This window comes from Roseateles asaccharophilus (genome assembly GCF_031458115.1).
Classification (GTDB): Bacteria; Pseudomonadota; Gammaproteobacteria; order Burkholderiales; family Burkholderiaceae_C; genus Pelomonas; species Pelomonas asaccharophilus_A.
Genome location: NZ_JAVDXV010000003.1, coordinates 166,639 through 391,541 on the forward strand (window position 1 = coordinate 166,639; position 224,903 = coordinate 391,541).

The 224,903-nt window shown below is 69.6% G+C and carries 207 protein-coding genes, 1 pseudogene and 1 riboswitch (2 of these 209 only partly in view); of the genes and pseudogenes, 142 read left to right on the plus strand and 66 right to left on the minus strand.

All coding sequences use genetic code 11. The features are described 5' to 3' along the window. From J2X21_RS09185 to J2X21_RS09205, 5 genes are all read right to left on the minus strand, one after another. Positions 1–939, minus strand: the beginning of a protein-coding gene (locus J2X21_RS09185) for an ATP-binding cassette domain-containing protein (protein WP_310327609.1). The gene continues 1,161 nt to the left of window position 1, outside the view; the window shows 939 of its 2,100 coding nt (coding positions 1–939); the start codon lies at positions 937–939; its stop codon lies off the left edge, out of view. 171 nt (positions 940–1,110) lie between these two features. Then, positions 1,111–1,779 (minus strand): ABC-2 transporter permease, encoded by a 669-nt coding sequence (locus J2X21_RS09190; RefSeq protein WP_310327611.1) that lies wholly within the window; start codon positions 1,777–1,779, stop codon positions 1,111–1,113. After that, a complete protein-coding gene (locus J2X21_RS09195) occupies positions 1,776–2,678 on the minus strand; it encodes an ABC transporter ATP-binding protein (protein ID WP_310327613.1) in 903 nt (300 codons plus the stop codon). Before J2X21_RS09195 ends, J2X21_RS09190 begins: the two co-directional genes overlap by 4 nt. Continuing rightward, positions 2,675–3,064 (minus strand): GntR family transcriptional regulator, encoded by a 390-nt coding sequence (locus tag J2X21_RS09200; RefSeq protein WP_310327615.1) that lies wholly within the window; start codon positions 3,062–3,064, stop codon positions 2,675–2,677. The genes J2X21_RS09195 and J2X21_RS09200 overlap by 4 nt, the downstream gene beginning before the upstream one ends. Before the next feature lie 96 nt (positions 3,065–3,160). Further along, the gene (locus tag J2X21_RS09205) at positions 3,161–4,318 is read right to left on the minus strand and encodes an HD-GYP domain-containing protein (RefSeq protein ID WP_310327617.1); all 1,158 of its coding nucleotides are present in this window, start codon (positions 4,316–4,318) and stop codon (positions 3,161–3,163) included. A gap of 133 nt (positions 4,319–4,451) precedes the next feature. After that, a riboswitch (S-adenosyl-L-homocysteine riboswitch) is annotated at positions 4,452–4,517 on the plus strand. 13 nt (positions 4,518–4,530) lie between these two features. On the opposite strand from J2X21_RS09205, the gene metH reads away from it, so the two are divergent. Further along, entirely contained in the window at positions 4,531–7,227 is a 2,697-nt protein-coding gene (metH, locus tag J2X21_RS09210) for a methionine synthase (RefSeq protein WP_310327619.1), read from the plus strand. A 105-nt stretch (positions 7,228–7,332) separates the two neighbouring features. Beyond that, positions 7,333–7,902 carry a glycine zipper 2TM domain-containing protein gene (locus tag J2X21_RS09215; protein ID WP_310327621.1) on the plus strand — a complete coding sequence of 190 codons (570 nt, stop codon included), beginning with the start codon at positions 7,333–7,335 and terminating at the stop codon, positions 7,900–7,902. Here the strand turns inward: J2X21_RS09215 and J2X21_RS09220 are convergent. Continuing rightward, positions 7,899–8,498, minus strand: a pseudogene (locus tag J2X21_RS09220) (ATP-binding protein); the annotation flags it as partial. The gene J2X21_RS09215 and the pseudogene J2X21_RS09220 sit on opposite strands and share 4 nt — an antisense overlap. Before the next feature lie 144 nt (positions 8,499–8,642). Beyond that, complete coding sequence (locus J2X21_RS09225) at positions 8,643–8,933, minus strand: hypothetical protein (protein WP_310328357.1); 291 nt, start codon at positions 8,931–8,933, stop codon at positions 8,643–8,645. Between the two features lie 240 nt (positions 8,934–9,173). Between J2X21_RS09225 and J2X21_RS09230 the strand changes: the two genes are divergently transcribed. The 5 genes from J2X21_RS09230 (at position 9,174) to J2X21_RS09250 (ending at position 14,387) form a co-directional block, all read left to right on the plus strand. Next, positions 9,174–9,752, plus strand: a complete 579-nt coding sequence (locus J2X21_RS09230) for a tyrosine-type recombinase/integrase (protein WP_404666524.1) — start codon at positions 9,174–9,176, stop codon at positions 9,750–9,752. Then, positions 9,749–11,422, plus strand: a complete 1,674-nt coding sequence (locus J2X21_RS09235) for a hypothetical protein (RefSeq protein WP_310327623.1) — start codon at positions 9,749–9,751, stop codon at positions 11,420–11,422. Before J2X21_RS09230 ends, J2X21_RS09235 begins: the two co-directional genes overlap by 4 nt. Before the next feature lie 2 nt (positions 11,423–11,424). Then, positions 11,425–13,242 (plus strand): tyrosine-type recombinase/integrase, encoded by a 1,818-nt coding sequence (locus tag J2X21_RS09240; RefSeq protein ID WP_310327624.1) that lies wholly within the window; start codon positions 11,425–11,427, stop codon positions 13,240–13,242. Next, positions 13,239–13,595, plus strand: coding sequence for a hypothetical protein (locus tag J2X21_RS09245; RefSeq protein WP_310327625.1), 357 nt, complete (start codon positions 13,239–13,241; stop codon positions 13,593–13,595). The genes J2X21_RS09240 and J2X21_RS09245 overlap by 4 nt, the downstream gene beginning before the upstream one ends. A gap of 336 nt (positions 13,596–13,931) precedes the next feature. Next, complete coding sequence (locus J2X21_RS09250; RefSeq protein ID WP_310327627.1) at positions 13,932–14,387, plus strand: hypothetical protein; 456 nt, start codon at positions 13,932–13,934, stop codon at positions 14,385–14,387. A gap of 44 nt (positions 14,388–14,431) precedes the next feature. Here the strand turns inward: J2X21_RS09250 and J2X21_RS09255 are convergent, their stop codons facing one another. From J2X21_RS09255 to J2X21_RS09265, 3 genes are all read right to left on the minus strand, one after another. Continuing rightward, entirely contained in the window at positions 14,432–17,254 is a 2,823-nt protein-coding gene (locus tag J2X21_RS09255; protein ID WP_310327628.1) for a sensor domain-containing diguanylate cyclase, read from the minus strand. Between the two features lie 272 nt (positions 17,255–17,526). Continuing rightward, entirely contained in the window at positions 17,527–19,803 is a 2,277-nt protein-coding gene (locus tag J2X21_RS09260; RefSeq protein WP_310327629.1) for a hybrid sensor histidine kinase/response regulator, read from the minus strand. A gap of 34 nt (positions 19,804–19,837) precedes the next feature. Beyond that, positions 19,838–20,422: a hypothetical protein gene (locus J2X21_RS09265; RefSeq protein ID WP_310327630.1), complete on the minus strand. Its 585-nt coding sequence runs from the start codon at positions 20,420–20,422 to the stop codon at positions 19,838–19,840. An 11-nt stretch (positions 20,423–20,433) separates the two neighbouring features. Between J2X21_RS09265 and J2X21_RS09270 the strand changes: the two genes are divergently transcribed. Then, on the plus strand, positions 20,434–21,003 hold the full coding sequence (locus tag J2X21_RS09270) for a response regulator (RefSeq protein WP_310327631.1): 570 nt from the start codon (positions 20,434–20,436) through the stop codon (positions 21,001–21,003). A gap of 20 nt (positions 21,004–21,023) precedes the next feature. Beyond that, entirely contained in the window at positions 21,024–22,172 is a 1,149-nt protein-coding gene (locus tag J2X21_RS09275; RefSeq protein WP_310327633.1) for a PAS domain-containing sensor histidine kinase, read from the plus strand. Between the two features lie 115 nt (positions 22,173–22,287). Here the strand turns inward: J2X21_RS09275 and J2X21_RS09280 are convergent, their stop codons facing one another. The 3 genes from J2X21_RS09280 to J2X21_RS09290 are packed head-to-tail and all read right to left on the minus strand — an operon-like array spanning position 22,288 to position 26,340. Further along, entirely contained in the window at positions 22,288–24,120 is a 1,833-nt protein-coding gene (locus J2X21_RS09280; protein ID WP_310327636.1) for a DEAD/DEAH box helicase, read from the minus strand. After that, positions 24,117–25,652 carry a ParB N-terminal domain-containing protein gene (locus J2X21_RS09285; protein WP_310327637.1) on the minus strand — a complete coding sequence of 512 codons (1,536 nt, stop codon included), beginning with the start codon at positions 25,650–25,652 and terminating at the stop codon, positions 24,117–24,119. Before J2X21_RS09285 ends, J2X21_RS09280 begins: the two co-directional genes overlap by 4 nt. Continuing rightward, on the minus strand, positions 25,645–26,340 hold the full coding sequence (locus J2X21_RS09290) for an RNA polymerase sigma factor (protein WP_310327639.1): 696 nt from the start codon (positions 26,338–26,340) through the stop codon (positions 25,645–25,647). Before J2X21_RS09290 ends, J2X21_RS09285 begins: the two co-directional genes overlap by 8 nt. Before the next feature lie 558 nt (positions 26,341–26,898). Between J2X21_RS09290 and J2X21_RS09295 the strand changes: the two genes are divergently transcribed. After that, positions 26,899–27,273 carry a hypothetical protein gene (locus J2X21_RS09295; RefSeq protein ID WP_310327641.1) on the plus strand — a complete coding sequence of 125 codons (375 nt, stop codon included), beginning with the start codon at positions 26,899–26,901 and terminating at the stop codon, positions 27,271–27,273. A gap of 147 nt (positions 27,274–27,420) precedes the next feature. Here the strand turns inward: J2X21_RS09295 and J2X21_RS09300 are convergent, their stop codons facing one another. Both J2X21_RS09300 and J2X21_RS09305 read right to left on the minus strand, forming a co-directional pair. Further along, positions 27,421–28,758, minus strand: a complete 1,338-nt coding sequence (locus tag J2X21_RS09300) for a DNA cytosine methyltransferase (protein WP_310327643.1) — start codon at positions 28,756–28,758, stop codon at positions 27,421–27,423. A 23-nt stretch (positions 28,759–28,781) separates the two neighbouring features. Beyond that, positions 28,782–30,047, minus strand: coding sequence for a YifB family Mg chelatase-like AAA ATPase (locus tag J2X21_RS09305; RefSeq protein ID WP_310327644.1), 1,266 nt, complete (start codon positions 30,045–30,047; stop codon positions 28,782–28,784). 273 nt (positions 30,048–30,320) lie between these two features. Here J2X21_RS09305 and J2X21_RS09310 point away from each other — a divergent pair, with 273 nt between their 5' ends. From J2X21_RS09310 to J2X21_RS09365, 12 genes are all read left to right on the plus strand, one after another. After that, the gene (locus tag J2X21_RS09310) at positions 30,321–31,040 is read left to right on the plus strand and encodes a TorF family putative porin (protein WP_310327646.1); all 720 of its coding nucleotides are present in this window, start codon (positions 30,321–30,323) and stop codon (positions 31,038–31,040) included. A gap of 19 nt (positions 31,041–31,059) precedes the next feature. Further along, the gene (gene glnK, locus J2X21_RS09315; RefSeq protein ID WP_056192325.1) at positions 31,060–31,398 is read left to right on the plus strand and encodes a P-II family nitrogen regulator; all 339 of its coding nucleotides are present in this window, start codon (positions 31,060–31,062) and stop codon (positions 31,396–31,398) included. Between the two features lie 33 nt (positions 31,399–31,431). Further along, entirely contained in the window at positions 31,432–32,955 is a 1,524-nt protein-coding gene (gene amt, locus J2X21_RS09320; protein ID WP_310327648.1) for an ammonium transporter, read from the plus strand. Between the two features lie 103 nt (positions 32,956–33,058). Next, complete coding sequence (locus J2X21_RS09325) at positions 33,059–34,195, plus strand: GGDEF domain-containing protein (RefSeq protein ID WP_310327651.1); 1,137 nt, start codon at positions 33,059–33,061, stop codon at positions 34,193–34,195. Between the two features lie 50 nt (positions 34,196–34,245). Continuing rightward, complete coding sequence (gene gshA / locus J2X21_RS09330; RefSeq protein WP_310327652.1) at positions 34,246–35,511, plus strand: glutamate--cysteine ligase; 1,266 nt, start codon at positions 34,246–34,248, stop codon at positions 35,509–35,511. A gap of 166 nt (positions 35,512–35,677) precedes the next feature. Next, on the plus strand, positions 35,678–38,626 hold the full coding sequence (locus J2X21_RS09335) for a TonB-dependent receptor plug domain-containing protein (RefSeq protein WP_310327655.1): 2,949 nt from the start codon (positions 35,678–35,680) through the stop codon (positions 38,624–38,626). Between the two features lie 205 nt (positions 38,627–38,831). Beyond that, positions 38,832–40,679: a potassium transporter Kup gene (locus J2X21_RS09340; RefSeq protein ID WP_310328336.1), complete on the plus strand. Its 1,848-nt coding sequence runs from the start codon at positions 38,832–38,834 to the stop codon at positions 40,677–40,679. Further along, complete coding sequence (locus J2X21_RS09345) at positions 40,676–41,995, plus strand: APC family permease (RefSeq protein ID WP_310327658.1); 1,320 nt, start codon at positions 40,676–40,678, stop codon at positions 41,993–41,995. Before J2X21_RS09340 ends, J2X21_RS09345 begins: the two co-directional genes overlap by 4 nt. Beyond that, the gene (locus J2X21_RS09350) at positions 41,992–43,167 is read left to right on the plus strand and encodes a benzoate/H(+) symporter BenE family transporter (protein ID WP_310327661.1); all 1,176 of its coding nucleotides are present in this window, start codon (positions 41,992–41,994) and stop codon (positions 43,165–43,167) included. Before J2X21_RS09345 ends, J2X21_RS09350 begins: the two co-directional genes overlap by 4 nt. Before the next feature lie 89 nt (positions 43,168–43,256). Next, the gene (gene gshB, locus J2X21_RS09355; protein WP_310327662.1) at positions 43,257–44,204 is read left to right on the plus strand and encodes a glutathione synthase; all 948 of its coding nucleotides are present in this window, start codon (positions 43,257–43,259) and stop codon (positions 44,202–44,204) included. Then, positions 44,201–45,889, plus strand: a complete 1,689-nt coding sequence (locus J2X21_RS09360; RefSeq protein ID WP_310327664.1) for a DUF885 domain-containing protein — start codon at positions 44,201–44,203, stop codon at positions 45,887–45,889. The genes gshB and J2X21_RS09360 overlap by 4 nt, the downstream gene beginning before the upstream one ends. Before the next feature lie 105 nt (positions 45,890–45,994). Next, the gene (locus J2X21_RS09365; RefSeq protein ID WP_310327666.1) at positions 45,995–46,456 is read left to right on the plus strand and encodes a DUF4124 domain-containing protein; all 462 of its coding nucleotides are present in this window, start codon (positions 45,995–45,997) and stop codon (positions 46,454–46,456) included. Positions 46,457–46,462: 6 nt separating this feature from the next. On the opposite strand, the gene J2X21_RS09370 is transcribed toward J2X21_RS09365, so the two are convergent. Together J2X21_RS09370 and J2X21_RS09375 are read right to left on the minus strand one after the other, a co-directional pair. Continuing rightward, positions 46,463–48,385: a hypothetical protein gene (locus J2X21_RS09370; RefSeq protein WP_310327668.1), complete on the minus strand. Its 1,923-nt coding sequence runs from the start codon at positions 48,383–48,385 to the stop codon at positions 46,463–46,465. Between the two features lie 33 nt (positions 48,386–48,418). Beyond that, the gene (locus J2X21_RS09375; RefSeq protein ID WP_310327670.1) at positions 48,419–49,633 is read right to left on the minus strand and encodes a flavin-dependent oxidoreductase; all 1,215 of its coding nucleotides are present in this window, start codon (positions 49,631–49,633) and stop codon (positions 48,419–48,421) included. Between the two features lie 54 nt (positions 49,634–49,687). Here J2X21_RS09375 and J2X21_RS09380 point away from each other — a divergent pair, with 54 nt between their 5' ends. The 11 genes from J2X21_RS09380 (at position 49,688) to J2X21_RS09430 (ending at position 63,416) form a co-directional block, all read left to right on the plus strand. Further along, positions 49,688–50,212 carry a MarR family winged helix-turn-helix transcriptional regulator gene (locus J2X21_RS09380; RefSeq protein WP_310327672.1) on the plus strand — a complete coding sequence of 175 codons (525 nt, stop codon included), beginning with the start codon at positions 49,688–49,690 and terminating at the stop codon, positions 50,210–50,212. Further along, on the plus strand, positions 50,209–51,171 hold the full coding sequence (locus tag J2X21_RS09385) for a Bug family tripartite tricarboxylate transporter substrate binding protein (RefSeq protein WP_310327674.1): 963 nt from the start codon (positions 50,209–50,211) through the stop codon (positions 51,169–51,171). Before J2X21_RS09380 ends, J2X21_RS09385 begins: the two co-directional genes overlap by 4 nt. 62 nt (positions 51,172–51,233) lie before the next feature. Next, entirely contained in the window at positions 51,234–53,645 is a 2,412-nt protein-coding gene (locus J2X21_RS09390) for a tetratricopeptide repeat protein (RefSeq protein WP_310327676.1), read from the plus strand. After that, positions 53,642–55,774, plus strand: a complete 2,133-nt coding sequence (locus tag J2X21_RS09395; RefSeq protein ID WP_310327678.1) for an FUSC family protein — start codon at positions 53,642–53,644, stop codon at positions 55,772–55,774. Before J2X21_RS09390 ends, J2X21_RS09395 begins: the two co-directional genes overlap by 4 nt. A 147-nt stretch (positions 55,775–55,921) precedes the next feature. Beyond that, the gene (locus tag J2X21_RS09400) at positions 55,922–57,022 is read left to right on the plus strand and encodes an S-(hydroxymethyl)glutathione dehydrogenase/class III alcohol dehydrogenase (protein ID WP_310328339.1); all 1,101 of its coding nucleotides are present in this window, start codon (positions 55,922–55,924) and stop codon (positions 57,020–57,022) included. A 433-nt stretch (positions 57,023–57,455) separates the two neighbouring features. Further along, complete coding sequence (locus tag J2X21_RS09405; protein WP_310327680.1) at positions 57,456–58,583, plus strand: lactonase family protein; 1,128 nt, start codon at positions 57,456–57,458, stop codon at positions 58,581–58,583. Between the two features lie 3 nt (positions 58,584–58,586). Then, entirely contained in the window at positions 58,587–59,411 is an 825-nt protein-coding gene (gene fghA / locus J2X21_RS09410) for an S-formylglutathione hydrolase (RefSeq protein WP_310327682.1), read from the plus strand. Positions 59,412–59,444: 33 nt separating this feature from the next. Continuing rightward, positions 59,445–60,062: a TetR/AcrR family transcriptional regulator gene (locus J2X21_RS09415; RefSeq protein ID WP_310327685.1), complete on the plus strand. Its 618-nt coding sequence runs from the start codon at positions 59,445–59,447 to the stop codon at positions 60,060–60,062. Positions 60,063–60,110: 48 nt separating this feature from the next. Further along, the gene (locus J2X21_RS09420) at positions 60,111–60,977 is read left to right on the plus strand and encodes an alpha/beta fold hydrolase (protein WP_310327687.1); all 867 of its coding nucleotides are present in this window, start codon (positions 60,111–60,113) and stop codon (positions 60,975–60,977) included. A gap of 22 nt (positions 60,978–60,999) precedes the next feature. Continuing rightward, positions 61,000–62,871: an ATP-binding cassette domain-containing protein gene (locus tag J2X21_RS09425; protein WP_310327689.1), complete on the plus strand. Its 1,872-nt coding sequence runs from the start codon at positions 61,000–61,002 to the stop codon at positions 62,869–62,871. Positions 62,872–63,038: 167 nt separating this feature from the next. Next, positions 63,039–63,416 carry a hypothetical protein gene (locus tag J2X21_RS09430; protein WP_310327692.1) on the plus strand — a complete coding sequence of 126 codons (378 nt, stop codon included), beginning with the start codon at positions 63,039–63,041 and terminating at the stop codon, positions 63,414–63,416. Here J2X21_RS09430 and J2X21_RS09435 read toward each other — a convergent pair. Then, the gene (locus J2X21_RS09435) at positions 63,413–63,991 is read right to left on the minus strand and encodes a response regulator (RefSeq protein WP_310327695.1); all 579 of its coding nucleotides are present in this window, start codon (positions 63,989–63,991) and stop codon (positions 63,413–63,415) included. The genes J2X21_RS09430 and J2X21_RS09435 overlap by 4 nt on opposite strands. A gap of 156 nt (positions 63,992–64,147) precedes the next feature. Then, positions 64,148–65,581 carry an aminotransferase-like domain-containing protein gene (locus J2X21_RS09440; protein WP_310327698.1) on the minus strand — a complete coding sequence of 478 codons (1,434 nt, stop codon included), beginning with the start codon at positions 65,579–65,581 and terminating at the stop codon, positions 64,148–64,150. 73 nt (positions 65,582–65,654) lie between these two features. On the opposite strand from J2X21_RS09440, the gene J2X21_RS09445 reads away from it, so the two are divergent. From J2X21_RS09445 to J2X21_RS09640, 40 genes are all read left to right on the plus strand, one after another. Continuing rightward, on the plus strand, positions 65,655–66,575 hold the full coding sequence (locus tag J2X21_RS09445; protein WP_310327700.1) for a DMT family transporter: 921 nt from the start codon (positions 65,655–65,657) through the stop codon (positions 66,573–66,575). Positions 66,576–66,586: 11 nt separating this feature from the next. After that, the gene (locus J2X21_RS09450) at positions 66,587–66,865 is read left to right on the plus strand and encodes a DUF2917 domain-containing protein (RefSeq protein WP_310327703.1); all 279 of its coding nucleotides are present in this window, start codon (positions 66,587–66,589) and stop codon (positions 66,863–66,865) included. After that, positions 66,865–67,560 (plus strand): aspartate/glutamate racemase family protein, encoded by a 696-nt coding sequence (locus J2X21_RS09455; protein ID WP_310327707.1) that lies wholly within the window; start codon positions 66,865–66,867, stop codon positions 67,558–67,560. Before J2X21_RS09450 ends, J2X21_RS09455 begins: the two co-directional genes overlap by 1 nt. Positions 67,561–67,590: 30 nt before the next feature. Then, complete coding sequence (locus J2X21_RS09460) at positions 67,591–68,799, plus strand: aminotransferase-like domain-containing protein (protein ID WP_310327709.1); 1,209 nt, start codon at positions 67,591–67,593, stop codon at positions 68,797–68,799. Continuing rightward, positions 68,799–69,230 carry a GNAT family N-acetyltransferase gene (locus tag J2X21_RS09465; RefSeq protein WP_310327711.1) on the plus strand — a complete coding sequence of 144 codons (432 nt, stop codon included), beginning with the start codon at positions 68,799–68,801 and terminating at the stop codon, positions 69,228–69,230. Before J2X21_RS09460 ends, J2X21_RS09465 begins: the two co-directional genes overlap by 1 nt. Beyond that, positions 69,227–70,066 carry a PhzF family phenazine biosynthesis protein gene (locus J2X21_RS09470; protein WP_310327712.1) on the plus strand — a complete coding sequence of 280 codons (840 nt, stop codon included), beginning with the start codon at positions 69,227–69,229 and terminating at the stop codon, positions 70,064–70,066. The genes J2X21_RS09465 and J2X21_RS09470 overlap by 4 nt, the downstream gene beginning before the upstream one ends. A 2-nt stretch (positions 70,067–70,068) precedes the next feature. After that, the gene (locus J2X21_RS09475; protein WP_310327714.1) at positions 70,069–70,647 is read left to right on the plus strand and encodes a VOC family protein; all 579 of its coding nucleotides are present in this window, start codon (positions 70,069–70,071) and stop codon (positions 70,645–70,647) included. Next, a complete protein-coding gene (locus tag J2X21_RS09480) occupies positions 70,644–71,366 on the plus strand; it encodes an alanyl-tRNA editing protein (RefSeq protein ID WP_310327716.1) in 723 nt (240 codons plus the stop codon). Before J2X21_RS09475 ends, J2X21_RS09480 begins: the two co-directional genes overlap by 4 nt. Before the next feature lie 119 nt (positions 71,367–71,485). Next, positions 71,486–72,001, plus strand: a complete 516-nt coding sequence (locus tag J2X21_RS09485; protein WP_310327719.1) for a GNAT family N-acetyltransferase — start codon at positions 71,486–71,488, stop codon at positions 71,999–72,001. Between the two features lie 17 nt (positions 72,002–72,018). Further along, positions 72,019–72,918, plus strand: coding sequence for an SMP-30/gluconolactonase/LRE family protein (locus J2X21_RS09490; protein WP_310327721.1), 900 nt, complete (start codon positions 72,019–72,021; stop codon positions 72,916–72,918). A gap of 149 nt (positions 72,919–73,067) precedes the next feature. After that, positions 73,068–73,571 (plus strand): ATP synthase subunit I, encoded by a 504-nt coding sequence (locus J2X21_RS09495; protein ID WP_310327724.1) that lies wholly within the window; start codon positions 73,068–73,070, stop codon positions 73,569–73,571. 12 nt (positions 73,572–73,583) lie between these two features. After that, entirely contained in the window at positions 73,584–74,453 is an 870-nt protein-coding gene (gene atpB / locus J2X21_RS09500) for a F0F1 ATP synthase subunit A (protein WP_310327727.1), read from the plus strand. A 55-nt stretch (positions 74,454–74,508) separates the two neighbouring features. Continuing rightward, positions 74,509–74,778, plus strand: a complete 270-nt coding sequence (gene atpE, locus J2X21_RS09505) for a F0F1 ATP synthase subunit C (RefSeq protein WP_268167015.1) — start codon at positions 74,509–74,511, stop codon at positions 74,776–74,778. Between the two features lie 36 nt (positions 74,779–74,814). Next, positions 74,815–75,285: a F0F1 ATP synthase subunit B gene (locus J2X21_RS09510; RefSeq protein WP_268167016.1), complete on the plus strand. Its 471-nt coding sequence runs from the start codon at positions 74,815–74,817 to the stop codon at positions 75,283–75,285. 2 nt (positions 75,286–75,287) lie between these two features. Further along, a complete protein-coding gene (locus tag J2X21_RS09515) occupies positions 75,288–75,833 on the plus strand; it encodes a F0F1 ATP synthase subunit delta (protein ID WP_310327732.1) in 546 nt (181 codons plus the stop codon). 44 nt (positions 75,834–75,877) lie between these two features. Then, complete coding sequence (atpA, locus tag J2X21_RS09520) at positions 75,878–77,431, plus strand: F0F1 ATP synthase subunit alpha (RefSeq protein ID WP_310327734.1); 1,554 nt, start codon at positions 75,878–75,880, stop codon at positions 77,429–77,431. 65 nt (positions 77,432–77,496) lie between these two features. Continuing rightward, positions 77,497–78,369, plus strand: a complete 873-nt coding sequence (gene atpG, locus J2X21_RS09525) for a F0F1 ATP synthase subunit gamma (protein ID WP_310327737.1) — start codon at positions 77,497–77,499, stop codon at positions 78,367–78,369. Between the two features lie 43 nt (positions 78,370–78,412). Then, positions 78,413–79,837, plus strand: coding sequence for a F0F1 ATP synthase subunit beta (atpD, locus tag J2X21_RS09530; RefSeq protein WP_310327740.1), 1,425 nt, complete (start codon positions 78,413–78,415; stop codon positions 79,835–79,837). Between the two features lie 71 nt (positions 79,838–79,908). Then, complete coding sequence (locus J2X21_RS09535; protein WP_310327742.1) at positions 79,909–80,325, plus strand: F0F1 ATP synthase subunit epsilon; 417 nt, start codon at positions 79,909–79,911, stop codon at positions 80,323–80,325. 172 nt (positions 80,326–80,497) lie between these two features. Continuing rightward, positions 80,498–81,223, plus strand: coding sequence for a beta-ketoacyl synthase chain length factor (locus J2X21_RS09540; protein WP_310327745.1), 726 nt, complete (start codon positions 80,498–80,500; stop codon positions 81,221–81,223). Further along, positions 81,216–82,073 carry a lysophospholipid acyltransferase family protein gene (locus tag J2X21_RS09545; protein WP_310327747.1) on the plus strand — a complete coding sequence of 286 codons (858 nt, stop codon included), beginning with the start codon at positions 81,216–81,218 and terminating at the stop codon, positions 82,071–82,073. Before J2X21_RS09540 ends, J2X21_RS09545 begins: the two co-directional genes overlap by 8 nt. Continuing rightward, positions 82,018–82,284 carry a phosphopantetheine-binding protein gene (locus tag J2X21_RS09550; RefSeq protein WP_310327748.1) on the plus strand — a complete coding sequence of 89 codons (267 nt, stop codon included), beginning with the start codon at positions 82,018–82,020 and terminating at the stop codon, positions 82,282–82,284. The genes J2X21_RS09545 and J2X21_RS09550 overlap by 56 nt, the downstream gene beginning before the upstream one ends. Before the next feature lie 9 nt (positions 82,285–82,293). After that, positions 82,294–82,578: an acyl carrier protein gene (locus J2X21_RS09555; RefSeq protein ID WP_310327751.1), complete on the plus strand. Its 285-nt coding sequence runs from the start codon at positions 82,294–82,296 to the stop codon at positions 82,576–82,578. Positions 82,579–82,591: 13 nt separating this feature from the next. Beyond that, positions 82,592–83,149 carry a COG4648 family protein gene (locus J2X21_RS09560; RefSeq protein WP_310327755.1) on the plus strand — a complete coding sequence of 186 codons (558 nt, stop codon included), beginning with the start codon at positions 82,592–82,594 and terminating at the stop codon, positions 83,147–83,149. After that, complete coding sequence (locus J2X21_RS09565; protein ID WP_310327757.1) at positions 83,146–84,813, plus strand: ApeI family dehydratase; 1,668 nt, start codon at positions 83,146–83,148, stop codon at positions 84,811–84,813. Before J2X21_RS09560 ends, J2X21_RS09565 begins: the two co-directional genes overlap by 4 nt. Then, complete coding sequence (locus J2X21_RS09570; RefSeq protein WP_310327760.1) at positions 84,810–85,541, plus strand: glycosyltransferase family 2 protein; 732 nt, start codon at positions 84,810–84,812, stop codon at positions 85,539–85,541. Before J2X21_RS09565 ends, J2X21_RS09570 begins: the two co-directional genes overlap by 4 nt. Next, positions 85,538–86,458, plus strand: coding sequence for an LpxL/LpxP family acyltransferase (locus J2X21_RS09575; RefSeq protein ID WP_310327763.1), 921 nt, complete (start codon positions 85,538–85,540; stop codon positions 86,456–86,458). The genes J2X21_RS09570 and J2X21_RS09575 overlap by 4 nt, the downstream gene beginning before the upstream one ends. After that, positions 86,439–87,965, plus strand: coding sequence for an HAL/PAL/TAL family ammonia-lyase (locus J2X21_RS09580; RefSeq protein ID WP_404666525.1), 1,527 nt, complete (start codon positions 86,439–86,441; stop codon positions 87,963–87,965). The genes J2X21_RS09575 and J2X21_RS09580 overlap by 20 nt, the downstream gene beginning before the upstream one ends. Continuing rightward, positions 87,958–88,374: an acyl-CoA thioesterase gene (locus tag J2X21_RS09585; RefSeq protein WP_310327768.1), complete on the plus strand. Its 417-nt coding sequence runs from the start codon at positions 87,958–87,960 to the stop codon at positions 88,372–88,374. The genes J2X21_RS09580 and J2X21_RS09585 overlap by 8 nt, the downstream gene beginning before the upstream one ends. Beyond that, entirely contained in the window at positions 88,371–88,958 is a 588-nt protein-coding gene (locus tag J2X21_RS09590; RefSeq protein WP_310327769.1) for a LolA family protein, read from the plus strand. Before J2X21_RS09585 ends, J2X21_RS09590 begins: the two co-directional genes overlap by 4 nt. Before the next feature lie 47 nt (positions 88,959–89,005). Then, entirely contained in the window at positions 89,006–91,243 is a 2,238-nt protein-coding gene (locus J2X21_RS09595) for an MMPL family transporter (RefSeq protein WP_310327771.1), read from the plus strand. Further along, on the plus strand, positions 91,236–92,312 hold the full coding sequence (locus tag J2X21_RS09600; RefSeq protein WP_310327775.1) for a class I SAM-dependent methyltransferase: 1,077 nt from the start codon (positions 91,236–91,238) through the stop codon (positions 92,310–92,312). Before J2X21_RS09595 ends, J2X21_RS09600 begins: the two co-directional genes overlap by 8 nt. Then, positions 92,309–92,857, plus strand: coding sequence for a DUF3261 domain-containing protein (locus J2X21_RS09605; protein ID WP_310327777.1), 549 nt, complete (start codon positions 92,309–92,311; stop codon positions 92,855–92,857). The genes J2X21_RS09600 and J2X21_RS09605 overlap by 4 nt, the downstream gene beginning before the upstream one ends. Beyond that, on the plus strand, positions 92,854–94,026 hold the full coding sequence (locus J2X21_RS09610; protein WP_310327780.1) for a beta-ketoacyl-ACP synthase: 1,173 nt from the start codon (positions 92,854–92,856) through the stop codon (positions 94,024–94,026). Before J2X21_RS09605 ends, J2X21_RS09610 begins: the two co-directional genes overlap by 4 nt. Then, positions 94,019–94,477 (plus strand): hotdog family protein, encoded by a 459-nt coding sequence (locus tag J2X21_RS09615; RefSeq protein WP_310327783.1) that lies wholly within the window; start codon positions 94,019–94,021, stop codon positions 94,475–94,477. Before J2X21_RS09610 ends, J2X21_RS09615 begins: the two co-directional genes overlap by 8 nt. Next, on the plus strand, positions 94,474–95,199 hold the full coding sequence (locus J2X21_RS09620; protein ID WP_310327785.1) for a 3-ketoacyl-ACP reductase FabG2: 726 nt from the start codon (positions 94,474–94,476) through the stop codon (positions 95,197–95,199). The genes J2X21_RS09615 and J2X21_RS09620 overlap by 4 nt, the downstream gene beginning before the upstream one ends. After that, positions 95,196–96,431 (plus strand): beta-ketoacyl-ACP synthase, encoded by a 1,236-nt coding sequence (locus J2X21_RS09625; RefSeq protein WP_310327787.1) that lies wholly within the window; start codon positions 95,196–95,198, stop codon positions 96,429–96,431. Before J2X21_RS09620 ends, J2X21_RS09625 begins: the two co-directional genes overlap by 4 nt. A 46-nt stretch (positions 96,432–96,477) precedes the next feature. Further along, on the plus strand, positions 96,478–96,921 hold the full coding sequence (locus tag J2X21_RS09630; protein ID WP_310327789.1) for an Sbal_3080 family lipoprotein: 444 nt from the start codon (positions 96,478–96,480) through the stop codon (positions 96,919–96,921). A 73-nt stretch (positions 96,922–96,994) separates the two neighbouring features. Continuing rightward, positions 96,995–97,432, plus strand: coding sequence for an excinuclease ATPase subunit (locus J2X21_RS09635; RefSeq protein ID WP_310327791.1), 438 nt, complete (start codon positions 96,995–96,997; stop codon positions 97,430–97,432). An 18-nt stretch (positions 97,433–97,450) separates the two neighbouring features. Beyond that, complete coding sequence (locus tag J2X21_RS09640; RefSeq protein WP_310327792.1) at positions 97,451–98,113, plus strand: 4'-phosphopantetheinyl transferase family protein; 663 nt, start codon at positions 97,451–97,453, stop codon at positions 98,111–98,113. Here J2X21_RS09640 and J2X21_RS09645 read toward each other — a convergent pair. Continuing rightward, on the minus strand, positions 98,110–98,826 hold the full coding sequence (locus J2X21_RS09645; RefSeq protein WP_310327794.1) for a class I SAM-dependent methyltransferase: 717 nt from the start codon (positions 98,824–98,826) through the stop codon (positions 98,110–98,112). The two genes, J2X21_RS09640 and J2X21_RS09645, sit on opposite strands and share 4 nt — an antisense overlap. A 78-nt stretch (positions 98,827–98,904) precedes the next feature. Here J2X21_RS09645 and J2X21_RS09650 point away from each other — a divergent pair, with 78 nt between their 5' ends. From J2X21_RS09650 to J2X21_RS09665, 4 genes are all read left to right on the plus strand, one after another. Beyond that, positions 98,905–99,741 (plus strand): D-hexose-6-phosphate mutarotase, encoded by an 837-nt coding sequence (locus J2X21_RS09650; RefSeq protein ID WP_310327796.1) that lies wholly within the window; start codon positions 98,905–98,907, stop codon positions 99,739–99,741. Between the two features lie 95 nt (positions 99,742–99,836). Beyond that, positions 99,837–100,826, plus strand: coding sequence for a PEP-CTERM sorting domain-containing protein (locus tag J2X21_RS09655; protein WP_310327799.1), 990 nt, complete (start codon positions 99,837–99,839; stop codon positions 100,824–100,826). Between the two features lie 8 nt (positions 100,827–100,834). Further along, positions 100,835–101,905 carry a uroporphyrinogen decarboxylase gene (hemE, locus tag J2X21_RS09660; protein ID WP_310327802.1) on the plus strand — a complete coding sequence of 357 codons (1,071 nt, stop codon included), beginning with the start codon at positions 100,835–100,837 and terminating at the stop codon, positions 101,903–101,905. A gap of 319 nt (positions 101,906–102,224) precedes the next feature. Continuing rightward, complete coding sequence (locus tag J2X21_RS09665) at positions 102,225–104,291, plus strand: primosomal protein N' (protein WP_310327805.1); 2,067 nt, start codon at positions 102,225–102,227, stop codon at positions 104,289–104,291. Between the two features lie 5 nt (positions 104,292–104,296). On the opposite strand, the gene J2X21_RS09670 is transcribed toward J2X21_RS09665, so the two are convergent. From J2X21_RS09670 to J2X21_RS09690, 5 genes are all read right to left on the minus strand, one after another. Further along, on the minus strand, positions 104,297–104,986 hold the full coding sequence (locus J2X21_RS09670; RefSeq protein WP_310327810.1) for a PEP-CTERM sorting domain-containing protein: 690 nt from the start codon (positions 104,984–104,986) through the stop codon (positions 104,297–104,299). A gap of 111 nt (positions 104,987–105,097) precedes the next feature. After that, entirely contained in the window at positions 105,098–105,472 is a 375-nt protein-coding gene (locus J2X21_RS09675; RefSeq protein WP_310327812.1) for a hypothetical protein, read from the minus strand. 149 nt (positions 105,473–105,621) lie between these two features. Beyond that, positions 105,622–107,682, minus strand: coding sequence for an ATP-dependent helicase (locus tag J2X21_RS09680; protein WP_310327815.1), 2,061 nt, complete (start codon positions 107,680–107,682; stop codon positions 105,622–105,624). A gap of 10 nt (positions 107,683–107,692) precedes the next feature. Further along, a complete protein-coding gene (locus J2X21_RS09685) occupies positions 107,693–110,287 on the minus strand; it encodes a hypothetical protein (protein WP_310327817.1) in 2,595 nt (864 codons plus the stop codon). 168 nt (positions 110,288–110,455) lie between these two features. Further along, a complete protein-coding gene (locus J2X21_RS09690; protein ID WP_310327820.1) occupies positions 110,456–111,415 on the minus strand; it encodes a serine/threonine-protein kinase in 960 nt (319 codons plus the stop codon). A gap of 165 nt (positions 111,416–111,580) precedes the next feature. On the opposite strand from J2X21_RS09690, the gene J2X21_RS09695 reads away from it, so the two are divergent. Beyond that, positions 111,581–112,555 (plus strand): AEC family transporter, encoded by a 975-nt coding sequence (locus J2X21_RS09695; RefSeq protein WP_310327823.1) that lies wholly within the window; start codon positions 111,581–111,583, stop codon positions 112,553–112,555. On the opposite strand, the gene J2X21_RS09700 is transcribed toward J2X21_RS09695, so the two are convergent. Genes J2X21_RS09700 through J2X21_RS09710 form a run of 3 tightly spaced genes read right to left on the minus strand, consistent with a single transcriptional unit; the run spans position 112,512 to position 115,647 of the window. Next, a complete protein-coding gene (locus J2X21_RS09700; RefSeq protein ID WP_310327826.1) occupies positions 112,512–113,861 on the minus strand; it encodes a sensor histidine kinase in 1,350 nt (449 codons plus the stop codon). The two genes, J2X21_RS09695 and J2X21_RS09700, sit on opposite strands and share 44 nt — an antisense overlap. Next, positions 113,858–115,201, minus strand: coding sequence for a sigma-54-dependent transcriptional regulator (locus tag J2X21_RS09705; RefSeq protein ID WP_310327829.1), 1,344 nt, complete (start codon positions 115,199–115,201; stop codon positions 113,858–113,860). The genes J2X21_RS09700 and J2X21_RS09705 overlap by 4 nt, the downstream gene beginning before the upstream one ends. Continuing rightward, positions 115,198–115,647: a hypothetical protein gene (locus tag J2X21_RS09710; protein ID WP_310327831.1), complete on the minus strand. Its 450-nt coding sequence runs from the start codon at positions 115,645–115,647 to the stop codon at positions 115,198–115,200. The genes J2X21_RS09705 and J2X21_RS09710 overlap by 4 nt, the downstream gene beginning before the upstream one ends. 192 nt (positions 115,648–115,839) lie before the next feature. Between J2X21_RS09710 and J2X21_RS09715 the strand changes: the two genes are divergently transcribed. The 5 genes from J2X21_RS09715 (at position 115,840) to J2X21_RS09735 (ending at position 121,381) form a co-directional block, all read left to right on the plus strand. Further along, positions 115,840–117,165: a TIR domain-containing protein gene (locus J2X21_RS09715; RefSeq protein WP_310327834.1), complete on the plus strand. Its 1,326-nt coding sequence runs from the start codon at positions 115,840–115,842 to the stop codon at positions 117,163–117,165. Positions 117,166–117,390: 225 nt separating this feature from the next. Beyond that, positions 117,391–119,694 carry an FdhF/YdeP family oxidoreductase gene (locus J2X21_RS09720; protein ID WP_310327837.1) on the plus strand — a complete coding sequence of 768 codons (2,304 nt, stop codon included), beginning with the start codon at positions 117,391–117,393 and terminating at the stop codon, positions 119,692–119,694. Next, on the plus strand, positions 119,663–119,905 hold the full coding sequence (locus J2X21_RS09725) for a hypothetical protein (RefSeq protein ID WP_310327839.1): 243 nt from the start codon (positions 119,663–119,665) through the stop codon (positions 119,903–119,905). Before J2X21_RS09720 ends, J2X21_RS09725 begins: the two co-directional genes overlap by 32 nt. Further along, a complete protein-coding gene (locus tag J2X21_RS09730; RefSeq protein WP_310327842.1) occupies positions 119,902–120,753 on the plus strand; it encodes a bile acid:sodium symporter family protein in 852 nt (283 codons plus the stop codon). The genes J2X21_RS09725 and J2X21_RS09730 overlap by 4 nt, the downstream gene beginning before the upstream one ends. 10 nt (positions 120,754–120,763) lie before the next feature. Then, complete coding sequence (locus tag J2X21_RS09735) at positions 120,764–121,381, plus strand: glutathione S-transferase family protein (RefSeq protein ID WP_310327844.1); 618 nt, start codon at positions 120,764–120,766, stop codon at positions 121,379–121,381. Between the two features lie 7 nt (positions 121,382–121,388). Here J2X21_RS09735 and J2X21_RS09740 read toward each other — a convergent pair whose 3' ends face one another. From J2X21_RS09740 to J2X21_RS09760, 5 genes are all read right to left on the minus strand, one after another. Next, positions 121,389–122,255: a hypothetical protein gene (locus J2X21_RS09740; protein ID WP_310327846.1), complete on the minus strand. Its 867-nt coding sequence runs from the start codon at positions 122,253–122,255 to the stop codon at positions 121,389–121,391. A 4-nt stretch (positions 122,256–122,259) separates the two neighbouring features. Continuing rightward, the gene (locus J2X21_RS09745) at positions 122,260–123,036 is read right to left on the minus strand and encodes an alpha/beta fold hydrolase (protein ID WP_310327848.1); all 777 of its coding nucleotides are present in this window, start codon (positions 123,034–123,036) and stop codon (positions 122,260–122,262) included. A gap of 110 nt (positions 123,037–123,146) precedes the next feature. After that, entirely contained in the window at positions 123,147–123,500 is a 354-nt protein-coding gene (locus J2X21_RS09750; protein ID WP_310327849.1) for a DUF1428 domain-containing protein, read from the minus strand. Between the two features lie 114 nt (positions 123,501–123,614). Next, positions 123,615–125,135, minus strand: a complete 1,521-nt coding sequence (locus J2X21_RS09755; protein ID WP_310327852.1) for a Do family serine endopeptidase — start codon at positions 125,133–125,135, stop codon at positions 123,615–123,617. A 97-nt stretch (positions 125,136–125,232) separates the two neighbouring features. After that, positions 125,233–125,973, minus strand: a complete 741-nt coding sequence (locus J2X21_RS09760; protein ID WP_310327854.1) for a sulfite exporter TauE/SafE family protein — start codon at positions 125,971–125,973, stop codon at positions 125,233–125,235. 84 nt (positions 125,974–126,057) lie between these two features. Between J2X21_RS09760 and J2X21_RS09765 the strand changes: the two genes are divergently transcribed. Then, positions 126,058–126,969 (plus strand): LysR family transcriptional regulator, encoded by a 912-nt coding sequence (locus J2X21_RS09765; RefSeq protein ID WP_310327856.1) that lies wholly within the window; start codon positions 126,058–126,060, stop codon positions 126,967–126,969. A gap of 9 nt (positions 126,970–126,978) precedes the next feature. Here the strand turns inward: J2X21_RS09765 and J2X21_RS09770 are convergent, their stop codons facing one another. From J2X21_RS09770 to J2X21_RS09780, 3 genes are read right to left on the minus strand one after another with little or no spacing between them, the layout of a single operon-like run. Next, positions 126,979–128,070: a ThuA domain-containing protein gene (locus tag J2X21_RS09770; protein ID WP_310327858.1), complete on the minus strand. Its 1,092-nt coding sequence runs from the start codon at positions 128,068–128,070 to the stop codon at positions 126,979–126,981. A 24-nt stretch (positions 128,071–128,094) separates the two neighbouring features. Continuing rightward, a complete protein-coding gene (locus J2X21_RS09775; protein WP_310327861.1) occupies positions 128,095–129,411 on the minus strand; it encodes a sensor histidine kinase in 1,317 nt (438 codons plus the stop codon). Beyond that, on the minus strand, positions 129,408–130,076 hold the full coding sequence (locus tag J2X21_RS09780) for a response regulator transcription factor (protein ID WP_310327863.1): 669 nt from the start codon (positions 130,074–130,076) through the stop codon (positions 129,408–129,410). The genes J2X21_RS09775 and J2X21_RS09780 overlap by 4 nt, the downstream gene beginning before the upstream one ends. 96 nt (positions 130,077–130,172) lie before the next feature. Here J2X21_RS09780 and J2X21_RS09785 point away from each other — a divergent pair, with 96 nt between their 5' ends. The 3 genes from J2X21_RS09785 to J2X21_RS09795 all read left to right on the plus strand — a co-directional run bounded on the left by J2X21_RS09785 (position 130,173) and on the right by J2X21_RS09795 (position 132,385). Beyond that, positions 130,173–130,652 carry a VOC family protein gene (locus J2X21_RS09785; protein WP_310327866.1) on the plus strand — a complete coding sequence of 160 codons (480 nt, stop codon included), beginning with the start codon at positions 130,173–130,175 and terminating at the stop codon, positions 130,650–130,652. A gap of 57 nt (positions 130,653–130,709) precedes the next feature. Continuing rightward, on the plus strand, positions 130,710–131,411 hold the full coding sequence (locus J2X21_RS09790; protein WP_310327868.1) for an ATP-binding cassette domain-containing protein: 702 nt from the start codon (positions 130,710–130,712) through the stop codon (positions 131,409–131,411). A 68-nt stretch (positions 131,412–131,479) separates the two neighbouring features. After that, a complete protein-coding gene (locus J2X21_RS09795) occupies positions 131,480–132,385 on the plus strand; it encodes a DUF481 domain-containing protein (protein WP_310327871.1) in 906 nt (301 codons plus the stop codon). Here the strand turns inward: J2X21_RS09795 and J2X21_RS09800 are convergent. The 3 genes from J2X21_RS09800 to J2X21_RS09810 are packed head-to-tail and all read right to left on the minus strand — an operon-like array spanning position 132,382 to position 136,336. Then, on the minus strand, positions 132,382–134,901 hold the full coding sequence (locus tag J2X21_RS09800; RefSeq protein WP_310327873.1) for a sensor histidine kinase: 2,520 nt from the start codon (positions 134,899–134,901) through the stop codon (positions 132,382–132,384). The genes J2X21_RS09795 and J2X21_RS09800 overlap by 4 nt on opposite strands. Next, complete coding sequence (locus J2X21_RS09805; protein ID WP_404666528.1) at positions 134,901–135,698, minus strand: ABC transporter substrate-binding protein; 798 nt, start codon at positions 135,696–135,698, stop codon at positions 134,901–134,903. Before J2X21_RS09805 ends, J2X21_RS09800 begins: the two co-directional genes overlap by 1 nt. Continuing rightward, positions 135,695–136,336: an HD-GYP domain-containing protein gene (locus tag J2X21_RS09810; protein WP_310327876.1), complete on the minus strand. Its 642-nt coding sequence runs from the start codon at positions 136,334–136,336 to the stop codon at positions 135,695–135,697. The genes J2X21_RS09805 and J2X21_RS09810 overlap by 4 nt, the downstream gene beginning before the upstream one ends. Positions 136,337–136,422: 86 nt before the next feature. Between J2X21_RS09810 and J2X21_RS09815 the strand changes: the two genes are divergently transcribed. The 5 genes from J2X21_RS09815 (at position 136,423) to J2X21_RS09835 (ending at position 141,481) form a co-directional block, all read left to right on the plus strand. Beyond that, complete coding sequence (locus J2X21_RS09815) at positions 136,423–137,034, plus strand: helix-turn-helix domain-containing protein (protein WP_310327879.1); 612 nt, start codon at positions 136,423–136,425, stop codon at positions 137,032–137,034. Positions 137,035–137,098: 64 nt separating this feature from the next. Then, entirely contained in the window at positions 137,099–137,821 is a 723-nt protein-coding gene (locus J2X21_RS09820) for a DNA-binding transcriptional response regulator (RefSeq protein ID WP_310327883.1), read from the plus strand. Positions 137,822–138,010: 189 nt separating this feature from the next. After that, complete coding sequence (locus J2X21_RS09825) at positions 138,011–138,385, plus strand: response regulator (protein ID WP_310327886.1); 375 nt, start codon at positions 138,011–138,013, stop codon at positions 138,383–138,385. 313 nt (positions 138,386–138,698) lie between these two features. Then, positions 138,699–140,216 carry a DUF1800 domain-containing protein gene (locus J2X21_RS09830; RefSeq protein WP_310327889.1) on the plus strand — a complete coding sequence of 506 codons (1,518 nt, stop codon included), beginning with the start codon at positions 138,699–138,701 and terminating at the stop codon, positions 140,214–140,216. Between the two features lie 5 nt (positions 140,217–140,221). After that, entirely contained in the window at positions 140,222–141,481 is a 1,260-nt protein-coding gene (locus J2X21_RS09835) for a DUF1501 domain-containing protein (RefSeq protein ID WP_310327892.1), read from the plus strand. 85 nt (positions 141,482–141,566) lie between these two features. Here J2X21_RS09835 and J2X21_RS09840 read toward each other — a convergent pair whose 3' ends face one another. After that, positions 141,567–142,070 carry a GNAT family N-acetyltransferase gene (locus J2X21_RS09840; RefSeq protein WP_310327895.1) on the minus strand — a complete coding sequence of 168 codons (504 nt, stop codon included), beginning with the start codon at positions 142,068–142,070 and terminating at the stop codon, positions 141,567–141,569. 142 nt (positions 142,071–142,212) lie between these two features. Here J2X21_RS09840 and J2X21_RS09845 point away from each other — a divergent pair, with 142 nt between their 5' ends. Next, positions 142,213–142,458 (plus strand): hypothetical protein, encoded by a 246-nt coding sequence (locus J2X21_RS09845; protein WP_310327898.1) that lies wholly within the window; start codon positions 142,213–142,215, stop codon positions 142,456–142,458. A gap of 54 nt (positions 142,459–142,512) precedes the next feature. Here the strand turns inward: J2X21_RS09845 and J2X21_RS09850 are convergent, their stop codons facing one another. Beyond that, positions 142,513–142,863 (minus strand): DUF2200 domain-containing protein, encoded by a 351-nt coding sequence (locus tag J2X21_RS09850; protein ID WP_310327900.1) that lies wholly within the window; start codon positions 142,861–142,863, stop codon positions 142,513–142,515. A 116-nt stretch (positions 142,864–142,979) separates the two neighbouring features. Here J2X21_RS09850 and J2X21_RS09855 point away from each other — a divergent pair, with 116 nt between their 5' ends. The 7 genes from J2X21_RS09855 (at position 142,980) to J2X21_RS09885 (ending at position 151,478) form a co-directional block, all read left to right on the plus strand. Further along, positions 142,980–144,257, plus strand: a complete 1,278-nt coding sequence (locus tag J2X21_RS09855) for an efflux RND transporter periplasmic adaptor subunit (RefSeq protein WP_310327903.1) — start codon at positions 142,980–142,982, stop codon at positions 144,255–144,257. Between the two features lie 741 nt (positions 144,258–144,998). After that, entirely contained in the window at positions 144,999–145,694 is a 696-nt protein-coding gene (locus J2X21_RS09860) for an ABC transporter ATP-binding protein (protein ID WP_310327906.1), read from the plus strand. A 7-nt stretch (positions 145,695–145,701) separates the two neighbouring features. Continuing rightward, positions 145,702–146,973, plus strand: a complete 1,272-nt coding sequence (locus tag J2X21_RS09865; protein WP_310327908.1) for a TolC family outer membrane protein — start codon at positions 145,702–145,704, stop codon at positions 146,971–146,973. Continuing rightward, a complete protein-coding gene (locus J2X21_RS09870; RefSeq protein ID WP_310327910.1) occupies positions 146,973–148,280 on the plus strand; it encodes an ABC transporter permease in 1,308 nt (435 codons plus the stop codon). The genes J2X21_RS09865 and J2X21_RS09870 overlap by 1 nt, the downstream gene beginning before the upstream one ends. Then, entirely contained in the window at positions 148,280–149,503 is a 1,224-nt protein-coding gene (locus J2X21_RS09875) for an ABC transporter permease (RefSeq protein WP_310327912.1), read from the plus strand. The genes J2X21_RS09870 and J2X21_RS09875 overlap by 1 nt, the downstream gene beginning before the upstream one ends. A gap of 165 nt (positions 149,504–149,668) precedes the next feature. Then, positions 149,669–150,568 (plus strand): c-type cytochrome, encoded by a 900-nt coding sequence (locus J2X21_RS09880; RefSeq protein WP_310327913.1) that lies wholly within the window; start codon positions 149,669–149,671, stop codon positions 150,566–150,568. A 46-nt stretch (positions 150,569–150,614) separates the two neighbouring features. Then, the gene (locus tag J2X21_RS09885; RefSeq protein WP_310327917.1) at positions 150,615–151,478 is read left to right on the plus strand and encodes an alpha/beta hydrolase; all 864 of its coding nucleotides are present in this window, start codon (positions 150,615–150,617) and stop codon (positions 151,476–151,478) included. 5 nt (positions 151,479–151,483) lie between these two features. Here J2X21_RS09885 and J2X21_RS09890 read toward each other — a convergent pair whose 3' ends face one another. Beyond that, a complete protein-coding gene (locus J2X21_RS09890; protein WP_310327918.1) occupies positions 151,484–152,302 on the minus strand; it encodes a DUF6279 family lipoprotein in 819 nt (272 codons plus the stop codon). 99 nt (positions 152,303–152,401) lie between these two features. Next, on the minus strand, positions 152,402–152,866 hold the full coding sequence (locus J2X21_RS09895) for a DUF6265 family protein (RefSeq protein WP_310327920.1): 465 nt from the start codon (positions 152,864–152,866) through the stop codon (positions 152,402–152,404). A gap of 98 nt (positions 152,867–152,964) precedes the next feature. Here J2X21_RS09895 and J2X21_RS09900 point away from each other — a divergent pair, with 98 nt between their 5' ends. The 8 genes from J2X21_RS09900 (at position 152,965) to J2X21_RS09935 (ending at position 159,573) form a co-directional block, all read left to right on the plus strand. Beyond that, positions 152,965–153,414 carry a retropepsin-like aspartic protease family protein gene (locus J2X21_RS09900; protein ID WP_310327922.1) on the plus strand — a complete coding sequence of 150 codons (450 nt, stop codon included), beginning with the start codon at positions 152,965–152,967 and terminating at the stop codon, positions 153,412–153,414. After that, on the plus strand, positions 153,411–154,322 hold the full coding sequence (locus J2X21_RS09905; RefSeq protein ID WP_310327924.1) for a TraB/GumN family protein: 912 nt from the start codon (positions 153,411–153,413) through the stop codon (positions 154,320–154,322). Before J2X21_RS09900 ends, J2X21_RS09905 begins: the two co-directional genes overlap by 4 nt. 21 nt (positions 154,323–154,343) lie before the next feature. Continuing rightward, positions 154,344–155,048, plus strand: a complete 705-nt coding sequence (locus J2X21_RS09910; RefSeq protein ID WP_310327927.1) for a PhaM family polyhydroxyalkanoate granule multifunctional regulatory protein — start codon at positions 154,344–154,346, stop codon at positions 155,046–155,048. Positions 155,049–155,062: 14 nt separating this feature from the next. Continuing rightward, on the plus strand, positions 155,063–156,541 hold the full coding sequence (locus J2X21_RS09915) for an FAD-linked oxidase C-terminal domain-containing protein (protein ID WP_310327929.1): 1,479 nt from the start codon (positions 155,063–155,065) through the stop codon (positions 156,539–156,541). Beyond that, positions 156,538–157,617, plus strand: a complete 1,080-nt coding sequence (gene glcE / locus J2X21_RS09920; RefSeq protein ID WP_310327932.1) for a glycolate oxidase subunit GlcE — start codon at positions 156,538–156,540, stop codon at positions 157,615–157,617. The genes J2X21_RS09915 and glcE overlap by 4 nt, the downstream gene beginning before the upstream one ends. Further along, positions 157,618–158,874: a glycolate oxidase subunit GlcF gene (glcF, locus tag J2X21_RS09925; protein ID WP_310327934.1), complete on the plus strand. Its 1,257-nt coding sequence runs from the start codon at positions 157,618–157,620 to the stop codon at positions 158,872–158,874. Between the two features lie 71 nt (positions 158,875–158,945). Then, complete coding sequence (locus J2X21_RS09930; RefSeq protein WP_310327935.1) at positions 158,946–159,275, plus strand: diguanylate cyclase domain-containing protein; 330 nt, start codon at positions 158,946–158,948, stop codon at positions 159,273–159,275. A gap of 73 nt (positions 159,276–159,348) precedes the next feature. Then, complete coding sequence (locus J2X21_RS09935) at positions 159,349–159,573, plus strand: hypothetical protein (protein ID WP_310327937.1); 225 nt, start codon at positions 159,349–159,351, stop codon at positions 159,571–159,573. Here the strand turns inward: J2X21_RS09935 and J2X21_RS09940 are convergent. After that, positions 159,563–161,104 carry a methyl-accepting chemotaxis protein gene (locus tag J2X21_RS09940; RefSeq protein ID WP_310327940.1) on the minus strand — a complete coding sequence of 514 codons (1,542 nt, stop codon included), beginning with the start codon at positions 161,102–161,104 and terminating at the stop codon, positions 159,563–159,565. The two genes, J2X21_RS09935 and J2X21_RS09940, sit on opposite strands and share 11 nt — an antisense overlap. Before the next feature lie 253 nt (positions 161,105–161,357). Beyond that, positions 161,358–162,539 carry a methionine adenosyltransferase gene (gene metK / locus J2X21_RS09945; protein WP_310327942.1) on the minus strand — a complete coding sequence of 394 codons (1,182 nt, stop codon included), beginning with the start codon at positions 162,537–162,539 and terminating at the stop codon, positions 161,358–161,360. Positions 162,540–162,666: 127 nt separating this feature from the next. On the opposite strand from metK, the gene J2X21_RS09950 reads away from it, so the two are divergent. Beyond that, positions 162,667–163,545, plus strand: a complete 879-nt coding sequence (locus J2X21_RS09950) for a lysophospholipid acyltransferase family protein (protein ID WP_310327946.1) — start codon at positions 162,667–162,669, stop codon at positions 163,543–163,545. Here J2X21_RS09950 and J2X21_RS09955 read toward each other — a convergent pair. Both J2X21_RS09955 and J2X21_RS09960 read right to left on the minus strand, forming a co-directional pair. After that, entirely contained in the window at positions 163,529–164,791 is a 1,263-nt protein-coding gene (locus J2X21_RS09955) for an ATP-binding protein (RefSeq protein WP_310327948.1), read from the minus strand. The genes J2X21_RS09950 and J2X21_RS09955 overlap by 17 nt on opposite strands. Next, positions 164,788–165,525, minus strand: coding sequence for a response regulator (locus J2X21_RS09960; protein WP_310327949.1), 738 nt, complete (start codon positions 165,523–165,525; stop codon positions 164,788–164,790). Before J2X21_RS09960 ends, J2X21_RS09955 begins: the two co-directional genes overlap by 4 nt. Positions 165,526–165,660: 135 nt before the next feature. On the opposite strand from J2X21_RS09960, the gene J2X21_RS09965 reads away from it, so the two are divergent. The 7 genes from J2X21_RS09965 to J2X21_RS09995 are packed head-to-tail and all read left to right on the plus strand — an operon-like array spanning position 165,661 to position 172,405. Continuing rightward, positions 165,661–166,113 (plus strand): DUF2147 domain-containing protein, encoded by a 453-nt coding sequence (locus J2X21_RS09965; RefSeq protein WP_310327950.1) that lies wholly within the window; start codon positions 165,661–165,663, stop codon positions 166,111–166,113. After that, the gene (locus J2X21_RS09970; protein ID WP_310327952.1) at positions 166,110–167,246 is read left to right on the plus strand and encodes a cytochrome c biogenesis protein/redoxin; all 1,137 of its coding nucleotides are present in this window, start codon (positions 166,110–166,112) and stop codon (positions 167,244–167,246) included. Before J2X21_RS09965 ends, J2X21_RS09970 begins: the two co-directional genes overlap by 4 nt. Before the next feature lie 9 nt (positions 167,247–167,255). After that, on the plus strand, positions 167,256–168,095 hold the full coding sequence (gene dapF / locus J2X21_RS09975) for a diaminopimelate epimerase (protein ID WP_310327953.1): 840 nt from the start codon (positions 167,256–167,258) through the stop codon (positions 168,093–168,095). Continuing rightward, positions 168,092–168,802 (plus strand): DUF484 family protein, encoded by a 711-nt coding sequence (locus J2X21_RS09980; RefSeq protein ID WP_310327954.1) that lies wholly within the window; start codon positions 168,092–168,094, stop codon positions 168,800–168,802. Before dapF ends, J2X21_RS09980 begins: the two co-directional genes overlap by 4 nt. Next, positions 168,802–169,719: a tyrosine recombinase XerC gene (locus J2X21_RS09985; protein ID WP_310327956.1), complete on the plus strand. Its 918-nt coding sequence runs from the start codon at positions 168,802–168,804 to the stop codon at positions 169,717–169,719. The genes J2X21_RS09980 and J2X21_RS09985 overlap by 1 nt, the downstream gene beginning before the upstream one ends. Next, positions 169,716–171,227, plus strand: coding sequence for a hypothetical protein (locus J2X21_RS09990; RefSeq protein WP_310327957.1), 1,512 nt, complete (start codon positions 169,716–169,718; stop codon positions 171,225–171,227). The genes J2X21_RS09985 and J2X21_RS09990 overlap by 4 nt, the downstream gene beginning before the upstream one ends. Continuing rightward, complete coding sequence (locus tag J2X21_RS09995) at positions 171,224–172,405, plus strand: class I SAM-dependent rRNA methyltransferase (RefSeq protein WP_310327959.1); 1,182 nt, start codon at positions 171,224–171,226, stop codon at positions 172,403–172,405. The genes J2X21_RS09990 and J2X21_RS09995 overlap by 4 nt, the downstream gene beginning before the upstream one ends. Here J2X21_RS09995 and J2X21_RS10000 read toward each other — a convergent pair. Together J2X21_RS10000 and J2X21_RS10005 are read right to left on the minus strand one after the other, a co-directional pair. Continuing rightward, on the minus strand, positions 172,395–173,462 hold the full coding sequence (locus J2X21_RS10000) for an NF038122 family metalloprotease (RefSeq protein ID WP_310327960.1): 1,068 nt from the start codon (positions 173,460–173,462) through the stop codon (positions 172,395–172,397). The genes J2X21_RS09995 and J2X21_RS10000 overlap by 11 nt on opposite strands. Before the next feature lie 87 nt (positions 173,463–173,549). Then, on the minus strand, positions 173,550–174,020 hold the full coding sequence (locus J2X21_RS10005) for an Lrp/AsnC family transcriptional regulator (protein ID WP_310327961.1): 471 nt from the start codon (positions 174,018–174,020) through the stop codon (positions 173,550–173,552). A 139-nt stretch (positions 174,021–174,159) separates the two neighbouring features. On the opposite strand from J2X21_RS10005, the gene glmS reads away from it, so the two are divergent. Next, a complete protein-coding gene (glmS, locus tag J2X21_RS10010) occupies positions 174,160–176,019 on the plus strand; it encodes a glutamine--fructose-6-phosphate transaminase (isomerizing) (RefSeq protein ID WP_310327963.1) in 1,860 nt (619 codons plus the stop codon). Then, complete coding sequence (truD, locus tag J2X21_RS10015) at positions 176,016–177,029, plus strand: tRNA pseudouridine(13) synthase TruD (protein WP_310327964.1); 1,014 nt, start codon at positions 176,016–176,018, stop codon at positions 177,027–177,029. The genes glmS and truD overlap by 4 nt, the downstream gene beginning before the upstream one ends. Positions 177,030–177,055: 26 nt before the next feature. Here the strand turns inward: truD and J2X21_RS10020 are convergent, their stop codons facing one another. Next, the gene (locus J2X21_RS10020) at positions 177,056–178,657 is read right to left on the minus strand and encodes an MFS transporter (RefSeq protein ID WP_310327965.1); all 1,602 of its coding nucleotides are present in this window, start codon (positions 178,655–178,657) and stop codon (positions 177,056–177,058) included. Positions 178,658–178,811: 154 nt separating this feature from the next. Between J2X21_RS10020 and J2X21_RS10025 the strand changes: the two genes are divergently transcribed. Beyond that, a complete protein-coding gene (locus J2X21_RS10025) occupies positions 178,812–179,744 on the plus strand; it encodes a LysR family transcriptional regulator (protein WP_310327966.1) in 933 nt (310 codons plus the stop codon). 14 nt (positions 179,745–179,758) lie between these two features. Here J2X21_RS10025 and J2X21_RS10030 read toward each other — a convergent pair whose 3' ends face one another. Continuing rightward, complete coding sequence (locus J2X21_RS10030; protein ID WP_310327967.1) at positions 179,759–180,712, minus strand: Bug family tripartite tricarboxylate transporter substrate binding protein; 954 nt, start codon at positions 180,710–180,712, stop codon at positions 179,759–179,761. Positions 180,713–180,949: 237 nt separating this feature from the next. On the opposite strand from J2X21_RS10030, the gene mdcA reads away from it, so the two are divergent. The 11 genes from mdcA to J2X21_RS10085 all read left to right on the plus strand — a co-directional run bounded on the left by mdcA (position 180,950) and on the right by J2X21_RS10085 (position 194,790). Next, the gene (gene mdcA, locus J2X21_RS10035) at positions 180,950–182,614 is read left to right on the plus strand and encodes a malonate decarboxylase subunit alpha (protein WP_310327968.1); all 1,665 of its coding nucleotides are present in this window, start codon (positions 180,950–180,952) and stop codon (positions 182,612–182,614) included. A gap of 199 nt (positions 182,615–182,813) precedes the next feature. Further along, the gene (mdcC, locus tag J2X21_RS10040) at positions 182,814–183,131 is read left to right on the plus strand and encodes a malonate decarboxylase acyl carrier protein (RefSeq protein WP_310327969.1); all 318 of its coding nucleotides are present in this window, start codon (positions 182,814–182,816) and stop codon (positions 183,129–183,131) included. Continuing rightward, positions 183,131–183,991, plus strand: a complete 861-nt coding sequence (locus tag J2X21_RS10045; protein ID WP_310328343.1) for a biotin-independent malonate decarboxylase subunit beta — start codon at positions 183,131–183,133, stop codon at positions 183,989–183,991. The genes mdcC and J2X21_RS10045 overlap by 1 nt, the downstream gene beginning before the upstream one ends. Further along, positions 183,991–184,692 (plus strand): biotin-independent malonate decarboxylase subunit gamma, encoded by a 702-nt coding sequence (locus J2X21_RS10050; protein ID WP_310327971.1) that lies wholly within the window; start codon positions 183,991–183,993, stop codon positions 184,690–184,692. Before J2X21_RS10045 ends, J2X21_RS10050 begins: the two co-directional genes overlap by 1 nt. Next, positions 184,689–185,342, plus strand: coding sequence for a malonate decarboxylase holo-[acyl-carrier-protein] synthase (gene mdcG / locus J2X21_RS10055; protein ID WP_310327972.1), 654 nt, complete (start codon positions 184,689–184,691; stop codon positions 185,340–185,342). The genes J2X21_RS10050 and mdcG overlap by 4 nt, the downstream gene beginning before the upstream one ends. Continuing rightward, complete coding sequence (locus tag J2X21_RS10060; protein ID WP_310327973.1) at positions 185,339–186,178, plus strand: triphosphoribosyl-dephospho-CoA synthase; 840 nt, start codon at positions 185,339–185,341, stop codon at positions 186,176–186,178. Before mdcG ends, J2X21_RS10060 begins: the two co-directional genes overlap by 4 nt. Next, positions 186,178–187,077, plus strand: a complete 900-nt coding sequence (locus J2X21_RS10065; protein WP_310327974.1) for an acyltransferase domain-containing protein — start codon at positions 186,178–186,180, stop codon at positions 187,075–187,077. Before J2X21_RS10060 ends, J2X21_RS10065 begins: the two co-directional genes overlap by 1 nt. A 193-nt stretch (positions 187,078–187,270) precedes the next feature. Next, positions 187,271–190,000 carry a TonB-dependent receptor gene (locus J2X21_RS10070; protein WP_310327975.1) on the plus strand — a complete coding sequence of 910 codons (2,730 nt, stop codon included), beginning with the start codon at positions 187,271–187,273 and terminating at the stop codon, positions 189,998–190,000. 79 nt (positions 190,001–190,079) lie between these two features. Then, the gene (locus J2X21_RS10075) at positions 190,080–190,985 is read left to right on the plus strand and encodes a PEP-CTERM sorting domain-containing protein (protein WP_310327977.1); all 906 of its coding nucleotides are present in this window, start codon (positions 190,080–190,082) and stop codon (positions 190,983–190,985) included. A gap of 18 nt (positions 190,986–191,003) precedes the next feature. Continuing rightward, on the plus strand, positions 191,004–192,638 hold the full coding sequence (locus tag J2X21_RS10080; RefSeq protein WP_310327978.1) for a glycoside hydrolase family 30 beta sandwich domain-containing protein: 1,635 nt from the start codon (positions 191,004–191,006) through the stop codon (positions 192,636–192,638). A gap of 67 nt (positions 192,639–192,705) precedes the next feature. Beyond that, positions 192,706–194,790 carry an alpha/beta hydrolase domain-containing protein gene (locus J2X21_RS10085; RefSeq protein WP_310327980.1) on the plus strand — a complete coding sequence of 695 codons (2,085 nt, stop codon included), beginning with the start codon at positions 192,706–192,708 and terminating at the stop codon, positions 194,788–194,790. A gap of 10 nt (positions 194,791–194,800) precedes the next feature. On the opposite strand, the gene J2X21_RS10090 is transcribed toward J2X21_RS10085, so the two are convergent. Beyond that, a complete protein-coding gene (locus J2X21_RS10090; protein ID WP_310327982.1) occupies positions 194,801–195,466 on the minus strand; it encodes an N-acyl amino acid synthase FeeM domain-containing protein in 666 nt (221 codons plus the stop codon). A 113-nt stretch (positions 195,467–195,579) separates the two neighbouring features. Between J2X21_RS10090 and J2X21_RS10095 the strand changes: the two genes are divergently transcribed. Next, positions 195,580–196,074, plus strand: a complete 495-nt coding sequence (locus J2X21_RS10095) for an MOSC domain-containing protein (protein WP_310327984.1) — start codon at positions 195,580–195,582, stop codon at positions 196,072–196,074. A 12-nt stretch (positions 196,075–196,086) separates the two neighbouring features. Here J2X21_RS10095 and J2X21_RS10100 read toward each other — a convergent pair whose 3' ends face one another. The 9 genes from J2X21_RS10100 to J2X21_RS10140 all read right to left on the minus strand — a co-directional run bounded on the left by J2X21_RS10100 (position 196,087) and on the right by J2X21_RS10140 (position 205,949). Next, positions 196,087–196,779 carry an anti-sigma factor gene (locus J2X21_RS10100; RefSeq protein WP_310327985.1) on the minus strand — a complete coding sequence of 231 codons (693 nt, stop codon included), beginning with the start codon at positions 196,777–196,779 and terminating at the stop codon, positions 196,087–196,089. Then, positions 196,779–197,435, minus strand: a complete 657-nt coding sequence (locus J2X21_RS10105; RefSeq protein ID WP_310327986.1) for a sigma-70 family RNA polymerase sigma factor — start codon at positions 197,433–197,435, stop codon at positions 196,779–196,781. The genes J2X21_RS10100 and J2X21_RS10105 overlap by 1 nt, the downstream gene beginning before the upstream one ends. A 52-nt stretch (positions 197,436–197,487) precedes the next feature. Continuing rightward, positions 197,488–199,557: a TonB-dependent receptor gene (locus J2X21_RS10110; RefSeq protein ID WP_310327988.1), complete on the minus strand. Its 2,070-nt coding sequence runs from the start codon at positions 199,555–199,557 to the stop codon at positions 197,488–197,490. Then, entirely contained in the window at positions 199,554–200,684 is a 1,131-nt protein-coding gene (locus J2X21_RS10115) for a HupE/UreJ family protein (protein ID WP_310327990.1), read from the minus strand. The genes J2X21_RS10110 and J2X21_RS10115 overlap by 4 nt, the downstream gene beginning before the upstream one ends. Next, positions 200,681–201,847, minus strand: a complete 1,167-nt coding sequence (locus J2X21_RS10120; protein WP_310327992.1) for an ATP-binding protein — start codon at positions 201,845–201,847, stop codon at positions 200,681–200,683. Before J2X21_RS10120 ends, J2X21_RS10115 begins: the two co-directional genes overlap by 4 nt. Beyond that, complete coding sequence (locus tag J2X21_RS10125) at positions 201,844–202,104, minus strand: hypothetical protein (protein ID WP_310327994.1); 261 nt, start codon at positions 202,102–202,104, stop codon at positions 201,844–201,846. Before J2X21_RS10125 ends, J2X21_RS10120 begins: the two co-directional genes overlap by 4 nt. 14 nt (positions 202,105–202,118) lie before the next feature. Beyond that, positions 202,119–203,651, minus strand: coding sequence for a DUF4331 domain-containing protein (locus tag J2X21_RS10130; RefSeq protein ID WP_310327996.1), 1,533 nt, complete (start codon positions 203,649–203,651; stop codon positions 202,119–202,121). A 259-nt stretch (positions 203,652–203,910) separates the two neighbouring features. Continuing rightward, complete coding sequence (locus J2X21_RS10135) at positions 203,911–205,365, minus strand: aminotransferase-like domain-containing protein (protein WP_310327999.1); 1,455 nt, start codon at positions 205,363–205,365, stop codon at positions 203,911–203,913. After that, entirely contained in the window at positions 205,365–205,949 is a 585-nt protein-coding gene (locus J2X21_RS10140; protein ID WP_310328001.1) for a LysE family translocator, read from the minus strand. The genes J2X21_RS10135 and J2X21_RS10140 overlap by 1 nt, the downstream gene beginning before the upstream one ends. Before the next feature lie 509 nt (positions 205,950–206,458). On the opposite strand from J2X21_RS10140, the gene dgoD reads away from it, so the two are divergent. The 11 genes from dgoD to J2X21_RS10195 all read left to right on the plus strand — a co-directional run bounded on the left by dgoD (position 206,459) and on the right by J2X21_RS10195 (position 219,143). Beyond that, a complete protein-coding gene (dgoD, locus tag J2X21_RS10145) occupies positions 206,459–207,607 on the plus strand; it encodes a galactonate dehydratase (RefSeq protein WP_310328003.1) in 1,149 nt (382 codons plus the stop codon). Continuing rightward, positions 207,607–208,512 (plus strand): 2-dehydro-3-deoxygalactonokinase, encoded by a 906-nt coding sequence (locus J2X21_RS10150; protein ID WP_310328005.1) that lies wholly within the window; start codon positions 207,607–207,609, stop codon positions 208,510–208,512. Before dgoD ends, J2X21_RS10150 begins: the two co-directional genes overlap by 1 nt. Before the next feature lies 1 nt (position 208,513). After that, entirely contained in the window at positions 208,514–209,131 is a 618-nt protein-coding gene (locus tag J2X21_RS10155) for a 2-dehydro-3-deoxy-6-phosphogalactonate aldolase (RefSeq protein WP_310328006.1), read from the plus strand. Positions 209,132–209,168: 37 nt separating this feature from the next. Continuing rightward, positions 209,169–211,556 carry a beta-galactosidase gene (locus J2X21_RS10160; RefSeq protein WP_310328007.1) on the plus strand — a complete coding sequence of 796 codons (2,388 nt, stop codon included), beginning with the start codon at positions 209,169–209,171 and terminating at the stop codon, positions 211,554–211,556. Then, positions 211,553–212,440 (plus strand): SMP-30/gluconolactonase/LRE family protein, encoded by an 888-nt coding sequence (locus J2X21_RS10165; protein WP_310328008.1) that lies wholly within the window; start codon positions 211,553–211,555, stop codon positions 212,438–212,440. The genes J2X21_RS10160 and J2X21_RS10165 overlap by 4 nt, the downstream gene beginning before the upstream one ends. A 26-nt stretch (positions 212,441–212,466) precedes the next feature. Continuing rightward, the gene (locus J2X21_RS10170) at positions 212,467–213,444 is read left to right on the plus strand and encodes an arabinose ABC transporter substrate-binding protein (RefSeq protein ID WP_310328346.1); all 978 of its coding nucleotides are present in this window, start codon (positions 212,467–212,469) and stop codon (positions 213,442–213,444) included. A 78-nt stretch (positions 213,445–213,522) separates the two neighbouring features. Beyond that, positions 213,523–215,031, plus strand: coding sequence for an L-arabinose ABC transporter ATP-binding protein AraG (gene araG / locus J2X21_RS10175; RefSeq protein WP_310328010.1), 1,509 nt, complete (start codon positions 213,523–213,525; stop codon positions 215,029–215,031). A gap of 2 nt (positions 215,032–215,033) precedes the next feature. Beyond that, positions 215,034–216,026, plus strand: a complete 993-nt coding sequence (gene araH, locus J2X21_RS10180; RefSeq protein ID WP_310328011.1) for an L-arabinose ABC transporter permease AraH — start codon at positions 215,034–215,036, stop codon at positions 216,024–216,026. Further along, positions 216,019–217,182: a glycoside hydrolase family 53 protein gene (locus J2X21_RS10185; protein WP_310328012.1), complete on the plus strand. Its 1,164-nt coding sequence runs from the start codon at positions 216,019–216,021 to the stop codon at positions 217,180–217,182. Before araH ends, J2X21_RS10185 begins: the two co-directional genes overlap by 8 nt. Before the next feature lie 204 nt (positions 217,183–217,386). After that, positions 217,387–218,175 (plus strand): SDR family oxidoreductase, encoded by a 789-nt coding sequence (locus J2X21_RS10190; protein WP_310328013.1) that lies wholly within the window; start codon positions 217,387–217,389, stop codon positions 218,173–218,175. A 23-nt stretch (positions 218,176–218,198) separates the two neighbouring features. Then, a complete protein-coding gene (locus J2X21_RS10195; protein WP_310328015.1) occupies positions 218,199–219,143 on the plus strand; it encodes a LysR family transcriptional regulator in 945 nt (314 codons plus the stop codon). Between the two features lie 171 nt (positions 219,144–219,314). Here J2X21_RS10195 and J2X21_RS10200 read toward each other — a convergent pair whose 3' ends face one another. The 5 genes from J2X21_RS10200 to J2X21_RS10220 all read right to left on the minus strand — a co-directional run. Continuing rightward, the gene (locus J2X21_RS10200; RefSeq protein WP_310328017.1) at positions 219,315–221,252 is read right to left on the minus strand and encodes a sensor histidine kinase, YfiR-like protein-associated; all 1,938 of its coding nucleotides are present in this window, start codon (positions 221,250–221,252) and stop codon (positions 219,315–219,317) included. A gap of 10 nt (positions 221,253–221,262) precedes the next feature. Next, positions 221,263–221,811: a TOL_0243 family YfiR-like periplasmic protein gene (locus J2X21_RS10205; protein ID WP_310328020.1), complete on the minus strand. Its 549-nt coding sequence runs from the start codon at positions 221,809–221,811 to the stop codon at positions 221,263–221,265. Positions 221,812–221,984: 173 nt separating this feature from the next. Then, positions 221,985–222,626: a MurR/RpiR family transcriptional regulator gene (locus tag J2X21_RS10210; protein ID WP_310328022.1), complete on the minus strand. Its 642-nt coding sequence runs from the start codon at positions 222,624–222,626 to the stop codon at positions 221,985–221,987. Continuing rightward, complete coding sequence (locus J2X21_RS10215; protein ID WP_310328026.1) at positions 222,626–223,825, minus strand: sugar MFS transporter; 1,200 nt, start codon at positions 223,823–223,825, stop codon at positions 222,626–222,628. Before J2X21_RS10215 ends, J2X21_RS10210 begins: the two co-directional genes overlap by 1 nt. A gap of 3 nt (positions 223,826–223,828) precedes the next feature. After that, positions 223,829–224,903, minus strand: partial view of a glycoside hydrolase family 97 protein gene (locus J2X21_RS10220; protein WP_310328027.1) — the 3' portion only. Its footprint extends 965 nt past the window's final position; the window shows 1,075 of its 2,040 coding nt (coding positions 966–2,040); its start codon lies off the right edge, out of view; it ends in the stop codon at positions 223,829–223,831.

A 224,903-nucleotide genomic window follows, 5' to 3' on the forward strand; every position in this document is an offset into this window, starting at 1 on the left:
CAGATAGCGCAGCGCCACGCCGGTGATCGCGAAACTCCACGCCCAGCTGGACGCGACGAAGGCCAGCGTGAACATCAGCTTGGTGTTCTCCGGCATGCCGAACGGTGGCTGCGTCTTCATCACGTACAGGCACACGGCCGACGACGCGATGGCCAGCATGGCGTGCAGCCCCCAGCGCGAACGCAGCGCGGCCAGCGCGTCGGGCGCCCGCTGCACCAGCCAGCCGAACACGACGGCCACGCCATAGCCGACGGTGGCGGGCAGCTGCGGGATCAGCGATTGGTCCGGCGTGGGAATGCCGCTCCAGGGAAACCAGGTGGGCGTGGACAGCAGCACGCTCGCCAGCGGCAGGCCCAGCAACAGCGCGCCGGCCGGCCAGCGGATGGCGCCGGCCACCGCGCGGTCCACCAGCCCGCGCAAGACCTGGCCCGTGTCGAAGCGTACGAGCACGCTGCGCGCCAGCAGCGCGCCGGCATACAGCCACAGCAGCTGGTACAGGAACCACAGATGCGTCAGCGGGAAGGCACCGGGCTGCTTGTGCATCTCGGGCATGGCCGGCGGTGCGCCGTTGAAGACCTTTTGCAGGCCCAGGTGCCAGACGAAGGCGATGGCCGGGAACAGCAGCACCCAGCCCGCCACCAGCGGGATGGCGATGCGCTTGCCGCGGTTGGCCCAGAAGCCTTTCGTGCCGAGGCGCTGGTGCAGCAGCCGCGCGAAAAAGCCGGCGATGAAGAAGAACAGCGTCATGCGGAAGCTGTGCGCCACGAAGCTCGCATCGCCGAGGAAGGCGCTGGGCGAGTTGTCCGTCATCGCCCACAGGCCCGGTGGCAGGCCGGGGATGAAGGACAGCATCGCGTGGAAGGCCACGCCCAGCAAAAGGGCAAAGCTCCGCACTGCGTCGAGGGCGTGCAGCCTCTCGCCGTTGGGTTGGGGTGACATGAGGATTCCTTAGAAGGTGTGGGCGGACTCCGCGCGGCCGAGCGGGCCGTCGCGGCGGCGCCAATCAAGGCGCAAGGCGCAGCCGTGGTGGTTCCCACGGCGAGCATTTGCAACGCCGAGTGGCGGCGTCGCGGCGGCACGAGCGGTTGTGTGGAGTTCGCTCATGCCTTCTCACAGGAAGTCGCGGCGGCGCGCTGCGACGAGCAGGGGCAGGGTCAGGGCGAGCGCCGTTGCGCCCAGTTCGAGAGCCAGGATCAGCCAGAACGCGGTGTTCCAGACCGGCTCAGCGGCTTGCATGTGGGTGCCGATGTCGGGCACGTGGCCCAGTGCCGACAGGAACAGCGACACGGACATGTTGGTCACGATGATCACGCCGCCCATCGCGCCTTCCGACGCGATGTGCAACGCTGCGCACAGCACCAGCGCGAAGTTCAGCAGCAGGTAGACGCACATCAGCACGGTGTACGGCAGCAGGCCGTCCGGCACGTCGGGCGCCACAAGGATCAGGGTTGCCGCGCCGAGGCTCAGCGCCAGCCAGGGGCCGAAGAAGCAGGCGAACAGGCCCAGCACCTTGATGCGCACGTAATCGCGCGGCGACAGCGGCAGGCTCAGCACGAACAGCCGGGCGCGCTCCTTGCGCTCGTTGCCCACGCCGTAGATGGCCAGCATGACGGCCAGCGCGATGACGGCCGTGACCCAGACGATGAAGGCGATGTGGAAGCCCGTCTTGCTGCTGGCGGCCATCGGCAGCGCGGCCAGGCCCGCGGCGGTGGCGCCGGCCATCATCCAGCGGTACTGGTGCAGCTCCTTGGCGATGAGCTTGGCGGTCAGCGTGTTCATTGGGCTTGTGCTTCCTGCACCTGGCGGCTGTGCATGACGGTGGCGACGAAGATCTCTTCCAGGCTCATGCGCTGCACCTGCTGAACGGGCGCATCCAGCCGGGCCAGCCAGTCGTCGCTGAAGCCGTCCACCGTCAGCGTGGCCAGGCCGCCGTCGCGCTCGCAGGCGACGATCTCGGGCAGTGCCCACGCCGGCTGGTCGGCCGGCAGGCGCAGCTGCACGCGGCGCCAGCGTTCGAGGAAGTCCTCCTTGTCGCTGGCGGCCACCACGCGGCCGCGGTCGATGAAGCTGATGCGGTCGGAAATGCGTTCCACGTCCAGCGTGTTGTGCGACGAGAACAGGATGGAGCGGCTGTCGTCGCGCAGCACATCCATGAACTCGGTCAGCAGCTCGTGCCGGGCGACGGGGTCCAGCCCGGAGGTGGGTTCGTCCAGCACCAGCAGCTTGGGGCGCCGCGCCAGCGCCAGCAGCAGCAGCGCCTTGGCCTGCTCGCCGGTGGACAGACCCTTCACCGGCTGCTGGGCGCGCAGGCCGAAGCGCTTCAGCAGCGTGGCCGCGTAGGCGGCGTCCCAGCCGGGGTAGATGGCTGCGACGAAGTCCATGTGCTGCGCCAGCGTGAGGTGCTGGAACAGCCGCATGTCGTCGCTGACAAAGCCCACGTCCAGCTTGGCCGCTGCACTCTGATCGGGCATGGCATGGCCCAGCAGCCGGATCTCGCCGGCATCGGCGGTCAGCAGCCCCATCAGCAGCCGGATGGTGGTGCTCTTGCCGGCGCCGTTGGGGCCCACGAGACCCATGATCTGGCCGGGCTCCAGGTCCAGCGAGATGTCGTTCAGCGAGAAGAAGCGGAAGGTTTTGCTGACGCCCTTCATCTCGAATGCCTTGGTCGCGGTGCTCATGCCTCGGGCTCCTGTGGGTTCATGGCCTGGCGCAGCCGGTCCATCAATTCGTCTTCGCTCATGCCCAGCGTCGTCGCGATGCGGCCGGCCGCAGCCAAATGGGTGTCCAGCTCGGCGCGCTGGGCGGCCTGCATGCGGTCCTGCGCCTCCGCCACGAACGAGCCCTTGCCGTGCCGCGTGACGATGACGCCCTCGGCCTCCAGGTCCAGGTAGGCGCGCTTGATGGTGATGACGCTGACCTTCAGGTCGGCCGCCAGCGCGCGGATGGACGGCAGCTCCTTGCCGGGCGGCCAGTCGCCAGCGGCCACGCGCATGCGGATCTGCTCGGTGATCTGCAGGTACATGGGCCGCGCGTCGGCCTGAGAGATGACGAGACTGCTGTGCATAGTGTGTATGCACAGATTACTTTGATATGCACAGTTGTGCAAGTGCGTATGCACAGTGCCTGTTGTCAGGCGAAGAAAAAGACCGCCGGCGGCGGTCTAGAGCTTGAGCAACGTGTCCAGGTTCACGTGCAGCTTCAGCTCCGCTGGCGCCAGGCTGGCCGCGATCGCCTGGCTGCCCAGGCGCGTGTCGCGCGGCACGGGCGCGGACAGCGGGCTGCCGCTCTTGCCGATCAGCGCGGCCACCAGCGGCTCGTTGGCGCTGAAGCCGCGTTTGAACACCAGGCCCACCTCGCCATTGGCCAGGCGCACGATGCTGCCCGGCGGGTACAGGCCCACCGCCTTGATGAGCGCGGCACCGGCCTCGTCGGGCTGGCCCAGTTCATCCAGGAACACCGCGCGCGCCGCGGCGGCGCCGCTCATCGCGAGGCGGCTGCGACGTGGCGACAGGCGGGCGCCGAAGATGTCGATGCGGCGCAGCAGCCGCGCCAGCTTCTCGCCGTCGCCACGTGCCGCCAGCGGGCCGGGGCCGGCGTCGTGGTGCAGGCGCACGGCGGTCAGCCAGACCGGATCGGCAATGCCCACCTGGGCCAGGCGCTGCGCGGCGCGGTCGCCATGGGCGGCGACGGCCTGACGCTGGGCCGGCGTGGCCGGGCCGGTCTGGTTGGCCATGCGGTCGTGCATGTCGCTGGCGCCGTAGTTCATCGTCAGCGCGGCGCCCTGCAAGGCCTCGCGCAGCGGCGGGGGCAGTTGCAGCTGCTGGGCCACCAGGTCGCACAGCAGCAGCGTCAGCAGCGCATGGCGGGCGCTGTAGTCGCCGTATTCCTGGCTGCTTTCGAACACCAGCAGCAGCAGCGTCGAGTCGGGATGGGCGTGCAGCCGCTTCAGCGCCGCGTCGCGGATCTGCGCCAGCCGGGCCGGGAAGTCCGCCGGCTCCGCCTCGCGCAGCAGGCTGTGCGTGTGCAGCAGCAGGTCGGACCAGGCCTCGCGCGGCCCCAGTTCGACCTTGGCCGGCGCGAGCGGTGCGTCCAGCTTGAAGCTGGTGTCGGCCTTCGCGATGTCGGCCAGTGGCACGTCCTGCATGACCAGCGTGTCCAGCCGGTGGGCGCGGGCGCGCTGGTACTCCATCGTGTCTTCGCTCATGACCCAGGCGCCGCCGTCCACCAGCGAGCGCACCAGCGGCGAATCGCGCAGCACCTGGCCCTTGGCGAACAGCAGCTTGCCCGTGGCGTCGTAGACGTCATAAGGCAGGGTCATGCCAGGCCGCAGCGAGCGGGCGGGGAGATGGATGAGTTCAGAGGCCATGGATCGGCGGATTCTGTAACGGGCTTCGATGCCCGCGAGCCATGCTTGAGGCACGGCGAAGGCCCGGCTGCGTAGAATTCCCGGCTCATCCGAGGAGCGCTGCGAGGAGTTTCCCCAGGCTCGGATCGTTTCTCAACGGCGCTCATCGATCTCCTTCGCCATCGATGAACATCCAGCCGCCCCCCCTCAAGCTCTCCGGCCTCGAGCCCGTCGCCATCGGCGCCGGCACGCTGTTCGTCAACATCGGCGAGCGCACCAACGTGACCGGGTCCAAGGCCTTCGCCCGCATGATCCTGGCCGGCCAGTTCGAGGAGGCGCTGGCCGTCGCGCGCCAGCAGGTCGAGAACGGCGCCCAGGTCATCGACGTGAACATGGACGAGGCCATGCTGGACAGCCAGGCCGCCATGGTGCGTTTCCTGAACCTGATGGCCAGCGAGCCCGAGATCGCGCGCGTGCCGGTCATGATCGACTCGTCCAAGTGGAGCGTCATCGAGGCCGGCCTGAAATGCATCCAGGGCAAGGGCATCGTCAACTCCATCTCGCTGAAGGAGGGTGTGGACGAGTTCAAGCGCCAGGCCAAGCTCGTGAAGCGCTACGGCGCCGCGGCCGTCGTCATGGCCTTCGACGAGACCGGCCAGGCCGACACGTTCAAGCGCAAGACCGAGATCTGCGAACGCGCCTACCGCATGCTGGTGGACGAGGTGGGCTTCCCGCCCGAGGACATCATCTTCGACCCCAACATCTTCGCGATCGCGACGGGCATCGAGGAGCACGACAACTACGCGGTGGACTTCATCGAGGCCACCCGCTGGATCAAGCAGAACCTGCCGGGCGCCAAGGTGTCGGGCGGCGTGAGCAACGTGTCGTTCAGCTTCCGCGGCAACGAGCCGGTGCGCGAGGCCATCCACACGGTGTTCCTGTACCACGCCATCCAGGCGGGCATGGACATGGGCATCGTCAATGCCGGCATGGTGGGTGTCTACGACGACCTCGACGCCGAGCTGCGCGAGCGCGTGGAGGACGTGGTGCTGAACCGCCGCGCTGATGCCGGCGAGCGCCTCATCGAAATCGCCGACCGCGCCAAGAGCGCCGGCAAGGACGACTCGGCGCGCCTGGCCTGGCGCGCCGGAAACGTCAACGAGCGCCTCAGCCACGCGCTGGTGCATGGCATCACCGACTTCATCGTGGCCGACACCGAGGAAGCCTGGCAGGCCATCAAGGCCGGCGGCGGCCGGCCGCTGCACGTCATCGAAGGCCCGCTGATGGCCGGCATGAACGTCGTGGGCGACTTGTTTGGTCAGGGCAAGATGTTCCTGCCGCAGGTGGTCAAGAGCGCCCGCGTCATGAAGAGCGCGGTGGCGCATCTCGTGCCCTACATCGAGGAAGAGAAGCGCCAGCTGGAAGCCGCCGGCGGTGACGTGAAGCCCAAGGGCAAGATCGTCATGGCCACGGTCAAGGGCGACGTGCACGACATCGGCAAGAACATCGTCACGGTGGTCCTGCAGTGCAACAACTACGAGGTCGTCAACATGGGCGTCATGGTGCCGGCGCGGGACATCCTGCAGAAGGCCAAGGAAGAGGGCGCCGACATCATCGGCCTGTCCGGTCTCATCACGCCCAGCCTGGAAGAGATGCAGCACGTGGCGGCCGAGATGCAGCGTGACGAGTACTTCGCGTCGCGCCACATGCCGCTGCTGATCGGCGGTGCGACAACCAGCCGCGTGCACACGGCCGTGAAGATCTCGCCGCACTACGAAGGTCCGGTCGTCTACGTGCCCGATGCGTCGCGCGCCGTGGGCGTGTGCTCGGAACTACTCAGCGACGAGCGCGCCTCGGCCTACATCGCCGAGCTGAAGGCCGACATCGAGAAGACCCGCCAGCTGCACGCCAACAAGAAGAAGACGCCGCTGGTGACGCTGGCCCAAGCCCGCGCCAATGCCGCACCGCTGGACCTGGCCCGCGTGCCGCCGGCGCCGAAGTTCACCGGCCGCCGCGTGCTGAAGAACCTCGACCTGGCCGAGCTGGCCAGGTACATCGACTGGGGCCCCTTCTTCCAGACCTGGGACCTGGCCGGCCCCTATCCGGCCATCCTGAGCGACGAGGTCGTCGGCGTCGAAGCCCAGCGTGTGTTCAACGACGCGCAGGCCATGTTGAAGAAGATCATCGACGGCCGCTGGCTGCAGGCGCATGCGGTGTTCGGCCTGTACCCGGCCGCGCGCGTGAATGACGACGACATCGCCATCCACAGCGAGCCGGCCATGACGTGGCACGGGCTTCGCATGCAGTCCGAGCGCCCGGTGGTGGAGGGCCAGAAGCGCCCCAACCGCTGCCTGTCCGACTTCGTCGCGCCCGAAGGCGACCACATCGGCCTGTTCGCCGTCACGGCCGGCCTGGGCGTGGACAAGCGCGAGGCCGAGTTCCTCGCAACGCATGACGACTATTCGTCCATCATGCTGAAGGCGCTTGCCGACCGTCTCGCCGAAGCGGCGGCCGAGTGGCTGCACGAGCGCGTGCGCCGCGAGTTCTGGGGCTATGCACCGGCCGAGGCACTCTCCAACGAGGCGCTGATCGCCGAGAAGTACAGCGGTATCCGTCCCGCGCCGGGCTATCCGGCCTGCCCGGACCACCTGGCCAAGCGCGACCTGTTCGCCGTGCTCGCCCCGGAAGAGATCGGCATGGGCCTGACCGACAGCATGGCGATGACGCCGGCCGCCAGCGTCAGCGGCTTCTACCTGGCGCATCCCGATGCCGCCTACTTCAACGTGGGCCGCATCGGCGACGACCAGCTGGCCGACTGGGCCGCACGCTGCGGGCTGAGTGAGGCTGACGCGCGCCGCGCGCTAGCGCCATTGCTCGACTGATACGTTCGGTCACGACGCCGGCATGGCGTCGGGCGCTTGTCCTACAAGCGGCGGGTCGTCTCAAACGTGAACATGGGGTGTCCAACAACAATGACGGAGCCCCTCATGTCCACCCCCAGCGTCAAGTCCACCCAGATCGTTGCCGGTGTCGCCATCGTCGCCGCGCTGCTTGGCGGCGCCTATGCCGTGGGGCGTTCGCAGGCGGTCAACACCCTGCCTGACGAGCCCACACCGGTGGCGGCGGCGACGCAGCCAGCCGCGCCCGCACCGGCCCGCGTGGCTCGCAGCGAAGCACCTCGCGAGGCCCGCCCGGCGCCCGTGGTCGAGCGTCAGGCGGCGTTGTGCAGCAACTGCGCCCGCGTGACCGATGTGCACACCGAGTCCCGCCGTGGCAAGTCCAGCGGCGTGGGTGCCGTGGGCGGCGCCGTCGTGGGCGGCCTGCTGGGCAACATGGTCGGCGGCGGCAACGGCAAGAAGCTGGCCACCGTGGCCGGTGCCGTCGGCGGCGGCTATGCCGGCAACGAGATCGAGAAGAACCAGAAGAGCTACACCGTGTGGGTTGTGCAGGTTCAAGAGCGCGACGGCCGCACGCGCCGCTTCGAGCGCAGCGCCGACCCGGGCCTGCGCGTGGGCGACGAGGTGCGCCTGACCGAGAACGGGTTCGTCCGCGCCTAAGCCGACGGGGCGCCGGGCAGGCCCCGGCGCAACTGGATCGCCTCGGCCACATGGGCCGTCGCGATTCGCTCGCTATCCGCCAAGTCAGCCACCGTACGGGCCACGCGCAGCACGCGATGGAAGCTGCGCGCCGACCAGCCCAGCTTTTCCGCGGAACGCTCCAGCAAGGCCTTGGCCGCGGGCTCCAGCGCTGCGTGCGTGGTCAGGTCCTGCGCCTGCAGCTGCGCATTCGCACAGCCTTGTCGTGCCACGGCCCGTGCGCGCGCCGCGGCCACGCGTTCGGCCACGACAACGCTGGGCTCGCCCGGCGCGAGGTCTTGCAGCTCGCGGGGCGGGATGACGGGCACTTCGATGAGCAGGTCCAGCCGGTCCAGGAAGGGGCCGCTGAGCCGGCCCTGGTAGCGCGACACCTGATCGGGCGTGCAGCGGCAGGCGCGCAAAGGATTGCCCAGATGACCGCAAGAGCAGGGGTTCATCGCCGCCACCAACTGGAAGCGCGCGGGGAACTCCGCTTGTCGTGCGGCTCTCGAGATCAGGATGCGGCCGGTCTCCAGCGGTTCGCGCAGAGCCTCCAGCGCGCTGCGAGGAAACTCGGGGATTAGGTTAGCTTCCCTGTCTGTCCACTTCAGAGCGTCACTCGTCGTACTTAGCATGAGGAACCGAATCGCAGAAAGTGTTCCCCGATGCTACGAGAGAGCCTTCCATTCAGGCTGATATTGCTGCGCCCGCGCGAGTTGGGCTCACCGGCTGACATCGCTGCACAGGCAGGAACTTCTCTGCCCCTCGGGTTGATTCCCCGGTTCCACCTTCTCCCCGTAGTAGCTGTCATCTTGTACCGAGGCTTGCCGTTGTGGGAGCCCACCCTGTTCCTGGCGGATCGCGCGCTGCGTTGCCGAAGCCGGACAGGTGACACGGTACGCACCTACGCCGAAGCTTTGCTCGTGTGGCTCAAGTTCCTGGTCGAGCGCAGCATCGAAATGTGCGACGCCGATGAAGAGGCCATCGGCTTGTTCCGGGCGCAGCTTGTCCATGGCGGGCACACCAAGCCTCTTGCTGCGACGACAGCCAACCACCGCGTGACCGTGGCGGGGCTGTTCCATCAATGGGGCCAGCGGTCTGGATCGATGCCATCGCCTCTTGGCAAGTGGCTAGTCGCGACAGGCCGCGAAAACTCAACGGCTGACCCCCGGCGCTATGCCAGGTCGATCAAGCGACTCGGCATTGCGCCAGCTGTCGTGAGGCGCCTCCCACGACTCTTGAGCCGAGAGGAAGTGTCCCGTCTGTTCCTTGTTGCGCCGATGCCGCACCGGCTGATGTTCCGTTGGTCGCTGGCGACTGGCATGCGCAGGTTCGAAGTCTGTGACCTGCGGTTGGATCAGCTGCCCGGGGCGGTCGAGGCGGCAAGGGTGGATCAGGGGTTGTTGCCGATCGACCTGCTCCGCAAGGGCAGCAGGCAGTGCACCGTGTACGCACCAGTCGGCCTTGTCGAAGAAACGAATTGGTATGTGTTGCTGGAGCGCCCTGAGAGCGGTGCGTGCGAGGTTTTTGTCAACCGACACGGCAGCCCAATGTCCCGGCACGCCCTGACGTCTATGTTCCGCCGGTGCGCCGACGAGATCGGCAGCAAGGCGACCTTGCATCACCTGCGGCACACCTTCGCGGCGCACGTCCTGAGGGTACTTGAAGGGTATGACCGGCGCGGTGATGCAATGAACTCGCTCAAGACGCTCCAAGTCATGTTGGGGCACGCCTCCATCGAGACCACTGAGATCTACTTGCGCGCTGTCGAAGTCAGCGGCGAGCCGGTTGTCCGGGCGCTGGAGTTCCTGTACGGGGAGACGCTGGCGTGACGGCCCACTCCCATGAGGTGGACGGAGGCACCGTCTGCCTGTACAGCAACGGCCGCCTTATCAACACGTTCGACTTCACCGCCGCCGGTTTCAAGCCGGAACTTGCAAATGCGCTGGCCCGCGCCATCGTCGGCCAGTTCGGGCATACGTCCCTTGAGGCGCAGCGCCAGTCGTGGCGGTGCTTGCGTAAGCTATCAGCGTTCCTCAACGCGGCTGGGGTCGAGCAAAAACCAAACCTGCCGCACGACGTGCTGTCCAGGTTCAGGGACTGGCTGGCCGTTTCGGGCCTCGCCTCGTCGACCGCGCAAAGCACGCTCAACGTCGTCTCTGCAACGCTCGCCTGGTGCTACAGGAACGTGCCTGCGGTGCTGTCGCCCGCCACGAGCCTGTTGGTGCAAGGGTTCGTCCGCACCGCACCCGTGGTTCGTCCACCCCTGACGCCAGCCGAGTTGAAGGCGATCCTTGCAGCTTGCTATGCAGACATCGAAGAGACAGAGGCCAAGCTTGCGGCAGGCCGCCGGATCATCGAAGGCCGCCCAGCTAACGCTGAAGAGGCGGAGCTGGCGCCGATCGTCTCCAAGCTTCTTGAACTTGGTGGCGGTGACTTGCCGCGGCTCAGGGACATCTTCAGCAGCCGCGTCGGCCTTGGCACGCGCGTGTTCAAGATGGGCGGTACCGACATGCTGCTCGGGCGCCTTTGGCTAACCACGGAAGCGATCTTCCCGTTTTACGTGGCGATCCTGGCGCAGACCAGCGGCAACCCCTACGCGATCCTTGCCATGCAGAGGGGGTGCTTGCGCGACCACCCGCTGCGTGAGGACCTGGAGCGCGTTGTCTGGCTCAAGCTGCGCTCGCATTCGGAGCAGCACGCCGAGTTCCCTAAGGGAAGGACGTGGTCTGCGCCTGAACTCTGCCGCCGCTTGATGGCGCTCAATGAGGGCCTTTTGGAGCAGTGCATCCCCGAGGATCGCGACAAGCTCTTCATCTGCAAAAAGAAGAAGATCCGCGAGGTTGGCGCCATGAAGTTCCAGATGATGCACGTGCTCCTCGACCAATTCATCGGACGGCACCAGCTGCCCGGGTTCGACTTCAAGGATCTGCGCAAGGCCGGTGCAGCTGCGCACCACCAGGCGACTGGCAGCGTGGTCGCTGCGCAGCGGCGCCTGAACCACCGCTCGGTGGTGACGACGGCCAGGTACACCCGGATCGAAGACCGCTCGGATGCACATGACGCCGTGATCCGCAAGTTCCAGGGGCAACTCATGTCCGGTGTCGTCCGGGAAGGCGCAGTGCGAGACTCGACGGTCAAACAGCGTCCTGCTGGACATGAGACCGTGTTCGGCTTTTCTTGTGCGGACCCGTTCGCCGGCGTCGCGCCTGGCAGCATCGTCGGAAAACCGTGCCTGCAGTTCCATCGCTGTGCGACTTGCCCGGGTGCCCTGATAACGCTCGACGACGCGACGGTGGTGGCGCGTTTGCTGGCCACCGGGCGCGCCTTGGATGAGGCGCGCGAGCGCTCGTTGAAGGAGGGGTGGTGGCCTCGCTTCAAAGAGGCGTACGAACCGACTCGCCTCATCCTCCAGGATGAACTGCTGCCAGCCGTCGCGCCGGCGATCCGCGAGAAGGCCCTGTCGTTGCCTACCGCAGCCGCGATGCTGCACCTGGAGTGACCGTGGAAGGCGTGATCAAGCACAAAGGGCGGCGCTATTGGTCGCTGCGCGTGTCAGCACTGTATGCAGGAGAGGATGCCCGTATCGATTGGGCGTCGCTTTTTCCTTCCGCAGCAGGCCCGCGCCACCTGCGCAGCGGCCTCATCACCGCATCTAAATGCGCACTTGAGTCGATGGTCAATGCACCGAGGCGCGACCGGGGCACGTTGGCCCATACGACCGTGCGCAACTGGTTCGGACAATTGCGGCGCCTCGTACATTGGATGGTCTCCAACGGGATCTGGCGCTTCTCCGACCTGTCTCCTGAAGATGCTGTGGCCTACCTGAAAACGATCCAGCCCAGACGGGGCAGCTCGAAGGACGTGACGTTGAACACCGTACAGCGGCACGTTGGCGTGCTGCGGTGGCTTTGGGATCTCCGGTCGAGCCTGCCCGACGCGTTGTCCTTCGACATCAGCCACGTTGAGCAAGACGCCCTTTCAGCCATGCGTTTGCGGCCTTCGATCCCATGGCGCCCCATTGGTGAAGCCGATGCGATGAAATTGCTGCGCGCAGCCAAGCAGTGGACGGACGCATACGCGCAATATGTAGGGTCCCTGCTTGAGCGCCTCTGGGCCGAGCACAACGCTACGGTCGGATGGACGCATTCGGATGCGCGGCGCCGACGCGAAGCGTTCTACAGGGAGATCGGACAGGAGCCCCAGTTCCGCGAACTGGCCAACCAGCTCGCCATGGCGGAAAGCTTGCCGTACATGGTGCTGCGGGCAGCGGTGGTTGCACTGGAGGGCGCGGCGATCACCTCAATCTTGCTGCTCGTCGGGCTTCGCGCCCGCGAGGCCGTCCGGTTGGACATCGACTGCGTCGTGGTTCCGGAGGACGGCGATCCAGGCGGCCTGCTCCTTGCAGGCGTCGCAGCCAAGAAGGGCGGCCGGCAGCGCACTTGGGCGATCACGGGTGCGGTCAAGGATGCCGTGGACGCCATCCGCTCGATGCTCGCGGTGCCTCGTGGCCTGTCAGGCGAGCAGGGGTTGCTGATGCAAGGGTCTGCCTCCCGGTGTGCGGTGTTCCCAAACTCGCGCGTCCCGACGCGGGCGTCCCCGGTGACGGTGACCAACAGGATGCGCACCTTCGCGCGGGCGGCCTTCCCCGATGACGAGAAGCTCGCGCGCCAAGTCCATGCGCACGCGGCGCGCAAGACCTTCGCCCGCTTCGTCGTGCTGAGGGACAAGCGAGTCCTCGAATCGTTGGCGTACCACTTTGGGCACACCCACCGGGCCATCACCGACGGTTACTACGTGGGGTCCGACATGGAGCTGGCGCTGTTGCTGGATGCCGAGAACCGCCAGGACCTTGCCCAGTCGCTGGCCGACCTGCTTTTGTCAAGGAACATCGCTGGCAAGGCCAGCAAGGCGTTCATGTCGTCCGGCAAGCCTGCCGGCGGCCTGCGTGGGAAGGCAGCCCTCAAAACCATGGTCGAGCGCTTGATCGCGCAGGGCGTGCAGCTGGCACCATGCGACTGGGGCTATTGCGTGTACTCGAAGTCGTTGTCCGCTTGCCAGGGCGATGCCAAGGGCCCCAACGAAGCGCAGCGCACGGCCGATGTGTGTAGTGGCTGCTCGAACTTCGTGGTGACCGAGCGGCACCGTGCATGGTGGGAGGAACGCGTGCTCAGGGACGAGCGCTTCCTGGGAAGCCAAGCGGTGGGGCAGCAGGCGGCCATGGTCGTGCAACGACGCCTGTCCCGCAGCAAGGAACTGCTGGCGGAGCTGAACGCCAATCGGGCGCCGGCGCGGGCCGCTGTCGGGGAGGATCCAGCATGAAGCAGCCGGCCGGCACGGTGCGCGAGCGCGTACAAGCCGCGATCTCGCTGCGCCGACATGCCAACCCGGCCGCGCCTGTCTCGGTCGCGGCGGTCTGCCGGGATGCCGCAGTCAGCCGCGCCAACCTATACGCCCACTACCCCGACCTGGTGGCGGCGATCCGCTCCACATGGCAGCCTCGCCACGTGCTGCCAAAGCAGGGCACCGGTGGCCAGGCCACAAGGCGCACGTCGCCGCCGGTGGACAAGGCCTTGCTGTACTTATGCCTGGAGCTGCGGGCGGAAGTGGAGGCGCTGCGTAAGCGTGCCGCCATCACGGCTTCAGCCACCGGGCGCAAGGCGGCGAAGCCGTAGATGCGGTCTGCGCCTGCTTGCGCCTGCCTTCAGCGCCGCGGCCGTGCCAGCACCAATTCAACGTGGGATGCCAGGCGGACCGGTCCCTCACGACCTTAGGGGTGTCGTTGCCGTGAACCGAGGCCGTTAGCCAACTTCTGCCAACAACCCTGAGACAGACCGGCCGCCGAATGCCGCTTTCCGGCATGATCTCTGAGATGTGATCAGCGGTGCTCACAGTAACCTTGAGACAGCGCCAACTTTGGACATGATCTGTGAGACGCGGCCTCGCGCGACCCCTCCCTATCTCGGACAACTGATACGCTGCCAGCCTTTCTTCCGAAGTAGTTGCATCGAGTGGCCATCTCAGCGTTCCTGGCAAAGACTTGGCAACGCTGGACCCAGTGGACGGGCCTGAGTAGGGACGGTAGTCCCGAACTGATTCCCGAGGCGCCACGATTCCGCGTGCTGGTGGTCAGTACTGACCCCGACGTTGCAGAGAACATTGGACTAGGGCTCGCGCTGTCCGATCACGTGCAGGCCGTGACCTCATTGGACGAGGCGCTGTCGAGCACCAGACAACTCGTTCCCAACGTCGCCTTGGTGGACATCGACGACGGTCAGCTCAACGGCATTGCCGTGGCAGCTGCTCTGCGCCCGCTATGCGGAGGCGGCACGATATTCGTTGCACTGAGCCGAAGCCGTGAGCACGGATTGCCCGAAGATTTCGACTTCTGCATCGCACCGCCCGCCGAGCCCGAACGCTGGCCGCGGATGCTGGCGAGCGTCATCCGCAGTGAAGGGAGCCGGTGACGACGAGGCGCCTCAGCGCTTGCAACGCTGCGCTGGAAGGACGGTCAAAGGGTAGCGAACGAGCTGGTCGAGAACTCGGCTTCGTCGGCACCGGTCTCGACCGTCGTGTAGCCATCCCGCCCGCGCTCCTTGGTCTGGTATAGCGCCGCATCGGCGTCTTGCAGGATGGCCTCGGCCGTCTGGTGCACACCCGCCGGCAGGTAAGCGATGCCGATGCTCGTCGTCATCGCCAAGTCGTGGTCCTGATAGCGCAAGGGCTGGCGCGCCGCCTCGTTGACCTTGCGCGCGAGCAGGTGGCACACGTCAGGGTCAGACAGACCCTCAAGGACCACCACGAACTCGTCGCCGGCGAGCCGAGCCACCAAGTCGGTCTTGCGCATGGAGGCCGCGAGCCGCTGCGAGAAGGTCACGAGCACCGCGTCGCCGGCGGCGTGCCCGAAGGTGTCGTTGATGCGCTTGAAATGGTCGATGTCCAGGAACATGACTGCGGTGGCGGTCTTGGCGCGCTGCGCGCGCGCCAGCGCCAGCGGCAGCCACTGCTCGAAATTGCGCCGATTGGCCAAGCCAGTCAGGGTGTCGGTCAACGCAAGCTCGGCCATTCGCCGCTCCGCGTCGCGCATCGCCGTCACGTCGGTTGTCAGCGTGTAGACGCCCACCACGGCTTCGGCGGTGGGGCGGTCGGGAATGTAGGCGGTTTGCAGCACCCGGCGCACGCCCAAGGCCTCTGAGACCACTTCGAACTCCACCCGCTGGCCTTCCAGGGCTTTTGCCAGGGGTTCACGACGCTGCTCGTAGAGCTGCTCGCCGATGACCTCCCGCATGGGCTTGCCCAGGGCGTCTGCGACAGCGACGCCAGTCCATTGCTCGAAGGTCCGATTCAGGAACTGAAGCCGGTGCTCGGCATCGATGTACGAGATCATCACCGGCAGGTTGTCGGTGATCGCGCGCAGTTGGCGTCGCGCGCGCTCCTGCTGCAGCTGCGCCTCCTTGAGTGCGGTCACGTCGAAGGTCATCAGGTAGAAGCCCGTCACTTCGCCGCTGGGACCCTTCTCGGGAACCATGTGGACCTGGAAATGCACGTCCTGCCCGCGCTGGCGCACCGACCCCTCGAAGTGGGCGCGCTGGCCCGTGAGCACCTTGGGCAGGTGGGGTTCGTGCAAGGCGTAGTTTTGCTCGCCGATGGCCTCGCGCAGGTGCAAGCCGATCTCGGCACCCGGCGCCAGGCCACGCAGCTTGCGGCCGAGCTCATTCGAGTAGCGGCAGCGCGCGTCGCGGTCGAAGTAGCCGACGAGCGCAGGGATGGTGCCCAGGACCTGCTGCAGGCGGTGTTGACTGATCCGGACTTCTTCTTGCGCGGCCAGGCGCTCGCGGATGTCGCGTACGAAGGCGAATGCGGCGTAGCCGTCCTCTGCTTTGAGCGCACCGATGGACAGCTCGGCCGAGATCACGGAGCCGTCCCGGTGCAGCGTGGGCAACTCCAGGCGCTTGCCGATGATGGCGCCCTCGCCGGTCTTGCTGAAGGCCGCCATGCCGGCGTGGTGCGCCTGGCGGTGTACGGCCGGAATGAGAATGTCGGCCATCAGGCGACCGCGCACCTCGTCACGCGTCCAGCCGAACAGAGCCTCTGCCGCCGGGTTCCAGTCGCTGATCAAGCCCTTGGCATCGACACAGACGAACGCGTCCGGTGATTGGCGCAGGATCGACGCCAGGCGCTCCTGGCTGCGCCCGACATCGCGCATGGATTGAGACAGGCGGTCGTTGATGTCGGCCAGCTCGCGCGTTCGCTCATCGACACGCTTTTCCAGGCTCATCGCCATGGCCTCGAGTGCGGCGGACTGACGTGCATGCCGCTCGTCGTGCTCGATCAAGGCCTGCTTGAGAGCTCGCGCCTCTTCGTACAGGATGTCGTCATCGCGAGGCATCGCCGCCTGGCCGGACAGCGCCTTCTTGACGTCGACCAGAGGCCGCGAGAGCCGGCGGGCCAGCCACCATGTCATCGGCAGCAGCAGCGCGAAGACGGCGCCTGCTGTGGCCAGCGTCTGGGCATGCAGCGCGTCATAGGGCGCCAGCGCTTGGTTCGCCGGCTGCCGCACCACGACTTGCCAGCCCAGCGTGCGAAAGTCGCCGTGGCCGGCCGACTTCGACGTAGCCCACAGCAACGACCCATCGGTGCTCGGAGGGAGCTTCTTGCCCTGCTGCTCAGTAGGCCCGAGCAGCACGATGTCGTTGCTGCCCAGGACGAGCACTTCGGCGCCCGCTTCCTTGGCCAGTCGCTCCGACAGGTCCTGCCGCAGCTGACCGGCCCAGCCCCAACTCAGGTGGGCGCCGAGCACCCCCTTGATGCGGCCCTGCTCGTCTTTGAGAGGGAAAGCGAAATCGACGAAGCGCCACGGCTCGTTCTGCGCGGGCAGCAGCTTGGCCAGCAGCACGGCTTCGTGCACGTCGCCGACGAAAGGGCCGGCCAGGGCACCCTTGAACCAGGGGCGCGCTGACACGTTGACGCCCTCAAGCAGGCCGTTGGCGCTGGCGATGACTTTGCCGCTCGCGTCGGTAAGGCCCAGCCACGCGAACTGCGGGAAGCTGGTGACAAAGCCATCCAGCGCCACACGCGCGTCGGCCACCGTTGGCGCCTGCGCGACCTGCTGGAGACCGGACAGAAGCCGGACCTCGGCGAAGTGCTGCGCCATACCGCGGTCCAGCGCGTCACGCAGGCCGTCCGCATTGGCCTGCAGCAGGCGAAGCGCGTCGCGACGTGCCTGCTGGTGGACCAGACGGTCGACCAGCAGCGTGACGGCCAGCACGCCGATCACCAGCGTCAGGACCGTCGAGGCGAACAGCCAGGTCACCAGCGGTGGGCGCCGCTTCATAGGTTTCGCCATGGCATCAGCGGCACCGGGTTTGGCTTTAAGGTCAGGCCCGCTCGGGTTGGCGTCAGAAGTTGACGCTTCAGTCAGATTTTCACTTCGCAATGGCAACCCCAAGCGGTATAGGCCCAGACACGATTCTGCGTTCCGAGGAAAGCGCTGTGGTCTTATTCCCTAGGGCTAGTGGCCGCCTGCGTGTGCCACGTCACGGTGACGGTCTTGTATTCCCGCAACGCTTGGCTGTGGGCAGGCCTGCATGCATGTGCGGCGTGCGGTTAAACCCCGACGCGCAGCCACCGGTTGAGCACGGTCTCCAGCTTTTCCACGGTGCACGGCTTCGTCAGGTAGTCGTCCATGCCGGCGGCCTGGCACTGCTCGATGTTGCTCGACAGCGCATTGGCGGTCAGCGCGACGATGGGCAGGCGCGGCCGGCCGGTGGCGCGTTCCTCAGCCCGCCATTGCTGGGTCACGTCGTACCCTGAGAGGCCCGGCAGCATGCAGTCCATCAGCACCAGGTCGTACTCGTTCTTGCGCAGGCAGGCCAGGGCTTCCTCGCCGTCGAAGGCCACGTCGCAGGAGCAGCCCATGGTGGCAAGCTGGGCCTCGGCGATCATGCTGTTGACGGCATCGTCCTCCACCACCAGGACGTGACGGCCGAAATGGCGCGGCTCGGGTGCTGGCGTGAGCGGCGCAGCGCCCGAGTTGGCGAAGCGTTCATGCAGATCCGGCGTCGGAGGGGCCAAGTCCTCGGCGGGTTGTTCTGTGCGCACCAGCGGAAGGTCGAACCAGAAGCAAGTGCCGCGGCCTAACGTGCTGCGGTAGTCGATGGCGCCGCCCATCAGCAGCACGAGGCGCTGTGAGATCGCCAGTCCCAGGCCGGTGCCGCCGAAGCGGCGCCCCACGGAGCTGTCGGCCTGTGTGAACGGTCGAAACAGCCGCTCGCGCGCTGCCGCCGGGATGCCGCCCCCCGTATCGTCGACCTCGATGCGCAGCGTCACCACGTCGCTGTCATTCTGGCCAGCGCTCCTGCCTGGCACGTCGTCGGGCATGAGCACCTTGATGGTGACCGAGCCGGCCTGGGAGAACTTGATCGCGTTGCTCACCAAGTTCACCAAAACCTGGCGAATGCGCCCGGCGTCGCCGACCACCACGGACGGCACATCGTCGTGCACCTCCAAGGCCAGGTGGAGCCCCTTGTTCGACGCGTAGCTGACGAACAGGTCGCGCACGTCGCTGGCGAGCTCGCGGGGCGAGAACGGTGCAGGGGAGAACTGCAGCTCCCCCGCCTCGATCTTCGAGATGTCCAGAATGTCGTTGATGATGCCGAGCAGGATGCGTCCCGACGACAGCAGCGTGCGCGCAAGCTGTTCCTGGTGCGGGTCCAGCGACGTGCGCGCCAGCAGGTCTGCTGTGCCGAGGATGCCATTCATGGGCGTGCGGATCTCGTGGCTCATGGTCGCCAAGAACTCCGATTTGGCCCGGTTCGCGCTTTCTGCCTCTATACGCAGCTGCTGGTTCTCCGCCATTTGCCGCTCGCGCCGCTGCAGCGACCGGGTGATCGATACGAACACGGCGATCAGGCACAGCACGGCCACCAAGGTCGACACGCCGATGGCCATCGCCTGCGCGCGCCAGTCACGCAGGTAGACCGACTCGTGCATGGCTACGGCAGCCAGCACCGGGTAGCCATCGGCGCGGTGCTGGCTGACCAGGCTGTGGTCGGCCGTCTCAGCGGCAGCATCCCAGGGCCTGGCGAGGGCGATGGTTGATGCGCCAGGCAGGTCGGTGACGCCGCGGGCGCCGCCATAGTTGCCTTCCCCGGCAAGCCGGTGGCCGATAACACGCTCATCGAAAGGCGCGCGCGCCAGCACTGCGCCATCGTCGCGCAGCAAGGTGATAGTCACGCCGTCGTCGGGTTGGCCGCGCTGGCGCAGGTTGGGCTGGGCGCGCAGCTCTTCGTAGAACTGCGAGAAGTAGGCCGCCGACAAGCCGACTTGCACCACGCCGATGAACTCGCCGCTCTGACTCTCAAGCCGGCGCACCATGTAGAACGTCCAGGCGCCGTTGGCACGGTTTCGCACCGCGCTGGTGATAAAGGCGCGCTTGTGCCCTGCGCGCGGCACGGTGTAGCTCTCCCGGTCGCTGATGTTGATGTTGGGTGCCGGATGGCGGCGCGAGAACACAATGAGCTGACCTTCAGCGTCGAACAGCGACACCACTTCGATGGCCGGGAAACCTTGCTCGCGGACCTTCAGCAGCTCAAAGGTGCTGCGCCCGCCGAACAGCTCGCGCAGCTGCTGCGTAGAGGTCGGACTGGCCCGGCCCACCTCGGTGATGATGTTGTCGAGCAGGAACTGGGCCGCAGAGAAGACTTGGGTCGCATGGGCCGCCAGCGCAATGGCGCGGTCATCCGAGTGGGCCTTTGCATTCACCACCGCTGCCTCGCGCAGGCGCCACGTCCCCGCAGCAGCCACGATGCACAGCAGCGCCACGAGCGTCACGCCGAGCCAGCGGATGGCTTGGCTGCTTGCGTCCGGGCCACGGAATGCCATGCGGTGACGGTGTTTCCCGGACGACATGGGACTACTACGGAGAAAAAGCAGCGTCGCGGGGGGGCGGGTCGGGAAGGCGCGTCGGCTTGGTGCCAACCCGCATCCGGTCAGGAGATTGAACGGGCCAGATCGATTTTGCAAGGCGCAGGTGCGCGTTGGAGTGCCGGTGGGGTGCCAGCCGATCGAACCGCTCTTGCAGCCTCTCGCAAAGCAGTCGCCGCTGCGTCGCGTCTGTGGCTTCCTTGAGCAAGGGGCCCAGCAACGTCACATCACCCGCCATCTGTTGCTGCACGGCCGTTAAAAAGGCCTCCAGAGCCTCGCGCCACTGCGGGTGCGACGTTGGCCGAATGAGGCACATCGCCAAGGCGTCCTTTAGGCACTGTTGTTGCCCAATGATGGTGGCGACGGCTCCAGCGTGACCCGCGCGACGCACCACCGGCAGCACGATCTCGTCGCGGGCCTGCGCATGCAGCGCGGCGCGGTCACAGAGTTCGCGATGGGCAAGATCGCACGGCACCAGGCGAGTCGGGCCGTCGAGCGTCTCGTGGATCTGCCGCCGTACTAGTGCCAACTGCTCGGTCAGCAGCCCGGTGCAGTCATGAAGTTCGTCGCTGTCCACATGGATCTTCCTTGAGTCGAATCGAACCAAAGGGCAAAAGACATGCCGATGGACGGGTTCAAGTTGGGGTCGGCGGTGTCAGGCGACTTTGCGGAGAATGGTTGATCATGGACGGCGGCGTTCCCGAGCTACGGGTGCTCATCATTGACGACAACGTGGACTTCGCCACGTCGATGAGTTACCTCCTGCAGATGCAAGAAAGTTGCAAGACTGCCGTAGCCTTCGATGGCGCCGCGGGTGTAAGGGTGGCACAGCTGTTCCAGCCGGCCTTGATTCTGCTGGACTTCGACTTGGCCGGCGCCAAAGGGTCTGACGTGCTGCAAGAAATACAACGCCTGCCCGGCGCCGTGTCACACGCGATGTCGGTGTGCGTCACGGGCAACACGGACCCAGAAACCGAGTCGCGCTGCCTCGGGGCCGGCTTCACCCGCTTCCTGCGAAAGCCGATCTCGGCCGACAGCCTCGCCAGGGTCCTCCGGCGTAGTCTCGCGCCAGCGGCGTCTCCACATCAGCTTCCTCTGTCAAGGCGAGACGGCGTTGCCTTACAGGCAAATCAGCCCGCCGCCTATTTCATCGGCTAGCTCGTCGCTACGGTGAAACGGTGGACGACCCTGACCAGGACCTGGGAAATTCTTCCGGGGACCATGCCCTCGCTCGGGCGCTCATCGACCAGTTCGTGTGCTGCAACGCGGAACACGCACTGGTCGCCCTCGACCCCAGAGGCGTGGTGATCGGCTGGTACGGGGCAGCACAGCGAATCTTGGGCTACTCCGCGCAGGAGATCCTCGGCCGACCCGTGGGCGTGCTGTTCACGGATGACGACCTGCAGCGGGGGCTCGACGACTACGAACTGTCCGTTGCGTCCGACGGCGGCACGGCCCATGACGATCGCTGGCACGTCCGCAAGGACGGAGCGCACATTTGGGTCAACGGTACGGTGACCGCGGTGTGCAACCCTGACGGCAGCATTGCCGGCTACGTCAAGCTGCTGCGGGACCGCACCGACTTGAAGACGCAGCTCGACAGCCAGCAGCAGCAGTTCGAGGCCTCGGCGGCCGATCTGAGAAGCCGGGACTTGGTGCTTGGCACCCTGGGCCATGAGCTGCGCAACCCGCTAAGCGTCATCGTTACCGCCACCGCGCTGCTGGCCGGTCGCCAAGACCGCGACGAGGTGACCGATCGTGCGGTCCGCTTGCTGGAGCGCCAAACCCAGTTGCTGCAACGGCTCGCCGACGACTTGATGGACGTGACGCGCACCATGCGGGGGAAGGTTCAACTGGACCTGGAGCGGCTCGACTTGACCGTGGCCGTCGCGCAATCGGTGCGCGAGTTCGAGGCCCGCTTCCAAGCCAAGTCCGTGGCGCTGGTACAGACGGTGCCGCGCACGCCGATCTGGGTTCAAGCAGATGCGGCGCGACTCCAACAGATCATCGCCAACCTGCTCGACAACGCGTTGAAGTACACGCCAAAGGGCGGCACCGTGTGGGTCAAATGCAGCTCTGACGGGCAACACGCGCTGCTAATGGTCGAGGACACCGGCGTGGGCATCATGCCGGACATGCTGCCGCGCATCTTCGAGCTGTTCACGCAGGAGACGCGCTCCACGTCACTGGCCCGCGGCGGCGTGGGCATCGGTTTGGCGCTCGTGAAGGAGTTCGCGCAGCTGCATGGCGGCAATGTCGAGGCGCGCAGCGCCGGTGAGGGCAAGGGCAGCGAGTTCACAGTGCGTTTTCCGCTGAGCATGGCGTAGCTAGCAAGCATGAGCGTCAGCTCAGCGACGCCGAGTCACCGTGGCGGCGCCCGCTCATCCCGATTTCGTTGCTTCTATCCACTCAGTCAATCGACCGAGCTCATCCCAACCTCCGTCAAGTCGCAATAGGCACGCTGTTTCCGCCCTGTCCCGCCTGCAGCAGCGCCAGCGTCTCCGCCAGCATCGCAGCCCGCTCGAGGGGAGGTTCCACGACGTCGCCCAACAGGTTCTGGGCCGCAGCTTCCTTCCGTAGGAGCCGGCTGTACTCCTCCTCCTCGATGGAGCCCTGGCACAGCAGCACGATGTATTCGACAGGCCGGGCCTGGCCGCGGCGGTGGATGCGGTCCAGGCTTTGCAAGTAGTGCGCCGCCTGGTTGGACATCGATTCATACACCGCAAACCGGGCCCGGTGCAGGGTGAGGCCGGCACCAGCCGCTGCCGGGTTGGCGACCATCACCATGGTCTGGTCGTCCGTCTGGAACTTCGACACGGCGTCGCGCCTCTCCTGCACGGATGAGACGGTGCCGTCGTACCTGATCGCGCCGAGGTGGCCGTAGCGTTTCATGATCAGGTCGATCGTGCCCGTGTAGAAAGACCAGATGACGACCTTCTCCCGCTGTTGCACGACGATCTGCTCGATGATGCCGTCGAGCGCAGCCAGCTTCGCGGGCGTGCCGTCGTAGTCCTCAGCGACGCCGGCGGGGTTCGAACAGATCTGAAGCAGCGCGGCCCGCTGCGCCAGGAAGTTGGTGATGCGCCGCTTGAATTGCTCGTCGCTCACCTGCTGCAGCTCCTCCACCAACGCCTTCAGCGCCTGCTGGTAGAGCTCGTGCTGCCTGGGCTCCATTTCGACCGACACGCGGTTGAAGGTCTTGCCAGGCAGGTCCGGCAGCACGTTGAGCTTCAGGTTGCGGATATAGAGCCCGCGCGTGTCCACGAGCTTCTGCACGACCGGCAGGGATTCCTCACGATCCTCGGGTAGCTCGGCGCCCTCAAAGGCATAGCCGAAGTCGGCGAAGTTGAATTGCTGAACCACGTCGGAGGGCGAGTTCGGCGCCGGCGTGCCGCACAGCACGAAACCGCGGTCGGCCCACTCGCGCAACCGCCGCAGCGCCATCGTCCGGCGCGCGTCAGGCGACTTGATGAAGAAGGATTCATCGACGGCGATGACGGCCCGCCCGCCGTACTGTTTGATGCGGGCCTCCAGCTCCGCCTCCATCGACACGATGGTCTCGAAGTTGGCGATCAGCACGTCGGCCGGCGCCGACAGCTGCCGCAGCTTGTCGGCGCGGCTGCCGTCGAGGACGCGAACCTGGTACGTGTCGTCGGTGAAGCGGCCGAAATCCTTCGGCCACTCGCCGAGCATGCTCTTGGGTGCAGCGATGAGCATGAAGTCTGCCTCGTCGCGGCGCACGAGCTCGTCGAAGGCGAAGATCATGCTGACCGTCTTGCCGGCGCCCTGTTCATCGAACAGGCACAGCCCCGGGCTGCCAGGCAGCGTCATCGCCGCCACATTGACCAGCTGGTGGCCATCGAGCGCGGCCAGGTCTTTCCGGTTCCCGAGCTGGGCAATCGCCACCGCCACGCCGCCGCTGCGCAGCGACTCCACACGGTCCCACACAGCCGGCACCGTGGCCCTGGCCCGTGCACGGTTGGCCACGAAGCGCCGCGCGTCCTCCGTCCACCGGAACGGCAACGCGGCTTCGGCCGCCAGCAGGGCCTCGGCGTCCTGGGGCTTGAGGTGGATGCCAAGCGCTGAGCGCCTGATGGCCGCCCCGCCCAGCGCCGTGCGCACTGCCCGCATCGCCGCGTGCGGGTCGACATGGGAAAAGGGGACGACGTAGGTGCCCCCCAGCGTGGGGTCGCGGACCACATCGGCGAGGTCGTCGTTGCGCCGCTGGCGCGGCGCCTGCGAGGCAGCGGCGGGTGAGGCGGAGGTGGCGCTCATTCTTCAGTCGGCTCCGCGAAGAGTTCCGTCTGCTGCTCCACCATCGCGTTCACGATGCGCAGCGCGCGCTGCAGCCGCACCAGGTTGCCCGGCTTGATCGCCGCGATGGCCTTCACGCTCAAGCCTTCCAGGAAGCCCACGAAGGTCTCGATGCGGGTATCAGCACCGACCGCACGTTGGTCGGACCGGCGCACGCGCCCGATGGCCAGCGCGTCGTCCACGTCATCCTGGATCTGGTCCAGGTCATCGGGGCTCGTGACCGGCGTATTGGCCGCCTTGCGCAGCAGCTGCAGGGCTTCATCGTTTTCATAGATGAGGCGCAGGTCGCGGATCTGGCTCCACTTCTTGAACTTGTCGGTGTAGAGCAGCTCGAAGACCAGGTTCTTGAACGGCTCGTTCTGGCCTAGGCACCACGACACGCCGCCGGGGCTCGACCCCTTGGAGAGTTCGTCGAAGTACTGGAACTTGTCGGCCGCCTTGTGCTGCACCTCGAAGCGATCGCGCTCCCGGTCGACGATGTGGTGGTCCTCGAACTCCTTGGCCATCTGGACCATCTTGATGTAGCGGCTCACCGTCCTGGTGTCGCTGCCCAAGGCGAACTTCATCGACACGTCGCGCTTGATCTGACGCTCACGCTCCGGGGTGATGCGGCCGCCTTCGAGCTGGATCGCCGTTTCGTACTCGTCGAAGACCTTGCGGGCCTTCACGTACTCGGGCCAGGCCTGCTTGTGGTCGTCCTCGAAGTTGAGCGAGACGATCACCGAGTCCTCGTCCGCCGGCGTGGAATGCTCGGTGAGCTGCCAGACCAGGATGTAGTCGACGCGCTTCTTCTGCTCAGTCGTGAAGCCGTCGTTGAGGAGAATGTAGTAGCACGCGGCCAGGCGGCGGTTGCCGTCCAGGAGGCGGCCGTCGCTGGCCAGGATCGGCGGCTTGCGCAGGCCGTTCGTGGCGATGCTGCGGGCCAGCGCCGGGATCTGGAACTGGTCGTTCTCGGTCACGCCCTCCAGCTTCAGGCGCGAGAACATGATCTCCAGCAACTCTTCCGGGGTCGGCTTGCGGGCGTGCTTGCGCTGGAACTGCTGCAGGTGGATCTCGATGCGCTCGTTGCTGTCCCACAGGTCGAGGTCACGGGTGCGGACATAGCCTTCGGTGACCGCCACCTCGCGGGTGTGGAAAACCGGGACCGGCTTCACCGGGTGGGGCGAAATGCCGCCGTACTCCTGGAACGGGGCACGGCCGCCACCGCGGCGTGCCGGCTGCACGCCAGCGGTGGCACGCGCCGCGCGCACCTGCGACATCAGCGCCTCGTACTGCTGCTCGCCCAGGGGTGTCTGGCCCAGCTCGCGCTGCCGCATGCGCACCACTTCGACCACGCGGTTCAGCAGTGAAGCAGCATCGGCCGCCGTCAGCTTCGGGACTTCGGCCTGCCCGAAGACGGCCTCGACTTCCTCGCCGAGGTCGGCGGAGATGATCCGTGCCCGCTCGAACAACAGCGCGATCTCGCGCGCCAGCACATCGTCAGATTCACTCATCGCTTTCCCCTTCATCATCCATTTCCACCGTTTCCGTGATACCGATCGCCCGCTCGTACTTCTCCAGGTCGTAGCCCTTCTCGCGGGCATGTCGGCGCAGCCGCTCAAACCCCCGGGACTTCAGGCGCCGCACCGTCTCTTCGTTCATGCCCAGCGCGTCGGCGATCTCGCTGTCTGCAATCTCCTCCATCCCGGCCTCTATGGCATCGAAGATGGTGGCCATCACCTTGCAGATGTTGTCCATGCCGATCAGCGGCAGCAGCTCCCGCGCTTTGACCAGGGCCTGCTTGCGCAGCCGCAAGCGGGCCTGCTCCCGGATCGCCTCGACCGCGGGGTCCCGCACGTTGGAGAACGTGTCCACGTCCGCGCTGCGTTCACCGGCCCGGTCACGCAACATGTCGACCGCGTTGTTCGAAGCCGCCTTCATCAGGTAGGCAGGCAACGTGCTAATGCGCCGGCCGGACACGAGCGCCTTATAAGCATCGCCGACCGCCTCCGCCACGCAGTCCTCGCGATCCTGGGCCGGCAGCTTGGGGTACAGCACGGACATGCGCCACGACAACCAATCGGCCAAGCCGCCGGCGAAGAAGCCGCTGACCATCCCCTGCGCATCGCCACGCCGCGCGGCCTCGACAGCCTTCCTCGATTCGAGCTGCCCGGCTTCTTCGTCTTCCTTGCCCTCGTCCATCATGCCTCCCTGTTGACCCTTCCACGCTATAGACGGGGCTTGGGACAGCCCCCCCGCCGGCCGGTGCATCCTGGGCCCCAGCCCCGGCCTTCCGGCACCCCTTGAGGAAGCCTCCGGCCCTTCATCCCCATAGACGCGGCTTGGGACAGGGACCTCCTGCCTGCCGGTCAAGGCGCCTAGAACCCCGTCCCCTATCCCATAGACCAGGCTTGGGACAGGGCGGCTGGGTTGGGCGCGTGGCAGACGGCGTCGAGGCCGTTAGGGAGGGCTCCTACGGAATGAAAGGCAGGCCGTGGCAGGGCTGTAGCTATCTAGCTATCTGCCGCCAGTATGGCCTTGCCGCGAAGATCCTGGGGCCAGCGGCGATGCAGTGGGGCCGCCCTTGGGCCACGGCCATGCGGTCTGCCGCGCGGGCCGCTACAGGCTTACAACGAACTGAAGGCCGCTGTGCGCTGGCTGGGTCCTCAGGCAGGAGTCCATGGCAGCGTCGTGCTCAAGACCTGGCCCTCCTCGCTTTGCCGGCTGCCTGGAGGGAGAATCCCGGACAAAGGAGCCAGGATGATCGGATGGTCCATCGTTGTTGCCACCAAATCCCGCGACGAACGGGCGCGCGACCCGGATGGGGAGGTGGCTGTGCTGGCGTCCTGGGAGGCTGGCGTCGAAGGGTTGGACTGGCTTGAGGCGTTGGTCGCACAAGGCAATGCCGTCAAGCTCCAACGAGGTGGCTATCCCAACCTATACCGCGCGCCTGCCGGTCCGGTCCTCGACCTGCTCCATGACGGGCCACCACAGGTGGAGCGGGGCATGCCCATCTATGGAGACGACTACGTGATGCCTGCCGGCTGGCAGGACCATGTGCGGCTCCATGCCGACCGGATAGAGCGGTGTCCGCGCGACCATCAACTCGTGATCGAGGCGTGGGATCTTTCCTGAGCCTACTGAAGCGAAAAAAGCGGCCCACTAGGAGCCGCGAGGGCGTCGGAGGACGACGCCAGGGAGGAACATCGTGCAGACCGTCTGGGCCTCATTCTGCGCCCGAAGCATGCCGGCAGACTTGCATCCGCTGGCCAGCAGTCCCAGTCAGGCATCGGCGGCCATGGACTCCCGGTGCGGTTCGGCGCTTTGCACTTTGCGTTTCGGCTTTGCGGCGGGCTTGGCCGCAGCGTAACCCTGTGCAGACTCCCGGCGCTTACGCGTGACTTCGCGCCACAGATCGTGCGCCTGCTCATCAGCCTCACCCCTCATCCTTGGCGGATTCAAGATGGTGACGGGGCGGTTCAGCATCTTCTTCACCAGATCGCTGTTGCTCGTCTCCACGACCCCCAAAGGCCGCTTGCCAGAGTGCATGTTCCACGCAGCCTTGATGGCCTGGCCGATGGCGGTGCCCAACCCGACTGGCACTGCATTTCCGATCTGGCGATAGCGGCTCGAAACCGTGCCTGCGAATTTCCAGGTGTCGGGGAACTGTTGGATGCGGGCGTATTCCTTGATGCTGAGGGGACGTAAGGCCACGGGATGGCAGAGCATCGTGGCGCGGAAGTAGGGCTGGGTCGGTAGCGCCGGCGAAGGCTTGTCCCAAGCGAGCCGCCGGAAGAAGCCACAGCGGCCGCCCCAGGACACATAGGCGCCCCCGAGGGCCTCCTCCTGCATCTCTTGGGGCAGGTTCCTCCAATTGCCGCCTTCAGGCACATGGATGAGGTACTTCGCTTCGGTCTCCCGCAGCGGATAGCCTTCGGGGTTGGTTTCGGTGAAGCGGCCGATCGCCTGCCGGACCGTCGTCCACGGCGCAAGGCCGCCTTCACCATCTTTGCTGTGTGTCGGCTTAGGGATCGCTATGCCCTTGCCATCGCGCGACCCCAAGAAGATGAGCCGATGGCGCACTTGTGGGGTGCCGTAGTCAGCGGAGTTCAGAAGGTCAAACGCGACGTAGTAGTTCAAGCCCTTCAGCTCATCGACGATGACCCTGAAAGCCGAACCCAGCTCTTCCTCGGCTTCCAATGGCGGATGGCCAGGTCCGCGTTGGTCGAGCGGACGGTGCTTCAAAGCGGCCGACAGCATGCCGCGGACGTTCTCCATGGCGAAGAACTTTGGACGCGTCTCGCGGACGATGCGCACGAAGTGGTTGAAGAGGCTGCCACGGGGGTCAGCCAGCGACCGACGCTGGCCAGCTGTGCTGAAGGACTGGCACGACGGCCCGCCGCAGACCACGAAGTTGCCGCCGGCCTTTAGGCCGGCCGCCTTCAGGATCTGTTCGGAAGTGACCGTTTCAATACGCTGATGGATCACCGGCAGCGTGGGTTTGTTCTTCTTGATGGTCGCTACAGCCTGCGCATCGCACTCGACAGCGAGCACGACTTCGAAGCCCGCATCTTCAAGGCCAAGGTCGAGTCCCATTGCGCCGGAGAACAGCGAGATCACCGGAATCTTCGTTTTAGCTTTGCTCACTTTGCTCGCCCCCGAGCCTCGGCTCGAATTGTTCTCGGCTGCGATGAGGCTGCCGTCGGAGGTGGGACCTGGGCAGCGGCTGCCCCACGCCGCGGCTTGTCCCAGTACGGGCTTTTGCAGCTTGGGCACACGGTCGGATCTTTGTCCTTCTCGCGAGGAACCCACTCGTGCATGCAGCGTTCGCATCGGCAGCCCATAAGCAGGACCTTTGCCATCGCGCCTCCTGATAGTCGACGCCCGACAGTATAGGGCTGCGAGGAGGCCCTTCGCGCTATATGAGCTTTAGTAATAGCGCTGTAATCGGACGGTGAAAGTGACAGACATGAGTAGCCACGCCTAAGAGGCAGTTCATCCAAAAACAAGACCCCATGCTGGGCCAGCGAGATCTCGCCGGGCCGGGGTGGCGAGCCGCCTCCCACCAGCGCCACGCTGGATGCCGAGTGATGCGGGCTGCGCACCGGCCGCTGCCCCCAGCGGGCGATGTCGAACTGCCCGGCCAGGCTCAGCACTGCGGCGGATTCCAGCGCGGCCTCGTCGTCCAGGGGTGGCAGCAGGCCGGGCAGCCGCTGCGCCAGCATGGATTTGCCGGTGCCCGGCGGCCCCACCATCAGGAGCGAATGGCCACCCGCCGCGGCGATCTCCAGCGCCCGCTTCGGTGCGGCCTGGCCCTTGATGTCGGCCAGGTCGGGCAGGCCGTGGGCGGCGTCGCGCGGCAGCGCGGCGGCGCCCGGCAGGGCTTCACCCTCGGGCTGCAGCGCGGCGACGACGTCCAGCAGGTGCCGGGCCTGGCGCACGACGAGTCCGTCGACCAGCGCGGCTTCGGCGGCGCTGTCTTCGGGCAGCAGCAGTTCGCGGCCCGTGCCCGCCTGGCGCAAGGCCAGCGCCATCGCCAGCGCGCCGCGCACCGGTCGCAGTTCGCCCGCCAGCGACAGCTCGCCCGCGCACTCGAAACGGGCCAGCCGCGCCATGTCGATCTGGCCGTTGGCGGCCAGCAGGCCCAACGCCATCGGCAGGTCGAAGCGGCCACCCTCCTTGGGCAGGTCGGCAGGGGCCAGGTTCACCGTGATGCGCTTGTTGGCCGGGAACCCCAGTCCGCTGTTGGCCAGCGCGGCGCGCACGCGTTCGCGGGCTTCCTTGACCTCGGTGTCCGCCAGCCCCACGACGGTGAATGACGGCAGGCCATTGGCCAGGTGCACCTCCACGGTGACCGGCGCGGCGGCGAGGCCATCAAGGGCGCGGGAGTGGACGGTGGCGAGGGACATGGCGGGCTGGCGGCAGCGCGGGGTTGGCGCAGCATAGTGCGCCGGCGGCCCCGCTCCTGACGCCGCGTTGACCGGTGCGAAGCCTTCGCCAGCGGTCAAATGCACCTTGTTTGTGCGGAAATGGGATGGTTGAGATCTTTGTTGGTGCGCCTGCTTGCAATTTGGGCGCGCGTGGCCCAGATCCGTGCGGTGCCTACAAGGTGTGACAGTTGGCACGGAAGCTGCAATGACCCGCCGGACTGTTCCCTCCCCAACTTGAATAGGAGCTCCGCCATGAAGTTTTCCCCCTCGCTGATCGCTTTGGCGCTGTGCACGGCACTGCCGGCTTTCGCCCAGGAGGCTTCGCCGCTGTCGTTCAACGCCAGCATCGTCAGCGACTACCGCTATCGTGGCATCTCGCAGACGCGCCTGAAGCCTGCGGTGCAAGGCGGTATCGACTACGCGGCTCCTGGCGGCTTCTACATCGGCACCTGGGCGTCGACGATCAAGTGGATCAAGGATGCGGGCGGCGATGCCAAGGCCGAGGTTGACGTGTACGGCGGCTGGAAGGGCGAAGTCGCCTCCGGCCTGACGCTGGACGTGGGCCTGCTGCAGTACTACTACCCCAGCAACAAGCTCCCCACCAGCGCCAACACGCTGGAGATCTACGGCGCGGTGAGCTTCGGCCCCGTGACCGCCAAGTATTCGCACAGCACGACCAACCTGTTCGGCGTGGCCGACAGCAAGGGCTCGGGTTACTTCGACGTGACGGCCAATTTCGACCTGGGCGACGGCCTGACGCTGACGCCGCACGTGGGCCACCAGACCGTCAAGCACAGCTCGGTGGCTTCGTACACCGACTTCTCGCTGACGCTGGCCAAGGACTTCTCGGGCGTGGTGCTGAGCGGCGCCATCGTCGGCACGGACGCCGACAAGAGCTTCTACGCCAGCCCGGCCAACGGCAAGTTCCTCGGCAAGACCTCGTTCGTCATCGGTCTGAAGAAGACCTTCTAAGCACTCATTGGAGCCGGACATGAAATTGATCACTGCCGTCATCAAGCCGTTCAAGCTCGACGAGGTGCGTGAGGCCCTGAGCGCCATCGGCGTGCAAGGCCTGACGGTCACCGAGGTCAAGGGCTTTGGCCGCCAGAAGGGCCACACCGAGCTGTACCGCGGTGCCGAGTACGTCGTGGACTTCCTGCCCAAGGTCAAGATCGAGGCGGCAGTGAACGACGACGTCGTCGAGCGCGTCATCGAGGCCATCGAGTCCTCCGCCCGCACCGGCAAGATCGGTGACGGAAAGATCTTCGTGTCGCCGCTGGATCAGGTTGTACGCATCCGCACCGGCGAAACCGGCAATGACGCGCTCTGAGCGTCGCATCACCATCCCGTTGGAGACCCAAAAATGAAGAAACTCCTCGCCGGCCTCGCGCTCGCCGCCGGCCTGCTCGCGCCCGCCGCTTGGGCGCAGGATGCGGCCTCGGCACCTGCTGCCGTGGCTGCCGCCTCGGCCGCTCCAGCTGTTGACGCCGCCTCGGCGCCCGCCGCCGCCGCGCCTGCCGAAGCCGCTTCGGCCGCTGCCGCTCCGGCTCCCGTGCCCAACAAGGGCGACACCGCTTGGATGATGCTGTCCACGCTGCTGGTCATCCTGATGACCATCCCGGGCCTCGCGCTGTTCTACGGCGGCCTGGTGCGCAGCAAGAACATGCTGTCGGTGCTGATGCAGGTGATGGTCGGCTTCTCGCTGATCGTCGTGCTGTGGTTCCTGTACGGCTACAGCTTCGCGTTCACCGAGGGCAACAAGTTCATCGGCGGCACGGACCGGCTGTTCATGAAGGGCATCTGGGACAACGCCGCGGGCACCTTCGCCCTGGGCGCGACCTTCAGCAAGGCCACCCCGATGTACGAGATCGTGTTCGCGGCGTTCCAGGCGACCTTCGCCGGCATCACCGCCTGCCTGATCGTCGGCGCCTTCGCCGAGCGCATCAAGTTCGCCGCCGTGCTGGCCTTCCTGGTGCTGTGGTTCACCTTCAGCTACCTGCCGATCGCCCACATGGTCTGGTTCTGGGCGGGCCCGGATGCCTACACGGCCGCTGCCGTCGTCGATGAGACGAATGCCAAGGCCGGCCTGATCTGGCAGTGGGGCGCGCTGGACTTCGCCGGCGGCACCGTGGTGCACATCAACGCCGCTGTTGCCGGCCTGGTGGGTGCCTACATGGTCGGCAAGCGCGTCGGCTACGGCAAGGAAGCCTTCACGCCTCACAGCCTGACGCTGACCATGGTCGGTGCCTCGCTGCTGTGGGTGGGCTGGTTCGGCTTCAACGCCGGCTCCGCGCTGGAAGCCAACGGCTTCGCCGCGCTGGCCTTCATCAACACCTTCGCCGCCACGGCCGCTGCCGTGCTGGCCTGGTGCGTGGGTGAAGCGCTGCTCAAGGGCAAGGCCTCCATGCTGGGTGCCGCCTCGGGTGCCGTCGCCGGCCTCGTGGCCATCACGCCTGCCGCCGGCAACGTCGGCATCGGTGGCGCGCTGGTCATCGGCATCGTCGCCGGCTTCGCCTGCCTGTGGGGCGTGTCCGGCCTGAAGAAGCTGCTGGGCGCTGACGACTCGCTGGATGTGTTCGGCGTGCACGGCGTGGGCGGCATCGTCGGTGCCATCCTGACCGGCGTGTTCAACAGCCCCAACCTGGGCGGCCCGAGCCTCGTCGCCGACTGGACCACCGTCGCGATGGTGGCGCCGGATGCCTACAGCATCGCCGGCCAGGTCTGGACCCAGACCAAGGCCGTGCTGCTGACCCTGGTCTGGTCGGGCGTCGTCTCCATCGTCGCCTTCAAGCTGGTGGACCTGACCATCGGCCTGCGCGTGACGGAAGAGGAAGAGCGCGAAGGCCTGGACATCACGTCGCACGGCGAGACCGCGTACCACAAGTGATCTGACGGCAAGGCCGGCTCCGCCCGGCCCTTCGTCACGCAAGCCGCCCTCCGGGGCGGCTTTTTCGTTGGCGGCCGTGAACCGGCCGCTATGCTGGCCCGCCATGGATGTGATCACCCTGCTCGTGGCGGTGCTGGTCAACGCGCTGCTGATGAGCCTGGCGCTGGCCGTGGGCGTCGGCATTCGCGCGCGCAGCGGGTTGCAGGCCTGGCAGTTCATGCTGCTGGGGCAGGCGGCGGGCTTCGGCCTGCTGATCGCGGCCAAACAGACGCTGCCCGTGCTGCTGGCAACGCTGGGCGTCATGGTGCTGAGCGCGTCGGCGTCGGCGATGACGCTGACGGTCTGCCGCTTCCTCGGCCAGCCCGTGCCGCGGCGCTGGCTGTGCGTCGTGCCGCTGACGCTGGGCGCCGCGCACTGGGCCGCGCTGCCCGACCAGCCGCTGGCCACGGTGGTCACCAACCTCACCATCAGCCTGCAGATCCTGTGGGCCAGCGGCCTGCTGTTGCGCGGTGCCGGCCAGGTGCGCTGGCGCTGGCTGTGCGGCGTGGCCGCCGCCGCCAACGCCTTGCTGATGCTGGGCCGCGCCGTGCTGGCCTGGGGCTGGCCCGAGGCCTATCCGCGCTTCACGGCGCCGCACCCGCTGAACCTGACGCACCTGATGCTGCTGAACGCCAGCCTGGTGCTGGGCACCATGGGCTTCCTGCTGGCGCACCGGGATGCGGCGGAGCAGGCGCTGGTGCGGCTGGCCTCGCTGGACACGCTGACCGGCCTGCTGAACCGCCGCGAGTGGATGAGCCGGGCCGGCCGCGCCCTGGGCGTGGCGGGTGGCGCGGCGGACGACGCCACCGTGCTGATGATGTTGGACCTGGACCACTTCAAGCAGATCAACGACCAGCGCGGTCACCCGGCGGGCGACGAGGTGCTGAAGCTCACCGGCGAGGTGCTGCGCGGCGAGCTGCGCGCCAGCGACCTGGTGGGCCGCTACGGTGGCGAGGAGTTCTGCCTGCTGCTGCGCCACAGCGACCCGGACGCGTTTGGCCGGCTGGACATGCGCCTGCACCAGACGCTGCGGCGGCGCTGCGAGGCCAGCCTGGGCTTCGCGGTGGACTTCAGCGCCGGCGTCGTACGCGTGCAGCCGGGCGAGGCGCTGGCGGCGGCCATTGCGCGGGCCGACGACCAGCTCTACCGCGCCAAGCACGCCGGGCGCGGGCGTACCTGCAGCGACGACGGCGTCTTGTGATCCGCTCGGGCGTCCCCAACTGCGCCGCCCGACTCTGACATCATTCGGCCATGGTTCCGCATCTCATCACCGCCCTGAACGGCCCCATCAACGAGCTGGAGGCCCGCATCCTGGAGTCCATGCCGGCCACCGAGCGCTGGTTCAGGCTGGAGTGGATGGAGCACACGCCCACGTTCTACGCATCGGTGGACCTGCGCAATGCCGGCTTCAAGCTGGCGCCGGTGGACACCAACCTGTTCCCCAGCGGCTTCAACCACCTGACCGACGCGATGCTGCCGCAGGCCGTGCAGGCGGCCATGGCGGCCATCGAGAAGATCTGCCCCGAGGCGCGCAACCTGCTGCTCATCCCCGAGCCGGGCGTGCGCTGCAGCTTCTATCTGGACCACCTCGCCACGCTGGTGCGCATCTTCACGCAGGCCGGCCTGAACGTGCGCCTGGGCGCGCTGGACCCGGCCCAGACCGAACCCGAGGAACTGCGCCTGGCCAACGGCGGCACGCTGCTCATCGAGCCATTGGTGCGCAAGCGCGGCCGCCTGATGCTGAAGGGCTTCGACCCCTGCACCATCCTGCTGAACAGCGACCTCGCCACCGGCACGCCGCCGCAGCTGATGGGCCTGCACGAGCAATACCTGCTGCCGCCGCTGCACGCGGGCTGGGGTATGCGGCGCAAGAGCCAGCACTTCCGCGCGTACGAGGAAGTGGCCAAGCGCTTCGGCAAGCTGCTGGGCATGGACCCCTGGCTGATCACGCCCATGTCCACCAGCGTGGACCTGCACGGCAAGAAGGGCCTGGAGGCGCTGCAGACCGCCGCCGATGCGCAGCTGACCAAGGTGCGCCGCAAGTACAAGGAATACGGCATCAACGAGAAGCCGTTCGTCATCATCAAGAGCGACGTGGGCAGCTACGGCCGCGGCGTGATGACGGTGCGCGACGCCAAGGACATTGAGGCGCTGGCGGTGACGCTGCCCGAAAACCTGGGCCAGGAGGTGATCGTGCAGGAAGGCGTGCCCACGCACGAGCGCGTGCACGAGGCCGTGGCCGAGCCCGTCGTCTACATGATGGACCGCTACGTGGTGGGCGGCTACTACCGCGTGCACGCCAACCGCGGCATCGACGAGAACCTGAACGCGCCCGGCGCCAGCTATGTGCCGCTGGCCTTCGCCGAGTCGCTGAACCTGCCGCGCCCGGGCGAGAAGCCGGGTGTCAGCGCGCCGAACCGGTTCTACATGTATGGCGTCATCGGCCGGCTGGCCATGCTGGCGGCCAGCTACGAGCTGGAGGCCACGGACCCGCAGGCCGAGGCCGAGGCAGCCTGAGCGCAAGCTGTCGTCCCGGGTCAACCCGGGGGGGTGTGTTGCTAATTTGTGTCGCGTTAACTAAGGGGAAACGCGACTTTGGGCATATCACTTTTGACACATCCGTAAGACGCCTCATAGCGTGCGTGGGATCAGCCGACCGGCTGGTTCACCAGGAGTTTTTCCCATGCACCGCAATCCCCCGATGCGCCGGCACTGGCTTGCCGCAGCGCTGGTCGTACTGACCGCGCAAGCCCAAGCCCAGACCGCCGCAGAGCCTACCAACAAGATCGAGCGTGTCGAGATCACCGGCTCGCTGATCAAGCGCATTGACCGCGCGACGCCGTCCGTCGTGCAGTCCATCACCCGCGAGGACATCCGCGGCTCCGGCTACGCCACCATCGACGAAATGCTGCGCGCCAACAGCGCGGTCGACGCCAGCTCCATCCAGGATGGCGCGGCCACCGGCTTCGTCGGCGGCCTGTCGACGATCTCGCTGCGCGGCTTCGGCTCGCAGGGCACGCTGGTGCTGATCAACGGCCGCCGCATCGCGCCGGTGGGCGCGGTGGACATCAACTTCGGCCGCGGCACGCTGCTGAACACCAACACCATCCCCAAGGGCGCCATCGACCGCATCGACATCCTGAAGGATGGCGCCTCGGCGCTGTACGGCTCCGACGCGATGGCCGGCGTCATCAACTACGTGCTGCGCAAGGACTTTGAAGGCATCGAAGGCAACGTCGGCTACAGCGCCAACGACAAGGGCGTGGGCGGCCAGTCCAACGGCGGCCTGACCTTCGGCTTCGGCAACATCGACACCAACCGCTTCAACATCTTCGGCGGCATCGACGTCTCCAAGCGGGACTCGGTCATGCACTCCGACCTGAAGGACCGCGGCAACCAGGCCGCCTACGACCGCTACCTGAACGCGACGGCCTCCGGCACTACCAACGGCCTGAGCCGCTTCACGCCGGACTCGGTCGCGTCCATGTACAGCAGCTACTACCGCGTGCCGGCCAGCACCGCGGGCAGCTCCATCGTCAACGGCGCCTCGGTCGCCAACAGCAGCCCGTTCGGCATCAACTATCTGGGCACGCTGCCGGGTTGCGCGCCCGAGAACACCGTCGGCCAGGGCGTCCCGCTGCGTCCGGACGGCCTGGGCCCCACCGGCCCCAGCCTGCGCGCCGGCCAGTGCCGCTTCAACCTGGACAACGCCGACGAGGCCATCTCCGCCCAGGAGAAGGTCAGCGGCATGCTGCGCGGCACCTTCGCGATCAGCAACGACCTGACCGCCTATGCCGACGTGATGGTCTCCAAGACCAAGACCACCGAACGCGGCGTCCCGCGCACGCTGACCACCGGCATCTTCAGCACCGCCACGGCGCCGTCGGCCGTCACCTGGCCCAAGCTGGACGGCTCGTTCCTGCGCCAGGCCGCCATCGTGCTGCCCGTGGGCCACCCGGACAATCCGACCAACGGCACCGCGCAGGCGCAGCCTGTGCAGCTGATCCATCGCTTCGAGGACGTGCCCTCGAACGACATCTCGACGCTGCAGTCCGGCCGCTTCCTGGTGGGCATCGAAGGCGTGGTGGCCGGCTGGGATGTCGACGCCGCCGTCATGCACAGCAAGCAGGAGAACGAGCGCGTGCAGCAGAACCGCCTGCGCGCGTCCAAGCTGAGCGCGTCCATCGCGTCCGGCACCTACCGCTTCGGCAAGATGAACACGCCGGAAGCCATTGCCAGCATCGGCTCCGACGCCATCAACACCGGCGACTCCACCATCACCAGCATCGACGCCCGCGCCAGCCGCGAGCTGTTCAAGATGGCCGGCGGCAATGCCGCCATCGCCATCGGTGCCGAGTACCGCCAGGAAGAGTTGAGCTCGGTGCCCGATGCCAACTACCTGGCCGGCGACTACATCGGCCTGGTGGCCAACGGTGCCAGCGGCGAGCGCAAGGCCAGCGCGGCCTTCACCGAGTTGAGCCTGCCGGCGCTGAAGAACCTCGAGCTGCAGGCCGCCCTGCGCTACGAGCACTACAGCGACTTCGGCAACTCCACCACCGGCAAGCTGGGCTTCAAGTGGGCGGCCATCCCGTCCATGCTGGCTTTCCGCGGCACGGCGGCCACCGGCTTCCGCGCACCGTCCATCTCGCAGATCGGCGACTCCTACCTGGCGTCGTTCCACAGCTTCCAGGACTACGCGGTCGTCGACAACCTGCGTTGCAACAACGGCGTCAGCCGCGCCGACCCCGCTGTGCTACGCGACTGCAACGTGCTGGGCCGCACGCTGACCAATGGCGCCGGCAGCATTCCGACGGTCGTCAGCGCCAACCGCAACCTGAAGCCCGAGGAATCCAAGTCCTTCACGCTGGGCATGCTGATCTCGCCCAGCAAGGAGATCGACCTGGCCCTGGACGCCTGGTACTTCCGGCGCAACCAGGAAATCCGCGTGCAGCGTGGCGTCGACATCATGGAGGCGTTCAATGCGGACCCGGTGGCCAACGCGGCGTCCGTGATCCGTGACCCGAACCCGGCCACCTGGCTGCCGGGTATTGCCAACAGCGGCCCCATCCTGGCGCTGATCCGCCAGTACGGCAACTTCCAGTACACGAAGACGGCCGGCCTGGACTACGAGCTGAACGTGCGCCTGCCTGCGGGCGAATGGGGCAAGTTCGGCGGCAAGTTCAGTGGCACCTACACGAAGCGCTTCGACCAGCTGGTGCTGGCCGGCGGCACGGTGGAGCGCCTGGCGGGCATCTCCACCGTCGACCTGCCCAAGACCAAGGCCTCGCTGGAAGTGAACTGGAAGGGCGAGACCGCGTCCGCGTGGACCCGCTACAACCACCAGGACGCGATGTGGCGCACCACCACGGCCGGCTGCCTCAGCTCGTCATCGGCCGCCAACGTGATCCTGCAGCAGGCCAACGGCTGCTTCGTGGGTCGCGAGGGCACGCTGGACATCGGCGGCGCCTACCGTGGCTTCAAGGACCTGGTGATCTCCGCCAGCCTGCTGAACGTCACCAACAGCTATCGCCGTTCCATCAACATCCCGTCGGCGTTCACGTTCTGGGACTCGGGCACGACCGCTCACCTCGGCCGCCGCTTCAACGTGTCGATGGACTACGTGTTCAAGTGATCCTTGCCTGAATGGGCATCAGCGGCGCCTGCGGGCGCCGCTTTTCTTTGGGAGGCCGCATCGTCCGTTGCAAGTCAATAGAAATTGCTGCGGTGCACAAAACACCAAAAGCGGGCGCAGAATGCCGCCATCCGAACATTTGCCACCCCAAGCCGGTGGTGCCCCTGCAGTGAGTTCTTCCGACACGGCCCGCAGCCCCACGGCGATGGCGGGCCTGACCCTCGGCGCGTTGGGCGTCGTCTACGGCGACATCGGCACCAGCCCGCTGTACGCGCTGAAAGAAGTCTTCCACGGCGGCCATGTGGCTACCACGCCGGACAACATCCTGGGCGTGCTGTCGCTGCTGTTCTGGACGATGACGGTGGTGGTCTCCATCAAGTACGTGCTGCTGATCCTGCGCGCCGACAACAACGGCGAGGGCGGCCTGATCGCGATGCTGGCGTTGGCCACCAACGCCGTCAACGACAAGCCGCAACTGCGCCGCGTGCTGATGCTGATCGGCCTGTTCGGCACCGCCATCTTTTTCGGCGACGCCGTCATCACGCCGGCAATGACCGTGCTGGGTGCGATGGAGGGCATCGAGGTCTACGCGCCGCAGTACCACGACGCTGTGCTGCCGCTGACGCTGGTGGTGCTGGCCGGCCTGTTCACCGTGCAACGCTTTGGCACCGGCGGCATCGGCAAGGCCTTCGGGCCGGTCATGCTGCTGTGGTTCGTCAGCCTGGCGGCACTGGGCTTGCCGCATGTCATCGAGAATCCACGCGTGCTGGCGGCCGTCAATCCGGTCTACGCGCTGGCCTTCTGCCTGGAGTACAAGTGGGTGGCCTTCGTCGCGCTGGGCGCGGTGGTGCTGGTCGTCACCGGGGGTGAAGCGCTCTACGCCGACCTGGGCCACTTCGGCAAGAAACCCATCCGCATCGCCTGGTACGCCATCGTCATGCCGGCGCTGGTCATCAACTACTTCGGCCAGGGCGCCATGCTGCTGGACGACCCCACCGCCATCAAGAACCCGTTCTACCTGCTGGCGCCGGACTGGGCCGAGATCCCGCTGTTCCTGCTCGCCACGGCGGCGGCCACGGTCGCGTCGCAGGCGCTCATCACCGCGGCCTTCTCCGTCACCAAGCAGGCCATCCAGCTGGGCATCATGCCGCGGCTGCGCATCCTGCACACCAGCGTGCGCGACACCGGCCAGATCTACGTGCCCTTCATCAACTGGAGCCTGTTTGCGCTGGTGGTCGTGGCGGTGGTGTTCTTCGGCTCGTCCAGCAAGCTGGCCGGCGCCTACGGCGTGGCCGTCACCATCGACATGACCATCACGACGGTGATGACCTTCTTCGTCATCCGCCATGGCTGGAAGTACCCGCTGGCGCTGTGCATCGCGGCCACCGGCATCTTCTTCATCATCGACGTGACCTTCCTCGCGTCCAACTTGCTGAAGCTGCTGCACGGCGGCTGGTTCCCGCTGCTGATCGGCGTCTGCGTGTTCACGCTGATGCTGACCTGGAAGCAGGGCCGCCGGCTGCTGTCTGACAAGCTGCGCCAGGACGCCATCGAGCTGACCGCCTTCCTGGAGGCGGTGTTCATCAACCCGCCCACCCGCGTGTCCGGCACGGCGGTGTTCCTGTCGTCGGAGAAAGGCAGCACGCCCAACGCGCTGCTGCACAACCTCAAGCACAACAAGGTGCTGCACGAGCAGAACATCTTCGTCACCGTGAAGCACCACGAGGTGCCCTGGGTCAGCAGCGAGCAACGCTGCGAGGTCGAGGCGCTGGGCAACAACTGCTGGCAGGTGGCGCTGCACTTCGGCTTCAAGAACGAGCCCGACGTGCCCGAGGCGCTGGAGTTGCTGAAGAAGCAGGGCGTGCAGCTGGAAGAGATGGAGACCAGCTACTTCCTGAGCCGCGACATCATCATCCCGACCATAGGCTCGGGCATGGCGCTGTGGCGCGAGAAGCTGTTCGCCGGCATGCACCGCAACGCGGCGGCGGCGGCGGACTTCCTGCATCTGCCGACGAACCGCATCGTCGAGCTGGGCTCCAAGGTCGAGATTTGATCGTTGCCACGCCCGAGCGCCGCTTGGGCGCGCGACATGCCGCCGCGCTGTGCGTGGGCATGGTCATTGGTGCCGGCATCTTCAAGACCTCGCCCATGGTGGCGCAGTCGCTGCCGGAGGCCTGGCAGCTCTATGTCGCGTGGGCGCTGGGCGGCGTGCTGAGCTTTGTCGGCGCGCTGTGCTTCGCCGAACTGGCGTCGGCCTTCCCCGACGCCGGCGGCGACTACCACTTCCTGCGCCGTGCCTTCGGCCCGCGGCTGGGCTGGCTGTTCGCCTGGTCGCGCTTCGCTGTCATCCACACGGGCTCCATGGCACTGCTGGGCTTCGTGTTCGGCGACTACCTGACGCAGGTGGTGGACCTCGGCCCGCAGGCCAGTGCCTGGCTGGCGGCCGGGCTCATCGTCGTGCTGACTGCGTTGAACCTGATGGGCGTGCAGGTCGGCCTGGGCACGCAGTTGGGGCTGATGACCCTGGTCATCTCAGGCTTGCTGCTGCTGGGCGGTGGAGCCGCGGCGCAACAGGTCGCCGGCCTGCCGCCGGCGGCGCCAGCGGCCGCGACGGCCACGGCCGACTGGGGCACGGCCATGGTGTTCGTGTTCCTGGCCTATGGCGGCTGGAGCGACGCGGCCACGCTGTCCGCCGAGATGCGTGACGCCCGCCGCGGCATCCAGCGTGCGCTGCTCTGGGGGCTGGCCATCGTCATGGCGCTGTACCTGCTGGCCAACTGGGCCTATGTGAGCGTGCTGGGCCTGTCGGGCCTGGCGCGCAGCGAAGCGCCTGCGGCCGAGTTGATGCGCATCGTCTGGGGCCGCGGCGCCGAGCTGGTCATGGTGGGCGTCGTCACGCTGACCGCGTTGTCGGTGATGAACGCCATCCTCATCGCCGGCCCGCGCACCACTTACGCCGCCGCGCGCGACCTGGCGGCCGAATGGCAGCTGTCGCAATGGAACGCCCGCCGCGGCACGCCCAGCGCGGCCGTCGTCGCGACGTCGGCCGTGGCGCTGCTGCTGGTTGCCTTCGGCGCGCTGACGCGCGGCGGCTTCTCGACGATGGTGGACTACCTGTCGCCGGTCTACTGGGCCTTCCTGACGCTCAGCGGCGCCGCCGTCATCCAGCTGCGCCGCCGCGAGCCCGATGCGCCGCGGCCGTTCCGCGTGCCGCTGTACCCGTGGCTGCCGCTGCTGTTCTGCACGTGCAGCGCTTACCTTTTGTGGTCCAGCGTGGTCTATGTGAAGGCCGGTGCGCTGGTGGGTCTGGGCGTGCTGGCGGGCGGCGCGCTGCTGCTGTGGTTGCTGGAAAGAAAGGCTGCGTCGTGAGCCGACTGTTGCAAGACTTCTCGCCGTCCACCATCGTCGCCGGATTCGTCGCCGTGCTGGTGGGCTACACCAGTTCAGTGGCCATCATCTTCCAGGCGACCGTGGCGCTAGGGGCCACGCCGGCCGAGACCGCGTCCTGGCTGTGGGCGCTGGGCCTGGGGATGGGCCTGACGACGCTGCTGCTCAGCCTGTGGACGCGCCAGCCGGTGCTGACCGCCTGGTCCACGCCCGGCGCGGCGCTGCTGGCATCCACGTCGGGGCTGAACATGCCCGAAGCCATAGGCGCCTTCATCGTCTGCGGGCTGCTCATCGTCTGGGCCGGCTGGAGCGGCTGGTTCGAGAAGCTGATGGACCGCATTCCCGTGGCCATCGCATCGGCGCTGCTGGCCGGCGTGCTGGCGAAGTTCGGTCTGGACGCCGTCACCAGCGTGCGGACCGCACCCGGCCTGGTGCTCGCGATGGCGGCGGCCTACCTGATCGGCAAGCGCTGCTGGCCGCGTTATGCGGTGCCGGGCGTGCTGCTGGTGGGCAGCGCCTACGCACTGGGTGAGGGGCGCTTGAACCTCACGGGCCTGGACACCTCGCAGATGTTTGCACTGCCGGTCTGGACCACGCCCGTCTTCACCTGGCATGCCGCCGTGGGCGTGGCGCTGCCGCTGTTCATCGTCACGATGGCGTCGCAGAACCTGCCCGGCGTCGCCGCGCAGCGCGCCAACGGCTACCAGACGCCCGTGTCCGCCTCCATCGCCGTCACCGGCGCCGCGACCACGCTGCTGGCCCCGTTCGGCGGCTATGCGTTCAACCTGGCCGCCATCACCGCCGCCATCTGCATGGGCCGCGAGGCGCACGACGACCCCGCGCGGCGTTACACCGCCAGCGTGGCCGCCGGGCTGTTCTATGTCGTCGTCGGGCTGGCCGGCGGCGCCGTCGCGATGCTGTTGACCGCCTTCCCGCGCGAGCTGGTCATGGCCATCGCCGGTCTGGCGCTGCTGGGCACCATCGCCGGCGCGCTGGCCGCGGCGCTGAAGGACGAGGCCCACCGCGACGCGGCCATCATCACCTTCCTGGTCTGCCTGTCCGGCATCGGCTTCTTCGGCATCGGCGCGGCGTTCTGGGGCGTGGTGGCGGGCGGCATCGCGACCGTGGTGGCGGGCTGGCGGCGACGCAGCTAGGGTCTGCTCCCGTAGTGTTAACAGGCCCTGGTCACACACAGCCGTCGGCGCTGTGCAAAACTGCTTCGATTCACTTGCCCGACCCGACCATGAAGCTGCTGTTCGTTGCCGACCCGCTGGATACGTTCAAGACCTACAAGGACTCCACCTTCGCGATGATGCGCGAGGCCGCCAGGCGCGGCCACAGCATCCTGCATTGCGAGACGCGCGAGCTGGTCTGGCTGCGCGGCGGCCGCGTGACGGCGCGCGGCGCGCGCCACATCACGCTGACCGGTGATGCGAACGACTGGTTCACGCTGGACGCCACCGCCGACGTCGCGCTGGCCGACGTGGACGCCGTGCTGATGCGCAAGGACCCGCCGTTCGACAGCGAATTCTTCTACGCCACCCACCTGCTGAGCCAGGCCGAACGCGAGGGTGCCAAGGTCTTCAACAAGGCCGCCAGCCTGCGCGAGCATCCCGAGAAGCTCGCCATCATGGAGTTCCCCCAGTACATCTCGCCGACGCTGATCACGCGCGACCCCGCCGAGATCCGCGCCTTCCATGCCGAGCAGCGCGACATCATCCTGAAGCCGCTGGACGGCATGGGCGGCATGGGCATCTTCCGCGTCAAGGACGATGGCCTGAACCTCGGCTCCATCATCGAGACGCTGAACAAGGACGGCACGCAGACAGTGATGGTGCAGCGCTTCATTCCCGCCATCAGCGAGGGCGACAAGCGCATCCTCATCATCGGCGGCAAGCCCGTGCCGCACTGCCTGGCCCGCATCCCGCAGGGCGGCGAGGTGCGTGGCAACCTGGCAGCCGGCGGCAAGGGCGTGGCGCGACCGCTGTCAACGCGTGACCGCGAGATTGCCGAGGCCATCGGCCCCACGCTGGCCGCGCGCGGCCTGCTGCTGGTGGGCCTGGACGTCATCGGCGAGAACATCACCGAGATCAACGTGACCAGCCCGACCTGCTTCCAGGAGATCACCGACCAGAGCGGCTTCGACGTGGCCAAGATGTTCGTGGACGCGCTGGAAGCGGCGCTGGCATGAAGCGCCGCCACTTCGTTGCGCTGGGCGGCCTGGTGGCCGCGCCCGTGCTGGCCGACGACCGCGGCTTCGACACCTTGAGCGAGGCCTTCCTCGAAGCGCTGTGGCAGCAGGATCCCGACGCGGCCGTGATGGCCGGGCGCTTCGAGTTCACGCCGCGGCTGCGGCTGCCCGGCAGCGCGCAACGCGCCGCGATGCGTGGCTTTCTGGCTGGCTGGCTGAAGCGCTTCCAGGCGGTGTCCGACAGCGGGTTGAACACCGCCCAACGCATGGACCGCGCCATGCTGATCGCCAAGCTCGAGAGCGACCTGTGGCGGCTGGACACGCTGCGCGAATGGGCCTGGAACCCCGCCGAGCACAACCCGGCGTCGCCCATCGACCTGGCCCTCAACACCGACTGGGCGCCCGTGCAGCAGCGCGTGAAGGCACTGCACGCACGCATCAAGCAGCTGCCCGCCTTCTATGCCGAGGCGCGCAAGAGCCTGGCCAACGTCACGCGTGAGCACACCGAGCTGGCGCTGCAGCAGGCGCCGGGCGTGCTGTCGGTGCTGGAAGATCTGGAGTCCCACGCGCAGCAGCAAGGCCTGGGCGCGCTGATGCAGCCCGACCTGGAGCGCGCCCGCCGCGCCGTGGCCGGCTACCAGGCGCATCTGAAGACGCTGCTGCCTGGCGCGAAGCGCCCGTGGCGTCTGGGCGCGGCGATGTATAGCCCCAAGTTCCAGCACGACATCCAGTCCGCCCGCAGCGCGCGCCAGACCTACGACCTCGCCCTGGCGCGCCGCGAGGAAGTGCTGTCCAGCATGCTGACGCAGGCGCAGGCCCTGTGGCCCAGCGTCATCGGCAGCGAAGTGCCGCCCACCGACCGCTTCGCGCTGATCGGCCGCGTCATCGCCAAGCTCAGCGACCGGCATGTCAAGCGCGAGCGCTTCGTCGACGAGATCCGCGCGCAGATCCCGCAGCTGGAAGCCTGGATACGCCAGCACGACCTGATGACGCTGGACGCCAGCAAGCCCCTGGTCGTGCGCGAGACGCCGCCCTACCAGCGCGGCGTGGCCGGCGCCAGCATCGAGGCGCCCGGCCCCTACCGGCCGCAGGACAGTACCTACTACAACGTCACGCCGCTGGATGACCTGACGCCCGAGCAGGCCGAGAGCACGCTGCGCGAGTACAACCACTGGATCCTGCAGATCCTCAACATCCACGAGGCCATCCCGGGCCACTACACGCAGCTGGTCTATGCCAACCGCGTGCCCAGCAAGGTCAAGGCGCTGTTCGGCAGCGGCTCCATGGTGGAAGGCTGGGCCGTCTACGGCGAGCTGATGATGCTGGAGAGCGGCTACGGTGCGTCACCGGAGATGACGCTGATGTGGGGCAAGTGGCATCTGCGCTCGGTGACCAACACCATCCTGGACTACAGCGTGCACGTGCTGGGCATGGAGGAGAAAGCCGCGCTGGACCTGCTGACGCGGCAGGCCTTCCAGACCGAGCGAGAGGCGGCCGAGAAGTGGCGCCGCGTGCAGCTGACGTCGGTGCAGCTGACCAGCTATTTCTCAGGCTTCAGCGAGATCCACGCGCTGCGTGAGCAGCTGAAGGCCAGGCCGGGCTTTTCGCTCAAGGCCTTCCACGAGAAGTTCCTCAGCTACGGCAGTGCGCCGGTGAGGTTGATTGCCGCGGAGATGTCGACGTAAATCCTGCCCGGCGCTGGCGGGCCGGATCGTGCGAAAGCATCATTCGATGCCAAGAATCCGGCGGCTAGCATCGCGCCCGCTGCCATCTCGAAAGCCCGCTTCATCATGCGACTCGACCTGAACCGCCTGCTTTCCCTGCGCCTGGCCCTGCTGCTGCTGGTGTCGGCCGTGGCGTTGCCGGCAAGCGCGCAGAAGGTGTTCAAGTGCACGGACGCCGCGGGCAAGACGGCCTACCAATCGCAGCCCTGTCCGGAAGCCACGCAGGGCGCGCAGCTCGACGTGCGCTGGGCTTCGTCATTGCCGACGCTGCCCGCCGGTGGTTCGCTGGCGCAGGGTCGCCAGGCCATGATGGCCAACTGCCTGGGCTCGGGCGCGCGCAGCACGCCTGCCTTTGCCCGGCTCTCCGTGGAGCAGCCGGCCAAGTACCGCAGCTTCTGTGAATGCGTGTCCGACGGGGCGGTGGCTGAGATCTCGAAGATGAAGAACCCGGCCGCGCTGAACGACCGCGCGGCGATGGAGCGCCTGGGGATGAAGGTGGGGCTCAGCTGCGCGCCACGGCTGCAGTAAGCCGGATCACAGCTCGAAGCGGTCGCGCACCCGCGGTGCCGACGCCTCGGCATCGTCCGCCACCCACACCGGCCCCGGACCCGCGTTGCGCTTCCACCGCCGTGGCACCTTGTCCAGCGCGATGAACCACGCCGTCAGCCCGCCCTTCGCGTCGATGCGAAAGCGCAGAAAGCCCTTGTGGTCCTGGCCGTCCAGCGCCGAGTAGCCGTTGTTGGTCAGGTAGCCGAGCCCTGACATGGCCGCCAGGTAGGTGCCGAAGATGAAGGCGCCCACCAGGCCGCCGGTGCTGAACATCAGCACGCCGACACCGACGGAATGCCAGATCAGGCCGCCCGTCGACCTGGGGTCGAACCAGCCCAGCTCGTGGATGAGCTGGTGTCCCCCGAACTCCAGGCTGTAGATGGCCAGCACGTGCACCAGCGCATGCAGCAGGCCCATGCCCCACATGATGAGCGCGCGGCAGATCGGGCCCACGGTGGGCGGCAGTTCGCCGACCGTCTCGCGGCCCATGGCGATACAGCCCACGGCCATCAGCACATTGATCAGGAAGCCCAGCGGGCTGAACACCATGGCCTTCAGCCACAGCGCGAGGACATGCCCATAGTCGTCCATGCCGAAGCGCCACAGCGGCTGGAAGCCATCGTCTTCGAATGACGCGACGAAGGGCATGGAGTTCAGGTAGGCGTTGAACCAGTACAGCGCGCCCAGCAGCACGGCGAACCAGGCGTTGCCGCCGCGGCCGCTGGGGTCGCGGCGGAACAGCGCCAGCAGGTTGCTCACGCAGCCGCCCTCGGAGGCCGCCTTGGCCGGGTAGGCCGTGGCTTCCACGCGCTCGAAGACGCAGCCTTCCTCGTCCTGCTTCGCCGTCAGCCCGATGCGCAGCGCGGGCCGCGACGTGGGCGGCTCGGGCGGGATGCAGTCGCTCGTGTCGAACTCCTGCAGCCGCACCGGCCGCGTGGTGGGCTTGGTGTGCGTGGGGTGCGTGAACGCACCGCCGGTGCCGCAGACGACGAGCCGGCCCCAGTTCACCGAGTCCCAGCGCAGGTAGTGGTGCAGGTCGCCGGCCAGCCGCAGCTTCACGCGGGCGCGCAGCAGGCCTTCCAGCTTCTGGTAGCGCTTGGGGTGGCTGGGGTCGGCGTTATCGCCGATGGGCCGCGTCCAGTAGGGCTCGGGGTAGATGAGGACGACGCGGTCCTCGGCCGTGATGTGATGCGTGTGGCCATCGGTCGTCAGGCCCTTCTCGCTCAGCAGCGCCTCGAACTGCTCGTACTGGTCGCGGTCGATGTCGTGGTCCAGCGCGAAGTCCAGCCCCAGCGCCCACCAGCCCTGCGGCAGCTTCACGCAGAAGTAGGTCTGTCTCTGCGGGATCTTGGCGCCCAGAAGCGGCGCGGAGTCCTTGCCGCGCGTGAAATAGCGGCTGAAGGTGGATGCCGAGTCCATCCAGTCGTGGTTCTGCGGAATGGCGGCCAGCGTCAGGCGCCGGCCGCGCACGCAGCTCGGCTCGTAGCTGTTGTGCACTGCCTCGAACATCTCGACGAAGCGGTAGCGGTAGTCGTGCGTGCTGGCGGCCGGGTAGGCCAGATCGCCGCCGAACAGCAGCAGCTGGCCGCGCGGCAAGACCTGCCCCTCCAGCACCAGCTCGTTCTTCAGCGCCGCGCTGGCGACGGCGTAGCAGGCGTTGCCACCGTCGCCGGTGTCGGCGATGAAGTCGAACCAGCATTCGCCCGCGTGAGCGCCTTCCGCCTCGGGCCGGCTGCGGTCTATGACCTTCATCGGCGTGGGCTGGCTCTCGCGGCCGTCGCGGTTGCGCAGCTGGTCCAGCGAGGACAGCACCTGGCGCGCGGCGGTCCACAGCACGTCGGGCTGGTACCAGGCGACCGGGTGGCGTTCGTGCGGCGGCTGCGAACGGCCTAGCGGTTGGGAGGGCATGGCCGCGGATGATCGTCGCCGCGCCGGGTGCGATCAAGCCGGGCGAGTACGGTGGCCGGCGGCGGCCTTGTAGGCGTTGATCTCCGCCGCCACCTCGGCGGGGTCCATGACGTCGGCGAGCCGCGCGAAGCCGTCCGGCGCCAGCGCCTCCACGCGGTCCAGGATGGCGTCCAGGCCTTCCTTGCGGTTCATCTCGACGATGCGGGCGCACAGCGGCCCGCGTTCGTCCTCGTAGGCGGCCAGCGCGTCGTCAAGGTCGGCGTGATCGGCCAGCGCGCCGGCCAGCGCCTGCGCGTCCATGATGGCCTGCGTCGCGCCGTTGGAGCCGATGGGCACCATGGGGTGGGCCGCGTCGCCCAGCAGCGTGGACGGGCCCAGCCGCCAGCGCGGCAGCGGGTCGCGGTCCACCATGGGCCACTCCAGCATCTGCTCGGCGCGCGTGATGAGGCCCGGCACATCCAGCCAGTCGAAGCGCCAGCTGCCGAAGGTGGGCAGCAGGTCGCCCAGCTGGCCCGGCCGGCTCCAGTCGGCGCGATCGGGTGCGGTCAGGCCCGGTACGGGCTCGCGCATGCGGCGGTCGGCGATCCAGTTGATGAGCTGCAGGCCGTCCGCGCGCGGCGTGCTGATCGGGTAGACGACGAATTTGGCGCGGCTGTGGCCGGCCTGCACCATCGTGCGGCCATCAAGAAAGGGCGGCGCCCAGGTCGTGCCGCGCCACATCATCACGCCGCGCCAGCAGGGCGGGCCTTCGTCGGGTGCCAGGCGCTTGCGCAGCGCGGAGTGCATGCCGTCGGCGCCGACGATGAGGTCCGCCGCCTGCTCGCGCGGGCCATCGGCGGTTTCAATGAGCGCCACGTTGCCGTCGCGCACGCCCACCACGCGCTGGCCGCTCAGCACGGTCAACTTCGCGCCGGCCACGCGCCACAACATCATCTGCAACTCGCCACGGTGCACGCTGAACTGCGGGTGGCTGTAGCCGCCGTAGACGCCGCGCGCGTCGCGGTGGATGGCCTGGCCGTGCTTGTTGGCGAACACCAACGCCGAAGTCTCCACGGCCATGCCGCGCAGCGCGGGCAGCAGGCCCAACTCGTCCAGCACGCCCACCGCATGCGGCAGCAGGTTGATGCCCACGCCCAGGGGTTTGGGCTCGCGAACGGCCTCCAGTACGGTGACCTCATGGCCCCGCGCGTGCAGCGCCAACGCTGCCGTCAACCCGCCGATGCCGCCGCCTGCGATGAGCACTTTCATGGCTTTAGGGTAAGCGAGATGGTTGCACTGTGCAACTAAAACTAACCTGTAGACGTGACCAAGACCGACAGCCCCGATCCCGAAGGCCTGATGCTGCCCGTGCCCGGCGTGGACTACGGCGCGCTGGACGGGCTGCTGGGCTATGCGCTGCGCCGCGCGCAGAACGCGCTGTACCTGGACTTCTACCGCGCCACCGCCGAGTGGGACGTCAGCCCGCAGCGCTTTGCAGCGCTGGTGCTGATCGCCCGCAACCCCGGCATGCGGCAAGGCCTGCTGGGCCAGGCCATGGGCCTGCACCGCAGCGGCGCGCTGCGCCTGACCGACTGGCTCACCGCGCAAGGCTGGGCCGAGCGCCGCGACGCGCCCGACGACGCGCGCGCCTGGGGCCTGTACCTCACCGCCGCCGGCAAGCGCCGTCTTGCGAAACTGGAGGCCGCCGTCGCCGAGCACGACCGCGCCCTGCTGGCCGCGTTGGGCGAGCAGGGCGCTGCATTGAAGGCCGGGCTGGAGCGCCTGGCCTGGGTCGCCACCGCACAGAACACCGCCCCCGACAACAAGCCAAGGAGACAGAAACCATGATGGACCGACGCCACATCCTTGCCGCGCTCGCGGCCGCACCGTTCGCCGCTCGCGCGCAAGGCCAGCCACCGCGCATCCTGGTCGGCTTCCCGGCCGGTGGTTCGGTGGACACCACGGCCCGCCGCTTCGCCGACTTCGCGCGCGGCAAGCAGGCCGAGACGGTGCTCGTCGAGCAGAAGGTGGGTGCCGGCGGCCGCATCGCCATCGCGGCGTTGAAGGACTCAGCACCCGACGGGCAGACGTTGCTGCTGAGCCCGTCGTCCATGTTCACCATCTACCCGCACGCCTATCGCAAGCTGGCCTACAACCCGGCGGCCGACTTCATCCCGGTGGCACCGCTGGCCTTGTCCACCTGCGGCTTCGGCGTGGGCCCGATGGTGCCGGGCACCGTGAAGACGCTAGCCCAGCTGGCCGACTGGCTCAAGGCCAATCCCGACAAGGCCGCCTACGCATCGCCGGCCGCCGGCGCGATGCCGCACTTCCTGGGCAACCAGTTCGAGCATGCGGCTGGCCTGAAGCTGACGCACGCGCCCTACCGCGGAGCGGCACCCGGCATGCAGGACCTGATGGGCGGCCAGATCGCGTCCGGCTGCTTCTCCATCGGCGACTTCCTGCCGCACCTGGCCTCCGGCCGCGTGCGGCTGCTGGGCGTGACGGACAAGGCCCGCTCGCGCTTCGCGCCCGACGTGCCCACGTTCGAGGAGCAGGGCTTCAAGGGCATCGTGGGCGTGGAGAGCTACGGCCTGTTCCTGCCGGCCAGGACGCCGCAGGCCGCGGTCGACAAGCTGGCCGACATCGCCCGCGCGGCGGTGCGCGAACCGGCCGTCATCGAGGCGCTGGCCAAGCTGGGGTTCGAGCCGCTGAGCCTGGGCTCGGCGGACTACACGAAGCGGCTGGCGGCCGAGCGCGAGTACTGGGGACCGGTCGTCAAGGCCTCGGGCTTCTCGTCGGACGATTAGGGCCTGTTCGCGCTACGGGGAGCAGGCCCTAGCATTGCCGCTCCATTGAAGGAGCTGCCCCCATGCCCTGGCGCCGCCTGGCCGTTGCCTTTGCTGTCTGCCTGACTCTCTCTCATCCCGGTGCCGCGCAAGCGGCCACCGACACCGTGCGCCTGCACGCGCTGCTGACCGAGCAGCGCTACGCCGACGCACGACCCGAGCTGGATGCGCTGCTGCGCGCCGAGCGTCCGGCAGCGTCCGAGCGCACCGTCATCTACCAATGGCTGTTCGCCCGCGACGACGGTGCCGCCATTGACCGCCGCACGCACCAGGTGCTGGTCGACGTGCAGGTCGACGCAGTGGACCTGCTGGCCGCCGGCCGGCTGGCGCTGGACCGGCGCGACTTCGAGCGCGCCCGGCAATGCTTCGAGCGCGCGCTGCGCAAGGCCACGCGGCCGGCCGAGCAGGCCGAGGCGCTGCGCGGCCTGGGCCAGCTTCACTACCAGCTGCGCGAGTTCGACACATCGTTGCAGCTGCTGGAGCGCAGCCTGGCCGCCCAGCGCACGGCCGATGGCCTGGTGGCGCTGGCCGACACGCTGGTGCGCCTGGGTCGCGCTGCGGATGCGACCACCGCAGCCGAAGAAGCCGTCGCCTTGAACCCGCACCATGAGGCCGGCCACTACCTGCTGGGCAACGGCTATGTGCGCGAGAACTACACGCAGCTCGCCGCCCGCCTGGGCGACCAGTTCCCGGTGCTGCTGGCCGATGTGCGGCGTGCGTCCGACGCGTTCGAGCAGGGCCGCTTCGATGACGCGCTGGCGATCAGCCTGGCCGTGCTGCAGCGCTGCCCGCAGCTGGGCCGCGCGCATGCCATCGCCGCCAAGGCGCTGGAATCGCAGCGCTTTGCCATCGACGTGCACCGCGCCGACTACGAACGCCGGTTCGCCGCCACGCCGATGCCGGTGGTGCCGGGTATCGAGCGCTATGTGCTGAACTGGAAGGACTTGTCGCCGCGCCACCAGAAGCGCGTGGCTTTGTCCGTTGCGCCTTGGAAGGCCTTCATCCCGGTGTTGCTGGAAGGCGGCGCGACGCACTTCATCAAGCCGATGTGGATGCGGCTGTCCGAGACGCCGCAGGCCCATGCGCTGAAGGATGCGCGCATCGACTACGACTCGCGGCTGTGGGACGACGTGCGCGGCATGGGCGGCCACTTCACCGTCACCGGCATCGAGGACGTGGAGCGCAACATCTTCGACAAATACAACACCGTGCTGCACGAGCTGACGCACCAGGTGCACGGCGTGCTGACGGCCAACCAGTCGCGCGAGATCGAGGCGCTGTACCAGAAGGCCAAGGCGCGCGACGCGAAGACGCGCAACGGCTTCCTGTCGCGCTACGCGGGCGGCTCGGTGTGGGAGTACTTCGCCGAGGGCGCCAACGCCGAGATGTCCCCGAGACGCGACGCGTTCGATGGCCGCGAGATCGTGCGCGAGCGGCTCGTGCAGATGGATCCGGCGCTGCGCGCGCTGGTGAAGCGCTACTTCGCGCTGCGCGACACGCGGGCCAGCCTGCCCATCGCGCTGGTCAACGCCGGCAACCAGAAGCTGGAAGACGGCAAGCTGACGGATGCCACGCCGCTGTTCGAACGCGCGCTGGCGCTGGCTCCCGGCGACGAGAGCGCGCTGAACGCGCGGCTGTACGCGCTGGCGCTGGAGGGCAACGCGGCGCGCGAGCTGTCGGCGCGTGCGCTGGCCCGCCATCCGCGCAGCGGTCAGCTGCATGTGAGCGCGGCCGATGCGTTGTGGCATGGCGGTGCACCGCTGGCCGCCGAGGTCGTTCCCGCGCTGGCCCGCGCGCTGCCGGCGCTGAAGGGTGAGGACGCCTTCCGCGTGAACCTGGCGCTGGCGGACCATCACCGCCGGCTTGGCAATGTGACGGAAGCGCTCGCTGCGTACGACGCCGTGCTGGCCTACCAGGGCGACCAGCCCGAGGCCTTGTGGGGCCGGGCCGCCACGCTGGCGCTGGCCGGCCGCTGGGATCAGGCCTTCACGCAGTACGACGCGGTGCTGCGCCTGCGCACGGGCCTGCTGCCGCTGCGCCGCAGCTATGCGCTGGACCTGCTGCTCGCCGGCCGCACCGCGCCGGCACGCGAGCAGGTCAAGGCCGCCCTGCTGCTGGACCCACGCGACCCCGACACGCTGGCGCTGCAGGCCTGGCTGGCCCTTGTTGACGGCGATGCCGCCACCGCGCAGCGGACCGCCGACGACGCGCTGGCGCTGGGCAACTGGTCCGACCTGGCCACCATCGTGCGCGCGGTCGCGCTGCAGAAACAGGGCCAGCCGGAGGCCGCGGCCGCCACGCTGGCGCCGCTGAAGCAGCGCATGGCCAGCGCGGCGCCGCCGCGCTATGTCTACCGCCCGATCAAGTCCAGCTGGCAGTCGGTGCATGAACTGCCCGCCAGCGAGCGCCGCGTGATGGAGCTGCTGATCAAGTGACGGCCCTGCTCAAGCGCCTGGAGGCGGCCCACCTGAACGGCCTCAGCGTCGCGCTGGGCGTGGCGGCCACCCACATCGGTGTGGGTCTGGCCTTTGGCGAGACGGCTGGCCTGGCGGCCGTGGGCGGCGCTGTCTGCGCCAGCCTGACCGACGTGCCCAACCCGCCGCAGCGCGTGTTCAAGCGCGTGCTGCCGGCCGCGTTGGCATCGGGCGCGGTGACGCTGCTGGTGGGCCTGACGCACCATTCGTTGGCGACCACGGTGGCGCTGGTCGCCGTCGTCGGCTTCCTGTCGCTGATGACGTTGGCCTGGGGCCTGCGCGCCGGGCCGCTGTCGTTCGCGCCGGTGCTGGCGATGGTGTTCGCGATGGCCTGGGACCGCACGGCCGGCAGCACGTCGCCGTGGCTGCATGCCGCCTGGGTGACCGTGGGCGGCTGCGTCTACGCGCTGTGGGCGCGCGGCGCGGCTGTGGTGCTGCGCCACCGGCTGCGCGAGCTGGCGCTGGTGCAGGCGCTGCGCGCGACCGAACAGCGCGTGCGCTCGCGCGCAGAACGCATTGCCGGCGCGGTGGGTGGCGAGCAGGCGCGAATCCGCGCGTCCATCGCCGACGACGTGCTGCTGGCCGACGCGCTGCAGGCCGCGCGCGACCAGGTGTTCGCCGCGCGCCCGTCGCCGCGCAGCCGCCGCCAGACCGACCTCGTGCTGGGCCTCATCGAGGTGCGCGACCTGCTGCTGGCCAGCCGGCTGGACACCGAGCTGCTGGGCCAGGACTTCCCCGGCCGGCAATGGCGCTCGGCGCTGGCCGACACGCTGCGCCAGCTGGCCGTCGCGCTGGCCGGGCTGGCCGACGCCATCGCCTTCGACCGGCCGCTGCCCGAGGTGTCCGTCGATGCCTGGCGCGCAGCGCTGGCCGCACGGCTGGCCGACGTCAGCGCGCCGCCGGGCGATTCGCGCAGTCATCTCGTGTCGGCGCTGCAGTCGCGGCTGGGTCACATGATGGACGACGTGGCCGCGATGGTGGCCCGCCAGGCCCGGCTTGACGATGTGGACAGCCCCTGGACGCCCGAGAAGCTGGCCCCCTTCGTATCGCCCGAGGGCTGGCCGCTGACGGCGCTGAAGGCCCACCTGAACCTGCAGTCCAACGTGATGCGCCATGCGCTGCGCTCGGCGCTGGCGCTGTCGTTTGCCTACTGGCTGGGCGCGATGTTGCCCTGGGCGGCACACCCGTTCTGGCTGATGCTCAGCGTGGCCGTGGTGCTGCGCGGCAACCTGGAGCAGACGCTGTCGCGCCGCAACGAACGCATCATCGGCACCGTGCAGGGCTGCGTGCTGGTGATGCTGCTGGCGCATGTGGAGTGGGTGCCGGCGCTCAGCATCATCTTCATCGCCGCGGTGGGCACCGCGCATGCGTACGTGAACCGCCGCTACCGGGTGGCCGCCACGGCCGCGACGCTGATGGCGCTGCTGCAGCCGCTGATGCTGGACCCCACCAGCCACCCGTTCATCGGTGAGCGCCTGGCCGACACCGTCATCGGCGCAGGCCTGGCCTGGCTGTTCAGCTTCGTGCTGCCCAGCTGGGAACGCGCCGCCGTGCCGCGCCTGGCCGAGCAGCTGCGCGGCGCGCTGGCCCGGCATGCGGGCAACATGCTGCAGTGGCGGCCCAGCGCCGACGCGCAGCTGGCCCAGCGCGCCTCGCGCCAGCAGGCCTACACAGCGCTGGCCGCGCTGGCGGCCGCCGCGCAGCGCACGCGCGTGGAGCCCGAGAGCGTGCGGCTGCCCGAGGCCGAGATCGAGTCCGCGCTGAGCCATGGCTACCGGCTGATGGCGCTGCTGGGCGCCGTGCAGCACCAGGTACAGCGCCGCGCCGACCGGCTCGATGAATCCCGGGCCCAGACCGCGCTGCCGCTGGCCCGCACCGCCTGCGTGGACGTGCTGAACGGCGCGCCCATGACCGGCACCGACCCGGCCGACATTCCCGACGGCGATGCCGGCGCCTGGCCCGAGCACCTGGGCCAGCAAGACTTGACGCCGTGGCTGCTGCGACGATTGCGGCTGGCCCGTCACGAGGCGCGCGAATTCGTCGCCGCCCTTGACCAGATGTCGACCCCTCGCCCAGTCTCGCCGCGCTGAACGCGGTCGAGCCTGGTCGGTCCCCCGAGGGGACGGCGATGCTCGCGGCGTTGAGCCACGAGCACATCGCCCGCGGGCCGGCTTGGGGCGGCCCGGCGCTCGCCCCGCGGTTAAATTCGTACAGCACCAAGGAGAAATGCAATGCCCATCCAAACCCGAGCCGCCGTTGCCTGGAAGGCCGGCGCCCCGCTGACCATCGAGACGCTGGACCTGGAAGGCCCCAAGGACGGCGAGGTCCTCGTCGAGGTCAAGGCCACCGGCATCTGCCACACCGACGACTTCACGCTGTCCGGCGCCGACCCCGAGGGCCTGTTCCCGGCCGTGCTGGGCCATGAGGGCGCGGGCGTCGTGCTGGAGAGCAAGGTGCCGTGGCTCAAGAAGGGCGACCACGTGATCCCGCTCTACACGCCCGAGTGCCGCGAGTGCAAGTTCTGCCTGAGCCGCAAGACCAACCTGTGCCAGTCCATCCGCGCGACACAGGGCAAGGGCCTGATGCCCAACGGCACGTCGCGCTTCTCGCTGAACGGGGAGCCCATCTTCCATTACATGGGCACCAGCACCTTCTCCAACCACATCGTCGTGCCCGGCATCGCGCTGGCCAAGATCCGGCCCGACGCGCCGTTCGATAAGGTCTGCTACATCGGCTGCGGCGTGACGACCGGCGTAGGCGCCGTGCTGTTCACGGCCAAGGTGGAGGCGGGCGCGAACGTCGTCGTCTTCGGCCTGGGCGGCATCGGCCTGAACGTCATCCAGGGCGCCAAGATGGTGGGCGCCAACAAGATCATCGGCGTGGACATCAATCCGGGCCGCGAGGCGATGGCGCGCAAGTTCGGCATGACCGACTTCGTGAACCCCAAGGACGTTGGCAACCTCGTTGACCACCTCGTGCAACTGACCGACGGCGGCGCCGACTACTCGTTCGAATGCGTGGGCAATGTGCAGCTGATGCGCCAGGCGCTGGAGTGCACGCACAAAGGCTGGGGCCGCAGCATCATCATCGGCGTGGCGCCGGCAGGCGCGGAGATCTCGACGCGACCGTTCCAGCTGGTCACCGGTCGGCATTGGGAGGGGTCTGCGTTCGGTGGTGCACGTGGGCGGACCGATGTGCCCAAGATCGTCGACTGGTACATGGACGGCAAGCTCAACATCGACGAGCTGATCACGCACAAGCTGAAGCTGGAAGACATCAACGAGGGCTTCGAGCTGATGCGGCGAGGGGAGAGCATCCGCTCGGTTGTGGAGTTCTGAGCTTGGTTTGTTGAGAGTCGCGGCTCATCGTTGCATTGCCGGGAGTCCGTCCCGGCGGCCGGGTAACTTTCTTCTGCGGCGCCAGAAGAAAGTCACCAAAGAAGAGGCGCTGAACCGCACCCCATCGCGCCGGCGCCAAGAGCGGCGCGCGAAAACATGCGCTCTCAGTCCGGGAAGACGCGACCCGCTGCGCTCTCGCGGCTGTCCCTGTGACGAGCGCCATCCATTGCCCCTTCACGCCGGTTAACGCCGGCCGCACGCCGGGCTCACCAGGCAATGCAACGTCGCTCGGGCGACGTGCCGTGTGCGTAGGTTGAGTGTCAACACCGCCGCCGGGCAGAACTCCCGGCAGCATGGGGGCGAGTCAAAAGGCTTTTCGCAAAGCACCCACGCCCTAAGGTCCAATGCCGGAAAGCGGCCACCAACCCACCTCATGAAACGACTGTCCCTGGCCCTGCTCACCACCCTCATGCCCTTCGCCATCGCCGCCGAAACACTGGTGTACGTCGGCACCGACACCGGCGGCGACAGCAAGGGCATCTACGTCTCCACGCTGGACGAGGCAACCGGCGCGCTGTCGCCGCCGCGGCTGGCGGCCGCGATCGGCAACCCGGGCTTCCTGGCCGTGCACGCAAGCAAGCCGCTGGTGTACTCGGTGGCCGGCAGCCGCGCCGCTGACGGGAGCTGGAAGGAAGAAGTTGCCGCCTTCGCCGTGCAGGGTGATGGCAGCCTGATGCTGATCAACACCCGGCCCTCGGGCGGTGGCGGCCCTTGCCATGTGTCCATCGATGCCAGCGGGCGCGTGCTGCTGCTGGCCAACTACGGCGGCGGCAACGTCGTGTCCTATCCCATCCAGGACGATGGCAGCCTGGGGCCGGCGGTTTCCAGTCTTCGGCACGAGGGGCGCAGCGTCAACGCGCAGCGCCAGGAAGCTCCCCACCCGCACGCGATCTACCCGGACCCGACGCAGACGCGCGCCTACGTGCCCGATCTCGGCATCGACAAGGTCATGATCTACCGGCTGGACGCCGCGAGCGGCCGCCTCTCGCCCAACGTGCCCGCCTTCGCCGCCACCGAGGCCGGCGGCGGCCCACGTCACCTGGCCTTCCACCCGAACGGGCGCCACGCCTACGTCGCGCTGGAGCTGACGTCCCGCGTGGCCGCCTACCGCGTGGATGGCGAGAGCGGCGCGCTGGATCTCTTTCAGACGGTCTCCGGCCTGCCTCCCTCCGCCAGTGCCGACGGCAACACCGCGGCCGAGATCCTGGTCCACGAGAGCGGCCGCTTCCTGTACGTGTCCAACCGCGGCCACGACAGCATTTCGGTGTTCGCCATCGATGCGCAGGACGGTTCGCTGCGCTTCGTGGGCGCCACGCCCAGCGGCGGGCGCACGCCGCGCAGCTTCGGCCTCGTGCCCGGCGGCCGCTTCCTCGTGGCGGCCAACCAGAACGGCGGCAATGTCACGGTCTTCCGCATCGACGCGGAGCGTGGCACCTTGTCCGCCACCGGCCAGCCACTGCCCATCGATCGACCCAAACACGTCCGCTTCCTGCGGCGCTGAACCATGAAAACTCTCAGCGAACACCGCGCCTTCAATGGCGTCCAGCGCTTCCTGCAGCACGACTCGGCCGAGATCGGCCTGCCCATGCGCTTCGCGCTCTACCTGCCGCCCGAGCCCAAGGCGCTGCTGGTCTTCCTCGCCGGCCTGACCTGCACCGAGGAGACTTTCACGATGAAGGCCGGCGCGCAGCGGCTGGCCAGCGAACTGGGCCTGGCGCTGCTGATGCCCGACACCAGCCCGCGCGGCGCCAACGTGCCCGGCGAGGCGGACGCCTGGGACTTCGGCGTCGGCGCCGGCTTCTATCTGGACGCGACGCGCGAGCCCTGGGCCAGGCACTGGCGCATGGAAAGCTGGTTGCTGAACGAACTGATCCCGCAGGTGCAGCGCGACAACGGCCTGGCGAAGGTGGGCCTGTTCGGCCACTCCATGGGCGGCCACGGCGCGCTGACGCTGGCGCTGCGCCACCCGGGCCGCTTCCAGTCGCTGTCGGCGTTCGCGCCCATTGCCGCGCCCATGCAATGCCCCTGGGGCCAGAAGGCGTTCAGCGGCTACCTGGGCGACGACAGGAGCGCCTGGGCCGCGCACGACGCGACCGAGTTGATGCGGGCGCAGGCGGCGGCACCCTACCCACAAGGCATCCTCATCGACCAGGGGCTAGCCGACAAGTTCCTCGCTGAGCAGTTGCACCCCGAGGCCTTCGAGGCCGCCTGTGATGCCGTGGCCCAGCCGCTGAACGTCCGCCGCCATGCCGGCTACGACCACGGCTACTACTTCATCGCCAGCTTCATCGACGACCACCTCCGCCATCACGCTTCAGGCCTGGCTTGATTGACTTCGCACGGTCGTGCTAAATTTGCGGCCATGGAAACCCGCACCGAGCGCGCCGAGACCACGCTGGCCGCCATCGTCGACACCGCGCTCGCCATGGCCGCCGCCGAGGGGCTGGAGAGCCTGTCCATCGGCGAGGTGGCCAAGCGGCTGGGGCTTTCCAAGAGCGGCGTGTTCTCCCGCGTCGGCTCGCGCGAGCAATTGCAGCTGGCCGTCATCCTGGAGTACGACCGGCGCTTCATGCAGGCCATCTTCGTGCCCGCGATGAAGGAGCCGCGCGGCCTGCCGCGGCTGGACGCCATCATGCGCCGTTGGGTGGCCCGCGCCACGACGACCGACCGCGCGCTTTCCTGTCTCTACACGGCCGGCGCCTTCGAGTACGACGACCGCGAAGGCGCCGTGCGCGACCAACTGATCGACGGCGTCATGCGGCTGCGCGCGGCACTGCGCCGTACCGTGCTGCAGGCCATCGAGGCCGGCCACCTGCGGGCCGACCTGGACATCGAGCAATTCGTCTTCGAGCTGGACGCGCTCTCCGCCGGCCTGCTGCGCGATGCGCGCTTCCTGCACGACCCGCGCATGCACGAGCGCGGCCTCAAGGCCTGGGAACGCCTGCTGGCCTCCGCGAAGACGCCCGGAACACCCCACTGAATTTTTTTGCCAACATATCGCACGGTCGTGCGAAATATGGAGCCTGCCATGAACACTCACAACCCCGCCGCCGCCTTCTTCGCCTCGCCCGCCGCCCGCGGCGTGGCGGCCCTGCTGCGCGGCGTGCACCGCGTGTCGCCCGACCTGGGCACGCGCATCGCGATGGGCCTGTTCTTCACGCCCATGCCCACCAAATGGCTGGCCCGCTCGCGCGCCGTGCCGCGGCCCTGGGTGGAGCGGCAGCTGCCCTTCGAGGGAGGCCATGTCAGCGTGTGGCAGCGCAGCGACCTCGAACCCGGCCGCCCCAAGGTGCTGCTGACCCACGGCTGGGCGGGCGACGCGCAGCAGATGCGCGCGCTGGCCGACACGCTGGCCCAGGCCGGTTTTGAGCCGGTGCTGCTGGACCTGCCGGCGCACGGCCGCAGCAGCGGCTGGCGCAGCAACCTGTTCCAGTGGGTGCGCGCGTTGTTCGCCGTGACGGCGCGCTTCGGTCCGTGGGAGGGCGTCGTCGCGCATTCGCTGGGTGCGCTGGCGATGTCGCATGCGCTGGCCCGCGGCCTACCGGTGCGGCGCGTGGCCCTGGTGGCGCTGGCGCCGCCGCCCATGCAGTTCCTGCAGTGGTTTGCGCAGGCCATGGGCACGCCTGAGAGCCTGGCCACCGGCATGCGCGGGCGCTTCGAGCGGCGCGAGGGTGTGTCGCTGGGCCATTTCGAGCCGGCCTGGCTGGCCGAGCGCGTGGAGCAGCCCACGCTGATCGTGCACGACCGCGGCGACGTGACGGCACCCATCGCCGGCAGCGAGACGCTGCTGGCCGGGCTGCCAAGCGGCCGTCTGCACGTGACAGAAGGGCTGGGCCATCGCCGTTTGCTGAGTGATCCGGCCGTGATGCAGCAGGTCGCCGCGCACTTCGCTTGAACCGGGAGGGGACAATGCCGGCATGGCTGTCCTTTCTCTCACCAACGCCCACCTTGCTTTCGGGCATGTCGCCCTCCTCGATGGCGCCAACTTCGCGCTGGAAACCGGCGAGCGCGTCGGCCTCATCGGCCGCAACGGCACTGGCAAGTCCTCGCTGCTGAAAATCCTCGCCGGCATCGAGAAGCTCGACGACGGCCTGCTGCAGCAACAGCAGGGCCTCACCAACGTCTACGTGCCGCAGGAGCCCGAACTGCGCGGCGACGCGACCATTTTCGACGTCGTCAGCGAGGGCGTGGCCGAGGCCAAGTCGCTGCGCGAGCGCTACGAGCGCCACGACGAGAACGACGACCTGGCCTGGGTGCAGGAGCGCATCGAGCACATCGGCGCGTGGAACTGGGAGCAGCGCGTCGACGAGACGCTGCACCGCCTGGGCCTGGACGGCTCGCGCCTGGTGGGCAGCCTGTCCGGCGGCCTGAAGAAGCGCGTGGCGCTGGGCCGCGCGCTGGTGGCCCAGCCCGATGTGCTGCTGCTGGACGAGCCCACCAACCATCTGGACCTGGACGCCATCACCTGGCTGGAAGGCCTGCTGAACGACTTCAAGGGCTCGCTGCTGCTGATCACGCACGACCGCCAGTTCCTGGACAACGTGGCCAACCGCATCGTCGAGCTGGACCGCGGCCAGCTGCGCGGCTACCCCGGCAACTTCGCCGCCTTCCAGGCCGCCAAGGCCTACGAGCTGGAGAACGAGGCGCTGGCCAACGCGCGCTTCGACAAGGTGCTGGCGCAGGAGGAAATCTGGATCCGCAAGGGCGTGGAAGCCCGCCGCACGCGCTCCGTGGCCCGCATCCAGCGGCTGGAGGCCATGCGCCTGCAGCACGCGGCGCGCCGCGACGTGCAGGGCAAGGTCAGGCTGGACATCGACACCGGGCATAGCAGCGGCAAGATCGTCGCGGAGCTGGAGGACGTGTCCAAGAGCTTTGGCGACCGGCCCATCGTGCGTGGCTTCACGTCCACCATCCTGCGCGGCGACAAGGTGGGCCTGATCGGCCCCAACGGCGCCGGCAAGACCACGCTGCTGAAGATGATCCTCGGCGAGCTGCCGCCCGACAGCGGCACGGTGCGCCTGGGCTCGCGCCTGACCGTCGCCTACTTCGACCAGATGCGCGACACGCTGAACCTGGATGCGACGCTGGCCGACACCATCAGCCCCGGCTCGGAGTGGATCGAGATCGGCACGCAGAAGAAGCACGTGAAGAGCTACCTCGGCGACTTCCTGTTCTCGCCGGCGCGGGCCAACTCGCCGGTGCGCACGCTGAGTGGCGGCGAGCGCAACCGCCTGCTGCTCGCCCGCCTGTTCGCGCGCCCGGCCAACGTGCTGGTGCTGGACGAACCCACCAACGACCTCGACATCGAGACGCTGGAGCTGCTGGAAGAACTGCTGGCCGACTACGACGGCACGGTCTTCCTCGTCAGCCACGACCGGCGCTTCCTGGACAACGTCGTCACGTCCACCATCGTCTACGAGGGCGATGCGCGCTGGCGCGAATACGAGGGCAGCGTGGAGGACTGGCTGACGCAGTCCAAGCGCGCCGCCGCGTTGCAGGCCAAGGCTGCGCCTTCGGTGGCAGCGCCGACGCCGCCCGCGCCGGAGCCGGCTCCCGTCGTCGCCACCAAGCGCAAGCTCAGCTACAAGGAACAGCGCGAGCTGGATGAGATCCCCAAGCAGATCGCCGCGCTGGAGGCCGAGCAGGTGCAGCTCAATGCGCTGCTCAACGGCACGGAGCTGTACACGCAGGGCGCCAAGCGCATCGCCGAAGTCACCGAGCGGGCCGGCGACATCGACGCCGAACTGCTGGAGCTGATGGAGCGCTGGGAAGTGCTGGAAGCGAAATGAGTGGGCCCCTCGCCCCAATCCTATGCCGCTGAACGCGGACAGGCCTGGTCGGTCCCCCAGGGGAACGGCGATGCGCGCGGCATCAAGCCGCGAGCACATCGCCAGACGGGCCGGCTTGGGAGCGGCCCGGCGCTCGGCCCGCAGGCTGGTGACCATGGAGCATTGACGTGAATGCCTTGAACCACGAATGGCTGGCGCTGCAGAGCCAGCACGAGCGCTACGAGGCGCTGGCCTTGGGCGTGAAGCTGGCCGCGTTCGCGGCCTGCCTGCTGGTGCCGGACATCACGCTGGCGCTGTGCCTGATCGCGCTGCTGTGGCTGCAGGAAGGTGTGCTGAAGACCTTCCAGGGCCGCGTGGGCGACCGGCTGCTGGTCGTCGAGGCCGCGCTGAAGTCGGGCGAGGGTGTGGCGATGCAGCTGCACAGCGACTGGCTCGCCAGCCGCCCCGGCGGCGCCGGCCTGCTGCTGCAGTACCTCAAGAGCGCACTGCGCCCGACGGTGGCGTTGCCCTATCCGCTGCTGATGGGCCTGGTGGCGGCCTTCTAGGCCGGTCGCAGCTTTTCCAGCGGCACAAAGCCCGGCTGGCCTTTCAGCTGCACGACGGTTTCGCCGTGGCGGTGCACCACATGCTGCGCCACATGCACGGCGCCTTGGTAGCGGACCTTGTCACCGGGCTTGATGACCGGCTGCGGCGGCAGCACGGGCAGCACAGGGCGCGCCGCCGGTTTGCGCGAGCTGGTGGACTGCTTGGCCAGCGCCTCCAGCGCCTGGGTCATCTTCGTCTTCAGCTGGTCGGCGGTGAAGGGTTTCTTCAGCAGGAAGCGGGCGCCATGCGCCTCGGCCTCGAACTCATGCTCGGGCGTCACGTCGAAGCTCAGCAGCGCCAGGTGCAGGCCAGGCTGCGCATCACGCAAACGCTGATAGAGCTGAGGGCCGGTCAGCGTTGCTTTGGCAAACCAGTCGGTGATCAGGAACTGCGGCTTGAAGACCAGGCCCTGGGCCAGCGCCGTGTCGGTGTCGGCGCAGCACAGGATGCTGTCGGCGGGATGGCCCAGGCTTTGCAGCAGTTGCCGCGCAAAGGTCTGCACGCCGGCCAGGGCGTCTACAACGAGGAATTTCACGGGATCGTTCGGTATTCAGGAGCCGCCGCAGCGCGGCTTCCGGGCGGCCCGCATTCTGCCGTCCGCTACAGAGGCTGCCTGTGACAAACGCCGCGATGAGTGAGAAGTTTTTGGCTGCCTGACAGGCTCCCGAAAAGGGTGGGCATCCCTTCGCTGTCAGGCAGCCGCGGCGCGACCGCGCAGCTCGTCCACCGCGGTGCGCAGCGCCCGCCAGAACGCCGGATCCTGCGACGTCGCCATGTTGACGCGCATCAGCGAGCCTGGCGCCCGCGTGGCGCTGAACAGCGCGCCCGGCGCCGTCAGCCAGCCGGCGTCCAGCAGCGGCTGGGCCAGGCGCTCGCTGTCCACGCCCACGTCCAGCCAGCCGAACAGGCCGTCCGGCGGCGCGGCCCACGCAAAGCCCTGGCGCGCCGCCAGCGCCGCCACGCGTTGCCGGCCCTGTGCCAGCCGCTCGCGCAGCCGCTGCGCGTGGCGGCGCAGCCGGCCCTGCTCCATGCACAGCGCGACGGCGCGCTCCAGCACGGGCGAGCTGGTCAGGCCGTCCAGCAGCTTGATGTCGGTCAGCGCGGTCAGCTTCTCCGGCGCGGCGGCCAGATAGCCCACGCGCCAGGCCGGCGTCAGCACCTTGGAGAAGCCCGACACATAGGTCACGCGGCGCAGCCCGTCCAGCGCGGCCAGTCGTGGCAGGTGCTCGGGCGCGAGGAAGCCGTAGCTGTCGTCCTCGACGATGTGGAAGTCCAGCTCGTCGGCCAGCCGCAGCAGCTTGTGCGCGCCGGCCAGGTTGAGGCTGTGGCCGGTGGGGTTGTGCAGCACCGAGACGGTCAGGTAGGCGCGCGGTGCGTGCTGCGCGGCCAGCGCGGCCAGCACGTCCAGGTCAGGCCCGTTGGCGCCGCGCGGCACCGGCAGCAGCCGCATGCCGGCCTGTGTCAACCGCGCGAACATGATGGCCCAGCCGGGGTCGTCCACCAGCACCGCGTCGCCGGGCTGCAGCTGCGTGCGGATCAGCAGGTCCAGCGCATGCGTGGCGCCGTTGGTGGTCAGGATCTGCGCGGGCGACGCATGGATGCCCAGGTCGGCCAGCCGGTGCGACAGCGCGTCGCGCAGCCGCGCATCGCCGCTGGGGTCGCCGTAGCTGACCTGCAGCCCGTCGCCATCGCCCAGCCGGCGCAGCGCCGACTGCAGCAGCGCCGGGTCCAGCCAGTCGGCCGGCAGCGTGCCCAGGCCCGGCGAGCGCGCAGCGTCGGCCTCGAACATGCCGCGGATCAGCGCGGTCGCGTCCATGGGCGCCTGGCGCGGCACCGCACCGGCGGGCCGAGGGCTGCGCGCGCTGGTGGCCGGACGTGACTCGCGCACGAAGAAGCCGCGCTGCCGGCGCGCCTCCAGCAGGCCGGCAGCCTGCAGCTGGTCATAGGCCGCGACGACCGTGTGCGGGCTGACGCCGTGCTGGCGCGCGCATTCGCGCACGGACGGCAGGCGGGCGCCCGGCAGCAGCAGGCGTTCGCGGATGCGCTGCGCATAGCGCTCGGCCAGTTGGTCGGCCAGCGGTTGGCTGGCACCGCGCAGCAGCGGGGGATGTGTACCGGTGGGCATGGCGATACAGATTCGTGGTCTGAGTGGCTGACTGTACCGGTGCTGTATTGCTCGCTGTGCCTAGACTGGGCTCATGTCAGGGTTATCCACCTCTTCCTCCACGCTGTCGACCACGTCGGCCTCCGATGCGACGCGCGGCCTGCTGCTGGGCGTTGCTGGCGTGCTGATGTTCGCGCTGAGCATTCCGATGACGCGGCTGGCCGGCGGCAGCGACGCGGCGCCGCAGCTGGACCCGGCCTTTGTCGCCTTCGGGCGCGCGGCGGTGGCGGGGTTGCTGTCGGTGGCCTACCTGCTGCTGACCGGCGCACGCCGGCCGCGCGGGCGCGAGTGGGGGCTGCTGGCCTTCACGGCCGCGGGCGTGGTGTTCGGCTGGCCGCTGCTGCTGGGCTTTGCGGTGCGGCATGTGGATGCGGTGCATGCGTCGGTCGTGTCCGGCGTGCTGCCGCTGGCCACGGCCGTCATCGGGGCGCTGGCGTTGCGACAGCGGCCCAGCCTGGGGTTCTGGGCCTGTGCGCTGGCGGGGTTGGCGCTGGTGGTGGGCTTCGCAGCCTGGCGTGGCGCGGGCGGGGTGGAGATGGCTGATGGTTTGCTGCTGGGTGCCGTGGTCTGCGCATCGGCGGGCTACATCAGTGGCGCGCGCCTGTCACAGGCCTTCAGCGCCGAGCAGGTGATCTGCTGGGTGCTGGTCATCAGCCTGCCCGTCACCGTGCCGCTGGCGGTGGCGACGCGGCCGCTCGAGCCGGTCGCCGCGTCGGCGTGGTGGGGCTTCGCCTATGTGTCGCTGGTGTCGATGTGGATCGGCTTCTTCGCCTGGTATCGCGGCCTGGCGCTGGGCGGCACGCTGCGGGTCAGCCAGGTGCAGGTGATGCAGCCCTTCCTGTCCATGCTGTTCGCCGTGCCCTTGCTGGGCGAGCGGCTGGACGCGATGACGGTCGTCTTCGCCGTCGCCGTGCTGGGCGTGGTGTGGGTGGGCAAGCGGCAACCGGTGAACTGAGGAGACAGATCATGGACGATGGATTCACGACGCGGCTGGGAGCCGGGCAGGCGCTCACGCTGGCCGCGACCCGCGCGCCGCGCCGGCTGCAGGTGACGCACGGGTTGCTGTGGGTGACGTTGACCGGCGGCAGCGACGACCACTGGATCAGTGCCGGCGAAGGCCTGACGCTGGCGGCTGGCCGCGAGGCCGTCGTGGAGGGCTGGCCCACGGCGGCCTTCCAGCTGCTGCAGCCGGCGCCGAGCCGCTGGTCCGCGCCCGTGCGGCGCCCCACGCTGGCGGCCGCCTGATGAAGACGCTGGGCGTGCTGGGCGGCATGAGCTGGGAGTCCACCCAGCATCTGTACGCGCTGTTGAACCGCGGCGTCGCCGCGCGGCTGGGCGGCCTGCACAGCGCGCAGCTGGTGCTGCACAGCGTGGACTTCGCGCCCATCGCGGCGATGCAGGCGGAGGGTGACTGGGCCGAGGCCGCGCGCGTGCTGGGCGAGGCCGCCATGGGCCTGCGCCGCGCCGGCGCCGAGGCGCTGCTGATCGCGACGAACACCATGCACAAGGTCGCCGCCGACGTGGAGCGCGCGGCCGGCCTGCCGGTGCTGCACATCGTCGACGCGACCGCCGAGGCCTTGCGCGCCGCCGGCGTGAAGCGCGCCGGTCTGCTGGCCACGCGCTTCACGATGGAGCAGGGCTTCTACCGCGACCGCCTGTGGGAGCGCTTCGGCATCGAGGCCATCGTGCCCGACGAGGCGGGTCGCGCCGCCGTGCACCGTGTCATCTACGAGGAGCTGTGCCGCGGCCGCTTCGAGCCGGCGTCGCGCGAACTGCTGCGCGCGCAGGTCGCTGCGCTGGCCGATCGGGGGGCGCAGGCCGTCATCCTGGGCTGCACGGAGCTGGGTCTGCTGCTGCCGGCGGGCTCTCCCGCCGCGCTGCCGCTGTTCGACTCCACCGACTTGCAGGCCCGTGCCGCGGTCCACTGGATGCTAGGCTGATCGCTTCAAGAATTCTTTTCCGAGACAACCATGACCACCGTCTGGACCCAGGCGCGGCGTGCCGCGCGCATGAACCCGTCCATCATTCGCGAGATCCTCAAGGTCACCGAGAAGCCTGGCATCCTGTCCATGGCCGGCGGCCTGCCCAGCGCGGACACCTTTCCGGTCGACGCCATCAAGGCCGCCTGCGACCGCGTGCTGACTAACACGCCGCGCGAGGCGCTGCAGTACGCGTCCAGCGAGGGCTATGCGCCGCTGCGCGAATGGGTGGCCGCGCGGGTCGCTTCACTGGGCATGAAGGTTTCGCCCGACCAGGTGCTGGTCACCAGCGGCTCGCAGCAGGGGCTGGACCTGGTGGGCAAGATCCTGTGCGATGCCGGTGCGCCGGTGGCCGTCGAGACGCCCACCTATCTGGGCGCTCTGCAGGCCTTCACGCCGTTCGAGCCGCTGTTCGCCAGCCTGGCCAGCGACGAGCAGGGCCCGCGCCCCGAGGCCATCGCGGCGCTGCCGCACGATGCGCCGGGCACGCGCTTCAGCTATCTGCTGCCCAACTACCAGAACCCCACCGGCCGCGTGATGGGCGCCCAGCGCCGCGCCGAGGTCGTCGAGGCCTCGCGGCGCGCCGGCGTGCCCATCGTCGAGGACAACCCCTACGGCGACCTGTGGTTCGACGAGCCGCCGCCGGCCTCGATGTCCAGCCTGTGGCCCGAGGGCTCGCTGTACATGGGCTCGTTCTCCAAGGTGCTGACGCCGGGCTTCCGCCTGGGCTACGTCATCGCACCGAGCGAGCTGTACCCGAAGCTGCTGCAGGCCAAGCAGGCCGCCGACCTGCACACGCCCGGCTTCAACCAGCGCGTGGTGCACGAGGTCGTGAAGGACGGTTTCCTGGACAGCCATGTGCCGTCCATCCGCGCGCGCTACAAGGCCAACCGCGACGCGATGGCCGACGCGCTGCGCAAGCACCTGCCGGCCGGCTGCGAGTGGCAGTCGCCGCAGGGCGGCATGTTCTTCTGGATCCGCCTGCCCGCGGGCCTGGACGCGATGGCGCTGCTGCCGCGCGCGGTGGATGCCGGCGTGGCCTATGTGCCCGGCGCCGCCTTCTACGCGCACCAGCCCGACCCGCGCGCGCTGCGCCTCTCCTTCGTCACGCTGACGCCAGACCTCATCCATGAAGGCGTGGAGAAGCTGGGCCGGCTGCTGCACGAGGCGCTGGAGCCCGCGATGGAGCACGCGCCCTGATGGAGGGCTACCGCCTCAGCTTCGCGCCCGCGGACATCGACGCGGGCGCGGCCCATGCCTTCCTGCGCGGCGCCTACTGGTGCGAAGGCATTCCGCTGGCGACGGTGCAGCGCGCGATTGAACATTCGCTGTGCATCGCGCTGCTGGCCGATGGGGCAGGGCAGGTGGGCTTCGCGCGTGTGGTCACCGACCGCACGACCTTTGCCTATCTGTGCGACGTCTATGTGCTGGACGCGCACCGCGGCCGCGGCCTCGCGACGTGGATGGTGCAGACGCTGATGGAGCATGCCGACCTGCAAGGCCTGCGCCGCTTCATGCTGTTCACCAAGGACGCGCAATCGCTGTACGCGCCGCGCGGCTTCACGCCGCTGGCCACGCCGGATCGCGGCATGGAAATCGTCAAACCCGGTCTTTATTTGAAGCAACCATGACTCAATTGCGCCGCTTTGCCCAGGTCGATGTGTTCACCGCGCAGCCGCTGAAGGGCAATGCGCTGGCCGTCGTCATCGACGGCGCGGGCCTGTCCGACGACGAGATGGCCGCGTTCGCGCGCTGGACCAATCTGTCCGAGACCACCTTCCTGCTGCCGCCCACCGACCCCGCGGCGGACTACCGCGTGCGCATCTTCACGCCCGGCGGCGAACTGCCGTTCGCGGGCCACCCGACGCTGGGCAGTGCGCATGCCTTCCTGGCCAGTGGCGGCGACGTGAAGAAGCCCGGCGAGGTCGTGCAGCAATGCGCCATCGGGCTGGTGCGCGTGAAGCGCGACGGCGCGCGGCTGGCCTTTGCCGCGCCGCCGCTGAAGCGCAGCGGACCGGTCGGCGCGGCCGAGCGGGCGCAGGTCATCGCGTCGCTGCGCATCGCGCCCGAGGCGCTGCTGGACCTGGTCTGGTGCGACAACGGTCCCGGCTGGATGGCCGCACGCCTGCCCGACGCGGCCAGCGTGCTGGCGCTGCAACCGGACTTCGTCGCGATGCAGGGGCTGAAGCTGGGCGTCGTCGGCGCGCATCCAGCGGGCGGCGAATGCCAGTTCGAGGTGCGTGCCTTTGTGCCGGACCTGGGCATCCCCGAGGACCCCGTCACCGGCAGCCTGAATGCCGGGCTGGCGCTGTGGCTGCAGGAGGCCGGCCTGGCGGGCGACCGCTATGTGGCAGCCCAGGGCGCGGCGCTGGGTCGCGCGGGCCGCGTGCATGTCGTGCGCGATGGCGAGGCGACCTGGATCGGTGGCGATGTGACGCCGTTGATCCACGGGCAGGTCAAGCTGTGAGCATGGAGCTGGACCACCTGGTGGTCGGCGCCGCAACGCTGGACGAAGGCGTCGCCTGGTGCGAGTGCGTGCTCGGCGTGACGCCGCAGCCGGGCGGCAAGCATGCGCTGATGGGTACGCACAACCGGCTCGTCAACATCAGCGGGCCGCGCCATCCCCGCTGCTATCTGGAAGTCATTGCCATCGACCCCAATGCGCCGCTGCCCGGCCGGCCGCGCTGGTTCGATCTAGATTTGCCGGCGCTGCGTGAGCGGCTGGCTCAAGGGCCGGGGCTGATCCATTGGGTGGCGCGCGTGCCGAATCTCGACGCCGCGCTGGCGTACTGGCGCGGCGAGGGCGTGGATGCCGGCGAGGCGACCGCGGCGTCGCGCGGCAACCTGCGCTGGCGCATCGCGCTGCGCGCCGACGGCCGCCGTCTGCGCCGCGAGGCCTTGCCGGTGCTGATCGAATGGGGTGACGCGCACCCGACCGACACGCTGCCCGACCAGGCCGTGCAACTGCTGGACTTCGACACGCGCGACGGCCTGCGCGCCCGGCTGCAGACGCCGCGCGGCGAGGTCGAACTGGAGGTGATCGGATGAGGACCGAGGACTTGTTCCGCGAGGACGCGACGCTGCTGGACTGCGACGCCACCGTCATCGCGCAAGGCGAGGGTGGCGTGCTGCTGGACCGCACCGTCTGCTACCCGCTGGGCGGCGGACAGGCCGGCGACACCGGCTGGCTGGTGGCCGGCGAACGGCGCTGGCGCGTGACCGACACGCGCAAGAGCAAGGAACACCCGGAGGCCATCGTCCATCTGATCGAAGGCGAATTGCCTGCCCTTGGGACGGCGGTGCGCGTGGAAGTCGACGCGCAGCGTCGCCAGGCCCACCGGCGCTTTCACACGGCCACGCATCTGCTGTGCGCGCTGCTGCCCTATCCGGTCGACGGCTGCTCCATCACCGAGGCCTATGCGCGGCTGGACTTCCACACCGACGAGCCCTTCGACAAGGACGCCATCCAGGCCGGGCTGACGCGATTGGTGGCCGAGGCGCATCCGGTCGGGCATCGCTGGATCACCGAGGAAGAACTGGATGCGAATCCGGGCCTGGTGCGCTCGATGAGCGTGCAGCCTCCGCGTGGTTTGGGGCGGGTGCGGGTGCTGGAGATTGATGGCGTGGATCTGCAGCCTTGCGGGGGCACGCACGTCTCCAACACAGTGGAAATCGGTGCCGTCTTGATCACCAAGATCGAGAAGAAATCAGCCAAGACCCGCAGGGTCGTGCTCGGCTTTGCCGAGCCGGCCGCGGGTCGGAGCTGATTTCTGGGGAGCACTCATGTGCGCGCAGCGGACGTGGGTGATCACCAAGAAGAGTGCCAAGACTAGACGTGCAGTCTTGGGATTTGCCGGCTGACCTCGCTGGCTACACTGCGTCGTCTATGTCCGGCCCCGATATACAGCTCTTCACGCCCGCAACTTCCGAGCACTGGCAGGAGACCCGCTTCATCCTGCGCGACTACGCGAACAGCCTGGACGTGGACCTGTGCTTCCAGGGCTTTGAAGAGGAACTGGCCAGCCTGCCCGGCGCCTATGAGCAGCCGGGCGGCCTGATGCTGCTGGCCACCGTGGATGGCGCCGTTGCCGGCAGTGGCGCATTCCGCCCGCTGCCCGATGCCGACTACCCCAATGCCTGCGAAATGAAGCGCCTCTACGTGCGCCCCGCCTTCCGCCGTTTCGGCCTGGGCCGGCTGCTGGCGCAGGCGCTGATGGATCGCGCCACCGAGGCGGGCTACTCCAGCATGCTGCTGGACACGCTGGACGATATGGAGGCGGCGCGTGGCCTGTATGAAAGCCTGGGCTTCGTCGAAGTGCCGCCGTTCTACTTCAACCCGATACCCGGTGCGCACTACCTGAAGGCCGAATTGGGCTCCTTCCGTCCCAGTTACTTCGGATAACGGCCTAGAGTGCCTGGATGGTTTCCTACGACATCCAAGCTCTCGGCCCCCATCGCTGCCTGCTGGGCGAATCCCCGCTCTGGCATCCCGACGAACAGCAGTTCTACTGCGTCGACATTCCTGGCAAGCAGGTGCTGCGCTGGCGTGCCGGCGCCGATGCGCCCGACGTCTTTGCGCAGGACTCCGAACCCGCCTGCATCGCCGCGCGCGAAGGCGGCGGCCTGGTGGTGGCGCGCCGCGACGGCCTGTGGGCCTTGGACACGGCTGATGGGCAGATGCAGCGGCTGGCCGCGCCGCCCTATGACCCTGCCCGCCAGCGCTACAACGACGGCAAGCCCGACGCGGCCGGCCGCTTCTGGATCGGTGCGCTCAGCGACGCGCGCGAGCCGGAGGCGTCGCTGTACCGCGTCGACGCCTCCGGTGCGCAGGCTCAGCTGGGCGGCATCGTGACGTCCAACGGCCTGGCCTGGAGCCCGGACGGCCGCTGGATCTACCGCAGCGACACCAAGGCGCACACGGTCTGGCGCCATGCCTTTGATGTGGCTGCGGGCAGGCTGGGCGATGCCCAGGAGTTCGCGCGCTTCACGCCGCGCGCCGCCGATCAACCCTTGTCGACCTACGGCGGCCGCCCCGATGGCGCGGCCGTGGACGAATCCGGCGCCTACTGGGTGGCCATGTTCGAAGGCAAGCGACTGCTGCGTTATGCGCCCAGCGGCGAATTGCTGGAAGGCATCGCGCTGCCGGTGCGCTGCCCCACGATGCCGGCCTTCGGCGGCGCCGACCGGCGCACGCTGTTCATCACGACGGCCAGCGACAAGCGCCCGGCCGATGAGCTGGCCCAGGAGCCGTGGGCTGGCGCCGTGCTGACGCTCAGAGTGGACGTGCCGGGCCTGCCCGCCAACCGCTGCCGGCTGTAAAGCTGTCGCGCTGCGACGCCCCCCGTGGACGCGGGTGGATGGCGTCGTCTGTGGGGTGTGTTTTGGGAACGTACGGGTTTCCACATATACTCCCGTGGTTTTGCCGGCCGGCATTTGGGTCGGCGCTCCAACGTCCCGTCAACGCCGACATGACTGCCACTACCAAGGTCCGTCCTGCCGATCCTCCTGTTGACAGCTGGGACGACGAAGCGCCCGACTCGGAGCCTGTGCCGCTCTGGACCGCCCAGCAGGTGCAAGCCTTGGTGGCGCGTGAAAAGCCCTTCTCGCTCTGGCGGGTGGTGGCCCTCCAGGCGGCGGTCGGTGGCTTGTTGGCGCTGGTGTGGTGGCTTTTCGGCTCCGCGCCCGCGCAGCAGGTGCGCTCCACGGTCTGGGGCGCGGCTGCGGTGGTGTTGCCCCATGCCGTCATGGCCTGGGGTCTGCGTCGCCCGGCTGTCCAGGCTCAGGCGGCGTTCCTGTCGTTCCTTGTGTGGGAACTGATCAAAGTAGGCCTCGCGGTCGTCATCCTGGTGGCGGCGGCGTGGCTGGTGCGGGATCTGAGCTGGCCGGCCTTGCTGGTGGCGCTGATCGCGTGCCTGAAGGTACATCTGGGGGCCTGGTGGTGGTTGAGCCGGGCCGTTCGAAGAACAAATTGAGTCACGAAGACGATGAGCAGCGAACAGCACGCGCCCAGCGCCGGTGAGTACATCACCCACCATCTGCAACATCTGCAGAAGAACTTCGCGTTCGAGAGCGTGAAGCAGAAGGACATCGTCGACTTCAGCCTCTACAACTTTGACTCGCTGGTCACGGCCACGCTGCTGGGCTTCCTGGGCGTGTTCCTGCTGTGGCTGGGCGTGCGCAAGGCCACCTCCGGCGTGCCGGGCCGCTTCCAGGCCGCCGTCGAGATCCTGTTTGAGATGGTCGACAACCAGGCCAAGAGCGTCATCGACAACCCCAAGAGCCGCGCCTTCGTCGGCCCGCTGGCCCTGACCGTGTTCGTCTGGATCTTCCTGATGAATTTCATGGACATGCTGCCGGTCGACTTCCTGCCGCAGATCTGGCACACCGCCGGTCCGGCCCTGGGCTTCAAGGACTATTTGCGCGTCGTGCCGACGGCCGACCTGTCCACCACGCTGGGCATGTCCACCTTCGTGCTGCTGATGTGCCTGTACTACAGCGTCAAGATCAAGGGGCTGGGCGGCTGGGGCCACGAGCTGATCGCCGCACCGTTCGGCGACCACTGGGCGCTGTGGCCGTTCAATTTCCTGATGCAGATGATCGAGTTCCTGGCCAAGACCGTGTCCCACGGCATGCGGCTATTCGGCAACATGTTTGCCGGCGAACTGGTCTTCATGCTGATCGCACTGATGGGTGGTGCGTTCGCGATGAGCGTCTCGGGCTGGAGCCTGGCCTTCGGCCACGTGGTTGCCGGCACGATCTGGACGCTGTTCCACATCTTGGTGATCGTGCTCCAAGCCTTCATCTTCATGATGCTGACGCTGATCTACATCGGTCAGGCGCACGACCACCACTGATCCCCGGTTTTTTCTTTTCCCTTTCCTTTTTCCCTCACTGTCTCTGGAGATTCAAATGAACGACATCCTCGGTCTGGTTGCACTGGCTTGCGGCATCATCGTGGGCCTCGGCGCCATCGGCGCTTCCATCGGCATCGCGCTGATGGGCGGCAAGTTCCTGGAGTCCTCGGCTCGTCAGCCCGAACTGATGAACCAACTGCAGACCAAGATGTTCATCCTGGCCGGCCTGATCGACGCGGCCTTCCTGATCGGCGTCGCTATCGCTCTGCTGTTCGCCTTCGCCAACCCGTTCGCCGCGACCCTGCTGGCCAACCTGCCGAAGTAATCACCGGCCCCTTTCAGGCTTGAAAGGAGATAAGCCGTGAACATCAACGCAACACTGTGGATCCAGTGGATCCCGTTTGCGATCCTGGCATGGGTGACGGCTCAGTTCATCTGGCCCGTCATCGCCAAGGCGCTGGACGAGCGTGCAGCAAAGATCGCCGACGGCCTGGCCGCCGCTGATCGTGCCAAGACCGAGCTGGCTTCTGCCAACAAGGCGGTCGAGGCCCAGCTGGCGCAGACGCGCACCGAATCGACCAAGCTGCTGGGCGACGCTGAGAAGCGCGCCGCGGCCATCGTCGAGGAGGCCAAGAAGCGCGCCGAGGACGAGGCAGCCAAGATCATTGCCCAGGCCAAGGCCGAAGCCGACCAGCAGGTCGTGCGTGCCCGCGAGGCCCTGCGCGAGCAGGTCGCCGTGCTGGCCGTGAAGGGCGCCGAGGCCATCCTGCACAAGGAAGTCAACGCCGGCGTCCACGCCGACCTGTTGGCGCGTCTGAAGCAGGAGCTCTGACCATGGCAGAACTCGCCACCATCGCCCGCCCCTACGCCGAGGCGCTGTTCCAGGTTGCCCGCAACGCCGATCTGACCGCCTGGCGCGCTCAGCTCGACGCCCTGGCCACCGTGGCGGGTGACGCCGCGCTGCGCCAGTTCGCCGAAGACCCCAAGGTCGCCCCCGACCAGGTCGTCGGCGTGGCTGCCGAGGTTGCCGAGAAGGAGCTGGGCCAGGCGCTGCTGCCCGGCGTGCGCAACTTCCTGCAGACGGTGGTCGAGAACCGCCGGCTCGAAGCCCTGCCGGCTGCGGTCGCGCAGTTCCACACGCTGGCTGCCGGCGCCCTGGGCGTCTCGGAAGCGCAGGTCGAGAGTGCTTATCCGCTCGACGCGGCTCAACTGGCCGAGCTGACCGAGGTGCTGCAAAAGCGCTTCGGCCGCAAGCTGACGTTGAGCGTGAGCGTCGACCCGGCGCTGATCGGCGGCGTGCGCGCCACCGTCGGCGACGAAGTGCTCGACACCTCCGTGCGCGCCCGCCTGGAGCGCATGAAGACCGCGCTGATTGCCTAAACATCCAACCCCCTGATGCCTTGGCGCCAGGGTGGGAGACCGACATGCAACTGAACCCTGCAGAAATTTCTGAATTGATCAAGAGCCGCATCGAGGGCCTGGCCCCGAGCGCGGACATCCGCAACCAGGGCACCGTCGTGTCGGTCTCGGACGGCATCGTCCGTGTCCACGGCCTGTCGGACGTGATGCAGGGCGAAATGCTCGAATTCGCGGCCGCCCCGGACGGCACCCAGACCTTCGGCCTCGCGCTGAACCTGGAGCGCGACTCTGTCGGCGCCGTGATTCTGGGCGCCTACGAGCACGTCTCGGAAGGCCAGACCGTCAAGTGCACGGGCCGCATCCTGGAAGTGCCGGTCGGCCCCGAGCTGATCGGCCGTGTCGTGAACGCGCTGGGCCAGCCCATCGACGGCAAGGGCCCGATCAACGCCAAGATGACCGACGTCATCGAGAAGGTCGCCCCGGGCGTGATCGCCCGCAAGTCGGTCGACCAGCCCGTGCAGACCGGCCTGAAGTCCATCGACTCCATGGTGCCCGTCGGCCGTGGCCAGCGCGAGCTGATCATTGGCGACCGCCAGACTGGTAAGACCGCCGTCGCCATCGACGCGATCATCAACCAGAAGGGTCAGAACATGACCTGCGTCTACGTCGCCATCGGCCAGAAGGCGTCGTCGATCAAGAACGTGGTGCGTGCCCTGGAGCAGGCTGGCGCGATGGAATACACCATCGTCGTAGCCGCTTCCGCCTCCGACTCCGCCGCCATGCAGTACGTGTCGGCCTACTCGGGCTGCACGATGGGCGAGTACTTCCGCGACCGCGGCCAAGACGCGCTGATCGTCTATGACGACCTGTCCAAGCAGGCCGTGGCCTACCGCCAGGTCTCGCTGCTGCTGCGCCGCCCGCCGGGCCGCGAAGCCTTCCCCGGCGACGTGTTCTATCTCCACAGCCGCCTGCTGGAGCGTGCCGCCCGCGTGAACGCCGACTACGTCGAAGCCTTCACCAAGGGTGAGGTCAAGGGCAAGACGGGTTCGCTGACGGCACTGCCCATCATCGAAACGCAAGCCGGTGACGTTTCCGCCTTCGTGCCGACCAACGTGATCTCGATCACCGACGGCCAGATCTTCCTGGAAACCAACCTGTTCAACGCCGGTATCCGCCCCGCCATCAACGCCGGTATCTCGGTGTCGCGCGTCGGTGGTGCCGCCCAGACCAAGCTGATCAAGTCGCTGTCCGGCGGTATCCGTACCGACCTGGCCCAGTACCGTGAGCTGGCCGCGTTCGCGCAGTTCGCTTCCGACCTGGACGAAGCCACCCGCAAGCAGCTGGACCGCGGTGCCCGCGTGACGGAACTGCTGAAGCAGGCCCAGTACTCGCCGCTGTCCATCTCGCTGATGGGCGCGTCGCTGTACGCCGCCAACAAGGGCTTCATGGACAGCATCGAAGTGAAGAAGGTCCTGGCCTTCGAACACGGTCTGCACCAGTTCCTGAAGACCAGCCACGCCGCGCTGCTCCAGACCCTGGAGACCAAGCAGGCGATGGACAAGGACGCGGAAGCCGAACTGAACGCCGCCATCACGGCCTTCAAGAAGTCGTTTGCTTGATCAGGCGGGCCAGGGCTTTGATCATCGCGACAAGCCCTGACCCCCACTGACTCTAAGGAGCATCAATGCCATCAAGCAAAGAAATCCGCGGCAAGATCAAGTCGGTCGAAAACACCAAGAAGATCACCAAGGCGATGGAAATGGTCGCCGCATCCAAGATGCGCAAGGCGCAGGAGCGGATGCGCGCGGCCAGGCCCTACGCCGAGAAGGTCGGCAACATCGCCGCCGCGCTGGCCGAGGCCAATCCGGAGTACCGTCATCCCTTCCTCGTCAAGAACGAGGGCGTGAAGACGGCCGGCATGGTCGTGGTCACGACGGACAAGGGCCTGTGCGGTGGTCTGAACACCAACCTGCTGCGCGCCGCCACCAACAAGCTCAAGGAGCTGGAAGGTGAGGGCCAGAAGGCCGAAGTCGTCGCCATCGGCGGCAAGGGCTTCGGCTTCATGAACCGCATCGGCGCCAAGGTCGTGGCTCATGCCACGCAGCTGGGCGATGCGCCGCGCATCGAGTCGCTGATCGGCCCCGTCAAGGTGCTGCTGGACGCGTACGCCGAAGGCAAGCTGTCGGCCGTCTACCTGGCCTACACGAAGTTCATCAACACGATGAAGCAGGAAGTGGTCATCCACCAACTGCTGCCGCTGAAGGCCGAGGCGCTGGCGACCGACAAGGCAAGCCACTCGTGGGACTACATCTACGAGCCGGACGCCGCCACCGTCATCGACGAGCTGCTGGTGCGCTACACCGAGGCCCAGGTCTACCAGGCCGTCGCCGAGAACATGGCCAGCGAGCAGTCCGCCCGCATGGTGGCCATGAAGTCCGCGACCGACAACGCCGGCAACCTGATCAAGGAACTCAAGCTGGTCTACAACAAGTCCCGCCAGGCCGCGATCACGAAGGAACTCTCCGAGATCGTCAGCGGCGCGGCCGCTGTGGGTTGATCGAGTTCGGCACGCACAAGATTTGAATTGAAGGAACTACCAAATGGCTAACACCCAAGAGAACGGTAAGAGTCTGGGCAAGATCGTTCAGTGCATCGGCGCCGTCGTGGACGTGGAATTCCCGCGCGACCAGATGCCCAAGGTGTACGACGCCCTGAAGATGGAAGGCTCGGCGCTGACGCTGGAAGTCCAGCAGCAGCTGGGCGACGGCGTGGTCCGCACCATTGCGCTGGGTTCGTCCGACGGCCTGCGCCGCGGCACCGAGGTCTACAACACCGGTGCCACCATCCAGGTGCCGGTCGGCAAGGCCACCCTCGGCCGCATCATGGACGTGCTGGGCAATCCCATCGACGAGCGCGGCCCGGTGTCCTCCGAGCTGACCGCTTCCATCCACCGCACGGCCCCGGCCTACGACGAGCTGAGCCCGTCGCAGGACCTGCTGGAAACCGGCATCAAGGTGATCGACCTGATCTGCCCGTTCGCCAAGGGCGGCAAGGTGGGTCTGTTCGGTGGCGCCGGCGTCGGCAAGACCGTGAACATGATGGAGCTCATCAACAACATCGCCAAGGCGCACAGCGGTCTGTCCGTGTTCGCCGGCGTGGGTGAGCGCACCCGTGAGGGCAACGACTTCTATCACGAGATGTCGGACTCCGGCGTCGTCGTGCAAGAGAAGCTCGAAGACTCCAAGGTCGCCATGGTCTACGGCCAGATGAACGAGCCCCCGGGCAACCGTCTGCGCGTGGCCCTGACCGGCCTGACCATCGCCGAGTCGTTCCGCGACGAAGGCCGTGACGTGCTGTTCTTCGTGGACAACATCTACCGCTACACGCTGGCCGGTACCGAAGTGTCCGCACTGCTGGGCCGCATGCCCTCCGCCGTGGGCTACCAGCCGACGCTGGCCGAAGAAATGGGCCGCCTGCAAGAGCGCATCACGTCGACCAAGGTCGGCTCGATCACGTCCATCCAGGCCGTCTACGTCCCTGCGGACGACCTGACTGACCCGTCGCCTGCCACGACCTTCGCCCACTTGGACGCCACGGTCGTGCTGTCGCGTGACATCGCCGCGCTGGGTATCTACCCCGCCGTCGACCCGCTGGACTCCACCAGCCGCCAGATCGACCCCAACGTCGTCGGCGAAGAGCACTACGGCACCACCCGCGCCGTCCAGGCCGTGCTGCAGCGCTACAAGGAACTGCGCGACATCATCGCGATTCTGGGCATGGACGAACTGTCGCCGGAAGACAAGCTGGCCGTGGCTCGCGCCCGCAAGATCCAGCGCTTCCTGTCGCAGCCCTTCCACGTCGCCGAAGTGTTCACGGGCACGCCGGGCAAGTACGTGCCGCTGAAGGAAACCATCCGCGGCTTCAAGATGATCGTCAACGGCGAGTGCGACCACCTGCCGGAGCAGGCCTTCTACATGGTCGGCACCATCGACGAAGCTTTCGAGAAAGCCAAGAAGATCCAGTGAGCTTGATGGGGCGGCTTGCTCGCCCCTTCTCTCGCAAGACCTTCTCAATGGTTATCTAAGGAAGAACGAACATGGCAACCCTCCACGTCGACGTGGTCTCCGCCGAAGAACAGATCTTCTCCGGCGAGGCCAAGTTCGTCGCCCTGCCGGGCGAGTCCGGCGAGCTCGGCATCCTGCCGCAGCACACGCCGCTGATCACGCGCATCAAGCCGGGCGCCGTGCGCATCGAGCGCGCCGATGGCGGCGAAGAATTCGTCTTCGTGGCCGGCGGCATCCTCGAGGTGCAGCCCAATCGCGTGACCGTGCTGGCCGACACCGCCATCCGCGGCAAGGACCTCGACGAGGCCAAGGCCCTGGAAGCGAAGAAGCAGGCCGAAGAGGCGCTGCGCAACGCCAAGGACAAGCTCGACCAGGCTGCGATCCAGAACGAACTGATGGGCCTCGCTGCTCAGATTGCTGCGCTGCGCAAGTTCAACAGCAAGAAGTAAGCGGCGCGGTACTGACGCCTTCATCGAGCGCGGCCTTCGGGCCGCGCTCTGCATTTGTGCGGTGCTTTTTCACATTCACGGCGACGTTGCTTTCGGGCTTGCTCTCTATATGCCAAGCAGCCCGGCTGCCGATAATTCCGCCATCCCTAGAACGTACGGCGCCACCTGATCCATGACCGACTTCCGAGTTCGCCGCTGGGCCGCCTGGGCGCCTGGTCTGCAGACCCAGGAAGCCTGGGCGGGCTGGCTGCAGGCACCCGTCTGGCCCTTGCCTGCCGCGGACGCGACGGCGCCGCTGGTTGAGGTGCCGGCGATGACGCGGCGGCGCATTGACCCGCTGGGCCGCGCCGCGCTGCAGGTGGCGTGGTGGGCGCAGGGCGCCGAGCCGACCGGGCCGGTGGTGTTCGCGTCGCGCTGGGGTGAGGTCGCCCGCTCGGTTGCGTTGCTGCGCCAACTCAGCCAGGGCGAGCCCCTGTCACCGACGTCATTCAGCCTGTCCGTGCATAACGCCAGCAGCGCCCTGTACTCCATCGCGAGAGACGACACGGCCAACTACGCGGCCGTGTCGGCGGGCGGTGCCAGTGCGGCAGCCGGCATCTGTGAAGCCATCGGTCTGCTGGCCGATGGGGCGTCGCAGGTGTTGGTGGTGTCCGTGGAGTCTGCGTTGCCCGAACCCTACGAGGCCTTCGAGTCGCGCCCCGGCTCGCTGCGCGCCTGGGCCGCCCTGCTGGAGCCTGCCGATTGCGGATTGCGGTTGCAGGCCTCCATGCCGTCCGGTGATCCGCAAGACGAGCATCTGCCCGCCGATCTGGCCACGCTGCGCTTCCTGGCTGGATCGTCTGCGCAATGGCGCCAGTCCAGCCCGCAGGGCGACTGGCTGTGGAGCCGCCATGGCTGATTGGCTTGCGTGGCCCGGCCGCGTGTGGCGCATCGTGGCCACCGCGATCGCGTTTGTGTCGTTCGGCGTTGGCGGCGTGTTGCTGTGGCTAGTGGTGTTCCCGCTGCAAGCGCTGCTGCTGCCCGATCCGGCGCGCCGCCAGTGGGCTGCACGCACGGTCGTGCAGGCAGTGTTCCGCCTGTTCGTTGGCTGGATGCGTCTGCTGGGGCTGATCGACTACGAAGTCCGTGGCGTCGAGAAATTGCAGCGTCGCGGCCTGCTGATCCTGGCCAACCATCCGACGCTGATCGACGTGGCCTTCCTGATCGGGCTGGTGCCCAACGCCAGTTGCGTGGTCAAGTCGACGCTCGCCGATCACCCGTGTACGCGAGGTCCTGTGCGTGCAACTGGCTACATCTGCAACAATCCCGACACCGATCTGCTGCGCGGCTGCATTGATGCGTTGGCGGCGGGCAGCAACCTGATCATCTTTCCCGAGGGCACGCGGTCGCGGCCCGGGCAGGCTCTGAAGATCCAGCGCGGTGCGGCGCAGATTGCGCTGCGCGGTGGCCTCGACATCACGCCGGTGCGTATCCATTGCGAGCCGCTCGGTCTGTACAAAGGGCAGCCGTGGTGGGCCGTCGCCAAGCGCAAGCTGTGCTTCACCATTGAGGTCGGCGACGACCTACCCTCCGCGCCCGTGCTGGTCGCGGCCGGTGGTGAACATGGCCGCGCGGCCCGGCGGCTGACGGAGAGTCTGAGCCAGTTTTTTTCACAGCCCATGCGGGCGTCGACCGAGAAGTTGAAGGGGAGCCATGCAAGCGCTGGAACGAGAAATCAAGGAACTGCTGATCTCGGCACTCCAACTTGAAGACATCAAGCCCGAAGACATTGATGCAGAGCAGGCCCTGTTCGTCGAGGGACTGGGGCTGGACTCCATCGACGCGCTGGAGTTGGGGCTGGCGCTGCAGAAGCGCTACGGCCTGAGCATGGCCGCCGACTCGGCCGAGACGCGCCGCCACTTCGCCAGCATCCGAGCGCTGGCGCAATTCGTTGCCAGCCATCGCAAGATCGCTGCGTGAGGTGCCGCCATGACCGACCAAGAAATCTTTGATCGCCTCAGCAGCATCCTCGTCGAGACCTTCGACATCGAGGCCGAGCGCATCTCGCTACAGGCCAAGCTCTATGACGACCTCGATATCGACAGCATCGATGCCGTCGATCTCATCGTGAAGCTGAAGCCATTGGTGGGCAAGCGCCTTCAGCCCGAAGCCTTCAAGGCCGTTCGCACCGTGCAGGACGTCATTGACGCGCTGCAGGGGCTGCTGAAGGCCGATGCCGAAGTCGGCGACCAGCCGGCGGCGACCGCCGCCTGACACGAGGCCTGCTATGCGCTGGGCCTTGGTGCTGGCCCTGACGGCCGCGTATCCGCTGATCGTCTACTTCAGCCTGGGGCATGTCGAGCCCCGTTACCTCGCACTGCTGTTGCTGGTGCTGGGTGGTCTGCGCTGGCTGGCGGGCGGTGCGCAGGTCGTACAGGCGCGCTGGGTGGCACTGGCCGCCCTGGCGCTCGCCGCCAGCACGGCGCTGCTGAACGCCAGCCTGCCGCTCAAGCTCTACCCGGCTCTCGTGAACGCCGTGCTGCTGGTGGTGTTCGGCCTCAGCCTGGTGCGCGGACCCAACATCGCCGAGCGCCTGGCGCGCCTTCAGGACCCCGTGCTGGACGACCGCGCGCTGGCCTACACCCGCAGCGTCACACAGGTGTGGTGCGGCTTTTTCGTGCTGAACGGCAGCTTGGCGTTGGCCACGGCGCTGTGGGCCACCGAAGAAGTCTGGGCGCTCTACAACGGACTCATCGCCTACGTGCTGATCGGCCTGCTGATGGGCGGCGAATGGCTGCTGCGCCGCGCGCTGCGCGCCAAGTACGCGCGCGAGGCCGCGGCATGACGCCGGCTCAGCGCCTGGCCGCGCTGCTGACGTTGCCTCCGCCCGCCGTCATCGGCTGGCGGCGCGACGTGCCGGTGTCGGGCGCCGAGTTCATCGAAGCCGCGGGCCGCTGGCAGGCCGCTTTTGCCGCGCACGGCGGCCAACGCTTCGCGCTGTACTTCCAGGACAGCCTGCACTTCGCCGCCGCGCTGTTCGGCCTGTGGCAGTCGGGCAAGCAGGCCTGGTTGCCGGGGGATCTGACGCCGGCCAGCCGGCAGGCGCTGCGCTCGCGTGTTGACGGTTTTGCGGGCGATGTGCCGCCCCCTGCGGAGCTGCCGGCCGTCGAGGCCGCGGCGCTGCCTGCAGCGGCCGGCCAGCCGCTGGATGCCAGCGCGCCGCAGCTGGTCGTCTTCACGTCCGGCTCGACGGGCCAACCGCAGACCTGCCCCAAGCGGCTGGGCCAGCTCTTCGACGAGATCACTGCGCTGGAACAGGCCTTCGGTGCCGCCAGCGCAGGTGCGGCCGTGCTGGGCAGCGTGTCGCACCAGCATGTCTACGGCCTGCTGTTCCGCGTGCTGTGGCCGCTGGCCACGGGCCGTGCGCTGCAGGCACAATGCCTGGTCGTGCTGGAAGACCTGGCCGGTCTGACACCGCCGGGCGCGCGCGCCGTGCTGATCGCCAGCCCTGCGCACCTGAGTCGCCTGCCGCTGCTGGCGCACGCCAACGTGGACCAGGTCTTCAGCTCCGGCGCGCCACTGCCCGACGCCGCCGTTCCCGATTGCCTGCGCGTGTTCGGTCAGGCGCCCATCGAGGTGTACGGCAGCAGCGAGACCGGCGGCGTGGCCTGGCGCCAGCGCAACCCCCGCGCGGCCCTGCACTGGCAGGCCTTGCCGGATGTCGAATGGCGCATTGAGGACGACACGCTGTGGCTGCGCTCGCCGCATCTGATGGATGCCGGCTGGCAGCCCAGCGCGGATCGCGCAGCGGCGGTCGAGGGCGGCTTTGAACTGCGCGGCCGGGCGGACCGCATCGTCAAGATCGCCGAGAAGCGCGTGTCGCTGACCGCCGTGGAGGCCGCGCTGCGCGCGTCGCCACTGATCGCTGATGTGCGTCTGCTGACGATGACCGAGCCGCGCGAGCAACTGGGCGTCGTTGCCGTGCCCAGTGCCGCCGGGTGGGCTTTGCACGATGAGCAAGGCAAGCGTGCGCTGGCCGAAGCGCTGCGAGCCGGCTTGGCCGACGTGCTGGAACGCGTCGCGCTGCCACGGCGTTTCCGCTTCCTGCCCGGGCTGCCCGTCAACGCCCAGGGCAAGGCCACGCAGGCGCGCCTGGCGGCCGAATTCGACCCACGCCGACCGCCGCTGCGCGCCGTGGACGCCACGGATGCGGGGCACGACCTGACGCTGCTCATCGACCCCGCGCTGCCGCAGTTTGCCGGCCACTTCCCCGGCCATCCCATCCTGGCCGGCGTCGTGCAGCTGGAATGGGCCGAGCTGTTCGGCCGCGAGCGCTTCGGCATCACCGGCGAGTTCGCTGGCATGGAGGCGCTGAAGTTCCAGCGTGTCATCACGCCGCATCAGCGGGTCACGCTGAGCCTCAGCTGGGCGGCGGGCAAGCTGGCTTTTCGCTACCACTCCGAGCAGGGCCAGCACGCCAGCGGCAAGCTGCTGTTCACTACCGCATGAAGCTAGGCGCCGTCATCCCGGTCTACAACCACGGCGGTCCCGTCGTGGGCGTCGTTGCCGCGCTGCGCGCGCACGGCCTGCCGGTGCTGCTGGTGGACGACGCCAGCGAGCCTGGCTGCGCGGCCGTGCTGGACACGCTGGCGCAGCAACCCGGTGTCACGCTGGAGCGCTTGACCGTCAACCAGGGCAAAGGCGGCGCCGTGATAGCCGGCCTGCGCCGCGCGGCGCAACTGGGCTGGACGCACACGCTGCAGATCGACGCCGACGGCCAGCACGACACGCGTGACGTGCCGGCCTTCGTCGCTGCCGCTACAGCCGCGCCCGAACACTTCATCTGCGGCTGCCCGATCTACGACGCCAGCGTGCCCAAGGCGCGGCTGTACGGCCGCTATGCCACGCATATCTGGGTGTGGATCAACACACTGTCGTTCACCGTGCGTGACTCGATGTGCGGCTTCCGCATCTACCCGCTGCTCGCCGTGCTGCGCGTGCTGGACGGCACGTCCATCGGCCGCCGCATGGACTTCGACATCGAGATTGCCGTGCGGCTGGTGTGGGCCGGCGTGAAGGTCGTCAACCTGCCCACGCGCGTGCGCTACCCAGAAGACGGCGTGTCGCACTTCCGCGCGCTGCGCGACAACGTGCTGATCTCGGCGATGCATACGCGGCTGTTTTTCGGCATGCTGTGGCGCTCGCCCCTGCTGCTGTGGCGCAAGGTGTTGGCATGAAGCGCGAGCGTCACTGGGCCGCGATGGGCGAGGACACCTTCGTCGCCGGCATCTGGTTGCTGTTCTTCGTGCATCGTCTGCTGGGGCGTGCCGTGTTCCGCGCGCTGCTGTGGCCCATCGTGTGGTTCTACTGGCTGGCGCGGCCCACGCTGCGTGCGCACAGCCTGGGCTATCTGCGCCGCATCCAGCCCACGGCCGGCTGGCGCGAGGGCCTGATGCATGTGCGGCTGTTCGCCGAGACCATGCTGGACAAGCTGTTGGCCATCGCCGGCCGCTACCCGTTGGCGCAGGTGCAGGCGCGCGGCACCGAGGCCGTGCATGCGCAGGCCCGCCGCGGACAGGGCGCCGTGCTCGTCACCGCGCACGTGGGCTGCCTGGAGCTGTGCCAGGCGTTGGCCGAGACCTACCCGGAGCTGAAGGTCAACGTGCTGGTGCACACGCGGCATGCCGAGAGCTTCAACCGCATCCTGGCGCGGTTGAAGCCGCAGCGCGGCGTGGAGCTGATCGAGGTCACCGAGCTGGACATGGGCCTGACGCTGAAGCTCGCCGAGCGCGTGGCCGCCGGCGAGTTCATCGCGATCGCGGGCGACCGCGTGCCGGTGCGTGGCAGCAAGACGGTGCGCATCCCCTTCCTCGGCAGCGACGCGGACTTTCCTGTCGGCCCCTACCTGATCGCAGGCCTGCTGGGCTGCCCGCTGTACCTGATGCTCAGCCTGCACGAAGGCCGCGGCTACGCGCTGGAGTTCGAGTTGCTGGCCGAGCGCGTACTGCTGCCGCGCCGTGCGCGCGAGGCCGCGCTCACCGAGCATGCGCGCCGCTTTGCCGACGCGCTGGCCGCGCGACTGCAGCGCTCGCCGTATGACTGGTTCAACTTCTATGCCTTCTGGGACCGCCCCGATGTCTCTCATCACGTTTGACGGCCAGCGCCTAGCGCTCGAAGACATCGTCGCGCTGGCGCGCCGCCAGGCCACGGCGCAACTGGGCCGCGCGCCCGAGTTCCAGCAGCGCATCCAGGCCGGCGCCGATTTCGTCGCGCGGCTGCTGGCCGAGGATGGCGTCGTCTACGGCGTCACCACCGGCTACGGCGATTCCTGCACCGTGGCCGTGCCGCCGGCGCTGGTGCCGGAGTTGCCGCACCACCTCTATACCTATCACGGCATCGGTGCCGGCGCGCTGCTGACCCCGGAGCAGACCCGCGCCGTGCTGGGCGTGCGGTTGGCGTCGCTGTCCCAGGGTCTGTCGGGTGTCAGCCTGGACCTGCTGCGCCAGATCGAGACGCTGCTGGCCCACGACATCCTGCCGTTGATCCCCAGCGAAGGCTCGGTCGGTGCCAGCGGCGACCTGACGCCGTTGTCCTATCTCGCCGCCGTGTTGTGCGGCGAGCGCGAGGTCAGCGTCAACGGCGAGACGATGCCCGCGGCAGAAGCCTTGCGCGCAGCAGACGCCGCGCCGCTGCGCCTGCGGCCCAAGGAAGGCCTGGCCATCATGAACGGTACGGCCGTGATGACCGGCCTGGCCTGCCTGGCGTTCGCGCGTGCCGACTATCTGGCCCAGCTCGCCACGCGCATCACCGCGATGAACGTCGTCGCCAGCGCCGGCAACGCCCATCACTTCGATGCGACGCTGTTCGCGGCCAAGCCGCATGCCGGCCAGCAGCGCGTGGCCGAGCGTCTGCGTGCCGACCTGACCAGCGAAGTCCCGTCGCGCAACGATCACCGCCTGCAGGACCGCTACTCGCTGCGCTGCGCGCCCCACGTCATCGGCGTGCTGGAAGACGCGCTGCCTTGGTTGCGCCAGCTCATCGAGAACGAGCTGAACAGCGCCAACGACAACCCGCTGATCGACCCCGTCGAGGAGCGCGTGCTGCACGGCGGCCATTTCTACGGCGGCCACATCGCGATGGCGATGGACACGCTGAAGACGGCGGTGGCCAACATTGCCGACCTGCTGGACCGCCAGCTGGCGCTGCTGGTGGACGCCCGCTACAACCATGGCCTGCCGGCCAACCTCAGTGGTGCCAGCGGCGAGCGCGCGCCCATCAACCATGGCTTGAAGGCGCTGCAGATCAGCGTGTCCGCGTGGACGGCCGAGGCCTTGAAGCAGACGATGCCGGCCTCGGTGTTTAGCCGCAGCACCGAGTGCCACAACCAGGACAAGGTCAGCATGGGCACCATCGCCGCGCGCGATTGCCTGCGCGTGCTGGACCTCACCGAGCAGGTCGCCGCCGCAATGCTGATCGCCGCGCGCCAGGGCTTGGCCCTGCGTGAGCGCCTTGCGCCGCTGGCCCTCACGCCCGCGCTGGCGGTGATGCAGGGCGACCTGGCCGGGCGCCTGCCGCTGATCGTCGAGGACCGCGCGCTGGACAAGGAGCTGCGCGGCCTGATCGACGGCATCCGCGCACAGGCCTGGAGCCTGTATGCCTGAGCTCTGGCACGAGATCGAGATCAGCCCGGCCTTCCATGACCTGGACCCGATGGACATCGTCTGGCACGGACACTACGTCAAATACCTGGAGCTGGCCCGCAATGCGCTGATGGCGCGTTTCGACTACGACTACCCGCAGATGCGCGAGTCGGGCTACGCCTGGCCCATCGTGGACATGCGGCTTAAGTATGTGGACATGCTGCCCTATGGCCGCCGCGTCATCGTGCGTGCCGAGATCGTCGAGTGGGAGAACCGCATCAAGGTCGAGTACGTCATTCGCGACGCGGTGACGGCCAAGGTCATCCACAAGGCCCACACCATCCAGGTCGCGCTGAACATCGCGACGCGCGAGATGGAGTACGTCTGCCCGTCGGTGCTGTGGCAAAAGCTCGGCGTGAGCTCCGCATGAAGCGCCGCGCCCTGCTGCTGGGCTTGTTGCCGTTGCCGGCACTGGCACAGCCCGACCTCGCCCAGGCCGTGCGCGAGCGCCTGCAGCGGCCCGAGTGGCTGCGCGGCGACTTCACGCAAACGAAGAAGGTGCCGGGCTTTGCCAAGCCGCTGGTGTCCACCGGCAACTTCGTCGCCGCGCGCGGCCGTGGCGTGCTGTGGCGCACGGTGAAGCCGTTCGCCAGCGAGCTGCGACTGACGCAAAACGAGATTCGCGCGACGCAGGGCGGCCAGACCGCAATGCGGCTGGACGCCGCGCGCGAACCCGCCGTGCGCGTCATCAACACGCTGATGTTCTCGCTGCTGAACGGTGACGTCAGCAGCCTGGCCGACCTGTTCGAGCTGAGCGGCGGCACCAAGCGCGCCACCTGGCAGCTGGCCCTGGTGCCCAAGCCCGGCGCGCTGCAGCAGGTGCTCAGGCGCGTGGAGCTGGAGGGCGACGGCTTCGTGCGCCGCATCCAGCTGTTCGAGGCGAATGGCGATGAGAGCGTCATCCAGCTCGCCAACCCGCGCACGGATGTGCCGGAGCCGGGCCTGTTCCAATGAATCTTGAGCTAGTCACTCGGCGCCTTGCGGGCCTGTGGCTCGTGGTCGTGCTCGCCTGCCTGGCGCACAACGCCTGGTACTGGGGCGTGCACAAGGGTGCGCCCGTCACCGACATGCTGGCCATGCTGCCGCGCGACGAACAGCGTCCGATGGCGGCGCAGGCCACACAGGCGCTGGCCGACGCCGGCGCGCGCCGCATCACCGTGCTCATCGGCGGTGGCGAGGCAGTGCAGGCGCAGCGTGCAGCAGATGCCTTTCTGCAGGCGCTGGGTGACGTGCCGGCGAGGCATCGGGTCGATGCGTCCGACCAGCAGGCCTGGCTGCAGCTCTTTGCGCCGGTACGCGCCGGCCTGCTGACGCCGCAGGCGCGCGAGCGGCTGGCCAACGCGTCAACCGACGAACTGGCCGATCAGGCGCTCGCCGCGCTGTACCAGCCCGTTGGCGGCCCGCGCGTGGGCGCCTGGGCCGACGACCTGCTGAACCTTTTCAGCCAGTGGCTGGCCGAGCGCGGCCAGAGCAGCCGTGTGCGTGTGCAGGACGGTCGGCTGATGCTGGCCGACCCCGCCACGCCCGATCATCACTACGCGTTGGTGCTGATCGAGCTGCCGGGCTCGGGCTTCGAGGTCGGCGCGCAGCAGGCGCTGCAGCCGCGTCTGGAGGCCGCCGTGCAGGCGGCGCGAGGGCAGGGCGCCAAGGTCATCCGTGCCGGTGTGCCGCTGTTCGCTGCGGTGGCGGCCGAGCAGGCGCAGCGCGAGATCCACACCATAGGCGCCGGCTCGCTGGTGGGCATCGTCGCGTTGACGTTGCTGGCCTTCCGCTCGTTGCGCCCGCGCCTGTTGGTGGCGTTGTCGATGGCCGTGGGGCTGCTGGTCGCCACGTCGGTGAGCCTGCTGGTATTCGGCGAGCTGCATCTCGTGACGCTGGTGTTTGGCGCCAGCCTGCTGGGCGTGGCCGAGAACTACGGCAGCAACTACTTCAGCGCGCGGCAGGGGCTTGCGGCCCATGAGCGCTGGACGATGCTGACGCGCCAGATCCCCGTCGTCACGCTGGCCATGGCGACGACGGTGATCGGCTATGCGTTGCTGGCGCTGCCGCCGTTCCCGGGGCTGCGGCAGATTGCGGTGTTCTCGGCCGTCGGGCTGGTGGCGGCCTTCGTCACGGTGCTGTGGTGGTTCCCGCTGCTGGACGGCAACGGCCGCATGGCGCCCACGCGCTTCGCCGACTGGCTGGGCTCGCGCCGCGCGCTGTGGCCCAGCTTGAGAGGCCGCGGCATGGCGGTGCTGTTCGTGGCGTCGGCGCTGCTGATCGCGGCCGGCGCCAGCCGCCTGCGTGTGGACGACGACATCCGCCAGCTGCAGTCCGCGCCCGCCTCGCTGATCGCCGAGCAGCGTGAGTTCGCGCGGCTGATGCAGGCGCCGGGCTTGGCGCAGTTCTTCGTCGTGCAGGGGCGTGACGAGCAGGAGCTGCTGCAGCGCGAAGAGACGCTGACGGCGCAACTGCGCGGCATGCGGCTGGGCGTGCAGGCCGTCAGCGACTGGCTGCCGTCTTTGCAACGCCAGCACGCCGATGCGGCGCTGGTGTCGCTTCGTGCCGTTGAACTGCGCCCGGTGCTCGCCGAGCGGCTGGGGCAGCCCGTCGCGGCAGCCGCCGCAAGCGCTGCCGAACTCGCGCCGGCCGACTGGCTGGCCAGCCCCGCCAGTGAGCCCGTGCGTGCGCAGTGGCTGGGCCGGCTGGGCGATGGCGTGGCCAGCGTCGTGCTGCTGCGCGGCGCCGAGTCGGCCGACACGCGCGCCGCGCTGGCCGCGCTTAATCTTGCTGGCGTCACCTGGGTCGACAAGGTCGGTGAGGTCAGCGGCCTGCTGGGGCGCTACCGGCAGCTGATGTCGGGCGTGCTGGTGTTGGGCTTCGCCATCACCTGGGCCGCGCTGGCCTGGCGCTTCGGCCTCGCCTCATGGCGGGCACTGGCGCCCACCGCGCTGGCCTGCGCACTGACCGTGGCGCTGCTGGCCCTGGCGGGCCAGACGCTGCAGCTCTTCCACATCCTGCCGCTGCTCATCCTGCTGGGCCTGGGCGTGGACTACGGCATCTTTTTGCTCGAACAACCGGGCCGGCACGAGATCCGGCCCTTCCTGTCGGTGACGCTGGCCGCGGCATCGACCTTGCTCTCCTTCGGCCTGCTGGCGCTGTCCGGCACGCCGGCCCTGCAGGCCTTTGGCCTGACCCTGCTCATCGGCGTGTTCCTCGCCTGGTTGCTCACCCCACTCTTCCTGCCACCCCATGCTTGAGACCAAACGTTTCTCCCCCCCCAAGCAGCGCGCTTTCGACGCCCGCTTCGAGGCCCAGAAGATCGCGTTCGGCCCGGTGGTCTTCCACTGCGTGCGCTATGCGTGGAAGCGCGGCATGTTGCAGGCGCTGGGCGAGGCCGGCGAGCGTGGCGTCACGCTGGACGAACTGGAGGCGAGCGGTCGCTGGAGCCGCTATGCGCTGAAACTGGTACTGGAGTCCTGTCTGTCGGCGGGTGTCGTGCTCATCGAGGGCGGCCGCTGGCAGCTCGACAAGACCGGCTTCTGCCTGATCTCCGACGACATCACGCGCGTCAATTACGACTTCATCCACGACGTCTGCTACCGGGGCTTGTTCGAGCTGGAGCGCTCGCTCGACGCCGGCAAGCCCCTGGGCCTAATGCACCTGGGCGACTGGTCCAGCATCTACCCCGCGCTGGCCGACCTGCCAGAGCCCGCCAAGTCGAGCTGGTTCGCGTTCGACCACCACTACTCGGACACCTCGTTCCCCGACATCCTGCCCGACGTGTTCGCCACCGCGCCGCGCCGGTTGATGGACATCGGCGCCAACACCGGCAAGTTCAGTGTCGCCGCGCTGGGCTACGACGCGCGCGTGGAGCTGCACCTAGTGGATCTCCCGCAGCAACTGGCCGTGGCCGACGCCAACCTCGCGTCCCAGAGCCTGCGCGGGCGCGCACAGTTGCATCCTCGCAACCTGCTGGACGCCGCCACGACGCTGCCCGGCGGCATGGACATGGTGTGGATGAGCCAGTTCCTCAGCTGCTTCGGCGAGGCTGAAATCGCCCGCATCTTCCAGCGCGTGGCTGACTGCCTGGCCGACAACGGTCAGGTGCTGGTGATGGACACCTTCTGGGACCGCCAGCGCTACGACATCGCGGCCTATTGCCTCATCAACACATCGCCCTACTTCACTGCGATGGCCAGCGGCAACAGCAAGGTCTACGAGAGCGCCGACTACGTCCGCCTGGCCGAAGCCGCCGGCCTGCGGCTGCTGACCGCGCGCGACGGCATCGGCTATTGCCACAGCCTGCTGAGGTTTGCACGCGCATGAAACGTCGCTTGCTGCTGAGCGCCGCGCTGCTGGGCGGGTGCGCCAGTGCGCCGCCCAAGGCCAGCGGCCTGCCGCAGCTGCGCCTGCCTCCCGCCGCGCTGGGCGAGGCGCGCTGGGCGCTGAGCCAGCGCCTGTCCGTCACACGACTGGACCGGCCCGATGCGGCGCCGCAAAGCGTCGAGGTGCAGCTGCAACTGGATTCGAAGGAGCTGCTGCTGGCTGGCTTTGCCTACGGCCAGCGCGTGCTGCTGATGCGCTGGGACGGCGCGGCGTTGCAGGTGCAGCGTCACCCCATGCTGCCCCCCGAGGTGGACACCGACCGCATGCTGCGTGACCTGTGCCTGAACTTCTGGCCTCTTGAGGCCGTGCGTGCCGCCTTGCCGGAAGGTTGGGCCTGGGTGCAGACCGCCGCCGGGCAGGAGCTGCGACAAGACGGGCAAGCCCGGCTGACGCTGCTGCGCCCGAGCGCCAGCATCGTGGAGATCGTCAACATGGCGGAGGGCTACCGCTTGGTCATCGAGTCGCAACCGCAGGAGGGTGCATGAGGCTGTACCTGCAGGCCCCCGGCGTCATCTGCGCTGCTGGTGCCGGCCTGGCCGCGCTGCGTGACGCGGTGTTTGCCAGCGAGCCGGGTGGCGTGGCTTTGAATGGCGCGGTCTGGCCGGAGCATCAGCTGCACTTGGGTGCCGTGCACGCGCCGCTGCCGCCGGTCGAGCACCTGCCACTGCCACAGCGCAGCCGCAACAACGCGCTGCTGCTGGCCGCGCTGGAGCAGATCCGCGATCAGGTGGACAGCGCAATAGCCCACTATGGCGCGGACCGCATCAGCGTCGTGCTCGGCACCAGCACCTCCGGCATCGGCGAGAGCGAAACGGCGCTCGCCGCACTGGACCGCGACGGCCAACTGCCGTCGGGCTTCCATGTCGAGCAACAGGAGCTGGGATCGCCCGCGCTGATGCTCGCGCAACTGCTGGGGTTGGGTGGGCCGCGCTATGTGGTGTCCACCGCCTGCTCGTCCGGCGCCAAGGCGCTGGCCAGCGGTGCGCGGCTGCTGAAGGCCGGTTTGTGCGACGCGGTGCTGGTAGGCGGCGTGGACGCGCTGTGCGGTATGACGGTGGCGGGATTCACGGCGCTGGAGTCGGTGGACGCCGCGCGCTGCCGACCGATGAGCGCGACACGCAGCGGCATCAACATCGGCGAGGGTGCGGCGCTGTTCGTGCTGAGCCGTGAGCCGTCTGCCGTGCGGTTGTCGGGCTATGGCGAAAGCTCGGACGCCCACCACATCTCCGCGCCCGAGCCCACGGGTCGCGGCGCGCTGGCGGCCATGCGCGAGGCCTTGCAGCGTGCCGGCCTGGCGCCGGCCGACATCGGCTACCTGAACCTGCATGGCACGGCCACGCCTCAGAACGACGCGATGGAGAGCCGCGCGGTGGCCGAACTGTTCGGGCTCGCGCTGCCGTGCTCTTCCACCAAACCGCTGACCGGCCATGCGCTGGGCGCGGCCGGCGCCATCGAGGCCGCCATCGCCTGGCTGACCGTGTCCGGCGACGGTCGCCTGCCCGTGCATCACTTCGACGGCCAGCGCGATGCCGAACTGCCCGCCATCGCGCTCGTCATGCCCGGCCAGCGGCTGCCCACCGCTCCGCGCCATGTGATGAGCAATTCTTTTGCCTTCGGCGGCAACAACGCGTCACTGGTGCTCAGTCATGACTGACAGGTTTCCGCCCATCACCGAGCTGGTGCCGCACGCCGGCCCCATGTGTCTGCTCGACCGCGTCATCACCGCCGAGGGCGAGCGGCTGAGCGCCGAGGTGGTGGTGCCGGCTGACGGCATGTTCAGCCAGGACGGCGGTGTGGGCGCGTGGGTCGGTATCGAGTACATGGCCCAGGCCGTCGCCGCCTGGGCGGGATGGCAGGGCCGTCAGGCCGGCGAAGCGCCGCGCATCGGCCTGCTGCTGGGCACGCGTCGCTACCGCTGCAGCGTGCCGCGCTTTGGGGTGGGCCAGCGGTTGCAGGTGGATATTGCGCGCGCCTACCAGGCCGACAACGGTCTGGGCCAGTTCGAATGCCGCATCCACGCGGATGGTATGGAGCTGGCCAGTGCGACGTTGACGGTGTTCGGGCCTGAAGACCCGAGCGCGTTCTTGAATGGAGAAGAAGCATGAAGACGGTGCTCGTCACCGGGTCGTCCCGCGGGATCGGGCGCGCAATTGCGCTGCGCCTGGCGCGTGATGGCTACGACCTGGTCCTGCATTGCCGCAAGGAGCGCGAGCAGGCTGATGCGGCTGCGGCCGAGATCGCGGCGCTGGGCCGCACGGCACGCGTGCTGCAGTTCGACGTGGCCGACCGCGACGCGGCGGCTGCGGCTTTGCTGGCCGATGTAGAGGCCCATGGCTGCTATTACGGCGTGGTCTGCAATGCCGGCATCGCCCGCGACGGTGCCTTCCCGGCGCTGACCGGCGAGGACTGGGACGCCGTCATCCACACCAACCTCGACGCCTTCTACAACGTGCTGCAGCCGCTGACGATGCCGCTGGTGCGGCGCAAGGCGCCGGGGCGCATCGTCACGCTGGCGTCAGTGTCCGGGATCATGGGCAATCGCGGGCAGGTGAACTACAGCGCGGCCAAGGCCGGCATCATTGGTGCGACCAAGGCGCTGGCCGTGGAACTGGCCAGCCGCAAGATCACCGTCAACTGCGTGGCGCCGGGCCTCATCGAGACCGACATGATCGACACCGGCCTCGTCGAGGAAGCGCTGAAAATCATTCCCGCCAAGCGCGTGGGCCGGCCCGAAGAGGTGGCGGCGCTAGTGAGTTTTTTGATGAGTGACGACGCGGCCTACATCACGCGACAAGTGATTTCGGTCAACGGGGGGATGGTGGGATGAGCAAGAAGAGAGTCGTCATCACCGGCATCGGTGCGCTGTCGCCGCTGGGGCATGACGCCGAGACCGTGCTGGACAGTCTGCGCGCCGAGACCAACAAGGTGCAGCGCATTCCCGAGTGGGCCGGCTATGAGGGCCTGAACACCCAGGTGGGCGTGCCCTGCGCGCCGTTCGAGCTGCCCGCCGACCGTTACAACCGCAAGAGTATGCGCAGCATGGGCCGCGTGGCGCAGATGGCCACGCGTTCGGCCGAGTTGGCGTTGGAGCAGGCTGGCCTCATCGGTGACCCGCTGGTGACCAGCGGCCGGCTCGGCGTCAGCTTCGGCAGCTCCAGCGGTACACCCAGCGCCATCGGCGACTTCGGCCGCATGATGAGCGCCAAGAGCATCGAAGGCATCAACGCCAACACCTACGTGAAGATGATGTCGCACACGGCGACCGTCAACATCGCGGTGTTCTTCGGCATTACCGGCCGCATCATCACGACCAGCAGCGCCTGCACCTCGGGCAGCCAGGGCCTGGGCTATGCGTACGAGGCGGTGCAGAGCGGCAAGCAGGTCGCGATGCTTGCAGGAGGCGCTGAGGAACTGGATGCGACGCAGGCGGCCGTGTTCGACACGCTGTTTGCCACCAGCACCAAGTACAACGACCAGCCGCGCACGACGCCACGCCCCTTCGACAAGGACCGCGACGGCCTGGTGCTGGGCGAGGGCGCCTGCACGTTTGTGCTGGAGGAGTACGAGCACGCCAAGGCGCGCGGTGCGCAGATGCTGGGCGAGATCGTCGGCTACGGCACCAACTGCGATGGCACGCACGTGACGCAGCCGCAAAGCGCCACGATGGCGCAGGCCATGCGGCTGGCGCTGGAAGATGCCGGCCTGCCCATCGGCGCCATTCCGTATGTCAACGCGCATGGCACGTCCACCGACCAGGGCGACGTGGCCGAAAGCCAGGCCACGCAAGCGGTACTGGGCCCGCGCACGGCCATCTCGTCGCTGAAGAGCTACATGGGCCACACGCTGGGCGCCTGCGGCGCACTGGAGGCGTGGATGACGCTGGAGATGATGAAGGCCGGCTGGTTCGCGCCGACGCTGAACCTGCAGCACGTTGACCCGCGCTGCGGCGAACTGGATTACGTGCTGGCCGGCGGTCAACGGCTGGACACCGAATTCGCGATGTCTAATAACTTCGCGTTCGGCGGCATCAACACGTCGCTGATCCTGCGCCGGCTTTGAGCCGGCATTTCAACTAGAGCAAAGAGAAAGCAAGAGGGAGGAATCTATGGCCAAGTTTGGCTTGCCGTCGCGTGGGTTTTTGATGGCTGTTGCGAGCGTGTCCGTGTTGACGGCTTGCGCGATCAAGCAACAGGTTCAGTCGGTTTCTGGGCTGGCGTCTGACGAGATCTGCGTGATCAAGACCGCCGACGTGCGCGCTGGTTTCGAGGAAGCGCTGGCAAAGAGCATTCGCGCTCAGGGCTACAAAGTGAAAAGCCTGCCCAGCGGCTCGTCCATCACCGAGTGCCCCACGACCGTCACCTATCGTGCCAACTGGCGATGGGATCTGGCGCTCTACATGGCCTTCGCCGAGATCCGTGTTTTCAAAGCGGGGCAGGACAGCGGGTCGGCCGTGTACGACTCGACATCCGGTGGCGGGAACATGAACAAGTTCATCGATGCCGACAAGAAAGTCGCGGAACTGACGACTGCCCTGCTTCCGAGGCGTTGACCTGCACGCGCACCGTTCTGGGCTACCGCGGTTCACCGTGGTGGCGTTTTTGGGCGATTGATCTGGAGAACTCATGCAAATCAAACATCTGACCTTGGCTGCCACGTTGCTGGCTTGCAGCGTCGTCGCCCACGCGCGCGACACCACGCTGCATATTCCTCTCGCGGATGTGCTGGCCATGCCCGAAGCCAAGGGCAAGCTGGACCCGGACTTCAAGTTCTTTCTTGCGGGCCAAGCCACACCCAAGGTGGTCAAACGCTTTTCCGAGGGAGTCAGCAACCCCAAGACCAACGGCGTCGGCAAGACGGACGAGTTCGGCTGCAAATGGGCCGCACTGAGCGCGCTGATCAACCTGCAGAACAGTGCCAAGCGCGAGGGGGCCAATGCCGTCGTCGACATCGTGAGCTATTACAAGAAGGTCGAGTACAAGAACGCGACCAACTTTGAGTGCCATGCCGGCGCCATCATCATCGGCGTGGCGCTGAAGGGCACCTACGCGCAGGTGGAGTAAGCCCGGCGTCTTGCTGGTGTGAGCCTGCTCTGTCTTCTGGCCGCGGAGCCCGAGCTGCTTGCCGGTATGGCAGCGCCAGGTGACTGGCTGACGCCGACCGAGCAGGCGCGCTTTCAATCACTGGGCAGCACCGCGCGCCGCGACACCTTCCTGGCCGGTCGCTGGCTAGCGCGCCGGGCTGTCCAGCGTTGGCTGCAGGTGGAGGTGCCACCCGCGCTGGCCATCGCCGACAGCGGCGCTTGCGTCGTCGACGGCGTTCCCCACGTGCAGGTGTCCATCAGCCACAGCTCGGGCATGGTGGCCTGCGCCGCGAGCGATGTTCCGGTCGGCGTCGATCTCGAACGCCTGGGCCGTCCGCGAGATCATTTGGCGCTGGCCGAAACTGTCCATGGCATTGCGCAGCGCGAGCAGCTGGTCGCGTTGCCGGCCGCGGCGCGTGAGCTGCCTTTTCTGACCTGGTGGACGCTGAAAGAGGCGTGGCTGAAGGCGCGCGGCCGCGGCCTGGATTTCGCGCAGATGCGTGCGCTCGTGTTCGACGATGGCGATGCCCAGGCCGATGTGGCCGTGACCACGATGCGCGACTTCGTGCTGGCCGTTGCTTGCGTGGAGGTGCTGCCGCTCCGGATGGATGGCTTGCCCGACGCCGCGTGGTGCCGCAGTCGCGCGCGCCTGGTGCCTTAGCCGGGCTTGCGCGCGACGACGTTGAGCAGCGTCTCTTCGCGGTTTTTCGGCAGTCCGAAGCCGAGCCACTCGCGGGCGCCCAGGTCCGAGCGGCTCCACCACAGGTATGGCGTGCTGATGCGGTCCGCATCGACGTGGAAGCCCGCATCGCGGATCAACGCCAGGAACTCCTCCGCGCTGCGCTGCACATGCATGGGGTGGCGGAACAGCAGCCGGATAACCCAGCTGTGGATGTAGGCACGCGTGCTCTCCGCCAGCAGCAACATGCCGCCCGGCTTGAGCACACGGAACACCTCGGCCAACGCCGCGGACTGATCAACGATGTGGTGCAGCGTCTGGTGGCACAGCACGATGTCGACCGACGCGTCGGGCAGCGGGATGCTCTCGGCGTGTGCGGCATGCAGCGTGACGGGCACCGGACAGGCCTTGGCCATGGCGCCCACGCGGGCTTCGAAGTCGGGCTCGGGGTCCAGCGCGTGAATCTGCGCCGGCGCGAAGCGGGTCGCCATCTCGGGCAGCGAATGGCCCTGGCCGGTGCCGATGTCCAGCATGACGCCACCGCGGGGCGCATCCGGCGCCAGGCGCTGCAGGTCGGCCAACGCGCGCCCCAGCACATGCACGCGCCAGGTCGGCGTCGACAGGAACCACAGGCCGAAGCGGGTTTCCGGCACGAAAGCCAGTTTCTGGGAGGACGGAGCGCTGGCAGAGGTCATCGCGGCGGGCGGCGCGCAGGGGGCCGAAAAATGAGTCGGCGATGATAGGGCTTTGCCTGCTGCGCGCGCCGTTTTCACATGAACTCCGAACCTTCCAGCATCACCCTGCAAAGCCCCGATGGCGCGTCCGCCACCATCGCGCTGCATGGCGGTCATCTGCTGTCCTGGCTGCCCGCCGGTGGCGTCGAGCAGCTCTACCTGTCCCCGCGCAGCGAGTACACGCCCGGCAAGGTCATACGCGGTGGCGTGCCGGTGTGCTTTCCGCAATTTGCCGAGAGCGGGCCGCTGCCCAGGCATGGGTTCGCGCGCAAGCTGCCGTGGGAGCTGGTGAGCCAGCAGCAGGGCAAGGACGACGCGTTGGCCGTGCTGCGCTTGCGGGACAGCGATGCGACACGCGCCATCTGGCCGCATGCGTTCGAGCTGGAGCTGAGCGTGCGCGTGGGCGGGCGCAGCATCGACATCGAGCTGGCCTGCGAGAACCTGGGCGACACGCCCCTGCAGTTCACGACTGCGCTGCACACCTATCTGCGCGTGGCGGATCTGGATGCCGTCAGCGTCGAGGGGCTCGCCGGCCTGCGCTATTTCGACGCCGTGAAGCAAGCCGACGCGCTGCAGCGCATGGACCTGCTGCTGACCGGCGAGAAGGGCGTGCTGGACCTGGACCGCATCTACTACGGCGTCAAGGAACGGCCACTGCTGGTCACCGAGGATCGCCGCCAGGTCGTCGTGCGCGCCCAGGGCTTCGACGATGCGGTGATCTGGAACCCCGGTCCCGAGCGCTGCGCCCAGCTGGCAGACATGCCGCCCGACGGCTGGTCGGAGATGCTGTGCGTGGAGGCCGCCTGCATTGGCCGGCCCATCGAACTGCAGCCGGGCGAGAGCTGGGTGGGCCGGCAGTCGCTGGAACTGGCCTGACCCCCTAGGCTGACGGACCGGCGTTGTCCGGTTCGAGGTGCGGCGTGCGTTGGAGCGGGTGACGAGCTGTTTCGTTGCCATGCCCCGAGGCCCGCATGAAGACCACCCTGTCCCCGCTGCTGTTGTCGCTGACCCTGGCGCTGTCCGGGGCCGCAGCCCAGGCCGCTGGCACGCCCTATCTGGGTGTCGCCATCTACCCCGGCACGCCGGGCTATACGGTCACGTACAACGGCGAGGCCTATCCCGGAAACACCCGCTACAACCCCGATCCCGACCATGTGCTGAAGGCCAGCTGGGCCAACCAGCAGGGCACCAGCGGCTTGATGGCGGCGGAGCTGGGGCGGTTGCGCGTCGCCGAGTTCGGCGCGGGCCGCGCAACGGCGGCGGACGGCAGCATGTTCGGTCTCGGCGGCAGCCTGCGCGAGGCTCGTTTCGAGGACCGCTTCTTCATCAGCGGCGCGGGGCTCGACGACAACACGGTGGTGCGCATCGCCTACCAGCTGCACGGCAGCGCGGGCGGCCGCATCGAGACCAATGTGGATCAGGGCGGCGTGGGGCGGCTGGATGTCAACGCCGAGCTGGCGATGATCGTGGGCAGCCGGGGCGTTTCGGTCAAGGAGCACACCTGGGCCACGCACGACGTGCTGGCGGGCGGCCAGCAACGCAACACGCTGGCCCACTCCGACCTGTTCGACGTGACGGCCACCGGCTTCAGCATGAGGCTGGGCCCCGCGCTGTTCGGCAATCGTGAGTTCGACCTGTCATGGCGGCTGTCGGTGTCGGCCCAATGCCTGTTCTCGTTCGCGACCGTGCACCCCAGCCAGCCGCAGCCGGTGGGCGGCTGCAGCTACAGCGCCGACTACGGCAACACCGCCAGCTTCATGGGCATCAGCCTGTACGACGGAGCTACCGGCGCGCTGCTGGATCCCGCGACCTATGACGTGCGCTCGGCCAGCGGCTTCGACTATGCGCAGGGCTTCGCCGCGCCGCCGGTGCCCGAACCGCAGACCTGGGCGCTGATGGCGCTGGGCCTGGGGCTGCTGGGTTGGCGGGCGCGTTCGAAGCGGGAGTGCCCGCTGGGATAATCCCGCGGATGTTCGCCCCGCTGAAAAACGACACCTTCCTGCGCGCCTGCCTGCGCCAGCCCACCGACCACACGCCCGTCTGGCTGATGCGCCAGGCCGGCCGCTACCTGCCCGAGTACCGTGCCACGCGCGACAAGGCCGGCAGCTTCATGGGGCTGGCGACGAACACCGACTACGCGACCGAGGTCACGCTGCAGCCGCTGGAGCGCTACCCGCTGGACGCGGCCATCCTGTTCAGCGACATCCTGACCGTGCCGGACGCGATGGGCCTGGGCTTGAGCTTCCAGCAGGGCGAAGGCCCCAAGTTCGCGAAGACCGTGCGCGACGAAGCGGCCGTGGCCGCGCTGGAAGTGCCCGACATGGACAAGCTGCGCTATGTGTTCGACGCGGTCACATCCATCCGTCGCGCGCTGAACGGCCGCGTGCCGCTGATCGGTTTCTCCGGCAGCCCCTGGACGCTGGCCTGCTACATGGTGGAGGGCGGCGGCTCGGACGACTACCGCCAGGTCAAGAGCCTGATGTATTCGCGCCCCGATCTGATGCACCGAATGCTGGACGTCAACGCCCGCGCGGTGGCCGCCTATCTGAACGCGCAGATCGAAGCCGGCGCTCAGGCCGTCATGCTGTTCGACTCTTGGGGCGGCGTGCTCGCGGACCGCGCCTTCCAGCAGTTCAGCCTGGCCTATTCGCGCCAGGTGCTGGCGGCCGTGAAGACCGAGCATGACGGGGTGCGCATCCCGCGCATCCTGTTCACCAAGGGCGGCGGCCTGTGGCTGGACGAGATCGCCGATGCCGGCGCCGACGTCGTGGGCCTGGACTGGACGATGAACCTCGGCGCGGCGCGCGCTCGTGTGGGCGACCGCGTGGCGCTGCAGGGCAACCTGGATCCCAACGTGCTGTTCGCGCCACCCGAGGCCGTGCGTGCCGAAGCGCGCCGCGTGCTGGACAGCTTCGGTGCGCACCCGGGCCACATCTTCAACCTGGGCCACGGCATCAGCCAGTTCACGCCGCCGGACAGCGTCACGGCACTGGTGGACGAGGTGCACAGCCACTCGCGCCGGCTGCGTTCGGGGCTTTGACAGATCGTCAAATCTGCACAGTCCCCAGGGACTTATCCCCAAATATTGGGATGCGAGCGGGCGCGGCGAAGAATGGTGCGGTGCAAATACGCGTTTTCCCGAGGCGTTGCTAAGTGATTGATTTTGAAGGGCCGTTTGCGCGAGCGTCGAAGCGCCACTTCGGGGCGTCGTGCGCGACGCTCGCGCACGACAACGATGGTCAACGCGATTTGCTCACAAACTTATCCACAGAAATTGTGGGCAACCTGAGATCCCTTGCAAATCATGAGCTTGCGATGGTTTGCTGAGCCGGTACTTCACAAACCCTGCGGAGCTGTCGGTGGCTGACGCGGCAGCGCCTTTCGTGCTGCGCGTCGCGGTGGATGCGCCCCAACATAGTGGCCTGAGCGGCCCGCTTGACTACGCGAGTGAGCAGGCGCTCACGCCGGGTTCGCTGGTGCGGGTGCCGCTGGGCAAACGCGAGTTGCTGGGTGTCGTCTGGTCGGGCGAGTCGTCCCCCGCCGCAGGCCTGGCCCTGAAGCCGCTAACGGCCGTTTTCGACGCGCTGCCGCCGCTGGGCGATGACTGGTGCCGGCTGCTGGACTTCGCGGCCGGCTACTACCAGCGCAGCGTGGGCGAACTGGCCAGCGCGGTGCTGCCACCGCAGCTACGTGAACTGTCGCCCGAGCAATTGGCGGCCCGGCTGCGCAAGCTGGAGCGCAAGCCGGCCAAGGGGGGCGCGGTCGAACCGGTGCGGCCGGATTTGGCGCCTGAACAAGCCCAGGCGGTCGAACGCATCGCGGCGCGCATCGCGGGCGATGTGGCCATCAAGCCGGTGCTGCTGTTCGGTGTCACGGGCAGCGGCAAGACGGAGGTCTACCTGCGCGCGGCAGAGGCCGCGCTGGCGGCGGGGCGGCAGGTGCTGGTGCTGGTGCCCGAGATCAACCTGACGCCTCAACTGGAGGCCCGTTTCACAGAGCGCTTCGCGGCGCTGCTGCCCGAACCGCTGGCCATCGTGTCGCTGCACAGCGCGCTGACGCCGGCGCAGCGCCTGCAGAACTGGCTGGCCGCCCACCTGGGCCGGGCGCGTCTGGTGCTGGGCACGCGGCTGGCCGTGTTCGCGTCGCTGCCCGACCTTGGGCTGATCGTCGTCGACGAGGAGCACGACCCGTCCTATAAGCAGCAGGACGGCGCGCGCTACTCGGCGCGCGACCTGGCCGTGTGGCGGGCGCACGACCTGAAGGTGCCGGTCGTGCTGGGCTCGGCCACGCCGTCGCTGGAGAGCTGGCAGCACGCCGAGTCGGGTCGTTATGAGCGCGTGACGCTGGCCAGCCGCATCGGTGGGGGTGCGCTGCCCAAGGTCAAGTTGTTCGACATGAAGGCGCTGCCGCCGTCCGCCGGCGTGACGACCGCGCTGACCGCACCGCTGCTGGCCGAACTGAAAAGGCGGCTGGAACGCGGCGAGCAGAGCCTGGTGTTCCTGAACCGCCGCGGCTACGCGCCGGTGCTGCACTGCGGCGAATGCCAGTGGAAGAGCGACTGCCCGCATTGCAGCGCGTGGCGCGTGTTCCACAAGCGCGACAGAACGTTGCGCTGCCATCACTGCGGCTTCACGGAGCGCGTGCCGCAGGCTTGCCCCAACTGTGGCAACCACGACATTGCGCCCATTGGCCGCGGCACCGAGAAGCTGGAAGAGCAGCTGACCGAGGCGCTGCCCGGCGCGCGCGTGCTGCGCATCGACGCCGATTCCACGCGCCGCAAGGGTGAGCTGGAGGCGCAGCTGAAAGCCGTGCATGACGGCGAGGTCGACATCCTGGTCGGCACGCAGATGGTGACCAAGGGCCACGACTTCCGGCGCATCCGCTTCGTGGCGGCCGTGAACCCGGACGGGGCGCTGTTCAGCAGCGACTTCCGCGCCCCTGAGCGGCTGTTCGCGTTGCTGATGCAGGCCGGCGGCCGCGCGGGGCGTGATGCCTCAGGGGAATCGCCCAGCGAGATGTGGGTGCAGACCTGGCATCGCGACCACGGGCTGTACCAGGCGCTGGCGCGGCACGACTACGAGCGCTTCGCGCGCGACCAGTTGGCCGAGCGCCAGTCCGCCGGTCTGCCGCCGTTCGCGCACCTGGCCTTGCTGCGCGCCGAGGCCCGCACGGCGGAGGCGGCCAAGGCCTTCCTGACCGCGGCGGCGGAGCTGTTGCAGGACAGCCACGTGCTGGTCTACCCGCCGGTGCCACACGCCGTGGCGCGCGTGGCGGATGTGGAGCGCATGCAGATGCTGGTGGAAGCCAGCCAGCGCGGGCGGCTGCAAGCCTTCCTGCGCGATTGGGTGCCGGCCTTGATCGCTCTGAAGCGCGAGCACAAGGCCGTGCTGCGCTGGGCCGTAGATGTCGACCCGCTGGCGATCTGAGCCGCTCAGCGGCGCGGCGCGCCGTGGAGCGTGCTGGCCAGCGCGACCGCACGACGCTGTTGCGCACGGCGGCGCAGCGCGCCGGGTGCCAGCAGCATGCCGCCGAGAGCGACCAGGCACAGCGCCAGGCTGCCGGGTTCCGGAACGCTGGCGCGCAGGCTGACGTTGTCGAGGTTGCCGCCCAGGCTGTCGCTGGTGCCCACGGAGGCGAAGCTCAGCAGGTTGCGGCCGGCCTGCGCCGTCACGGTGTAGCGGTGCAGCGACCAGTCGTTGCCGCTGCCGCCCAGGTGGGTCAGCGTGTCGCCCAGCTGCACGCCATTCCAGAACACCTGGAGGCCGTTGGTCGACGCCGCCTGGAACTCGCGCGGGGAGTACCAGAAGTTCAGGTCGAAGCGGGCGCCGGCCGCCAGGTCGTTGAGGTACTGGCCGATCAGCGTGTTGCCTGTCGTGTCCAGCTCGATGAAGTTCTGGCCGTCCTGGGCTTGGCCCACGACGTTGTTGCGGACCTCGAAGCCCGTGCCGGGGCCGTCCAGCCAGATCCAGCCGGGCGTGGTCGAGACATTGACCCAGCTGCCGTTGGCGACGGTGGTGCTTTCGAAGCTGCCGTTGACGAGCAGGTTGCTCGTGGGTGCCGGGGCGGCGACGGTGGTTGTGGCACAGACGGCCAGCGCGAGCAGGGGCATGAGGCGTTTCATGGCCGCGATTCTTCGGCCAGTCCCGGCAGGCGCCGGGTGCAGACTTCACGCCTGCTTCTGCAGCCCCCTCAGGCGGGTGTGCGGCCTGTGGCGCAGTTCACGCCGAGGAGTTCAGCGCTGCGGTGTGTGGGGCAGGGTGGCGGCCAGCGCGGCGGCGCGGCGTTGCTGTTCCTGGCGACGCAGCGCGCGCGCCAGCGGGCGGAACAGCATGTAGCCGAGCACGCCCAGGCCCGCCAGCAGCATGCCGGCATCGACGTTCGTGACGAGGGCGCCTTGGCTTCCGTCGATCTCGGCCGGGGCCTGGCCCTCGGCCCAGCGGCCGCCGTTCAAGGCCGTCAGCCCGGCGGAGCCGAAGCGGCCCGCGTCCGCCACCACCGTGGTCGCGCGCGAGTCCAGCCCCGATTTGGGCTGGGCGTCAGGCGTGGCGCCGGCCAGTGCGGAGGAACTCAGGGCAGCGAGGGCAACAGCGAGGACAAGGGCTTTCATGATGCGGGCTCACCGTGAAACTGAAGGGCTGGAACGCATTGTTCGCAGCGTAGCGTGGCCAGGGTGTGAAGACTTCACGCGCTCAGGGGGGACCCCCGCGAATGGGCGATCAAGCCCTGAAGACGGTTGCCAGCGTCGCAGTTTTGTCGTCAATCGCGCGGCGGTTCGCCCCGGGCGGCCACCTTGGCCGCCAGTTCCTCGCGCATGCGCTTGAGCTTCTCGCGCGGATCCTCACGGGTGCCGCCCTCGTTCAGCTTCATCTCGGCCAGGAAGCGGCTGGGGATGCCCACCACCGCGTCGCGGCCCTTCTTGCGACGGCGCAGCGTGGAGACGGCCAGCGTCGTACGGGCGCGGGTGATGCCCACGTACATCAGCCGCCGCTCTTCCTGCAGCGCCTCGGCCGTCATTTCTTCTTCATCGCGTTTGAACGGCAGCAGGCCTTCGTTGACGCCGGCAAGCACCACATGCGGCCATTCCAGCCCCTTGGACGCGTGCAGCGTCGTCAGCGTCACCTGGTCCTGCTCCTCGCCGCGCTCGGCCAGGCTCAGGATGACGGAGATGGTCTGCGCCACGTCCAGCACGCTCTGCTTGGGCTCGGTGAAGCTGACGCCGTCTTCCTCGCTCTGCTGGCCGCCGCAGCGCTTGGCCACCCAGTCCACGAAATCCAGCACGTTGCCCCAGCGGGCCTGGGCCACCTTTTCGTTCTCCTCGTTGTCGATCAGGTGGGCTTCGTAGGCGATGTCCTTCAGCCATTCCATCAGCATCGCGTGCGCGGCGGTGTGGCCCTCGGTGTGGCGGGCCTTGTACTGCAGTTCGTTCACATAACGGCCGAACTCGTGCAGGCTGTCCAGGCCGCGCTTGGTCAGCGCCGTGGCCAGGCTCTCGGAAAACAGCGCCTCGAACATGCTGCACTTCCATTGCGCCGAGAAGGTGCCTAACGCACCCAGCGTGGTGTGGCCGATGCCGCGCTTGGGCGTCGTCACCGCGCGCAGGAAGGCCGGGTCGTCATCCTGGTTCACCAGCAGGCGCAGCCAGGCGCACAAGTCCTTGATCTCGGCCTTGTCGAAGAAGCTCTGGCCGCCCGACACCTTGTAGGGGATCTGCGCACGCCGCAGCGCCTGCTCGAACACGCGCGCCTGGTGGTTGGCGCGGTACAGGATGGCGAAGTCCTTGAAGTTGGGCCCCTTGCCGTCGGCGCGCAGTTGTTGGATGCGCGCCACGGCGCGCTCGGCCTCGTGTTCCTCGCCGTCGGCCTCCAGCAGCGCGATGGCGTCGCCGTCGCCGTACTCGCTCCACAGCTTCTTCTGGAACAGCTTGGGGTTCAACGCGATGACGTTGTTGGCGGCGCGCAGGATGGAGCCCGTCGACCGGTAGTTCTGCTCCAGCGGGATGATCTTCAGCGCCGGGTAGTCGGTCGGCAGGCGCTTCAGGTTCTCGATGGTGGCGCCGCGCCAGCCATAGATGGACTGGTCGTCATCGCCCACGGCGGTGAACATGCCGCGGTCGCCCACCAGCGCCTTCAGCAACTCGTACTGCACGGCGTTGGTGTCCTGGTACTCGTCCACCAGCACATAACGCAGCTTGTTCTGCCACTTCTCGCGCGCCTCGGCGTCGGTGGTCAGCAGCTTCAGCGGCAGCGTGATGAGGTCGTCGAAGTCCACGGCCTGGTAGGCCGCGAGGCGCTCCTGGTAGCGCACCATGACGGCGGCGGCGGAGCGCTCATCGTCGTCCGCGGCGACCTGCGCCGCCAGCGCCGGGCCTATGCCCTGGTTCTTCCACAGCGAGATGGTCCATTGCCAGCGCTGCGCCTGCTTGGCGTCGGTGGTGCCGCCGGCATCCTTCAGCACGTTCAGCACATCGTCGCTGTCCAGGATGGAGAACTGCTCCTTCAGGCCGACGCGCGTGCCTTCCTCGCGCAGCAGCCGCACGCCCAGGGAGTGGAAGGTCGAGATCGCCAGGTCCTTGGCGGCCTTCTTGCCCACCAGCGCCTTGGCGCGCTCGCGCATTTCCTGCGCGGCCTTGTTCGTGAACGTGATGGCGGCGATCTGGCCGGGCCGGTAGCCCGACTGCAGCAATTGCCAGATCTTGGTCGTGATGACCTTGGTCTTGCCCGAGCCCGCGCCGGCGATGACGAGGCAGGGGCCGTCCAGGTGATGGACGGCGGCTAGCTGGGCCGGGTTGAGGCCGGCGGATGGCGGGGCGGACGACATGGGGCGCGCATCATGCCACTCGGGCTACGCCCTCGCCGGGTAGTGCTCTGAGGCCAAGCCCCAAAAGCAGCAGCGCAAAGAAGATGAAGCCGATGCGCGGTGCGTCCAGCAGGCTGTCGAAGGCGCCCACCGTGCCGAAGCCGATCAGCGCGGCCACGAAGGCCGGCGCGAGCGGGTGGTCGCGGCCGCGGCCGAAGCTCAGCCGCACCAGCACCAGCACGTACAGGCTGCCCGCCAGCGCCAGCCCGATCAGGCCCTGCTCGAACAGCACATGCAGCGCCGCGTTCTTGATGTGCCAGGGCAGGTGATGGCGGTCGCTGGAGAAGAACCAGCGCGCCATCTCGCGGTTGAAGTCGCCGTTGACCAGCAGCGCCCGGCCCTGGCTGTCGTGCATCGCGATGCGGCTGATGTCCACGCGCGCGCCGCGCGTGCCCAGCGACAGCGAGAACGTGACGAAGCGCGGCGCCCACCAGTCGCCGCCCATCTGCGTCACCGGCCCCAGCTTGAACTTGTGGGTCTGCCAGGCGGCTGGTGTGTCCGGCGGGGCATCCGCGGCGCGCTCGGGCTTCAGGATGGTCTCGGCGCCGAAGCAGTTGTCGGGGTACAGCAGGTTCTTCTCGCACAGCTGCAGCCCGAGCACGGCGTCCTGCGCGGTGCGACCCACCAGCGTCACCGTGACCGGGCCGGGTGCCGGGGTCGCGACGCGCTGGCTCATGCGGAACTGTTCGCCGCGCCCCTGGATGTGCTTGCCGGCGGTCAGCGCCAGGAAGGCCTCGTCCTCGTCGGTGCGCAACCGGTAGTCGCCGACCTGGTACTGCTCGGGACCGTCATAGAGATTGCTGGCCACGTAGCGGCCGGAGCCCTTGCCCAGCAGCCATTGCCGGCCGCCGTGCAGCAGGCGCAGGCCGTCGTGCCAGTGCGTGAGCCGGGTCTGGCCGTCTTCCTTCCACGTCGCGACGCGGTCGCGCAGGTAGGCGCCGCCGCCCAACGCGGCCACGACGGCCATCACCAGCACCAGCCCGGCCACCAGCAGCGCACGCTTGCGCCAGCCGGCCGCGCCCGTCTCGCGCAGCGGCCACAGCCGGTGCTCCAGCAGCATGGCCGCGAACACGCTGGCCAGCGCGAGGCCGGCTGCCAGCGAGGTGTAGCGGCCGGTCGTGCCGCCCCAGTAGTCGGCCACGATGACCATGCTGGCCAGCAGCCAGAACCAGGCCGTGGCCGTCAGCAGCACGTAGATGGGACGGGTCTGGTCGGGCTTGTCCAGCCATCGCAGCGCTGCGCAGCACAGCAGCGCGACGAAGTTCAGCACATAGGCCGCCTTCGGAACGGCGGTGGACAGCGCCCAGCTGGCCGCGCCCAGCAGCAGCGCGAGCAGGCCGCCCATGATCAGCGCCGTCAGCCGCTGCCCCAGGGGTGGCCGCCACAGGCTGGCCGGCAGCGTCAGCAGAACCACCATGACGAAGAACAGCGCCAGCAGGCCGCGGTAGCCGCCGCCGCCGAACACCAGCGTCGCGGCCAGCGCGAAGGCCGCGGCCATCGCCAGTGCGCCGATCTTGGCCAGGCGTGGCAGCGGTTCGTCGACGGCGCCCAGCGTGCTGTCGGCGTGGCTGCTGCTTTCCGGGCCGGCACCGGCCGCACGGCGGCGCTGCGCGTCCGCCAGCAGGACCATGGGCGCCAGCGCCAGCGGCAGCGCCAGATACACGCCGCGCGAGAACGTCGTCAGCACGGCATAGACCGCCAGCAGCGCGATGCCCATGCCGATGGCGAAGCGCCAAGGCGAGCGCGTGCGCAGCAGCGCCAGCAGCGCGAATGGCAGCGTCAGCACGAGGAAGCCGTCCAACGCGGCGCCGCCCACGTGCATCTCCCAGAACAGCGCGGTCGTGCGGTAGTCGGTGGAGAAGTCCAGCAGCCCCGTGTAGGCCAGGCGCTCCCACAGCGCCGCGGCGCAGCCGCCGGCCAGCGCCAGCACCAGGCCCAGCAGCAGCCCGCGTGAGAAGCCGCGGGGCCGCGCGGCCGCCGCGGCGGTCCACAGCGGCAGCAGCGCCAGCACCAGGAACACCGCCTTGGCATTGCGCACCGAGTTCATCGCCTCGTGGTAGCCGTGGAACCAGCCGAATTGGAAGCCGCCGGCATCGGAGAAGCCACGCTTCACGCTCCACAGCGTGGACAGCGCGAAGGCCAGCACCAGCATGACGGCCAAGGGTGAATACACCAGCCCATGGCGCCAGGCCGGCGCGCGGTCGCGCGCATTGAGCTGCAGCGCATAGGCCAGGTAGCCACCGCAGCCGCAGGCGGTGACGAGAAGGTCCATCTCCTCGAAACTGATCCAGCCGCTCCACGGTGCCAAGCCGATCAGCGGCAAGGGTGCAAACAGCAGCACCGGCGTCTTGACCCAGAACAGTGCCGCGGCCAGCACGGCCAGCCCCCAGGCGGCCAGCGCCAGCGGGCCCGACAGCGGGTGGTGCCAGGCCAGCTCGGCGCCGATCAGACCCAGCCCCAGGCCGGCGGCCAGCGCCAGCCATTGCGTCCTGGTGGTGGGCAGCTTGAGCTGCAGCTCGCCCAGGCCCAGCAGGCCAGTGGCCGGCGTGGCGCCGACGGCGGCCATCAGCGTTGGCGCCGCGGGCTGGCCAGCGGCAGGGTGGGGCAGATGGCGGTCAGGAATGCAGGCAGCGAGCGGGCCATGGCGAACCTTCGAATGGGGGCCGCATTGTTGCCGAGCGTCGCCCCTGGCGCACCCCCACACAATCCCCCGGACGCAGGTCTGCGACCGTCTTCAGGACGTGGCCGTGCCCAGCCCCAGCAGCCGGCGCCACCAGGCCGGGCGGGCGCCGGCCGGGGTGGGTGGCGGATCCGCCGCGGCGCTGCTGCGCGCCGGGGTCAGGCCCAGCCACTCGCGCAGTTCGTCGGCCAGGCCTTCGGCACCGCGCGTGCGCAGCTCGGGCGATTCCGCCATCGTCGCGCGCAGCAGCGCGTCCAGCTTGATCTGCTGCTCTTCCTTCAGACGCGGCCATTGGTCGCCGGCGCTGCCGCGCAGCGGCGCCGGGCCGGTGGGCGTGTCTTCCCAGCCGCAGATCAGCACGCGGGCGAAGGCGCCCAGGCCATAGACCTCGCTGGCCAGGCTGGGTGGGCCGCCGGCACGGCGCTCGGGGGCGACGAAGGCCGGCGCGGCGCCCAGGCTGAGGCCGCGGTCGAAGGGGTCTGTGGGGTCGGGGATGCGGGCCAGGCCCAGGCCCATCAGGCGCACCTGGCCTTCGGGGTTGAGCCAGATCATGGCCGGGTCCAGCTCGGCCAGCAGCCAGCCCTGCTGGTGGGCCGAGCGCAGCGCCTCGCACAGCTGTACCAGCAGCTCGATGCGCGCGCGCAGGCCCAACTGGTGCAGTTGCGGCAGCAGCGGCTCGCCATGCTGGCCTTCGATGATCAGATAGGGGTGGGCGTCGGGCGTCACGCCGCTGTCGCTGGGCACGGCGATGTGCGGGTGCTGTAGCCGGGCCAGGTCGCCGGCCTGGTCCGCATAGCGCAGCATGACGCCGGCGCCCTGGTCGCTGCGGTCCAGCACCAGCACGGCGGCCTTCTGCTCGGTGGCCATGCCGTGGTGGGCGCCGTACCACTGACCCGCGTGGGCCTGCTCGCCGTCCGGCAGCGGCTTCTCCAGCCGCCAGACGCCCAGCGCCTGGCCTTCGTCCAAAGGGGCGGCGGCGGCAGGTGGGGGCAGCTTCACATTGGGCATGCGCATGGACCGCATATTAGGGGTGACCCGGAGGGCCCCGCCATCCCATGCTGCAACAAAGCCGGGCGGCCGCGCATTCGCTCACGGCGACCGCGGCGCTGGCCGTTGTCGAAAGCTGGGGTGGCCGGGCTCCGGGATACTGGCTTGCAATAGCCATACCAACGGCCCCCCATGCTTGCCGTCCTCGCCACGACCTTCCCCTTCTTCGCGCTGGTGCTGTGCGGCTGGCTGGCCGCCGAGCGCGGCTGGCTGCCCGACAGCGCCATCCCGGGCCTGAACGGCTTCGTGCTGTTCTTCGCGCTGCCCTGCCTGCTGTTTCGCTTCGGGCGCGACACGCCCATCTTCGAGCTGCTGAACCCGGCGCTACTGGGCGTCTACCTGGCCGCGGCGCTGCTGATCGTGTTCTTCACGGTGACCGTGACGCTGAGGCCGCCCGTGGGCATGAAGGACGCGGCCCTCGGCGCGCTGGTGGCGGCCTTCCCCAACACCGGCTTCATGGGCGTGCCGCTGATCGTCGCGCTGCTGGGCAGCCAGGCGGGCGGCGTGGTCATCTCCACCATCCTGGCCGACCTGTTCGTCACCAGCTCGGTCTGCATCGCTCTGGCCCAGGCCGGCACCAACATGCGCGCCGAACGGGCCGCTTTCGTGCAGGCGTTGAAGGCCGCGGGCTCCAACCCGCTGCCCTGGTCCATCGGCCTGGGCGCGCTGTGCGGCACCCTGGGGCTGGAGTTGTGGGGGCCGCTGAACAAGGCGGTCGCGATGCTGGCCGACGCGGCGTCGCCGGTGGCGCTGTTCACGATAGGCGCCGTGCTGAGCCGCTCGGGCCGCGCCAACCGCGCGGCCGGTCGCACGACGCCGCCGCGGCACTACCTGCCGGTGGCCGCGATCAAGCTGCTGTTGCACCCGGCGCTGGTGTTCGCCCTGGCGGCCGCCGCGCGCTGGCTGGGCGCACCGCTGTCGCAGGGGCAGGTCATTGCGCTGACGCTGGCGGCCGCGCTGCCCAGCGCCAGCAATGTGTCGCTGCTGGCCGAGCGCTACGGCGCCGACAACGGCCGCATCGCGCGCATCATCCTGGCGTCCACGGCGCTGGCCTTCCTGAGCTTCAGCGCGCTGGCGACGCTGCTGATCGAGGCTGCGGCAACGTGAGCGCCACGCGCAGGCCGCCGCCGTCGCGGTTGGCCAGCGCGATGCGCCCGTCGTGCGCCTCGGCGATCTCGCGCGCCAGCGCCAGGCCCAGGCCGGTGCCGCCCTGGCTGCCCGGCTCGGCACGCTTGGTCGAATAGAACGGCAGCAGCGCCTGCGCCAGCACCGCCTCGCTCATGCCGGGCCCGCGGTCCAGCACCTCGATGCGCAACTCGTCACCGGCGGTGCTCAGGCGCAGAGCGACCTCGTCGGGGTCGCTGCCCGACTCGTGCGCGTTCTTGATGAGGTTCATCAGCGCCTGCTCGATCTGCGCCGCGTCGAACCAGCCGGGCTCCGCCGGGACATCGCCGTCCAGGTTGAACTCGCCCAGCGTGGCCAGCCGCTCCAGGAAGGCCGGCCATGCGACCGCCTCGCGCCGCGGCGCCGGCAGCTTTGCGAACGCTGCATAGCCGCTCAGGAAGCCGTGCAGGTGCGAGGCCCGCTCGCCGATGCTGGCCAGCACCTGCGTCAGCCGCGCCGTGTCCCCACGGCGCGCCAGCTCGGCGCCGCTGTGCGCCAGCGACGAGATCGGCGCCAGCGAGTTGTTCAGCTCGTGGCTCAGCACGCGGATGACGCGCTTCCAGGTCGAGACCTCGGCGCGCGACAGCTCGCGCGTCATGCGCCGCAGCAGCCGCAGCCGGTGCGGCTGGCCCTGCAGCCGGAACGCGCGCGTGCTGTGGTGGAAGGTCTCTTCCGAGCCATCGGGCAGCGTCACGGTGAACAGCCGGTCGCCGTCGCCGGCCAGCGCCTCGCGCAGCGTCTGCGGCAGGTCCGCGATGACGGTGGGGAAGTCCAGCCCGGTCAGGCTGCGGCCGTCGCTCAGCAGCTGGCGTGCGGCCAGGTTGGCGATGGCGATGCGTTCGCTCTGCGCCGTCAACACCAGCGCGGTGGGCGTGTTCTGCACCACGGTGTCCAGCAGCAGCTCGCGCTGCGCCAGGTGCTGGCGCTGCTCGCGAAAGGCCAGGCCCAGCTCCGCATGCATGCGGGTCAGCTCGGCCAGCTCGCGCGGGCCGTCGGCGACGAGATTGAGGCTGAAGTCGCCGTCGCGGTAACTCAGCACCGCGCCCTCCAGCGCCCGGGTCAGACGATGCAGCGGCGCCAGCCAGCGCGCCGCGAGCCAGCCCAGCAGCGGCAGCATCACCGCGACGGCCAGCAGCAGCGCGCTGACATCGTTCAGGCCCAGGCGCCGCACGCCCAGGATGACCAGCGGCGGCACCGCCGCGGCCGTGGCCAGCGACAGCAGCGCGCGGGTGCGCAGGGACAGCGTCATGGGTTGATGCCGTAACGCTCAAGCCGCCGGTACAGCGCTTGCCGCGACAGACCCAACTGCGTCGCCGCGCGGCTGACCACGCCGCCGGCCGCGGCCAGCGCGGCGACAACCACCTCGCGGCTGGGCTCGTCCAGGTTGCGCCACGCGCCGCCGCCGTTGCTGCCGGCTTCCTCCAGACCCAGCAACGTTGGCGTGATCTCGCCGCCGCCACACAGCAGCGCCGCGCGCTCGACAGCGTTCTTCAGCTCGCGCACATTGCCGGGCCAGCGGTGCGCCAGCAGCGCGTCGCGCGCCGCATCGCTCAGACGCGCGCGGCCGGCCAGGAAGTGCTCGGCCAGCGGCAGCACGTCGTCGCGCCGCTCGGCCAGCGCCGGCAGCTTCAGCTCGATGAGGTTGAGGCGGTAGAACAAGTCCTCGCGGAAGCCACCGGTCTTCACCATCGCGCGCAGGTCTGCGTTCGTCGCGCTCAGCACGCGCACGCGGGTCTGGCGCGTCTTGCTGGAGCCCAGGCGTTCGAACTGGCCGGTCTCCAGCACGCGCAGCAGCTTCATCTGCCCGGCCAGCGGCAGGTTGGCGATCTCGTCCAGGAACAGCGTGCCGCCGTCCGCCGCCTCGAAGCGACCCACGCGCGCCTTGGCCGCGCCCGTGTAGGCACCGCTGTCGCTGCCGAACAGTTCCGCCTCGATCAGGTCGGCCGGCAGCGCGCCGCAGTTCAGCGCGACGAAGGGGCCATCCTTGGCCGCCGAGTTCGCATGCACAAAGGCCGCGATGCGCTCCTTGCCCGCGCCGTTGGGCCCGGTGATCAGCACCGGCACCGGCGCCGCGGCGACCTGGCCGGCCAGCTCCAGCAGGTTGGCCATCGCGTCCGATGCGAACACCAGGCCCGCCAGGTCGTAGCGCCGCGCCAGCGCCGCGCGCCGCGTGGCCCGTGCCTCGCGCAGCTGCGCGATCTCGCGATTGGCCTCGCCCAGCTCCAGCAGGTTCTCCACCGTCGCCACCAGCTTGGCGTCGTCCCACGGCTTGGCCAGGTAGTCGGCCGCGCCGGCCTTCACCAGCGCGACGGCCGCGTCCAGCCGCGTCCAGGCGGTCAGCAGGATGATGGGCAGGTCGGGGTGCTTCGCGCGGATCGCGCGGAAGAGTTGCTCGCCCTCTTCGCCGGAGGTCGTGTCGGCCGTGAAGTTCATGTCCTGGATGACCAGGCCGAACAGTCGCGCCTCCAGCAGTGCCAGGCCGGCCTCGGGGCTCGCGGCGACACTGGCCTCGATGTCGTGCAGCGACAGCAATAACTCCAGCGCCTGGCCCACGCCGGGGTGGTCGTCGATGATGAGCACGCGCCTCATGAGGACTTGGGCTCCAGCCAGGTTCGCTCCGACGTCTCGCGGTGGATGCGGAACACGGCCGCCGAGCGCGGCTGGCTGCGCGGCGGCGTGGTGAAGTCGAGCCGGCCATTGGCCAGCGCGTGCAGTTCGATGTGGGTCAACTTGTTGTTCAAGGCAAAGGCGATGGCCACGCAATCTTCGGGAACGACGGTGTAGCGCACGATGCGGCCGCAATGGTTGCGGCCAGCGCCGATGAATTCGCAGATCTCCTCGCGCGTGCTGCCGGGCTTGAACACGACGAAGCGGTCCCAGCCGAAGCTGGTCAGCTTGCCGAGATCCACCTCACGTGCCGACGGGTCACGCACGATGTCGCCGACGCGCTGGCTGATCATGCCGGGGCCGTTGGCGACCTCGCTGCAGGCGGCGAGGGCGAGGCACAGAAGCAGGAAGGCGAGGACGCGCGGCATGGGGCGAGGATAGCGGCGGAGGTGCGCATGCTCGGGAGTCGGGCGGCGAGACGTCGGTCGCGGTGTTATGCCGGCGCGTGATCGGCATCGCGCTTAGCGAGCGTTCCAGGCCGGCAAGAGCGCGTGCTCAAATATCTTGCAAGAGTCGCGAGTGATCCGCACACAACACGTTAGATCTGGGGAGACTATTCAATGCGTCTGTTCATCAGCTACAGCCAACGAGATGATGGCGTCGCGAACAAGCTCTCAGACGCGCTGAAGGTTGCTGGTCACGAGGTTTGGAAGTGGAACGAGACCCTCAAGCCCGGTGACAACATCGCGAAGAAGACTCAAGAAGGAATCGAGAACGCGGACGTTTTCTTGCTAATCGTCAGCGAGAACTCGCTCAACTCGAAGTCCGTGATGCAAGAGTTCTCGACGCTTGCTCTCAGCGAAATATCCAAACGGGAACTCAAGATCATTCCAGTCTTGGTTGATCAAAGTTCTGTCCCGAGCTACCTGCTCACATACCTCTACATTGACATCTCAAAGGACGTCGATGCGGGCATTGTCAAGCTTGTCGAATCGCTTGCTCAACAGTCGCGCCCCGGCGCGGCACCCGTTCGCGACGGTGCGCCGCAGACCACGACTACCAATGTCGCTGAGCTTGCTGCCGCCTTGAACAGTGGTCGCTTAACACTTGTTTGTGGCGCAGGAATCTCAGTGGCGGCTGGCGTTCCGATGTGGAACGATCTCTTGCTCTCGCTGCTCGAGTCGATGATTGAACGACTCTCCAAAGAGCATTCACTCGACATAACTACGGCGGTTGCGCGCGCCTTCCAGGAGCGATACGGCTCATCGGCGCTAATCTTAGGAAAGTATCTCAAGAACACACTCGGCAAAGACTTCTCACGCACTACGCGTGACGCCCTATATGCCAAGAGCGCTCGATCCTCTGAACTGCTCGACGCGATAGTCGATCTGGCTCGCCCTCGTCGCGAAGGGAAGGCTCTCGACTCCATCGTCACTTTCAATTTCGATGCTCTGATCGAAGAGAACCTGTCTGCCGCCAAGGTGCCAAACGTCTCGATTTACACCGAGTCCATCAAACACCAGCCGCATCAGCTTCCCGTCTACCACGTTCATGGGTTCCTACCGCGGAAGGGGAGGATTCCAGACACGACGGAGATTGTCTTTAGTGAAGACGCATATCACGGTCAGTTTCTCGATCCCTTCAGTTGGTCCAACCTGATCCAGTTGGCGAAGTACACACAGAACACTTGCCTATTCGTCGGCGTAAGCCTGACGGACCCGAACCTGAGGAGACTGCTCGATGTCTCATCACGGAAAAGTACTGACAAAGCAAAGAGTCATTACATATTGAAGAAGTTGCCTGATTTGGGTGGTGGCGACGACAAGTTGAACAGCTTGGCTCGGCTGCTGGAAGAGCAGGATGCCAATGTCCTTGGAATCAACGTACTGTGGGTGCGAGCCTATGACGAAATGCCAAGACTGCTTGCATCCATCGCCGGGGCATAGCAGGTCTTTCAACCGAACACGCTGCTGCAATCAGCCTAGCTGCCGTATTCCCAGTTCGAGGGCAATCAGGCCGTAATTGGCCATGGCCGCACCGGGCGATAGATGCGGTTGAAATCGTGCATCGTGACAGACGGCTCAGCGTGACGAAGTCACTCACTGCACATTGGCAATGAAACGATGGCATCGCCGGGGCGGCTGCCCAGACGTAGTGCTAGTCTGCCCACCATGAGCGAAAAGAAGATAGCCCTGTACGACGGCCCCGCCGGTGGCTGGGGCGCGTTGAAAAGCGTCGCCCACCATCTGCACGAGCAGGGCGTGGCCGTGAAGGGCGCCAAGACGCTGCTGCACGCCAACCAGACCGACGGCTTTGACTGCCCCGGTTGCGCTTGGCCCGACCGCGACCACCGCTCCACGTTCGAGTTCTGCGAGAACGGCGCCAAGGCCGTGGCCGCCGAGGCGACGGCGCGGCGGGCGACGCCCGAGGTCATCGGTGCGAAGACGCTGAAGGAATGGGCCGAGGCGTCGGACTACGAGCTGGAGGCCACCGGCCGCTTGACCGAGCCCATGGTCTACGACGCGCAGACCGACCGCTACCAGCGCACCACGTGGGACGCCGCCTTCGCGCTGATCGCGCGCGAGCTGCAGGCGCTGCCGGACCCCAACCAGGCCATCTTCTACACGTCGGGCCGCACCAGCAACGAGGCGGCCTTCCTGTACCAGCTGTTCGTGCGCGAGTACGGCACCAACAATTTCCCCGACTGCTCCAACATGTGCCACGAGCCCAGCGGCTCGGCGCTGAAGCCCACCATCGGCGTGGGCAAGGGCACGGTGACGCTGGCGGACTTCGAGCAGGCGGACTGCATCCTCGTGTTCGGCCAGAACCCCGGCACCAATCACCCGCGCATGCTGGGCGAGCTGCGCGCGGCCCGCAAGCGCGGTGCGCGCATCGTCAGCTTCAACCCGCTGCGCGAGCGCGGGCTGGAGCGCTTTGCCGACCCGCAGAACGCGCTGGAGATGGCGACGCTGGGCGACTCGCCGATCAGCAGCCACTACTTTCAGTTGAAGGTGGGCGGCGACTTCGCGCTGCTGAAGGGCATGTGCAAGCGCGTGGTGGAGCGCGACGCTCTGGACCGTGACTTCATCGCGCAGCACACGGCGGGTTTCGACGGCTTCATCGCCGAACTGCGCGAGCAGCCCTGGGAGCCGCTGGTCGAAGCCTCGGGCCTGACGCGCGAGCAGATCGAGCAGGCCGCCGACCTCTACATCGCGGCCGAACGATCCATCGTCTGCTGGGGCATGGGCATCACGCAGCACCGGCATTCGGTGGCGACCATCCAGATGATCGTCAACCTGCTGCTGCTGCGCGGCAACCTGGGCCGGCCCGGTGCCGGCGCCTGCCCGGTGCGCGGCCACAGCAATGTGCAGGGCGACCGCACGATGGGCATCTACGAGAAGCCCGCGTCGGCGTTCCTGGACAAGCTGGGCGAGGTGTTCGGCTTCGAGCCGCCGCGTGAGCACGGCTATGACACGGTGGGTGCCATCCAGGCCATGCTGGACGGCAAGGGCAAGGTCTTCGTCGCGATGGGCGGCAACTTCGCCGCGGCCACGCCCGACACGGCCGCCACCTGGCGCGCGCTGCGCCGCTGCGAGCTGACCGTGCACATCACGACCAAGTTCAACCGCAGCCATGTCGTGCACGGCCGCCAGGCGCTGGTGCTGCCGGTGCTGGGCCGCACCGAGATCGACATGCAGGCCACGGGGCCGCAGGGCGTCACGGTGGAAGACTCGATGAGCATGGTGCATCTGTCCGCCGGCATGAATGCGCCAGCGTCGGAGCACCTGCTGTCCGAGCCCATGCTGGTCGCGCGCATGGCCGCGGCCACGCTGGAGCACAGTCGCACGCCGTGGCTGGCGCTGGCCGGCGACTACGCCGCCATCCGCGACAAGATAGCCGCCGTGCTGCCCGACTTCGCCGGCTTCAACGACAAGATCAAGGCGCCGGGTGGCTTCCGGCTGCGCAACACGGCCAGCGAGCGCGAGTGGGTCACGGCCAGCGGCCGCGCGCAGTTCAGCACGCATGCAATGCCGACCGACCTGGCCGTGGCGCGCGTGGCCGATCGTCACCGCGACGTCCGCGTGTTCACGCTCACCACGCTGCGCTCGCACGACCAGTACAACACCACCATCTACGGCCACGACGACCGCTATCGCGGCGTCTACGGTCATCGCCGCGTCGTCTTCATCCATGCCGACGACATCAAGGACCTGGGCCTGAAGGCCGGTGACTGGGTGGACATCACCAGCCTCTACTGTGCGGACGACGTCGCCGACGTGCAGCAGCGCCGTGCTGAACGCTTCCTGCTCGTCGCCTACGACATCCCGCGCGGCTGCCTCGCCAGCTACTACCCCGAGACCAACCCGCTGGTGCCGCTGGAGAGCTTCTCTCTGGTGGCGCGCACGCCCACGTCCAAGTCCATCCCGGTTGTGCTGAGCCCGCATGCAGGACCTGCTGCTGCAGACGCTGCGTGAGCTGGCGCCGGGCGGCGAGCCGGTCGCGCTGACACGGCTGGCCAAGCGGCTGGACCAGCGTGTCAGCGTGCTGCTGCGCGAGCTGACCGCGCTCAGCGATGCGCGCATCGCCGGCGAGGCCGGGCCGGGGCTGGTGCGTCTCGCGTGTGACGACGCCGGGCGCTGGACGGTCGCTATCCTCGCGCCGCCGCTTCCAGGAGACCCTTCATGAACGCCGCCGTACTGACCAACGCGCTGCTCGCCGTCCTTGCCGTCGTCATGGCGGGCCTGGGCCTGTCGCTGACCTGGGACGACTTCCGCCGCCTGCGTGACCACCCCTTGGCCGCCGTGCTGGCGCTGGCGCTGCAGGTCATCGTGCTGCCGCTGGTGTGCGTGGGCGTCATCGCCGCGTTCAAGCTGCCGCCGCTGTATGCGGTGGGGCTGATGCTGCTTGCCGCGTCGCCCGGCGGCATCACGGCGAATCTGTTCAGCCACCTGTTCGGCGGGCACGTCGCGATGAACCTGTCGCTGACGGCGCTGAACACCGTGCTGTCCCTCGCCACGCTGCCGCTGATCGCCAACTGGGCCATTGCGCACTACGCCGGAGGCGGCCAGGTCGTGCCGCTGCCATGGCAGAAGCTGGCCGAGGTCATCGCCGTCATCGCGGTGCCGGTGTTCATCGGCATGGCCGTGCGCCGCCAGCGGCCCGACATCGCGGCGCGGCTGGACAAGCCGGTGAAGGCGCTGTCCGCCGTGCTGCTGCTGGTGCTGACCGTCGCGGCCATCGCCAAGGAGCGCGAGGCGCTGATGAACGCCGCGGGCGACCTGGGCGGCGCGGTGCTGGTGTTCAACCTGCTGAGCCTGCTGGCCGGCTACGGTCTGGGCCGCGTCGTGCGGCTGCCGCGACCGCTGTGCATCGCGATTGGCTACGAGGTGGGCATCCACAACTCCACGCTGGCGCTGTACCTGGCGCTGGCCGTGCTGCAGCAATTCCCCGTCGCGCTGCCGGCGGCGCTGTATTCGGTCAGCATGTATGTCACGGCGCTGCTGTTCGGCTTCTGGTTGCGCCGCACCACCTGACACGGGATTCATGATGAAACTGCTTGGCCGCCTCACCTCCCTCAACGTCCGCAAGGTCATGTGGACCGCTGCGCTGCTGGACCTGGACCTGGACCGCGAGGACTGGGGCATGGGCTTCCGTTCGCCGCAACAGCCGGAGTTCCTGGCGCTGAACCCCAATGCGCTGGTGCCGGTGCTGATCGACGGCGACTTCGCGCTGTGGGAGAGCAACAGCATCTGCCGCTACCTCGCCACGCAGCGCTATGCGACAACGCTGCTGCCCACCGAGGCGCAGGCGCGCGCCACCGTCGAGCAATGGATGGACTGGCAGGCCGGCGAACTGAACAACAGCTGGCGCGTGGCCTTCATGGCACTGGTGCGTGGCCAGCCGGCCACGCCCGAGGCCATCGAGGCCGGCGTTGCCAGCTGGAACCGCCACATGGGGATGCTGGAGGCGCAGCTGCGCAAGACCGGCGCCTATGTCTGCGGCGGCGACCTGACATTGGCGGACGTGGTGCTGGGCCTGTCGGCGCAGCGCTGGAAGAACGCGCCCATCGCGCGCGTGGAGCTGCCGGCCGTGGAGGCCTGGCTGGAGCGGCTGGCCGGCGCGCCGGGGTTTGCGGACTACGTCGGCAACGGCATGCCCTGACCCCGTCTCAGGATGGCTTTCCGGCGCGCACCCGTGCCAGGATCTGGTCCGCTTGCAGCCGGGCCGCCGCCTGCTGCTCCGGCGTGGGCAGGCTCTTGAAGCGGATGCGCTGCTGTTCGATGAGTTGCCGGACGCGGTCGCGGGCCTGCGGCTCGCCGGGCAGTTCGGCATAGGCCGTCATGTAGGCCAGGCGCTCCGTGTCGTCCAGTCCCCAGCCCTCGTGCGCCTGCGCGGCGGCGAGCAGGCTGGGCGCATGGCCGTCGCGGGCGTCGCGCCGCAGCGCGTCGGCCACCTGCTGGCGCTGGGGGGGCGCCAGGTCGCCGGCAAAGGCGGCGCCGGCATAGGCCGAGGCTGCATCGGGCACGCCGGCGCGCAGCGCGCGGGCAGCCAGTTCCGGCAGCAGCAGGCGGTGCTGCGCCGTGACGGTCTGGCAGCGCCGCGCCTCGGCGTCGGCCTCCACCATCAACTGCGTCAGCATGTCCGGCGCCACGCCCTGATTGCGCGCGGCCTCCGCGCTGCGGCGCCGCGCCTCGTTGGATGCGCAGCCCCGCAGCCACTGCACCGCCTCCCAGGCCGCTGCCGCGTCGTCGCCCACCTGGGCGCGATCGATGTGCGGCCCGTAGCCTTCGGAACCGATACGGCGAGCGGCGGCCGCCAGCGGTGCCGGCAGGGCAGGCCTCGCCATGACGGCCAGTGGTTGCGTCGTCGCCGCGGTGTCAACGGGCGCGCGGGCCTGCAGCGGCCCTGATGCGGCGACGTGATGTTCGGGGATGGTCGCGTCGGGTTCCGTGTCCGGCGGCTGCGTCGCGAACAGAAAGGCGGCAACGCCGGCCAGCGCCACCAGCAGGATCAGAGCCCAGCGAGACGCGCTCATCGTTTCAGCTCGCGGGGGCCAGAACCCGCTGGCCGGCGTCGACCAGTTCCAGCACCGCCTTCACCACCCGCTCCGGCTCGCTGAGCTGCGGGAAGTGGCCGCTGCTGTCGGCCAGCACCTGCCGGCCCAGCGGCGACAACGCCACCAGTCCGCGTTGATGCGTGGCCCGCGCCTGCAGCAGCGCCGGTTTCGTCGCCCAGGCCATCGCCGGCTTCGTGCCAGTCACGACGCGCAGCGGCACGGCGGGGAAGGGCGGTGCGGCGGCCAAGTCGGCGGCGGAGCGCGCGGTGTGCTCGGTCTCGTGCCAGCGCTGCGGCGGCGCCAGCCGACGCATCAGCCAGGCCAGCCCCTTCTGCAGCGCGTTCTCGTGCGCCTTCAGCGCCGTCAGGTCCTGCGGCGCCGTGGCCTCCAGCAGCACGACGCCGACAACGTCCGCCGGATGCAGGCGCGCATACAGGTTGGCGACCAGGCCGCCGAAGGAGTGACCCACCAGCACGTACGGTGGCGCCAGCTGCAGCGCGGCGAGCAGGCGGCGCAGCGACGCGACCATCTCGGCAGCAGTCTGAGCGGTGGCGGGGCGGGCGCTGCGGCCCACGCCGAGGCGGTTGTAGGACAGCGTCGTCGTGCGCGCCGCGATGCCGTCGAACACGCGCATCCAGCCTGCCAGCGGGCCGCCCGAGCCGTTGATCAGCACGACGGTGGGTACGCCGGTGCCGGCACGCACGAACTCGACGGCGTGGCCGTCGACATCAACCAGGGAGGCAGCGGGCAGCGTGGGCATGCAACAGACAGCGGGCCGTGGGGCCGCCATTCTGTGGCATGCCGTGTGACTGCGGGGTCAGGGCCTGTTACCCCTACGGGCGCGGCCCTCTCCCGTAAGGGTCACAGGCCCTATGCGTCCACGATCACCTGGAAGCCGCCAAAGATCATGCGCTGCCCGTCGAACGGCATGCCTTCCGGCCCCTTCTGCATGCTGGGGTGCTCCATCACCTTCTTCATGCCGTCGTCGCGGGCCTGCTTGGACGGCCACACCACCCACGAGAAGACGACGACCTCCTCGGGCTTGCGCTGCACGGCCATGGAGAACGACGTGACCTTGCCTTCCGGCACGTCGTCGCCCCAGCACTCAACGACTTGCAGCGCGCCGTGCTGCTTGAACAGCGCCGCCATCTCCAGCGCGATCTTGAGATAGGCCTCGCGGTTGGTGGTGGGCACCGGGACCAGATATCCGTCGACGTAGTTCATCGAGTCTCTCCGTGAAATGGACGGCGCCATCGCCGCCTTCATGAGGACGACGATGGGCCGTGGTCACTTTCGACAGGATTCCGGCGCGCGGATGTAAGCGCGTGTTGCTTGGCGTCAGCCCAGCCGCACCGGCACGAAGATCTGCTGGCCATCGCGGGCCACCAGCAACGCGACCGACTTCGGGCTGTCCTTCATTGCCGCGCGCACCTCGTCGATGTTCTGCACCGGCTTGCCGTTCAGCGCCAGCAGCACGTCGCCGGGCTGCACGCCGGCCAGCTGCGCAGGGCCGGTCACGCGCTCGATCAACAGGCCGCCGTCCAGCCCCGAGCCGCGCAGCTCCTGCGGCTGCAGCGGGCGCAGCGCCAGGCCCAGCTGACCGCCCTGCGGCGCGGCGCTGGCCTCTTGCGCCTCTTTGTCGGCGCGGCCCAGAGCCACGGTTTCGCTGACGCGCTTCTTGTCGCGCCACAGCTCCAGCTTCAGCTTGTCTCCCGGCCGCGCCAGACCCACTCGGCTGGACACGTCGCCCGCCACGCGAACCGGCTCGCCGTCCACCTGCGTGATGACGTCGCCCGCCTTCAGCCCGGCCTTGGCCGCCGCGCTGCCCGGCTGCACGCTGGACACCAGCGCGCCGTCCGGCGCGTCCAGCCCGAACGACGAGGCCAGCGGCGCGGACAGGTCCTGCAGCGTCACGCCCAGCCGCGCATGCTCCACCTTGCCGTGCGCAACGATCTGGTCCTTGATCTTCAGCGCCACGTCCACCGGGATGGAGAAGGCCAGGCCCTGGAAGCCGCCACTCTGCGAGTAGATCTGCGCGTTCACGCCGATGACGCGGCCCGACGCGTCGAACAGCGGGCCACCGGAGTTGCCGGGGTTCACGGCCGCGTCGGTCTGGATGAAGGGCACCACGCTGTCGCCCGGCAGCGAGCGGCCCTTGGCGCTGACGATGCCCTGCGTGGCCGTCTGCTCGAAGCCGTAGGGCGCGCCGATGGCCAGCACGTAGTCGCCCACCTGAACCTGCTTCGGGTCGCCCAGCTGCACGGTGGGCAGGCCCTTGGCGTCCACCTTCAGCACGGCGATGTCGGTGGCCGGGTCGCTGCCCAGCACCTGTGCCGAGAACTCGCGGCGGTCGCTGAGCTTGACGGTCACCTGCTTGGCTTCGCGCACCACGTGGGCGTTGGTCAGGATCAGGCCGTCGCTGCTGATGATGAAGCCCGAGCCCTGGCCGCGGAACGGCTGCGCGCCGCCCTGCTGCGGCATGCGCAGGCCCGGGATGCCGCGGAAGAAGCGGAAGAACGGGTCGTCCTCCATGCCGGGGCCTTGCTGCATGACGGCGGGGCCCTCGGTCTTGTGCAGGCCGGCCACGGTGATGCCGACGACGGCCGGGCCCTGGCTCTGCACGATGGCGCGGTAGTTGGGCTGCGGCGCACCGGGCAGCAGCACGGGTGCAGGCGTGGCGGCCGGGACGGCGGCGGCCACGGCGACGGGGGCCTCCGCCGGTGCGGCAGTCGTGGCGGGCGCCTTGTCCTTGAACAGCGCGGGCAGCGTCCAGCCGGACGCCGAGGTGGTCAGCGTCACGCCCGCCCCCAGCAGCGCGGCGGCCGCGGCGGTCAGCGTGAACTTGGTGGTCTGGGTCATGGCGTGCTCCTCATCAGCAGGGGCTGCAACAGCGCAGCCGAAGAGGCACTTTAGAAATCGAGGGTGAGTGCTGGATGAGGCGAAGGTGAGGCGAAAGTTAAGCGCGCAGCAGATTGGCCGTGCCCAATGCGATGAAGACGAGCAACAGCGCTTTCTGAAACGTCGCCGCGTCGAAGCGGCCACGCAGCCGCTCGCCCAGCCAGAGGCCCGCGAACGCGCCGGCCAGCGCTGCGCCCGTGGCGGCCCATGCCGGCGCCGAATCCCACCCCGGCGGCCACACGGTCTGCAGCCGAAGCGCCAGTGCCAGCGTCGCGACGGTGAACGACAGGCCCAGCGCTTGCACCATGGCCGCCTTGTCCAGCCGCAGCGATTGCAGATAGGGCACCCAGGGCAGCACGAAGACGGCCGTCAACGCGGTGACCAGCCCGGTCGCCGCTCCCGCCAGTGCGACGGCCCAGCGGCTTGTGTGCGACAGGTCCGGCAGCGTCGGCCGCCACAGGCCCCACAGCCCGTAGCCGACCAGCACGCCGCCCAGCCATCGGTTCGCTGCGCTGGACAGGTCGGCGCTGCCGATGCCGGGCGCCAGCGCCGTGACGGCCGCGAGCGCCACCCAGCCCGGCCACAGCCGTGCCGCGAGCGGGCGCAGATGCGGCCCGCGGCATTGCGACAGGTTGGTGGCCAGCGACGGCGCGACGAGCAGCGCAGCCGCCTGTGCCGCGGGCATCCACAGGCCGAGCAGGCTCATCGCGACCGTGGGCAGGCCCATGCCGGTGACGCCCTTCACGCAGCCGGCGATGACGAACACGGTGATGACGGGCCAGAGCGGTGTTGCTTCCATGGCCGCATCGTGCGATGGGCAGGTCGGTGCAGTCCATTCAACAGACCCGCGCCTATCCTTCGGCAATTCCGTAGGAAGCCCGCCATGACCGCTCCCGCGCGCCGGACCGTCGACTACCGCATCGCCCCGTTCGACCTGCACCTGTTCGCCATGGTGATGGCGCGCGGCACGATAACGGCCGCCGCCGAGGCCGTGAACCTGTCGCTGGCGGCCGCGAGCGCGCGCCTGAAGGCGCTGGAGGACGCCACCGGCACCCGCCTGCTGGACCGCTCGAAGGCGGGCGTCACGCCCACCGATGCCGGCCGCGCGCTGGCGCGCCACGCCAGCCGCGTGCTGGCGGAGCTGGAGTCGCTGCACGTGGAGATGGCCAGCTTCGGCCACGGCCTGCGGGGCACCGTGCGGCTGCTGTGCAACACGGCGGCCATGTCGGAGGCCTTGCCGCAGCGGCTGGGGCGCTTCCTCGTCGGCAACCCGGACCTGGACGTCGACGTGCACGAGCTGCCCAGCGACGCGACGCTGGACGCGCTGCGACGTGGCAGCGCCGACATCGGCATCGTGGCCGACCATGTCGACGCGTCCGGCCTCGTCGTGCAGCCCTGGCTGGACGACCGGCTCGTCGCGCTGCTGCCGCGGCGCTGGCCGGTGGGCGCGCGGCGATCCATCGCGTTCGGCGAATTGCTGGAGCGCCCGCTGGTGGGCCTGGCGCGCGACAGCGGGCTCAGCCGCTTCCTGGCCGCGCAGGCCAGCCGCAGCGGGCGCGTGCCGCGCCACCGGGTTCGCGTGGGCAGCTTCGATGCGGTTGCGCAACTGGTGGCCGCGGGTGCGGGTGCGGCCGTGATGCCCGAGAGCGCGGCGGCGCGCTTTCGCGGCGACGGCGTGCGGGTCGTGGCGCTGTCCGACGCCTGGGCGCGCAGGAGGCTGCTGATCTGCATGACGCCCGAAGGCGCCCAGCTCGCCGGCGTGCGGGCCTTGGCGCAGGCGCTGGTCGCGGACTGAGGCCGGCGCTCAGCGGCCGGCCGCGCAGTCGGCGGCGGACTTGCCCGCCGCCCACACCACGGCCTGCTCAAGTAGCCGCAGGTGGTGGGCCTCGGCATAGGCCTCCGGCCGGTGCCCGATGGCCGAGTAGAACGAGCGCCCGCGGCCCACGCAGCGGGTCCAGACGAGGGGATGGTCGCTGCCCATCGCCAGGTCGCCTGGCGTGTAGGTGCGCTCGTCCAGCGTGGCCAGGATGCGGGCGCCGCCGGCGCGCGGGTTGTTCTTGAACGAGTACCACTCGTCGCTCATCGTCCAGCCCTCACCCAGGCCGGCGACGACGGGGCTGCTGTGGTCCTCGACAACGACGCGCGCATCCTGGAACTGCGGCTTCATCGGGTGGCCCTTGAAGCGCGCGCCCACCAGCGTGTCGACATACCAGTCCCAGAAGGTCTCCGGGTCGCCGCCCGAACCGTGGAAGCCCACGAAGCCGCCGCCACCTTCCATGTAGGCCTTGAACGCGGCGCGCTGCGACAGCGTCAGCACGTCGCCGCTGACGTTGTTGAAGATCACCGCGTCGAAGCGGCGCAGCGAGGCCGGCGTCATCGCGCCGGCCTTGTCGGTGATGGTCAGCGACCAGCCGTGCCGCTGCGCCATCACCTTCAGCGCGTCGCGTGCGGCCTGGATGGCCGGGCCGTGCAGGTAGCCGTTGACCTTCTCGAACACCAGCAGTCGTGGCGCACCGGGCGCGATGGCGGCCGGCGGCGCGTCGTTGTCGTAGCGCGCGCAGCGGGCGGTGCGGTCGGCGTTGGTGACGGGCAGCGCGCGCAACTGCGCGTCCAGCCGTTCAACGTCCGGGAAGCCCGGCTGCCCGGCGATGGAGCGCAGCGTCAGCAGCGTGGCGAAGCTGGGCACCTCGGTCCTGGCCTGCCAGGCCGGCAGCGCCTTGGCCCCGGGCCACGCCTGTTGCAGCGCCGCGGTGGCGCGCGGCGACAGCAGCACGTCGATCAACGGGCTGTCCACCGAGAACGGCGCATCGCGCAGCGGGCAGTCCGTCACCGGCGCGGCCTGCGCGGCGGTGCCCAGGGTGGCCAGCAGCAGTGCGGCCAGGCAGGTCTTCGTCATCGGCTCACTCTCCTCATGCGGCCCTCAGCCGGGCCAGCGGATCTCGGCGCGCAGCCCGCCCAGCGGCGCGGTGCCCAGCTGCACGTGCGCGCCCTGGCGAGCGGCGGCCGCGCGCACGATGGCCAGGCCCAGGCCGCTGCCTTCCACGGCGCTGACGTCCTCGCCGCGCTGGAAGCGGTCGAACACGCGCTCGCGGGCGTCGGGCGGGATGCCCGGGCCGTCGTCGTCCACGCGCAGCAGGCGCGCGCCCTGCGGCCCGCGCAGTGCGCTGACCTGCACCGTGCGGGCGCCGTACTTCACCGCGTTGTCGACGAGGTTGCGCAGCGCGCCGCGCAGCGCCTGCGGGTCGCCTTCCAGCGGCAGCGGGTCGGGGGCGGTCAGTGCGATCGTGACGCCCGCCTTGTCGGCCAGCGGCTGCACGTCGGCGACGGCCTGGCGGGCCAGCTCGCTCAGATCCAGCGGCAGGTCGGCGGCCGGGGCGCCGGGCTCGGCGCGGGCCAGTGCCAGCAACTGCTCGACCAGATGGGCCGCGCGGCTGATGCCGCCGTTCAGCCGGGCTATTGCCGTGTCCTGCTCCTCGCCCGGCGCCGCACCGCGCAGCAGGCCCAGCTGCAGCTTCAGCGCGGTCAGCGGCGAGCGCAGCTCATGGGCCGCATCGGCGACGAAGCCGCGCTGCGCATCGAAGGCCGCGGCCAGCCGGGCCAGCAGGCCGTTGAAGGCCTCCACCAGCGGCGCGACCTCGCCCGGCAGGCCGTCCGTGGGCAGCGCGTCCAGCGCGTTGGCGCCGCCGGCCTGGGCCGCCTGCGTGACGCGCGCCAGCGGCGCGAGTGACACACCGATCAGCCACCACACGGCCGCGGCCACCAGCGGCAGCGCCACCGCCACCGGCACCACGCTGCGCAGCGCGGCCACGGCCGCCAGCTTCTGGCGCACGGCCAGCGGCTGCGCCACCTGCACCACGCGCAGCGGCGTGGCGGCGCTGAACACGCGCCAGTCCTGCCCGCCCAGGCGCTGGTGGGAGAAGCCCAGCACCGCGCGCGGCGGCAGCGGCTCGGTCATGCCTTGCGGCCGGCTGGAATACAGCTCCAGCCCCTGCACGGACCAGATCTGCACGACGTAGTCCAGGCTGGGGTCGGCCAGGCTGGCCGCCTCGTCGGGTGCGATGCGGCCCTGGTCGCGCAGCGACAGCGCGGTCTGGCGCAGCTGGTAGTCGAACAGCTGGTCGGCCTCGGCGCGCACGCTGACGTAGGTGGCGCCGGCCACCGCCAGCGCGGTCACCGCGCCCAGCGCGGCCAGCAGCGCGAACAGCCGGCCGCGCAGCGTGGAGAGCAGCTTCCTCATGACTTTTCAGGTCCGGCGTAGTAGCCCAGGCCGCGAACCGTGTGCAGCAGGTCGGCGCCGAGCTTCTTGCGCAGCTGGTGCATGTAGACGCTGATCGCGTTGCTCTCCAGCTCCTCGCCCCAGCCGTACAGCCGGTCCTCCAGCTGCGCGCGCGACACGATGGCGCCTGGCCGCTCCAGCAGCGCCTGCAGCAGCGCGAACTCGCGTGCCGACAGCAGCACCGGCCGGCCGGCGCGGGTCACTTCGCGGGTGGCCGGGTCCAGCCGCAGGTCGGCCACGGCCAGCGCGCTGTCGGTGCGGCCGCCGTGGCGGCGCTGCACGGCGCGCAGCCGCGCCAGCAGCTCGTCCAGCTCGAAGGGCTTGACGAGGTAGTCGTCCGCGCCGGCATCCAGGCCGGCGACCTTGTCGCCCAAGGCGTCGCGTGCCGTCAGCACGATGACGGGCGTCGCGTCGCCGCGGGCGCGCAGCGTGCGCAGCACGTCCAGGCCGCCGCGCTTGGGCAGGCCCAGGTCCAGCAGCACGGCGTCGAAGCGCTCGCCGCTGGCCAGCACCGCCTCGGCGGCCTGGCCGTCGCGTACCCAGTCGGCCGCGAAGCCCTGGCGACGCAGCGACTCGCGCAGGCTGTCGCCAATCATGGGGTCGTCTTCAACGAGGAGCAGGCGCATGGTGCGAGATCGGTTGCAGTGCGACGGATTGTGTCGGCAGCGCGGGCCGGCCGCCTTGGCGACTTAAGCTGGGGCATCCCTTTGCCGGAGCCTGCGATGACCGCCAAGAACACCGTCTGCATCTGGTACGACCGCGACGCGCTGGACGCCGCGCGCTTCTATGCCCAGACCTTTCCCGACAGCGCCGTGGGCGCGGTCTACCGTGCGCCCGGCGACTATCCCGACGGCAAGCAGGGCGACGTGCTGACGGTGGAGTTCACCGTCTACGGCATTCCCTGCATCGGCCTGAACGGCGGCAAGGTCTTCCCGCAGACCGAGGCCTTCTCGTTCCAGATCGCGACGGACGACCAGGCCGAGACGGACAAGCTCTGGAACGCCATCGTCGGCAACGGCGGCCGTGAAAGCGAATGCGGCTGGTGCAAGGATCGCTGGGGCGTGTCGTGGCAGATCACGCCGCGCGCGCTGACCGACGCCATCGCCGACCCCGACCCCGCCGCTGCCAAGCGCGCCTTCGACGCGATGATGACCATGCGCAAGATCGACATCGCCACCATCGAGGCGGCCCGGCGGGGCTGAGCCGGCGCGGCGCGTGCAGCACCGCGCTGGTGCCGCATGAACCAGCACGGACGCCGCATGCCGCCGCCCTCCCAGGGTGACCGCTGGCATGGAAGCTGCGAGTTAGCCGGCATGGACATGGGGGCGGAGCTGGCAGGGCTGTCTTTGGCGCCGGGCGGGCAGGGCGTGGACCTGCAGGTCGGCGAAGGCGAGATCGTGGCCGTCATCGGCGGCGACGGCTGGACGCGTGGCGGCCTGCTGCGCCGCCTCGTGGCACCCGGCAGCGGCGTTCACGGTGCCGCGCTGGTCGTGCGCGGGCTGGACCTGCTGCCTGGCGTCAGCGTCGGCCGGCAGCTCATGCAGGCGCTGCCGGTTTCGGCCGATCCCATCTCCGCGGCTGCGCAGGCGCGCGAATGCCTGGCCTGGGTGGGCCTGGCCGAGTGCTTCGACGCGCTGCCGCAGGCCTTGTCGCGCGGCCAGCAGCAGCGCGCGGTCATTGCGCGGGCGTTGACGCGCGAGCCGCAGTGGCTGCTGTGCGACGACATCACGCGCCGCGGTGACGTGGAGCTGAACGGCGAGGTGGCGATGGCGCTGCAGGCGGTGGCGGCTCTGGGGGTGACGGTGCTGCTGGCGACGGCGGACGCCGACGTCGCGCGCCGCGTGGCGGACCGTGTCGTGTTCCTGCATGGCGGCCGCGTGCTGGAGGCGGGCCCGGCCCGCCAACTGCTCGGCATGCCGCGCACGCGCGAGCTGCAGCGCTTCCTCGCGACGCACGGCTGAGGTGTCACACTGCCGCGCTGTCAGCAGCTGCGGGAGTTCATGTGTCGGCGAGGTGGTGGTGGGGCGTCATGGCTTGGCTGCTGGCGGCCTTGGTGCACGCGCAGCCGGCGGCACGCGGCTGGCTCAGGTTCGGTGACGGCAACACCTTGTCGGGCGAGCTGGTCGAGCGCAGCGACGGCGGCGGCCTGTTCCGATCCGACCGCTTCGGCATGCTGCGCTTCACGGATGCCGAGGCGCGTTTCGAGCCGCTGGCCGCGCCACACACGCCTGCGGCTGCGCCCGCGCCGGCTCTGCCGGACGAGGCCCTGGGCTGGCGGCCGGGCGAGTGGTCCATCGCGCTGTCGGGGTACTGGCGGCGCGATGGCGGCAGCACCACCAGCGACCTGGCCGCGGACCTGGACTCCACCTGGCAGTCGCGCCGCGACGAGATCAAGCTGGCGCTGTCGACCAACTACAAGGTCGTGGACCGCGCGGTCGACACCAACGACCAGTCCGGCAGCCTGCGCTGGCTGCACGAGCTGCGCTCGCCCTGGGTCACGCTGGGCCAGATCAAGCTGGACCGCAGCACCTTCAGCATCGACCCGCTGCCCGCGCTGGACTACGCGCTGGTGCAGGCCAGCGTGGGCGGCGGCCTGCGCTGGCGCTGGGCCGACGGCGGCCGCACGCTGGTGACGCTGAACTACGACCGGCTGATGCTGGAGCTGCTGCGGCTGGACCGGCGGGTGTACGAGCGCGCGGTCTCGTTGCTGCTGGAGAACAAGCTGCACCTGTCGTCGCGCGTCGATTTCAGCAACACGCTGATCGCCTACCGCTGGCCCGACGGTCGCACGGGCTGGGACAGCGACGCGGAGCTGAGCTACCGGCTGTCGGAGCACCTCAGCGTGGGCCTGCGCTACGAGTACCGCCGCAACGCGGCCAGCCTGGCGACCGGCACCTACAACCGGCTCAGCCTGACGACGCGGTTGGGGTTCTAGAGCGCACCCGGCGCCGTGTCGCCGAAGCGCGTGGCCGGCAGCGTCAGCGACAGCACGGCGCCGCCGCCGTCGCGGTTGGCGGCCCAGACGCGCCCGCCGTGGGCCTGCGCGATGCGCCGGCAGATGGCCAGGCCCAGGCCGGTGCCGCCGGAGAAGTCCTTGGTGGCGCTGGACTGCACGAAGGCCTCGAAGATGGTTTCCAGTTCGTCGGGCGGAATGCCGGGGCCGCGGTCGGACACGTCCACGCGCACGGCACCGTCGTCGGCCAGCGTCGCGCCCAGCTCGATGAGGCCGCCCGACGGCGAGAAGCGGATCGCGTTCGCCAGCAGGTTGCGCAGCAGCTGCTGCAGGCGGCGGCGGTCGGCCAGCACCACCAGCTCCTCGTCGCCCAGCTCGGTGTGCAACTGCTGCTCGCGTGCGGCCAGCAGCGGTGCCAGCTCGCGGCTCAGATCGGCGACAAGCGGGCGCAGGTCCAGCCGCTCGGGCTGCATGGGTTCCACGCCCTGCTCGATCTTGCTGAGGTCCAGCAGGTCGTTGACGAGGCTGAGCATGCGCTGGCCGGACTCGTGCACGTCGGCGAACAGCTCGGCCAGCCGCGGCTGGTCGCGCGTGCGCCGCGAGCCAATGGCCGAGAAGCCCAGGATGGACTGCAGCGGCGTACGCAACTCGTGGCTGACGTTGGCGATGAAGTCGGACTTGGCGCGCGAGGACTGCAGCGCCGCGTCGCGCGCGGCGCGGGTGGCGCGCTCGGCCTCGCGGAAGTCGCTGATGTCCATCAAGCAGGCCACGATGCCCATGGGCTTGCCCAGCGCGTCGGAGAAGGTGGACTTGCTGACGAACAGGTCGCGGCGGCGCCCGTCGGTGCCGTGCCAGACGGCCTCGTAGCTCATCTCGCCGCCGCGCGCCAGCAGTTCGGCATCGCGCGCGTCGTGCAGCGCGGCCTCCTCGGTGCACAGGTAGTTGGCGGCCTTGCGACCCAGCACGTCGTTGCGGCGACGGCCGGTGAACTGCTCCCACGCGCGGTTGACGTCCAGGTAGCGGTTGTCGTCGTCCAGCACCGACATCGGCAGCGGGCTGCTGGCCAGCAGCGAGCGCGCCAGGCCCAGTTGCGCGCGCAGCTCGGCCTGGGCGCGCATCAGGCCGCTGACGTCGGCCGCGCTGCCCACCCACTCCAGCTCTCCGGGGCGGCGGCGCAGCGGCACCAGGTTGATCTCGAAGCTGCGCGCCTGGCCGTCGGGCGCGATCCAGTCGGCGCGCATCTGGCGCGGCCGCACATCGTCGTCCGCGCAGGCGTCGAACAGCGATGCGACAGCGGGCGAGTCGCCGAACAGCTCGTTCAGCGGCCGGCCCAGCACGTCGGCCGGCGCCTGCCCGCTGAGGCGGGCGTAGCCCTCGTTGATGAAGGTCAGGCGGCCGGCCGCGTCGGTGCGGAACAGCAGGTCCTGCACGCTGCCGAAGATGGCGCTCAGCTCGCGTTCTCGTTCTGCGGTGCGGCGCTGGGCATCGTCCAGTTCCGCCTGCGAGCGCTCGCGCGCGCGCAGCGCGGCCGCGCCGACGAAGGACAGGCCCAGCAGTGCGGCCGCGATGACCACGGCTGGCAGTCCCAGGTCGCGTGCGGTGCCCAGCCATTGCTCACGCAGCGCCTGCTGCGGCAGCTCCACGACGACGGCCAGCGGCCGGGCGCGCAGCGCGCGGTAGGCCGTCATCTGCGGGCCCTCGCGCAGGCCGGGGCCCTGCCAGCGGCCATGCTCACGGCCGGCGCGGATGGCGGCCAGCGGCGCGCCGGGCAGCAGCAGCCGCACCTGGCGATCGCCGGGCAAGGCCTCGGCGCCCTGCGTGGCGGCCAGCACGCGGCCGTCCAGGTCCACCAGTGCGGCGGCGGCGCTTGGGTCCTGCAGCGTCATCTGCTGGAAGTTGGCCAGCGCGTCCGGGTTCAGCAGCGCGGCCAGCAGCACCGTGCGCTCGCCGCCGGGGCCGGGCATGCGCAGCGCGCGCAGCAGCGGGATGAAGCCGACGCCGGGCGGCGCGGCGACGGCGTTGTCGGGCCAGGGGTGCGTGGCCAGGCTGGCCAGGCTGCGGCCGGCCAGGAAGCCGCCGATGGCGTCGCGGCCCGGGTCGGGCCAGGCGCCCAGCGCGTCGGGCCGGATGCGCACGCCGCGGTCGGCCGGGTCGGCGGCGGCCAGAACCTGGCCGTCGGCGTCCACCAGCGCAATGCCGCGCAGGAAGCCCAGGCTGGCCTGGGTCTGGCCCATCAACGCCTGCAGCACTTCGGGCGGCGTGCCGCGCGCGGCCACGTCGGACAGGCCGGTCAGCGCCACCAGCGCGGCATCCAGGCTGCGGCTGGCATGGTCTTCCAGCACGCGCGCGACCAGCGCCTGGCGGTTGGAGGTGTCCGCATGCAGCTTGCGGTCTTCGCGCCACAGGCCGTAGCCCGCGCCGGCCAGCACGGTGGCGGCGAGCAGGGCGCCGGCGCCGGCCGTGATGGTGCTCGGACGCCAGCGGCTGCGATGGGGCATCAGCGGGTGCGCACGATGGCGCTGAGGCCGTGGCGGGCGGCGGCGGCCTTCAGCCGGCCATCACGTTGGATGCGGACGACGAAATCGTCGACGGTGCGCAGCCAGGCGTTGTCGCCGGGCCTGACCGCATAGGCGTAGGGCAGCACGTTGAACGGCGCGGGCGGCGCGACGAGGCGGGCCCAGTCGGCGTTGTCCAGCAGGCGGCGGCTATAGGGGTAGTCGGTCATGAAAGCGTCCACGCGGCCGGCCTCCAGCTCGCGCTCGCGCGTGTCCGGCGGGCGCACGACCACCAGCGTGGCGCGCTTCAGTTCTGCGGCCATGACGGGCTCCATGAAGGTGCCGGCCTGCACGGCGATGCGAACGCCTGGCTTGTCCAGGTCTTGCCACTGCTGCACGACACGGCTGCTGCGCGTCGTCACCGCGTAGATGTCGCTCTCCAGGTAGGCGCGGCTGAAGCGTAGCTGGCGCTGGCGCTGCGCCGTCACGCCCACGGCGAACATGGCGACGTCGCAGCGATGCTGCAGCAGATCGTCCACCAGCGTGGCGAACGAGGAGTCCACGTGGCGCAGCTTCACGCCCAGGTCGGCGGCGAAGGCGGCGGACAGGTCGATGTCCATGCCCGACAGCTGGCCCGTGCGCGCGTTGCGCTGCGAGATGCCGTAGTAGTCGGGCCAGATGCACACGCGCAGCTCGCCGCTGCCGCGCACGCGGTCGCCGATGGAGGCGGGTGTGTCGGCTGCCGTTGCGGCAGTGCAGGTGAACAGGGCCCAGATGACCGGCAGCAAGCGCCGCGTCACGCCGTGCCTCCGGCGGACTGCATTGCGTCGACACGGTCGCGCAGCGCGATCAGCGCCGGCGCATGGGCCAGGAACGCGGCCACGATGTCGGGGTCGAAGGCGCTGCCGGCCTGTTCGGCGAGCATGGCCAGCGCGCGGTCGTCGGCCCGCGCGGGACGGAAGCGCCGTTGCATGGTCAGCGAGTCGAAGTAGTCCACGACCGCAACGATACGCGCAGACAGCGGAATGGTCTTGCCTTTCAAGCCGTCGGGATAACCGTTGCCGTCCCAGCGCTCGCGGTAGTTCAGCGCGATCTCGGCCGCCAGCACGAACAGCGGCAGGCGCGAACCGCCCAACAGAGCGGCGCCGCGGCGGGGTTGCGCCTGGGCGCGGCGGCGCCCCTCGGCGCTGGTCAGCGGCCAGTCGGGCTCGAACTCGGCGGCGGTGGGGTCGAACTCGCCGATGTCGTGCAGCGGCGCCGCCAGACGCAGCAACTGGGCGGCGTCGGGGTCCAGCCCCAGGCGGAGGCCCAGCGCCTCGGCCAAGTGTCCAATGCGAGCGCGGTGGGCCAGCCTCGCCTCGTCCGGTGCTGGGCTCGCGTTCGGCCCGGGCAGCGGTTGCGGGGTGGGCAGGGAGGGCGGCGTGGCGGTGGAAGACATGGGACTCCGGCGTGCTGCCTGAATTATCAACACGATCATTTCTATCAAATACAGGCAGATCGGCAAGCTCCGATGAATTCGGCAAAATGTCGCGGGTGAAACCCAACCCGCCCGTCCCTGACACCTGCTCCACCACCGAGGCCGCCCAGCGCCTGGGCATGGCCGTCCGTTCGGTACAGCTGATGGTCGACCGTGGCGAGCTGCAGGCCTGGAAGACGCCCGGGGGGCACCGCCGCATCCTGCGCAGCTCCATCGACGCGTTGCTGCAGCTGCGTGGTGGTGCGCCGGTCACGTCTGGCGGCGTGGCGGTCGGCCTGGAGCGGCCGCTGACGCTGCTGCTCATCGAGGACTCGGTGCACTTCCAGAACCTGATCGGCCTGGTCGTCAAGCGCGAGCTGCCGGAGGCCGAGCTGCACATCGCGTCCGACGGCATCGCCGGCCTGGCGCTGGCGGGCAGGCTGGAGCCCGACGTGCTGCTCATCGACATCCTGCTGCCCGGCATCGACGGCGCGGCGCTGATCACCAGTCTGCGCTCGCACCCGCAGTTCGCGGCCAGCAAGCTCATCGTCGTGACCTCGCTGGACGAGGCCCAGCGCGAGCCCTACCGCTTTGCGCTGGACGGTGTGCCGGTGGTGCACAAGACCGCGCTGGTCACGGCCCTGCCGCCGCTGCTGGCGCGCGCCACCGCCACGGCCTGACGGGGCGGGTTCCTCCCAGCGCGCCACGCTGCCATCGCGCGGTGCGACAGGCGATGATGGGCCCATGTCCGCACGACTGCTGCTCATCGAGGACGACGCTGCCATCGCGCGCTTCGTCGAACTGGCACTGGAAGAGTTACCTGACCATGACCCCGAGGCGCCGCCCGTGGAGTTCCGCCTGGTGCGCAGCCTCGCCGGCGCGCGCGAGGCACTGGCCGGCGGCGGCTGGGCGCTGGTCATCAGCGACCTGATGCTGCCCGACGGCTCGGCCGAACTGCTGCTAGCGGAAGGCCATGCGCGCGCGCCCGGCGCGCCGCCGTGGCTGGTGTTCAGCGCCGGCGTTCACGACGAGCGCCGCCCGCTGCTGGCGGCCCAGGGCGTGGCCTGCACGCTGCGCAAGCCGGTGCCGCTGGAGGAGCTGCTGAGCGCCATCGCGGGCCTGCTGCGTCGCGGTGAAGCGCCGGTGCCGCCCGAGGCCGCCACCGCCGCGGGCGATCCGGTGGCGACGCATTTCGGCGGCGACCGCGCGATGTACGAGAGCTTTCGCGCCGGCTGCCTGGAGCGCTTCGGTGCCGACCTGGCGCAGGGCGAGGCCGCCGTCGCGGCCAGCGACGCGGTGGCGTTGCGGCCCGTGGTGCATGGGCTCAAGGCCGTGCTGGAGCTGATCGGCGAGCCGGGCCTGGCCGCACAGGCGCGCGCGCTGGAGGCCGCTGCCGAACAGGGCGAGGTGGCCGCCCAGGCCTGGGCCGTGATGGCCCAGGGCCTGCGGACGCTGGCGTCACGTTGAGGCCAATGATCTGCAATATTTTGCGCAATTGATCTGACGGCCCCCGAGTAGGGGCATGCGTCCAGCTGTGTTTATCAATAAATTTGATAATCACAGCAAATCTAACGGACGTCTCAGATGTACAACGCTTTCCCACAACGGTTCTTCCCGCCGGGGTCTCTGCGCCCTCGCGGAGGCTGAGGGGTGCCCATGTCGATGCGTGTGGTGCTCTATGTCGAGGACGATCCGGTCAGCGCGATGCTGATGCAAGGCATCCTGGAGCTGAGGCCGGGTTTCCAGCTGAAGGTGGCGCGCAGTGGTGCCGACGCCCGAGCCTGTATGGGCGCCGGGCGTGTTGACCTGCTGCTGTGCGACCTGCGCCTGCCCGACGTGCCCGGTGACCGGCTGCTGGCCGAACTGCGCGCCCAAGGCCTGCCGATGGCCGTGCCGGCGCTGCTGGTGACGGCCGAGGCCGACTACGTGGCCGCCGACCTGGCCCGCCGCGGGGGCTTCGACGGCTACTGGACCAAGCCACTAGATGTGGCGGCCACGCTACGCAGCCTGGAGCGTTGGTTGGGCGGCTGACCGAGGATTTGCGGGCCGAGCGCCGGGCCGCTCCCAAGCCGGCCCGCCATGGCGATGTGCGCGCGGCTCAATGCCGCGTGCATCGCCGTCCCCTCGGGGGCTGAGGCCGGACACATGGCGCCCGGTGGGCGGCATGTGCCTGCCGAAGAGCTGCGGCACTGTCCGCAGCGCGGTCTGCAAGACCGACCAGGCCCGCCCGCGTTCAGCGGGAGCGGGTCTGGCGAGGGGCATACACATTTCTTTGCGCGTGGGCCACATGCCCTTGCGCAGAACGCGGGATGCTCCGGTCCAAAGACGGACACGGAGACGCCCGATGAAAAACCGCCGCTTCATGCTGGAAAGCGCCGCCGCGCTGGCCGGCCTGGCACTGACCCGCCGCGGCCAGGCCGCGACAGCCGCAGCCGCTTCGCCGCTGAGCGCCGATGAACGCGCGCTGCATGCGCTGAACCGCCTGGGCTACGGCCCACGCCCGGCCGATGCCGCCGCCATCGCGGAGCAGGGCGCCGAACGCTGGCTGGCGCGCTTCCTCGACGAACAACTGCAGCCGCGCCGCCTGCCGCAGCCCGACGCGCTGGCCACCCGGTTGGCCTGCCTGGAAGTGCTGAAGCTGGACCAGGCTGAGCTGATGACCCGCTACCGCGACGCCGTGCGCGCGGCCCGCGAGGCCAGGCGCGAGCAGGCCAAGGGCGAGACGCCCAGTGCCGATGCGCTGAACGCGGTACGCGAGAAGGTCAGGCCGCTGGTGCTGCAGGCTGGCACCGCGCGGCTGGCGCGCGCGCTGCAGAGCCCAGCGCAGCTGGAAGAGGTGCTGACCGAGTTCTGGTTCAACCACTTCAATGTGTTCTCCGGCAAGAACGCGGTGGGCGTGCTGGTGGCCGACTATGAGCAGACCGCCATCCGGCCGCATGTGCTGGGGCGCTTCCGCGACATGCTGGGCGCGACCGCCAAGCATCCGGCCATGCTGGTCTACCTGGACAACGCGCAGAGCGCCGCACCGCGCATGCAGCCGCGCGCGAGCGGCGAGGGCGCGCGCCAGCGCGGCCTCAACGAAAACTATGCGCGCGAGCTGATGGAACTGCACACGCTGGGCGTGGACGGCGGTTACACCCAGCGCGACGTGACCGAGCTGGCGCGCATGCTGACCGGCTGGGGCATAGACGCACGCGCCGGCAAGGGCCCCGTGTTCGAGTTCGACGCGCGCCGCCACGACCGCGGCAGCAAGACCTGGCTGGGCAAAGCCATTCCCGCTGCCGGCCAGGCCGAGGGCGAGCGCGCGCTGGACGTGCTGGCCGCGCACCCATCCACCGCCAGGCATCTGGCCTTCAAGTTCGCGCAGGCCTTCGTGGCCGACCAGCCGCCGCCGGCGCTGGTGGACCGCCTGGCGGACAGCTTCAAGAGCAGCGGCGGCGACCTGCGCGAGCTGACGCGCACGCTGATGCAGTCCGACGAGTTCTGGAGCCGCGAGGCCTACCAGGCCAAGTTCAAGACGCCTTACCAGTACCTCATCTCCAGCCTGCGCGCGCTGGACCTGCCACTGGCCCAGCCGCAGCCGCTGCTGCAGGCGCTGCAACAAGCCGGCCAGCCGCTGTACGGCGCGCAGACGCCCGACGGCTACAAGAACACCGCCGCTGCCTGGCGCAACCCCGAGGCGTTGACGCAGCGCGTGCAACTGGCCACCACGCTGGGCCAGCGCAGCGGCGTCAGCCCGCAGCGCCTGAGCAGCACGTTGGGTGCCGCCTTGAGCGAGCCCACGCGGCGCACGCTGGCGGCCGAGCCCGCCGGCCAGCAAGTGGCGCTGCTGCTGGCCTCCCCCGACTTCATGAAAAGGTGATCGCGATGCTGCGTCGACAACTGCTGCACTTCGGTGCCTTCACGCTGGGCGGCCTGCCGGTCTCGCTGGTGCGCGCACAGGGCGCGACCCAGAAGAAGATGGTCGTCGTCATGCTGCGCGGCGCGGTGGATGGCCTGTCGGTCGTTGCGCCCTATGGTGACCGCGACTACGCCGCCGGCCGGCCGCAGATCGCGCTGAACGCGCCGGGCGCCGAGGACGGCCTCATCAAGCTGGACTCGCTGTTCGGCCTGCACCCGTCGCTGGCCATGCTGAAGCGCCACTGGGACGGCGGCCAACTGGCCTTCGTGCACGCCAGCGGCTCGCCCGACCCGACGCGGTCGCACTTCGACGCGCAGGACTACCTGGAATCCGGGACGCCCGGCCGCAAGTCCACGCCCGACGGCTGGATGAACCGGCTGCTGGCCGCGCTGCCCGGCGAGCCCGCGCCCACGCGCGCCATCAGCCAGGGCAACACGCCGCCGCGCATCTTCTCGGGCACCGCGAGCGTCGCCAGCCTGGGCCTGGGGCCCAATGCGCTGCAGCGCCGCGCCATCGACAACCCGCAGATGCAGGCCGGCCTGGCCAAGCTCTACGCCGGCGACGCGCCGCTCAGCGGCACGCTGCGCGACACCACCGAGGGCCGCGAAGGCATGGCGCGCAGCATGGCGTCTGGCAACGCGATGGGTGGTGGCGGCATGGGCGGCGGCCGCTCCATGGACCCGACGGCCGACGCCGGCGCGCCGTCCGCGCGCAGCTTCGCGGCCGACGCGCAGCGGCTGGGCACGCTGATCCGCAAGGATCCCAACACCCAGCTCGCGTTCACATCGGTGGGGGGCTGGGACACCCACGTCAACCAGGGCGCCGCGCGCGGCCAGCTGGCCAACCGCCTGGCCAGCCTGGGCGAAGGGCTGGACGCGCTGAGCCGCGGCCTGGGCGACGCCTACAAGGACACGGTCATCGTCGTCGTCAGCGAGTTCGGCCGCACCGTGCGCCAGAACGGCAACGGCGGCACCGACCACGGCCGCGGCAACGTCATGTGGCTGATGGGCGGCCCCATCGCGGGCGGCCAGGTGCTGGGCGACTGGCCGGGCCTGGACAAGGCCGCGCTGGCCGACGGCCGCGACCTGGCCGTGACCACCGACTTCCGCCAGGTGCTGGCGCCGGTGCTGCAGCGCCACCTGGGCCTGTCGGAAACCGCACTGGCAACAGTGTTTCCCCAGTCACCGCAGACTTGGCGTCACGCGGACAAGCTGGTGCGGGCCTGACGCCCCGCCGCAACCGCAGGGAGATGGACATGGCGCGAATCTCGTTGCATTCGGTCGGACTGTGGACGCTGGTGGCCGTGCTGGCCTATTGCTTCCTGGTGGCGACCGGCATCGCCTGAGCCAGCGGCAGGCTCATGACGATCTCGCCGTCGTCCACCTCGCCCGTGGGCGCGAAGCCCAGCGCACGGTAGAACGGCTCAGGGCAGCCCGGGCCGGGCACGTAGGACAGCGCCAGTGAGCTGAACAGTCCCTTGGCCCGCACGTGCTCGATGACGAGCAGCAACGCGTCACGCCCGACACCACGGCCCTGGAAGCGTGCATCGACCATGAAGCGCCACACGCCCACGGCCGGCCGCGCAGGCGGGGGTGAGCGCAGCGACTCGTCCGCCAGCATGACAAAGCCGGCCAGTTCTTCCCCGGCATAGATCGCGCGATACCAGGCCTCGGGCGCGAACAGCGCCTGTGCCAGCGATACCGCGTTGGGCGCGACAAAGCCGGCCTGGCTTTCGGCGACGGCCAGCTGGGTGACGGCGCGCACGGTGTCGGCGGTGATCTCGCGCAGCGAGACGGTCGTGGGGAGCGTGTTCATGGCCGGCATTGTGGGCGCCGCTCGGCGCCGCGCATCTGCAGTTCATCCGCTCCCGCCCGCGATTCATCGCGAGGCGCTCGCGGCGGCGGCAGTCGTTGCAGACACTGCAATCACTGACACAGCCAACCCACCGGAGCCCACCATGAACACCGCCGCCAAGACCTTCGCCATCGCCATCGCTTCCGTCGCCGCAGCCGCCGCGCTGGGCGTCGGCCTGGCGGACCGTGCCGCAGCGCCTGCGGTCGAGGTGGTCAAGCTGGAGCGCGTGGTCATCACCGGCAAGCGCGCCGACGCGCCGGTCATCGCGCAGCTGCCGCGCGTCGTCATCGAGGGCCGCCGTGCCGAGACCACGCTGGCCGCCGCCTCGACAGGCACGCGCCGCGTCTGAAGCCGCGCTGCCGTCAGTCGCCACCAACCCGCCGCTGGCGGGTTTTTGTTTTTTCTAGCGGCGCAGGATCTTCTCCATCGCCTTTCCTTTAGCCAGCTCATCAACGAGCTTGTCCAGCCAGCGCAACTTCTGCATCAGCGGGTCCTCGATGTCTTCCACGCGGATGCCGCAGACCACGCCGGTGATCAGCGGGGCATTCGGGTTCAGTGCGGGCGCGTCGGCGAAGAAGCGGCGGAAGTCCCAGCCTTCGTCCAGTACCCGCTGCAACCCGGCGGCGTCGTAGCCGGTCAGCCACTGGATGACCTGGTCGACCTCCGCCTGCGTGCGGCCCTTGCGCTCGGCCTTCTGCACATACATCGGGTAGACCTTGGCGAAGGCGGTCGAGTAGATGCGGTGTTCGGACATGGGTTGGATGCTATCGGCCGGACTGTCCGGACAGTGTCCGCGGACAGCGTCCGCAGCGCCAAGTGACTGATTTGTAACGGACATCCCGCTGGCACACGCCTTGCGAAATGAGCTGCATGAACACCGGATTCCGCGACACCTCCGAGCAGGACCGACCGCTCGCCAAATCGTCCCGGCGCTGGCCGCTACTGCTGGCCGGCGGCCTCGCCGTGGCGGGCCTGCTGGTCTTCGTGGCCGGCCCGCGCATCAAGCAGATGCTGTCGGCCGACACCACCGTCAGCGCGCAGCGCCTGTCCATCGCGACCGTCGCCATCGCGCCGTTGACGCGCGACGTGGCCGGCGAGGGCCGCGTCGTCGCGGCGCAAAGCCCCACGTTGTACGCCCAGGGCGCCGGCACCGCCACGCTGCTGGTCAAGGCCGGCGACCCGGTCAAGCGCGACCAGGTGCTGGCCCGCGTGGACTCGCCCGAGCTGACCAACCGCCTCGCGCAGGAGCGCAGCAACGTCGATGCGCTGCGCGCCGACCTGGCCCGCGCCGAGGTCGAGGCCAAGCAGCAGACCGCCGCGCTGCAGAGCGCCTACGAGAACGCCCGCATCGACCAGCAGACCGCGCAGAACGACCTGGCCCGCCAGACGCAGGCCTTCGAGGCCGGCGCCACCGCGCGCATGCAGGTGGAGCGTGCGCAGGACGCGCTGGCCAAGGCCAAGCTGGCGCTGGACCAGGCGCGCGACCTGCGCGGCCTGAAGACCGACAGCCTGAAGCTGGACGTGCAGGCCAAGCAAAGCGCGCTGGCGCGCCAGCAGCTGCTGGCGGCCGACCTGGAGCGCCAGGTGGCCGAGCTGCAGGTGCGCTCGCCGGTGGACGGCCAAGTGGGCCAGCTGTTCATCGCCGACCGCACGAACGTCGCGCGCGATGCCCGGCTGCTGTCGGTCATCGACCTGTCGGCGCTGGAGGTGCAGATGCAAGTGGCCGAGAGCTTCGCCCGCGAGCTGCAGCCCGGCATGCCCGGCGAGATCAGCGGCAACGGCCAGCGCTGGAACGGGCTGGTCAGCTCGGTGTCGCCCGAGGTGGTCAACGGCGAGGTGGCCGCGCGGCTGCGCTTCGACGGGCAGCAGCCCGAGCAGCTGCGCCAGAACCAGCGCCTGTCGGTGCGCGTGCTGCTGGACAAGCGCGACAAGGTGCTGGGCGTCGCGCGCGGCAGCTTCGTCGACGAGGGCGGCGGCAGCTTCGCCTACGTGATGCGCGGCGGCGTGGCCGAGAAGGTCGCGATCAAGCTGGGCGCGCGCTCGCTGGAGCGGGTCGAGGTGCTGTCGGGCCTGGCGGCCGGCGACCGCGTCGTCATCTCCGGCGCCGAAAACTTCAAGGGCGCGGATCGCGTGCTCGTTGCGGATTGAGGCCGTTGATGGATGCCTTCTCGACACGTGCGGCTCTTCGTGAGATTGCCGGGAGTCCCGCCCGGCAGCGGGGTAACTTCCTTTTGCGGGGCCAAGAGAAAGTCACCAAAGAAAAGGCCCTGGACCGCACACCAGCACCACGTGCGCGAGCTGAGCCGTACAACAGCCGACAGCAGCCTGCACAGATGCGAACCGCTGCGCTCTCGCGCCTGACTTGTCACGAGCAACATCCAAGGCCTCACCTGACCGTCCGACGCGCGGCTGCACGCCGTGCTCACCAGAACAGCCCCATGCAGCGTCGCTCGGGCGACGCGACGGCCTGCGTAGGTTGGGGTGAGGTTCGCGAACCCCAACATGCCTCGCGACGCCCGACGTTGGGGTTGGCACCCCAACCTACGCGTCGCCCCAGCGACGCTGCATTCGCGGCATTTCTTGATGAGCCCGGCGTGCAGCCGGCGTTAAGCGGCGTGAAGGTGCGATCAGTGCTGGTCGTCATAGGGACAGCCGCGAGAGCGCAGCGGGTCGTGTCTAGGCGCAAAGCCGCCGGCCGTTTTCGGGCGCCGCTGTTGGCGGCGCCGCGATGGGATGCGGTTCAGCGCCTCTTCTTTGGTGACTTTCTTCTGGCGCCGCAGAAGAAAGTTACCCCGCCGCCGGGCGGGACTCCCGGCAATCTGGCCGCGCACCCGCTGCATCGATAACGCAACCGTCAAACGCAACAACAAGCCAAAGCAAGGACACCCCATGCTCCAGATGGAAAAACTGCAGAAGGTCTACCGCACCGAGATGGTCGAGACCTATGCGCTGCGCGACTTCAACCTCACCGTCAAGGAAGGCGAGTTCGTTGCCGTGACCGGCCCCTCAGGCTCTGGCAAGACGACCTTCCTGACCATCGCCGGGCTGCTGGAGGCCTTCAGCGCCGGCACCTACAAGCTGGACGGCATCGACGTCAGCCGCATGGGCGATGCCGAGCGCTCGCGCATCCGCAACCAGAAGATCGGCTTCATCTTCCAGGCGTTCAACCTCATCCCCGACCTGAACGTGCTGGACAACATCGAGGTGCCGCTGCGCTACCGCGGCATGGGCGGTGCCGAGCGCAAGAAGCGCGCGGCCGATGCGTTGGCCCGCGTGGGCCTGTCTGCGCGCGCCAAGCACTATCCGAACGAACTGTCCGGCGGCCAGCAGCAGCGCGTGGCCATCGCCCGCGCGCTGGCCGGCGAGCCGCGCCTGCTGCTCGCCGACGAACCCACCGGCAACCTCGACAGCGCGATGGCGCGCAGCGTCATGGAGCTGCTGGAGGAGCTGCACCGCGACGGCGCCACCATCGTGATGGTCACGCACGACCCGCAGCTGGCCGCGCGCGCGCAGCGCAATGTGCATGTCATCGACGGCCAGGTCGTGGACCTGTCCGCCGAATTGAAGATGGCCTTGCCCGCCTGACCACACGATGCGAGTTCCCTTCATCGTCCTCGCGCTGCTGGCCGCCACCGCGGCCCGCGCCGACGACCTGCTGCAGGTCTGGGCCCAGGCCCGCGCGGCCGACCCTCTGCTGCGCCAGGCCGCCGCGTTGACCGGCGCGCAGGACGCCAGCGCCCGCGAGGCCCGTGCCGCGTTGCTGCCGCAATGGCGATTGCAGAGCAGCGAGCTGCGCGAGAGCGGCGGCGCACGCTGGAACGTCACGACCAGCAGCGTCAGCCAGACGCTGGTCGACCTGGCCGCGCTGCGCGAATGGGATGCCAGCCGCAGCCTCGCGTCGGCGCAGTCCGCCCGCCTGATCGCCGCCGAGCAAGCCGCGCGCGAGCGCGTGGCCGAGGCCTATTTCGGCCTGCTGTCGGCCCAGGCCCAGCTGGCCACCGCGCGCGCCAACGAGGACGCCTTCGACCGCCAGGTGCGTGAGGCCGAGACGCGCTTCAAGTCCGGCCTGTCGGCGCAGGTCGAGGCCGATCAGTCGCGCGCCTACCGCGAGCTGGCCCGCACGACCACGCTGGCTGCCGAGGCCCAGCTGGCAGATGCGCGCGAGTCGCTGGCGCAACTGACCGGTACCTCCGCACCGACGCTGCAGCCGCTGCGCGCCACGCTGGCGGCCCAGACGCTGCCCGATGACGCCGAGGCCTGGGGGCAGCGCGCGCTGCAGGCCAACCCCGAGCTGCAGGCGCTGCAGCTGGAGGTGCAGGCGAGCGAGCAACGCATCTCGTCCGCCCGTGCCGGCCACCTGCCCACGCTGAGCCTGGGTGTGGACACGCAGCGCCAGCGCGGCGATGGCGTGCCGCTGTCTGACGCCGGCCGCACGCCCACGCAGGTGGCGCTGCGGCTGACGGTGCCGCTGTTCGCCGGCGGCGCCACCAGCGCCGCGGCCGACCGTGCCGGCTTCCAGCGCGAAGCGGCCCGCGAGCAGCTCGAAGCCGGCCGCCGCGCCGTGCTGCGCGAGGTGCGTGGCCGCCACCTGGCCGTGGGCCAGGGCGAGGCCCAGCTGCGCGCGACCGAGGCCGCCGTGGCCGCCGCGCAGCGCGCGCTGGACGCCACGCGCACCGGCCTGACGCTGGGCACGCGCTCCACCACCGACCTGCTGCTCGCCATCCAGACGCTGGCCGGCGCGCAGAACGCACAGACCCAGGCCCGCCACCGCCATGTGCTGGCGCTGCTGTCGCTGCACCAGGCCGCCGGTTCGCTGGGCGACACCGAACTGGCCGCCGTCAACGCTCTTCTGGAGACACGCTGATGTTTCTGCATTACCTCGAACTCGCCTGGCGCAACATCCTGGCCTACAAGGGCCTGTCGGCGCTGATGGTGCTGGCGCTGGCGCTGGGCATAGGCGCCTGCATGACCACGCTGACCGTCTATCACGTACTGTCCGGCGACCCGATTCCGCACAAGAGCCAGCGGCTGTTCAACGTGCAGCTGGATGCGGCCGACATGGTGGGCTGGAAGGCGGGCGAAGAGCCCACCTTCGACCTGACCCGCTTCGATGCGACGGCGCTGCTGCGCGACAAGAAGGCCATGCGCCAGTCCATGTCCAGCGGCTTCAACACGGCCGTGTCGCTGCCCGATGCGCAGATCAAGCCCACGTTCTCCAGCGTGCGCTACACGTCGGCCGACTTCTTCGCGATGTTCGACGCGCCCTGGCAGCACGGCGGCGGTTGGAACGCGGCCGACGACGAGGCCGAGGCGCGCGTGGCCGTGCTGTCGGCGGCTCTGAACGAGAAGCTGTTCGGCGGCGCCAACAGCGTGGGCCGCGAGGTCATCGTGCGCGGCCAGACGCTGCGCGTCATCGGCGTGCTGCGGCCCTGGAAGGTACAGCCGCACTTCTGGGACCTGACGCTGGGCAGCTACACCGAGACCGAGGACTTCTACCTGCCGTTCTCCACCGCGATGGCGCTGAAGATGGGCCACTGGGGCAACATGGACTGCTGGGCCCGCGGCGCCGGCACCGGCAGCTCGCTGGACCTGGCGGCCAGCTGCTCGTGGATCCAGTACTGGGTCGAATTCGAGAAGCCCGAGGATGCCGCGGCCTACCGCGACTACCTGGTCGCCTACTCCGAGGCGCAACGCAAGGCCGGCCGTTTCGAGCGCCCGACCAATGTGCGGCTGCGCAACGTGATGGATTGGCTGGGCGCGCAGAAGGTGCTGCCGGCCGACGTGAGGCTGCAGACCTGGCTGGCCTTCGGCTTCCTGGCGGTCTGCATCGTCAACATGGTGGGCCTGCTGCTGGCCAAGACGCTGCGGCGCAGCGGCGAGATCGGCGTGCGCCGCGCTTTGGGCGCCACGCGGGCCGACATCTTTAGGCAGTTCGTCGTCGAGGCCGGCGTGCTGGGCCTGGCCGGTGCCGTACTGGGTCTGCTGCTGGCGCAGGGCGGCCTGTGGCTGGTGCGCCAGAGCCCCAACGACTACGCCCGTCTGGCCGAACTTGACGCGTCCATGCTGGCGCTGACGCTGGGCCTGGCTCTGTTGGCCAGCCTGCTGGCGGGCCTGCTGCCGGCCTGGCGTGCGGCGCTGGTGACCCCGGCTGTTCAGCTCAAGGTGCAGTGATGATGAAAGACCTCTTCCCCATCCTCTCCACGCTGCGCCGCCACAAGATCGCGGCCGGCCTCATCGTGCTGGAGGTGGCGCTGACCTGCGCCATCGTCACCAACGCGCTGCACCTGATCCAGACCCGCGTCGACGCGCTGCAGACTGACAGCGGCATGGCCGAGTCCGAGATCGCCGTGCTGACGCTGCGCGGCAGCAAGCCGCTGGCGCCGGAGCGGGTCGCCACCGTCATCGGCGAGGACCTGGCGCGGCTGCGCGCGCTGCCCGGGCTGAAGTCGGTCACGGTGGTCAACCAGATTGCCTACGGCAACAACAGCAACAACAGCGGCGTGTCGCTGGAGCCGGACAGCAAGGGCCTGCGCGTGTCCGCGGCCCAGTACGCATCCGACGACCACATGCTGGCGACCTTCGGCGTGCGCCTGGTGGAGGGCCGCAACTTCACGGCCGAGGAGGTGCTGGACAACTTCAAGGTGTTCAGCGTCGCCGAGCCCAAGATCGGCCAGCTCATCGTCAACAAGATCATGGCCGAGCGGCTGTTCCCGGGCCAGTCCGCCGTGGGCAAGACGGTCTACGTGTTCGGCAACTCGCCGTCGACCATCATCGGCGTCGTCGACACGCTGACGCACACGCAGCTGCACCGGGCGCGCGGCAACGGCGCGGGCGCCGCGATGATCCTGCCGCTGCGTGGCGGCGGCTCCTACGTGATCCGCGCCGAACCCGGTCAGCTCAACCAGCAGATCAAGGCCGTGACGGCCGCGCTGGAGTCCGCGGATCCCAGCCGCGTCGTCACCGAGGCGCGCACGCTGACCGAGATGCGCACCCGCTTCTACGCGCAGGACCGCGCGATGGCCTGGCTGATGGGCGGCGTCTGCGTGGCGCTGCTGCTGGTGACGGCCATGGGCATCGTGGGCCTGGCCAGCTTCTGGGTGCAGCAGCGCACCCGCATGATCGGTACGCGCCGCGCTCTGGGCGCCACCGAGCAGCAGATCCGCCGCTACTTCCAGCTCGAGAACCTGCTGCTGACGACCACCGGCATTCTCATCGGCACGGCCGGCGCCGTGGGCCTGGGCCAGCTGTTGATGCAGAGCTACGAGCTTCCGCGTTTGCCCTGGGCCTATCTGCCCGCCGGCGCCCTATCGTTGTGGCTGCTGGGGCAGGTGGCCGTCTGGGTGCCGGCCCGGCGCGCTGCGCGGCTGTCGCCCGTAGCTGCGCTGAGGAGTTGAGGCCCCTCGCCCAGTCCGCCCTGCTGAACGCGGGCAGGCCTGGTGGGTCCCCCGGGGGGACGGCGATGCGTGCGGCATTGAGCCGCGCGCACATCGTCCGGCGGGCCGGCTTGGGGCGGCCCGGCGCTCGGCCCGGAATACGGGGGATTGAAAGAGGGGGAAGGTATGGGGTCCAAGCTGTTGAAGCGGCTGCTGCTGGCCGCAGGCGTCTTGTTGCTGCTGGCCGTTGCGGTCGCCGTGGCGGGCTGGCTGATGGCCGACCGCAAGATGGCGCGGCGGGTGGACGTGGCCATCGCGCCGCTGACGCTGCCCACCGACGCCGCCGCGCTGGAACGCGGCCGCTACCTGTTCCATTCGCGCGGCTGCGCCGAATGCCATGGCGCCGATGGCGGTGGCCGCAAGGTCATCGATGCCGGCGGCATGCTGGTCGTCGCGCCCAACCTGACGCCGGCCGGCGTGACCGCCCGCTATGGCGTGGAGGACTGGGTGCGGGCCATCCGGCACGGCCTCAAGCCCGATGGCCGACCGCTGATCATCATGCCCAGCGAGGACTACAACCGCTTCACCGATGCCGATACCGCCGCGCTGGTGGCGCATGCGAAGCAGCTGCCGGCCGTCACGCCCGGCGAGCGCACCGTCATCCAGCTGCCGCCGCCGGTGCGCGTGCTGTACGGCCTGGGGCTGATCAAGGACGCTGCCGCCAAGATCGACCATGGCCTGGCGCCGTCCGCGCCGGTGCCCGAGGGCGTCACGGTCGAGCATGGCCGCTATGTGGCGCAGATGTGCGTGGGCTGCCATGGCGAAGGCTTTGGCGGCGGCAAGGTGCCCGGCGGCCCGCCGGACTGGCCGGCCGCGGCCAACCTGACGCCCGGCAAAGGCAGCGCGATGCCGCGCTATGCCAACGCCGACGCCTTCGTCGCGATGATGAAGAGCGGCAAGCGGCCGGACGGCGCGGCCATCGCGGTCATGCCGTTCCAGTCTCTGGCGCAGATGAGCGACGTGGACCTGCGCGGCCTGCACGCCTATCTCGTCACGCTGCCGGCGCGCGATTTCGGCGCACGCTGACTCCTGGCACGGGCCAGGGATTTGCCGGCCCTGGCACCATGGGCGCATGAGTCGTACCGTTTCGCTTCGCCGGCTGGCCGGCATCGCCGCGCTGGGGGCCGCCGTGCTGGGGCTGCAGGCCGGTTGTACGTCGCTGGACGAGCGCCAGCGCGGCTGGATCTTCCAGCCCGGTGACCGCACCTGGTCGGGCGGCCTGGCCGCGGCCCAGGGCATGGAAGACGTCTGGATCCCGTTCCAGAGCCGCCTGGACGAATCGCGAGGCGCCGACGTGCGCCTGCACGGTCTGTGGCTGCCGCAGCCCGACCCCAAGGCCCCCGTGCTGCTGTACCTGCACGGCGCGCGCTACGACGTGCGCGGCAGCGCGCCGCGCATGCGCCGCATGCACGAGCTGGGTTTCGCGGTGCTGGGCGTGGACTACCGCGGCTTCGGCAAGAGCACGGCCGGCCTGCCGTCCGAGGCCATGGCCGCCGAGGATGCGCGCGCGGCCTGGGACTGGGTCGCGCAGCAGCACCCCGGCGCGCGCCGCTTCATCTTCGGCCACTCGCTGGGCGGCGCCATCGCCGTGAACCTGGCCAGCCAGGTGGGCGACGAGGCCGGCCTCATCGTCGAGGGCAGCTTCACGTCCATCCCCGATGTCGTCAGCACCTTCCGCTGGGGCTGGCTGCCGGTGTCGCCGCTGATCACGCAGCGCTTCGACGCCGCGTCACGCGTGGCCGAGGTCGGCTCGCCGCTGCTGGTGGTGCACGGCAGCCGCGACACGCTGATTCCGCATCACCTGGGCCAGCAGCTGTACGAGCGTGCGAGGGAGCCCAAGCGCTTCGTGCTGGTGGAGGGGGGCTCGCACCACAACACCAACTCGGTGGGGCAAGGGCAGTACCGAGAGGCTTTGAACGACCTTTTCGGGCTCTAGCAGCCTCAGCCGCCCGCCTGCAATGTGCGCAGGTCGTTCTCCCACTTGGTCCAGTGCTGATGCACTTCCTGGCGCTGCTGGGCATCCAGCCCGTTCAGCACCTTCAGCACGCCAGTGATCACCTGCTCGCGATAGGCCTGCTCGGCCGGCTGCGGCTGCAGGTTGCGCATCAGCAGCGCGGTGCCGCCGGCCAGATCCTGGCGTGACCAGGCGCGCAGCGCGTCCAGCGTGTGGGCCTGGCGGGTGGCGCGGCCCTGGGCCATGGTCGTCAGGTCGAAGCGCCAGCTCGCGGCTTCGGCGCGGGCCTGGCGGCGCGTGGAGCGGTCGAGATCACCCACCCAGCGCTCCAGGTTGTTGGAGAAGCGCTTGCCGCGCTCCTCGGCGCCGTCCGGGCCGGCGTTCTTCTCGCGCCATTCCGTGGTCTTCTCGTCCATCTTCTTCTGCAGATGTGCCCACTGCTCGGGCCGCAGGCTGGCCAGCAGCGGCGCGGCCAGCGGTGCGGCCTGCTGCAGGCAGCGCTCGGCACTGGCGCGGGCGCCGCGCTCCAGCGCCAGCAGCTCGTCGCGGGTCACGCCGCCGTCCAGCGCCTGGTGTGCCTGCTTCAGCAGTGCCAGCCACTGCGGCAATTCTTCCCGGCGGTGCCAGGCCTGCCAGATCTGCAACTGGTCCTTCAGGCGCTGGCGCTGCGCGCCGTCCAGGTCGAAATAGCTGTTGGCCCACAGGCCGGCGGCCAGCGGCAGCTGCTGGTAGGCCAGTGTCAGGCTGGAGCAGCCGGCGATGACCGCCAGCAGGGCCAGGGACAGCAGGGCGGCGAGTCGTTTCAACGGGCGCATGACGGCATCGTGGCAGGGTCGGCGCGCCTCGTGTGTCAGCGCAGGCGCCGACCGCGCATGGCGTTGCCGCCGACCTGCATGGCTGCGCGCTCAGGGACAGGCCGTGCGCTGCATCGCGAAGTCGATGCCGCGGACCTTGCCATTGCGCTCGCCCTCGATGCGCGCCACCAGCTGGTCGGGCGCCATGCGGCGGTAGCTGACGCGCTGCGGGAAGTCGTGCGCGGTGTTCTCGAAGACGGCTTGCGCCTCGGCCTGGCGCGCCAGCTTGAACTCGGTGGGCGGGCGGCCTTGCGGTTGGGCGATGAAGCTCAGCCGGCCTTCGGCATCGGCGCGCAGCTGCATGAACTCGAACTCGATGACGCGGCCGCCCTTGACGATGCGAGCCATTCCCAGCATCAGCCCGCCGGCCGGCGCCATCCACTGCTCCACGGAGCCGGCTTCGCGGCCGGTCTGGGTCCAGCAGCCGGCCATCCAGGCGACGGGCGCGAAAGGATCGGCCTGCGCGTGGCTCAGGGTCGCACAGGTGGCCAGCAGTAGGGCAAAAGGCAGCTTCATGACGGCCGATTCTTGTGCCGCGCGGTTATCGTTGGCGCCCACGCTAACCCTTGGCCCCTCCTGTGTCCCGCTCGGATCTGCCCCACACCCTGAAGCTGATGACGGTCTGGCTGCTCATCGGCCTGCTGATCTTCCTGGGCTTCAAGTTCTGGGAGCGCGAGCGCGAGTCCAGCCGCTTCCAGCTGGCCGGCGGCGTCGTGGTGCTGACGCGCGCGCCCGACGGCCACTTCCACTGGCCCGGCCGCGTGGGCGAAGTGGAGGTGGACTTCCTCGTCGACACCGGCGCCACGTCTACCGCGCTGCCGCAGGCGCTGGCCGAGCGTGCGGGCCTGCAGCCGCTGGGCGCCGTGCGCGCCCACACGGCCGGCGGCTCCGTCAACGGCTTCGCCGCGCGTGCCGACATCACGCTGGAAGGCGGCGTCAGCGCGCGCCGTCTCACCGTCACCGTGCTGCCCAACCTGGCCGCGCCGCTGCTGGGCATGGACGTGCTGGGCCGGCTGCATTTCAGCCAGAAGCCCGGCGAACTGCGCATCACCCCCAGCCCATGATCCGAACCCTGTTGCTCCTGGCGCTGTTCGTCGGCGGCGCCCAGGCCGCCTGCCCGCCCGCCCCGACGCTGCCCACCGCCCAGCAATCCGCCACCTGGGCCGCCCAGGCGCCGGACCGCGGGCCGTTGTGGCGCATCAGCCGTGACGGCCACAGCAGCTACCTGTTCGGCAGCCTGCACGTGGGCAAGGCCGACTGGTCCTACCCCGGCCCCGCGCTGCGGGCCGCCTGGGCGCAGACCGACGTGCTGGCCGTGGAGCTGGATCCGGCCGACGTGGGCCCGGCGCTGGCCGCCGCTGGCCCGGGCGAAGCGCTGGCGCCGCCGCTGGCCGAGCGCGTGCAGGCCCAGGCCCGCGCGGCCTGCCTGCCGCCGGGCGCGCTGGAGCCGCTGCCGGCCATGCTGCAGCTCAGCCTGTTGACGCTGCTGGAGGCGCGCCGCGACGGCTTCGACGCGGTGTTCGGCCAGGACCTGATGCTGCTGGCCTGGGCCAAGACCGAGGGCCGGCCGGTGCTGGCGCTGGAGACGCTGCAGGAACAGCTGGACGCGATGGCGCCGCCGGCCGGCGAGCTGCCGCAGATCATCGACGGCGCGCTGCGCCAGCTGCAGCGCGGCGAGATGCGTGCACCGCTGCGCAAGCTGGCCGATGCCTGGCAGCGCGGCGACATGAAGACGCTGGCCGACTACCCGCGCTGGTGCGGCTGCGCCAGCAGCCGGGTCGAGCGTGCGTGGTTCAAGCGCATCAACGACGACCGCAACGTGAACCTCGCCGAGCGCATCGCGGCGCTGCACGGCCCGGGCCAGCGCCTGCTGGTGGCCGTGGGCGCGCTGCACATGAGCGGCCCGCAGGCCCTGCCGCGGCTGCTGGCCGAGCGGGGCTTCACCGTCGAGGCCCTGCGCCCCGCGAAGTAGCATCGCGCCATGGAGGTAGACATGACTGACAACAGCTTCACCAAGTTCGTGCCCGGTTTCGACTTCCTGCAGGGCCTGGTCAAGAACGCCGGCTCGGCCCTGCCGGGCATAGGCCAGTGGGTGGCGCCCACGCTGAACCCCGAGGAACTGGAGAAGCGCATCGAGGAGCTGCGCACGGTGCAGTTCTGGCTGGAGCAGAACGCGCGCATGCTGGCCGCCACCATCCAGGCGCTGGAGGTGCAGCGCATGACGCTGTCCACGCTGCAGACGATGAACGTGCCGCTGGCGCAGTTGCGCGACACGCTGAAGCTGCCCGAGGTACCGGCCTGGCCGGCCGAGCCGCCGCCGGTGGCGAAGGCGGCGGCCAAGACCGTCACGCGCACCGTGAAGGCCGCCACCAAGTCGGCCCAGGTCGCCGCCGATGCCGCCAAGGCCGCCGCAGCCAACCCGGCCGCCGCCATCGACCCCACGCAGTGGTGGACTGCGCTGAGCCAGCAGTTCACGCAGCTGGCCACCACGGCCATGAAAGACACCGCCACCGACGCGGCCAAGAACCTGGCTGGCAGCCTGGTCAAGCAGAGCTTCGACGCCGCCAGCGACACCTTGAAGCGCGCGGCCGGCATGCCCGGCGCCGTCGCCAAGGGCCTGGCCGCGGGCGCCAAGCCCAAGCCCAAGCCGGCGGCCAAGACGGCGAAACCACGCGCCCCGGCGCGCCGCAAGACGTAACCTTGATCCGGCAGTTGAACGCCCCCACCGAGCTTCCCGCCCGCCGCGCCGCCGTTGTTGCCGCGCTGGCCCCGTTGCTGCCCGCCCATGCGCTGCTGTCGCAAGCCGAGCAAACGACGCCCTATGAATGCGACGGCCTGACCGCCTACCGTCAGCGCCCGCTGGCCGTGGCGCTGCCCGAAAGCGAGGCGCAGGTGGCCGCCGTGCTGAAGGCCTGCCACCGCCTGGGTGTTCCTGTCGTCGCGCGCGGCGCCGGCACGGGCCTGTCCGGCGGTGCGATGCCGCATGAGCTGGGCGTCACGCTGGCGCTGGCCAAGTTCAACCAGATCCTGTCCATCGACCCGCTGGCCCGCACCGCGCGCGTGCAATGCGGCGTGCGCAACCTCGCGATCAGCGAGGCCGCCGCGCAGCACGGCCTGTACTACGCGCCCGACCCCAGCAGCCAGATCGCCTGCACCATCGGCGGCAACATCGCCGAGAACTCCGGCGGCGTGCACTGCCTGAAGTACGGCCTGACGCTGCACAACGTGCTGCGCGTGCGTGGCTTCACGGCCGAGGGCGAAGCCGTCGAGTTCGGCTCCGAGGCACTGGACTGCGCGGGCCTGGACCTGCTGGCGCTGGTCATCGGCAGCGAGGGCATGCTGGCCGTCGTCACCGAGGTCACTGTGAAGCTGGTGCCCAAGCCGCGGCTGGCGCGCTGCCTGATGGCCAGCTTTGACGACGTGCGCAAGGCCGGCGACGCGGTGGCCGCGCTGATCGCGGCCGGCATCATTCCGGCCGGCCTGGAGATGATGGACAAGCCCATGACGGCCGCCGTGGAAGACTTCGTGCACGCCGGCTACGACCTGGACGCCGAGGCCATCCTGCTGTGCGAGAGCGACGGCACGCCCGAGGAGGTGGCCGAGGAGATCGCGCGCATGGACGCCGTGCTGCGCGGCAGCGGCGCGACGGCCGTACAGGTCAGCGAGGACGAGGCCCAGCGACTGCGCTTCTGGAGCGGCCGCAAGAACGCCTTCCCGGCGTCCGGCCGCATCAGCCCCGACTACATGTGCATGGACTCCACCATCCCGCGCAAGCACCTGGCCACCATCCTGCTGGACATCCAGCAGATGGAGAAGAAGTACGGCCTGCGCTGCGCCAACGTCTTCCACGCCGGCGACGGCAACCTGCACCCGCTGATCCTGTTCGACGCCAACGACCCCGACCAACTGCACCGCTGCGAGCAGTTCGGCGCCGAGATCCTGGAGCGCAGCGTCGCCCTGGGCGGCACGGTGACCGGCGAGCACGGCGTGGGCGTCGAGAAGCTGAACTCCATGTGCGTGCAGTTCAGCGCCGAGGAGCGCGAGCAGATGCTCAAGCTCAAGAGCGCCTTCGACCCCGCCGGCACGCTGAACCCCGGCAAGCAGATCCCGAGCTTGAGCCGCTGCGCCGAGTACGGCCGCATGCATGTGAAGCGCGGGCTGCTGGCGTTCCCTGAACTGGAGCGGTTTTGAAGTTCGACGATTTGCAGGCACGCATCCGCGACGCCCGCGCCCCGCTGCGCATTACCGGCCACGGCAGCAAGGATTTCTACGGCGAGGCGCTGTCCCCGATGGAAGGCGAGCCGCTGTCCACGCTGGCGCTGAACGGCATCACGGCTTACGAGCCCAGCGAGCTGTTCGTCAGCGTGCTGGCCGGCACGCCGCTGGCCGACCTGGAGGCCACGCTGGCCGCGCAGCAGCAGCGGCTGGCCTTCGAGCCGCCGCGCTTCGGCGGCCGCGGCACGGTGGGCGGCATGGTGTCGGCTGGCCTGTCAGGCCCCACACGCGCCGCGCTGGGTTCGGTGCGCGACCACCTGCTGGGCGCCGTGCTCATCAACGGCCAGGGCGAGCTGCTGAGCTTTGGCGGCACGGTCATGAAGAACGTGGCGGGCTTCGACGTCAGCCGCGTGTTGGCCGGCGCGATGGGCCAGTTGGGCCTGATCACCGAGGTCACGCTGAAGGTGTTGCCGCTGCCTGCGGCCACGGCCACGCTGCGTTTCGACTTCGACCAGGGTGCCGCGCTGATGGCGCTGAACCGCTGGGGCGGCGAGCCGCTGCCCATCGAGGCCAGCGCCTGGTGGGACGGCGCGCTGGTGCTGCGCCTGGCCGGCGCGGTGGCGGCCGTCGAGGCGGCCACGCGCAAGCTGGGTGGCGACGTCATTCCGGCCGACCTGGCCGCCGGCTTCTGGACCGGCCTGCGCGACCATGCCGATGAGTTCTTCATCGGCGCCGAACGCGCCGTGGCCGGCGGCGCGCGGCTGTGGCGGCTGGGCCTGCCCAGCGTCACGCCCGAGCTGAAGCTGCACGGCGAGCAGCTCATCGAGTGGGGTGGCGCGCAGCGCTGGGTCGTCACGCCGCTGGCTCCCGTCGCCGTGCGCGAGGCTGCCGCGGCGGTGGGCGGCCATGCCACCTTGTTCCGCGCGCTGGACAAGTCGCCCGGCGCGTTCGCACCGCTGAGCGCGCCGCTGACCGTCATCCACAAGCGCCTGAAGCTGGCGTTCGATCCGCACCGGGTGTTCAACCCCGCGCGGCTTTACCTCGATCTCTGAATGCAGACCACGCTCGCCCCCGAATTCGCCGGCACGCCCGAAGGTGCCGAGGCCGAGGCCATCCTGCGGCGCTGCGTGCACTGCGGCTTTTGCACCGCCACCTGCCCGACCTACCAGCTGCTGGGCGACGAGCTGGACGGCCCGCGCGGCCGCATCTACCTGATCAAGCAGGTCATGGAGGGCGTGGAGCCCACGCGCGAGACGCAGCTTCATCTGGACCGCTGCCTGACCTGCCGCAACTGCGAGACCACGTGCCCGTCGGGCGTCGAGTACGGCCACCTGGTGGACATCGGCCGCCGCATCGTCGACGCCAAGGTCGAACGCCCCGCCAGCGAGCGCTGCGTGCGCTGGCTGCTGAAGGAGGGCATGACCTCGCCGCTGTTCAAGCCCGCGCTGAAGCTGGGCCAGGCGCTGCGGCCGCTGGTGAATCTCATGCCGGCGGCCCTGCAGGACAAGGTGCCGCCGAAAGCCCCGGCCACCGCGCACGACTGGCCCACGCGCCAGCTGAACCGCAAGGTCGCGCTGCTGCTGGGCTGCGTGCAGCCGGCGCTGGCGCCCAACATCAACTCCGCGACCGCCCGCGTGCTGGACGCCGCCGGCATCCAGACGGTGGTGGCCGACGAGGCTGGCTGCTGCGGTGCCGTGCGCGAACACCTGGGCGACCACGAGGCCGCGCTGGCCGACATGCGCCGCAACATCGACGCCTGGTGGCCGTTGGTGGCCGGGCCGGGCGAGAAGGTCGAGGCACTGGTCATGAACGCGTCGGGCTGCGGCGTCATGGTGAAGGACTACGGCCATCTGCTGGCGCACGACCCGGCCTATGCCGACAAGGCGCGCCGCATCAGCGCCATGACGCGCGATGTCAGCGAGCTGCTGCCCGAGCTGGTGCCGGCGCTGAAGGCGCGGCTGAAGGCCAAGCCCGGCGCGCTGGCCTGGCACTCGCCCTGCACGCTGCAGCACGGGCAGAAGCTCAAGGGCGGCGTGGAGGCCTCGCTGCGCGAACTGGGCTTCAAGATCGACTGCGCGCCCGCCGACAGCCATCTGTGCTGCGGCTCGGCGGGCACGTACTCGGTGCTGCAGCCGCAGCTGTCCAAGCAACTGCGCGAGCGCAAGCTGGCCGCGCTGGCGCCGCTGCAGGCGCAGCAGATCGTGTCGGCCAACGTGGGCTGCATCCAGCACCTGCAGTCCGGCACCGACACGCCGGTGCGCCACTGGGTGGAAGTGCTGGACGACGCGCTGCGCGGCGTGCACGGCTGATCTTGTCGCCAGCCTTGCGCCGGCACTGCGGCTAGGGTCGCCTGTTCGACCTGCCCAGCCGCGCGCTGTTCATGGACCGCTTCAACACCGCCGCGCCGAACCCCGCGGTGCGCATGTCCGACACCGTGGCGCGGCTGGGCGGAGACGGGTTCACCATCATCCTGGAGCGGCTCAGCCAGCCCGAGGACGACGTGCAGGGCGTCGCCGACAAGTTCGTGAAGGCCATGCGCGAGCCCTTCATCGTGCAGGGCCAGCGCTGCGACGTGACGGTCAGCATCGGCGCGGCCATCCATCCGACCGGCGACGCGCTGCCCGACACGACCGCGCTGCTGAACCGGTCCGACGACGCGATGTACGAGGCCAAGCGCGCCGGCAAGAACGCATACCGCTTGAGCGTGTAGGCCGCGCCTCGCGGCTTCACACAGGCTTCATGCCGCCCCTGCTGGCCTCACACGAGGTGCGCACAGTCCGGGCATGGCTGCCGGAACCGCAACTCACGATGTGCATTGGATCGAGGTCATTGATGCCCAGGGCATTCATCGCCTCGAGAGGTTGGGGCCCTATGCCACGGCGCTGCTGGGCCAGCGGGCATGCCGGGGCGTCACGCGGCTGCTGAACACGCGGCGCTACACCGCGGCGGTCGTGTCGCAGCAGGACCTGGAAAGTCGCAACGGCAGGGCGGGCCTGCTCAGGTCTTGAAGGTCGAGACCAGCTTGACCAGTTCGTCCGCCTGGTGCTTCAGGCTCTCGGCGGCGGCGGCGCTCTCCTCGACCAGCGCAGCGTTCTGCTGCGTGGCCTGGTCCATCTGCGCGATGGCCTGGCCTACCTGGCTGACGCCGGTGCTCTGCTCGCGGCTGGCGGCGCTGATCTCGCGCACGATCTGCGCGACGCGGCCGATGGAGTCCACGACCTGCTGCATCGTCTCGCCGGCGCGGTTGACCAAGCTGGCGCCTTGCTCCACGCGCTCCACGCTGTCACCGATCAGCGCCTTGATCTCCTTGGCCGCCTCGGCCGAGCGTTGCGCCAACGTGCGCACCTCGCCGGCCACGACCGCAAAGCCGCGACCCTGTTCACCGGCGCGCGCCGCTTCGACGGCGGCGTTCAGCGCCAGGATGTTGGTCTGGAACGCGATGCCATCGATGGTGCCGATGATGTCGCCGATCTTGCGCGAGCTGTCCTCGATGCCGCGCATGCGCTGCACGGCCTCGCTGACGACATCGCCGCCCTGGCGGGCGACCTGGCTGGCGTCGTGCGCGAGCTTGTCGGCCTCGCTGGCGTTGTCGGCATTGAGCTTGACGGTGGCCGACAGCTGCTCCATGGAGGCTGCCGTCTGCTGGATGGCGCTGGCCTGCTGCTCGGTGCGCGAGGACAGGTCGTTGCTGCCGAGAGAGATCTCGGAGCTGGCGGTGGCCACCTCGTCGGCGTTGTGCCGCACGGAGCTGACCAGATGCCGCAGCGACTGCTGCATGCCGGCCAGCGTCTGGGTCAGCTGCGCGGTCTCGTCGCTGCCCTCCGAACGGATGTCGCGCGACAGGTCGCCCTGGCCAACTTCCTCGGCCTCATGGATGGCCGCGCGCAGCGGCCCCACGACGGAGCGCGTGATCAGCCACGCGGCCGCAACGCCCAGGCTCAGGCAGACGGCCGCCAGCGCCAGCATCAAGGTCTGCGTGCGCGCCGCGGCCTTCAGCACCAGTTCGGTCTCGCTGCGCACGCGCTCGCCCTGGTAGTCGGCCATGCGGCTGATGGTCTTCACATAGGCCTCGGAGGCCGGGCGCATCTTGCCCTCCAGCACCTGCAGCGCGGCCTCGGCCTCGCCGGCCTTCAGCTGTGCGAACACGCCGTTGCGGATGTCCACATAGGCCTTGCGCGCCGCGGCGATGTCCTTGAGCACGTCCTTGCCGGCTTCGGTGTCCTCGGCCGTGGTCAGCTCTTCCTGCAGCTTGTTGATGCGCTCGCTGGTGGTCTTGATGACGGGGGAGAAGAAGTCGGCGACCGGCCCTGAGCCGCCGGCCCGGGCGACCGCGTCGGTGCGCGTCACGTTGAGCTGCGTCTGCGTGCGCCAGTCCTGTGCGGTGTCCTGGCGCTTTTGCAGCTGCACGAGCAGGTCGATGTGCGGGCCCACGGTGGCCAGCTGCCGGTAGCTCAGGCCCACGGCGATGGCGAGCAGCAGCAGCACCATGCCGAAACCCAGCCCCAAGCGCGCACCGATCTTCAAGGATTGCATCTTCATCACCGCCTCCAAGGGTTGCCGCAGGCTGGTGCGTTCGGAGGTGCACCCTGCCGGTGCGTTGACTCTACATGTCGGTGCAAGGGGGCGTACAAAGAAAAACACCGCCCTGTGGGGCGGTGTTCACTGACGAAACGGCTGTTTACAGGCCGGCGGCCTTGCGCAGTGCGGCCGCTTTGTGGTCTTCGCTCACATCGCAAGCGATATGAGCTTCGCCCCAAAGCGGCTTGGCCGCTGGCGCGGCCGACTGCCTGGCTTACAGCCCGGCAGCAGCGCGTAGCGCTGCCGCTTTGTCCGTTCTCTCCCAAGTGAACTCCGGCTCCTCGCGCCCGAAGTGGCCATAGGCCGCCGTCTTCGAGTAGATCGGGCGCAGCAGGTCCAGCATCTGGATGATGCCCTTGGGGCGCAGGTCGAAGTGCTCGTTGACCAGCTTGGCGATCTGCTCGTCGGGGATGACGCCCGTGCCTTCGGTGTAGACCGTCACGTTCATCGGGCGGGCCACGCCGATGGCATAGGCGACCTGGATCTGGCACTGGCGGGCCAGGCCGGCGGCGACGATGTTCTTGGCCACGTAGCGCGCCGCGTAGGCGGCCGAGCGGTCGACCTTGGACGGATCCTTGCCGGAGAACGCGCCACCACCGTGCGGGCAGGCGCCGCCGTAGGTGTCGACGATGATCTTGCGGCCGGTCAGGCCGCAGTCGCCCTGAGGGCCGCCGATGACGAAGCGGCCGGTCGGGTTGATCAGGTACTTGGTGTCCGCCGTCAGCCAGTCCTTGGGCAGCACGGGCTTGATCAGCTCCTCGCGGATGGCCTCGTAGAACTCCGGCGTCATCTTGTCGCCCAGGCTCATCTCGGGCGCGTGCTGCGTCGACAGCACGATGGTGTCGATGCTGTGCGGCTTGCCGTCCACATAGCGCATCGTGACCTGGCTCTTGGCGTCGGGGCGCAGGAAGGGCAAGCGGCCGTCCTTGCGCAGCTGGGCCTGGCGCTCCACCAAGCGGTGCGCGTAGTAGATGGGCGCGGGCATCAGCTCGGGCGTCTCGTCGCAGGCGTAGCCGAACATCAGGCCCTGGTCGCCGGCGCCGATGTTCAGGTGGTCGTCTGACGCGTGGTCCACGCCCTGGGCGATGTCGTTGGACTGCTTGTCGTAGGCCACGAGAACCGCGCAACCCTTGTAGTCGATGCCGTACTCGGTGTTGTCGTAGCCGATACGCTTGATGGTGTCGCGCGCGACCTGGATGTAGTCCACATGCGCGTTCGTCGTGATCTCGCCCGCCAGCACCACCAGGCCGGTGTTGCACAGCGTCTCGGCGGCCACGCGGCTGCGCGGGTCCTGCTCAAAAATGGCGTCGAGGATGGCGTCCGAGATCTGGTCGGCCACCTTGTCGGGGTGTCCTTCGGAGACGGATTCGGATGTGAAGAGGAAGTCGTTGGCCACTTTTAAACTCCTGGTTGCTTGGGTCGGCGTTGCCTGACCTCAGGAGGTGCGGCGAACGCTTTAGCAGGATTTGTGAATCGCCCCGCAAGTAGTTCATTAACTCGGCGATGCGCCAAGTATAAGAAACATGGGTTGGCTCTTTCGCTGCATGTCCCGGCTTCCTCTGGCGTTATTGCACGCATTGGGGGCGCTTCTGGGGTGGCTGGTGTTCCTTGCGTCGGGCACCTACCGCCAGCGCTTCAAGGCCAACGTGGCCCAGGCGGGCATTCCCTGGGCGCAGGCCCGGCCCGCCGTCGCGGCCGCCGGACGCATGGCGGCCGAGCTGCCGTGGCTGTGGATCACGCAGAAGGGGCGGCCCTTCGGTGAGCGGCTGCGCTGGGAGGGCGGTGAATTGATCGCTGCCGCGCTGGCCGAGAAGCGGGGGCTGGTCGTCATGACGCCGCACCTGGGCTGCTTCGAGATCTGCGCCCAGGCCATCGCGGAGCGCTTCACCAGCGCCGAGGCGCCCATCACCGTGCTGTACCGCCCGGCCCGTCAGGCGGCGCTGCGGGATGTGATGGCCGGCTCGCGCGAGCGGCCCGGGCTGGCGACGGCACCCGCCTCGCTGGCCGGCGTGCGCCAGATGATCCGCGGGCTGCGCAAGGGCGAGGTCATCGGCCTGCTGCCCGACCAGGTGCCGCCCGACGGCCTGGGCGTCTGGGCGCCGTTCTTCGGTCGCCCCGCCTACACGATGACGCTGGCCGCGCGCCTGGTGCAGCAGACCGGCGCGGCGCTGCTGTTGATCTGGGGCGAGCGCCTGCCCGGCGGCGAAGGCTTTGTCGTGCACGTGCTGCCGGCGCCGCAGATCGCGAAGGACGCGTCGGCCGAGGATGCGGCGGCCATCGTCAACGCCGCAATGGAAAGCCTGATCCGCCGCGCGCCGGGGCAATACCTGTGGGGCTATCACCGCTACAAGCAGCCGCGCGGCCTCGACATCGGCGCGGCGCCTCCTACGCCGGAAGGCTGAGCCGCGCCTCCAGCCCGCCGCCGTCGCGCGGCAGCAGTTCCAGCGTGGCGCCGAGTGCCTGAGCCAGCCGTTGTGCGATGGCCAGGCCCAGCCCGGTGCCGCCGCCGTCACGGTGGCGCGACGCCTCCAGCCGCACAAACGGCTGTAACGCGGCCTGCAGCTGCTCGGCCGGAATGCCGGGCCCGCGGTCCAGCACGGCGATGCGCAGGCCGCCGGGCTGCGGCGTGACGACCACGTCGGCCGTGCCAGCGAACTTGATCGCGTTGTCCAGCAGGTTGCCGACAACGCGGCGCAGCGCGCGTGGCCGTGTCGTAACTGGCGGCAGCGCGTGGGGTGCCTGCAGCCGCGCCGCGTGGCCGGCGTCCTGCGCGTCGCAGACCAGGCCGTCCAGCAGCGCCAGCAGGTCCACCGCATGCGGTGCCTCCTCGGCCGCGTGCGCGCTGGCGGCGTAGTCCAGGCCTTCGGCCACCAGGCCGCGCATCTCGTCGATGTCGGCCAGCAGCTTGTCGCGGGCGCCGACATCGGGCAGCAGCTCGCTGCGCAGCCGCATGCGCGTCAGCGGCGTCTGCAGGTCGTGCGTGATGGCCGCCAGCATGTGGGCGCGCTCGCGCAGATGGCCCTGGATGCGCGCCTGCATCGCGTTGAAGGCGCGCGCGGCGGCGGCAACCTCGCGCGGGCCGGTCTCCTCCAGCGGCGGCGTGGCCGGGTCGGCGCCCAGGCGCTCGGCCGCCTGCGTCAGCCGCCGCAGCGGCCGCGTGGCCAGGCGCACGGCCGCCCAGCCGCAGCCGGCCAGCACGGCGATCTGCGCGGCCAGCAGCGCCAGCGTGCCGGCCGAGGGCGTGAGCGCCGGCGGCTGCGCGCGCACGGTCAGCGGCGCGCCATCGGCCAGCCGCAGCGCGAACACCAGCTCGCCGTCCGGGCGCACGCCCGACGCGGTCACGCGGACCTCGCGTGCCAGCGTCTGCGCCAGGCTGTCGGCCTGCGGCGAGGGGGCCAGGTCGGCGGGCGCTGCGGCCAGCTCATAGCGGTAGTGGGGGCGCGCCAGCCTGGCCAGCCAGCGCGGGCGCTCGGCCTCGGGCAGGCGCTCCAGCACGGCGACGGCGGTGGCCACGTCGCGGCCCAGGTAGGCCTGCGTCATGCGGCCCATGGCCTCGCCTCGCTCGGCCAGCCAGGCGCCGCTGGACAGCGCATAGGCCAGCAGCAGGCCCAGCCCCAGCAGCGCGACGATGCGGCCCGCCAGGCTCATGAGGGCAGGGGCTCGACGTCCGCGCAGAACACATAGCCCTCGTTGCGCACGGTCTTCAGCAGCCGGGGCTCCTTGGCGTCGTCGCGCAGCCGGCGGCGCAGTCGGCTGACCAGCAGGTCGATGCTGCGGTCGAACGGGTCGGCGTCGCGCCCTTGTGTCAGGTTCAGCAGCTGGTCGCGGCTGAGGATGCGCTGCGGGTGGTCCAGCAACGTGCGCAGCAACCGGTACTCGCCGCCGGTCAGCGGCACCAGCGTGCCGGCCGGGTCCAGCAGATGGCGGGCGGTCGTGTCCAGCACCCAGTCCTGGAAGCCCAGCCGCCGGGCCTGGCGCTGCGGGCTCAGCCGGGGCGGCAGCTGGCGCGTGCGGCGCAGCACGGCGCGGATGCGTGCCAGCAGCTCGCGCGTCGCGAAGGGCTTGGCGAGGTAGTCGTCGGCGCCCATCTCCAGGCCCAGCACGCGGTCGGCTTCGTCGCCGCGTGCGGTCAGCATCAGGATGGGCAGCGGTTCCACCTCGCGGGCGCGCAGGTCGCGGCACAGCGCGAGGCCGTCTTCGCCGGGCAGCATCAGGTCCAGCACCAGCAGGTCTATGGCCTCGCGTGCCAGCACCGCGCGCATCTCGCTGCCGCGCGTTGCGGTGCTGATGCGGTAGCCGGCGGCGCGCAGGTATTCGGCCAGCAATGCCAGCAGCTGGCGGTCGTCGTCGACGAGCAGCAGGTGGTCGATGCGGTCTGGCATGCCGGCACGATAGCCCAGCGATGGCGGCGGTTTGTATCGCTCTTTGTCTGCCGTGGCTGGCCGAGACGCATGGACATCGCCGCGATACCGCCGCCCCCTGCAATGGCGCCTCCATCCACTTGAACGAGGTGATCCATGCGAGTTGCTGTCCTTCTCATCGCGCTGCTGGCCGGCGGGGCCCGCGCCGACGCCGACCCGCGCGGCCTGTGGCTGACGGCCAGCGGCAACCTGGAGGTGCTGGTCGCGCCCTGTGGTGCGGCCTTGTGCGGCAAGGTCGCGCGCGTGGTCGCCAACCAGTCCATGAGCCGGCCCGGCGAGGCGATGCCGGCCGACGCGCAACCGGCGCAGGAGGGCATGGACATCCTGCTGGACTTCCTGCCCTCCAGCAGCGAAACGCGGCCCGACGGCCGGCGTGTGACGACCGAGTGGCGCGGCCGCATCTTCAACCGCGAGAACGGCAAGACCTACCGCTGCCTGATGTCGGTCGGCCAGGGCGGCGAGCTGCAGCTGCGCGGCTATGTGGGGCTGCCGATGTTCGGCCGGACGCAGACCTGGCAGCGCGTGCCGCACGCGGAGGTGGCGAAGTGAGCGGCTGGCTGCCGCTGGCCGCCGCGTTCGGCGCCGGGCTGGCCACGATCGCCAGCCCCTGCGTGCTGCCGGTGCTGCCTGCTTTGCTGGGCAGCAGCTTGGGCAAGCCCGACCCGTGGCGGCCGCCGCTGGTGGTGCTGGGCTTTGTCGCCGCGTTCAGCGCGCTGGCGCTGGCGTTCGGCGCGTCGGCGGAGCTGCTGGGCCTGTCCGCCGGCGCGGTGCGCGATGTCGCGGCCGTCGCGCTGCTGGGTCTGGGGCTGCTGCTGTTGTGGCCGGCGCTGTGGGCGCGACTGGCGCTGCGGCTGGGCGGCGTGGCGGATCTGGCGCAGCGCTTTGGCCAGGGTGGTGGGCGTCTCGGCGCGCTGGCGCTGGGTGCCAGCCTGGGCGCGCTGTGGACACCTTGTGCCGGCCCGGCGCTCGCCAGCATCCTGGCGCTGGTGGCCGCCGCGACGGACCCTGGCGCCGCGGCGGTGCTGCTGGTCGCCTACGCGGCCGGTGCGGGCGGCCCCATGCTGGCCGTGGCCTATGGCGGCCAGCGCTTGGCCGCGTGGCTGCGCGGCCGGGCCGGCGTCGTCGCGCGGCTGCGCCAGGGCTTGGGCGCGCTCATCCTGCTGACGGCCGGCGCCAGCCTGGCCGACGTCAGCAGCGCCTGGGTGGCAGCGTTGACCGCGCCGGTGGAGTCGGCCCAGGGCCAGGTCACGGGCCGCCCGGCACCCGAATTGCCGCCGGGCCGGGCCTGGATCAACAGCCCGCCGCTGACGCTGCAGCAGTTGCGCGGCCGGCCGGTGCTGATCGACTTCTGGACCTGGGACTGCGTGAACTGCGTGCGCAACGCGCCGGTGATCGAGCGGCTGCACCGGCGCTTTGCGGACCGCGGCCTGGTGGTCATCGGCGTGCACACGCCGGAGTTCGCGCACGAGCGGCCGCTGGACGGCGTGCAGGCCGCCGTGCGGCGGCTGGGGCTGGGCTATGCGGTCGTGCAGGACAACGATTTCGGCATCTGGCGCGCCTTCGGCAACCGCTACTGGCCGGCGGCCTGGCTCATCGACGCGGACGGGCGCATCGTCTACCGGCACGAAGGGGAGGGCGGAGAGGCCCGACTTGCCGCGGCGATAGAGGCGGCGTTGCGATAATCGCCGCCCATGAGAGTGCGCTTCACCAAGATGCAGGGGGCCGGCAACGATTTCGTGGTCATCGACGCGACGAAGCAGCCCTTCAGCCTGACGCCCGAGCAGATGCGCCGGCTGGGCGACCGCCGCTTCGGCGTCGGCTGCGACCAGATCCTGGTCATCGAGCCCAGTACGGACGCCGGCGCGGACTTCCGCTACCGCATCTTCAACAACACCGGCGACGAGGTGGAGCACTGCGGCAACGGCGCGCGCTGCTTCGTTCGCTACGTGGTGGACGCCGGCCTGACGGACAAGCGCCAGGTGTATGTCGACACGATGAACCGCCGCCTGCTGCTGACGCTGCAGGACGATGGTCGCGTGACGGTGGACATGGGCGCGCCGGTGTTCGAGCACGCGGCGCTGCCGTTCGACGCCCAGGGCCTGGTGCCGCGCATCGTCAACGGCTTCGAGCTGTGGCCGGTGGAGGGCGTGGAGCTGGCGGTGGTGTCCATGGGCAACCCGCATGCGGTGCAGCGCGTGGACGATGTCGATGCGGCGCCGGTGACCACGCTTGGCCCGGTCATCGAGCACCAGCTGCGCTTCGCGAAGCGCGTCAACGCCGGCTTCATGCAGGTGCTGGCGCGCGACCGCATCGCGCTGCGCGTCTACGAGCGCGACGCCGGCGAGACGCTGGCCTGTGGCACCGGCGCCTGTGCGGCCGTGGTGGCCGGCATACGCCTGGGCTGGCTGGATGCCGCCGTGGAGGTGCAGACGCGCGGCGGTCTGCTGAAGATCGAATGGGCGGGCGGAGACAGCCCCGTGCTGATGACCGGCCCCGCAACCCGAGTTTTTGACGGAGAGATCACGCTGTGAGTTCCAACCCGGCCGCCGACGCGGTGCAAGGCATCACCGAAACCGACATCGCCAACTACCTGGCGGCCACGCCCGGCTTCTTCGAGCGCCACGCGGCGCTGCTGGCCAGCGTGCAACTGCAGCACCCGCATGGCGCGCGCGCCGTGTCGCTGCAGGAGCGCCAGGCCGAGATGCTGCGCGACAAGATCAAGGGCCTGGAGCTGCGCGTCGTCGACATGATCCGCAACGGCCAGGACAACGTCGCCATCGCCGACCGCCTGCATCGCTGGACGCTGGCCGTCATGCGCGCCGCCGGCACGCCGGCCGAGCTGCCGGGCGTGCTGCTCAGCGAACTGCGCCACCAGTTCATGATTCCGCAGGCCAGCCTGCGGCTGTGGGGCGTGGCGCCCGCGCACGAGGCGGCCGAGTTCGCGGCCTCGGTCAGCGCCGACGTGAAGAGCTTCGCCAGCAGCCTGAGCCAGCCCTACTGCGGCGTGAACTCGGGCTTCGAGGCGGCGCGCTGGCTGGGTCTGAGTGAAAGTGGCGGCATCGCGACGTCGCTGGCGCTGATTCCGCTGGCCCAGCCCAAGGTCAACGACGGCAAGCCCTTCGGCCTGCTGGTGCTGGGCTCGCCCGACCCGACGCGCTACACGGCCGAGATGGGCACGGACTTCCTGACCCGCGTGGGCGAGATCGCCAGCGCCGGGCTGGCTGGCCTGCTGGCCTGATGTTGCTGGAGGACTTCGGCGAGTATTTGCAGCACGCCCGCGTGCAGCAACGCCTGAGTCCGCGCACGCTGCAGCTCTACACCGATGGCCTGGCGCGGTTGCAGGGCATGCTGGTCGATGCGTCCATAGCCCCGCGCACGCTGAGCCTCGCGCAGGCGCGGCGCCTGGCCGCGCTGCTGCACAAGCAAGGCCTGGCGCCCAAGTCCATCGCGCTGCTGCTGTCGGTCTGGCGCAGCTGCTACCGCTGGCTGGGCCTGCAGGGCCGCGTGGCGCTGAACCCCTTCGACGGCCTGAAGGCACCCAAGGCGCCCAAGCCGCTGCCCAAGGCGCTGGGCGTGGACGACGCCGTGCAGCTGGCCAATCACGTGCCGGACGAGATCGCCGATTCCCGTCTGGAGGCGCGTGACCGCGCGATGGTCGAGATGCTGTACGGCGCCGGCCTGCGCGCTGCCGAGCTGATCGGCCTGGACGCGCAGGCCAGCGGCCAGGCGGCCGGCTGGGTCGACCTGCAGTCCATGGAAGTTCATGTGCTGGGCAAGGGCGGCAAGCGCCGCAGCACGCCGCTGGGCCGTGCCGCGGCCGAGGCGCTGAAGGACTGGCTGGCCGTGCGCGATCAACTCGCGGCGCCCGGCGAGCCGGCGCTGTTTGTCGGCGCGCGCGGCCACCGCGTGGCCGGCTCGGTGCTGCGCACCATGCTGTCCAACCGCGCGATCAGCGCCGGCATGCCGGCCCATGTCCATCCGCACATGCTGCGCCATAGCTTCGCCTCGCACCTGCTGCAGTCCAGCGGCGACCTGCGCGCGGTGCAGGAGCTGCTGGGCCATGCCCACATCACGACGACCCAGGTCTACACGCAGCTCGATCTGCAGCACCTGGCTCGCATCTACGACGCCGCCCACCCACGGGCAAAGAAATGACCCGACGACTCGTCACGCTTTTGACCCTGCTGCCCGCCTGTGCGCTGGCCACGCCCGATGGCACGCCGTTCGCGACGCTGAACACCGTGCGCCCCGCCACGGTGGAAGCCAATTGGACGCGCATGAAGATGCCCGACGGCGGCCGCACCGCGTTCGCGTCGGTCAGCTACCTGGTGGCCTATGACGACGACTGGGGCTTCGGCCCCGGCTTCTACGGCACGGCCAAGGGCAACTACGGCGGCATCTTCACGGTGGGCTTCACGGGCCAGCGGCGCTGGCGGCTGAACAGCAGCACGCATCTGGCGGCCAGCCTGTACGTGGGCGCGGGCGGCGGGCTGTCCAACTCGACCATGCGCTTCGGCGGCGGGCTGATGCTGCGCCCGGAGCTGTCGCTGCGCACCGAGAACGGCGGCTGGTACACGGGCGTGGGCATCTCGCAGATCCGCTTCCCCAGCGGCAACGTGAAGAGCGGCGTGGGTCTGGCGTTCACGGTGGGCCGGGCGATGGACTTCGCGAGCTTCCCGCCCAGCGATGCGGGCAAGCCGGCGCGCGCCGGCCGGCGCTCGGGCCTGGGCTTCGACGAGATCGCGCTGACGGGCGGCATCGAGAAGCCGCGCGCGTCCAGCCGCACGCGCACCGGCAAGCCCTATGCGGGCAAGGTCGGCAAGGCCGGCGCCGACCTGCGCCAGTACGTGGCCGACGGCAGCTGGTGGGGCTTCGAGGCCGCCGGCGCGGCCAAGGGCGGCGTGGACGGCTACATGGAAGTGCTGGGCCAGATCGGCCAGGACTGGGCGCCGTTCGGCACGCCGGCGCTTCGCATCGGCGGCCAGCTGGGCGCCGGCCTGGGCGGCGGCGGCGATGTGGACACCGGCAATGGCTGGCTGCTGCGCGCCGGGCCCACGCTGCGCTGGATCACTCCGTGGGGGCCGACCGTGCGCGTGGATGCCGGCATCACGCACGCGCCCAGCGGCTCTTACAGCGCGCCGTTCGTGCGCGCGGTGCTCGCCATGCCGCTGGACCGCACCCCTCGGCTGATCGAGAACGACCCCGGCGGCACTGTGCGCGTGCAGCAGCTGGGTGCCAGCGTCATGCACCTGCCGCGCGTGCGCTTCAAGGACGGGCGGCAGGAGTCGGTCAGCCATCTGGCCGTCAACATGTCGCGCGAGTTCTCGCCGCGTGTCTATGGCACGGCGCAGGCCGGCAGCGCGGCGGTGGGCAGCGCGGGCGCCTATTCGTTCGGCCTGTTCGGCCTGGGCGTGCAAAGCGCCCCGCTGTGGGGCCGCACGCGCGTGGGCGCGGAATGGCTGGTCGGCGCGGCTGGCGGCGGCGGCGTCAAGGTGGGCGGCGGCGCGGTGACGCAGGCCGAGGTCTGGGCGCAGTGGGAGCTGGCCGAGCGGCTGCGGCTGCGCGCCGGCGTCGGCCAGTTCCGCACGATCCGCGGCGGCGACCAGTCGACGCCGTTGACCCATCTGCAGCTCAGCTACGCGTTGGGAGTGCTGCAGCGATGAAGAAGATCACCCTGCGCCCAGGCAAGGACCGCTCGCTCGTCAAGCGCCACCCCTGGGTGTTCGAAAGCTCCGTCGCGCGCGGCGGTGGTGACTCCGGCGAGACGGTGCGCGTGGAGTCGGCCGACGGGCAGTTTCTGGCGTGGGCGGCGTTCAGCCCGCAGTCGCAGATCCGGCTGCGCGCCTGGAGCTTTGACGAGTCCGAGCGCATCGACGCTGCCTTCTTTGCGCGGCGCATCAAGCAGGCCGTGGCTATGCGCACGCGGCTGGCGATCGCATCCGACGCGTGGCGGCTGATCCACGGCGAGGCCGACGGCCTGCCGGGCCTGGTGGTGGACCGCTATGGTGACACGCTGGTGGCGCAGTTCGGCAGCGCCGGCGCCGAGCGCTGGAAGGCGGTGATTGCCGATGCGCTGCTGGCCGAGACCGGCCTCGCGCGACTGTACGAGCGCTCGGACGCGCAGGCCCGCGAGTGGGAAGGGCTGCCGGTGCAAACGGGCTGGTTGCGCGGAGAGGGCGAGACGGCGCTGACCATCCGCGAGCACGACTGGCAGCTGACGCTGGATGTAGCCGAGGGTCACAAGACCGGTTACTACCTGGACCAGCGCGACAGCCGCACGCGCTTCGCCGATGCGGTGAAGCAATACGGCGTGAAGACGGTGTTGAACTGCTTCAGCTACACCGGCGGCTTCTCGGTCGCCGCGCTGGCGGGCGGCGCGCGGCAGGTCGTCAGCGTGGACTCGTCGGGCCCGGCACTGGCGCGTGCCAGCGCGCACGTGGCGCTGAACGGCTTCGACGCCGGCCGCCACGAGGCCTGGGATGCCGATGTGAATGCGACGCTGCGCCGCTGCCTGGCTGAAGGCCGGCGCTTCGACGCCATCGTGCTCGACCCTCCGAAGTTCGCGCCCACGGTGGCCCACGCCGAGCGCGCCGCGCGCGCCTACAAGGACATCAACCGCCTCGCGTTCATGCTGTTGAACGACGGCGGGCTGCTCTACACGTTCTCGTGCTCGGGCGGTATCGCGCCCGACCTGTTCCACAAGATCGTCGCCGGCGCGGGCCTGGATGCGGGCGTTGACGGCTACATCGTCGAGCGCCTGTCGGCCGCCGCCGACCATCCGCAGACCGTGTGCTTCCCCGAGGGCGACTACCTGAAGGGGCTGGGGCTGCTCAAGCGCTGACGGCGTTGCGGCGGCGGCGCGCCCAGGCGACGACACCCAGGCCGCCGATCAGCAGCGCGTAGCTGGCGGGCTCCGGCACCGGTGCGGCGAGATCCCAGCCGATGGCGTCGAACGCCGTCAGGTCCTGCGGGAACGCGTCATACGACTGGCCGAAGCTGACGGTGGGCTTCATCAGCGTCAGCCCGCTGTTGACGAAATGGCTGGCCTGCCAGCCGTCGCCGTGCTCCTGCCCGGTGGAGAAGCCGGCGATGTTGGTGGCGCCGCCGTCCACCGAGAAGTAGGGCGAGCCGCCCACGCGCAGGTCCAGCACGCCAGCGGCGGAATAGCGGAACAGGTCCAGCGAATAGAAGATGGTCTGGTTCTCGAACCGGTTGGCAGCCGTCTCGAGGCCGCAGGGGTTGGCGGCGCCGGCACAGTTGTCGATGAAGTCCACGCCCGACACGAAGCCCAGCGCATGGCCGATCTCGTGCTCGGCCACGGTGATGAAGTCCATCTGACCCGCCGGCACGGAGCCGTTCACGCGGCTGTAGGCAAAGCTGCCGGCGAAGCCGTTCGCGAAGGTGATGCTGGCATCGGGCTGGCTCAGGCCGGTGCCGACCGTTTGGCCCAGCGCCTTCGCGTTGGCCGTGGTCAGGAACAGTTGCCGGTTGTTCGTGGAGCCGTCGTTGTCCAGGCGCGAGGTCAGATTGCCTTGCGTGGACTGGAAGGTGAGGGCCGAACCGGACTGCAGGTGGGCGACGGCGCTGGTGTCGGTGGCCGATTGAGCGTCCGCCGTGAGCAGGCCGCGCAGTGCGCTGTAGCTGACCAGCGTCTTGGTCGACGAGGCCTCGGCCAACACGCCGCTGCCCAGGTTGCCGAAACCGACCTCGATGTAGACGGTGACGTTGTCGCTCAGCATGCGTTCCCAGTAGCTGGCGGCCGACTCGAAGCCGGCGAGCTGCTGGGCGGTCAGCGAGCCGTTCTGGATCAGCACGATGTCCAGTGCCTGGGCCGATGAGGCCAGACCGGCGAGTGCCAGCGCGAGGGTGGCGGGACGGAAGGACGAGCGGGCGTGCATATGGGGCTCCAGACGGCGGGGGGCCGGGCATTCTGGATCCGTCGGGCTGGCAAATTGCCCCCGGGCTTGCGGGGAGCCCCTGTTGAACTAGGGGGGCGGTAGCGTGATGCGCGTGTCGAACTTGGCCCGCTTCACGCTGAAGAAGGCCTTGATGTTGCGCACGTTGGCGTGCTGCGTCAGCAGGCGCTGCGTCAGCGCGTGATAGGCCGGCATGTCGGCCACCTGCACCACCAGCACGAAGTCGGGCCCTGGAGACACGCGCCAGCACTGCTGCACGGCGGCTTCCTGCACGGCGCGGGCCTCGAAGGCATCCAGGTGCTCGGCACCCTGGCGATCCAGCGTGATCTCGAGGATGGCCGACAGGCCCGCGCCCAGCTTGTCGGGCGACAGCAGCGCGACGCGCCGCTCCACGACGCCGGCGTCCACCAGCCGCTTCACGCGGCGCAGGCAGGTGGCCGGCGACACCGCCACACGGGCGGCCAGATCCTGGTTGCTCAGCGAGGCATCGGCCTGCAGGGCGTCTAGCAAGCGCAGATCGATGGCGTCGAAATCGTTCATTTGCGCTGATATTCTGGATGAAAATTTCTTGCTGACGATTGTGGGAAATTTTCATTCACATTGTTGTGAATTTTGAATGCATATGCCGTTGCGCCTTGCCTAGCATGCGTCATCTCAGAACGGAAGCAAGAGCAAATCCATGTGCGGCATCGTCGGCGCGGTCAGTCAGCGCAACATCGTTCCCATCCTCGTTGAGGGCCTGAAGCGGCTGGAGTACCGCGGCTACGACTCCTGCGGCGTCGCCGTGCACCAGGACGGCGGCCTGCGCCGCGCGCGCTCCACGTCGCGCGTGGCCGAGTTGCAGCATCAGGCCGACCAGGACGGCATCACGGCCGGCACCGGCATCGCCCACACGCGCTGGGCCACGCACGGCGCACCGGCGGTGCACAACGCCCACCCCCATTTCTCGGCCGGCCCCAACGCCAGCGCCGACGGCACCGGCCGCATCGCGCTGGTCCACAACGGCATCATCGAGAACCACGACGAACTGCGCGCCGAGCTGAAGGCGCGCGGCTACCAGTTCAACAGCCAGACCGACACCGAGGTCATCGCCCATCTGATCGACAACCTCTACAGCGGCGACCTGCTGGACGCCGTGCAGCAGGCGCTGCCGCGGCTGAAGGGCGCCTACGCGGTGGCCGTTTTCTGCCGCGACGAGCCGCACCGCGTCGTCGCCGCGCGCGAGGGCTCGCCGCTGGTGCTGGGCGTGGGCGAGCAGGAGAACTTTGTCGCGTCTGACGCGATGGCGCTGGCCGGCGTGACGGACCAGATCGTCTACCTCGAAGAAGGCGACGTGGTGGACCTGCAGCTGGGCCGCTACTGGCTGAGCCGCCTGGACACGACGACGGGCCGCTACGGCGCCGTGCAGCGCGAGGTCAAGACCGTGCACGCGCACAGCGGCGCGGCCGAACTGGGCCCCTACCGCCACTACATGCAGAAGGAAATCTTCGAGCAGCCCGTGGCCATCGCCAACACGCTGGATGCGGTGACCGGCATCAGCCCGGAGCTGTTCGGCGACGGCGCCTACCGCGTGTTCAAGGAGATCGACAAGGTCCTGATCCTGGCCTGCGGCACCAGCTACTACTCGGGGTCGACCGCCAAGTACTGGCTGGAGAGCATCGCCAAGATCCCGACCTCGGTCGAGATCGCCAGCGAGTACCGCTACCGCGACAGCGTGCCCGACCCCAAGACGCTGGTCGTCACCATCAGCCAGAGCGGCGAGACGGCCGACACCATCGCCGCGCTGAAGCATGCGCGCTCGCTGGGCATGAAGCACACGCTGACCATCTGCAACGTCGCCACCAGCGCCATGGTGCGCGAATGCGAGCTGGCCTACATCACGCGTGCCGGCGTCGAGATCGGCGTGGCCTCCACCAAGGCCTTCACGACGCAGCTGGTGGGCCTGTTCCTGCTGACGTTGGCGCTGGCGCAGACCCGCGGCCACCTGACCGAAGCCGAGGAAACCGAGCACCTGAAGGACCTGCGCCACCTGCCCGTCGCCGTGCAGGCCGTGCTGGCGCTGGAGCCGCAGGTCATCGCGTGGAGCGAGGAGTTCGCGCGCAAGGAGAACGCGCTGTTCCTCGCCCGCGGCCTGCATTACCCGATCGCGATGGAAGGTGCGCTCAAGCTCAAGGAGATCACCTACATCCACGCCGAGGCCTATGCCGCGGGCGAACTCAAGCACGGCCCGCTGGCCCTCGTCACGTCGGAGATGCCGGTCGTGACCGTGGCGCCCAACGACGCGCTGCTGGAGAAGCTCAAGAGCAACATGCAGGAAGTCCGCGCGCGCGGCGGCCAACTCTATGTGTTTGCCGACGGCGACACCGCCATCGAAAGCGAGGCCGGCCTGCACGTCATCCGCATGCCCGAGCACTACGGCGCGCTGTCGCCCATCCTGCACGTGGTGCCGCTGCAGCTGCTGGCGTATCACACGGCCTGCGCGCGGGGCACGGACGTGGACAAGCCCCGCAACCTGGCGAAGTCCGTGACCGTCGAGTGAGCGACGCGCAGTACACCACCCTGCCGGCGTGGCCCAGCGCCTATCCGGCCAGCGGCGCGAGCGCCACGCTGAAGCTCCTCAACGAGGACTTCATCGTGACCGAGCTGCCGCTGCAGTTGCCCGCGGGTGAAGGCGAGCACCTCTGGCTGGACGTCGAGAAGAACGGGGCGAACACCGCCTTCGTCGCCCAGCAACTGGCCGTGGCGGCTGGGGTCAATGAGTGGGACGTGGGCTACGCCGGCCTCAAGGACCGCTACGCCATCACGCGCCAGTGGTTCAGCATCTATCTTCCCAAGGGCGAGACGCCCGACCTGACCCAGCTTCAGCACCCCGAATTCAAGGTGCTGGGCCAGAGCCGGCATGTGAAGAAGCTGCGCCCCGGCGATCTGCAGGGCAACCGGTTCCGCATCGCGTTGCGTGACGTGACCGGCAACCTCGATGCCATCGAGGCCAATCTGAACGCCGTGGCGTCGCAGGGCGTGCCCAACTACTTTGGTGCACAGCGCTTCGGCTTTGACGGCGGCAACGTCGAGCAGGGCCGCGCCATGCTGGCGCGCGAGATCCGCGTGCGCAACCCGAAGAAGAAGGGCATCTACCTGTCGGCGGTGCGCTCCTTCGTCTTCAATGAGGTGCTGGCGCTGCGCATTCAGCAGGGACTCTGGGGCAAGACCCTGCCCGGCGACGTGATGGACGAGGCCGGCCGGCCCACCGGACCGCTGTGGGGAAGAGGCCGCGTGCCCACCACCGATGAAGCGCAGGCGCTGGAGAACGGCGTGGCCGCACGTCACGCCAGCTTGTGCGACGGCATGGAGCACGCCGGGCTGGACCAGGAGCGCCGCGCGTTGGTGGCGAGCCCGGTGGACCTGTCGTGGGAGTGGCCGCAAGCCGATCAGCTGGTGCTCACGTTCTCCCTGCCCGCCGGGAACTACGCCACGTCCGTGCTGAACGAGATCCTCAGCACCACGGAGCCGGATCGGCATGCAGAGCAGGAGCCTGCGGCCGTCGAGTGACGGGTCATCAGGCGAGGTGAGCCCGCTCAGAGTGCCAGCAAGTGCTCCACCCGCGGCCTGTCCGGGCCGATGTGCAAGCGCAGGGCCTCGGCCTGCATCTCGGCATCGGCCCTGGAGACCCGGTGGTGCTGGCGCAGATGCTCCGCCCAGGACTCCACCAGGAACCATTCGATGACGCGCTCGGGCTCGCTGGCGTGCTCCGCCACGCCCCAGGCATAGGCGCCGTCGCGGCGGCGCTCGCGTTCGACGTGCTTCATCGCTTGCAGGAACGCAGGCAGGTCGTCGCGGCGGATGCGGTACTCCACCTGGATCATCACGGGGCCGCGGTCATGCGCGACAGGCGCGCTGAGCAGAGGCTCCGGCCAGTGGTTGGAGGGCTGCAGATCGGCCTCGCCGGTGGGCAGCTTGATGCGATGGAAGGCCAGCGCGATGACCGCCAGCCCACCCGCGCCGAGCAGCAGCGTCAGCGGCACACCGACTTCCTGCGCCACCAGGCCCCATGACAGGCTGCCCGCGGCCATGGCGCCGTTGAACACCATCAGGTAGATCGCCAGGCCTCGGCCACGCACCCAGTTCGGCAGCACCGCCTGGGCCACGCCGTTCAGCGTGGTCAGCGCGACGATCCAGCCAACGCCCAGCACCCCCATCAGCAGCACGGCCACCCAGCGCGGCGGGGCCACGGCCAGCGCCGCCATCACGCCCGCCGTGAGCCCCGAGGCCAGCAACACCAGGCCGTCGGCACCGAGCCGGCCGCGCAGGCGCGGCAGCAGCAAGGCGCCGACGATGGCCCCCGCGCCGACGGCTCCCAGCAGCACGCCGTAGTAGCCGGCCGTGCCACCGAGCATCTGGCGCGCCACCAGCGGCAGCAGCGCCCACACGGAGCTGGCGAACAGGAAGAACGCGGCCGAGCGCAGCAGCACCACGTGCAGTTCTCGGCTGGCGCGCGCGTAGCGCAGGCCGACGCGCAGTGCGCCGCCGAACTGCTCCTTCAGGCCGTCTTCCTTGGCCTCGGGGCGCTTCCACCACAGCAGCGCGGCGATGACGAAGATGTAGCTGAGCACGTCGGCCCCGTAGGCGGTGGCAGCGCCAAAGCTGGCCAGCAGCAGGCCGCCGATGGCCGGGCCGACGGCGCGCGCGATGTTGATGCCCAGCGGTTTCAGCGCGACCGCGCTCTTCAGCTCATCCCGCGACACCAGCTCGGGTACCACGGACTGCCAGGTCGGGCCCATCAGCGCCGCGCCGACGCCGCCCACGAAGGTCAGCAGCACCAGCCATTCGACGGTCAGCGTCTGCGTGGCAGACAACAGCAGCAGCGCGCCGCTGACGCCGCCCAGCAGGACCTGCAGCGCGATGAGCAGGCGGCGGCGATCGAGGATGTCTGACAGCACGCCGGCGGGAATGGCCAGCAGGAAGATGGGCAGCGTGGCCGCCGTCTGGATCAGCGCGACCGCGGCGGGGCTGGCCGACAACTCCGTGACCATCCATGAGCTGGCCACGTCGCGCATGAACGTGCCCAGATTGCCCATGACCGCGGCCACCCACAGCAGGGCAAACACCGGCTGGCGCAGCGGCGCGAAGCTGCTGGAGCGGGCGGGTGCGGGAGAAGCGTGGGTGTCGGGGCCGGCCATGGCCGCCAGTGTCGTGAGCGGGCGCCATCGCGGGATCCGTAAACGGGCGTAGTTCGCATCGGCCATTTGGTAGAGGCGCAGATGCTCTCCGTGGAGTAGCCCGGCGCCACGCGGCCTTCCAAACCGTGGGGTTCCGTCGCTACGATGCGCCGCCATGCTCAACCGTATCGACGACGAGATCACCTTCCGCAAGCTCGAGATCCTGCTGGCCTTCATGGAGAGCGGCAACCTCGCGCGCGCCGCCGAGCGGCTGGGCATCAGCGCGGTCAGCGTGCACCGCGCGCTGCACTCGCTGGAGACGGGCACGCGCTGCAGCCTGTTCCGGCTGGAGGGCCGCAACCTGCAACCCACCGACGCGGCCCATGCGCTGGCCGACGTGGCGCGCGAGGTGTTGCAGACCATGTCACACGGCATACGCGCCACGCGCGAGATCGCCGGCTACGCGGCGGACCGCATCCGCATCGGCTCGCTGTACTCGCTGACCAGCGGCACCGTGCCGGCCCTCATCATGGCGCTGCGGCTGCGCAAGCCCGACATCCAGGCCGAGCTGGTGCTGGGCTCTAACAGCGAGCTGCTGCGCAAGCTCCGGGACGGCGTCGTCGATGCCACGGTGATGGGTTTTCCCGAGGGTGCCGGCGACGTGGAGTCGCAGCTGCTGTTCGAGGACGACATCTTCTTCGCCGCGCCGGCGCAGTCGCCTTATGCGCAGCAGCAGGAGATCGACCTGAGCCGCTGCGCCGACGAGCGCTTCGTGTCGCTGGGCGAGGGCTATGTCACGCAGGACCGCTTCGTCGATGCGTTCCGCGTCGCGGGCTTTGAGCCCCACGTGGCCATGACCACCAACGACATCTTCTCGCTGATGAATCTCGTCGGCGGTGGCATCGGCTGCACGCTGCTGCCCGGACGCATCCGCGGCGTGCTGCCGCGCAATGTCTGCCTCGTGCCGCTGCAGCCGCGTTTCCAGATGCGGCAGAAGATCAGCGTGTGCTTCCTGCGCACGCGCGAGCGCGACCCCAACCTGCTGTCACTGCTGGCCGCCTGCCGCAGCCACTCGGCGGAGTTGGAGGCCGCGCCGCCGCGCGGCTGAGCTCCAACCTAGATTCAGTCGAGCTTGGCGCCCGAGCGCTTCACCACCTCGGCCCAGCGCTTGGTCTCGGCGGCCACCATCTGGCCGAAGGCATCGCCGTAGAGGTTGGGCGTGTCCGCGCCCAGGCCGTTCCAGATCTTGCGGATCTCCTCCGAGGCGAACGCCGTGCGCAGCTCGGCCTGCATGGCCGCGATCACCTCCTTGGCCGTTCCCTTGGGCGCCCACAGGCCGTACCAGGTCGACACTTCGTAGCCCGGCACGCCGGCCTCGGCGGCGGTGGGCACGTCGGGGAAGCCGACGGCGCGCTTGGCGCCCGCCACGGCCAGCGCCTTCACGCGGCCCGTCTTGATGTGCGGGCTGGACGAGCCCAGGCCATCGAACATCAGCTCGACCTGCCCGGCCACCAGGTCCTGCAGCGCCGGACCGGCACCGCGGTAGGGGATGTGGGTGATGAAGGTCTTGGTCTGCAACTTGAACAGCTCGCCCGCCAGGTGATGCGAGGTGCCGTTGCCGGCCGAGCCGTAGTTGAGCCGGCCCGGCTTGGCGCGCACCGCGGCCAGCAGGCCCTTCAGGTCGGGCACCGGCAGCTGGCCGGGGTGCACGACGATGACCTGCGGCACGCTGGCCAGCAGCGCGACGGGGATGAAGTCCTCTTCCAGCCGGTAGTCCAGCCGCGGATACATGGACGGCGCGATCGCGTGGTGCACCGCGCCCATGAAGAAGCTGTTGCCGTCCGGCGCCTGCCGCGAGGCAAAGCCGGCGCCCACCGTGCCGCCGGCGCCGCCCTTGTTGTCGATCAGCACCTGGCGGCCCATCTGGCGCGTCAGCGCTGCGGTCAGCGGCCGTGCGAAGGCGTCGGTGCCGCCGCCGACGGGGAAGGGAACGATCCAGGTCTGCGGCTTGTTGCCCTGCGCCTGGGCCAGCCAGGGGGCGGCCAGCATCGCGGGCAGAAGGGTGCGGCGTTTCATCGTGATGTCTCCTCTTGTGTGGGCCGGCTGCCGGTGCACTGATGGCACAGCGCGGTGCGGGCGTCGCACGGTAAGCGCGCGGCCGTCGGCGGATCAATCAGCCGGGCCGGCGAACACTTACGCAAAGCGGAACGTTCAGCGGCCGACACTTGCGGCCGGGGTAAAGGTTGGTCGCCGAAGTTGATTGATCGGCGGTGGGGGCGTTCCCATACTGCCGGCGTAACCAAGGAGAACCGGATGAACGCCCCCGCCTGGAACCGGCGTGACCAGCAGCGCCGCGAGCGCCTGTCGCGGGCCGCCAGCCTTTCGGGCTTGAACGGGCGGCTGGTGGCCACCGCCGCCGCCGTGCCGCTGCTGGAGGCGGTGCTGCAGCCCGGCGACCGCGTCTGCCTGGAAGGCAACAACCAGAAGCAGGCCGACTTCCTCGCGCAGGCGCTGACACAGGTGGACCCGCAGCGTGTGCACGACCTGCACATGGTGCAGTCGGTGCTGGCCTTGCCGGAACACCTGGACGTGTTCGACAGCGGCATCGCCAAGCGGCTGGACTTCTCCTTCTCCGGACCACAAGGGGCCAGGCTGGCCAAGCTGGTCGGCAGCGGCGGCATAGAGATCGGCGCCATCCACACCTACCTCGAACTGTTCGCGCGCTACTTCGTCGACCTGACGCCCAAGGTCGCGCTGGTGGCGGCGCACGCGGCGGACCGGCAGGGCAATCTCTACACGGGCCCCAACACCGAGGACACGCCGGCCATCGTCGAGGCCACGGCCTTCTCGGGCGGCATCGTCATCGCGCAGGTCAACGAGATCGTGGACGTGCTGCCGCGCATCGACATCCCGGCCGACTGGGTGGACTTCGTCGTGCAGGCGCCCAGGCCCAACCTCATCGAGCCGCTGTTCACGCGCGACCCGGCGCAGATCAGCGAGATCCAGGTGCTGATGGCCATGATGGCCATCAAGGGCATCTATGCCGAGTACGGCGTGCAGCGGCTGAACCACGGCATCGGCTTCGACACGGCGGCCATCGAGCTGCTGCTGCCTACCTACGGCGAGTCACTGGGTTTGAAGGGCCAGATCTGCAAGCACTGGGCGCTGAACCCGCACCCCGCGCTGATTCCCGCCATTGAGGCCGGCTGGGTGGAGTCCGTGCACTCCTTCGGCTCCGAGCTGGGCATGGAGGACTACATCCGCGCGCGCAGCGACGTGTTCTTCACCGGCGCCGACGGCAGCCTGCGCAGCAACCGCGCCTTTTGCCAGGCCGCCGGCCACTATGCCTGCGACCTCTTCATCGGCTCCACGCTGCAGATCGACCTGCAGGGCAATTCGTCCACCGCGACGCTGGGCCGCATCGCCGGATTCGGCGGTGCGCCCAACATGGGCGCCGACGCGCGCGGCCGCCGCCACGCCAGCCCGGCCTGGCTGAAGGCCGGCGAGCAGGCCCGCGCCGGTCGACAAGGTGCGGCCGGCACGCCACGCGGCCAGAAGCTGGTCGTGCAGATGGTGGAGACCTTCCGCGAGCACATGCAGCCCGCCTTTGTCGAACGCCTGGACGCATGGACGCTGCAGGAGCAGGCCCGCATGGACCTGCCGCCCATCATGATCTACGGCGAGGACGTGACCCACATCCTGACCGAGGAAGGGATCGCGAATCTGCTGCTGTGCCGCAGCGATGAGGAACGTGAGCAGGCCATACGCGGCGTGGCCGGCTACACGGCGGTGGGGCTGGCACGTGACGCGCGCATGGTGGAGAACCTGCGCGACCGTGGCGTCATCAAGCGGCCCATCGACCTCGGCATCGATTCGCGCGACGCCACTCGCAACCTGCTCGCCGCACGCAGCATGCGCGACCTCGTGCGCGCGTCGGGCGGCCTCTACAGCCCGCCCAAGCGCTTCCGCAACTGGTGAGGTCCACGATGAGAGACCCCTCGCCCGGTCTTGCACCGGCTGCACGCCGGCAAGCCCAGTCGGTCCCCCGAGGGGACGGCGATGCACGCGGCATTGGGTCGCATGCACATCGCCTGCTGGCCGGCTTGGGGCGGCCCAGCGCCCGGCCCGCAGTTTCATGCGCCGTGGACGGCGTTCAGCACCATGATGGACAACTGAGATGAACGCACCCGGATTGGAAACCCTGGACTACACCTTCCCCGGCACGCGGCCGGCCGGCGCCTTCACGCCGGTGCTCGTTGGCGTCGTTGGATCCGGCAATCTCGAAGTGCTGCTGGAGCCCGCCGCCGGCAGCGACTGCCGCATCCACATCGAAACCTCGGCGCGCGGCTTCGGCGCCATCTGGGCCGCCGTCGCGCACGACTTCCATCAGCGCCATCAGTTGGCCGGCGTGCTGCTGTCCATCCACGACATGGGCGCCACACCCGCCGTCGTCAGCCTGCGGCTGGACCAGGCGGCGCAGGAGCTGAAGCCATGATCACCTCGTATGCAGAGTGCTCCGCCCGCGAAAGGCTGGCCTGGCTGTTGGACGAAGGCAGCTTCCATGAATGGCTGCCGCCCGCGCAGCGCCTGACCAGCCCGCACCTCGCGCAGCTTGGATTGCCCGCGGCCTTCGACGACGGCGTGGTTATCGGTCGGGCGACGCTGGACGGCCACACGGTGTATGTCGCCGCACAGGAGGGCGAGTTCATGGGCGGTGGCGTCGGCGAGGTCCACGGCGCCAAGCTCGTGGGCCTGTTCAAGCGCGCGCTGCGGGACAGGCCGCGCGCCGTGCTGCTGCTGGCCGAATCCGGCGGCGTGCGGCTGCACGAGGCCAATGCTGGCCTAATCGCCGTCTCCGAGGTCATGCGCGCGCTGCTGGACGTGCGCGCGGCCGGTATCCCGGTCGTCGTGCTGATCGGCGGCGCCAATGGCTGCTTCGGCGGCATGGGCATCGTCGCGCGCTGCGCGGACCACATCGTCATGAGCGACATCGGGCGTCTCGCCATGTCGGGCCCCGAGGTCATCGAGGCCTCGCATGGCGTCGAGGAGTTCGACTCGCGCGACCGCGCGCTGGTGTGGCGTGCCACAGGCGGCAAGCACCGCTGGCTGACGGGCGACTGCGACACGCTGGTGGAGGACGACGTGGCGGCCTTCCGTGCGGCCGCCATCGCGGCGCTGGATTCAGCAAGACCTGTCACGCTGGATGCACTTGAAGCGGAACACGCAAAGATCGCAGCGCGACTCCGTTTCGACGGTGCGGAAGGCATCGCGCTGTGGGCCTCGCTCGGCGTGGCCGACGCCGCCCGCATCCCCGACCTCGACGTGGCCGCCGTGCTGGCCCTGGGAGTCCGCTGATGGACTGGCAGACGCTCGCCACCCGCCTGTTCGGCGCCGCTCATGGCGTCACGCGCGACGGCCACCTGCTGCGCGGCAGCGTCGAGTTCGACGGCCGGCCGCTGACCGTCATCGGCACCACCGACCACGCGCCCATCGGCGTGCAGCTGGCGCTGGCCCAGGCCCGCGTGGTGCTGGACACGATGGCCCAGCACCCCGGCCGCGCGCTGTTGCTGCTCATCGACACGCAAGGCCAGCAGCTGCGCCGCCGCGACGAGCTGCTGGGCATCAACCGCGCGATGGCGCATCTGGGCATGTGCATCGACCTCGCGCGCCGCCGCGGCCACCGCGTGCTGGGGCTGGTGTATGACCAGGCCTTGTCCGGCGGCTTCATCACGTCCGGCCTCATCGCCGACGCCTGCGACGCACTGCCCGAGGCCGAGATCCGCGTCATGCGGCTGCCGGCCATGGCACGGGTGACCAAGCTGCCCGAGGCGCTGCTGGCCCAGCTGTCCGAATCCAACCCGGTATTCGCGCCCGGTGTGGGCAACTACGTGGCGATGGGCGGCGTGCGCCAGCTGTGGCGGGGCGACCTGGCCGACGCGTTGCGCGAAGCGCTGGCCCACGCGCCGACCGAAGACCGCCGCGCCCAGGACGGCGCCGCAAGAGGGGGCCGCCGCATGGCCGCCAGCGTTGCGCAGCAGGTGCTGGACGCGCCATGACCCCGCTGCATCGCCACCAGATCGCGTGGCTGTCGCACGCCGGCTGGCAGAGGCTGCTGGACGGTGATTGGGATGACGAGGCGAGGGCCTGCCTGTTGCATTGGGCCGCACAGGGCCTGCCCGTCGTCGTCACGCGCCAGCCACCGGGCGATGATGGCATCGCACTGGGCCTCAGCGCCCCGACGCGCTGGAACCGCCGGCGCCTCGCGCTGCGCGTGACGCGGGCCGAGGTCCTGTACTTCGACGAGTTCCCGCGGCTGGAGAAGATCACTGCCCAACTGCCCGCGGCTGCGCGAATGCCAGCCCGCCAGCTGGCCGTGGCGCTGCAGGGCTGCTGCGCGACGGCGCGTGTCTACGGCAGTCACGGCTGGCAGCACCTGAGCGGGCTGGACCATTTGCGCGACGGTTCCGACCTGGACCTGTGGGTGGCGGTGAATGACGCCGAGCAGGCCGACGCCGTCGCCGCAGCGCTCGCCGCGTTCTCGTCCACCGGCTGCCGCCTGGACGGCGAGCTGATCTTTCCCGGTGACCGCGGCATTGCCTGGCGCGAGTGGCAGGCCTGGCGCGCCGGCCGCGCCCAGGCGCTGCTGGTGAAACGGCTGCACGGCGCATCGCTGGAGACGCCGGAACCCAGCGAGGCGCTGGCATGAGCGCCCGTCTCGCGCACGCCACCGTCGCGCCCAGCGCGCAGCAGATCGGCCGCGCCGCCACGCTGGCGCTGTACGACGAGCTGGCGCTGTCGCCCAAGCCCGGCCTCGTCACGCTGACCGACCGCGGCAGCCATGCCGACATGGATGCCCACAGCTTCATGCGCAGCCTGTTCGCGCTGCGCGGCTACGTCGTGCGCATCGCCGAGCTGGGTGCGGCCCAGGCGCCATTCGACGCGCTGGAGCAGGCTGGCATCGCCGCCGAAGCGCGCATGCTGGCGGCCACCGGTGGCATCAACACGCACCGTGGCGCCATCTTCATGCTGGGCCTGCTGTGCGCATCGGCCGGCGCGCTGGCGGCACGGGGCGAGAAGCCCACGCCGCAAGGCTTGCGCGCCGCGCTGGACCGGCATTGGGGTGACGCGCTGGCCCGCCGCGCGACGCGACCGTCCACGCTGCCCGGCGGCATCGCCGCGCGCCGCCTGGGGCTGCGCAGCGCGTCGGCCGAAGCGGCCATGGGCTTCCCGACGCTGTTCGATGTCGCGGTGCCCGCGCTGCGCGCCGGCCTGGCCCGCGGTCTCGCTCCCGAAGCGGCGCAACTGGACACGCTGTTCGCCGTCATCGCGCAGCTGGACGACAGCAACCTGGCCCACCGCGGCGGCTTGGCAGGCCTGCGCTTTGCGCAGAACGCGGCGCGCAGCTACCTTGCCAACGGTGGTGCCGCGCAAGGTCCGCAAGCAGCTCAGGCCATCGCCACGGAATTCGTGCGCCGCAACCTGTCTCCCGGCGGCGCCGCCGACACGCTGGCCGCCGCGTGCTGGCTGCAACGATTGGGCTGATGCTCGCGCTGCTTTTCCCCGGGCAGGGCGCCCAGCATGCCGGCATGTTGCCCTGGCTGGACGCACGGCCCGAGGCCGCGCCGCTGCTGCAAGCGCTGACCCGCCAGCTCGGGCGCGACTGGCGCGACGGTCTGGCCGACGCGGCCTGGCTGCACCGCAACACCGTCGCCCAGCCGCTGCTGACGGGCGTGTGCGTCGCCGCCTGGCAGGCGCTGGCGGCCCGACTGCCTGTGCCGGGCGTCGTTGCGGGGTACAGCGTTGGCGAACTGGCCGCCTGCTCGGCGGCGGGCGTGTTCGACGCCGACACCGCACTGGCGCTGGCCGCTGCTCGGGCACAGGCCATGGACGCGGCCGTGGCGGGCCGCGCTACGGGCTTGCTTGCCGTGCAAGGCCCCGGTGCCGCGCGGCTGGTCGAGGAACTGCCCATCGCCATCCACATCAGCGCCGAGCGCGTCATCATCGGCGGGGGAGCCACCACGCTGGACGATTGCGCTGCCCGCTGGACCGGCGCAGGTCTGCGCTGCACGCGCTTGCCCATCGCCATCGCCTCGCACACGCCCGCCATGGCACCCGCAGCCACCGCGTTCGCGCAGCGACTGGCCGCGACGCCGCTGCGGCCGGCGCGCGTGCCCGTGGTCTGCAACTTCAACGCGGCGGCACAGCGCCAGCCCGCGCAACTGGGCGCCGCATTGGCCGGGCAGATCGCCAGCACCGTGCGTTGGGACGAATGCATGGATGCCATCGCCGAGCGCCAGCCCCGCTGCGTGCTGGAGGCCGGCCCCGGCGCCTCGCTGGCGGCAATGTGGCGTGAGCGCCATCCCGGCATCCCGGTCCGCTCGGTCGACGAGTTCGGCGGCCCGGACGGCGTGGCCGACTGGGTGCGCCGCCAGCTCGGCTGATTGCGGGTTAACCCACGACCTTTGCAGCTCGCGTAACGGTTGCTCATTCAGGTTGATTGATCGCCCGGACGGGCGCTCGGAGACTGCGGCCGCTGATTGGAACCGGTTCCAATCATGCTACATGAATGAAGAACCAGCCGGCCGCCAGCACCTCGCCTGACCGGACCAGCCCGCATAAAAGAGGAGACAAGACATGCGCCATCGCGCCCCGAGTTCCGTCCATCGTTCCGGACTGCGCCCCACGGCGCTGGCCTGCCTGGGCTTGTTTGGCCTGGCCGCCGCCGCGCTGGCCCAGGCCGACGCGCCCGCCCAGCCGCCGGCCGGCGACAGGAAGCTGGATACCGTCACCGTGACCGGCTTTCGCGCCAGTCTGGAGTCGTCCATCAGCGCCAAGCGCAACAACGACTCCATCGTCGAGACCATCTCGGCCGAGGACATCGGCAAGCTGCCCGACGTGAGCATCGCCGACGCGATCTCGCGCCTGCCGGGCCTGACGATGCAGCGCGTGGGCGGCAGCGCCAACGTCATCAGCATCCGCGGCATGGCGCCGCGCTACGGCGTGACGCTGTTCAACGGCCGCGAGATGGTCAGCACCGGCGACAACCGTTCGGTGGAGTTTGATCAATTCCCGTCCGAGCTCATCACCCGCGCCGCCGTCTACAAGACGCCGGAGGCCAGCCTGTCGGCGCAGGGCCTGTCGGGCACGGTCAACATGCAAAGCCTCAAGCCGCTGGACTACGGCCGGCGGCAGGTCGTCATCGGCGCGCGGCTGGAGCGCAACGACAACGGCAAGCTCAACCCCGAGGTGTCGGCCAACGGCAACCGGCTCAACGCGTCCTACGTGAACCAGTTCGCCGGCCGCACGCTGGGCGTGGCGGTGGGCTTTGCGCATCTGGAGTCGCCCAGCCAGGAGCAGCACTACAAGAGCTGGTGGTGGACCAAGCCGGCCATCGCCATTCCCGGCACGCCGGACGACGCCATCGCGCTGCAGGGCATGGAGTTGGGCGTGGCCTCGCGCGAGCGCAAGCGCGACGGCCTGCTGGCCGTGCTGGAGTGGAAGCCCAACGCCGCCTTCCACAGCACGCTGGATCTGTACTACTCGCGCTTCGAGCAGACCGAGGCGCGCCGCACGGTCATGGGCGACCTGACCCGCGCCGCCGGCACCACCTACCAGAGCGTCGAGACGACGATGGTGGACGGCAACAAGATCATCACCGGTGGCACCATCAGCGGTTTCAAGCCCGTGGCGTTGACCAGCTTCAACCAACGCAAGGACAACATCCGCGCCATCGGCTGGAACAACGCGTTGACGCTGGCCGACTGGCGCCTGGTGGCCGACCTGAACTACGCGATGGCCAAGCGCAACGAGCAGAACGCCGAGCTGCAGGCCGGCTTCTCGGCGCCCATCAGCCTGGGGCCGTCCGCCATCGAGACCGGCGATGGACGCTCGGTCTTCCACCCCACGGTGGACTTCAGCGACACGCGCAGCATCCTGCTGCGCGACCCGACCAACTGGGGCCGTGACGGCCGCAGCCAGTTCCCTCGGGTCAAGGACGACATCAAGACCATCAAGCTGTCGGCCGCGCGCCGCTTCGACAACAGCTGGCTGAACAGTGTCGAGACCGGCGCCACCTTCTCCGAACGCAACAAGAGCATGAACCGCACGGAGGTCTACTACTACCTGAAGAACAACCGCGCACCCACGGCCGTGCCCACCGAGCTGCTGCGCGAACCGGTGGACCTGGGCTTTGCCGGCAGCAGCATCCGCATGCTCGCCTTCGACTTCCAGGGCGCTCTGAACTCGCTCTACACGACGGCCGCCGCCGCGGTGGACCAGGCGCCGGGCCGCATCTGGACCGTCAAGGAAGAGGTGTCGGCCGCCTACGCGCGCGCCGGCTTCGACTTCCACTGGGGCGTGCCGGTGCACGGCAACGTCGGCGTGCGCGTGGTGCATTCGCACCAGTCCAGCAACGGCATGCTGTGGAACTCCGTCACCCGCACGCCCGTCAAAACGACGGGCGGCACCAGCTACACCGACACGCTGCCCAACTTCAACCTCGTGATGGACCTGACGCCCAAGACGCTGCTGCGCTTCGCCGCGGCCAAGGTCATCGCTCGGCCCAATGTGGAGGACATGCGGGCCGGCTACTCCGGCATCACCGTCAACAACACCTCCAAGATGTGGCAGGGCAACGGCGGCAACGTCAACCTTGAACCCTGGCGCGCCGACGCGGTGGACCTGTCGCTGGAGCACTACTTCAGCAAGCGCAGCTACTTCGCCGTGGCGGCCTTCCACAAGAACCTGAAGAACTTCGTCTACTCACGCGTCATCGACTTCGACTTCACCGGCTTCCCCAACAACACCACCAACGTTCCCGTGTCCAACATCGGCAACCTGACGACGCAGGCCAACGGCGGCGGCGGCATGGTGGCCGGCACGGAGTTCAGCGGCACGCTGGATGGCTCGCTGCTGACGCCGGCGCTGGACGGCATCGGCATCCAGATCGGCTACTCCAACACGCGCAGCACGCTGCACGAAGGCAACGACGTGAAGAAGCCGCTGGACGGTCTGTCGGGCAGCGCCACCAACTTCACGCTGTACTACGAGCGCAGCGGCTTCTCGGCCCGCTTCGGCAGCCGGCATCGCTCGCCCTTCGTCACGACGGTGCGCGGCACCTTCGGCGAGAACGTGGCCAGCCGCATCTCGGGCGAGACGGTGATGGATGCGCAGCTGGGCTACCGCTTCGACGACGGTGCGTTCAAGGGCTTGTCGCTGACGCTGCAGGTCAACAACCTGAACGACCGCTCCTACCGCACCCGCGTGGGCATCAGCAGCGGCTCGGTGAACCCCGACGCCACGCTGCCCGAGCGCTACACGACCTACGGCCGCCAGTTCCTGGTGGGCGCGAACTACAGGTTCTGAGTTCGCGGCCTTGGCCTGCGCCGCCGCGGCGCAGGTCTATTTCTTCCGTTCTTCTCCACGACACGAGGAGCTCCTTGCCATGGCTGCACACCACAAGCCTTCCTTCATCGCTGCCGCGGCGCTGGTCGCCGCACTGAGCCTGCCGGCTCAGGCGCTGCCCGTCGCGCTGAACCCGCTGGCCACGTCCGGCGCCAGCGCCAACGGCAACGCCGGCACGCCCGACACCACCACCTCGCCGGTCTTTGCCGGCAGCACCACGTCCGAGACCGCACCGGACGCCGGCAACGGCTGGAGCGTCGGCTGGGCCAACCGCAACGGCGCTTACGCCGTGCACAGCGCGGCCGAAGGCGTCGCCGACGCGCACAGCTCGGCGCGTCTGCGCTATGTCATCACCAACGACAGCGCGACGGCGCTGCAGTACAGCCTGTACTTCAGCATCGCCGGCGGCAGCCTGTTCACCAACGTGTCGCCCCATGCGCCGCTTGCGGGCACCGAGCTTGTCGGTAGCAGCTACGCGGCCCGCATCCAGGTCGGTGGCACCACGCGTTTCAGTTCCGGCGCCAGCCTGCAGCAGACCGCCGCCGGCCTCGCCTTCACGCGCAGCGGTGTCGACCTCTCGGGCGGCTCCGACGACGGCCTGGACGGTGCCTACGACTGGGTCACGGCCGACCATCGCGTGGACCTGGGCGTACTGGCCGCCGGCCAGTCGGTCGACGTCATCGCCGAGATGTGGGCTAGCGCCGCGGCCCATGTGGGTCTGTACGAGTTCGACTGCGGCATCAGCACGCCCTGCGCCGCGTTCAAGGGCGGCGCGTATGCCTTCCACGGCGATGCGAGCGACTTCTTCGGCTCGGCCGCGGCCGGCGACGGCATCGCGCCATTCCGCATCGTCACGGCCAGCTCCGTGCCGGAGCCGCGCAGCTTCGCGCTGCTGGGCGCCGGCCTGCTGGCTATTGCGGCAACCCGCCGCCGCATCCGTCGTTGATACCCGGAAGGAGAAACCATGAACACTCTCGCGAGAACCCTTGCCGCGGCCCTCATCGCCGCCTCGGCCGGTGCCGCTCAGGCCGCCTCGGTCTGCTTCTTCGAGCTGGCGCAGTACCGCGGCGCAGCCTTCTGCGCCGACGCCGGCAGCCCGCTGATGGGCCGCGTGTGGAACGAGCGCATCAGCTCGGTCCGCGTGCCGGTGGGCGCGTCGGTGAAGCTGTACGAGCACGCCAACCACACGGGCCGCGTGCTGGAGCTGACGGTCGACGCCGCCACGCTGCCGGCCGACTTCGACAACCAGACCTCGTCCTACCAGATCACCCAGCCGCCGCCCCAGGCCAGCGTGTGGGTGACGCACCCGGACCGCAGCCGCCTGCTGTCCTGGGACGGCCAGCGCTCCTTCGACAGCAACGCCGCCGTGGACGCGACGACCATCAGCGTCGACGAAGCCACGCGCTACCAGCAGATCGCCGGCTTCGGTGCGGCGCTGACCGGCTCGTCATCCTGGCTCATCAAGAACCGTATGACGGCGACGCAGCGCGATGCGCTGATGCAGACGCTGTTCGGCAGCGGCGAAGGCCAGGCCGGCATCAGCTACCTGCGCCTGCCGCTGGGCGCGTCGGACTTCTCGACCTACCACTACACCTTCGACGACACGTGCTGCGACCTCGCGGACTTCAGCATCGACCATGACCGCGCCGCCACCATCCCGCTGGCGCTGCAGGCCAAGGCGCTGAACCCGCAGCTCAGCTTCATGGGCTCGCCCTGGAGCCCGCCGGCCTGGATGAAGACCAGCGAGGCGCTGGGCTGGGGCAAGCTGCGCGGCGACCACTACCCGCTGTATGCGACCTATCTGCGCCGCACCTTCGACGACTTCAAGGCCGCCGGCATCACCTTCGACGCGATGACCATCCAGAACGAGCCGCGCCACGAGCCCATGAGCTACCCGGGCGCCAAGTACGAGTGGTATGACGAGCTGAACTTCGTGCGCGGCCACCTGGCGGCCAAGATGAGCGGCACGGGCGTCAAGCTGCTCACCTTCGACCACAACTGGAACCTGGACTGGTACCCCAAGGCTGTCATGAACGAGGGCCAGCCCTACTACGAGGGCTCGGCCTGGCATTGCTACGGCGGTAGCGTCAGCGCGATGACCGGCATGCGCAACGCCTACCCGGCCAAGAGCATCTACCTGACGGAGTGCACAGGCTCCATCGGCGTCGGCAACTTCGGCAGCAACCTCAAATGGAACATGCAGAACATGTTCATCGGTGGCACGCGCAACTGGGCCAAGACCGTGCTGCTGTGGAACCTGGCGCTGGACCCGACCGGTCAGCCGCACAACGGCGGCTGCAACGCCTGCCGTGGCGTCGTGACGATTGACCAGAGCACCGGCAACGTCACGCTGAACGAGGAGTTCTACGCCATCGCCCACTTCGCGCGCTTCGTGAAGCCGGGCGCCGAGCGCATCGCGTCCAGCAACAGCAGCGACGGCCGCTTCATCAGCGCCGCCTTCCGCAATGCCGACGGCAGCAAGGCCATGGTGGTGCTGAACCAGAGCAGCACGGCGGGCGCTTTCCGCACGGTGTTCAACGGACGCTCGGTGTCCGTCACGCTGCCCGCATCGGGCGTGGCGACGCTGACCTGGCGGTAAGCTGCCGCGCTGCTGAAAGGACCGACCTCGAATGCGCTTGCTGACCTCGTTTCTTGTTCCTGCGTTGATGAGCGCCGGCGCACTGGCCGCGCCGGCCGGTGTCGTCGACCGTTTCGAGATCGTCGCCACGCAGGATGCTTACAACGGCGCCACACCGGTCGGCGCGGCCGGGCCCTACGTCGTCATCACGGCCATCGTTCATGGCCGGCTGGACCCGGCCCACCCCGACAACGCCGACATCGTCGACCTGCCGCTGGCGCCACGCGATGCGGACGGGTGGGTGCGCTACTCGACCGACGCCGCCGTGCTGCGCCCCAAGCTGCCTCGCGACGCGCGGCGCATCCTGTTCTACGACGTCGTCAACCGCGGCGGCCGGCTGGGGCAGGGCGTGTTCATCGGCGGCGGCGCGCTGACCGATGGCGCGGCGCCCGGTGCCCACTTCCCGTCGCTGCTGCGGCGCGGCTACACGGTGGTGTGGAGCGGCTGGCAGGGCGACGTCGAGCAGACCGGCCGCGGCGCGACGGCGGCGCTCGGAACGCGCTTCCCCATCGCCACCGCGGCAGACGGCAAACCGCTGACCGGCATGAGCCGCGAGGAGTTCATCCCCGACCAGGCCGGCGGCGGCACGACGCTGACGCTGAACCACCGGCCCGCCTCGATGACCGACCGCAGCGAGGTGCAGTTCACCGCCCGCGCGGCCTGGCGCAATGCCGACGGCCTGGCCGACTACGCCAGCACGCCGTCCGCCCCGGTCACCGACTGGCAGTACGTGACCCAGCCCAACGGCACGGTCGCCGTGCGCTTCACGCCGCCCGCGGCGCTGCCCGTGGCCGGCGGCGGCACGGTGGCGCCCGATGCCGGCACGATCTACAGCTTCGTCTACCGCGCCGCCGAACCGCGCGTCGCGGCGATCGGCTTCGCCGCCGTGCGCGACCTGCTGCATTTCCTGAAGTCTTCCAACACCGACGCGCAGGGCCAGCCCAACCCGTTGAACGACATGAAGGCCGCGCCTTGCGCGGTGGGCGGCGACTGCCCCGCCGACCCGGCCACCAACTTCGACGCCGTGCTGGGCGAGGGCACGTCGCAGTCGGGCCGCTTCCTGCGCGACTTCCTCTACCTCGGCTTCAACAAGGCCACCGATGGCAAGCCCGTGTTCGACGGCCTGCTGGCCGTCATCCCCGGCGGCCGCCGCACGTGGACGGCGGTGCGCTTCGCGCAGCAGGGCCGCTGGTCGCGTCAGCATGAAGACCATTTCATGCAGGGCGACCAGTTCCCGTTCAGCTACGCCAGCTTCACCGACCCCGTCAGCGGCCGCCACGACGGCCTGCTCAAGCGCTGCCAGGCCGACAGCACCTGCCCCAAGGTCATGCAGATCGACGGCAGCTTTGAATGGTGGGGCGGGCGTGGCTCGCTGAATGTGACCGACGGCGCCGGCCGCGACGTGCCACTGCCCGCCAACGTGCGCTACTACTTCGTTCCCGGCACGCAGCATGGCGGCGGCGGCGGCGTGATGACCGGCCTCGTCAAGCCGCCCGACAGCGGCAGCACCTGCCGCTTCGCGAACAGCCCGGTCACGATGACGCCCATCGAGCGCGCACTGGCCGTCGCGCTGGAGCATTGGGTCGTGCACGGCACGCCGCCGCCGGCGTCGGCCCATCCGAAGGTGGCCGATGGCAGCGCCACGCAGCCGGTGCCCGTGCCGCTGGCCGGCACCGGCCGGGTCAGCGCGCTGTTCGTCACCGACCATGTCGACGGCATCCCGCGCGTGCAGCTGTCCAAGCCCTACCGGCAGCTCGTGGCGGCCGTCGACGCCGATGGCAACGAGACGGCCGGCATCGCGACGCCGGAGGTCGCCGTGCCGCTGGCCACCTACCTGGGCTGGAACCTGCGCGGCGCCGGGCATGCCGAAGGCGAGGGCTGCAGCGCGGCGGGCGCGGCGATCCCGTTCGCCGTCGACGCGGCGACCAAGGCGCCGGGTGATCCGCGCGCGCCGCTGTCCGAGCGCTACGCCGGCCGCGCCGACTATCTGGCGAAGTTCCATGCCGCGACGCAGGCGCTGGTGCGCCAGGGCCTGCTGCTGCCGCTGGACGCGGAGCACATCTATCGCGCCAACGCGGGCAAGGTCTCGCCGTTGCTGCTGCCGAATCGTTGAAGGAGCGTGCTCAGCCGAGCTTGGCGAGGACGGCCGCCTCCGTGGCCGCGTCCCAGGCCAGCGGGTAGAGGCTGCGGGCCTGGGCCTGCAAGGCCGGTTGCCCGCCCCAGCGCGAGATCTGCGCTCGCACCATCGACAGCTCGAAGCTCATCAACACCGCCGGCGCGTCGACGCGCGGGTTGTGACGTGCCGTCGAGTGCGGCAGCCAGCCCAGCAGGCGGCGGTAGAAGGCGACGTGGCGCGGGTGGACCTCGATGACGCCGCGCTCGCAGCCGGCGCGGCGGTGCGCGTGGAGGTAGGCCAGGTGGAAGAGACGCGCGAGCAACAGCCGGGAGTCGGGCGCCTGCCGGTCGACCGCCAGGCTGCCGAACTCGCACAGCGACACCCCGGCGGCACGCCAGGTCCGCAGCTCGTCCCCGAACAGCAGGTCGGCGTTCAGGCCGTTCGAACCGTCGAAACGCACGGTCAGCGTGCCCACCACTTGCGCGCCATGCTGGGCGGTGCAGACGACATCGCCGGCCTCATGACGGCTGCTGAAACGCTCGCCGGCCACGGCCAGCCCGCGTTCGACGTAGCGCCGCTGCACCAGTTCCAGCGCATGGCCGTCGAGCGCGCCGAAGTCGCTGTTCAGCGCCAGCGGCGTTTCGCGGCTGCGGTCGTTGAAAACGGAAAACATGGGGCCACCGGGGTTGCGAGTCGAGGCTGCACTGTCGGGTGGCGGTGTTTCAACTTGGCTTCGGCGGCGACGGGCGGGCGTTGCGTTTGTTTCAACGGGCCGATGATGGCGGCATGAAGACCTTGCGCGACCTCATGACACCGCCGGCTCACATCCAGGGCCGCATCGAAGCCATCGTCGTGCGCGGCTCACCGCGCGATCCGGCCCGGCTCGTCACCGAGACGCAGGCGCTGGCCGGCATCGGCCTGGCCGACGACCGGCTGGGCCTGCGCGGCGAGGCCGAGCTGTCCACGCGGCAGGTCACGCTGATCCAGCAGGAACATCTGCCGCTGATCGCCGCGTTCGCGCGCACCGGCGCCATTGACCCGGTGGATCTGCGCCGCAACCTCGTCGTGTCGGGGCTGAACCTGCTGTCGCTGAAGAACGCCAGCCTGCGCGTGGGCGAGGCGCTGATACAGATCGTGGGGCCTTGCCACCCCTGCTCGCGCATGGAGGAGGTCATAGGCGCCGGCGGCTACGCGGCGATGCGCGGTCACGGCGGCATGACCGCGCGCGTGCTGGAGAGCGGCGCCGTCCGCGTGGGCGATGGGGTCAGCGTGGTGCCGTAGTGTCGGCAGGCCTCAGATGCCGCCCGCGGACACGATGGGCCCCGTCGGCCGCCCGGTGGGCGAGCCGCCCGCCGGCTCCAGGCTGACCGCGAAGGCCTGCGTGCCGTCCAGCAGGCCGGCGCGCCGCACGGTGGTGGGCACGTCGCCGGCCTGCACCAGGCCCAGCGAGCGCGGCTCGCCCTGGCGCGGTACGGCCCATAGCTCCAGCGCGCGGCCCGGCTGCGTGGCCAGCGGTGCCAGCGGCTTCAGCACCAGCGTGCGTCCGTCGGCCGACACGCTGGCGACGAAGCCGGTCAGCACGCGGTCCACGCCTTCCGGCGTGCTGCGCAGCACGACGACCACCGGCGCGGCCTCGGGTTGCGGCCTTGCCAGCTGCAGCGCCAGCACCACGGACGCGGCCAGCGCCACGGCGCTGAAGCCTTGCCACAGGCGCAGCCGCGCCGTGGTGGGCGGCGCGGCCTGGGCGTCGTTGGCGGCGCCGAACAGCCGCGTCTGCACGGCCAGCCAGACGCTGGCAGGCGGCGTGACGGGCTCGATCTGCCCGGCCAGCAGCTGCAGCCGGTCCTGCCAGTCGGCGGTCGCGGCGGCCAGCGCCGGGTGCGACGGCAGCAGCCGCTCGAAGCGCCGGCGTGCGCCGCCGCGCAGGCTGCCCAGCGCGTACTCGGCGGCCAGTCGGTCGGCACGTTGCGGGTGCGCGTAGTCCATCAGGCCACTCTCCCCATCGCGCCGACGCGTTGCGCCGCGCGGTCCAGGCACAGCCGCAGGCTCTGCAGCCCGCGCCGCACCCAGCTCTTCACGCTGCCCAGCGGCTGGCGCATGTGCTCGGCCACCTCGGCATGCGACAGGCCCTGGTAGTAGGCCAGCGCCAGGCTGCTGCGCTGCTGGTGGCTGAGTTCGCCCATGCAGCGCTCCAGCGCGTGGGCGCGGCTGGCGTTGTCCAGCAGGTCCAGCGGGCCGGGCTGGTCGCTGGGCATCAGCGCGAGCAGGTCGCCGTCCTCGTCGTCATCCAGCCCGCCATGGCGGCTGACCGTGGCGGGCTGGCTGGCCTGGTGGCGCAGCGCGTCGATGGCGCGGTGGCGCGCGATCGCAGTGAGCCAGGGCAGCACCCGGCCCTGCGCCGCGTCGAAGGCGGCGGCCCGGCGCCACACGGTGATGTAGACCTCCTGCAGCACCTCCTCGGCCTGGCCGCGGTCACGGCAGATGCGCAGCACGGTGCCGAACAGCGCCGCGCTGGTGCTACGGTACAGCTCGTCGAACGCTCGCCGGTCAGCCGCGGCGACGCCGGCCATCAGCGCGGCGAGGCGCGCGTCGGCGAAGCTCTGGGGCGTGGGCGGAGGGGCGGGCGGGTCGGCGGGCGTCATGCGCCTTTCTACGCAGCGCCGGCTGATTTGGATTCCCGCCGGACCGCGCGGCTCAGAAATCGTGCCGCAGCGCCACGCGCAGCGTGCGCGGCTCGGCCGGGTGCAGGTGGCGGTCGGCCACCGCGGCGGCCTCGCCGGGCAGGCGCGACTCGTAGAAGTACTCGATGTCGTTGACGCGCCGGTCGGCGAGGTTGAAGACGTCCAGCGTCAGCTCCGTGCGCGTGCCGAAGCGCCGGCTGACGCGCAGGTTGGTCGTCAGCGACGCGCGCGAGCGCACGCTGCCGTCCTCGATCAGCGGCGCGCTGCCCAGGTAGCGCCACTGCAGGCTGGCCGACCACGGGCCCAGCTCGCGCAGCGTGACGCCCAGCGATGCGACGCGGTCCACCGCGTTGGGGATGCGGTTGCCGGCCGGGTCGGCGTCGGCGAAGCGCGCGCGGGTCCAGGCCAGGTCGGCATCGATCAGCAGCCAGGGCCGCGGCACGAAGCGGTTGTTCCACTCCACGCCGTGGCGGCGGCTGGGGCGGTTGGCCTCGGTGGCGCCGGCGTCGCCCACATAGACCAGCTCGGAGTCGAACGCCAGCCGCCACAGCGCGAGCGAGGTCTGCAGCCCCGGCACGATCTCGCTGCGCAGGCCCAGCTCCAGGCCGCGCGCCTTCACGAGGCCGGGCACCGCGTCCACCGGGTCGCCGCTTCGCGGGTCCACGCGGGCGGTCACACCGCGTGCGTCGTTGCTGTGAAAGCCCTGGCCGGCGTTGACGAACAGCTCGGTGCGCCGCCACGGGCCCAGCACCAGCGAGGCCTTGGGCGACACCAGCGTCTGACGCGCGCGGCCCGAGTTGGCGGCGTTGCTGAGGCTGTCGACCTGGAAGCGCGCCGTGTCGGCCCGCGCGCCGACGATGCTGCGCAGCCAGGGCGTCCATTCCACGCCCAGCTCGCCCCAGGCGCCGGCCAGCGTCTCGCGCACGCGGTCGTCGCGTGTCGTGCCGATGACCGCGCGGGCCTGCGTGTCGAACAGCCCCACGCGGGCGCGGTCGTGGCGCACTTGCACGCCCAGCTCGGCGCGCGCGGGCCGGCCGGCCAGCTGCAGCGGCAGCGCGTGGCTGGCGCTGAGGCCCCAGACGTCGCGGTCGTCCTGCTGCGAGAACTGGTCGCCAGTGTCGGGCCGCTCCAGCGCGTAGGTGAAGTTGGAGAACAGCGACAACTGGTAGTGCAGCGCGTAAGCGGCCACGCGCGTGACACGGCCGTCCACGTCGCCCTGCCATTCGGCGGACAGGCTGGTGCGGCGCGTGTCGCCGCCGTCGCTGGTGTCGATCGCGTCGAAGCGGCCGAACGGCCGGCCATTGAAGCTGTCGGCGGCTATCAGCCGCTGCGGCACCTGGTCGGTCGCGGTCCAGCGGGCGCGGTAGTCCATCAGCGCCACGCGCCAGCTGTCGCCGCCCTGCGCGGGGTCGCCGCCGGACAGGCTCAGCACCGCGTTGCGCTTGCGCAGGTCCTCCGGCAGCCGCCAGGGGCCGTCATTGCCCAACGCCTCGAACGCGCCCAGCAGCTGCAGCCCCGCACCGACGCCGGCCGAGCCGGCCGCCAGCGCGCGCCGGTAGCGGCCCTCGCCCAGCGTCAGCTGCGCGAACGGCGCGGCCAGCCGGCGCTGGTAGTCGATGTCGGCCGAGCCGGCGGCGGAGAAGTCGCCGTTGCGGGCGAAGTAGGGGCCTTTGCGGTAGTCGATGCGCGTGACCAGCTCGGGGATCAGGAAGTTCAGGTCCGCATAGCCCTGGCCGTGCGCATGGCTGGGCATGTTGACCGGCAGGCCGATGACGGTGGTCGCGAAGTCGGTGCCGTGGTCCAGGTTGAAGCCGCGCAGGAAGTACTGGTTGGCCTTGCCGTCGCCGCTGTGCTGCGTGACGATGAGGCCGGGCACGAACTCCAGCAGCTCGCCGGTGCGCAGCACGGGCCGGCTCGCGATCAGCTCGGCACGCACGCTGCCCTGCGAGGCCGCGTCGCTGCTGCCAACCGCGTTGTCGTAGTGGCGGCCCACCACCTCCACGCGCTGCAGCGCGACGGTCTGCGCGGACGCCGCGCCGGTCAGGGCGGCCAGCGCGGCCGCGGCCAGCAGGCTCGGTTTCATGGTTCCCCTCCCAACAGTTGGATGTCGAAGGCGCGCTCCACCAGCCACACCAGCGCGAGCAGCGCCACGGCCGCCGAGCCGGCGCCCAGCACCCAGCGCGGGTAGCCGCGCCAGCGCCGCGCGGCCCAGGCGAGCGGCACCGCTACGGCGACGATGGCCAGCTGGCCGGCCTCCACGCCGAGGTTGAACGCCAGCAATGGCCAGGCCATGTCGCCGCGCTGCAGGCCCAGCTCCTGCAGCACGTTGGCGAAGCCGAAGCCGTGCACCAGGCCGAACGCGAACGTGAAGCGCCAGGACGCGTCGACCACCACCGGCCGCAGGTTGTTCAGCGCGGCCAGCAGCACGCTGAACGCGATGAGGCTCTCGACCGCGCGGGCCGGCGGCTGCAGCCAGCCGAACGCGGCCAGCGCCAGGGTGATGGAGTGCGCAAGCGTGAACGCGGTGACGATGCCCACCACGCGCCACAGCGCCGGCCGCCACGCGTCGGCGGGCCGCCAGTGGCCGGCCTCGCGGCGCAGCACGGCGGGCAGCAGCAGCACCAGCAGGAACAGCACGTGGTCTATGCCTATCCAGATGTGATGCACGCCGTCGCGGAACACGGCGCCCAGGCCCGGCGCGTCGGCCGCGGCGCTGGCGTCCAGCGCGAGGCGCAACGGGGCGCCGCCGGGCGCGACGACGCCGGCCGTGCCGCGCCAGGCCAGCAGGCCGCGGTGCGTCGGGTCGGTGGCGGCGAACAGCCGGTAGTCCAGCGCGGCGCCGGCGGGCGCGGCGGCGCAGGTCCAGGTGCGCTGCAGCACCGCATGCGTGCCGCTGCCGCGGCTTGCCAGCTGCAGCGGCGCGAACGGCCCGGGCGCGCAAGGCCTGCCCCCGTCATCGCTGACCTGCAGCGGCACGTCGCGCGCCACCAGCGCTTGCAGGTCCGCCTCGCGGCCGCGCACCTCGGCCCAGGTCAGCTGGCCGTCGTCGTCGGCGTCCAGCACCAGGTCGCGGTCGAGGTCGCGCAGCGCGATGTCGGCGCGCAGCGTGACCGCCTGGCCTTGCACGGCCAGCTGCAGGTAGGCGTCGCTGGCCTGATGCGCCCAGGCCGGCGCGGCAGCCAGCCACAGCAGTGCGAGCCAGCGCGTCATGGCTGCTCCTGCAGGCGGCGGTCGTGCAGGCGTTGATCGCGCACGAAGGCCTGCACCGGCGCAGCGGCGTCGGGGCGGCCGGCCGCGCGCGCGGCGCGCAGCAGCAGCACGGCATCGGCAGGCTCGCGCTGCTGCTGCCAGTTCAGCGTGGCCTGCTGCAGCGCCAGCGCGGCGTCGCCCTGCACGTCCAGCGCGAAACGGGCGCGTTCGCGCGCATGGGCGGCGTCGTCGCCACGTGCGGCTGCGGCGACGAAGCGAGTCTGAAGTTGCTGCGCCATCGAGGCCGCACCGGGAGCTTTCATTCGCTGGGCCGCGATGGCCGCGCGCAGCAGCAGTGCATCGGGCAGATCGTCCGGCTGGCCTGCACGCACGATGGCGGTGACCTCGGCCGGCCGGCCGGCGGCCAGCAGCCAGTCGGCCGTGGCGGCGCGGGTGTAGATGTCGTCGTTCAGCTGCAGCGCCCGCGCATACAGCGTGCCGGCGGCGGCATGGCCTTGCCGCTCGGCGGCCTCGGCGCGCAGCAGTGCCAGCCAGGCCTGCGGCGCGTCGCGCCGGCGGCCCAGTGCGGCGAAGCGCAGGGCGGACTCCGCCTGGCGGCCCTGCAGGCTGTCCAGCTCGGCCAGGCAGGCCTCGCCGTGCGCCAAAGCCAGCGGAGGCGCGGCGAGCTGCTCGCACTGGTGGCGCGCGTCGGCCCAGCGGCCGCGCAGTTGCAGCAGCGTCGCGCGCGTCAGCCCGGCCTGGGCGGCCACGGCCGGCGGAAGCTGGGCGGGCGGCGGCAGGCGCTCCAGCTCGACCAGCGCGGCGTCGAACTCGTGGCGCGCCTGCAGCACGGTGGCCTTCATCAGCCGCACGGCGGGCGGCGCGGCGGCGTCGGTCCACCAGGGCTGCAGCCAGGCCTGGGCGTTGCCCAGCTCGCGTGCGTCGCCGCTGCGCCGGCCGCGCTCCAGCGCCTCGCGGGCGTGGCGCAGCGCCAGGTCCGCATCGCGGGGCTGCTGCAGCAGCTGCCGCTGCTCGGCGCGTCGCCGCGCGCGCTCGTCCGCCGCGCCAGCGCGCAGGGGCAGCCGCTCCACGACCTCGCCATCCAGGCGAGGCGTGAAGGGCGGGGCCGCGTGGGCGGCGGTCGCGGTGGCGCAGGCGAGCAGCAGGGCCTGCGCGGACTTCAACTGACGGTCGCCGGTTCGTCGGTCTCGCTGGCGGGCGGGACCATGACCCGGTCGGCCGTCAACGGCTCGGCGGTCTCGCTGCTGGCGGCCGTGGTGGTCAGCGTGAACTGCGTGTAAGCGCTGGACGACACCAGCGCGCTGTCGGGCACGCTGGTCTTGTCGACCGGCGGCGCGGGGTGGTCGTCGTCGCCACCGCCGCCGCAGGCGGCCAGCAGCGCGGCCGCGGCGATGGCGGTCGGGTAAAGGGTTCGCTTCATGGCAGGCTCCCGGTTCACTGTGTGCCGCCGTTGGGCGTGGCGAGGTAGGGGAAGCCGGGCAGCAGTGGCACGACGGCCTGGTCCACCGCGTCATGCAGCTTGAACACGGTGGCGCCCAGCGGCACGGCCGACGGCTTGCAGGCAGTGCCGAAGCCCAAAGCGTTGCCGTCGCCGTTGGCGATGCACAGGCCGCCCATGACGGCGACCAGCGAGATGTCGACGATGTCGTCCTTGGGCCGGCGGCCGTTGGGGAAGCCGGCGTTGTCGTTGCCTTGCGCGAGGATGTTGCCGACGATGCCCAGCCGGTTCTGCTGCGGGAAGGGCACGGCGGCGATCGCGGTGTTGAGCCGCAGCGCCTCGGACGGCACGACGTTGGCCGGCTGGTTGACGCCCTTGATGCCGGTCAGGAAGGTGGTGACCAGGTCGTTGCGCGGCAGGTTGGTGGGCGCGGCGCCGGGCAGATTCAGCACGGCGGACAGCAGCGCGGGCAGCGTGGGGTTGGTCACGTAGGTGGCGAACTGCGCGTCGTCCTTGGGCTTGGACGCGTTGAAGCGGTCCTTGTCAGGCAGGCCGATGACGACCTCGTTGACCAGCGGCATGCCCAGCCGCGACACCTGCACCCAGGCGCCGCCGGCCTTGTCGCCGCTCTGGTGGCCGGCCTTGGGGGTCGGGTCGAGGATGCGGGCCTGGCGCATGCTGGCGGTGGTCCAGCCGCCGATGACGGTCTCGTTGCCGGCCACCAGGCAGCTCTTGTGCACCTCCAGCGCCAGCGTGGTGACGTTCTTGGCGTCGATGGTGTTGGGCGCGGCGTTGATGAGGGCCGGGTCGGTGATGACGGCGACCGGCGCGTTGACCAGGTCGAAGATGGTGCCCAGGTTGACCGCGAACGGGTCCTTGCGCTGGCCCACGAACAGCCGGGCGGCCTGCGTGCAGCCGGGGATGGCGGCCGTGTAGACGTGCTTGGCGGCGTAGGCGGGGTAGTCGGCGATGGTCTTCTTGCCGATGTTGTCGACCGGCTTGTCGAAGCTGGTCGCACCGCCGCTGGCGTTGGTCAGCGCGGCGCGCGTGCCGGAGCGGCGGTCGCCGCGCACGATGTCCACCGTGTAGCTCTCGTTGAGGTTCAGCGACGCCGCCTTCACGTCGGCCACGGCGCCGGACTGGATCAGCGGGATGGCCACGCTCTTGTCGCCAATGGTCAGCGCGGTGCTCTTCAGCGTGTTCTTGAAGCGGAACTGGAAGGTGATGTCTTCCTTCGCGTCACCGTTGTTGTCGATGTGGATCTCGTACAGCGCGTTGGGGTCCAGCGAGAAGTAGTTGGGGCCGCCGTAGGCGTCCTGCAGCGGCAGGTAGTTGGCGATCAGCGTCACGTAATCGGTGCGGCCCGATTCGTAGCTCATGAACATGTAGAAGTCCGAGGCGTCGGCCTTGGGGACGGTGGTGATGAAGGGCGCTTCGCGGTGGCTGGACGCGCAGGCCAGGCCGGCGCACAGCGCGCCGCCCGCCAGAAGAACGACGCGCAGTGGCGTCAGCGTTGGGAACAGGGTCATGGGAAGCTCCTCGTCGTTGCAGGGACGGTAGGACGCAGCCCGACTACTGCGGCGGCGCCTGCACCGTTCTACGCACCCCGCCGGGGCGTGGATGTGTCCCTGCCGGCGACACGGGATTGCGACGCGGGCGCTGGCGGGCCGGGCGCGGCTGTTCTTCCCATGGCGGCAGGGGCGTGTCACCGATAGGCGCGACGCGATGTCGCGGCCCGGCGCATCCGGTGCGGCCCGGCGTGCGTACGCGCGAGGCTGGCTGGCCGTGTCAGCGCACGGCGGCGCCGGCCTGGCGCGCCCGCTCCAGCGCGCGCTGGGCACTGGTGGCGGCGCTGAGCTGCTCGCGCAGGTATTGCGCCAGCCTGGGAGGCTGCGCGAACGCGACGTTGAAGCGGATGTGCGGATCGCGAGCGCCGTCGGCGGCGAAGGTCGCGCCGCGCACCAGCAGGATGCCGTTGCGGAACGCGTCCTTCACGACGGCGTCCACATCCACGCCGGCCGGCAGCGCGCCCCACAGGAACAGGCCGCCTTCCCCCGGATGCTCCAGCAGCACGCCGGCCTCGCGCAGCTGCTGCGTCGCGGCGCCGCGCGCCTGCGCCAGGCGCTGCTGCAGCCGGTCCAGGTGCTTGCGCCAGCGGCCGGCGGCCAGCGCCTCCAGCAGCACGCATTCGTTCAGCGCCGGCGTGGTCAGCACCGACACGATCTTCTCGCGCATCAGCGCCTTGATCAGCGCCGGCTCGGCGGCCATGTAGCCCAGCCGCAGCGCGGGGCTCATGGCCTTGCAGAAGCTGGAGTAGTAGATGACGCGGTCCAGCCCGGACAGCTGCGCAAGGCGTGTCGGCACGCCGGGGTGGAAGTGCCCCTGCACGTCGTCCTCGGCGATCAGCAGGTCGTGGCGCTGCGCCAGCATCAGCACGCGGTGCAGGTTGGCGGCCGTGCTGCCCCAGCCGGTGGGGTTGTGCAGCACGCTCTGCAGGAACAGCAGCCGCGGACGGTGCTGGGTGCAGACGGCGTCCAGCTGCTCCAGGTCTATGCCGTCGGGCCGGCGGGCGACGGGCAGCATGCGTACGCCGGCCTGGCGCAGGCGGTCGAACAGCAGGAAGTAGCCGGGCGTCTCTACGGCCACCGTGTCGCCGGGGCGCAGGAAGGCGCGGCAGATCAGGTCGATGGCCTGCGTGCCGCCGTAGGTGGTCAGCACGCGGCGCGCGTCGACGGCGATGCCCTGGCTGCGCATCAGTGCGGCGATGCGCTCGCGCAGTTCGGGCAGGCCCTGAGGCGGGCAGCGCGTGGCCATGCCGGCACTGGCGCGTGCCAGGCCGCGCTGCACGGTGGCGGCCGGGATGGCGTCCTCCAGCCAGGCGGCGGGCAATGCGCCGCTGCTGGCGAGCAGCACGCCGGCCTTCTGGTCGTTGGCCTGCTGGGCCAGCCAGACGGCCTCCTGCTCCTCGCCGGCCTCCACGCGGGTGGCGTCGGGCATCGCGTCGGCGGCGCCGTCGGCGACGAAGAAGCCGGCCGTGCCGCGCGAGTCGATCAAGCCATCGGCCACCAGGCGGTCATAGGCGGCGACGACCGTGTTGGGGCTGACGCCCAGCCGCGTCGCGAGCTGGCGTATGGAGTTCAGCCGCGCGCCGGGCGGCAGCTGAGTGCTGGTCATCAGCGCGCGCAGGCGCTGCTCGATCTGGTCGGCCAGCGGGGTGGAGGAATCGCGATCCAGAGAGAACATCAGCGCAACAGCATCAAGGCGAGCACCGCCAGCGAGGCGCCCATGATGGCATTGAAGGCCCGCCGACGCGCTGGGCTGCCAAGGAAGCGACCAATGCCTGTGCCGAACAGCGCCCACATCGAGATGCAGGGAAAGCCGATCAGCGCGCCGACCAGGCTCACCAGCAGCGCACCCGGCACGATGCCCAGTTGCGGCGGCATGAACACCGACGCCAGCGTGATGGCCTTCAGCCAGCTCTTGGGGTTCACGGCCTGGAACAGTGCAGCCTCGGCAAAGCCCAGCCGTTCGGGCGGGCGGTCCTGCGCGGCGGCGCTGCCGGCCAGCTTCCAGGCCAGCACCAGCATGTAGAGCGTGCCCGCCAGCTTCAGCGCGGCGTGCAGCGCCGGCCAGGTGGTGAACAGTGCGCCCAGGCCCATGCAGGTGGCGAAGGTCTGCACGGCGCCGCCCGCGTTGATGCCCAGGATGGCCGGCAGCGTGCGCCGGTAGCCGTGGTGGGCGCCGCTGGCGACCAGCATCATGTTGTTGGGGCCGGGCGTGCCGGACATCAGCGCGCAGTAGCCGGCCAGGGGCAGCAGTTCATCCATGCCCGCATTGCAGCGGCCGGCGCGCTGCCGGCCAAGGCACAGCGCCCGTGCGGCGCGGCCGAGCTGTATCAGTGCAACGACCCGTACAGCGGTGCCGGCCCAGAAAAGACAAAACCCGCAGGGCAGGCCATACGGGTTGCATCGTTGTGGCGCCTCCAGGGCGCCCTGACTACGTCAGTTCAAGCGGCGTTGGCGCCGAACTTGTTGACGGTCACATCGCTCAGCTGGGCCACGATGGCCACGACCGAGAACGTCAGCGTGATGATCAGCAGTTCCATTTTTTTCCCTTTGCTTCCTTGTTGATACGGGTTTTACTTTAAGGGTTTTCACCAGGGTTTGCAAGGGTTAACCCGGGTTTTATTCAGGGTGGTCATGAACTGGTCACGGTTTGCGCGCAAGGCGGCCGATTGATCTATATGAAATATGAATAGTTGAAGATCGAGAAACAATATTTCCAAACTAGCTGACGCTCCTAAGCTGCGGACCGTTCTTGAACGACCCTCTAGCTCATGCGAATCACCAAGCTGACGACCTACCGTGTGCCCCCGCGGTGGATGTTCCTGAAGATCGAGACCGACGAAGGCGTCGTCGGCTGGGGTGAGCCGGTGCTGGAAGGCCGGGCGCGCACCGTCGAGGCGGCCGTGCACGAGCTGTCCGAGTACCTGGTGGGCCAGGACCCGTCGCGCATCAACGACCTGTGGCAAGTCATGTACCGCGCGGGCTTCTACCGTGGCGGCCCCATCCTGATGAGCGCCATTGCGGGCATCGACCAGGCGCTGTGGGACATCAAGGGCAAGGTCATGGGCCAGCCGGTCTACGAGCTGCTGGGCGGCCTGGTGCGCGACAAGATGAAGGTCTATTCCTGGGTCGGCGGCGACCGCCCGGCGGACATCATCAACGACATCAAGCGGCTGCGCGAAGGTGGCTTCGATACCTTCAAGATGAACGGCACCGAGGAGCTGGGCATCGTCGACAGCGCGCGCAAGGTGGACGAGGCCGTGGCCCGCATCGCCGAGATCCGCGCCGCCTTCGGCCATGACATCGAGTTCGGCATCGACTTCCACGGCCGCGTCGCCGCGCCCATGGCCAAGCCGCTGCTGAAGGCGCTGGAGCCGTACCGCCCGCTGTTCGTCGAGGAGCCGGTGCTGGCCGAGCAGGCCGAGTATTACCCCAGGCTGGCCGAGCAGACCGCCATCCCGCTGGCGGCCGGCGAGCGCATGTTCTCGCGCTTCGACTTCAAGCGCGTGTTCCAGGCCGGCGGCATCGCCATCGTGCAGCCCGACTTGTCCCACGCCGGAGGCATCACCGAGTGTTTCAAGATCGCCGGCATGGCCGAGGCGCACGACGTGGCCTTCGCGCCGCACTGCCCGCTGGGCCCGGTGGCGCTGGCGTCCTGCCTGGCCGTGGACTTCGTGTCGCACAACGCCGTGCTGCAGGAGCAGAGCATGGGCATCCACTACAACAAGGGTGCCGAGCTGCTGGACTTCGTGAAGAACAAGGACGACTTCCGCATCGAGGACGGCTACATCAACCCGCTGCGCAAGCCGGGGCTGGGCGTCGAGATCGACGAGGAGCGGGTCATCGAGGCCAGCAAGAACGCGCCCGACTGGCGCAACCCCGTCTGGCGCCACGCCGACGGCAGCGTCGCGGAGTGGTGATGTCTGAAGCCAGGCTCATCGCGCTGGACTGGGGCAGCACGCGGCTGCGCGCCTTCCTGCTGGGCGCCAGCGGCGAGGTGCTGGCCACGCGCCAGTCCGACGACGGTGCGGCCACGCTCAAGGGCGCCGACGTCTATGCCGCCGCACTGAATGCGCTGGTGGGCGATTGGCGTGCCGAGCAGCCGCAGCTGAAGCTGCTGGCCTGCGGCATGGTGGGCAGCCAGTACGGCTGGAAGGAAGCGCCCTATGTGCGCTGCCCGGGCGACGCGGCGGCGCTGGCCGCCCAGGCGCTGGCCATCGACGCGAGTCTGAGCTTCATCCCCGGCTTGGTGGACGACGCGGCCCAGCCCGACGTCATGCGCGGTGAAGAAACGCAGATCGTCGGCGCGCTGGCGCTGCAGCCCGCGCTGGCGGAGGACGCGGTGCTGGTGCTGCCCGGTACGCATTCCAAGTGGGCGCGCGTGCGTGGCGGCAAGGTCACGGGCTTCGCGACCCACATGACCGGCGAGCTGTTCGCGCTGCTGCGCCAGCATTCTGTGCTGAACCGGCTGATGCCGGCCGATGGCAGCTCGCCGGCGTCGCCCGAAGCCTTTCTGAAGGGCGTCGATGCGGCGCAGGAAGCCGGCGGTCTGGGCCATCAGCTCTTTGCCGTGCGCACGCTGGGCTTGTTCAAGCAACTGGCCGCCGATCAACTGCCCGACTACCTGTCCGGCCTGCTGATCGGCCACGAGATCACCAGCGAACTGCAAGACGCCTCGCGGCGCGTTGCCCTCATCGGCGATCCGGCGCTTTGCGCCCGCTACGCGCAGGCGCTGCAGCACCTGGGACAGCCCGCACCGCTGCTGCTCGACAACACCGCGCCGGCCGGCCTGTGGGCCCTGGCGCAAACCATGAAGCTGATCTGACATGCTGGACACGGCACTGCAACACCTGCCCCTCGTCGCCATCCTGCGCGGCGTCAAGCCCGACGAAGTCGAGGGCATCGCCGATGCGCTGTACGCCGAAGGCTTTCGCGTCATCGAGGTGCCGCTGAACTCACCCGACGCCTGCGCCTCCATCGCCCGCCTGGCCCGCCGCATGCCGGCCGACACCGTCATCGGCGCCGGCACCGTGCTCAGCGTGCAGGCCGTCGATGAAGTGCAGGCCGCCGGCGGCAAGGTCATCGTGATGCCGCATGCCGACGTGGAAGTCATCCGCGCGGCCAAGGCGCGTGGCCTGTTCTGCGTGCCCGGTGCGGCCACCCCGACGGAGGCCTTCGCCGCAGTGAACGCGGGTGCCGATGCGGTCAAGCTGTTCCCGGCCGAGCTGGTCACGCCGACCATCGTGAAGGCCATGCGGGCCGTGCTGCCCAGGACGCTGCAACTGCTGCCGGTAGGAGGCATCACGCCCGACAGCATGGGCCCTTATGTGAAGGCGGGCGCCACCGGCTTCGGCCTGGGCTCGGCGCTGTACAGCCCGGGGCTAGGCGCGGCGGAGGTGGGGCAGCGGGCCCGTGCCTTCGCCGACGCCTGGCGCGCGCTCTGACGACCCACAACAAAAGAACAACGAGCGGAGACAAACCATGAACCGCATGCTCACGCTGAGCGCAGCGCTGCTGCTGGCCGCCCAGGGCGCCGCCGCCGACACGCTGCTGAAGCTGGACGCCCGCGCCGCCGTGCCGGCGCCCACCACGGGCCACATCAAGATGGGTACCGCGGTGTCGCCCAAGGGCCAGACGCTGGCCGTCAACAACCAGTACCTCCTACGCGACGGCCAGCCCTGGCTGCCGGTCATGGGCGAGTATCACTACAGCCGCGCGCCGGCTTCGCAGTGGGACGCGCAGCTGCGTCTGATGAAGGCCGCCGGCATCGACGTCGTCGCGAGCTATGTGATGTGGAACCACCACCAGGAGCGCCCGGGCGCGTTCGACTGGAAGGGCAACCGCGACCTGCGCCGCTTCGTGCTGGCCGCCAAGGCGGCGGGCCTGGACATGGTGGTGCGTGTAGGCCCCTGGGTGCACGCCGAGGTGCGCTACGGCGGCATCCCCGACTGGGTGGTGGATGCCATGCCCACGCGCGGCAACGACGCCGAATACCTGGGCCATGTCGAGAAGCTCTACGCCGAGATCGGCAGGCAGATCAAGGGCCTGCTGTTCAAGGACGGCGGCCCCATCGTCGGCGTGCAGTTGGAGAACGAGTACAACATCCGTGGCGCTGGCCGTGGCGAAGCCCACATCAGCGCGCTCAAGGCATTGGCGCTGAAGGCCGGCATGGACGTGCCGCTTTACACCGTCACCGGCTGGGACGGTACGGTCTATCCGTCGGGCGAGGTCATTCCGGTGTTCGGTGGCTACCCCGACGAGCCCTGGGCCACGAGCGACAAGGAGCTGCCGGCCAAGGAGACGCACGCTTTCCGCTTCGACACCCGCGTCAGCGGCGACCTCGGCGCGCAAACCAAGTCGCACGGCATGGGCACCGCCGAGACCGACAAGGACAAGGTGCCCTTCTTCGGCGCCGAGTACGGCCCAGGCCTGCCCGCCATGTACCGCCGCCGCACGCTGGTGTCGCCCGACGACATCGCATCCATGCTGCCGGTACAGATCGGCTCGGGCGTCAACCTGCTGGGCTACTACATGTTCCACGGCGGCCGCAACGCCGTCGGCATCGGCGGCACGGGCCTGGAGGAAAGCAGCTTGAGCGGCGGCTACAACGACACGCCGCGCATCAACTATGACTTCCAGGCGCCGCTGGGCCCGGACGGCCAGCAGCGCGAGGTGCTGACCAAGCTGCGCCCGTATCACTACTTCCTGCGTGAACACGGCAGCAAGCTGGCGACGATGACCGTGCGCCAGCCCGAGCGCTCGCCCGCCAAGCCCACGGATCTGCAGACGCCGCGCTGGTCCGTGCGCAGCAATGGCGAGAGCGGCTTCCTGTTCTTCAACAACCACGTGCGCCAGTACGCCATGCCGGCCCAGCTCGGCGTGCGCTTCGAGGTGCAGCTGCCGGGCGGCGTCGTCACGCTGCCAGCCAAGCCGGTGGACCTGCCCAACGGCGCCTACTTCGTCTGGCCCTTCAACCTGGACCTGGACGGCGTGAAGCTGCGCTACGCGACGGCCCAGCCGGTCACGCGGCTGGATGCCGGCGCACAAGGCATCGTGCACGTGTTCGCCACCACGGCGGGCGTGCCCGCCGAGTTTGCGCTGCCTGAAGGTCTGAAGGTCCTGGCCGCAGATGGCCAGTTGGCTCGTATCGGCACCCACAACGGCCGCGCCGTCAGCGTGCTGCTGCTGACGCCGGAGCAACTGGCGCAGTTGAGCGTGCTGGACATCGCCGGCCAGCGCCGCCTGGTGTTCAGCGACCAGCAGGCCTGGACCGCCGACGGCAAGCTGCAGCTGCGCGGCGTGGGTGTGCAGCCGCTGCGCGCGGCCGTCTTCCCGGCGCTGCCCAAGCCGAGCGGCGCGGGCGTGCAGGTCAGGCAGGACGGCCTGCTGCAACGCCTGGAAGTCGCCAGCACGGGCGACGCCCCCACGCTGCAGATCAAAGCCACGCGCCCGGCCGGCAATGCGCCGCGCGTGTTGAAGGGTGGCCTGGCCGGTGCGGCGGTGCAGCCCATTCCCGAAGCCTTCGCGACGGCCGCAAGCTGGTCTCTGAAGCTGCCGGCTCAAGCCTCAGCAAAGGACGAGGATGTGCTGCTGGAGTTGGACATCGTCGGCGACATCGGCCGCGTGTTCTCGGGCACGACGATGCTGGACGACTGGTACTACAACGGCCAGCGCTGGCAGATCGGCCTGAAGCAGTTCGCGCTCAAGCCCGGCGCCGAGCTGAAGCTCACCGTGCTGCCGCTGCGCGCCGACGCGCCCATCTACATCGATGCCGCGCATCGGCCGACGTTCGCGCAAGGCCATACGCAGGTCGCCGAGCTGCGCGGTGCCCGCCTGCTGCCGGTTCGCCGCGCCGCCATCACGCCATGACGCAGGCCCCGCTCGAACTGGCCCTGCCGCAGACCGCCACGCTGGGCGAAGGCCTGCTGTGGCAGGGCGGGCGCTGGTGGTGGACCGACATCCAGGGCGCCACGCTGAACGCCTGGCGGCCCGGCGATGCCGAGGCGCAGTCCTGCAAGCTGCCGGACCGTCTGGGCAGCTTCGCGCACTGCCGTTCGGGCCGTGTGCTGCTGGGCCTGGCCAAGCGCATCGCGCTGGCCACGGTGGGCGACGACATGGCGCTGGGCCAGTTGCAGACGCTGGCCGCCGTGGACGCCGCCGAGTCGCGCACCCGCGTCAACGACGGCCGCACCGACCGCCGCGGCTTCTTCGTGTTCGGCACGCTGAACGAGGCCAAGGAGAAGCGCGCCATCGCCAGCTTCTACCAATACTCGCTGCAGCACGGGTTGCGCCGGCTGGCCTTGCCGGCGGTGGCCATCGCCAACAGCATCTGCTTCAGCCTGGATGGCCGCACGATGTACTTCTGCGACTCGCTGACGCATCGCATCCAGCAGTGCGACTACGACGCCGACAGCGCGCAGGTGGAGAACGTGCGCTCCTTCGTGGAGGTCGCTGACGCCGAGCCCGATGGTTCCGTCATCGATGCCGAGGGCTGCTTGTGGAACGCGCAGTGGGGTGCCGGCCGCGTGGCACGCTACGACCCCGAGGGCCGGCTGATGGCAACCTACACCGCCGCGGCCCCGCACACCAGTTGCCCCGCGCTGGGCGGCGAGGGCGGCGACCAGCTGATGGTCACCACCGCCCGCGCGGACCTGGGCCGCGAAGCGCTGGCGGCGCATCCGCTGTCCGGCAGCCTGTTCGGCCTGCGCCTGCCCCAGGCGCTGGCCGTCGAAGACACCTTGTTTGACGATTGATGGACCGAGAAGGAGACGACATGACGATGCAACGACGCACCATCCTGAGCCTGGCCACGCTGGCTGCACTGCCGCTCGCCGCGAAGGCCGCCGACCCGGTCAAGATCGGTTTCCTGGTCAAGCAGGCTGAGGAGCCCTGGTTCCAGGACGAATGGAAGTTCGCTGAAGCAGCCGCCAAGGACAAGGGCTTCACGCTGGTGAAGATCGGCGTGCCCAATGGCGAGAAGACGCTGGCCGCCATCGACAACCTGGCCGCACAGAAGGCGGTCGGCTTCGTCATCTGCGCACCCGACGTGAAGCTGGGCGTGGCCATCAACCGCGCCGCCAAGCGCCACAAGCTCAAGGTCATGTCCGTGGACGACCAGCTGGTGGACGGCGCCGGCAAGCCCATTGCCGACATCCCGCACATGGGCATCTCGGGCTACGAGATCGGCAAACAGGTCGGTGCCGGCCTGCTGGCCGAGATCAAGGCGCGCGGCTGGAAGCTGGAGGAAGTCGGCGTGCTGCGCGTCGCCTATGACCAGCTGCCCACGGGCCGCGAGCGCACCATGGGCGCCGTCGACGCGCTGAAGGCCGGCGGCATGCCCGCGGCCAATGTCGTCGACGCGCCGCAGGCCAAGACCGATACCGAGAGCGCCTTCAACGCGGCCAACATCGCGTTCACGAAGAACGCCAAGTTCAAGAAGTGGGTCGCCTTCGGCCTGAACGACGAAGCGGCACTGGGCGCCGTGCGCGCCGGTGAAGGCCGCGGCATCAAGGCCGACGCGATGCTGGCCATCGGCATCGGCGGCAGCCAGACGGCGCTGAACGAGTTCACCAAGCCCACGGCCACGGGCTTCTTCGGCACCGTGCTGATCAGCCCCAAGCGCCACGGCTACGAGACGGCGGCCATGGTCTACGACTGGGCCACGGCCGGCAAGACGCCGCCGCCGGTCACGCTGACCAGCGGCATCCTGATGACGCGTGCGAACCAAGCGGAAATCCGCAAGCAAATGGGGCTGTGATGACGACCCCCACGTTCGTTTCACTCACTGCCCCCCGCGGGGGCGCTCAACGCCTCCGGGCGGCCGATCGGCGTTGACATGTCTTCCCTGCAGTTCGACAACATCAGCAAGGTCTTCCCCGGCGTCAAGGCGCTGAACGGGGTGAGCTTTGAAGCGCGGCCAGGCCAGGTCATGGGCCTGCTGGGCGAGAACGGCGCCGGCAAGAGCACGCTGCTGAAGATCCTGGGCGGCCAGTACAAGCCGGACGGCGGGCGCCTGCTCATCGACGGCCAGGAGCGCCACTTCACGTCGGCTGGCGATGCCATCGCCGCGGGCGTGGCCATCATTCACCAGGAGCTGCAGTACGTGGCCGAGCTGACCGTGGCCGAGAACGTGCTGCTGGGCCGCCTGCCTACGCGCTTAGGCTTCGTCGACCACAAGGCCGCGCGCAAGAAGGTGGCCGAGCAGCTGGCCAACATCGGCGTGGACCTCGACCCGGCCGCGCGGCTGAACGACCTGTCCATCGCGCAGCGCCAGATGGTGGAGATCTGCAAGGCCGTCATGCAGGACGCCAGGGTCATCGCCTTCGACGAGCCCACCAGCAGCCTGTCGCACCGCGAGACCGAGATCCTGTTCAAGCTCGTCAAGCGCCTGCGCGCCGAGGGGCGCACGCTGATCTACATCTCGCACCGGCTCGAGGAGCTGTACGAGCTGTGCGACGCCTGCACCATCTTCCGCGACGGCCGCAAGATCGTCACGCACGATGTGATGGCCGAGGTGCCGCGCGACCGCCTCATCAGCGACATGGTGGGCCGCGAGGTGAAGGACATCTACGACTACCGCGCCCGCCAGCACGGCCCCGTGCGGCTGGAGGCGCGCGGCCTGCGCAGCGACCGCCTGCCCGAGCCGCTGAGCTTCGCGATGCGCGGCGGCGAAGTGCTGGGCTTCTTCGGCCTGGTGGGCGCCGGCCGCAGCGAGCTGATGCGCCTGCTGTACGGCGCCGACCACCGCCGCGGCGGCGAGGTGCTGCTGGACGGCAAGACCGTGCGCGCCACCAGCCCGGCCGACGCGATCGCCGCCGGCATCGTGCTGTGCCCCGAGGACCGCAAGGAGCAGGGCATCCTGGCGCACTCGTCGGTGGCCGAGAACATCAACATCAGCTGCCGGCGCCACGACCTGTCGGTCGGCGTGTTCCTGCGCCACGGCCAGGAGCAGCAGCGTGCCGACGACTTCATCAAGAAGCTGCGCATCAAGACGCCGCACCGCGAGCAGGAGATCCGCCTGCTGTCCGGCGGCAACCAGCAGAAGGTCATCCTGGCGCGCTGGCTGGCCGAGCCGGGCCTCAAGGTGCTCATCCTCGACGAGCCCACGCGCGGCATCGACGTAGGCGCCAAGAACGAGATCTACAAGATCATCCACGACGTGGCCGCATCGGGCTGCTGCGTCATCGTCATCTCCAGCGAGCTGCCCGAGGTGCTGGGCATCGCCGACCGCCTCATCGTCATGCGTGACGGCCGCATCAGCGGCGAACTCGACCGCGCCGACGCCAGCGAGACCGCCGCGCTCGCGCTTGCACTGCCTGACGGGGCCTCTGCCGCCGTCCACTGATCATGAACACGACCACTCAATCGGCGCCGACGTCGCCCAGCCCCGCCATGAACTCCACCTCCCGCGCCCTGCTGAAGGAGCACAGCATGACGCTGGGCTACCTGGTGCTCTTCACCGTGCTGGCCTTCACCGTCGAGAACTTCTTCTCGTCGGCCAACATCGTCGGCCTGCTGCTGTCGGTCGCGCAGATCGGCATGGTGGCCTGCACGATGATGCTGTGCCTGGCCTCGCGTGACTTCGACCTGTCCGTGGGTTCCACCATCGCCTTTGCCGGCGTGCTGGGTGCCATGGTGCTGGAGCGCACCGGCAGCGTGCCCATCGCCATCGGTGCCGGCCTGCTGGCCGGCGCGCTGATCGGTGCCGGCAATGGCGTGCTGATCGCCTACCTGCGCGTCAACGCGCTGATCGCTACGCTGGCCACCATGCTGATGGTGCGTGGCCTGGCCTTCATTGCATCGCAAGGCCAGGCCGTGGGCATCGCCGACGAGAGCTTCTTCGCCTTCGGCGACACCGTCGTGCTGGGCCTGCCGCTGCCGATCTGGATGACGGTGGTCTGCTTCGTCATCTTCGGTGTGTTGCTCAACCACACGGTGTTCGGCCGCAACACGCTGGCCATCGGCGGCAACCCCGAGGCCGCGCGCCTGGCCGGCGTGCGCGTGGAGCGGCTGCGGGTGTGGATCTTCCTGCTGCAAGGCGTCGTCGCCGCGCTGGCCGGCCTGATCCTGTCGGCCCGCATCACCAGCGGCCAGCCCAACGCGGCCACCGGCTTCGAGCTGGACGTCATCTCCGCCTGCGTGCTGGGCGGCGTGTCGCTGGCCGGCGGCAAGGCGCGCATCTTCGGCGTCGTCATCGGCGTGCTCATCATGGGTACGGTCGAGAACGTCATGAACCTGCTCAATGTCGATGCGTTCTACCAGTACCTCGTCCGCGGTTTGATCCTGCTGGCGGCGGTCTTGCTCGACCAGCTGAAGACGCGCGGTGAGCGTCGTGCTTGACAGACGCGCCCTGCTGGCCTCGTCGCTGGCAGCGGCGCTGCCTGCAGCACATGCCGCCACGCCGCTGCTGGCCGGCGGCGACATCTCCGCGCTGTCGTGGCTGGAGAAGGCCGGCGCGGTCTACAAGGACCGTGACGGCCAGCCGGGCGACTGCCTGGAGATCCTGAAGCGCTACGGCCACAACATCGCGCGCATCCGGCTGTACGACCGCACGGGCCCTGGCACCGGCAACGACGGTTGGTACTGGCCCGAGGGCTCGATGGACCTGCCCGACGTGCTGCGCCTTGCGCGCCGCGCGAAAGCGCAGGGCATGCAGATCCAGTTCACGTTCCACTACAGCGACTTCTGGACCAACTCCAAGACGCAGGACCCGCCCACCGCCTGGCGGGCCGAGCTGGCCAAGCTGCCCGACAACATGGCCCGCTTCAAGCGCCTGCTGGTGCTCGTCGAGCAGCGCACGCGCGAGGTCATGCAGGCGCTGGTGGACCAGGGCACGCCGCCGGAGTTCGTATCGCTGGGCAACGAGATCGAGCACGGGATGATGTATCCCTACGGCAGCACCAAGGTCTGGCCGCTGCTGGGCGCGCTGCTGAAGGTGGGCCACGCGGCGGTGAAGGCCGTCAGCCCCACGTCGCGCGTCGTGCTGCATCTGGACGACGGCGGGAACGAGGCCAAGTACATCGACTGGTTCGACAACGCCCGGAAGCAGGGCGTGAAATGGGACGTCATCGGCCCGTCCTACTACCCGTTCTGGACCAAGAAGAACGTCAGCCAGCTGATGAGCTTCTGCGACACCATTTCGAAGCGCTACGACAGCGACCTGCTCGTCATGGAGGCCGGCTTCAACTTCGCGCCCACCAAGCCCGACGGCTGGCCGGGCCAGCTGGAACACAACGGCCCCTACCCGGCGAGCATGAGCAGCCCCGAGGGCCAGCGCGACTTCATGGCCGAGCTGCTGGCCGCCTGCAAGGCGCACCCGCGCGTGCTGGGCGTGCTGTACTGGGACCCCATCATGATCGCCAACCCCAAGATCGGCTGGGCGCTGCGCGAAGGCACGGGCCAGCCCGGCCCCAACGTGGTGTCCAACACCACGCTGTTCGACTTCCAGGGCAAGGCGCTGCCGGTGCTGGACACCTGGAAGCGCTACACGCAATGAGCAGCCTTGAGCCGGCGGTTGAGCGCGTCCGAGGGGGTGGCGAGCCGGGTCGCTGGCAAGGCGTGACGACGCAGTGGGCTCGTGCCCACCAGGAGGAGCAACGCAGCCAGCGGCCTGCGGCGCCGCACCAGCGGGCGTGCAGCGCTCGTCGTGAATGTCGTGGAGATGGGGATTTGGACAAGCTGTTCAGTGCAAGAGGTTTCGATGAGTAGCGAGCGGTCAACCGCCGGATCAAGGCTCAAGGGAAAAACCGCGCTGGTGACCGGTGCGACGCAGGGCATAGGCAAGGCCGTCGCGAAGCTGTTCGTCGCCGAGGGCGCCAAGGTCATCGTCAACGACCTGCGCCAGACGCCGCACAGCGAGGCGCTGCTGGCCGAGCTGGGCGAGGCCTGCGCGATGTTCATCGCTGCCGATATCTCGGATGAGGCCGCCGTGCGCGCGATGGCCGCCCAGGGCGCCGAGCGCTTCGGCGCCATCAACGTGCTGATCAACAACGCCGGCATGAACGTGTTCGCCGAGCCGCTGGCCATGACCACCGAGCAGTGGCAGCGCTGCTTCGCGGTGGATCTGGAGGGCGCGCTGCATTGCAGCCGCGCCGTGCTGCCCGGCATGCTGGAGAACGGCGGCGGCAGCATCGTCAATGTCGCGTCGGTGCACGGCCATCGCATCATTCCGGATGCCTTTCCGTATCCGGTCGCCAAGCATGCGCTGATCGGCCTGACCAAGGCGCTGGGCATCCAGTACGCGGCGCGCAACGTGCGTGTCAATTCGATTTCGCCGGGATTGATCCTGTCCGAGCGCGTGGTCGAATGGCTGGAAAGCATCCCGCCCGAGGAGGCGCAGCGCCAGATCGATCTGCTGCCCTCGAAGCGCATCGGCGAGCCCCTCGAGGTCGCCTACACGGCGCTATTCCTGGCCAGCGACGAGGCGCGCTTCATCAACGCGACCGACATCCTCATCGACGGCGGGCGCTCCCAGCTGTACCACGAGTAGTCCTCACGCCTCACCCGCACCGCATGACCGATCCCCGCTCCGACCGCTTCGTCCGCTCGCATCTGAAGACGCGTCAGCTGGTGCTGCTGGTGGAGCTGGGCCGTCATGGTTCCATCCTGCATGCGGCGCAGGCCGCCAACCTGACGCAACCGGCGGCCTCCAAGCTGCTGGCCGACTTGGAACACGCTTTAGGCGTGAAGCTGTTCGATCGGCTGCCGCGCGGCGTGGCGCCCACCTGGTATGGCGAGGTCATGATCCGCCGTGCCGGCGCCGCGCTGGCCGAGCTGGATGCCGGGCACCAGGAGGTCATGGAACTGCTGTCGGGCCTGGCCGGCCGCGTGGCCGTGGGCTCGGTGCTGACGCCGTCCGCCACGCTGCTGCCGGGCGCCGTCATCGCGCTGAAGGCGCGCCAGCCGCGCGTGCACGTGGCCATCACGGTGGACACCAGCAAGCTGTTGACGCAGCAATTGCAGAACGGCGAGCTGGACCTGGTCATCGGCCGCGTGCTGGACAGCGAGTCCGCCGCGCAGCTGAGCTTCGAGCCGCTGACCGACGAGCCGCACAGCCTCATCGTGCGCGCCGGCCACCCATTGGCCGGGCGCAGCGACCTGCGCCTGCAGGAGCTGGCCAATCAGGCCTGGATCCTGCCGCCTGGCGGCAGCATCCTGCGCGACCGGCTCACCTCGCTGTTCCTGACCGCGGGCCTGGACCAGCCGCAGCAGGCCGTGGAGACGCTGTCGCTGCCTGTCATCACACGGTTGCTGGCGCAGTCCGACATGGTGGTGGCCTTGCCCGAGGAATTGGTCAAGGGCTATTTGGAGACCGGCCAGCTGACCGTGCTGGACATCGACCTGGGCCTGCGCATGGACGCCTACGGCATCGTCACGAGGCGCGGCCATCAGTTGTCGCCCGGCGCTGAACTCATGCTGACCTGTCTGCGAGAGCAGGCCCAGCGCAAGGCCGGTTAGAGCCTGTTCGCACCACGGGAGTAGGTCGCGAAGGCCATCCGCCAGGGGCCAATCAGGGCGCAGCGCGCCGCTCGCATTGAGATGCGAGCAAGCGGTGCAACACGGAGTGGCCCCTGGCGGATGGCCTTCCGTTCGGGTTGAGACCTGCCCCCGTGGTGTGAACAGGCCCAATCAGCGGCGCTGCCGCCGCGCCGTCGCCAGCGCGCTGTCCAGCGCCTCGATGAGCAGGCCGGGGTCCAGCGGCTTGGTCAGGTAGCGGAAGAAGCCCGCGGCCAGACCGGCGGCGGCCGCGTCGGGCATCGCGTTGGCCGTCAGCGCGATGACCGGGATGTGCGACGTGCGCGGGTCCTGCTTCAGCAGCGCCTGCGCCTCGCGCCCGCTGATGTGGGGCATGTTGTTGTCCATCAGGATCACGTCGGGCTGCTGCTCGCGCGCCATGTCCAGGCCCATGCGCCCGTCGGTGGCGGTCAGCAGGCGCAGGTCCTCGCGCCGGCTCAGCAACTCCTCCACCAGCTTGCGGCTGGCCGGGTTGTCCTCCACGTACAGCACGGTCGCCGGCCGCTGGCCGGCCAGCGGCGTGGCCAGGCCCGGCAGGTCGCCCCAGTCGGTCTCGGCGCGCGGCAACGCGGGCATCTCGCTGGCCTGCAGGTCCACCCAGAACACGCTGCCCACGCCGGGCGTGCTCTGCACACCGATGGCGCCGCCCATCAGCTCCGCGAGCCGCTGCGTGACCACCAGGCCTATGCCCGTGCCCTGCTCCGGCCCGGCCTCCTGGCCCAGCCGGTTGAAGGGCTGGAACAGTGCCTCCAGCTGCTCGGGCGTCAGGCCGCGCCCGGTGTCCTGCACGGAGATGCGCACCTGCTGCGAGGACACCATGCTGCAGCCCACATGCACGGAGCCGTTCGGGCGGTTGTACTTGATCGCGTTGCTGATCAGGTTCAGCAATACCTGCTTGAGCCGCATGCGGTCGGCCAGCACCGCATGGCGGCAGCCGGCGTCGACATGAAGCGCGATGCCGCGCTGCGCGGCCTGCGGGTCGATCATGCGTCGGCACTCGGCCAGCACGTCGTCCAGCAGCACCGGCTCCAGCGACAGCTCCACATGGCCGCTCTCGATGCGCGCGAGGTTCAGGATCTCGTTGATCAGCGTCAGCAGATGCTTGCCGGCGCCCACGATGTGCTCGACGAACTCGCGCCGACGCTCGGGCTTGGGCTCGCCCACCTCGCCGCCCAGCAGCTGGCCGAAGCCGATGATGGCGTTCAGCGGCGTGCGCAGCTCATGGCTCATGCTGGACAGGAACTCCGACTTGGCCCGATTGGCCTTCTCGGCCACCGCGGTAGCGAGCTTCAGCTCCTCGTTGGAGGCCTCCAGCTGCGCGGTGCGCTCGTGCACCCGCGCCTCCAATTCCTCGTTCAGCCGCAGCACCTCGCGCGTGCTGCGCTCGATCTCGCCCAGCATGCCGTTGAAGGAATCGGCCAGCACGCCCACCTCGTCGTCGGTCGTCTTGGGCGCGCGCTGTGAATAGTCCTGCCGCTGCATGACGTCGCGGGCCACGTCACTGATGGCCAGGATGGGTCGAACGATCGCCCGCTGCAGCCGCGTCGACAGCAGTGCCGCCACGCCCAGCGCGACGATGACCACGGCGGCGACGATGCCCAGATAGGTCAGCACGCGCTCGTAGATCTCGTACTTGGCGCGCAGCAGCACGCTGCCGATGACGCGCTCGCCCTCGTGGACCGGCAACACGACGACCAGGTCGCCGTCCACGCGCCGCACGCCGGCCGCCTGCGCGCGCGACGGCAGCAGCGCGTCGAAGCCCGGTGCGCTGTAGGACGCAAATCGGTCGCCATCGGTGCCGTAGATGGCCGCGGCGTGCACCTTGGGCTGCAGCCGCAGCAGCGCCAGGTTCTCGCTGGCCACCTTGTGGTCGTCGAACTCCAGAGCCGGTGCTGTCGCGCGGCCCAGCAGCTCGGCCTGGGCCTGCAGGTCGGCCACCCAGGCCTCGTGATACGCGCGCAGGTCGTAGGCGACCATGGCGCCCAGCGCGACGAGCAGGGCCACCAGCGACGTCAGCATCGTGACGCCGAGCAGCCTGCGCTGTAACGACATCTTGAACATGCTAGGACCTACCTTCCACGCGCCTGGCCACGCCAAGCAAGCGAACGCTGATCTTGAGCCCGCTCTGCACCGCTGGCGCTAACAGAACATCGAAGCGAACCTTGTCGTCGATGACCACGAAGTTGATCATGCCAGTGGCGCCGCCCGGGTCAAGCTCGGTGACGGTCAGCACAGGGCGCCCTTGCGACGCGGCGATGACGTCGGCCGTGTGAGCGGACATGCCGCGCGACACGAAAACGACATGCAGCCCGTCCAGCGACTCGCCGCGCGACAGGCGCTTCACGTCCACGGGCCGGCCGCCCACCGAACTGGCCGCCGCCGTGCGGCGGAACTCCTCCACGACCCCGATGCTGGCCAGCACGCCGATGCGAAAAGGCTCGCCGCCGTTGCCCAGCGCATGTGGCGGCCAGTCGATGTAGTTGCCGAACTTGCAGACGAAGGCGGCCTTGACCTGGTATTCCACGTTGCCATCGTCATCGCCGGCGGCCCGCGCTGCCGCGCAGCCCAGGGCGAGGGCCAGCAACACGGAGCGGCGAAGCAGCATCGTCATCGGCCCGGCGCCTGGCGCTGCAATGGGCTCAGGGGCCGGCGGCAACGATCTGCCAATGCGGCGGCTGCTGCGATACAGCACAACCGGCTTGGCGACAGACCCATGCGACCTCCGGGCTTCCGTGGTCGCTGCACGATAGCTCAGCGGCTACCCATCGGCAACGCGTGGCGACGTTAGATCGCGCACTGATCTTGGGCGATCTCCGCCAGTAGCAGCTGCAGCATCAGCGTGGCCAGCAGCGTGGGCGCCGCCGCGCATTCGTTGCCGGTGACCAGTTGCAGCGCCGCGGCACGAGGCTGGGGTTGCTCGGTGATCAGCACCGTCGTCGCTGCGCCCCACGGGGCGGATGCGCCCAGCGCCAGAGAGACGGGTGCGCGTGCCGCGGGTTGCGCCGGCCGGGCAGGCAGGCCCAGCCGCCACAGCATGCCCAGCGCGAGATCCTGCAGCGGTGCACGGTCCACATCGGTCCACACGTCGATGCGTGGGGCCCGGGCCAGCAGCCGCGCTGCGTCGGCCAGGCGGTGGGGATCCACATGCGCCAGCGCCTGCAGACTGCGCGTCAGCAGCGGGTGGCCCGGGTCGGTCGCCACGCCGCCCAGGCTGGCGGCCAGCGCATGCTTGAAGCTGCTGACGCCGTCGAAACCCAGCGCGCGGCAGAAGCGGATGACCTGCGGCTGGCTGACCTGCGCCGCCTCCGCCAGCCGCGCCGTCGCGGTGCGCAAGGCGGCTGCCGGGTTGGCCAGCACCACGTCCGCCACGCGGCGCTCGGTGCGCGTCAGCCGCGCGGCGCGGATCTGGGCGCACAGGGTGCTCATCAGCCTTGTTGGAACAGCCTGGCGTTGGCCCAACCGTAGGCCGCAATGCCCAGGTAGCACAGCGCCGGCACACCGAACGAGGCCTGCAGCCCGATGACGTCGGCCGCATACCCTTGCAGCAGCGGCACGAGCGCACCGCCTACGATGGCCATGCACAGCAGGCCCGAGCCCTGCGCGGTGTGCGCGCCCAGGCGGTGCACCGCCATGCTGAAGATGGTGGGGAACATGATGGAGTTGCACAGGCCCACGGCCAGCAGCGCCCACATCGCGACTTGCCCGTGCGTCGTGACGCCCACGGCGATCAGCGCGACGGCCAGTGCGGCGTGCACGGCCAGCAGCCGCCCCGGCGCCATGACGCGCATCAGCGCCACGCCGACGAAGCGCCCCACCATCGCGCCACCCCAGTACAGGCTGAGGTAGGGCGAGGCCTGGGCGGTGGTCATGCCGGCGGCCTCCTCGATGAAGTTGATCAGCAGGCTGCCGATGCTGACCTCGGCGCCCACGTACAGGAAGATGGCCACGACGCCCCACAGCAGGTGCGGGTGGGCTTGCGCCGTGGCCCAGGCCGGCTGCGTGGCCGGTGTGGCCTCGTCGGCGATGCGCGGCAGCCTCGCCAGCGCGAACAGCCCGGCCAGCACCAGCAGTGCGATGGCCAGCACCAGGTAGGGCATCTGCACGCCGCCGCGGCTGCCCTCGGGCAGGATCAGCACGCCCAAGGCCGGCGCGACGGCCGTGCCCAGCGAGTTGAAGGCCTGCGTCAGCGTCAGCCGGCTGGACGCCGTGCGCGGATCACCCAGCGCCGTCACATAGGGGTTGGCGGCCACCTGTAGCACCGTGATGCCGGCGGCCAGCACGAAGAACGCGGCCAGGAACAGCGCATAGCCCGCATGCACCGACGGCAGGAACAGCAGGCAGCCCATGGCCGCAACCACCAGGCCGGCCACGGCGCCGCGCTGGTAGCCCAGCCGCTGGATCAGCCGGCCGGCGGGCAGCGACACGAGGAAGTAGGCGCCGAAGAAGCAGAACTGCACCAGCATGGCCTGCAGATAGCTCAGCGTGTAGAGCGCCTTCAGGTGCGGGATCAGCACGTCGTTCAAGGCCGTCAGCAGGCCCCACATGAAAAACAGCAGCGTGACGATGGCAAGAGGTGCCCGGCTGCCCGCGCTGGACGCGGGCAGGGCAGAGGAGGGAGCGGACATGGCTTACCTGGGTAAAGGAGTGAAGCGGATCGCCTGGCCGCCGCCGGGGGCGAGGCGCAGCGGCAGCGTGTCGGTGGATTGCACGGTGACCTGCTCGGTCACGAGGTCGAAGCGGCGCTGCTCATCGCGGTAGTCGGCCTGGTCGCCATCGCGGTAGATCTCGGCGCGGTAGCGGCGGCCGGGGTCCAGAAAGCCCAGCGGCAGCGTGAGCCGGCGGCTGTCGCCGTTGGTGACGGCGCCCACATACCAGTCGTCGCTGCGGCGGTCCTTGCGGGCGATGGTGGCCACCTCGCCCAGTTCGCCGTGGATGACCTTGGTGGTTTCCCAATCGGTGGGCACGTCCTTGATGAACTGGAAGGCCTTGGGCCAGCGCTCGTAGTGGGCGATCAGGTCCGGCACCATGTGTACGGGCGAGTACAGCACCACGTACAGCGCCAGCTGCTTGGCCTGCGTGGAGTTCAGCTTGCGGTTGCCGGCGCCGTTCAGGCTCAGCACGCCGGGCGTGTAGTCCATGGGGCCGCTGAGCATGCGCGTGAACACGAGGTTGACCTCGTGGTCCACCGGGTTGATGGGGTCGCCCCAGGCATTGAATTCCTGGCCGCGCGCGCCCTCGCGCGACACCCAGTTCGGGTACGTGCGGCGCAGGCCCGTGTCCTTGACCGGCTCGTGCGTGTCGATGGCGATCTTGTGCTTCGCAGCCTGCTGCACGGCCTTCAGCATGTGGCGCACGCCGGCCTGCGACTCGGTGAAGCCGAAGTGCGTGCCCTTGCCGTCCGCGTTCGCGAACTGCGCCGTGCCGGCATCGGTCACATAGCCGGACTTGACGACGTCCACGCCGTGCCTGGCGTACAGCGCGTAGGCCGCGTCCATCTGCTGCTCGTAGCGCGCGATGTTGCCGCCGGTCTCGTGGTGGCCGATGAGCTTCACGCCCTTGGCCTTGGCGTACGCGGTGACGGCCGCGAGGTCGAAGTCCGGCATCGCCTTCGTGTGGTCCATCGCCGATTGGCTGCCCACCCAGTTGCCGTCCCAGCCGACATTCCAGCCTTCCACCAGCACGCCGCCGAACCCGTGCTTCGCG

What these genes read in the sequence shown, in the direction of transcription:
- J2X21_RS10110 (WP_310327988.1), bottom strand. Translation starts at nt 199,557, where the DNA reads ATGAAACCGAGCCTGCTGGCCGCGGCCGCGCTGGCCGCCCTGACCGGC.
- J2X21_RS09485 (WP_310327719.1), top strand. Translation starts at nt 71,486, where the DNA reads ATGTCCGGCCCCGATATACAGCTCTTCACGCCCGCAACTTCCGAGCAC.
- glmS (WP_310327963.1), top strand. Translation starts at nt 174,160, where the DNA reads ATGTGCGGCATCGTCGGCGCGGTCAGTCAGCGCAACATCGTTCCCATC.
- J2X21_RS10005 (WP_310327961.1), bottom strand. Translation starts at nt 174,020, where the DNA reads ATGAACGATTTCGACGCCATCGATCTGCGCTTGCTAGACGCCCTGCAG.
- J2X21_RS09545 (WP_310327747.1), top strand. Translation starts at nt 81,216, where the DNA reads ATGGCTGATTGGCTTGCGTGGCCCGGCCGCGTGTGGCGCATCGTGGCC.
- J2X21_RS09695 (WP_310327823.1), top strand. Translation starts at nt 111,581, where the DNA reads ATGCTTGCCGTCCTCGCCACGACCTTCCCCTTCTTCGCGCTGGTGCTG.
- J2X21_RS09850 (WP_310327900.1), bottom strand. Translation starts at nt 142,863, where the DNA reads ATGTCCGAACACCGCATCTACTCGACCGCCTTCGCCAAGGTCTACCCG.
- J2X21_RS09675 (WP_310327812.1), bottom strand. Translation starts at nt 105,472, where the DNA reads ATGAAAGCCCTTGTCCTCGCTGTTGCCCTCGCTGCCCTGAGTTCCTCC.
- J2X21_RS09570 (WP_310327760.1), top strand. Translation starts at nt 84,810, where the DNA reads ATGAAGCTAGGCGCCGTCATCCCGGTCTACAACCACGGCGGTCCCGTC.
- J2X21_RS09365 (WP_310327666.1), top strand. Translation starts at nt 45,995, where the DNA reads ATGCGACTCGACCTGAACCGCCTGCTTTCCCTGCGCCTGGCCCTGCTG.
- J2X21_RS09830 (WP_310327889.1), top strand. Translation starts at nt 138,699, where the DNA reads ATGAAAAACCGCCGCTTCATGCTGGAAAGCGCCGCCGCGCTGGCCGGC.
- J2X21_RS09195 (WP_310327613.1), bottom strand. Translation starts at nt 2,678, where the DNA reads ATGAGCACCGCGACCAAGGCATTCGAGATGAAGGGCGTCAGCAAAACC.
- J2X21_RS09540 (WP_310327745.1), top strand. Translation starts at nt 80,498, where the DNA reads ATGACCGACTTCCGAGTTCGCCGCTGGGCCGCCTGGGCGCCTGGTCTG.
- J2X21_RS09285 (WP_310327637.1), bottom strand. Translation starts at nt 25,652, where the DNA reads ATGAGTGAATCTGACGATGTGCTGGCGCGCGAGATCGCGCTGTTGTTC.
- J2X21_RS09475 (WP_310327714.1), top strand. Translation starts at nt 70,069, where the DNA reads ATGGAGCTGGACCACCTGGTGGTCGGCGCCGCAACGCTGGACGAAGGC.
- J2X21_RS09810 (WP_310327876.1), bottom strand. Translation starts at nt 136,336, where the DNA reads ATGTCTTCCACCGCCACGCCGCCCTCCCTGCCCACCCCGCAACCGCTG.
- J2X21_RS09455 (WP_310327707.1), top strand. Translation starts at nt 66,865, where the DNA reads ATGAAGACGCTGGGCGTGCTGGGCGGCATGAGCTGGGAGTCCACCCAG.
- hemE (WP_310327802.1), top strand. Translation starts at nt 100,835, where the DNA reads ATGTTCGCCCCGCTGAAAAACGACACCTTCCTGCGCGCCTGCCTGCGC.
- J2X21_RS10060 (WP_310327973.1), top strand. Translation starts at nt 185,339, where the DNA reads ATGAGCGCCCGTCTCGCGCACGCCACCGTCGCGCCCAGCGCGCAGCAG.
- J2X21_RS09440 (WP_310327698.1), bottom strand. Translation starts at nt 65,581, where the DNA reads ATGCCCACCGGTACACATCCCCCGCTGCTGCGCGGTGCCAGCCAACCG.
- glcF (WP_310327934.1), top strand. Translation starts at nt 157,618, where the DNA reads ATGCAGACCACGCTCGCCCCCGAATTCGCCGGCACGCCCGAAGGTGCC.
- J2X21_RS10140 (WP_310328001.1), bottom strand. Translation starts at nt 205,949, where the DNA reads ATGGATGAACTGCTGCCCCTGGCCGGCTACTGCGCGCTGATGTCCGGC.
- J2X21_RS09670 (WP_310327810.1), bottom strand. Translation starts at nt 104,986, where the DNA reads ATGAAACGCCTCATGCCCCTGCTCGCGCTGGCCGTCTGTGCCACAACC.
- J2X21_RS09755 (WP_310327852.1), bottom strand. Translation starts at nt 125,135, where the DNA reads ATGACCCAGACCACCAAGTTCACGCTGACCGCCGCGGCCGCCGCGCTG.
- J2X21_RS09565 (WP_310327757.1), top strand. Translation starts at nt 83,146, where the DNA reads ATGACGCCGGCTCAGCGCCTGGCCGCGCTGCTGACGTTGCCTCCGCCC.
- J2X21_RS09375 (WP_310327670.1), bottom strand. Translation starts at nt 49,633, where the DNA reads ATGAAAGTGCTCATCGCAGGCGGCGGCATCGGCGGGTTGACGGCAGCG.
- atpA (WP_310327734.1), top strand. Translation starts at nt 75,878, where the DNA reads ATGCAACTGAACCCTGCAGAAATTTCTGAATTGATCAAGAGCCGCATC.
- J2X21_RS09335 (WP_310327655.1), top strand. Translation starts at nt 35,678, where the DNA reads ATGCACCGCAATCCCCCGATGCGCCGGCACTGGCTTGCCGCAGCGCTG.
- J2X21_RS09775 (WP_310327861.1), bottom strand. Translation starts at nt 129,411, where the DNA reads ATGAGGAAGCTGCTCTCCACGCTGCGCGGCCGGCTGTTCGCGCTGCTG.
- J2X21_RS09420 (WP_310327687.1), top strand. Translation starts at nt 60,111, where the DNA reads ATGAACACTCACAACCCCGCCGCCGCCTTCTTCGCCTCGCCCGCCGCC.
- J2X21_RS09325 (WP_310327651.1), top strand. Translation starts at nt 33,059, where the DNA reads ATGGATGTGATCACCCTGCTCGTGGCGGTGCTGGTCAACGCGCTGCTG.
- J2X21_RS10025 (WP_310327966.1), top strand. Translation starts at nt 178,812, where the DNA reads ATGCTCAACCGTATCGACGACGAGATCACCTTCCGCAAGCTCGAGATC.
- J2X21_RS09630 (WP_310327789.1), top strand. Translation starts at nt 96,478, where the DNA reads ATGGCCAAGTTTGGCTTGCCGTCGCGTGGGTTTTTGATGGCTGTTGCG.
- J2X21_RS10150 (WP_310328005.1), top strand. Translation starts at nt 207,607, where the DNA reads ATGTCTGAAGCCAGGCTCATCGCGCTGGACTGGGGCAGCACGCGGCTG.
- J2X21_RS09280 (WP_310327636.1), bottom strand. Translation starts at nt 24,120, where the DNA reads ATGAGCGCCACCTCCGCCTCACCCGCCGCTGCCTCGCAGGCGCCGCGC.
- atpB (WP_310327727.1), top strand. Translation starts at nt 73,584, where the DNA reads ATGAGCAGCGAACAGCACGCGCCCAGCGCCGGTGAGTACATCACCCAC.
- J2X21_RS10065 (WP_310327974.1), top strand. Translation starts at nt 186,178, where the DNA reads ATGCTCGCGCTGCTTTTCCCCGGGCAGGGCGCCCAGCATGCCGGCATG.
- J2X21_RS09835 (WP_310327892.1), top strand. Translation starts at nt 140,222, where the DNA reads ATGCTGCGTCGACAACTGCTGCACTTCGGTGCCTTCACGCTGGGCGGC.
- glnK (WP_056192325.1), top strand. Translation starts at nt 31,060, where the DNA reads ATGAAATTGATCACTGCCGTCATCAAGCCGTTCAAGCTCGACGAGGTG.
- J2X21_RS09605 (WP_310327777.1), top strand. Translation starts at nt 92,309, where the DNA reads ATGAAACGTCGCTTGCTGCTGAGCGCCGCGCTGCTGGGCGGGTGCGCC.
- dapF (WP_310327953.1), top strand. Translation starts at nt 167,256, where the DNA reads ATGAGAGTGCGCTTCACCAAGATGCAGGGGGCCGGCAACGATTTCGTG.
- J2X21_RS09260 (WP_310327629.1), bottom strand. Translation starts at nt 19,803, where the DNA reads ATGGCATTCCGTGGCCCGGACGCAAGCAGCCAAGCCATCCGCTGGCTC.
- J2X21_RS09585 (WP_310327768.1), top strand. Translation starts at nt 87,958, where the DNA reads ATGCCTGAGCTCTGGCACGAGATCGAGATCAGCCCGGCCTTCCATGAC.
- J2X21_RS10205 (WP_310328020.1), bottom strand. Translation starts at nt 221,811, where the DNA reads ATGACGATGCTGCTTCGCCGCTCCGTGTTGCTGGCCCTCGCCCTGGGC.
- J2X21_RS09790 (WP_310327868.1), top strand. Translation starts at nt 130,710, where the DNA reads ATGCCGCCGCCCTCCCAGGGTGACCGCTGGCATGGAAGCTGCGAGTTA.
- J2X21_RS09460 (WP_310327709.1), top strand. Translation starts at nt 67,591, where the DNA reads ATGACCACCGTCTGGACCCAGGCGCGGCGTGCCGCGCGCATGAACCCG.
- atpD (WP_310327740.1), top strand. Translation starts at nt 78,413, where the DNA reads ATGGCTAACACCCAAGAGAACGGTAAGAGTCTGGGCAAGATCGTTCAG.
- J2X21_RS09225 (WP_310328357.1), bottom strand. Translation starts at nt 8,933, where the DNA reads ATGGACAAGCTGCGCCCGGAACAAGCCGATGGCCTCTTCATCGGCGTC.
- J2X21_RS09245 (WP_310327625.1), top strand. Translation starts at nt 13,239, where the DNA reads ATGAAGCAGCCGGCCGGCACGGTGCGCGAGCGCGTACAAGCCGCGATC.
- J2X21_RS09480 (WP_310327716.1), top strand. Translation starts at nt 70,644, where the DNA reads ATGAGGACCGAGGACTTGTTCCGCGAGGACGCGACGCTGCTGGACTGC.
- J2X21_RS09900 (WP_310327922.1), top strand. Translation starts at nt 152,965, where the DNA reads ATGACGGTCTGGCTGCTCATCGGCCTGCTGATCTTCCTGGGCTTCAAG.
- J2X21_RS10190 (WP_310328013.1), top strand. Translation starts at nt 217,387, where the DNA reads ATGAGTAGCGAGCGGTCAACCGCCGGATCAAGGCTCAAGGGAAAAACC.
- J2X21_RS10050 (WP_310327971.1), top strand. Translation starts at nt 183,991, where the DNA reads ATGGACTGGCAGACGCTCGCCACCCGCCTGTTCGGCGCCGCTCATGGC.
- J2X21_RS10115 (WP_310327990.1), bottom strand. Translation starts at nt 200,684, where the DNA reads ATGACGCGCTGGCTCGCACTGCTGTGGCTGGCTGCCGCGCCGGCCTGG.
- J2X21_RS09865 (WP_310327908.1), top strand. Translation starts at nt 145,702, where the DNA reads ATGCGAGTTCCCTTCATCGTCCTCGCGCTGCTGGCCGCCACCGCGGCC.
- J2X21_RS10030 (WP_310327967.1), bottom strand. Translation starts at nt 180,712, where the DNA reads ATGAAACGCCGCACCCTTCTGCCCGCGATGCTGGCCGCCCCCTGGCTG.
- J2X21_RS09650 (WP_310327796.1), top strand. Translation starts at nt 98,905, where the DNA reads ATGAACTCCGAACCTTCCAGCATCACCCTGCAAAGCCCCGATGGCGCG.
- J2X21_RS09310 (WP_310327646.1), top strand. Translation starts at nt 30,321, where the DNA reads ATGAAGTTTTCCCCCTCGCTGATCGCTTTGGCGCTGTGCACGGCACTG.
- J2X21_RS10075 (WP_310327977.1), top strand. Translation starts at nt 190,080, where the DNA reads ATGGCTGCACACCACAAGCCTTCCTTCATCGCTGCCGCGGCGCTGGTC.
- J2X21_RS09625 (WP_310327787.1), top strand. Translation starts at nt 95,196, where the DNA reads ATGAGCAAGAAGAGAGTCGTCATCACCGGCATCGGTGCGCTGTCGCCG.
- J2X21_RS09815 (WP_310327879.1), top strand. Translation starts at nt 136,423, where the DNA reads ATGTCGCGGGTGAAACCCAACCCGCCCGTCCCTGACACCTGCTCCACC.
- J2X21_RS10070 (WP_310327975.1), top strand. Translation starts at nt 187,271, where the DNA reads ATGCGCCATCGCGCCCCGAGTTCCGTCCATCGTTCCGGACTGCGCCCC.
- J2X21_RS09840 (WP_310327895.1), bottom strand. Translation starts at nt 142,070, where the DNA reads ATGAACACGCTCCCCACGACCGTCTCGCTGCGCGAGATCACCGCCGAC.
- araG (WP_310328010.1), top strand. Translation starts at nt 213,523, where the DNA reads ATGTCTTCCCTGCAGTTCGACAACATCAGCAAGGTCTTCCCCGGCGTC.
- J2X21_RS10000 (WP_310327960.1), bottom strand. Translation starts at nt 173,462, where the DNA reads ATGCACGCCCGCTCGTCCTTCCGTCCCGCCACCCTCGCGCTGGCACTC.
- J2X21_RS09290 (WP_310327639.1), bottom strand. Translation starts at nt 26,340, where the DNA reads ATGGACGAGGGCAAGGAAGACGAAGAAGCCGGGCAGCTCGAATCGAGG.
- J2X21_RS10090 (WP_310327982.1), bottom strand. Translation starts at nt 195,466, where the DNA reads ATGTTTTCCGTTTTCAACGACCGCAGCCGCGAAACGCCGCTGGCGCTG.
- J2X21_RS09720 (WP_310327837.1), top strand. Translation starts at nt 117,391, where the DNA reads ATGAGCGAAAAGAAGATAGCCCTGTACGACGGCCCCGCCGGTGGCTGG.
- J2X21_RS09255 (WP_310327628.1), bottom strand. Translation starts at nt 17,254, where the DNA reads ATGAAGCGGCGCCCACCGCTGGTGACCTGGCTGTTCGCCTCGACGGTC.
- J2X21_RS09700 (WP_310327826.1), bottom strand. Translation starts at nt 113,861, where the DNA reads ATGACGCTGTCCCTGCGCACCCGCGCGCTGCTGTCGCTGGCCACGGCC.
- J2X21_RS10135 (WP_310327999.1), bottom strand. Translation starts at nt 205,365, where the DNA reads ATGTTCTCTCTGGATCGCGATTCCTCCACCCCGCTGGCCGACCAGATC.
- J2X21_RS10100 (WP_310327985.1), bottom strand. Translation starts at nt 196,779, where the DNA reads ATGGACTACGCGCACCCGCAACGTGCCGACCGACTGGCCGCCGAGTAC.
- J2X21_RS09765 (WP_310327856.1), top strand. Translation starts at nt 126,058, where the DNA reads ATGACCGCTCCCGCGCGCCGGACCGTCGACTACCGCATCGCCCCGTTC.
- J2X21_RS09800 (WP_310327873.1), bottom strand. Translation starts at nt 134,901, where the DNA reads ATGCCCCATCGCAGCCGCTGGCGTCCGAGCACCATCACGGCCGGCGCC.
- J2X21_RS10155 (WP_310328006.1), top strand. Translation starts at nt 208,514, where the DNA reads ATGCTGGACACGGCACTGCAACACCTGCCCCTCGTCGCCATCCTGCGC.
- J2X21_RS09515 (WP_310327732.1), top strand. Translation starts at nt 75,288, where the DNA reads ATGGCAGAACTCGCCACCATCGCCCGCCCCTACGCCGAGGCGCTGTTC.
- mdcG (WP_310327972.1), top strand. Translation starts at nt 184,689, where the DNA reads ATGACCCCGCTGCATCGCCACCAGATCGCGTGGCTGTCGCACGCCGGC.
- J2X21_RS09735 (WP_310327844.1), top strand. Translation starts at nt 120,764, where the DNA reads ATGATGAAACTGCTTGGCCGCCTCACCTCCCTCAACGTCCGCAAGGTC.
- J2X21_RS09690 (WP_310327820.1), bottom strand. Translation starts at nt 111,415, where the DNA reads ATGCGCATGCCCAATGTGAAGCTGCCCCCACCTGCCGCCGCCGCCCCT.
- atpG (WP_310327737.1), top strand. Translation starts at nt 77,497, where the DNA reads ATGCCATCAAGCAAAGAAATCCGCGGCAAGATCAAGTCGGTCGAAAAC.
- J2X21_RS09870 (WP_310327910.1), top strand. Translation starts at nt 146,973, where the DNA reads ATGTTTCTGCATTACCTCGAACTCGCCTGGCGCAACATCCTGGCCTAC.
- J2X21_RS09725 (WP_310327839.1), top strand. Translation starts at nt 119,663, where the DNA reads ATGCAGGACCTGCTGCTGCAGACGCTGCGTGAGCTGGCGCCGGGCGGC.
- J2X21_RS09955 (WP_310327948.1), bottom strand. Translation starts at nt 164,791, where the DNA reads ATGAGCCTGGCGGGCCGCATCGTCGCGCTGCTGGGGCTGGGCCTGCTG.
- J2X21_RS09965 (WP_310327950.1), top strand. Translation starts at nt 165,661, where the DNA reads ATGCGAGTTGCTGTCCTTCTCATCGCGCTGCTGGCCGGCGGGGCCCGC.
- J2X21_RS09425 (WP_310327689.1), top strand. Translation starts at nt 61,000, where the DNA reads ATGGCTGTCCTTTCTCTCACCAACGCCCACCTTGCTTTCGGGCATGTC.
- J2X21_RS09205 (WP_310327617.1), bottom strand. Translation starts at nt 4,318, where the DNA reads ATGACCCTGCCTTATGACGTCTACGACGCCACGGGCAAGCTGCTGTTC.
- J2X21_RS09385 (WP_310327674.1), top strand. Translation starts at nt 50,209, where the DNA reads ATGATGGACCGACGCCACATCCTTGCCGCGCTCGCGGCCGCACCGTTC.
- mdcC (WP_310327969.1), top strand. Translation starts at nt 182,814, where the DNA reads ATGAACGCACCCGGATTGGAAACCCTGGACTACACCTTCCCCGGCACG.
- J2X21_RS09215 (WP_310327621.1), top strand. Translation starts at nt 7,333, where the DNA reads ATGTCCACCCCCAGCGTCAAGTCCACCCAGATCGTTGCCGGTGTCGCC.
- J2X21_RS10195 (WP_310328015.1), top strand. Translation starts at nt 218,199, where the DNA reads ATGACCGATCCCCGCTCCGACCGCTTCGTCCGCTCGCATCTGAAGACG.
- J2X21_RS10160 (WP_310328007.1), top strand. Translation starts at nt 209,169, where the DNA reads ATGAACCGCATGCTCACGCTGAGCGCAGCGCTGCTGCTGGCCGCCCAG.
- J2X21_RS09200 (WP_310327615.1), bottom strand. Translation starts at nt 3,064, where the DNA reads ATGCACAGCAGTCTCGTCATCTCTCAGGCCGACGCGCGGCCCATGTAC.
- J2X21_RS10105 (WP_310327986.1), bottom strand. Translation starts at nt 197,435, where the DNA reads ATGACGCCCGCCGACCCGCCCGCCCCTCCGCCCACGCCCCAGAGCTTC.
- gshB (WP_310327662.1), top strand. Translation starts at nt 43,257, where the DNA reads ATGAAGCTGCTGTTCGTTGCCGACCCGCTGGATACGTTCAAGACCTAC.
- J2X21_RS09985 (WP_310327956.1), top strand. Translation starts at nt 168,802, where the DNA reads ATGTTGCTGGAGGACTTCGGCGAGTATTTGCAGCACGCCCGCGTGCAG.
- J2X21_RS09445 (WP_310327700.1), top strand. Translation starts at nt 65,655, where the DNA reads ATGTCAGGGTTATCCACCTCTTCCTCCACGCTGTCGACCACGTCGGCC.
- J2X21_RS09825 (WP_310327886.1), top strand. Translation starts at nt 138,011, where the DNA reads ATGTCGATGCGTGTGGTGCTCTATGTCGAGGACGATCCGGTCAGCGCG.
- J2X21_RS09940 (WP_310327940.1), bottom strand. Translation starts at nt 161,104, where the DNA reads ATGAAGATGCAATCCTTGAAGATCGGTGCGCGCTTGGGGCTGGGTTTC.
- J2X21_RS09910 (WP_310327927.1), top strand. Translation starts at nt 154,344, where the DNA reads ATGACTGACAACAGCTTCACCAAGTTCGTGCCCGGTTTCGACTTCCTG.
- J2X21_RS09745 (WP_310327848.1), bottom strand. Translation starts at nt 123,036, where the DNA reads ATGCCCACGCTGCCCGCTGCCTCCCTGGTTGATGTCGACGGCCACGCC.
- J2X21_RS09960 (WP_310327949.1), bottom strand. Translation starts at nt 165,525, where the DNA reads ATGCCAGACCGCATCGACCACCTGCTGCTCGTCGACGACGACCGCCAG.
- J2X21_RS10095 (WP_310327984.1), top strand. Translation starts at nt 195,580, where the DNA reads ATGAAGACCTTGCGCGACCTCATGACACCGCCGGCTCACATCCAGGGC.
- J2X21_RS10210 (WP_310328022.1), bottom strand. Translation starts at nt 222,626, where the DNA reads ATGAGCACCCTGTGCGCCCAGATCCGCGCCGCGCGGCTGACGCGCACC.
- J2X21_RS09495 (WP_310327724.1), top strand. Translation starts at nt 73,068, where the DNA reads ATGACTGCCACTACCAAGGTCCGTCCTGCCGATCCTCCTGTTGACAGC.
- J2X21_RS10215 (WP_310328026.1), bottom strand. Translation starts at nt 223,825, where the DNA reads ATGTCCGCTCCCTCCTCTGCCCTGCCCGCGTCCAGCGCGGGCAGCCGG.
- J2X21_RS09405 (WP_310327680.1), top strand. Translation starts at nt 57,456, where the DNA reads ATGAAACGACTGTCCCTGGCCCTGCTCACCACCCTCATGCCCTTCGCC.
- J2X21_RS09785 (WP_310327866.1), top strand. Translation starts at nt 130,173, where the DNA reads ATGACCGCCAAGAACACCGTCTGCATCTGGTACGACCGCGACGCGCTG.
- J2X21_RS09415 (WP_310327685.1), top strand. Translation starts at nt 59,445, where the DNA reads ATGGAAACCCGCACCGAGCGCGCCGAGACCACGCTGGCCGCCATCGTC.
- J2X21_RS09635 (WP_310327791.1), top strand. Translation starts at nt 96,995, where the DNA reads ATGCAAATCAAACATCTGACCTTGGCTGCCACGTTGCTGGCTTGCAGC.
- J2X21_RS10020 (WP_310327965.1), bottom strand. Translation starts at nt 178,657, where the DNA reads ATGGCCGGCCCCGACACCCACGCTTCTCCCGCACCCGCCCGCTCCAGC.
- J2X21_RS10080 (WP_310327978.1), top strand. Translation starts at nt 191,004, where the DNA reads ATGAACACTCTCGCGAGAACCCTTGCCGCGGCCCTCATCGCCGCCTCG.
- J2X21_RS10200 (WP_310328017.1), bottom strand. Translation starts at nt 221,252, where the DNA reads ATGTCGTTACAGCGCAGGCTGCTCGGCGTCACGATGCTGACGTCGCTG.
- J2X21_RS10170 (WP_310328346.1), top strand. Translation starts at nt 212,467, where the DNA reads ATGCAACGACGCACCATCCTGAGCCTGGCCACGCTGGCTGCACTGCCG.
- J2X21_RS09685 (WP_310327817.1), bottom strand. Translation starts at nt 110,287, where the DNA reads ATGGCCGCCGTCGGCGCCACGCCGGCCACTGGCCTGCTGGGCCTGGGC.
- J2X21_RS09600 (WP_310327775.1), top strand. Translation starts at nt 91,236, where the DNA reads ATGCTTGAGACCAAACGTTTCTCCCCCCCCAAGCAGCGCGCTTTCGAC.
- gshA (WP_310327652.1), top strand. Translation starts at nt 34,246, where the DNA reads ATGGTTCCGCATCTCATCACCGCCCTGAACGGCCCCATCAACGAGCTG.
- J2X21_RS09390 (WP_310327676.1), top strand. Translation starts at nt 51,234, where the DNA reads ATGCCCTGGCGCCGCCTGGCCGTTGCCTTTGCTGTCTGCCTGACTCTC.
- J2X21_RS09190 (WP_310327611.1), bottom strand. Translation starts at nt 1,779, where the DNA reads ATGAACACGCTGACCGCCAAGCTCATCGCCAAGGAGCTGCACCAGTAC.
- J2X21_RS09305 (WP_310327644.1), bottom strand. Translation starts at nt 30,047, where the DNA reads ATGTCCCTCGCCACCGTCCACTCCCGCGCCCTTGATGGCCTCGCCGCC.
- J2X21_RS09950 (WP_310327946.1), top strand. Translation starts at nt 162,667, where the DNA reads ATGGGTTGGCTCTTTCGCTGCATGTCCCGGCTTCCTCTGGCGTTATTG.
- J2X21_RS10165 (WP_310328008.1), top strand. Translation starts at nt 211,553, where the DNA reads ATGACGCAGGCCCCGCTCGAACTGGCCCTGCCGCAGACCGCCACGCTG.
- J2X21_RS09575 (WP_310327763.1), top strand. Translation starts at nt 85,538, where the DNA reads ATGAAGCGCGAGCGTCACTGGGCCGCGATGGGCGAGGACACCTTCGTC.
- araH (WP_310328011.1), top strand. Translation starts at nt 215,034, where the DNA reads ATGAACACGACCACTCAATCGGCGCCGACGTCGCCCAGCCCCGCCATG.
- metH (WP_310327619.1), top strand. Translation starts at nt 4,531, where the DNA reads ATGAACATCCAGCCGCCCCCCCTCAAGCTCTCCGGCCTCGAGCCCGTC.
- J2X21_RS09820 (WP_310327883.1), top strand. Translation starts at nt 137,099, where the DNA reads ATGTCCGCACGACTGCTGCTCATCGAGGACGACGCTGCCATCGCGCGC.
- J2X21_RS09615 (WP_310327783.1), top strand. Translation starts at nt 94,019, where the DNA reads ATGACTGACAGGTTTCCGCCCATCACCGAGCTGGTGCCGCACGCCGGC.
- J2X21_RS09730 (WP_310327842.1), top strand. Translation starts at nt 119,902, where the DNA reads ATGAACGCCGCCGTACTGACCAACGCGCTGCTCGCCGTCCTTGCCGTC.
- J2X21_RS09465 (WP_310327711.1), top strand. Translation starts at nt 68,799, where the DNA reads ATGGAGGGCTACCGCCTCAGCTTCGCGCCCGCGGACATCGACGCGGGC.
- J2X21_RS09885 (WP_310327917.1), top strand. Translation starts at nt 150,615, where the DNA reads ATGAGTCGTACCGTTTCGCTTCGCCGGCTGGCCGGCATCGCCGCGCTG.
- J2X21_RS09740 (WP_310327846.1), bottom strand. Translation starts at nt 122,255, where the DNA reads ATGAGCGCGTCTCGCTGGGCTCTGATCCTGCTGGTGGCGCTGGCCGGC.
- J2X21_RS09370 (WP_310327668.1), bottom strand. Translation starts at nt 48,385, where the DNA reads ATGCCCTCCCAACCGCTAGGCCGTTCGCAGCCGCCGCACGAACGCCAC.
- J2X21_RS09470 (WP_310327712.1), top strand. Translation starts at nt 69,227, where the DNA reads ATGACTCAATTGCGCCGCTTTGCCCAGGTCGATGTGTTCACCGCGCAG.
- J2X21_RS09750 (WP_310327849.1), bottom strand. Translation starts at nt 123,500, where the DNA reads ATGAACTACGTCGACGGATATCTGGTCCCGGTGCCCACCACCAACCGC.
- J2X21_RS09490 (WP_310327721.1), top strand. Translation starts at nt 72,019, where the DNA reads ATGGTTTCCTACGACATCCAAGCTCTCGGCCCCCATCGCTGCCTGCTG.
- J2X21_RS09875 (WP_310327912.1), top strand. Translation starts at nt 148,280, where the DNA reads ATGATGAAAGACCTCTTCCCCATCCTCTCCACGCTGCGCCGCCACAAG.
- J2X21_RS09795 (WP_310327871.1), top strand. Translation starts at nt 131,480, where the DNA reads ATGGCTTGGCTGCTGGCGGCCTTGGTGCACGCGCAGCCGGCGGCACGC.
- J2X21_RS09620 (WP_310327785.1), top strand. Translation starts at nt 94,474, where the DNA reads ATGAAGACGGTGCTCGTCACCGGGTCGTCCCGCGGGATCGGGCGCGCA.
- J2X21_RS09770 (WP_310327858.1), bottom strand. Translation starts at nt 128,070, where the DNA reads ATGACGAAGACCTGCCTGGCCGCACTGCTGCTGGCCACCCTGGGCACC.
- J2X21_RS09560 (WP_310327755.1), top strand. Translation starts at nt 82,592, where the DNA reads ATGCGCTGGGCCTTGGTGCTGGCCCTGACGGCCGCGTATCCGCTGATC.
- J2X21_RS09645 (WP_310327794.1), bottom strand. Translation starts at nt 98,826, where the DNA reads ATGACCTCTGCCAGCGCTCCGTCCTCCCAGAAACTGGCTTTCGTGCCG.
- J2X21_RS09450 (WP_310327703.1), top strand. Translation starts at nt 66,587, where the DNA reads ATGGACGATGGATTCACGACGCGGCTGGGAGCCGGGCAGGCGCTCACG.
- J2X21_RS09905 (WP_310327924.1), top strand. Translation starts at nt 153,411, where the DNA reads ATGATCCGAACCCTGTTGCTCCTGGCGCTGTTCGTCGGCGGCGCCCAG.
- J2X21_RS09705 (WP_310327829.1), bottom strand. Translation starts at nt 115,201, where the DNA reads ATGAGGCGCGTGCTCATCATCGACGACCACCCCGGCGTGGGCCAGGCG.
- J2X21_RS09680 (WP_310327815.1), bottom strand. Translation starts at nt 107,682, where the DNA reads ATGTCGTCCGCCCCGCCATCCGCCGGCCTCAACCCGGCCCAGCTAGCC.
- J2X21_RS09535 (WP_310327742.1), top strand. Translation starts at nt 79,909, where the DNA reads ATGGCAACCCTCCACGTCGACGTGGTCTCCGCCGAAGAACAGATCTTC.
- J2X21_RS09610 (WP_310327780.1), top strand. Translation starts at nt 92,854, where the DNA reads ATGAGGCTGTACCTGCAGGCCCCCGGCGTCATCTGCGCTGCTGGTGCC.
- J2X21_RS09340 (WP_310328336.1), top strand. Translation starts at nt 38,832, where the DNA reads ATGGCGGGCCTGACCCTCGGCGCGTTGGGCGTCGTCTACGGCGACATC.
- J2X21_RS09655 (WP_310327799.1), top strand. Translation starts at nt 99,837, where the DNA reads ATGAAGACCACCCTGTCCCCGCTGCTGTTGTCGCTGACCCTGGCGCTG.
- J2X21_RS09855 (WP_310327903.1), top strand. Translation starts at nt 142,980, where the DNA reads ATGAACACCGGATTCCGCGACACCTCCGAGCAGGACCGACCGCTCGCC.
- J2X21_RS09760 (WP_310327854.1), bottom strand. Translation starts at nt 125,973, where the DNA reads ATGGAAGCAACACCGCTCTGGCCCGTCATCACCGTGTTCGTCATCGCC.
- J2X21_RS09590 (WP_310327769.1), top strand. Translation starts at nt 88,371, where the DNA reads ATGAAGCGCCGCGCCCTGCTGCTGGGCTTGTTGCCGTTGCCGGCACTG.
- J2X21_RS09880 (WP_310327913.1), top strand. Translation starts at nt 149,669, where the DNA reads ATGGGGTCCAAGCTGTTGAAGCGGCTGCTGCTGGCCGCAGGCGTCTTG.
- J2X21_RS09780 (WP_310327863.1), bottom strand. Translation starts at nt 130,076, where the DNA reads ATGCGCCTGCTCCTCGTTGAAGACGACCCCATGATTGGCGACAGCCTG.
- J2X21_RS09860 (WP_310327906.1), top strand. Translation starts at nt 144,999, where the DNA reads ATGCTCCAGATGGAAAAACTGCAGAAGGTCTACCGCACCGAGATGGTC.
- atpE (WP_268167015.1), top strand. Translation starts at nt 74,509, where the DNA reads ATGAACGACATCCTCGGTCTGGTTGCACTGGCTTGCGGCATCATCGTG.
- J2X21_RS09555 (WP_310327751.1), top strand. Translation starts at nt 82,294, where the DNA reads ATGACCGACCAAGAAATCTTTGATCGCCTCAGCAGCATCCTCGTCGAG.
- J2X21_RS09580 (WP_404666525.1), top strand. Translation starts at nt 86,439, where the DNA reads ATGTCTCTCATCACGTTTGACGGCCAGCGCCTAGCGCTCGAAGACATC.
- J2X21_RS09295 (WP_310327641.1), top strand. Translation starts at nt 26,899, where the DNA reads ATGATCGGATGGTCCATCGTTGTTGCCACCAAATCCCGCGACGAACGG.
- J2X21_RS09845 (WP_310327898.1), top strand. Translation starts at nt 142,213, where the DNA reads ATGAACACCGCCGCCAAGACCTTCGCCATCGCCATCGCTTCCGTCGCC.
- dgoD (WP_310328003.1), top strand. Translation starts at nt 206,459, where the DNA reads ATGCGAATCACCAAGCTGACGACCTACCGTGTGCCCCCGCGGTGGATG.
- J2X21_RS09930 (WP_310327935.1), top strand. Translation starts at nt 158,946, where the DNA reads ATGGACCGCTTCAACACCGCCGCGCCGAACCCCGCGGTGCGCATGTCC.
- J2X21_RS09995 (WP_310327959.1), top strand. Translation starts at nt 171,224, where the DNA reads ATGAAGAAGATCACCCTGCGCCCAGGCAAGGACCGCTCGCTCGTCAAG.
- fghA (WP_310327682.1), top strand. Translation starts at nt 58,587, where the DNA reads ATGAAAACTCTCAGCGAACACCGCGCCTTCAATGGCGTCCAGCGCTTC.
- J2X21_RS09710 (WP_310327831.1), bottom strand. Translation starts at nt 115,647, where the DNA reads ATGCCGCGCGTCCTCGCCTTCCTGCTTCTGTGCCTCGCCCTCGCCGCC.
- J2X21_RS09935 (WP_310327937.1), top strand. Translation starts at nt 159,349, where the DNA reads ATGGCTGCCGGAACCGCAACTCACGATGTGCATTGGATCGAGGTCATT.
- J2X21_RS09895 (WP_310327920.1), bottom strand. Translation starts at nt 152,866, where the DNA reads ATGAAGCTGCCTTTTGCCCTACTGCTGGCCACCTGTGCGACCCTGAGC.
- mdcA (WP_310327968.1), top strand. Translation starts at nt 180,950, where the DNA reads ATGAACGCCCCCGCCTGGAACCGGCGTGACCAGCAGCGCCGCGAGCGC.
- J2X21_RS09550 (WP_310327748.1), top strand. Translation starts at nt 82,018, where the DNA reads ATGCAAGCGCTGGAACGAGAAATCAAGGAACTGCTGATCTCGGCACTC.
- J2X21_RS09990 (WP_310327957.1), top strand. Translation starts at nt 169,716, where the DNA reads ATGACCCGACGACTCGTCACGCTTTTGACCCTGCTGCCCGCCTGTGCG.
- J2X21_RS10130 (WP_310327996.1), bottom strand. Translation starts at nt 203,651, where the DNA reads ATGACCCTGTTCCCAACGCTGACGCCACTGCGCGTCGTTCTTCTGGCG.
- amt (WP_310327648.1), top strand. Translation starts at nt 31,432, where the DNA reads ATGAAGAAACTCCTCGCCGGCCTCGCGCTCGCCGCCGGCCTGCTCGCG.
- J2X21_RS09715 (WP_310327834.1), top strand. Translation starts at nt 115,840, where the DNA reads ATGCGTCTGTTCATCAGCTACAGCCAACGAGATGATGGCGTCGCGAAC.
- J2X21_RS09360 (WP_310327664.1), top strand. Translation starts at nt 44,201, where the DNA reads ATGAAGCGCCGCCACTTCGTTGCGCTGGGCGGCCTGGTGGCCGCGCCC.
- J2X21_RS10085 (WP_310327980.1), top strand. Translation starts at nt 192,706, where the DNA reads ATGAGCGCCGGCGCACTGGCCGCGCCGGCCGGTGTCGTCGACCGTTTC.
- J2X21_RS10125 (WP_310327994.1), bottom strand. Translation starts at nt 202,104, where the DNA reads ATGAAGCGAACCCTTTACCCGACCGCCATCGCCGCGGCCGCGCTGCTG.